This window comes from Dictyobacter halimunensis, assembly GCF_036245075.1.
In genome coordinates, this window is the sequence record NZ_BSRI01000002.1 from 2,364,532 (window position 1) to 2,595,217 (window position 230,686).

General features: G+C 54.6%; 164 protein-coding genes, 3 tRNA genes, 6 rRNA genes and 1 pseudogene (2 of these 174 running past the window's edge). 81 read left to right on the top strand and 93 right to left on the bottom strand.

The genetic code is table 11. The annotated features are described in order from the left end of the window. A protein-coding gene (locus tag AABA21_RS23945; RefSeq protein WP_338254178.1) for a cellulase family glycosylhydrolase crosses the window boundary here: on the top strand, positions 1–645 show its 3' portion. The gene continues 387 nt to the left of window position 1, outside the view; only the last 645 of its 1,032 coding nucleotides appear in the window; the start codon falls outside the window, past its left edge; its stop codon occupies positions 643–645. Positions 646–757: 112 nt separating this feature from the next. Here the strand turns inward: AABA21_RS23945 and AABA21_RS23950 are convergent, their stop codons facing one another. Together AABA21_RS23950 and AABA21_RS23955 are read right to left on the bottom strand one after the other, a co-directional pair. Then, on the bottom strand, positions 758–1,966 hold the full coding sequence (locus AABA21_RS23950; RefSeq protein ID WP_338254179.1) for a protein kinase domain-containing protein: 1,209 nt from the start codon (positions 1,964–1,966) through the stop codon (positions 758–760). A 75-nt stretch (positions 1,967–2,041) separates the two neighbouring features. Beyond that, positions 2,042–3,112, bottom strand: coding sequence for an ROK family protein (locus AABA21_RS23955; RefSeq protein WP_338254180.1), 1,071 nt, complete (start codon positions 3,110–3,112; stop codon positions 2,042–2,044). Positions 3,113–3,612: 500 nt separating this feature from the next. Between AABA21_RS23955 and AABA21_RS23960 the strand changes: the two genes are divergently transcribed. Then, complete coding sequence (locus AABA21_RS23960) at positions 3,613–4,713, top strand: aminopeptidase (protein WP_338254181.1); 1,101 nt, start codon at positions 3,613–3,615, stop codon at positions 4,711–4,713. Between the two features lie 112 nt (positions 4,714–4,825). Here AABA21_RS23960 and AABA21_RS23965 read toward each other — a convergent pair whose 3' ends face one another. Continuing rightward, positions 4,826–6,007 (bottom strand): pentapeptide repeat-containing protein, encoded by a 1,182-nt coding sequence (locus AABA21_RS23965; protein WP_338254182.1) that lies wholly within the window; start codon positions 6,005–6,007, stop codon positions 4,826–4,828. Positions 6,008–6,022: 15 nt separating this feature from the next. Next, the gene (locus AABA21_RS23970) at positions 6,023–6,886 is read right to left on the bottom strand and encodes a putative RNA methyltransferase (protein WP_338254184.1); all 864 of its coding nucleotides are present in this window, start codon (positions 6,884–6,886) and stop codon (positions 6,023–6,025) included. A gap of 193 nt (positions 6,887–7,079) precedes the next feature. On the opposite strand from AABA21_RS23970, the gene AABA21_RS23975 reads away from it, so the two are divergent. From AABA21_RS23975 to AABA21_RS23990, 4 genes are all read left to right on the top strand, one after another. Beyond that, complete coding sequence (locus AABA21_RS23975) at positions 7,080–8,339, top strand: NAD(P)/FAD-dependent oxidoreductase (RefSeq protein ID WP_338254186.1); 1,260 nt, start codon at positions 7,080–7,082, stop codon at positions 8,337–8,339. A gap of 238 nt (positions 8,340–8,577) precedes the next feature. Beyond that, positions 8,578–8,654: transfer RNA gene (locus AABA21_RS23980), tRNA-Pro, on the top strand. Between the two features lie 120 nt (positions 8,655–8,774). After that, positions 8,775–8,960 carry a hypothetical protein gene (locus tag AABA21_RS23985; RefSeq protein ID WP_338254188.1) on the top strand — a complete coding sequence of 62 codons (186 nt, stop codon included), beginning with the start codon at positions 8,775–8,777 and terminating at the stop codon, positions 8,958–8,960. Between the two features lie 100 nt (positions 8,961–9,060). Beyond that, a complete protein-coding gene (locus AABA21_RS23990; RefSeq protein WP_338254189.1) occupies positions 9,061–9,624 on the top strand; it encodes an HNH endonuclease in 564 nt (187 codons plus the stop codon). Between the two features lie 187 nt (positions 9,625–9,811). Here AABA21_RS23990 and AABA21_RS23995 read toward each other — a convergent pair whose 3' ends face one another. From AABA21_RS23995 to AABA21_RS24010, 4 genes are read right to left on the bottom strand one after another with little or no spacing between them, the layout of a single operon-like run. Continuing rightward, complete coding sequence (locus AABA21_RS23995; RefSeq protein ID WP_338254190.1) at positions 9,812–9,949, bottom strand: hypothetical protein; 138 nt, start codon at positions 9,947–9,949, stop codon at positions 9,812–9,814. A gap of 19 nt (positions 9,950–9,968) precedes the next feature. Beyond that, positions 9,969–10,907 carry a ferric reductase-like transmembrane domain-containing protein gene (locus AABA21_RS24000; protein ID WP_338254191.1) on the bottom strand — a complete coding sequence of 313 codons (939 nt, stop codon included), beginning with the start codon at positions 10,905–10,907 and terminating at the stop codon, positions 9,969–9,971. Then, positions 10,901–11,902, bottom strand: coding sequence for an FAD:protein FMN transferase (locus AABA21_RS24005; protein ID WP_338254192.1), 1,002 nt, complete (start codon positions 11,900–11,902; stop codon positions 10,901–10,903). The genes AABA21_RS24000 and AABA21_RS24005 overlap by 7 nt, the downstream gene beginning before the upstream one ends. Beyond that, entirely contained in the window at positions 11,847–12,350 is a 504-nt protein-coding gene (locus tag AABA21_RS24010; protein WP_338254194.1) for a hypothetical protein, read from the bottom strand. Before AABA21_RS24010 ends, AABA21_RS24005 begins: the two co-directional genes overlap by 56 nt. Positions 12,351–12,634: 284 nt before the next feature. Here AABA21_RS24010 and rrf (AABA21_RS24015) point away from each other — a divergent pair. Next, positions 12,635–12,751: ribosomal RNA gene (gene rrf, locus AABA21_RS24015) — 5S ribosomal RNA — on the top strand. 358 nt (positions 12,752–13,109) lie between these two features. Here the strand turns inward: rrf (AABA21_RS24015) and AABA21_RS24020 are convergent. Both AABA21_RS24020 and AABA21_RS24025 read right to left on the bottom strand, forming a co-directional pair. Further along, positions 13,110–16,070: ribosomal RNA gene (locus tag AABA21_RS24020) — 23S ribosomal RNA — on the bottom strand. Between the two features lie 307 nt (positions 16,071–16,377). Next, a 16S ribosomal RNA gene (locus AABA21_RS24025) occupies positions 16,378–17,856 on the bottom strand. A gap of 803 nt (positions 17,857–18,659) precedes the next feature. On the opposite strand from AABA21_RS24025, the gene AABA21_RS24030 reads away from it, so the two are divergent. The 5 genes from AABA21_RS24030 (at position 18,660) to AABA21_RS24050 (ending at position 24,960) form a co-directional block, all read left to right on the top strand. After that, positions 18,660–21,440 (top strand): winged helix-turn-helix domain-containing protein, encoded by a 2,781-nt coding sequence (locus AABA21_RS24030; protein ID WP_338254195.1) that lies wholly within the window; start codon positions 18,660–18,662, stop codon positions 21,438–21,440. A 167-nt stretch (positions 21,441–21,607) separates the two neighbouring features. After that, positions 21,608–23,248 carry an FAD-dependent monooxygenase gene (locus AABA21_RS24035; RefSeq protein ID WP_338254197.1) on the top strand — a complete coding sequence of 547 codons (1,641 nt, stop codon included), beginning with the start codon at positions 21,608–21,610 and terminating at the stop codon, positions 23,246–23,248. A 46-nt stretch (positions 23,249–23,294) separates the two neighbouring features. Further along, the gene (locus AABA21_RS24040) at positions 23,295–23,744 is read left to right on the top strand and encodes an SRPBCC family protein (protein ID WP_338254198.1); all 450 of its coding nucleotides are present in this window, start codon (positions 23,295–23,297) and stop codon (positions 23,742–23,744) included. Positions 23,745–23,929: 185 nt separating this feature from the next. Next, a 5S ribosomal RNA gene (gene rrf, locus AABA21_RS24045) occupies positions 23,930–24,046 on the top strand. Between the two features lie 128 nt (positions 24,047–24,174). Continuing rightward, on the top strand, positions 24,175–24,960 hold the full coding sequence (locus AABA21_RS24050) for a tetratricopeptide repeat protein (protein ID WP_338254199.1): 786 nt from the start codon (positions 24,175–24,177) through the stop codon (positions 24,958–24,960). 7 nt (positions 24,961–24,967) lie between these two features. On the opposite strand, the gene AABA21_RS24055 is transcribed toward AABA21_RS24050, so the two are convergent. The 7 genes from AABA21_RS24055 to AABA21_RS24085 all read right to left on the bottom strand — a co-directional run bounded on the left by AABA21_RS24055 (position 24,968) and on the right by AABA21_RS24085 (position 34,439). Beyond that, positions 24,968–25,846, bottom strand: a complete 879-nt coding sequence (locus AABA21_RS24055) for a phosphotransferase (RefSeq protein WP_338254200.1) — start codon at positions 25,844–25,846, stop codon at positions 24,968–24,970. Between the two features lie 267 nt (positions 25,847–26,113). Next, positions 26,114–29,078 (bottom strand): 23S ribosomal RNA (locus AABA21_RS24060). Between the two features lie 70 nt (positions 29,079–29,148). Beyond that, positions 29,149–29,394, bottom strand: coding sequence for a hypothetical protein (locus AABA21_RS24065; RefSeq protein ID WP_338254203.1), 246 nt, complete (start codon positions 29,392–29,394; stop codon positions 29,149–29,151). 31 nt (positions 29,395–29,425) lie between these two features. Then, positions 29,426–30,908: ribosomal RNA gene (locus AABA21_RS24070) — 16S ribosomal RNA — on the bottom strand. Positions 30,909–31,609: 701 nt separating this feature from the next. After that, positions 31,610–32,398, bottom strand: coding sequence for a DUF6585 family protein (locus tag AABA21_RS24075; protein WP_338254205.1), 789 nt, complete (start codon positions 32,396–32,398; stop codon positions 31,610–31,612). 19 nt (positions 32,399–32,417) lie between these two features. Further along, entirely contained in the window at positions 32,418–33,251 is an 834-nt protein-coding gene (locus AABA21_RS24080; RefSeq protein ID WP_338254208.1) for a DUF6585 family protein, read from the bottom strand. 267 nt (positions 33,252–33,518) lie between these two features. Continuing rightward, positions 33,519–34,439: a DUF6612 family protein gene (locus tag AABA21_RS24085; RefSeq protein ID WP_338254209.1), complete on the bottom strand. Its 921-nt coding sequence runs from the start codon at positions 34,437–34,439 to the stop codon at positions 33,519–33,521. 248 nt (positions 34,440–34,687) lie between these two features. Here AABA21_RS24085 and AABA21_RS24090 point away from each other — a divergent pair, with 248 nt between their 5' ends. Together AABA21_RS24090 and AABA21_RS24095 are read left to right on the top strand one after the other, a co-directional pair. Next, positions 34,688–35,248, top strand: a complete 561-nt coding sequence (locus AABA21_RS24090; RefSeq protein WP_338254210.1) for a GNAT family N-acetyltransferase — start codon at positions 34,688–34,690, stop codon at positions 35,246–35,248. 186 nt (positions 35,249–35,434) lie between these two features. After that, a complete protein-coding gene (locus tag AABA21_RS24095) occupies positions 35,435–37,078 on the top strand; it encodes a trypsin-like peptidase domain-containing protein (RefSeq protein WP_338254211.1) in 1,644 nt (547 codons plus the stop codon). Between the two features lie 81 nt (positions 37,079–37,159). On the opposite strand, the gene AABA21_RS24100 is transcribed toward AABA21_RS24095, so the two are convergent. From AABA21_RS24100 to AABA21_RS24120, 5 genes are all read right to left on the bottom strand, one after another. Next, entirely contained in the window at positions 37,160–38,164 is a 1,005-nt protein-coding gene (locus AABA21_RS24100) for an NADP-dependent oxidoreductase (protein ID WP_338254213.1), read from the bottom strand. 723 nt (positions 38,165–38,887) lie between these two features. Next, complete coding sequence (locus AABA21_RS24105) at positions 38,888–39,514, bottom strand: class I SAM-dependent methyltransferase (RefSeq protein ID WP_420917212.1); 627 nt, start codon at positions 39,512–39,514, stop codon at positions 38,888–38,890. A gap of 120 nt (positions 39,515–39,634) precedes the next feature. Beyond that, positions 39,635–40,405: an enoyl-ACP reductase FabI gene (locus AABA21_RS24110; protein ID WP_338254216.1), complete on the bottom strand. Its 771-nt coding sequence runs from the start codon at positions 40,403–40,405 to the stop codon at positions 39,635–39,637. 186 nt (positions 40,406–40,591) lie between these two features. Beyond that, the gene (locus AABA21_RS24115) at positions 40,592–40,945 is read right to left on the bottom strand and encodes a rhodanese-like domain-containing protein (RefSeq protein ID WP_338254218.1); all 354 of its coding nucleotides are present in this window, start codon (positions 40,943–40,945) and stop codon (positions 40,592–40,594) included. Further along, entirely contained in the window at positions 40,935–41,192 is a 258-nt protein-coding gene (locus tag AABA21_RS24120; protein ID WP_126595958.1) for a hypothetical protein, read from the bottom strand. The genes AABA21_RS24115 and AABA21_RS24120 overlap by 11 nt, the downstream gene beginning before the upstream one ends. A 500-nt stretch (positions 41,193–41,692) precedes the next feature. Here AABA21_RS24120 and AABA21_RS24125 point away from each other — a divergent pair, with 500 nt between their 5' ends. After that, positions 41,693–43,288, top strand: a complete 1,596-nt coding sequence (locus tag AABA21_RS24125) for an IS4 family transposase (protein ID WP_338254219.1) — start codon at positions 41,693–41,695, stop codon at positions 43,286–43,288. A gap of 56 nt (positions 43,289–43,344) precedes the next feature. Here the strand turns inward: AABA21_RS24125 and AABA21_RS24130 are convergent, their stop codons facing one another. Continuing rightward, positions 43,345–44,241, bottom strand: coding sequence for an alpha/beta fold hydrolase (locus tag AABA21_RS24130; protein WP_338254220.1), 897 nt, complete (start codon positions 44,239–44,241; stop codon positions 43,345–43,347). A gap of 388 nt (positions 44,242–44,629) precedes the next feature. On the opposite strand from AABA21_RS24130, the gene AABA21_RS24135 reads away from it, so the two are divergent. The 3 genes from AABA21_RS24135 (at position 44,630) to AABA21_RS24145 (ending at position 47,711) form a co-directional block, all read left to right on the top strand. Next, positions 44,630–45,361, top strand: coding sequence for a hypothetical protein (locus tag AABA21_RS24135; protein ID WP_338254222.1), 732 nt, complete (start codon positions 44,630–44,632; stop codon positions 45,359–45,361). Between the two features lie 14 nt (positions 45,362–45,375). Continuing rightward, a complete protein-coding gene (locus AABA21_RS24140) occupies positions 45,376–46,497 on the top strand; it encodes an aminotransferase class I/II-fold pyridoxal phosphate-dependent enzyme (protein WP_338254223.1) in 1,122 nt (373 codons plus the stop codon). A gap of 344 nt (positions 46,498–46,841) precedes the next feature. Beyond that, entirely contained in the window at positions 46,842–47,711 is an 870-nt protein-coding gene (locus AABA21_RS24145) for an IS982 family transposase (RefSeq protein ID WP_338254225.1), read from the top strand. Between the two features lie 405 nt (positions 47,712–48,116). Here AABA21_RS24145 and AABA21_RS24150 read toward each other — a convergent pair whose 3' ends face one another. Beyond that, positions 48,117–48,359, bottom strand: coding sequence for a hypothetical protein (locus AABA21_RS24150; protein ID WP_338254226.1), 243 nt, complete (start codon positions 48,357–48,359; stop codon positions 48,117–48,119). 29 nt (positions 48,360–48,388) lie between these two features. Then, on the bottom strand, positions 48,389–49,138 hold the full coding sequence (locus tag AABA21_RS24155; protein WP_338254227.1) for an SDR family NAD(P)-dependent oxidoreductase: 750 nt from the start codon (positions 49,136–49,138) through the stop codon (positions 48,389–48,391). 217 nt (positions 49,139–49,355) lie between these two features. Between AABA21_RS24155 and AABA21_RS24160 the strand changes: the two genes are divergently transcribed. The 4 genes from AABA21_RS24160 (at position 49,356) to tpiA (ending at position 54,764) form a co-directional block, all read left to right on the top strand. Next, positions 49,356–50,822 (top strand): pyridoxal phosphate-dependent aminotransferase, encoded by a 1,467-nt coding sequence (locus AABA21_RS24160; RefSeq protein ID WP_338254228.1) that lies wholly within the window; start codon positions 49,356–49,358, stop codon positions 50,820–50,822. A gap of 569 nt (positions 50,823–51,391) precedes the next feature. Next, positions 51,392–52,405, top strand: coding sequence for a type I glyceraldehyde-3-phosphate dehydrogenase (gap, locus tag AABA21_RS24165; protein WP_338254229.1), 1,014 nt, complete (start codon positions 51,392–51,394; stop codon positions 52,403–52,405). A gap of 102 nt (positions 52,406–52,507) precedes the next feature. Then, positions 52,508–53,701 (top strand): phosphoglycerate kinase, encoded by a 1,194-nt coding sequence (locus tag AABA21_RS24170; protein ID WP_338254231.1) that lies wholly within the window; start codon positions 52,508–52,510, stop codon positions 53,699–53,701. Between the two features lie 268 nt (positions 53,702–53,969). After that, positions 53,970–54,764, top strand: a complete 795-nt coding sequence (tpiA, locus tag AABA21_RS24175) for a triose-phosphate isomerase (RefSeq protein WP_338254232.1) — start codon at positions 53,970–53,972, stop codon at positions 54,762–54,764. 1,029 nt (positions 54,765–55,793) lie between these two features. Here tpiA and rpoD read toward each other — a convergent pair. From rpoD to AABA21_RS24190, 3 genes are all read right to left on the bottom strand, one after another. Continuing rightward, on the bottom strand, positions 55,794–57,092 hold the full coding sequence (rpoD, locus tag AABA21_RS24180; protein ID WP_338254235.1) for an RNA polymerase sigma factor RpoD: 1,299 nt from the start codon (positions 57,090–57,092) through the stop codon (positions 55,794–55,796). A 169-nt stretch (positions 57,093–57,261) separates the two neighbouring features. After that, positions 57,262–59,337 carry a DNA primase gene (gene dnaG / locus AABA21_RS24185; protein ID WP_338254237.1) on the bottom strand — a complete coding sequence of 692 codons (2,076 nt, stop codon included), beginning with the start codon at positions 59,335–59,337 and terminating at the stop codon, positions 57,262–57,264. 2,046 nt (positions 59,338–61,383) lie between these two features. Beyond that, positions 61,384–63,765 (bottom strand): amylo-alpha-1,6-glucosidase, encoded by a 2,382-nt coding sequence (locus tag AABA21_RS24190; RefSeq protein ID WP_338254238.1) that lies wholly within the window; start codon positions 63,763–63,765, stop codon positions 61,384–61,386. A gap of 959 nt (positions 63,766–64,724) precedes the next feature. Between AABA21_RS24190 and AABA21_RS24195 the strand changes: the two genes are divergently transcribed. After that, a complete protein-coding gene (locus AABA21_RS24195) occupies positions 64,725–65,660 on the top strand; it encodes an ABC transporter substrate-binding protein (protein WP_338254239.1) in 936 nt (311 codons plus the stop codon). Positions 65,661–66,075: 415 nt separating this feature from the next. Here the strand turns inward: AABA21_RS24195 and AABA21_RS24200 are convergent, their stop codons facing one another. Then, positions 66,076–66,714, bottom strand: coding sequence for an HD-GYP domain-containing protein (locus tag AABA21_RS24200; protein WP_338254240.1), 639 nt, complete (start codon positions 66,712–66,714; stop codon positions 66,076–66,078). Positions 66,715–67,303: 589 nt separating this feature from the next. Between AABA21_RS24200 and AABA21_RS24205 the strand changes: the two genes are divergently transcribed. Together AABA21_RS24205 and AABA21_RS24210 are read left to right on the top strand one after the other, a co-directional pair. After that, complete coding sequence (locus AABA21_RS24205; protein WP_338254241.1) at positions 67,304–68,605, top strand: metallophosphoesterase family protein; 1,302 nt, start codon at positions 67,304–67,306, stop codon at positions 68,603–68,605. A gap of 63 nt (positions 68,606–68,668) precedes the next feature. Then, positions 68,669–72,571 carry an AAA family ATPase gene (locus tag AABA21_RS24210; RefSeq protein ID WP_338254242.1) on the top strand — a complete coding sequence of 1,301 codons (3,903 nt, stop codon included), beginning with the start codon at positions 68,669–68,671 and terminating at the stop codon, positions 72,569–72,571. Between the two features lie 111 nt (positions 72,572–72,682). On the opposite strand, the gene murJ is transcribed toward AABA21_RS24210, so the two are convergent. Continuing rightward, entirely contained in the window at positions 72,683–74,950 is a 2,268-nt protein-coding gene (murJ, locus tag AABA21_RS24215; RefSeq protein ID WP_338254243.1) for a murein biosynthesis integral membrane protein MurJ, read from the bottom strand. A 191-nt stretch (positions 74,951–75,141) separates the two neighbouring features. Beyond that, entirely contained in the window at positions 75,142–75,630 is a 489-nt protein-coding gene (locus AABA21_RS24220; RefSeq protein WP_338254244.1) for a hypothetical protein, read from the bottom strand. Between the two features lie 207 nt (positions 75,631–75,837). Between AABA21_RS24220 and AABA21_RS24225 the strand changes: the two genes are divergently transcribed. Then, complete coding sequence (locus tag AABA21_RS24225; RefSeq protein ID WP_338254245.1) at positions 75,838–76,545, top strand: hypothetical protein; 708 nt, start codon at positions 75,838–75,840, stop codon at positions 76,543–76,545. On the opposite strand, the gene AABA21_RS24230 is transcribed toward AABA21_RS24225, so the two are convergent. Then, on the bottom strand, positions 76,502–77,056 hold the full coding sequence (locus AABA21_RS24230; protein WP_338254247.1) for a PadR family transcriptional regulator: 555 nt from the start codon (positions 77,054–77,056) through the stop codon (positions 76,502–76,504). The genes AABA21_RS24225 and AABA21_RS24230 overlap by 44 nt on opposite strands. A gap of 310 nt (positions 77,057–77,366) precedes the next feature. Between AABA21_RS24230 and AABA21_RS24235 the strand changes: the two genes are divergently transcribed. Next, entirely contained in the window at positions 77,367–78,797 is a 1,431-nt protein-coding gene (locus AABA21_RS24235; RefSeq protein ID WP_338254248.1) for a LuxR C-terminal-related transcriptional regulator, read from the top strand. Positions 78,798–78,857: 60 nt separating this feature from the next. Here the strand turns inward: AABA21_RS24235 and AABA21_RS24240 are convergent, their stop codons facing one another. Next, positions 78,858–80,093, bottom strand: a complete 1,236-nt coding sequence (locus AABA21_RS24240; protein WP_338254249.1) for a glucosaminidase domain-containing protein — start codon at positions 80,091–80,093, stop codon at positions 78,858–78,860. An 854-nt stretch (positions 80,094–80,947) separates the two neighbouring features. Between AABA21_RS24240 and AABA21_RS24245 the strand changes: the two genes are divergently transcribed. Further along, complete coding sequence (locus tag AABA21_RS24245) at positions 80,948–81,538, top strand: zinc ribbon domain-containing protein (protein ID WP_338254250.1); 591 nt, start codon at positions 80,948–80,950, stop codon at positions 81,536–81,538. Positions 81,539–82,291: 753 nt separating this feature from the next. Next, on the top strand, positions 82,292–84,286 hold the full coding sequence (gene gyrB / locus AABA21_RS24250) for a DNA topoisomerase (ATP-hydrolyzing) subunit B (RefSeq protein WP_338254251.1): 1,995 nt from the start codon (positions 82,292–82,294) through the stop codon (positions 84,284–84,286). Between the two features lie 68 nt (positions 84,287–84,354). Here the strand turns inward: gyrB and AABA21_RS24255 are convergent, their stop codons facing one another. The 3 genes from AABA21_RS24255 to AABA21_RS24265 form a co-directional block, all read right to left on the bottom strand. Beyond that, complete coding sequence (locus AABA21_RS24255) at positions 84,355–86,586, bottom strand: hypothetical protein (RefSeq protein ID WP_338254252.1); 2,232 nt, start codon at positions 86,584–86,586, stop codon at positions 84,355–84,357. 65 nt (positions 86,587–86,651) lie between these two features. Beyond that, on the bottom strand, positions 86,652–87,575 hold the full coding sequence (locus tag AABA21_RS24260) for an AfsR/SARP family transcriptional regulator (RefSeq protein WP_338254253.1): 924 nt from the start codon (positions 87,573–87,575) through the stop codon (positions 86,652–86,654). A 246-nt stretch (positions 87,576–87,821) separates the two neighbouring features. Next, positions 87,822–90,398 carry a metallophosphoesterase family protein gene (locus AABA21_RS24265; RefSeq protein WP_338254254.1) on the bottom strand — a complete coding sequence of 859 codons (2,577 nt, stop codon included), beginning with the start codon at positions 90,396–90,398 and terminating at the stop codon, positions 87,822–87,824. A 352-nt stretch (positions 90,399–90,750) separates the two neighbouring features. Here AABA21_RS24265 and AABA21_RS24270 point away from each other — a divergent pair, with 352 nt between their 5' ends. Next, entirely contained in the window at positions 90,751–92,460 is a 1,710-nt protein-coding gene (locus AABA21_RS24270) for a hypothetical protein (protein ID WP_338254255.1), read from the top strand. Positions 92,461–92,573: 113 nt separating this feature from the next. On the opposite strand, the gene clpB is transcribed toward AABA21_RS24270, so the two are convergent. Further along, positions 92,574–95,168 (bottom strand): ATP-dependent chaperone ClpB, encoded by a 2,595-nt coding sequence (clpB, locus tag AABA21_RS24275; protein ID WP_338254256.1) that lies wholly within the window; start codon positions 95,166–95,168, stop codon positions 92,574–92,576. A 273-nt stretch (positions 95,169–95,441) separates the two neighbouring features. Between clpB and ffh the strand changes: the two genes are divergently transcribed. The 18 genes from ffh to AABA21_RS24365 all read left to right on the top strand — a co-directional run bounded on the left by ffh (position 95,442) and on the right by AABA21_RS24365 (position 118,915). Then, on the top strand, positions 95,442–96,926 hold the full coding sequence (gene ffh, locus AABA21_RS24280; RefSeq protein ID WP_420917213.1) for a signal recognition particle protein: 1,485 nt from the start codon (positions 95,442–95,444) through the stop codon (positions 96,924–96,926). 23 nt (positions 96,927–96,949) lie between these two features. Further along, complete coding sequence (locus tag AABA21_RS24285; RefSeq protein WP_338254261.1) at positions 96,950–98,641, top strand: L,D-transpeptidase; 1,692 nt, start codon at positions 96,950–96,952, stop codon at positions 98,639–98,641. Positions 98,642–98,922: 281 nt separating this feature from the next. After that, complete coding sequence (locus AABA21_RS24290; RefSeq protein ID WP_338254262.1) at positions 98,923–100,020, top strand: DUF6585 family protein; 1,098 nt, start codon at positions 98,923–98,925, stop codon at positions 100,018–100,020. Positions 100,021–100,570: 550 nt separating this feature from the next. Next, a complete protein-coding gene (locus AABA21_RS24295) occupies positions 100,571–100,924 on the top strand; it encodes an NADH-quinone oxidoreductase subunit A (protein WP_126595990.1) in 354 nt (117 codons plus the stop codon). 68 nt (positions 100,925–100,992) lie between these two features. Then, positions 100,993–101,520, top strand: a complete 528-nt coding sequence (locus AABA21_RS24300; RefSeq protein WP_371864896.1) for an NADH-quinone oxidoreductase subunit B — start codon at positions 100,993–100,995, stop codon at positions 101,518–101,520. A gap of 278 nt (positions 101,521–101,798) precedes the next feature. Next, on the top strand, positions 101,799–102,500 hold the full coding sequence (locus tag AABA21_RS24305; RefSeq protein WP_338254266.1) for an NADH-quinone oxidoreductase subunit C: 702 nt from the start codon (positions 101,799–101,801) through the stop codon (positions 102,498–102,500). 81 nt (positions 102,501–102,581) lie between these two features. Beyond that, a complete protein-coding gene (nuoD, locus tag AABA21_RS24310) occupies positions 102,582–103,742 on the top strand; it encodes an NADH dehydrogenase (quinone) subunit D (protein WP_420917214.1) in 1,161 nt (386 codons plus the stop codon). Continuing rightward, positions 103,739–104,230: an NADH-quinone oxidoreductase subunit NuoE gene (gene nuoE / locus AABA21_RS24315; RefSeq protein ID WP_338254269.1), complete on the top strand. Its 492-nt coding sequence runs from the start codon at positions 103,739–103,741 to the stop codon at positions 104,228–104,230. Before nuoD ends, nuoE begins: the two co-directional genes overlap by 4 nt. Before the next feature lie 396 nt (positions 104,231–104,626). After that, entirely contained in the window at positions 104,627–105,949 is a 1,323-nt protein-coding gene (gene nuoF / locus AABA21_RS24320) for an NADH-quinone oxidoreductase subunit NuoF (RefSeq protein WP_338254270.1), read from the top strand. 18 nt (positions 105,950–105,967) lie between these two features. Next, positions 105,968–108,136, top strand: a complete 2,169-nt coding sequence (gene nuoG / locus AABA21_RS24325; protein WP_338254271.1) for an NADH-quinone oxidoreductase subunit NuoG — start codon at positions 105,968–105,970, stop codon at positions 108,134–108,136. Beyond that, positions 108,129–109,397: an NADH-quinone oxidoreductase subunit NuoH gene (gene nuoH, locus AABA21_RS24330; protein ID WP_338254272.1), complete on the top strand. Its 1,269-nt coding sequence runs from the start codon at positions 108,129–108,131 to the stop codon at positions 109,395–109,397. Before nuoG ends, nuoH begins: the two co-directional genes overlap by 8 nt. 12 nt (positions 109,398–109,409) lie before the next feature. Continuing rightward, positions 109,410–110,024, top strand: coding sequence for an NADH-quinone oxidoreductase subunit NuoI (nuoI, locus tag AABA21_RS24335; RefSeq protein WP_338254273.1), 615 nt, complete (start codon positions 109,410–109,412; stop codon positions 110,022–110,024). An 85-nt stretch (positions 110,025–110,109) separates the two neighbouring features. Next, on the top strand, positions 110,110–110,643 hold the full coding sequence (locus AABA21_RS24340) for an NADH-quinone oxidoreductase subunit J family protein (protein WP_338254274.1): 534 nt from the start codon (positions 110,110–110,112) through the stop codon (positions 110,641–110,643). A gap of 261 nt (positions 110,644–110,904) precedes the next feature. Next, positions 110,905–111,204, top strand: coding sequence for an NADH-quinone oxidoreductase subunit NuoK (nuoK, locus tag AABA21_RS24345; protein WP_126596000.1), 300 nt, complete (start codon positions 110,905–110,907; stop codon positions 111,202–111,204). A 2-nt stretch (positions 111,205–111,206) separates the two neighbouring features. After that, a complete protein-coding gene (gene nuoL, locus AABA21_RS24350; protein WP_338254275.1) occupies positions 111,207–113,183 on the top strand; it encodes an NADH-quinone oxidoreductase subunit L in 1,977 nt (658 codons plus the stop codon). Positions 113,184–113,188: 5 nt separating this feature from the next. Next, complete coding sequence (locus AABA21_RS24355; protein WP_338254276.1) at positions 113,189–114,733, top strand: complex I subunit 4 family protein; 1,545 nt, start codon at positions 113,189–113,191, stop codon at positions 114,731–114,733. Positions 114,734–114,745: 12 nt separating this feature from the next. Beyond that, positions 114,746–116,458, top strand: a complete 1,713-nt coding sequence (locus AABA21_RS24360; protein WP_338254277.1) for an NADH-quinone oxidoreductase subunit N — start codon at positions 114,746–114,748, stop codon at positions 116,456–116,458. A 507-nt stretch (positions 116,459–116,965) separates the two neighbouring features. After that, a complete protein-coding gene (locus AABA21_RS24365; protein ID WP_338254278.1) occupies positions 116,966–118,915 on the top strand; it encodes a S9 family peptidase in 1,950 nt (649 codons plus the stop codon). A gap of 90 nt (positions 118,916–119,005) precedes the next feature. Here AABA21_RS24365 and AABA21_RS24370 read toward each other — a convergent pair whose 3' ends face one another. From AABA21_RS24370 to groES, 3 genes are all read right to left on the bottom strand, one after another. Next, positions 119,006–119,812: a class I SAM-dependent methyltransferase gene (locus AABA21_RS24370; RefSeq protein ID WP_338254279.1), complete on the bottom strand. Its 807-nt coding sequence runs from the start codon at positions 119,810–119,812 to the stop codon at positions 119,006–119,008. A gap of 348 nt (positions 119,813–120,160) precedes the next feature. Further along, positions 120,161–121,813 (bottom strand): chaperonin GroEL, encoded by a 1,653-nt coding sequence (groL, locus tag AABA21_RS24375; protein WP_338254281.1) that lies wholly within the window; start codon positions 121,811–121,813, stop codon positions 120,161–120,163. Positions 121,814–121,853: 40 nt separating this feature from the next. Beyond that, positions 121,854–122,147: a co-chaperone GroES gene (gene groES / locus AABA21_RS24380; protein WP_126596007.1), complete on the bottom strand. Its 294-nt coding sequence runs from the start codon at positions 122,145–122,147 to the stop codon at positions 121,854–121,856. A gap of 308 nt (positions 122,148–122,455) precedes the next feature. On the opposite strand from groES, the gene AABA21_RS24385 reads away from it, so the two are divergent. After that, positions 122,456–124,909, top strand: a complete 2,454-nt coding sequence (locus AABA21_RS24385) for a serine/threonine protein kinase (protein ID WP_338254282.1) — start codon at positions 122,456–122,458, stop codon at positions 124,907–124,909. Between the two features lie 119 nt (positions 124,910–125,028). Here AABA21_RS24385 and AABA21_RS24390 read toward each other — a convergent pair whose 3' ends face one another. The 4 genes from AABA21_RS24390 to AABA21_RS24405 form a co-directional block, all read right to left on the bottom strand. Next, complete coding sequence (locus tag AABA21_RS24390) at positions 125,029–125,694, bottom strand: regulatory protein RecX (protein WP_338254284.1); 666 nt, start codon at positions 125,692–125,694, stop codon at positions 125,029–125,031. A 645-nt stretch (positions 125,695–126,339) separates the two neighbouring features. Then, on the bottom strand, positions 126,340–126,768 hold the full coding sequence (gene panD / locus AABA21_RS24395) for an aspartate 1-decarboxylase (protein ID WP_338254286.1): 429 nt from the start codon (positions 126,766–126,768) through the stop codon (positions 126,340–126,342). A gap of 168 nt (positions 126,769–126,936) precedes the next feature. Further along, entirely contained in the window at positions 126,937–127,239 is a 303-nt protein-coding gene (locus AABA21_RS24400; RefSeq protein ID WP_338254288.1) for a hypothetical protein, read from the bottom strand. A 224-nt stretch (positions 127,240–127,463) separates the two neighbouring features. Further along, positions 127,464–131,039 (bottom strand): hypothetical protein, encoded by a 3,576-nt coding sequence (locus AABA21_RS24405; protein WP_338254289.1) that lies wholly within the window; start codon positions 131,037–131,039, stop codon positions 127,464–127,466. Positions 131,040–131,456: 417 nt separating this feature from the next. Here AABA21_RS24405 and AABA21_RS24410 point away from each other — a divergent pair, with 417 nt between their 5' ends. Beyond that, positions 131,457–131,918, top strand: coding sequence for a hypothetical protein (locus tag AABA21_RS24410; RefSeq protein ID WP_338254290.1), 462 nt, complete (start codon positions 131,457–131,459; stop codon positions 131,916–131,918). 3 nt (positions 131,919–131,921) lie between these two features. Here the strand turns inward: AABA21_RS24410 and AABA21_RS24415 are convergent, their stop codons facing one another. Further along, positions 131,922–132,482 carry a DUF402 domain-containing protein gene (locus tag AABA21_RS24415; RefSeq protein WP_338254292.1) on the bottom strand — a complete coding sequence of 187 codons (561 nt, stop codon included), beginning with the start codon at positions 132,480–132,482 and terminating at the stop codon, positions 131,922–131,924. A 267-nt stretch (positions 132,483–132,749) separates the two neighbouring features. On the opposite strand from AABA21_RS24415, the gene AABA21_RS24420 reads away from it, so the two are divergent. The 3 genes from AABA21_RS24420 to AABA21_RS24430 all read left to right on the top strand — a co-directional run bounded on the left by AABA21_RS24420 (position 132,750) and on the right by AABA21_RS24430 (position 135,537). Further along, positions 132,750–133,751 carry a TIGR03557 family F420-dependent LLM class oxidoreductase gene (locus tag AABA21_RS24420; protein ID WP_338254295.1) on the top strand — a complete coding sequence of 334 codons (1,002 nt, stop codon included), beginning with the start codon at positions 132,750–132,752 and terminating at the stop codon, positions 133,749–133,751. 147 nt (positions 133,752–133,898) lie between these two features. Continuing rightward, on the top strand, positions 133,899–135,320 hold the full coding sequence (locus tag AABA21_RS24425) for a class II fumarate hydratase (RefSeq protein ID WP_338254296.1): 1,422 nt from the start codon (positions 133,899–133,901) through the stop codon (positions 135,318–135,320). 141 nt (positions 135,321–135,461) lie between these two features. Next, positions 135,462–135,537: transfer RNA gene (locus tag AABA21_RS24430), tRNA-Ala, on the top strand. A 71-nt stretch (positions 135,538–135,608) separates the two neighbouring features. On the opposite strand, the gene aspS is transcribed toward AABA21_RS24430, so the two are convergent. The 4 genes from aspS to AABA21_RS24450 all read right to left on the bottom strand — a co-directional run bounded on the left by aspS (position 135,609) and on the right by AABA21_RS24450 (position 144,988). Further along, positions 135,609–136,916, bottom strand: coding sequence for an aspartate--tRNA(Asn) ligase (aspS, locus tag AABA21_RS24435; RefSeq protein WP_338254298.1), 1,308 nt, complete (start codon positions 136,914–136,916; stop codon positions 135,609–135,611). 563 nt (positions 136,917–137,479) lie between these two features. Next, positions 137,480–138,763: an MFS transporter gene (locus tag AABA21_RS24440; RefSeq protein ID WP_338254299.1), complete on the bottom strand. Its 1,284-nt coding sequence runs from the start codon at positions 138,761–138,763 to the stop codon at positions 137,480–137,482. A gap of 476 nt (positions 138,764–139,239) precedes the next feature. Further along, positions 139,240–141,153 (bottom strand): PrsW family intramembrane metalloprotease, encoded by a 1,914-nt coding sequence (locus AABA21_RS24445; RefSeq protein ID WP_338254301.1) that lies wholly within the window; start codon positions 141,151–141,153, stop codon positions 139,240–139,242. Positions 141,154–141,490: 337 nt separating this feature from the next. After that, positions 141,491–144,988 carry a DNA polymerase III subunit alpha gene (locus AABA21_RS24450; RefSeq protein ID WP_338254304.1) on the bottom strand — a complete coding sequence of 1,166 codons (3,498 nt, stop codon included), beginning with the start codon at positions 144,986–144,988 and terminating at the stop codon, positions 141,491–141,493. Between the two features lie 618 nt (positions 144,989–145,606). Here AABA21_RS24450 and AABA21_RS24455 point away from each other — a divergent pair. The 8 genes from AABA21_RS24455 to AABA21_RS24485 all read left to right on the top strand — a co-directional run bounded on the left by AABA21_RS24455 (position 145,607) and on the right by AABA21_RS24485 (position 156,878). Further along, the gene (locus AABA21_RS24455; protein ID WP_338254306.1) at positions 145,607–148,045 is read left to right on the top strand and encodes an FAD-dependent oxidoreductase; all 2,439 of its coding nucleotides are present in this window, start codon (positions 145,607–145,609) and stop codon (positions 148,043–148,045) included. Between the two features lie 328 nt (positions 148,046–148,373). Next, positions 148,374–150,266, top strand: coding sequence for a cyclic nucleotide-binding domain-containing protein (locus AABA21_RS24460; RefSeq protein ID WP_338258468.1), 1,893 nt, complete (start codon positions 148,374–148,376; stop codon positions 150,264–150,266). Between the two features lie 40 nt (positions 150,267–150,306). After that, complete coding sequence (locus AABA21_RS24465; protein ID WP_338254308.1) at positions 150,307–151,200, top strand: hypothetical protein; 894 nt, start codon at positions 150,307–150,309, stop codon at positions 151,198–151,200. 124 nt (positions 151,201–151,324) lie between these two features. Continuing rightward, entirely contained in the window at positions 151,325–151,771 is a 447-nt protein-coding gene (locus AABA21_RS39490) for a zinc ribbon domain-containing protein (protein ID WP_420917169.1), read from the top strand. Next, complete coding sequence (locus AABA21_RS24470; RefSeq protein WP_420917215.1) at positions 151,699–152,718, top strand: anti-sigma factor domain-containing protein; 1,020 nt, start codon at positions 151,699–151,701, stop codon at positions 152,716–152,718. Before AABA21_RS39490 ends, AABA21_RS24470 begins: the two co-directional genes overlap by 73 nt. Positions 152,719–153,180: 462 nt before the next feature. After that, on the top strand, positions 153,181–154,029 hold the full coding sequence (locus AABA21_RS24475) for a TRM11 family SAM-dependent methyltransferase (protein WP_338254312.1): 849 nt from the start codon (positions 153,181–153,183) through the stop codon (positions 154,027–154,029). A gap of 100 nt (positions 154,030–154,129) precedes the next feature. Then, positions 154,130–156,106, top strand: coding sequence for a DUF6909 family protein (locus tag AABA21_RS24480; RefSeq protein ID WP_338254315.1), 1,977 nt, complete (start codon positions 154,130–154,132; stop codon positions 156,104–156,106). Positions 156,107–156,284: 178 nt separating this feature from the next. Then, positions 156,285–156,878 (top strand): HAD-IA family hydrolase, encoded by a 594-nt coding sequence (locus tag AABA21_RS24485; protein ID WP_338254316.1) that lies wholly within the window; start codon positions 156,285–156,287, stop codon positions 156,876–156,878. A gap of 141 nt (positions 156,879–157,019) precedes the next feature. On the opposite strand, the gene AABA21_RS24490 is transcribed toward AABA21_RS24485, so the two are convergent. Together AABA21_RS24490 and AABA21_RS24495 are read right to left on the bottom strand one after the other, a co-directional pair. Beyond that, the gene (locus AABA21_RS24490; RefSeq protein WP_338254317.1) at positions 157,020–158,315 is read right to left on the bottom strand and encodes a hypothetical protein; all 1,296 of its coding nucleotides are present in this window, start codon (positions 158,313–158,315) and stop codon (positions 157,020–157,022) included. Positions 158,316–158,567: 252 nt separating this feature from the next. Beyond that, positions 158,568–159,848, bottom strand: coding sequence for a hypothetical protein (locus tag AABA21_RS24495; protein ID WP_338254318.1), 1,281 nt, complete (start codon positions 159,846–159,848; stop codon positions 158,568–158,570). Between the two features lie 392 nt (positions 159,849–160,240). Between AABA21_RS24495 and AABA21_RS24500 the strand changes: the two genes are divergently transcribed. Both AABA21_RS24500 and AABA21_RS24505 read left to right on the top strand, forming a co-directional pair. Beyond that, positions 160,241–161,200 carry a ring-cleaving dioxygenase gene (locus tag AABA21_RS24500; protein ID WP_338254319.1) on the top strand — a complete coding sequence of 320 codons (960 nt, stop codon included), beginning with the start codon at positions 160,241–160,243 and terminating at the stop codon, positions 161,198–161,200. Between the two features lie 2 nt (positions 161,201–161,202). Next, on the top strand, positions 161,203–161,868 hold the full coding sequence (locus AABA21_RS24505; protein ID WP_338254320.1) for an alpha/beta hydrolase: 666 nt from the start codon (positions 161,203–161,205) through the stop codon (positions 161,866–161,868). Positions 161,869–161,928: 60 nt separating this feature from the next. Here AABA21_RS24505 and AABA21_RS24510 read toward each other — a convergent pair whose 3' ends face one another. Next, positions 161,929–164,328: a serine/threonine-protein kinase gene (locus AABA21_RS24510; RefSeq protein ID WP_338254321.1), complete on the bottom strand. Its 2,400-nt coding sequence runs from the start codon at positions 164,326–164,328 to the stop codon at positions 161,929–161,931. A 301-nt stretch (positions 164,329–164,629) separates the two neighbouring features. On the opposite strand from AABA21_RS24510, the gene AABA21_RS24515 reads away from it, so the two are divergent. Next, positions 164,630–168,403, top strand: a complete 3,774-nt coding sequence (locus AABA21_RS24515; protein WP_338254323.1) for a BACON domain-containing protein — start codon at positions 164,630–164,632, stop codon at positions 168,401–168,403. Between the two features lie 19 nt (positions 168,404–168,422). Here AABA21_RS24515 and AABA21_RS24520 read toward each other — a convergent pair whose 3' ends face one another. Continuing rightward, on the bottom strand, positions 168,423–169,352 hold the full coding sequence (locus AABA21_RS24520) for a deoxyribonuclease IV (RefSeq protein ID WP_338254325.1): 930 nt from the start codon (positions 169,350–169,352) through the stop codon (positions 168,423–168,425). 25 nt (positions 169,353–169,377) lie between these two features. Beyond that, positions 169,378–169,977: an SMC-Scp complex subunit ScpB gene (scpB, locus tag AABA21_RS24525; RefSeq protein WP_338254327.1), complete on the bottom strand. Its 600-nt coding sequence runs from the start codon at positions 169,975–169,977 to the stop codon at positions 169,378–169,380. A 319-nt stretch (positions 169,978–170,296) separates the two neighbouring features. On the opposite strand from scpB, the gene ubiG reads away from it, so the two are divergent. Next, positions 170,297–171,016, top strand: a complete 720-nt coding sequence (gene ubiG, locus AABA21_RS24530) for a bifunctional 2-polyprenyl-6-hydroxyphenol methylase/3-demethylubiquinol 3-O-methyltransferase UbiG (RefSeq protein ID WP_338254328.1) — start codon at positions 170,297–170,299, stop codon at positions 171,014–171,016. 29 nt (positions 171,017–171,045) lie between these two features. Here the strand turns inward: ubiG and AABA21_RS24535 are convergent, their stop codons facing one another. From AABA21_RS24535 to purK, 7 genes are all read right to left on the bottom strand, one after another. Then, a complete protein-coding gene (locus AABA21_RS24535; RefSeq protein ID WP_338254329.1) occupies positions 171,046–171,636 on the bottom strand; it encodes a helix-turn-helix domain-containing protein in 591 nt (196 codons plus the stop codon). 35 nt (positions 171,637–171,671) lie between these two features. Next, positions 171,672–172,424 (bottom strand): RNA polymerase sigma factor, encoded by a 753-nt coding sequence (locus tag AABA21_RS24540; protein ID WP_338254330.1) that lies wholly within the window; start codon positions 172,422–172,424, stop codon positions 171,672–171,674. A gap of 275 nt (positions 172,425–172,699) precedes the next feature. Then, positions 172,700–173,644, bottom strand: coding sequence for a ribose-phosphate diphosphokinase (locus AABA21_RS24545; protein WP_338254331.1), 945 nt, complete (start codon positions 173,642–173,644; stop codon positions 172,700–172,702). Positions 173,645–173,914: 270 nt separating this feature from the next. Then, positions 173,915–175,000: a tRNA preQ1(34) S-adenosylmethionine ribosyltransferase-isomerase QueA gene (queA, locus tag AABA21_RS24550; RefSeq protein ID WP_420917216.1), complete on the bottom strand. Its 1,086-nt coding sequence runs from the start codon at positions 174,998–175,000 to the stop codon at positions 173,915–173,917. Beyond that, entirely contained in the window at positions 174,997–176,028 is a 1,032-nt protein-coding gene (gene ruvB / locus AABA21_RS24555; RefSeq protein ID WP_338254334.1) for a Holliday junction branch migration DNA helicase RuvB, read from the bottom strand. Before ruvB ends, queA begins: the two co-directional genes overlap by 4 nt. A gap of 167 nt (positions 176,029–176,195) precedes the next feature. Continuing rightward, complete coding sequence (locus AABA21_RS24560; RefSeq protein ID WP_338254336.1) at positions 176,196–176,801, bottom strand: 5-(carboxyamino)imidazole ribonucleotide mutase; 606 nt, start codon at positions 176,799–176,801, stop codon at positions 176,196–176,198. An 8-nt stretch (positions 176,802–176,809) separates the two neighbouring features. Beyond that, positions 176,810–177,970: a 5-(carboxyamino)imidazole ribonucleotide synthase gene (gene purK, locus AABA21_RS24565; protein WP_338254338.1), complete on the bottom strand. Its 1,161-nt coding sequence runs from the start codon at positions 177,968–177,970 to the stop codon at positions 176,810–176,812. 835 nt (positions 177,971–178,805) lie between these two features. Here purK and AABA21_RS24570 point away from each other — a divergent pair. From AABA21_RS24570 to AABA21_RS24580, 3 genes are all read left to right on the top strand, one after another. Beyond that, positions 178,806–179,027, top strand: coding sequence for a carboxymuconolactone decarboxylase family protein (locus AABA21_RS24570; RefSeq protein ID WP_338254340.1), 222 nt, complete (start codon positions 178,806–178,808; stop codon positions 179,025–179,027). 18 nt (positions 179,028–179,045) lie between these two features. Further along, positions 179,046–179,312, top strand: a complete 267-nt coding sequence (locus AABA21_RS24575; RefSeq protein WP_338254341.1) for a carboxymuconolactone decarboxylase family protein — start codon at positions 179,046–179,048, stop codon at positions 179,310–179,312. A gap of 71 nt (positions 179,313–179,383) precedes the next feature. Beyond that, positions 179,384–179,623: a hypothetical protein gene (locus tag AABA21_RS24580; protein ID WP_338254342.1), complete on the top strand. Its 240-nt coding sequence runs from the start codon at positions 179,384–179,386 to the stop codon at positions 179,621–179,623. A gap of 45 nt (positions 179,624–179,668) precedes the next feature. On the opposite strand, the gene AABA21_RS24585 is transcribed toward AABA21_RS24580, so the two are convergent. Further along, complete coding sequence (locus tag AABA21_RS24585) at positions 179,669–180,991, bottom strand: IS4 family transposase (RefSeq protein WP_338254345.1); 1,323 nt, start codon at positions 180,989–180,991, stop codon at positions 179,669–179,671. A gap of 145 nt (positions 180,992–181,136) precedes the next feature. Further along, positions 181,137–182,312 (bottom strand): redox-regulated ATPase YchF, encoded by a 1,176-nt coding sequence (ychF, locus tag AABA21_RS24590; protein ID WP_338254346.1) that lies wholly within the window; start codon positions 182,310–182,312, stop codon positions 181,137–181,139. Positions 182,313–182,764: 452 nt separating this feature from the next. On the opposite strand from ychF, the gene AABA21_RS24595 reads away from it, so the two are divergent. The 6 genes from AABA21_RS24595 to AABA21_RS24620 all read left to right on the top strand — a co-directional run bounded on the left by AABA21_RS24595 (position 182,765) and on the right by AABA21_RS24620 (position 187,136). Beyond that, complete coding sequence (locus AABA21_RS24595) at positions 182,765–182,992, top strand: FmdB family zinc ribbon protein (protein ID WP_160145798.1); 228 nt, start codon at positions 182,765–182,767, stop codon at positions 182,990–182,992. 80 nt (positions 182,993–183,072) lie between these two features. After that, complete coding sequence (locus AABA21_RS24600; protein WP_338254350.1) at positions 183,073–183,582, top strand: hypothetical protein; 510 nt, start codon at positions 183,073–183,075, stop codon at positions 183,580–183,582. Positions 183,583–183,884: 302 nt separating this feature from the next. Further along, positions 183,885–184,655, top strand: a complete 771-nt coding sequence (locus AABA21_RS24605) for a ParA family protein (protein ID WP_338254351.1) — start codon at positions 183,885–183,887, stop codon at positions 184,653–184,655. Beyond that, positions 184,648–185,649: a ParB/RepB/Spo0J family partition protein gene (locus tag AABA21_RS24610; protein WP_338254352.1), complete on the top strand. Its 1,002-nt coding sequence runs from the start codon at positions 184,648–184,650 to the stop codon at positions 185,647–185,649. Before AABA21_RS24605 ends, AABA21_RS24610 begins: the two co-directional genes overlap by 8 nt. A 20-nt stretch (positions 185,650–185,669) precedes the next feature. Then, positions 185,670–186,152, top strand: coding sequence for a DinB family protein (locus tag AABA21_RS24615; RefSeq protein ID WP_338254354.1), 483 nt, complete (start codon positions 185,670–185,672; stop codon positions 186,150–186,152). 165 nt (positions 186,153–186,317) lie between these two features. Then, on the top strand, positions 186,318–187,136 hold the full coding sequence (locus AABA21_RS24620; RefSeq protein ID WP_338254355.1) for a response regulator: 819 nt from the start codon (positions 186,318–186,320) through the stop codon (positions 187,134–187,136). On the opposite strand, the gene AABA21_RS24625 is transcribed toward AABA21_RS24620, so the two are convergent. Next, positions 187,133–187,804 carry a sensor histidine kinase gene (locus AABA21_RS24625; protein ID WP_338254357.1) on the bottom strand — a complete coding sequence of 224 codons (672 nt, stop codon included), beginning with the start codon at positions 187,802–187,804 and terminating at the stop codon, positions 187,133–187,135. The two genes, AABA21_RS24620 and AABA21_RS24625, sit on opposite strands and share 4 nt — an antisense overlap. A gap of 408 nt (positions 187,805–188,212) precedes the next feature. On the opposite strand from AABA21_RS24625, the gene AABA21_RS24630 reads away from it, so the two are divergent. After that, a complete protein-coding gene (locus tag AABA21_RS24630; protein ID WP_338254359.1) occupies positions 188,213–189,151 on the top strand; it encodes a hypothetical protein in 939 nt (312 codons plus the stop codon). Positions 189,152–189,478: 327 nt separating this feature from the next. Here AABA21_RS24630 and AABA21_RS24635 read toward each other — a convergent pair whose 3' ends face one another. The 11 genes from AABA21_RS24635 to AABA21_RS24685 all read right to left on the bottom strand — a co-directional run bounded on the left by AABA21_RS24635 (position 189,479) and on the right by AABA21_RS24685 (position 201,196). Beyond that, positions 189,479–189,865 carry a hypothetical protein gene (locus AABA21_RS24635; RefSeq protein WP_338254360.1) on the bottom strand — a complete coding sequence of 129 codons (387 nt, stop codon included), beginning with the start codon at positions 189,863–189,865 and terminating at the stop codon, positions 189,479–189,481. A 68-nt stretch (positions 189,866–189,933) separates the two neighbouring features. After that, entirely contained in the window at positions 189,934–190,893 is a 960-nt protein-coding gene (locus tag AABA21_RS24640) for a hypothetical protein (RefSeq protein ID WP_338254362.1), read from the bottom strand. A 45-nt stretch (positions 190,894–190,938) separates the two neighbouring features. Continuing rightward, positions 190,939–191,247, bottom strand: a complete 309-nt coding sequence (locus tag AABA21_RS24645) for a 4Fe-4S dicluster domain-containing protein (protein WP_338254364.1) — start codon at positions 191,245–191,247, stop codon at positions 190,939–190,941. A 37-nt stretch (positions 191,248–191,284) separates the two neighbouring features. Beyond that, complete coding sequence (locus AABA21_RS24650; RefSeq protein ID WP_338254365.1) at positions 191,285–193,102, bottom strand: NAD(P)/FAD-dependent oxidoreductase; 1,818 nt, start codon at positions 193,100–193,102, stop codon at positions 191,285–191,287. Between the two features lie 382 nt (positions 193,103–193,484). Next, entirely contained in the window at positions 193,485–193,811 is a 327-nt protein-coding gene (locus AABA21_RS24655) for a hypothetical protein (RefSeq protein WP_338254367.1), read from the bottom strand. A gap of 296 nt (positions 193,812–194,107) precedes the next feature. After that, positions 194,108–194,773: a response regulator gene (locus AABA21_RS24660; RefSeq protein ID WP_338254369.1), complete on the bottom strand. Its 666-nt coding sequence runs from the start codon at positions 194,771–194,773 to the stop codon at positions 194,108–194,110. A gap of 50 nt (positions 194,774–194,823) precedes the next feature. Further along, the gene (locus AABA21_RS24665; RefSeq protein ID WP_338254370.1) at positions 194,824–196,023 is read right to left on the bottom strand and encodes a GAF domain-containing sensor histidine kinase; all 1,200 of its coding nucleotides are present in this window, start codon (positions 196,021–196,023) and stop codon (positions 194,824–194,826) included. Between the two features lie 30 nt (positions 196,024–196,053). Then, positions 196,054–198,489: an ATP-dependent helicase gene (locus tag AABA21_RS24670; protein WP_338254371.1), complete on the bottom strand. Its 2,436-nt coding sequence runs from the start codon at positions 198,487–198,489 to the stop codon at positions 196,054–196,056. Between the two features lie 230 nt (positions 198,490–198,719). Continuing rightward, on the bottom strand, positions 198,720–199,286 hold the full coding sequence (locus AABA21_RS24675) for a hypothetical protein (RefSeq protein WP_338254372.1): 567 nt from the start codon (positions 199,284–199,286) through the stop codon (positions 198,720–198,722). Between the two features lie 15 nt (positions 199,287–199,301). Then, positions 199,302–200,858, bottom strand: a complete 1,557-nt coding sequence (locus tag AABA21_RS24680; protein WP_338254373.1) for a hypothetical protein — start codon at positions 200,856–200,858, stop codon at positions 199,302–199,304. Beyond that, complete coding sequence (locus AABA21_RS24685) at positions 200,858–201,196, bottom strand: hypothetical protein (protein ID WP_338254374.1); 339 nt, start codon at positions 201,194–201,196, stop codon at positions 200,858–200,860. Before AABA21_RS24685 ends, AABA21_RS24680 begins: the two co-directional genes overlap by 1 nt. A gap of 416 nt (positions 201,197–201,612) precedes the next feature. On the opposite strand from AABA21_RS24685, the gene AABA21_RS24690 reads away from it, so the two are divergent. From AABA21_RS24690 to AABA21_RS24700, 3 genes are all read left to right on the top strand, one after another. After that, positions 201,613–202,773: a M48 family metalloprotease gene (locus tag AABA21_RS24690; RefSeq protein ID WP_338254375.1), complete on the top strand. Its 1,161-nt coding sequence runs from the start codon at positions 201,613–201,615 to the stop codon at positions 202,771–202,773. A gap of 33 nt (positions 202,774–202,806) precedes the next feature. Further along, positions 202,807–203,565 (top strand): DUF554 domain-containing protein, encoded by a 759-nt coding sequence (locus AABA21_RS24695; protein ID WP_338254376.1) that lies wholly within the window; start codon positions 202,807–202,809, stop codon positions 203,563–203,565. Between the two features lie 211 nt (positions 203,566–203,776). Next, positions 203,777–204,655, top strand: a complete 879-nt coding sequence (locus AABA21_RS24700; protein ID WP_338254377.1) for a PHP domain-containing protein — start codon at positions 203,777–203,779, stop codon at positions 204,653–204,655. Between the two features lie 117 nt (positions 204,656–204,772). On the opposite strand, the gene AABA21_RS24705 is transcribed toward AABA21_RS24700, so the two are convergent. Continuing rightward, positions 204,773–205,867 (bottom strand): hypothetical protein, encoded by a 1,095-nt coding sequence (locus tag AABA21_RS24705; protein ID WP_338254378.1) that lies wholly within the window; start codon positions 205,865–205,867, stop codon positions 204,773–204,775. A 387-nt stretch (positions 205,868–206,254) separates the two neighbouring features. Between AABA21_RS24705 and AABA21_RS24710 the strand changes: the two genes are divergently transcribed. Continuing rightward, complete coding sequence (locus tag AABA21_RS24710) at positions 206,255–207,730, top strand: TolB-like translocation protein (protein ID WP_338254379.1); 1,476 nt, start codon at positions 206,255–206,257, stop codon at positions 207,728–207,730. On the opposite strand, the gene purN (AABA21_RS24715) is transcribed toward AABA21_RS24710, so the two are convergent. The 11 genes and pseudogenes from purN (AABA21_RS24715) to AABA21_RS24765 form a co-directional block, all read right to left on the bottom strand. Beyond that, on the bottom strand, positions 207,648–207,974 hold the full coding sequence (gene purN, locus AABA21_RS24715) for a phosphoribosylglycinamide formyltransferase (protein ID WP_338254380.1): 327 nt from the start codon (positions 207,972–207,974) through the stop codon (positions 207,648–207,650). The two genes, AABA21_RS24710 and purN (AABA21_RS24715), sit on opposite strands and share 83 nt — an antisense overlap. Further along, on the bottom strand, positions 207,937–208,332 hold the full coding sequence (purN, locus tag AABA21_RS24720; RefSeq protein ID WP_338254381.1) for a phosphoribosylglycinamide formyltransferase: 396 nt from the start codon (positions 208,330–208,332) through the stop codon (positions 207,937–207,939). Before purN (AABA21_RS24720) ends, purN (AABA21_RS24715) begins: the two co-directional genes overlap by 38 nt. A gap of 13 nt (positions 208,333–208,345) precedes the next feature. Continuing rightward, positions 208,346–209,623 carry a phosphoribosylamine--glycine ligase gene (gene purD, locus AABA21_RS24725; RefSeq protein WP_338254382.1) on the bottom strand — a complete coding sequence of 426 codons (1,278 nt, stop codon included), beginning with the start codon at positions 209,621–209,623 and terminating at the stop codon, positions 208,346–208,348. 72 nt (positions 209,624–209,695) lie between these two features. Next, a complete protein-coding gene (gene purF, locus AABA21_RS24730; RefSeq protein ID WP_338254384.1) occupies positions 209,696–211,192 on the bottom strand; it encodes an amidophosphoribosyltransferase in 1,497 nt (498 codons plus the stop codon). A 73-nt stretch (positions 211,193–211,265) separates the two neighbouring features. Beyond that, positions 211,266–212,030, bottom strand: coding sequence for a phosphoribosylaminoimidazolesuccinocarboxamide synthase (locus AABA21_RS24735; RefSeq protein ID WP_338254385.1), 765 nt, complete (start codon positions 212,028–212,030; stop codon positions 211,266–211,268). A gap of 114 nt (positions 212,031–212,144) precedes the next feature. Beyond that, entirely contained in the window at positions 212,145–213,305 is a 1,161-nt protein-coding gene (gene purM, locus AABA21_RS24740; protein WP_338258470.1) for a phosphoribosylformylglycinamidine cyclo-ligase, read from the bottom strand. Further along, a pseudogene (gene purQ, locus AABA21_RS24745) lies at positions 213,288–213,988 on the bottom strand (phosphoribosylformylglycinamidine synthase I); the annotation flags it as partial. The pseudogene purQ and the gene purM, both read right to left, overlap by 18 nt. Beyond that, positions 213,988–217,071 (bottom strand): phosphoribosylformylglycinamidine synthase subunit PurL, encoded by a 3,084-nt coding sequence (purL, locus tag AABA21_RS24750; RefSeq protein WP_338254387.1) that lies wholly within the window; start codon positions 217,069–217,071, stop codon positions 213,988–213,990. The gene purL and the pseudogene purQ, both read right to left, overlap by 1 nt. Before the next feature lie 114 nt (positions 217,072–217,185). Then, positions 217,186–218,019, bottom strand: a complete 834-nt coding sequence (locus AABA21_RS24755; RefSeq protein ID WP_338254389.1) for an NUDIX domain-containing protein — start codon at positions 218,017–218,019, stop codon at positions 217,186–217,188. An 11-nt stretch (positions 218,020–218,030) separates the two neighbouring features. Beyond that, positions 218,031–219,677 (bottom strand): glutamine-hydrolyzing GMP synthase, encoded by a 1,647-nt coding sequence (gene guaA, locus AABA21_RS24760; RefSeq protein ID WP_338254391.1) that lies wholly within the window; start codon positions 219,675–219,677, stop codon positions 218,031–218,033. A gap of 158 nt (positions 219,678–219,835) precedes the next feature. Continuing rightward, positions 219,836–220,195, bottom strand: a complete 360-nt coding sequence (locus AABA21_RS24765; protein ID WP_338254392.1) for a cupin domain-containing protein — start codon at positions 220,193–220,195, stop codon at positions 219,836–219,838. 696 nt (positions 220,196–220,891) lie between these two features. Between AABA21_RS24765 and AABA21_RS24770 the strand changes: the two genes are divergently transcribed. Together AABA21_RS24770 and ftsH are read left to right on the top strand one after the other, a co-directional pair. Continuing rightward, the gene (locus AABA21_RS24770; RefSeq protein WP_338254393.1) at positions 220,892–221,605 is read left to right on the top strand and encodes a zinc ribbon domain-containing protein; all 714 of its coding nucleotides are present in this window, start codon (positions 220,892–220,894) and stop codon (positions 221,603–221,605) included. 676 nt (positions 221,606–222,281) lie between these two features. Then, entirely contained in the window at positions 222,282–224,249 is a 1,968-nt protein-coding gene (gene ftsH / locus AABA21_RS24775) for an ATP-dependent zinc metalloprotease FtsH (RefSeq protein ID WP_338254394.1), read from the top strand. A 74-nt stretch (positions 224,250–224,323) separates the two neighbouring features. On the opposite strand, the gene AABA21_RS24780 is transcribed toward ftsH, so the two are convergent. The 6 genes from AABA21_RS24780 to mgtE form a co-directional block, all read right to left on the bottom strand. Then, entirely contained in the window at positions 224,324–226,801 is a 2,478-nt protein-coding gene (locus AABA21_RS24780; RefSeq protein ID WP_338254396.1) for an ATP-binding response regulator, read from the bottom strand. After that, positions 226,794–227,375, bottom strand: coding sequence for a chemotaxis protein CheW (locus tag AABA21_RS24785; protein WP_338254398.1), 582 nt, complete (start codon positions 227,373–227,375; stop codon positions 226,794–226,796). The genes AABA21_RS24780 and AABA21_RS24785 overlap by 8 nt, the downstream gene beginning before the upstream one ends. A 20-nt stretch (positions 227,376–227,395) precedes the next feature. Beyond that, complete coding sequence (locus AABA21_RS24790; RefSeq protein ID WP_338254399.1) at positions 227,396–227,785, bottom strand: response regulator; 390 nt, start codon at positions 227,783–227,785, stop codon at positions 227,396–227,398. Positions 227,786–228,117: 332 nt separating this feature from the next. Next, complete coding sequence (locus AABA21_RS24795; RefSeq protein ID WP_338254400.1) at positions 228,118–229,212, bottom strand: ATP-binding protein; 1,095 nt, start codon at positions 229,210–229,212, stop codon at positions 228,118–228,120. Between the two features lie 322 nt (positions 229,213–229,534). Further along, a tRNA-Asn gene (locus AABA21_RS24800) sits at positions 229,535–229,606 on the bottom strand. 77 nt (positions 229,607–229,683) lie between these two features. Further along, positions 229,684–230,686: the 3' portion of a magnesium transporter gene (gene mgtE, locus AABA21_RS24805; protein ID WP_338254402.1), read on the bottom strand. 941 nt of this gene lie beyond the right edge of the window; only the last 1,003 of its 1,944 coding nucleotides appear in the window; its start codon lies beyond the right edge, outside the window; it ends in the stop codon at positions 229,684–229,686.

The following is a 230,686-nucleotide window of genomic DNA, read 5'->3' on the forward strand; positions in this document are numbered from 1 at the left end:
TACTGGGAGGGAACCGGTGCGTACCAGGATGGCAAGATCGATAATCTGACCGCCTTCTGGAAGATGTGGAAGACCGTTACCGACCGCTATCATAGCAACAAGCTGGTCTACTTCGAGCCGATGAATGAGCCACACGGTTACAGCGAGAGCGATTGGGCCAACATCGTCGCGCAATGGATCGGCACATACCACTCGGTCTCCATAGATCACCTCTTTGTCAGTGGGGCCGGCTATAACGACCATGTTAACACCATCTGCACAGACAGTCGCTTCACTGGTGCCTTCTTCTCCCTGCACAACTATGGCTTCTGGAATCCAACCCAGGCCAGCTATGATGCCTGGATCAATGATTTCAAGAGCCGCATCGGGTCCTGTGCCTCGCGTACCGTTGTCGACGAGTGGGGAGCCCCGATGACCACTGGCTGGGATTACAATGGTCCGATCAATAATAACGCCTACATCGCTTACGTGCAGGCTGGCACAGACCTTATGCGCTCGTGGCACATGGGTTCGGTCTACTGGCCTGGACTGCGCAACGGTGATAGCTATAGCATGGAGACGCTCAACGGCAGCGGAACAAATCTCACCCTGACCAACAATAACGCTTCGGGCGTGAGTCGTCTCGATCATTCTTACGGCCTCTAACGTTCCCATCCCTGACCGTACAGAAGCAACAAATAGATACGCCGGTTGAACAATCTTATCGATGTTCAACCGGCGTTTTTATCAGATCGGGCGCCGCGATAAATAGTACCGCTTAATGAATGATGACGGTTGAGATATAATAGCCAACGCCAAAGAAGAGGGCAAAGAGCAGCAAGCCCAACAGGATGAGCAGAGGCATATTGACACGTTTAGGCTGATCATCTGTCTCGTAGGCAGCCTGGCGAGCAGCCGCCAGTTTGGCGCTCATGGTCGTATCAAACGAGGTCGGCGCGTCATTTTGCTCCACCATCACCATCTGCCTGTTGGGCTCGGAGATGGGAGCATAATCGGCACCAGAGCGAGCAACCTCGCGGGCACCACCTAGTGGCTGACTCAGCAGGCCGGTGGAGCGTCCCCGCGCGAATTGCGGCTGCGGCACCCGTAGCCCCGCGTCCTCTTTTACCTGGTAAGCGGGAGACAACTGGCCGGATGAAACGGGAGGTGCGGGTGGCTCTAAAGTCTCGGCCAGCCCTTTCAGTTCGGCGTGCAAAGCTTCTGGAGTAGAAATATATTGAGGATGCTGGCGCACAACCGTACGCGCGATAAGTTCACACAGTTCAGGGGGAGCGTTACGCATAAAGCGCAGCCGGCCATCGACCGGCGGCTCGATGGCGCGCGCATCGGGATTGCGGCCCGCCAGCAGTTGATAGAGTAATAGTCCCACAGCGTGGGTATCGTCGGCCCGACGCCCGTCGCTGGCCACACCCGGATCCAATTCTGGATCGGCCACAACGGGGCTACCACCGCCCCCGATATTATTCCACGCCGTAAAATAGAGCATATCGGCCGGCAAGGCGAAGTTATTCACCCGCACCGCTCCGCGGCGATCGCGAATAATCGCCGATGGTGTCAGGTCTCCATGACAGACCTTACGCACAGGGGTGCCCGCGTACATCAAGGCCTGACAGATCTGCACGCCCAGGTCAACTACATAATAAGGAGAGAGTTGCGATTGCAGCAACGTGCCAAAATCATCACCGTCCACGTATTCCTGCACAATATACAACGCATCAGGTTCAACGATCAGGTCGTAGATGTCAATGATATTGGGATGTGCAAATTGCGCGGTCGCACGAATCGCAGCGCGATACGCTGGAATGTGCTCGGTTGCCGCGGACTTTATCGCGACAACTCGTTGCAATACCTGATCGAACCCCTGGTAGACAGTACAGGTTTGCCCCTGTTGTACCAAACGCTGTAGCAGGTAGCGTCTTTGAATGACCCGGCCTGTTTCCACTGTAAGCCTCTCAAGATTACGCACTTATACTTCCTTGCATCCAGATAAGTAAGTGTTCAAGCTCCAAACACAACATGACAAATCTGAATGTCATAAGCATTATAGGTCTTGTAACGCTAATGTAACTGCGCCCACAAGTGGAGCCTCCGATCCGAGGCTACTCTGGGCGATACGTAAAGATTGACTTGCCTCAGGAAGGCACAATTCCTGAATACGTTCCCTTAGCGGCGCGATCAAAAGCTCGCCTCCGCTGGCTCCTGGACCACCTAGAATGATCAGGCTAGGATTTACCAGTTGCACGATGTTAGCCAGAGCCAGGCCCAGATAGGTACGAACATCATGCACGACCCGCTGAGCGATCTGGTCTCCTTCAGCTGCTAGCTTAAATATTTGTTCAACAGTAATGCGTTCCGCGCGGCCATCGGTCACCCGGCGTATAGCCGCCTCGGTCTCAGGATATTCTATGGAGAGTCCGATCATCGTGCGCACAATCGCGTAGGCCGACGCGATCGCCTCCAGGTGTCCCCGACCGCCGCAGGAGCAGAGGGGGCCATCCTCCTTCACGACGATATGGCCAACCTCGCCAGCTATGCCGGTCGCGCCATGATAGATACGACCATTCACCGCCAGCCCGCCGCCGATACCGCGCCCGAGCCCAAGATACAAAACCGCTCGCTCGCCACGACCAATGCCATGCACCACTTCTGCCAGAGCAGCCGCATTCGCATTATTATCAATAATACACGGCACGCCTAACTTTTCGGAAAAGTAGTCCTGTAACGGAAAATCATCCCAACCGTGCGCATGATGGAGACGCTTCACAATGCCCAACCTGGCATCAACCAACCCTCCCACCGCCACACCAACGCGTAGAACGCGCCCATCGTGCAAATAATCTGGCTTCGTCACCTCAGCAATCATTTCATCGAGCAACTGCAACACAGATTGGCTATCGGGAACATACTCCTGGGGACGGCGAACACGATGCAAAATATTACCATTAAGATCTGCCAGGGCCACAGATTGGCGCGCTCCACTACCACTTAATTCAATACCGACCACATACCCCTGCGTGGCCAGCAAATTACCACTGTTGCGCTGCTTCACAGACTGGCCTGAAAAAGCTTCAGTCCCAGCGGCGGTTCTATCTGAAGTGGGCTGTGTAGTCACGGTTCGCTCTCCCTTCAATTCCTCACCAGAAACACATGGTTGGAATCTAAGCTTGCTGCCACCCAGACAAAGAAATAAAATTACCGTGTAGTGTATGCCATTTTGCCAGGCGACAGAGTGGTTGCACCTGAGCTCAGTCTGGATGCTCGGAATTTAGATGATCCCATTATAAGGATTGAGCATTACTGGGACAACGGGTTTAGTATATCATACAGAATTAGTAACGCAAAGTTCGCTAGGATGCCTGTCCCAGTTTTTATCAATACTAGCCCATTATTGTACAGCTAACTATTTACATTCTCTCATCTATAGCATATAGTTTGCGATAGATGTGGAGGAAAACGCCCAATCAATCCGTTTCGTTTGTAACTACAGTGCCATTCATTCCTGCTCTCGTGCCATAGCAGGACACATCTCACCCTGTATCTAGACACGCCATTGTGTTTCACCCATATCAACACCATCGTTTATACACCCCATGGGGACAGAAAGGAAAAAGCATGGCAGATCCACGCTTACAGAAGCTGGCAAAAGTACTGGTTAACTACTCGCTGGCCCTTCAACCGGGCGAGACCTTTTCCTTAAAGGGACCTGCGATTGCTGCTCCATTGATCAAAGAGATTTACCGCGAAGCTATTCGTGCCGGTGCCCACGTTACACCTTCTATCACACTGGATGGAATGGGAGAGATTTTCTTTAAGGAAAGCGGTGATGAGCAGATCCAGTACATTTCGCCGGTCACTGAGTTTCAGATCAACCATTTCGATGCACAATTCACCATCATCGCCGACGAAAACACCAGGGCGCTAAGCCACATCGATCCCCAGAAGATGGCGGCGCATAGCGCGGCCCAGGCGGGGATCGCCAAACGCTTCATGGAGCGCTCCGCCACCAATGATCTACGCTGGTCTCTCACCCTCTATCCCACGCAGGCCCATGCCATGGATGCCGGTATGTCGCTGAGCGAATACGAAGACTTTGTCTTTAACGCCGGCCTGCTCGACCAGGATGATCCGGTGGCCGCCTGGAGAAAAGTGCAGGCAGATCAGCAGCATATCGTCGATTACCTGGATCAGCACGATGAGATCCATATCGTCGCCCCTGGCACCGACCTTACCTACCACGTCGCCGGTCGCAAATGGATCAACTGCGCGGGAGACAAGAATTTTCCGGACGGCGAGGTGTTCACCGGTCCGATCGAGAACTCGGTCAACGGCTATGTCAGCTTCACCTATCCTGCGGTCTACAACGGTAACGAGGTCGAAAATGTACGCCTGGTCTTTAAAGATGGCAAGGTGGTCGAGAGCAGCGCCGGCCGGGGAAAAGATTTCCTCGACGCCATGCTCGATATGGACGCCGGTTCCCGCTATCTGGGCGAGGTGGCTTTCGGCCTCAACTATAACGTGCAGAGCTTCACCAAAGAGATCCTCTTCGACGAGAAGATCGGCGGCACCATGCACATGGCGCTGGGCGCCGGCTATCCCGAAACCGGCTCGACCAACGAGTCCGGATTACACTGGGACATGGTCTGTGATCTGCACGAGGGGAAAGTGTTCGCCGATGGAGAGCTCTGCTACGAAAATGGGAAGTTTATCATTTAGCGCTGTAAGCGCATAGTATTTCCCTCCGCCTGGGGGCGCTGACGCCCCCAATCTTTTTTCAATATAAGCGAAGTTGTTCGACATGCGCTGTGCGCATGTCGAACAACTTCGCTTATATTAATATGGTGTGTTCAAGGATGGTTGGGGGCTGGTTGGCGGTGAATTGGGGTAGCCAGACCTGGAGGCGCGCGAGTTCGTCTTCGTCTACCTCAAGGGGGCCACAGTGGGTATGGTTAAGGCGCGCGCCTTCCAGGTGGGCGCCGTAGAGGTTGGCGCCAGACAGGCTGGCATGGCTGAGGTCGGCCGTTTCCAGGTGGGCGCCGCGCAGGTCCGCGCCGAGCAAAGACACCCGCCGCAGGTTGGTGCCCTCAAGATGGGCGCCACGCAGGTCCGCGCCTTCCAAGTGGGCGGGATAGCGGCCGGTGAGGGAGACGACCTCCAGATGGGCGCGAATCAGGTTGGCTCCCTCCAGGTGGACACCGCCCATGTCGCTGCCGGTCAGGACCGCTCCGGAGAGGTCGGCACACTGGAGATAGGCGCCACCGAAATTAGTTTCGGCCGCGTAGAGCGCGCTCAGATCCGCGTACTCAAAGTGGACATAGCTGAAGTCGGCATGGGAAACGGTGGCGCGGCTGAGGTCCGCCCCGCGCAGATGCGCGCCAACCAGGTAGGCTCCGCTCAGATCGGCACCGCTCAGGCAGGCGCCATTGATATGGGCGCCGATCAGGTTGGTCTCGATCAGAAAGGCACGCTTCAGAGTTGTGCCCTCCAGGTTGGCGCCACCCAACTCAGCCAGTTGGAGGGAGGATTCGCACAGACTGGCACCATTTAAGTAGGTCCCGTTGAGGGCCGCACCCTGCAACTGCGCGCCATCCAGCAGAGCTCCTTCAAGATGGGCGCGCGCCCACTCGCGCTCTTCATCGTTGGCGGGCAGCCAGTCGGTCCAGACCAGGCCAGCCAGCAGGCGTGAAAGGGGGAGATGGCTCAGATCCACATCGCGCAGGTTGGCGCCGCGCAGATCCAGTCCCCGGCGTGTTCGCTGTTCCAGCACGCGCCAGTCCACAGGACCCCGCTCCTGCTCATGGATAGATAGCAGCCACTCCACATCGGCCCGTGTCAGAGGCTGGTCGCGAAAAGGATAGCGTCCCAGAGAGATATCGGGCTCCACAGCGAGGCGCTCCCGCAAGAATCGCTGCCGCTCCGGTCCGATGACAGGTTCTCGGCGCCAGGACTGTCCCTGTCCACGCCAGTGGCGTGGCCAATCAGACCCAAAGGATGATTCCGGTATTGTCATAATAAAAAAACACTTCTATTCAGATACTGAAAGTTTCCGTTGAAAGACCAGGCAGACGAAATCAACCGTGGTGGTGAAATCGGCCAGTTCTGCCAGGCGCGCCTGGCTCTCGGTTGACTGATGCCAGTAATTAGGGGTCATCACCACGAGCTGCTCAATCTCGCCTTGTTCCAGTTCCAGCTTATAGGTCAAGGTGTGCAGCGCCAGCAGATCGAAAGTGCCAGCGAACTGCTCAATGACGTGTTGCTGCTTGTTTTCTTCGATATTCAACAGGTGTAACGAATGGCGTAGCTCTTCCAGGTGGTGAGAGCCGGGAATGATAATCAGCAAGGGTGCGCCGGGCTGCAGTACACGGGCATATTCAGCGACGTTGCGGGGCGCGAATACATTGACCATGCCGGTCAGCGCCTGTTCGACCAGCGGCAGCGCCTCTTTCAAATTGGCCACCAGGAAGGATGAGCCAGGATAACGCCTGGCGGCCAGCCGAATCGCGTCTTTGGAAATATCGATCCCTACCCCCTGCATGTATCCATAGTCATTGCTCAACGATTGCTGCAGGCGGCCCAGATAATATCCTTCCCCACAGCCCGCGTCCAGGATACGCAACGGACCCTCTATAGTGTCCGGCAGATGTACGCGCAGCAGGCGATTCAACAGGTCTGATACAGGTTCGTAGTAGCCCTGGTCAAAGAAGGCACGCCGCGCCACCACCATCTCTTTTGTGTCCCCAGGAAGCTTCTTGCGCAGCAGATTTACATACCCCTCTTTGGCCACATCAAACGCATGGCCGCGCTCACAACGCAGCGTCGCCTGCTCGAAGTTCAGCGGCATTCTACACACGGGACAGACCAGTATCGGCGCAACATCAGTCAATACCATCGACTTTTTTACTCAACTTTTCTGTTCGTTTACTTTCTCCACATCATATGACGAACGAGCAAGGCTACTCAAATAGTCATATCCATATTCGCCCAATTAAAGGTGTATGATAGAATGATAACAGGGTAACATTGTACTCATGATGTAAGGTTTTGTGAACTTAAAAAGAAGAAGCGTAGCGAGGATGAATAGCATGGAATACGCAGTGCTCGGCGGCGGTGCGTTAGGATTAATGGCTGCATACCGGCTTACCCAGGCCGGTCATTCAGTGATGGTCTTTGAACGTGAAGGAATGGCTGGTGGCCTGGCTTCGAGCTTCAAGGTTGGCGATACCTGGCTCGAGAAATTTTATCACCATATTTTCCGGTCTGATAAGATGGCGATTCAAGTCATTGAAGAATTAGGATTGGGGGATCGCCTGGAGTGGCAGCATCCACGTACCGTGAGCATGGTTGGTGGTGAGAATCACCAGCTGGATGATCCTATTTCGCTGCTCAAGTTCAAGCCCCTGACGATGTATGAGCGTCTGCGTGTGGGGGCGACGCTGGCCTTTCTCAAGGTCGCCAATCCCTCCTGGCTGGAGGGGAAGACCGCCGATCCCTGGCTGCGCCACTGGATGGGCGCGCGTCCGTATCAGATGATCTTTGAGACGCTCTTCGTTGGTAAGTTTGGCAAGCTCTACGATCAGATCGCCCTGCCCTGGTTCTGGGCGCGCATCCACGATCGCACATCTCAGCTCGGCTATGTGCGCGGCGGCTTCCAGCTGGTCTATGAACGACTGGTGGAGTATATCACGCAACACGATGGCAAGGTATTGCTCAACACTACCGTTGAAGAGGTAATCCAGAAAGAAAAAGGTTGGACCATCAAGACCAATCAGGGGAGCTGGGATTTTGATCGCGTCATCTCAACTCTGCCGACACGGCTCAGCTGCAAATTGATCCTGGCCTTACCAGAAGAGTATCGTCAGAAGTACGACTGGGGACAGGCCTATGGCGCCCAGTGCTTGATCCTGGCCCTGGACCGCAAACTGACCGATAGCTACTGGATCAATATCTGCGACCGGGGTTATCCCTTCACCGGCATCTTTGAGCACACCAACTTCCGCGATCCCGCCGAATACGGCGGTCGTCACCTGGTCTATCTCGGCAACTATCGGCCCATGGATGATCCCATCTTCAAAAAAGATAAGGAAGAGCTGATCAAAGAGTTCACGCCCGCCATCCAGAAGTTGGCCCCCAACTTTCAAACGGACTGGATACAGGAGAGCTGGCTCTTCTCCGCGCCATATGCCCAGCCGATCGTCACCACCGATTATCGCCAGCACATTCCCAGCCTGCAGCCTCCGCTGCCTAATCTGTGGATCGCCAACATGTTCCAGATCTATCCACACGACCGTGGGCAGAATTATTCGCTAGAACTGGCGGATAAACTCGTCAAGCAGATACTCTGATAAACACAACTTTTCCCGTTCTTCTGTACATCGCAGGAGCGGGAAAAGGGAAAAACGATTTTTTTTGAAAAACCCCGTGAAAAGCAACCTGAGAGCTTGTAAAAAGATTGTGGGATGTGCTATACTATGTGTGAGCAGATCAGGAACGCGGCTCACGCGTAATTATCTGCATCGTTGTCAGTCAAGCGTAGACTCAGCTCGTGGATAGTGTTCAGTGGGTTTATAGCATGAATGTCACCGGGGTGTAGCGCAGTCGGCTAGCGCGCAGCGTTCGGGACGCTGAGGTCGGAGGTTCAAGTCCTCTCACCCCGACCAGGATGGCACATACTTCCCCTTATTGGGGTCAGGAGCATCAAAATCCATCAGGATCGTTAGTGCGAACAGACAGAAGTATGTGCCATAATTTTTATCCTCAGGCACAAAGGAGATCATCGAATGCAGGGATATCAGATCTATAGCACCGCCAGCATTAATGGCTGCTATCTGATGAGTCTGCACGCCATCGCGAGTACCGAAAGTGCTCAAACGCTGATGGGCAGAAGGGATCCTGCTGTGCCTGTTTCTCCTGGACATGCAATGCACTCCCAACCTTATCCACCAAGTCGTCGCAGGCGGCGCTAGGGGCGCAGGATCGGCTTTCAGCACGAATCCGTCCTTTTTCTCCCTCCGCTGTCTGTATGTGTCATTCATCGGCTCTGACAGAGAGGAAGGAAAGCCATTCATGCCTGTTCTTGTGTTGAATTCCTCATTACAACCTCTCTCGGTCATTCCGGAGCGCCGTCTCATCGTATTGCTGTCAAAACATAAAGTGACATTCGTAGATGAGAATGTTCGAGAATTGATCGAGGAGAGCATTCAGTTACGTCGTCTTGAGCTAGAGCGTCCCGTTATTGTGCAGCTGCTGGCAAACGTGCGTGTGCCACGGGTAGTTCTGCAGCCCACGCGTACCAATATCCTGCTGCGGGATGATGAAACCTGCCAGTACTGCGGCAAGCGAAGTCGCGACCTGACGCTCGACCACATTATTCCACGCTCACGTGGTGGACAGAGCACGTGGGAGAATCTGGTTGCCTGCTGCAAACACTGCAACGGCAAAAAAGGGAATCGCCTCTTAAAGGATGTCAATATGCATCTTCTGCGCCAGCCGCGCGCGCTGACACAGGAGTACGCTGGTTTCTTCCTGCTGCGCTATCCAAAGCTGCGCGAAGCATACGAGCAGTTTCTGCTTAGTGCCATGGGCGTTCCCGCCACCAAAGTACATGGAAGTCACGGTTTAAGTGCTTAGTACTGAATTGATATATAAAGTCACTGTTATTATTCTTCTTGCTTCAGTCCACATAATTTTTCGCGCCTGCGGCGCTTGAACATACTGATGGCGAGGTCGGATACAATGCATGATCGCACATTGTATCCGACCTCGCCATCAGTATGTTTTGGTGCATCGATGCTGCTGCTCAGAAGAAGAGCTCGCATTAAATGTTGCCATTGGAGGAGGAAGCTCCATTGCCACCTGTTATGGTGCCACTCACCTGGCCACTATTATCTACCTGTAGCTTCATCTGTACTTGAAGCTGGCTGTTGTCGGTCGTACTGTTTAAGTTCGCGCTCATATTCCACTGGTTAGAGGCATCAAACTGTGTCAGAGAGCCCGTGTAGAGGGGGCTGGCCTGTATCGTTCAATAGCACGACCGATGAAGAGGTAATCGATAGCGTGTTGTCATTGGCTACCTGTCCCCGCAGGAGTACCTGCACGTTTCCAGCTGGCCCTCCGGAGATCGCCATATTCATGCGTATCGAAACCTGTCCGCTGAAGCGCGAGCTGTTTTGCATCACCTGCCCCTGAAGATTGCCGCTAAAAGACTGTGGGAAGGCGGTCTGCGTTGTAGCACTACTCGTCGTGCTGCTCTGGGTAGCCGCGGAGGCCGCCCAGCCCGGCTGCAGGGGTCCCAACGCGGCCCAAAGGGTACCGGCCGCAACCAGCACAACCGTCGCCAGGGCCAGAACGGGATGTGACCGACCCTGCCGCGCGCCAATCGGGCGCACCAGCCGAGCCAGCAGTAATCCACCCACCAGCAATACACTAAAGGCATAAATGGCGGCGCCCCACCATGTGCGGGTATCGGTACCCGTAGCGATCCCGTGTACAACTACAAGGGCATACAGCAGTAACGTCAGGACATGCAGGCGTCTCCACCAGGTATAGCCGATAATAGGTCGCAGCAAGGTGCTGAGGCCAATGGCCAGTCCGATATAGAGTCCGACGATGCCCAGTGCCATCCAGGCAGGCCGGTAATGGCTGGCCAGGGGTATCAACATCTCATTCCAGCCAAATTTCGTAAAGGGATCGAGCCAGACGGCCAGCACATGTACGCCGGTAAAGATGAGCGCCAGTAGCGTGACAAAATTGTGTAATTCATTATTAATCAGGCGCGGCCAACGGTTAGACTGCAGGTGAGAGGATAGAGCCAGGCCCAGCGCCACCGCCAGTGTCAACAGGAAAAACGCGGTGAAGCCACCTGCACGCGCCACGTTCCAGGTCACCGCTTCCCATACACTTGTATTCAACATTGCTGTACCTCTTTCTTGCCAGCTTCCTGCGGCCAGGGGCCGACGGTACGCGCGGAACCGTCTTGCAGGATCAACAGAGCCGCCAGACCATGCTGGCGGAGAAATGCGCTCCCTTGCTCGATTCCCAACAGGAACGCCACCTTGGCGGCGACCTCTGCCTGTTTACACTGCGCCGCGGCGACCGTCACGGACCAGAGCTGCGTTCGAGCCGGTAAGCCGGTCCCAGGATCAAGCAAATGGTGCCGCAGCTCGCCTCCTTGACGCCAATAGCGACGGCCGATGCCAGAGGTTGCCAGGGCGCCATGATGGAACGGGACTACCCAGGTACGTGTCTTGCCTTGAATCTCAATCGGCCACTGCTGCAGACCAGCAGGGATACCCATGACCGTCAGGTCGCCACCGGCATTTACCAGGGCGGTCTCGATTTTCTCGCGCCGCAGGGCCTCTAACGCGGCATCCACCGCCATCCCCTTGGCGATCCCGCCAAACTCTACGCCGGTGCCTACGGGCATATGAACCAGACGTAAAGATGGCTGCAACTGGATGGAGCGCCAGCGCCCGCCCGGCTCAATCCGGGCCGTTGGAGCAGCTGACTGAGCAGGGACCTCCTCAAAGGTACGATCATAGCCCAGCTGCACCAGCTGGTTGAGCAGGGTAGGATCATAGAGTCCGTTGGTGGAACGAGCCGCTTCCAGCGCGCTGCTCAACACCGTAAAAAGCAATTTGCTGACCACGACCGGTCGGCCGGACAGCCTGTTTAACTGCGATAGCTCACTATCCGGCAAGAAGCGGCTCAGCGTCTGCTCCCAATACTCGAACAGGCTGCGAATGATTTCCGCGCCCAGCGTAAACTGCGCCTCGGGTAACAGGAAAGAGACCAGGGTGCCCATGGCTCGGAACTGTGAGCGCTTCATTCCTCCTGGCAACACATAATCGGGCTCAGGAAGCATGGGTGCCGGAAATGGCGGGTTGCTGTGTGGAATTATTGTTTCCAAAACCATAACCTCCCTGGTCTTGACCTTGATTATTATTGTTGTTGCCGTTGAAGAAACCGCCATTGTCAGATGGCGTAGTAACGTTGGTATTATTGTTATTGTTGTTGGCGGGCATCTGCTGATTGCTGTTCGCGCTCACGGCATTGGTAAAAACCAGGCCGCTCAGCACACTGAAGGCCACCAGAGAGCCAGCCACCAATGCACGTTTCCATTTTCGTGCCAGGGCCAGCGCCTCAGCCTTCGGCAAGCGAGGTGTCCGTCCCGGGATCTTCTCAGAAGGAGCGGTCCTGGCAGGTGGCGGGAGCGCCTGTTGCAGATTCTGCTGATAATACGGGCTTGGGCTATATTCGGTGGCAGGCACCGCATCTACGTATGGTCCATACTGCTCATATGGCCGGTAGGGCAGAGCAGATTGTCCATCGAGCGTGTTTTCATCATAGAATGACATAATTTTATCTCCAGACATCAAAACCATTACAACCACTCACTTCTTTGTCGATAGTAATACTATAGGCTGATATTCTGAAATAGCCATGAAATATTTTTAAGGAGGTTGTAAAGTTTTTCTGAAGATTGTCAAGAAGATAGATGATCTTCATTATTGGCTACACTGGAGAAATACCCGTCAGCACCAGACAGGTGAATTTCAAAAGTGCCGGTCAAAAGGGGTTGACAGAAGCACAAAGACGTTGTAATATATCAACTATCAAGAACACCTGTATGTGCAGGTGAGCTGGTGACAATAGCGAAGAGGGCACACCCGTTCCCATCCCGAACACGGAAGTTAAGCTCTTCCTCCCCGATGATACTGCGTGGGCAACTGCGTGGGAAAATAGGAAGTCGCCGTCTCACCCGCCCACACGGGTGTTTTTTTATGGTCTCTGTGGGCCATAGATAATCGGACGCGAGGTCCGAACTTATGTGGCTATGTGGAGTGCGGTCCGATTATCTATGGCCCACACGCTCGCACCTACCCATGGGTCCGGACCTCGCGTCCGATTATCTTCTGGCCGAACTCCCCTCTCGTCACCGCCACGTAAAGGGGACAAAAAAAGACCTTACTCGATGTGAGTAAAGTCTATCTGTGTGCGCTGATCGCACATTACAGCTGGAGAATAGTATTCCCTCAATTTTGCCGAGCCATCCGTCAGTCAGAGACTGAAGCAGAAGACACGCATTCCAGCGCCACGATGAAGATACCTGTTGGTGAAACAAGCCGTACGATCATTAGGGCGACTTCGCTGCGCCTGTTACCAGGTGTCCACGTGTCGTCTATCTACCAGGTCGTCTTCCTGGGATCTTGACTCTTCTAGAGAGTGGGAGAACTCGTCTTGGGTGCGGCTTCGCGCTTAGATGCTTTCAGCGCTTATCCCTTCTCGACATAGCTATCCAGCTCTGGCCCGGGCAGGCCAACTGGCACACCAGCGGTCGAGCCATCTCGGTCCTCTCGTACTGGAGATGACGCCCCTCAATTCTCCTACGCCCACGACGGATAGAGACCGAACTGTCTCGCGACGTTCTGAACCCAGCTCGCGTGCCGCTTTCATGGGCGAACAGCCCAACCCTTGGGACCTACTCCAGCCCCAGGATGCGACGAGCCGACATCGAGGTGCCAAACCTTGCCGTCGATGTGAACTCTTGGGCAAGATAAGCCTGTTATCCCCGGGGTAGCTTTTATCCGTTGAGCCACACTCCTTCCACTCGGGAATGTGGGATCACTAAGCCCGACTTTCGTCCCTGCTCGACCTGTCCGTCTTGCAGTCAAGCTCCCTTGTGCCTTTACACTCTGATGGGTGATGTCCATCCACCCTGAGGGAACCTTTGGGCGCCTCCGTTACCCTTTGGGAGGCGACCGCCCCAGTCAAACTACCCGCCTGATCCTGTCCACGTCCCGGCTCACGGTGACGTGTGAGAAACAAAACACAACGAGAGTGGTATTTCATTGGCGTCTCCCCCACCCCCACAAGGGTAGGTTCTCCGACTCCCACCTATGCTACGCACGCTCTGCCTCGTTTCGAGGTCAAGGTGTAGTAAAGCTCCACGGGGTCTTTTTGTCCTGTCGTGGGTAACCCGTATCTTCACGGGTACTTCAATTTCGCCGAGTCCTCTGTCGAGACAGTGCTCAACTCGTTACTCCTTTCGTGCGGGTCGGAACTTACCCGACAAGGAATTTCGCTACCTTAGGACCGTTATAGTTACGGCCGCCGTTCACCGGGGCTTAGATTCGCAGCTACGATCACCGCTCCTCGTAACCTTCCGGCACTGGGCAGGAGTCAGCCCCTATACTTCCGCTTTCGCGTTCGCAGAGACCTGTGTTTTTGGTAAACAGTCGGTTGAGCCAATTTCTTGCAACCCCCTCACGCCACTCCGAAGAGCATCGCTACTAGGGCACCCCTTCTTCCGAAGGTACGGGGTCAATTTGCCGAGTTCCTTAACAGAGGGTCGCTCGATCACCTGGGGAGTATTCCCCCTGCCTACCAGTGTCGGTTTGCGGTACGGGCGGAGATGGCTCTGGCGAGAGGCTTTTCTTGGCGGCCTAGGGGCCGATGACTTCCGCGGACGCAACGTCCGCTCGCTGCACGTGTCATGCACAGGAAACCGGGATTTGCCTCGGCTTCGCACTTCAGCGCACAGACCCATCCTGTCCACTCGATGGGCTCACCTTCCTTACCGCGTCCCCCCATTGCTCGTAACGAGCATCTCCGGTGCAGGAATCTCTGACCTGCTTTCCATCGCCTACGACTATGACGTCCTCGGCTTAGGACCCGACTCACCCTGGGACGTTTGACGGTGCCCAGGAACCCTCAGGCATTCGGTGTGTCTGGTTATCACAGACATGACGCTACTCATTCCGGCATTCTCACTTCTCTTCGCTCCACCAGTCCTTGCGGTCTGGCTTCTCGGCTTGAGAACGCTCCCCTACCAATCCATCTGAGATGGATTCCATGGCTTCGGTAATCCGCTTGAGCCTCGATACGTTGTCGGTGCCACGACACTCGACCAGTGAGCTATTACGCACTCTTTAAATGGTGGCTGCTTCTAAGCCAACATCCTGGCTGTTTGGGCGTTGTGACCCCCTTTTACACTCAGCGGATACTTGGAGACCTTAGCCGATGGTCTGGGCTGTTTCCCTTTTGACGACGAAGCTTAGCCCCCGCCGTCTCACTTGCATGCATGCTGTCCTGGCATTCGCAGTTTGCTTGGGTTTGGTAACCTGCACGAGGCCCCTAGCCCATTCAGAGCTCTACCTCCAGGATAGTGTATCATACAGCTGTACCTCAATACATTTCGGGGAGAACCAGCTATCTCCGTGTTCGATTGGAATTTCTCCCCTATCCACAAGTCATCCCCCAGTTTTGCAACACTGGTGGGTGCGAGCCTCGACGGACTGTCACATCCGCTTCACTCTGCTCATGGATAGCTCACACGGTTTCGGGTCGCATCGCCGCAACCGCTCGCCCTGTTCAGACTCGGTTGCCCTATGGCTCCCCAGCTTTAGCGCTGGTTAACCAGGCTACGACGATGCACTCGCCGGATCATTCTACAAAAGGCACGCCATTAGCCCTTGGTTTCTCATGAAACAGTGGCCTCTGACTGCTGGTGAGTACGTGGTTTCAGGGTCTCTTTCATCCCCCTCTCGGGGTGCTTTTCACCTTTCCCTCACGGTACTTGTTCGCTATCGGTCGCTAAAGATGTGTAGCCTTGGAGGGTGGTCCCCCCAGCTTCCCACAAGATTGCACGTGTCTCGTGGTACTCAGGATACCGACCCACGTCAACAAACCGTCCTCTACGGGGCTCTCACCCGCTCTGGCCACGCTTTCCAACGTGTTCGAGTAGTTCGTCGTTGCTTGTTGTCGGTCCTACAACCCCGATGGACCCGAGGGTTCATCGGTTTGGGCTCCTCCCGGTTCGCTCGCCACTACTACGGGAATCTCGGTTGATTTCTTTTCGTCGGGTTACTGAGATGTTTCAGTTCACCCACTGCCCCCCGTCACTGCCTATGTGTTCAGCAGGCGGTCTCCAGACATCACTCTGGAGGAGTTGCCTCATTCGGAATCTCGGGGTTCATCGCTTGTATGCAGCTCCCCCCGAACGTTTCGCCGGTCTCCGCGTCCTTCTTCGGTCTTTAGCGCCAAGGCATCCACCTCGTACTCTGTGTAGCTTGTTCTCTACGTCTCTTCATCATGTACTATGAATGCTTTGACTTCTGCTCTTCTTCTCGAAGAGAGAAATCGATCCTCTGCTTCAACTCTGGCTGACCATATTGCTCAGCAAAATTGAAGGAATACTATCTTCAGTTGTTCAGGTGCACTGTTGGCCATCCACCTTCCGTAGAAAGGGATGCTGTACCCCAACAGCTCAAGAGTGGAAACCAGCGTCGCTTCTGGCAACGCACCAACCAATGTCCTGGTCGACCTGGAAGTGGGATGAAACTGTACGTTCTTCTGTGAAGAACCTTCATCCAAGCTCCCTAGAAAGGAGGTGATCCAGCCGCACCTTCCGGTACGGCTACCTTGTTACGACTTCACCCCAATCACTGACCCCACCCTCGACGCTTGCCTCCCCGAAGGGTTAGCCCAGCGGCTTCAAGTGTTGCCAACTTTCGTGGTGTGACGGGCGGTGTGTACAAGACCCGGGAACGTATTCACCGTAGTGTGCTGACCTACGGTTACTAGCAACTCCAACTTCATGGAGGCGGGTTGCAGCCTCCAATCTGAACTGAGGCCAGGTTTGACGAGATTAGCTCCCCCTCGCGGGTTGGCAACTCTTTGTCCTGACCATTGTAGCGTGTGTGTCGCCCAAAGCGTAAGGGCCGTGCTGACTTGACGTCATCCCCGCCTTCCTCCGTCTTATAACGGCAGTTTCGCTAGAGAGATCCAACTAACGACAGGGGTTGCGCTCGTTGCGGGACTTAACCCAACATCTCACGACACGAGCTGACGACAGCCATGCAGCACCTGTGAACCCGCCCCGAAGGGACAGCCCGTTACGGCTGGTGCAAGTTCATGTCAAGCCTTGGTAAGGTTCTTCGCGTTGCATCGAATTAAACCACACGCTCCGCTGCTTGTGCGGGTCCCCGTCAATTCCTTTGAGTTTTAATCTTGCGACCGTACTCCCCAGGCGGACCACTTATTGTGTTAACTGCGACACTGAGGGGGTCGATACCCCCAACGTCTAGTGGTCATCGTTTACGGCTAGGACTACCAGGGTATCTAATCCTGTTCGCTCCCCTAGCTTTCGCACCTGAGCGTCAGGTACTTCCCAGGACACTGCCTTCGCCTTTGGTGTTCCTCCGGATATCTACGCATTTCACCACTCCACCCGGAATTCCGTGTCCCTCTGAAGCCCTCAAGTCAGACAGTTTCCATAGTACTTCGTCAGTTGAGCCGACGACTGTCACTACAGACTAATCTGACCGCCTGCGTGCGCTTTACGCCCAGTAACTCCGGACAACGCTCGCCCCCTACGTATTACCGCGGCTGCTGGCACGTAGTTAGCCGGGGCTGATTCCTCTGGTACCGTCCGTTCTCGTCCCAGAGAAAAGCAGTTTACGATCCGAAAACCGTCATCCTGCACGCGGCGTTGCTCGTTCAGGGTTGCCCCCATTGACGAAAATTCCTCACTGCTGCCCCCCGTAGGAGTCTGGGCCGTTCTCAATCCCAGTGTGGCTGATCGTCCTCTCAGACCAGCTATCGATCGCGGTCTTGGTAGGCCATTACCCCACCAACCAACTAATCGAGCGCAGGCTCATCCTCGGGCGCCGTTTCCGGCTTTGCTCTCGCGAGCATATGCGGTATTGTCGGCGATTTCTCGCCGGTATTCCTCACCCCAGGGTAGATCACCCACGTGTTCCTCACCCGTCCGCCACTCCCTACTTGCGTAGGGCGTTCGACTTGCATGTGTTAGGCACGCCGCCAGCGTTTATCCTGAGCCAGGATCAAACTCGCCATCCAATGTTTTATAAACACATATCTCTGCAAGACATGTGAAAAAGCATGGTAAGTTGCGATCATGGCCAAGTTACATTAACATTGGCTTGTTTCGCAGATTATTATGGATACTTGATGTTGCCATCAAGCCTCCGAATTGACAGGAACTGGTTCTTATGTGTGTTGTTGTTCCAGTTGCTGTTCTGCTTTCCACTCTTCAGTTGTCAAGGTACTGAATCACAAAACCGAGGTTTTGTGATTAGACAGGCGATGAATGTTTTTTCGTTCGCTTGTCTCGTGTGCTGTAGTATCGCATATCTGTTGTGCTTTGTCAAGCGGTTTGAGGACCACTTTTTCAGCGGCTCCGAAATCTCGTTTTTCTCGTCTGTGTGCCTGGCAAGCCAGGGCGAACATCTCGAAAAAGGGCTGACATTCCCATGCATACAACATCTTGTTGAGAATACATATGAGATACTCGCCATCTCGGAGGAGCCACCTTATCGTGGCACAATCGGAGCGAAAGGGACAGGAGCATCCACTCTCAAAGCGGGTGATTGTCTTGTTTCGACAGCTCGATGATTATGCCACACCTGCGTAGCTCTGTCAAGCACTTTTATTACTTATTTTAACTCGGCCATAAAATTCGTGTCCTATCTGTCCTCTGTCCTCACATATACCTGTATCAGCATGCTTCTAAAGTAAGCAGAATATTAACAATTGGATGTATCTCAGGTATACTTGCTGATGAAGAAAAAGGAGCCATACTTGCTTCATTGAAAATACAACGAGAGTGCAATCAGGAATTTACCTGAAAGAGACAGTTTTACATGTCTGAGCCAGACCTGCTGGTGACCAAGTTCACCATTCCTCCACTTCGCCCGATATTGCTGCAGCGTGCGCAGCTGCTCTCGGCCCTCGATCAGAGCCACCTGGTACCATTAACGCTGCTCTCGGCGCCCGCGGGCTTTGGCAAGACGACATTGCTCTCGGTCTGGGCTCGCCAGTATAGCGGTCGCATCGCCTGGCTGACGCTTGGTGAGCAGGACAATGATCCGATTCGCTTCTGGACTTATGTGATTGCCGCGTTTCGCTATGGTGGCGCTCAGGTTGGAGAGACTACACTGGGGATGCTTCATTCACCACAACCTTCATTGCAAACCGGTGCGCTAACCGCGCTGATCAACGAACTGGCAGCACTGCCACAGGACACTACCCTGATCCTTGATGACTATCACCTGATCCGAGAGCAAACAATTCATGAGTCGCTACAGTTTTTGCTAGAGAATCTCCCTCCCCAACTGCACTTGCTGCTGGCCAGCCGTAGTGAACCGCAACTGCCCCTGTCACGTCTGCGAGCGCGCGGGCAGATCACTGAGATAGGTGAAGCGAACTTACGCTTGAACAGGGAAGAGACCGGCCAGTTTCTGACACGTGGCATGGGCCTGGAACTAAACGCAGAACAGATTGGTCAGTTGCAATCGCGCACGGAAGGGTGGATTGCGGGACTGCAATTGGCGGCGCTTTCTCTACAGAGACATAAGGATGTGTCAGCCTTCCTTGAGACATTCACCGGTAGCCACCGCTTTATCCTGGACTATGTGCAGGAAGAGGTCCTTGCCACGTTATCCGAGGCACAACAACGCTTCTTGCTGTATACATCGGTACTTGATCAGCTGAACGCGGAGATCTGCCAGGTCCTGACCGGCGAAAAAGCTAGCCAGCGGATGCTGGAATCATTGGAACGAGCTAATCTCTTTCTGATTCCACTTGATGAGGAGCGGCGCTGGTATCGCTACCAGACGCTCTTTCGCGAAGTCTTGCAGGCACGCCTGCAGATGACCGAACCGGAACAGATAGGACGCCTGCATCACGCAGCGGCGCTCTGGTATCAACATCAGCAATGGCCTCATGAAGCGATACCTCACGCGCTGGTCACGCAGGATTTCTCGTTTGTAGCGGATCTGCTAGAGGATTGCGTCGAACGTCTGTATCTGCAGGGTGAATTAAAAACGCTGTTGACCTGGATCAAGCTGTTGCCTCGCGGGATCCTGCGCGTGCATCCTCGCCTTACGACCACCTATATGCTGGCCTTTAATATGCTGTTCCCTTTCTCTCATCAACAACAAGCAGAAAAGGTATACCTTCAGCAGCTTCAGGGGGATATTGAACAGTTGCTGCAAAATAAAGATCATGTGGTCCTTCCCTCTAGCGAGCGCGATCTTCTACACAATCGTCTATTGATCCTTAAGGCATGGAACCTGGTGGCGGGCGCGCTTTCTGATGGTGATGCCGCACAATTGAATGATGTGGCGGCACAGTTACAGCGCCTGCCTCTGGATGATAATATCGTATGGCAGCAATATAAGCTGGCGCCATTCGCCATCGCCTGGCGAATGGCGGGCGATTTTCCTCGCATGGTAGATACAATTCAAGGGATCATAAGGACGCCTCAGCTGGCACAGAATCGTTATCTGAAGATTCAGTATCTCTGGGGATTGATCGCCGCCCTGATCGCCCTCGGACGCTTACAACTTGCGAATGAGTATTGTCAGGAACTACAACAGCTGGTAACTTCCCTGAGAGTTCCGGCTCCGCTGGCCGCCTATCCCGATTTCTTCCAGGCTCTGCTGGCCTACGACTGGAACCAGCTTGAGATCGCTAAAAGTGCTGCTCGGTGCGCTATTGATAAGACAGCCCCTTTGCAATATATGGATATTCTAATGGGTTCTTACATGGTGCTTGTGCATTGCCATCTCGCGCAGGGGGACCTGGCTGAAACCGAACAGGCTATACGCGAGATGGAGCGACACAATCGGTCCGCTGGCATTCCGCTTATGCGTCCCTGGATCGAGAGTGCCTGGATTCAATTGTGGTTGGCACAGGGCAATCTGATACAGGCTACAAGCTGGGCGGAGAGTACCTCTTATCATCAGGAGACGCTCTCCTACAGCCGCGAAAACGCCTACCTGGCACTGGCCCGCGTCTATCTGGCACAGAAACGCTACTCAGAGGCCTTGCAATGGCTCAACAAACTACTAGCTAGAGCCGAGCGTGTTGAGCGAACAGGGAGCATAATCTCAATTCTGGCGCTTCAGGTGGCCGCATTTCAATTACAATCTTCAGGTGATGCGTGCGCGGCATGCGGCGTTCTCCAGCGGCTGCTCACTTTAACCGAACCAGAGGGATATATACGCGTCTTTCTCGACGCGGGAACCCCGATGCGGCAGGCGCTTCAGACCTTACTCGCAACGTCGGATAAGCCAGCAGAGTCTTCTCCTCTGTCACCGACCCTTACAGCGTATGCCCAACATGTGCTTGCAGCCTTCTCGAACGAAGAGCAGCAGCCACAAGAAGCATCGGCGGCTGAACTATCCATATCCAGATCCGCTGCCCAGACCGCGACTCAGCAACTTCCCGAGCCGCTCACCCCACGTGAGTTAGAGGTCCTCCATCTCCTGGCTGGGGGCGCATCCAATCAAGAGATCGCCCGGCAGTTGATAATCTCGCTTGCCACGGCCAAGAAGCATGTCGCCAGCATCCTCAGCAAACTGGGAGCAGAAAATAGGACTCAGGCCATCGCCCATGCGCGAACCTACACGTTACTCTAATATACATAGCTCACCTACTCGATAAGATGGTATCCTTTTGGCTACCATCGTGCTCTCTTGTGTTCTCCATATGAAAGTATCCCTTTGGAGACTGTATTCAGGCCGCATGAAGTGTACCATTCCTCATAGCAGATACAGAAAACAAATAACAACTATGAGGAGCACGAATGAATACATCATCTCAGAATTCTGACAGGATCGAAACGACACCAGTACTGATCGTAGGCGGCGGTCTGGTCGGTCTATCGGCCTCCCTCTTCCTCTCCAGGCACGGCATTTCGTCGCTGCTGGTCGAGCGTCATCCGGGCACCGCCATCCATCCACGCGCGACAGGCTTCATGCCGCCCACGATGGAGATGTTCCGCTTCGCCGGCATCGAGGAAGAGATTCGCAAGATTGAGCCAGAGATCCCCCAGGGCACCAACGTCCCATTCCTGGAGAGCCTGGTGGGACAGGAGTTTGATTGTCTGCAGGAAGATATCGACTCCCTGTTTACTGATCCCAGCAGTCCTGTACGCGGCAGCGCCATCGCGCAGGACGTGTTGGAGCCAGTATTGCGGTCGCAGGCCGAGCAGCTTGGAGGCGATCTGCGCTTTAATACTGAACTGATAGCGTTCGAGCAAGGCGCGGATGGCGTTATCGCCATCATCCGTGAGCGCAGCAGCCAGGAAACAAGCACGGTCCACGCACGGTACGCGATCATAGCTGATGGCAGTCAGAGCCCGATCCGCAAGCAACTCGGCATTGGCCAGCATGGTCTGGGCAGCATGGGAACATTCATTAGCATGATCTTTGAAGCCGACCTGATGGAGCTTTTTCATAAGCGACATGCCATCATGTGCTTTCTCAGCAACGAGACCATCACTATCGGATCATTCGTCCCGTATGCCGGTTCTTCAGTACGGCCAGATCTGTTCCGGCTGGACGTCGGCTATGATGAGGATGAAGAGACGTTGGCCGATTATCCCGAGGAACGCTGCACCCAATTGATACAAGCGGCGGTAGGCATTCATGATCTGCCGGTGAAGCTCAAGACTACACTTACCTGGGAGATGAACGCTCTGGTGGCCGATCGCTTCCAGCAGGGACGAGCCTTCCTGGTTGGTGATGCCGCGCGCACCCAGCCTCCCAGCGGCGGCCTCGGCGGCAACACCGGCGTTGCCGAGGCTTACAACCTGGCCTGGAAGCTGACCGCCGTCCTGCGTGGAGAAGCCGGAGAGCAGCTACTCGCTACCTACGATCAGGAACGGCGCCCCATAGCTGACTATACCGCTGAGCAAGTAGCCTTACTCTCTCAGCAGCGTCAGAACGAGGGCTCCGCCGGGATCACCGTTGATGCCAGAACCATCAATGGAGGCTATCGCTATCGTGACGGGGCATTTGTACATGAGGCAGGCGATAAGCAGCTTCCCCTGGCTCAGCAGGCGCAGCAATGGCGGGGACAACCGGGCACGCGCGCCCCTCATCTCATGCTCAAGCAAGAGGAAAAGTCTGTATCCACGCGGGATCTGTTCGGCTTCCACTTTGTTCTCCTCGTTGGAGCGGATGGTCAGCCCTGGAAGGAGGCAGCCCGAAACATACAGGACCGGCTGCACATTTCATTAGATTGTTATCAGATTGCCTCCCATACAGGCGATCTCATCGATGCAGAGAACAGATTCTGTGATATGTACAGCATTCCAACCACCGGCGCCGTACTCGTGCGCCCCGATGGCTTTATTGGTTGGAGAAGCAAGGACGCCATTGACAGCGAGCTAGAAGCCCAACAAGCGCTGACTCAGGCCCTCAGCAGCCTCCTTTTTCGCTAAACAAAATACATCAAAAACAAGCTAAAAGAATTGAAGGAATATCAAAATGGCTACATTCGAATACAGCGACACATTTAATTTTTCACCGGCTTCCGTTTTTGCTCTTCTCTGCGACCTGGAGGTGCGACCAGAATGGATCAAAGGCATCATTGAGGTGCGCGTCACCCCTGCTGGTTCGGCGCAGTTGGGGACCAGCTACTTTGAAGTGGGGAAATTCTCGGGCTTCAAAAGCGAGAAGACGATGAGCGTCACCGCATATGACCCAGGCCAGCTCTTAACCCTGGACACCGGCAACGCGGTGGCCAGCCCCTTCCGCGAAAGCTATCGGATTGAACCCCTCTCTGCGGAAAGCTGTCGCGTGCACTTCACAGTAGAGGTAGGGAATGTTCCCAAAGTAGCGGAGTTCTTCATGCGACAGGAAATGAAAAAATCACAACCACAGAACGCTGAGCGCCTCAAAGCTCTGCTGGCAGGCCGCACTCAGCATATAAACTAAGCTCACAGTTGACATATAGCGCGTGCCAATACAAACAGGCATGGAAAGTCATGAATAAAACGATGTGAAAGGGTGTACGCACCTTTTCACATTCAGTTTAAATAAAGCCTGAAAATAGGGGTTGACAAAGCTACACGGCTGTAGTATTATTCCCCTTGTCAGAAAACACCTGTATGTGCAGGTGAGCTGGTGACAATAGCGAAGAGGGCACACCCGTTCCCATCCCGAACACGGAAGTTAAGCTCTTCCTCCCCGATGATACTGCGTGGGCAACTGCGTGGGAAAATAGGAAGTCGCCGTCTCACCCGCCCACACGGGTGTTTTTTCGTGCTGCCATCTATAGCTGAGGTGAGGAAGTAGCAATGGCCAAAAAACTCAACACAAAAAGAAAAGCCCCGTAGCCAAAAAGGTGGAGGTACACTCTCAACAATTGCTTGATCATCTTAATCAGCTCCAATTTGACCTGTTAGAGGGCAAGTTTGATAGTGTACTCCGTATTAGTCAGATATTGATAGGTTACTTACCTTCTTCATCACCACATCTTCCAGAGGTGCTTTTGAAGAGAGGTACGGCATTAATGGAGATGGAAAAGTACGATGAAGCATACGATGTACTCTCCCAAGCAGCCAAACTGGCTCCCGATGATGGCTTTCTACTCTACATATATAGCCAGAGCTGCAAGTATACCCATCGATTAGCGAAAGCATCTGTAGCCATTGAGGAGGCCGTCACTCTAGAACCAGCCCTGCTGAAAAACAGGAACACGAAAAAGGAGCTGAACTCGATCAGGAAAACTATTCAGAATGTAATAAAGCTAAGCGGCAAAGACTTTACATTTGAGCAGTTAATCGAACAAGAAGAGCTTGAAATTACTGGCCTACGACTGGTAAAAGAACACAAACTTGAGGAGGCTGAAGCATTATTCCGCCAGGTAATAGCCATGGGAGATATTATGATCGCGCCACACAACAACCTGGCTCATTGTCTGCTGCGTCGAGGAAAGTTCAAGGAAGCGGAGCAAGAATTATTGATTGTTTTAAAAATGGATCGCAGAAATCCGGTCGCGCGCAATAATTTGCCAGTAGTGAGAGAAGCAATCAAAACCGGAAAAATACCCGAGTTTAGTGGCGTATATAATCCACACATAGGTCAGATCACGGATATACAACCCACACACTCGAACCTTCCCACTGGTTCGGACCTCGTGCCCGATTAAAGTCACCTCAAAAGAGTATCGGATGGGCCAGCCAGCTGGCTATGTCCGGCCTGCCTTGGATCTCCAACAGACGATAGAAGTAACGGTAGACAGGACGCACAGCCGTCAGATCTGGCAGGGGCAGAACGCTGCGGTATCCACGCGCCAGCGCATTGGCCTCTCGGCGAGAAAGAATATATTCAAGGGCGATAAAGTCCAGGGCGCGCGGCCCCAGCGCGTATGCCTCGGTATCAACCAGCGCCTCTATATAGCCATCTTTGATCAGAAACTGCGTGGGGTCCATATCTACCATAATCAGCGATGCATCAACAGGATCTGCTAGTTGCTGTGCGCTGGCTGAAATAGAGTGTAGCACCTCTTTCATAGAAAAGTTATCCGCGTGATATTGCTCAACCAGCGTCTCCATAGTCTGTACCAGGTGCTGATGAAACAAAGAGAGTGGTCCGCGCTGGCAGCCCGTAGGATGGCTATAATAGGGAAAGCGCAGGGCATGGATGTGCGCCAGTTGCTGCCCGAATCTCTCCAGCGCGGCATTCGATAGGACCCCAAAGTGTGTTAATGGCGAGCCATCCATGCACTCAACCATCACATATGCCCTCCCATCTAGCGTGCCTTTCGAGAGAATTTGAGGAATCGAGAGGGTGCTAAGAGGGTTAAGCATGGCATTGATATGCTCCAGGTCAAATATATTGGTCGGATCAATGCCAAATAGTGCCGAACAGCCAGCCCAGAAGGGACCGCTAAGCTTTTCTGGCCGCAACACGCGGATCACACAGGTTGCGTCGCGAGTAGTAATGCGCCAGACATCGTTCATATGACCCGAATAACCTGGGTCCAACCGCTTCTGCTCCGTAATGGGAGACCCAAAGAGAGGTTGAAAATCCATAGCGCTCTCCTCGCACTTTTAATGCTCAGCAATCATTTTTATGAAGATGCCTCGTTTTTCGCGCATAAATATGTTAGCGATAGAAAAAAATAAAAAACCTTACTTGTTATAAAATACAACAAAAAAGACCTTACTTCTAGCGAGTAAGGTCTTTTTTTATCTTTCATACCTGTATACAATGTATCCTCAATTTTGCCGAGCCATCCGTCAGTCAGAGACTGAAGCAGAAGACACGCATTCCAGCGCCACGATGAAGATACACAATGGTGAAACAAGCCGTACGATCATTAGGGCGACTTCGCTGCGCCTGTTACCAGGTGTCCACGTGTCGTCTATCTACCAGGTCGTCTTCCTGGGATCTTGACTCTTCTAGAGAGTGGGAGAACTCGTCTTGGGTGCGGCTTCGCGCTTAGATGCTTTCAGCGCTTATCCCTTCTCGACATAGCTATCCAGCTCTGGCCCGGGCAGGCCAACTGGCACACCAGCGGTCGAGCCATCTCGGTCCTCTCGTACTGGAGATGACGCCCCTCAATTCTCCTACGCCCACGACGGATAGAGACCGAACTGTCTCGCGACGTTCTGAACCCAGCTCGCGTGCCGCTTTCATGGGCGAACAGCCCAACCCTTGGGACCTACTCCAGCCCCAGGATGCGACGAGCCGACATCGAGGTGCCAAACCTTGCCGTCGATGTGAACTCTTGGGCAAGATAAGCCTGTTATCCCCGGGGTAGCTTTTATCCGTTGAGCCACACTCCTTCCACTCGGGAATGTGGGATCACTAAGCCCGACTTTCGTCCCTGCTCGACCTGTCCGTCTTGCAGTCAAGCTCCCTTGTGCCTTTACACTCTGATGGGTGATGTCCATCCACCCTGAGGGAACCTTTGGGCGCCTCCGTTACCCTTTGGGAGGCGACCGCCCCAGTCAAACTACCCGCCTGATCCTGTCCACGTCCCGGCTCACGGTGACGTGTGAGAAACAAAACACAACGAGAGTGGTATTTCATTGGCGTCTCCCCCACCCCCACAAGGGTAGGTTCTCCGACTCCCACCTATGCTACGCACGCTCTGCCTCGTTTCGAGGTCAAGGTGTAGTAAAGCTCCACGGGGTCTTTTTGTCCTGTCGTGGGTAACCCGTATCTTCACGGGTACTTCAATTTCGCCGAGTCCTCTGTCGAGACAGTGCTCAACTCGTTACTCCTTTCGTGCGGGTCGGAACTTACCCGACAAGGAATTTCGCTACCTTAGGACCGTTATAGTTACGGCCGCCGTTCACCGGGGCTTAGATTCGCAGCTACGATCACCGCTCCTCGTAACCTTCCGGCACTGGGCAGGAGTCAGCCCCTATACTTCCGCTTTCGCGTTCGCAGAGACCTGTGTTTTTGGTAAACAGTCGGTTGAGCCAATTTCTTGCAACCCCCTCACGCCATTCCGAAGAACATCGCTACTAGGGCACCCCTTCTTCCGAAGGTACGGGGTCAATTTGCCGAGTTCCTTAACAGAGGGTCGCTCGATCACCTGGGGAGTGTTCCCCCTGCCTACCAGTGTCGGTTTGCGGTACGGGCGGAGATGGCTCTGGCGAGAGGCTTTTCTTGGCGGCCTAGGGGCCGATGACTTCCGCGGACGCAACGTCCGCTCGCTGCACGTGTCATGCACAGGAAACCGGGATTTGCCTCGGCTTCGCACTTCAGCGCACAGACCCATCCTGTCCACTCGATGGGCTCACCTTCCTTACCGCGTCCCCCCATTGCTCGTAACGAGCATCTCCGGTGCAGGAATCTCTGACCTGCTTTCCATCGCCTACGACTATGACGTCCTCGGCTTAGGACCCGACTCACCCTGGGACGTTTGACGGTGCCCAGGAACCCTCAGGCATTCGGTGTGTCTGGTTATCACAGACATGACGCTACTCATTCCGGCATTCTCACTTCTCTTCGCTCCACCAGTCCTTGCGGTCTGGCTTCTCGGCTTGAGAACGCTCCCCTACCAACCTTCCTTCAAGAGAAAGGTTCCATGGCTTCGGTAATCCGCTTGAGCCTCGATACGTTGTCGGTGCCACGACACTCGACCAGTGAGCTATTACGCACTCTTTAAATGGTGGCTGCTTCTAAGCCAACATCCTGGCTGTTTGGGCGTTGTGACCCCCTTTTACACTCAGCGGATACTTGGAGACCTTAGCCGATGGTCTGGGCTGTTTCCCTTTTGACGACGAAGCTTAGCCCCCGCCGTCTCACTTGCATGCATGCTGTCCTGGCATTCGCAGTTTGCTTGGGTTTGGTAACCTGCACGAGGCCCCTAGCCCATTCAGAGCTCTACCTCCAGGATAGTGTATCATACAGCTGTACCTCAATACATTTCGGGGAGAACCAGCTATCTCCGTGTTCGATTGGAATTTCTCCCCTATCCACAAGTCATCCCCCAGTTTTGCAACACTGGTGGGTGCGAGCCTCGACGGACTGTCACATCCGCTTCACTCTGCTCATGGATAGCTCACACGGTTTCGGGTCGCATCGCCGCAACCGCTCGCCCTCTTCAGACTCGGTTGCCCTATGGCTCCCCAGCTTTAACGCTGGTTAACCAGGCTACGACGATGCACTCGCCGGATCATTCTACAAAAGGCACGCCATTAGCCCTTGGTTTCTCGTGAAACAGTGGCCTCTGACTGCTGGTGAGTACGTGGTTTCAGGGTCTCTTTCATCCCCCTCTCGGGGTGCTTTTCACCTTTCCCTCACGGTACTTGTTCGCTATCGGTCGCTAAAGATGTGTAGCCTTGGAGGGTGGTCCCCCCAGCTTCCCACAAGATTGCACGTGTCTCGTGGTACTCAGGATGCTAGCCGATTTGAGTTCTCCGTCCTCTACGGGACTGTCACCCGCTCTGGTCACGCTTTCCAACGTGTTCAAGTGGAAATCTCTCCTGTGTTGCTAGTCCTACAACCCCGATGGACCCGAGGGTTCATCGGTTTGGGCTCCTCCCGGTTCGCTCGCCACTACTACGGGAATCTCGGTTGATTTCTTTTCGTCGGGTTACTGAGATGTTTCAGTTCACCCACTGCCCCCCGTCACTGCCTATGTGTTCAGCAGGCGGTCTCCAGACATCACTCTGGAGGAGTTGCCTCATTCGGAATCTCGGGGTTCATCGCTTGTATGCAGCTCCCCCCGAACGTTTCGCCGGTCTCCGCGTCCTTCTTCGGTCTTTAGCGCCAAGGCATCCACCTCGTACTCTGTGTAGCTTGTTCTCTATGTCTCTTCATCATGTACTATGAATGCTTTGACTTATTCTTTGCGAGAATAAATCGATCCTCTGCTTCAACTCTGGCTGACCATATTGCTCAGCAAAATTGAAGATACATTGTATTCAGTTGTGAAAGTGCACTGCTGGCCATCATCAATCACCCCCACGTAGGTGCCGGGCTTGCCCCGGCTTCCGTACGCCTTCGGAATGTTACCGATGGTGTACCCCAACAGCTCAAGAGTGGAAACCAGCGTCGCTTCTGGCAACGCACCAACCAATGTCCTGGTCGACCTGGAAGTGGGATGAGGTCTATACGCCATGATGTCCATGGCTCTCATCCAAGCTCCCTAGAAAGGAGGTGATCCAGCCGCACCTTCCGGTACGGCTACCTTGTTACGACTTCACCCCAATCACTGACCCCACCCTCGACGCTTGCCTCCCCGAAGGGTTAGCCCAGCGGCTTCAAGTGTTGCCAACTTTCGTGGTGTGACGGGCGGTGTGTACAAGACCCGGGAACGTATTCACCGTAGTGTGCTGACCTACGGTTACTAGCAACTCCAACTTCATGGAGGCGGGTTGCAGCCTCCAATCTGAACTGAGGCCAGGTTTGACGAGATTAGCTCCCCCTCGCGGGTTGGCAACTCTTTGTCCTGACCATTGTAGCGTGTGTGTCGCCCAAAGCGTAAGGGCCGTGCTGACTTGACGTCATCCCCGCCTTCCTCCGTCTTATAACGGCAGTTTCGCTAGAAATATCCAACTAACGACAGGGGTTGCGCTCGTTGCGGGACTTAACCCAACATCTCACGACACGAGCTGACGACAGCCATGCAGCACCTGTGAACCCGCCCCGAAGGGACAGCCCGTTACGGCTGGTGCAGGTTCATGTCAAGCCTTGGTAAGGTTCTTCGCGTTGCATCGAATTAAACCACACGCTCCGCTGCTTGTGCGGGTCCCCGTCAATTCCTTTGAGTTTTAATCTTGCGACCGTACTCCCCAGGCGGACCACTTATTGTGTTAACTGCGACACTGAAGGGGTCGATACCCCCAACGTCTAGTGGTCATCGTTTACGGCTAGGACTACCAGGGTATCTAATCCTGTTCGCTCCCCTAGCTTTCGCACCTGAGCGTCAGGTACTTCCCAGGACACTGCCTTCGCCTTTGGTGTTCCTCCGGATATCTACGCATTTCACCACTCCACCCGGAATTCCGTGTCCCTCTGAAGCCCTCAAGTCAGACAGTTTCCATAGTACTTCGTCAGTTGAGCCGACGACTGTCACTACAGACTAATCTGACCGCCTGCGTGCGCTTTACGCCCAGTAACTCCGGACAACGCTCGCCCCCTACGTATTACCGCGGCTGCTGGCACGTAGTTAGCCGGGGCTGATTCCTCTGGTACCGTCCGTTCTCGTCCCAGAGAAAAGCAGTTTACGATCCGAAAACCGTCATCCTGCACGCGGCGTTGCTCGTTCAGGGTTGCCCCCATTGACGAAAATTCCTCACTGCTGCCCCCCGTAGGAGTCTGGGCCGTTCTCAATCCCAGTGTGGCTGATCGTCCTCTCAGACCAGCTATCGATCGCGGTCTTGGTAGGCCATTACCCCACCAACCAACTAATCGAGCGCAGGCTCATCCTCGGGCGCCGTTTCCGGCTTTGCTCTCGCGAAAGAGCATATGCGGTATTGTCGGCGATTTCTCGCCGGTATTCCTCACCCCAGGGTAGATGACCCACGTGTTCCTCACCCGTCCGCCACTCCCTGTTTGCACAGGGCGTTCGACTTGCATGTGTTAGGCACGCCGCCAGCGTTTATCCTGAGCCAGGATCAAACTCGCCATCCAATTTTGTATATCGACATCGCGCTCAACGAGCGGATGCGCAATTGCATGTGAAGTTGCGATCATGGCCAAGTTACATTAACATTGGCTTGTTTCGCAGATTATTATGGATACTTGATGTCGCCATCAAGCCTCCGAATTGACAGGAACTGGTTCTTATGTGTGTTGTTGTTCCAGTTGCTGTTCTGCTTTCCACTCTTCAGTTGTCAAGGTACTGAAACGCAAAACCGAGATTTTGCGATCGGACAGGCGACGAATGTTTTTTCGTTCGCTTGTCTCGTGTGCTGTAGTATCGCATATCTGTTGTGCTCTGTCAAGCGGTTTTGGGGCCACTTTTGCGAGCCGTCCAAAATCTCGTTGTTCTCCCTGGTTCCGCTTGGGAACCACCGCGAAAAACGGCCTGGAACACTCACAGACGTGGTCATCCCGCGTAGGGTGAGTGATGGGGGGAATGTTGATCCCGGAGGGGCTACTTTACCGTAGCACAGCTGCGATACGAGAACAGGAGCACCCACGCTCATCGAGGCGGGTGATTGTTTCTTTTTTGACAGCTCGATGATTATGCCATAGCTATCCCGCGCTGTCAAGCCTTTTTGGCCTGAAATAATCATATCTTAAAAAATTGGAGGATATAGTCAAAACGACGCGCCAGACCGTGTTGTCCAACGCGCCGTTTTGACTATCGATATCGTAGGTAGCGGTGATCAATACTGTGGATATGCCTGGGGTTGGCGTCGGCTGGTTACGTACTGTGCCAGCGACATCAGCAGGTTGAAATTAGGTACCTCGGAGGCTTTGATCGAGGACAGCGTCAGCAGGCGCCCGTTCTGGCGTACCGCGACCTTGCCCTGATTCATTTCGATAGTGCCAATCTGGTCCCAGGGGATTATCTTTTTGCCATCATTGATACCTTGAGCATTTACGTTGAGACGCCCAAAGGGGATCTGGGCTCCGCTATTGAAGGCTTCGACAACCCTTGGTAACTGGACCCTGGTAACTGCTTCCTGCACCTGGGCGCCCAACTCACTGTGGCCTTTAATGGCGCTCCCATATTTCCATAACGCACCATCACTGCGTCGTACTTGAAAATTCATATTGACTCTAGAACGGCTACGAGTAATATTTACATACACCGCCTGAATCTGATCCCAGCGAAACAGCTCCAGTTGAGAACCACGCGCGTGAATATAGCCCCCGTTAAACAGATAAATGCGCCAGTTGTAGTGCTTAAGTGCGTTGATGGCCCAGATCAAAACCAGCACGGGCACGATAAGCAGATAATAAAAAAGATAGCCGGTAAACGTGATCAGGGCAACCAGGACAGCTATATCAAGCACGATAGAACCAATAAGAATACCTATAATAGCGAGAGGATTGGTGAAAGATGGGCGATATTCGTTTCTGAAGTTGCCCAAATGACTGTAAGCGGCCATCTGCTGTACCTCTGCTGGAATAGATGCAGTTGCAGATGGTGCATAAGGGGATTGTGCCATCGTTTGAGAGTCCTTTCTACTAGTAGCCTGGGTAGATAGGTGGGGCAGACCGTTGCTTCTGACGGGCTCGCTCGACCAAAGCCAGGAAGATGTGCATATTAGGCATGCGTGAGACCGATATCGTAGACCAGTTCAGCATCTGGCCCTTTTTCTTGATACTGACCATGCCACGGTTCACGTTGATATCGCTTAGCTCTTGCCAGGGCAGCCATTGCTGTGGAGATTTAGCCAGGCCCTGCTGGCTGACCTGCAATTTGCCAAAGGGCAGCGACTGGCCAGCATCGAAGGCCGCGATCGCCATCGGCAGCTGTACACGCGTCAGCTCGTAATCAATCGCATTGCCGATCTCTTCAACATCCCCAAACCGGTCGTTGAAGACGGCTTTACGACCATCGCTATACTGTACGGTATATCTGTGCCTGGTTCCCGTGCGAATGCCATTATAATATGAAGTAATAACCTGGATAAAAAACGCGCTGATCTGATCCCAGCGAAAAGCGTCGATCTTACTACCACGCACGTACAGCAGACCATATGCGCAGATAGCTACGCGCCAGGATCGATAGATAACCGGCATCAAAGCAAAGTAACCAGTAAAAATGAAGAGCACCAGCGCGATCAGAAAAAGAATAATTGAACCGACAGCACTATCTCCATCTCCTGACAGCATGCCAAAGCCGATAAAGAGGAAGATAATCGCAACGATTGCCAGTACGATAATGCTTCTTATCTGCGTTTTGCCCAGGCGAACCTTGTATTCAACCTGGACATTTCCAAGCTGATGAGCATTTGCGTGTTGCATGGTTTCGGGGGAAATCTCTTGATGACGCAATACTTGCATCGGCTGTGCCATAGGGGCTGCACCTCCATAATTGCTTTTCAATACTATCATTCCAGGAAGAATAGGATAAAGCGGCAATGATAGTTTGAAGAGCTGGCAAGAAAAATAAACTCAAAATGTCTCCATCAATTGTATAGAATCTATAACTTAAATTGATGTTTATGTATTATAACAATCCCCTTATCGAAAAACAAGGTAAAATTACCATTACACGACAGGGCGCGCTACTTGAAAGCAAGTAGCGCGCCCTGTCGTGTAGAAGCGGTTGAGGGTTATAAATTATTGAGGCAGTCCAAAGACGGTCGCGGGATTGTTGGTCGGTGTTGCGTTAGTGGGAACTTTGATGGTGACCGGCTGGTCGAACTTGCTCAGATCAACCACTGTTGTGGCAGAGCTCTTGGCCGCCGATGGACTATTGTTTGATACCGCTGTGGTGTCCGCGACGATATCCAGTTTTAATTGTGTGCGATGTACATAGAACTTGCTCTCGTCGATCCAGACGTCAACTACGGCGTTAAATTGCTTGGCTGACTTCAGGATGGTGTCGATGTTCTGCTGACCCAGTGAACCTTTTAGCTGAGGATTCTGGGTGAGCACCTGCTGCAGCGCCGCTTTATCCAATGAAGCGGTCAGGTGGCGCATGCTGGGACCCGCCTGGGTATCATCTCCATGATCGGTCAGTTTGACGTTCTGTACCAGACCCAGCAGGCTGTTCTGATCAACGGTTACGCCAGAGAACATATTGCTGTTGGCGCCCGCGATCTGCTGCTTGTCCAACACATACCATTTACCAAGGTTATTCTGAATGTATACTTTGTTTCCGCTCACAACCTCGGCCAGCTTGGTGGTCTGCTGAGCCGAATTCACGTTCAACGACATCTGCTGCTGATCAGGACCCTGTTGATCGCCGGAGCCGGTCATTGACACGTTTACGTTGGTCGCCGCAGGAGTTTTACCATTATTGGTGGATTTGGCTTCGACGGCCTGGACGCTGGTGTTAGATTTTACGTCGATATGCGATGATTTCAGTTTCTTCATGGCGTCCGCGCTCTTCTGCAGTACCTGCTGAGCGGTAAGATCGCTGGGCTTATTGGTATTGCCCGTGTTTGTTCCTGTGGTCGTCTGGCTACACGCGCTGATGAATAAAGCAAGGGCAACCATGCACAGAAACATGAAGGAGAAGGTCTTTCCCGCTTTCATGATTAAGCTCCCTTTTGTATATCATTAGATAATTTTCTAAATGGGATTCGTTTCCTACTAATGAATACGCAACTCGACTATAGTAAAGTTTCTAAAAAATGTAACTCTGGCAAAAACTCAGGAAAAACTAATATTAACTGTCCACTGACACCGTTATCGTGATAACATAATGGCAAATATTCACTGCTATTTTCTGTACGCGTACACCTCAAATCGCATAAAAAAGCAGGTCAAAGGATACCAAGGTGATGGTAAAAAAACCTTTTTATAAGAAGCTAGACCGGACAACGGAGCTAAAGTCAATTGTGGAGAGCGATGCCCAGGAGATCTTTCATCTGATCAATACAAACCGCCTATATTTGCGCCAGTGGCTCCCATGGATCGATTATACACAGTCGGTGGCCGACGAACTGGCCTATATCCGTACCGTTAAGGACCAGTATCAGGAGAATCAGAGCGTCGCGTGCGTCATCTGTCATAAGGGTGCCATCGCGGGTACTATTAGCTACCATCCTATCGATTGGATGAATCGTAAAGTGGAGATCGGTTACTGGCTGGGTGAACAGTTCCAGGGCAATGGTCTGATGACAAAGGCCTGTAGCGCTTTTATTGATTATGCCTTTGATGATCTGAGACTTAATAAGGTAGAGATCCGTTGCGCTACCGGCAACGCCCGCAGTTGTGCGATCCCGCAGCGTCTTAACTTTACCCATGAGGGTATCATCCGACAGGCTGAATGGCTCTATGACCACTACGTGGATCTACATTTCTACGGGTTGCTAGCCACCGAATGGAAAAAGGATAGATAGCGAAAACTATACATGACGGGGATGCAAACGGGCATGCCGGGGGCATGATCAAGTGATCCTAAGCTAGAGCAAGCCCAGCACCTACAATGCAACCCTGTTACACGCAAAACGTATTTTTGCTGTAGAGAGATAATGCGCCATAAAACCAATACGACCTCTACATATATGTAGAGATGGAATAAATATATGCATCAAAAGAATGTTTCGTTGACCAATCGTCGTCCCCTGAGCTATCTGCTGCTGATAGTGGGGATCCTCTGTGCTCTTTGCGTCGTCAGCCCGCGCGCATACGCGGACAGCATGCCAGGCGGAGCGGTCTCCGATCCAACTGTGCGGGCAGTAGATATCGCGCAGCCAGCCGTTGTGCGCATCATTACAGCCATCCCCGCGCAATTATCGGTTCATGTTTCATCTTCCAAAGATGTGACCTTTCCCCAGCAGAGCAATGGTACGTATGAGATAGATCTGTCGGGCACAGGTACATTTATAAGCTCGCATGGTGATATCCTGACCGCCGACCATGTTGTTAGCCCGCCTAAGAATCAGGAGCTGTCCTCGGCCCTATATACGAGAGCCGCCCAGGATATCGCTAACTATCTCAATACCAATCAGAAGGGCTCGACCACGCTTACCAGTGACCAGGTGGTCCAACAATTGAACAGTGGACAGTTAAAGTCTACCCCTACATATCAGTCACCCAGTAGTTCAGTATTTTTGAGCACAGCCTATACGGGTCAGACAAACGCGCCCGATTTTAAAAGCCTGCCAACCGGGGTCGGCGTCAATGTCGATAAGATTGAGAAGGAGAGCCCATCCGATCAGCAGGATACGGCCATTATCCATGTGCCACTAACCGATACGCTGAGCGTGCCATTGGGCGATTCAACCAATGTTCATCCACAGGATAAGCTGACAATCATTGGTTTCCCCGGAAACGCCGATGTCAGTAAGGCTCCCGATAGCCTGTTGACGTCTTCCCTCAACCAGATCTATGTGAGCTCGCTCAAGACCAGTGATAAGGGGGCCCCATTGATTCAGGTTGGCGGCAACGTGGAGCAGGGGGATAGCGGGGGACCAGCGCTGGATAACAATGGCAATATCGTGGGCATTGTGAGCTTTGGTACCATCAATACCACAGGCACCCAGAACGGGACCAGTTTTCTGCAGGCCAGTAGCAGCGCCCAGAATATGATTAAAGCCCTTAAACTGGATACCAAATCAGGCAAGCAGCAAACGCAATGGAGCCAGGCATTCGCTACCTACGCCGCCACCAATTCTGGACATTGGAATCAGTCCCAGCAGGACTTCGCGAATCTGCAAAAGGCTTATCCGACCTTTAAGGCTATCCAATCCTTCCAGAATTATGCGCAGCAGCAGGCCAAGAACGAGCACCCGGTCCCAACGAAGACACCGACCAGCACGCCAGTCCATACCACGTCTAACACACCCGTCACCTGGCAGGCCATCGCCTTGACAGTTATCGCGGTCCTGGTACTGCTCTTGCTGGCGGGCGCGCTCTTTATGGCCGCGCTGCGCCTGCGTCCGAAGGCCAAACAGAAAAAAGGAACAGCTGCGGCCCCTAAACAGTCAGCCCTGGCATCAGCGACTGCGGCCGCCGATAAGGGCCAGCCCGATCCGGCCAGCAATCCCGGTGCAAAGCCCGCATCCACCCCCACCAGTCATGGATCATCACCATCCAGACCAGCGGCAGGCGCGCAGCCCGTTGGGCAAAACACCCTATCGCTCAGAGTCTGGCCCTGCGGCCATATGAACCGTCCCAATGCTCGCTTCTGCAGCATCTGCGGCGAACCCGCCCCCGAAGAAGTATAAATAAACAAAAAACGGTGTGGCACAAATCGAGCCTAAGCTCGATTTGTGCCACACCGTTTTTTGTTTGAAGAGTTGGAGATGCTACGCCAGTTTTACCAACTGCTTCCCCTGATTCTCTCCCTTCAACATGCCGATGAATGCCCTGGGGGCATCGTCAATACCTTCGGCGATGGTCTCGCGATATTTCAGCTTGCCGCTGGAAACCAGCTGTCCCAGTTCCTGAAATGCCTGTGGGAAAAGGTCGGAGTGCTCACCGACGATAAAGCCCTGCAGCTTGACGCGATTGATCAAAAGGGCGCCAAAGTTGCGCACAGCGTGTGGCTGGGTCGCGTTGTACTGGGAGACAAAGCCGCACAGCGGGATGCGCGCATGAGCATTCAAACGATCAAGTACCGCTTCGAGAATTTCACCGCCAACATTCTCGAAGTAGACATCGATACCATCGGGAGTTGCGGCGGTCAGATCCTCAACCAGGTGTCCGGCTTTATAATCAACACAGGAGTCAAAGCCCAGCTCTTTAACCACATACTCGCATTTTGCTTTGCCGCCCGCGATACCGACCACGCGGCAACCACGCGCCTTTGCCAGCTGACCAACCACGCTGCCGACCGCGCCCGAAGCAGCCGACACCACCACCGTCTCACCAGCCTTCGGCTGACCGATACTGATCAAACCAACCCAGGCGGTCAGACCAGGCATACCCAGCGCGCCCAGATAGGTGGAGGCGGGAATCTGGTCTGTAACGTTAATCTTCTGCAGACCCTTGCCATCAGAAATACCATACAGCTGCCAGCCAAAGTAACCGAGCACATTATCATCCACTTGGAAGGCAGGATTCTTCGACTCGACGACTACGCCTACGGTTCCACCAACCATCACATCATTAATCTGCGCGCTGGCCGCATATGACTTACCCTCGTTCATGCGTCCACGCATATAAGGATCGAGAGACAGGTAGAGATTCTTTACCAGTACTTCCCCATCCTTTATGGCGGGCACATCCGTCTCCACAATATTGAAATCGCTCTCATGCACCCAACCATGGGGACGGTTAGCGAGCAAAACCTGTTTATTCTTAATCGTCATATTCGTAACTTCCTTTCAAAATTCACTATTGCTAGTGCCGTATGTCTATAACATAGCCAGCCTGTCAATTATTTCATCCATATATCCAGGCGGCACCAAACCACAGCCATTTCTTCCCTCGCCAGACTGAAGACGCTAGAAAGACCTCACCCGGATATCCAAACGCGAACCTGTTTTAATCGCAATGTTTCACGTGAAACATTACTCTCATGTGTTAGTGCGTCGGGGTCACAATGCGCTCAAAGGAAACGATCACCGTAGGTTCGGCCCTTGCGGCCGATTTTTTCCTTCCCCATCCAATCATGTCCCATAAACATGCCATGTTTGTTGACTTCACGTTCGGCAGGCATTATCGTGCGTGGAGAGGAAATCGGTCGCAAGGGCCGAACCTACGGGGGCGTGGATATACGTGGAGGAGAAATCGGCCGCAAGGGCCGAACCTACTACTCTGTCAACCTTCAATTGATGGAAGAGCGGGGATGCAAGGGGCGGCTAGCCCCTTGACTGGGGGCTCGGGGGCTGTGCCCCCGGCAACTCCTCTCCCTCTCGCCCGCGTAGCGGGCGAAATCCATCAAACGAAGTTTGACAAAGCACTACGGTGATCGTTTCCTTTGGGCTTTCATTTTCTCCCTCATTTAAATTGAGAACAAGTACCCTGATGAGAACAAAACACGATCTTTCTGTAATGTTTCACGTGAAACATTACAGAAAACCACCAACTTTTTATACGTTGGTGCGTAAGATCATAGATTGGAAGTGCCAATATTGACCATTCATCGGAATGGCATTAAAGGAGACCACATCAAAATATGGAGCAACCGCCTGACGCATAAAATCATCGCTATGGTGGGAGAAGAAGCGCGGCGGCTGATGATGATCATCCTCATGTATCCCTTCCTCCTCGAAGCCACCATAGACTCCCAGGAAGAAAAGTCCGCCGGGACGCAACAGATCGCGCAACTTTTGCAGAACCGCTGGTAGCTCTGCTCCCGGCACATGCAGCAGACAATTCAGGGCATAGATCGCATCAAAAGATCCCGCCGGAAAATCCAGTCCCAGAAAATCCATCACATGGGCATCCAGACCCTTCTCTCGGCAGAGATTTACCATATCGGGCGACAGGTCCGTACATACAACCTGTAAACCATGCTCCTGAAAAAAGAGGCTATCAACACCGGTACCGGCCCCTACTTCCAATAAAGTCTTCTTGGCCTCTTGCTGCAAGAGATCTAGAAAACTCTGTCTCTCGGCAACTTTCCATGGTTCTTTGGCCATCTGATTGCGCTGCTCCGCCATCTCGCGATTGTATGATTGGCGCAGCGTTTTAATAACTTGCTGGTAGGTATCCATAACTGCGACTTTCACCTTTCCTTATTAGTGGTAGACAACATGAGGTGGATATCATTTCAGACATTTTCACAGACAAAAAAAGTGGGCACCCCTCGGGATACCCACCAAAGATTTTTACGCTTACGCGCCCATAATATTGTAACCGGCATCGACGAACATGATCTCGCCGGTGATGGCACGGGCCAGGTCGCTGCTCAAGAAGAGGGCGGCGTCACCAACTTCGCTCTGCTCGATGTTGCGGCGCAGTGGCGCGACATGAGCCACCTGCTCACGGAAGCCGGTGAGTCCGGAGACACCGCGGGCGGCCAGTGTGTTCAATGGGCCAGCCGAGATGGCGTTGACGCGAATGTTGTGCTCGCCCATCTCATATGCCAGATAGCGAACACTGCATTCCAGCGCGGCCTTGGCAACGGCCATCACATTGTACTTCGGCATCACGCGCTCACTGGCCATATAGGTCAGGGCCAACATGCTACCGCCATGCTCTTTCATCAGAGGTTCGGCACGTTTAGCCATCGCCACCAGCGAATAGGCGCTGATATCTAACGCGGTATGGAAACCCTCGCGAGTCGTCTGCAAGAAGGGATTCTCCAACTCACTGGCCGGCGCAAAGGCCACACAGTGGATCAGGATATCTATGCGACCACCGAGCAGTTCTCCAGCTTTGGCGAAAGCGCTATCCAGCTCGGCATCATTCTGCACATCGCAGGGAACAACCTCGGTGCCGGGAATCTTGGAGGCCAGGTCGCGTACATACTTCTCCATCCGTTCCTGGTACGCCAGGACCAGTTGAGCCCCTTCACGTGACAGAGCCTGCGCGATCGCCCAGGCGATCGAGCGATGGTTCGCCACACCAAAAATAAAAGCCTTTTTACCTTCTAACAAGGGCATTTCTTTTCTCCTCTCAAATACGCTGGTTGCTACACATAATTATGCACCATACCGGTTACATATAAAGAAAAGGAAATATGAAAACGGCCTCCTCCAGAGAGGAGACCAGCAGCGGACATCCATTCCCCCTTTGATATGACCGGCCTGATCCAGCACTTCATTCTATCCTGTATCGCTACGGCGCGCCTAGCGCTCCATTGGATAACCGCGATTGGCCCAGCCATTCATGCCACGCGCCAGGTTATAGACCTTTTTGAAGCCCAACAACGAGGCGATCTCAGAAGCCATCGCGCTACGCTGACCTGCGGCACAGACAAAGATAACCTCTTCATCCTTCGGCAGATTTTTCTCCTCCAGCGCCTTCCCAAAAGAATAGATGCCCTGAATGGGAACCAGCGTCGCCTGAGCGACATGTCCATAGTTCCATTCATCGGGCATACGCACATCAACGATACGTACCCCTGAATCAACCAGGTTTTTCGCCTCGTCGGTGCCAATCGTTGTATATGGTGCTACTTCGTCATCATGGTCATATGCCATTGCTCGATTCTCCCGCTTCATATTGCTCTAGCCAGAGACGGCCTAGCAAGGTAGGAACGATCATATACTCATCACCACTATAAGCCATGGTAATATAGCCCTGATCTTCCATCTCGCGAAAATCGTCAGTTGTGAGGAAATAATCATGTAGCATACGTGAAACGTCGCTCTCTGGCAGTTGCTTCCAACTCATCAACACGCGCATAATGGCAGCATATTTGGGCCTGCTATCATCAACGGCTCGCATATACATACCTCTTTCCATCCTACATATGCTATTCATTCTAATACCTCCCACAGTGTAACAAATTCGCTAGCATACAGCAAGTGGAGAACGCCCCCATAAGTTCGGACCTCGCGTCCGAATACCCACGTAACCCACAAATCCAACGTTTCACGTGAAACACCCCCCGAAAAACGAAACGCCCCCGTAGGGTCGACCTTCAACGGTCGACCGGGCCGCGAGCGCCAGCGATTGCGGCCCACGTACCCGGCCGGTTCGGCTTCCCATGGAGAACATCTCGCCCCACGTGGTACCCATGAGCAACGTTCGCTTTTAGGAACGCCTGCGCAACGTTGTGAGCGGAGTAAAAGACATGGGAAGCGGGGGCGTGGGGGCACGGTCGACCGTTGAAGGTCAATGCCATTTAAATAAGAAGAATCAAGCTCAAAGAGATGGAAAAGCGAGTCTGTTTCTGGTACAGTGTTCTTAACAACATTCCAAACGCTTTCCAGAAAGGACTCGCCATGGTCTCTAGCATACTGCATTCTTCTTCCGTTGACAAGAACACCGATCGCGGTGCGTGGTCCCCGCACGACCAGCGTGCCATCACCGAGACACTCTCCAGTCAGCTCTCCTTTTCGGTGCTCGAAAGCATCTATCCACGAACCCTCGTCGCGCGCATCCTCACCCAGACGCGACGCTGGGAACAGCGCGAACGCACACTGTCGCAGGTGGTGATGGTCTATGTGCTCATCACCTGGATGCTGCTGCCCTTGCTCACGCCGCGTCGGGCGCTCGGGCGCCTGGTGGCTGCCGCTCGCCTGCTGGGCATCTACACCGGCCCCACGCTTCCCACCGCGGCTGCCCTGGTCTATCGGCGCAAGCAACTGGGGGTGATGCCCCTGCGCCGCTTGTTTGAGCAGATCTGCCTGCCGCTGGCTACGCCACAGACTCCGGGCGCCTTTCGCTTCGGTCGCCGTCTGGTCAGCATCGATGGCACCTCCTTTGATGTGGCCGATACCCCTGCCAATGCCCGCGCCTTTGGCTATCAAGGCGAGCGCAAGCGGGGGAAGCAGACGACTCCCTCCTCTGAGCGTCTCCCTCAGAGCCCGTTTCCCAAGCTGCGCGCGCTGTTGCTGGTGGAGGATGGGACGCATGCGATGATCGGGGCGCGCTTTGCCCCGGTGCGTGTGAGCGAACAGGCGCTGCTGCCGGGTGTGCTCAGCCGGCTCACCCCTGGCATGCTGCTCACCCTGGATGCCGGCTTGCGCTCGGCCAGGACCATTGAGCAGATCCTCGCCCACGGCGCTGATGTGATCGGACGCGTCGCCGCAGGAGATTTCGCGCGGCCCTGGAAGATCTTGCCCGATGGCAGTTCTCTGGTGCGATTGCAAGCCAACGCGTATGGGTTGCAGCACGATCTGCTCATTCGCGTCATTGAATATCGGCTGCAGGATGCTATCGCCGTCCCCATTGCCCAGCAACGCCGCTCACGCAGTACCTCGGGCACCCGCGCTCCCAAACGGACCGAGCTCTACCGCATCTGCACCACCCTCCTCGATCCGCGCGAGGCACCGGCCCGAGAGGTCGCCGGCTGTTATCATGAGCGCTGGGAAGAAGAGGTGGTCATTGATGAAGGCAAGACGCATCAACTGGTGTTCCCGATGCTGGGGAGTAAGAGCCCGCTGCTGGTGATCCAGCAGGCCTACGCCATGCTCTTAGGGCATTATCTAGTGCGGGTCTGGATGCATCGATCGGGGCAGCAGGAGGCGGGACTGGATACGGATCGGCTCAGCTTTACCGAAACGATCGAGGTGCTCAACGTCGCGCTGACCCTGGGGACATTGCTGGATCGACCGCAGGCAACCGGGTGGCAAGAGCGCCTGAGGCAGATGGTGCGCCAAAAGGATCTGCGGCTTCCCGAGCGGCGGGTACGCAGTTATCCGCGCGTGGTCAAGCAGAGCCACAACCGATTTGAACGCAAGCGAGAGAGCGATGTGGGATTTCGGGCACCGCAGGCCCAGGCCCAATGGGAGCAGTATCTCATGATCATGGCGAAGGTCACAGACCTCGTGGACTCTTGCACTGCCATCGAAACTGATCCCATTCTCCTTATTTAAATGGCATTGACCGTTGAAGGTCGACCCTACGGGGCGTTTCTCATTGGAGGGGACGCCTACGTACCCTCAATAAAACGAGGGTAAGACCTATTCTGAGAAAAGAATGTCTTCAGATCTTTCGCTATGCGTTCCGGCCCCGTCTGACTGGGCAATCTGTGATTTGGCGCGCTATGATCGTAATCTGGATACTCGATCCATCTGGCTCGTGGCAATGTGTGATTGAGAGAATCCAGAATATCATGCAGAAACTGTGGACTTTTCGCGCCACCCAATAAGAGAACATCTTTATCAAGATGGGCAAAGGTTTCAAGGCTGCCATCCATCTCCTTTACCAGCAAGCCATCAAAACGCTGAGTGGGGATAAGTGCTTCTAAAGAGACATCACCTGGCGAAAGCGTCTTTTTATCCCTCTTGATATACCAGTTAAAGAGGAAAATCAGCAACCAGCGCGGCAGACGAGTGAGGTGATCATCCTTGAGAAAAGTAGTCATTGCCGCAGCTGATTTGCCCTTCGCGATCTCACGATCAAACTTCGGTATCCAGCCGGTGGAGATAGAACCATGCGTCGAAAGCGGTGGCTCATAAATAGCTACCTTATACACATCTGGCACAGTGAGTGCCGCCTGCAAAGTAACCAGCGCGCTGGAACTATGACCGAACACAAAGTGCGCGCCTGTCTTCTTAATAAGAGCATCCACATCCTCACACTCGCGCGCCATACAATAGTCATCCCCATGCGGTCCGCTCAGTCCACGTCCCCGCCGATCTACTACATACACAGTAAAAGTATCCACCAGCGCCGCCGCCAGCCGCATACAATGTTGCGCCGCCTGCGTCCCCGCAGGCAAAATAAGAAGACCAGGACCAGCATCGCCAACCTGGCGATACCCAATCGTCGTACCATCCAGAGATGTAGTCGAACCAGTCACGTACGGTATTGGTGAACCACTCATGCCTCACCCCTTTCATCTCTTGTTATCATACCTCCTTTATTCTAACCATTAATCCCATCCTTAATCAAGAATTTGTAAATCTCTCTTGCAACTCATCTATCCACACATCCAATGTTTCACGTGAAACATACATATCGCAGCAGGTATAATCCAAAATGTTGCCCACAGGAAAGTAAAAAGAAGAGACAATGCATCCCCAAAATCCCAAAACGCCCCACCAACGAGGACGTCCCTTTTTTCGGATGCCTGTGTATGCATGTCGAGATATTCCGCGACCAATAAAGCTACTTACAATGTTTCACGTGAAACATTGTAAGTAGCTTTAACCATTGAAAGAAATGTTAAGATAGATGTCAGTGCTAACATGTAAAGGATAGAGTAAAAAGGAATGCATACAAATTATTTGCAACTGGCCGTAAACAACAATGCCATCTGGTGCGAGACCGTCTGCCGCTCACACAATATACCAGGAGAATTCCACGAAACCTTCTGGATGATCAAACATCAGGCACCTACTTACTATCCCAATCTGATAACCCTTTCACCGGCCGAAAACCTTGATCTGCATCAAGACCCGCTGGCGGCATTTCTCTCGGAGCAGAATGATTACACGATCTCTATCAAAGACAGCTTTGCCGACCTGGATCTTGATCCGTTCGGATTTCACTCGCTGTTCGAAGCACAGTGGATCATTCTTCGATCTGACTCCATGACAGTTCCCAACCAACCATCCACAGAACTCGCATGGAAAAGAATCACCGAGGAAAAAGAACTTCTTGGCTGGGAGACAGCCTGGTCTCAAACAGAACTCACGCAGAACCACATTTTCCAGGCCCCGCTCTTACATGATGCAAACATCTGCATCATGGCAGCCTATCAGGATAACCATATCGTTGCGGGAGCCATCGCTAATAAGACACCTGGTGTCGTTGGCGTCTCTAACGTTTTTACGCCTGAGCAGGATGCGGAACAATACTGGCAAGGCTTGCTTGCACTGATCTCTAACCAGCATCCTGGCCTTCCGATCGTTGGCTATGAGCAGGATGAAAGTCTTGCGCTGGCGATACGCGTCGGCTTTACCATTCTCGGACCATTGCGCGTCTGGCTCAAAGATGAATAAGGATATCAAGAACAATGCACATTCCTGATTTTAAATTGGAGCGCTACTTCGCTCGCTGGGAGTTTGTCGCTCCCTATATGCTGTCCAGCTCTGATGTCGATGGCTACCAGATGAACGATCTGCTGGCACTGGCGGACCCCGAGTGCCGCGAGCTATGGCAGAATCTGTCATTGGGATATACCGAGAGCGCGGGTCATCCGTTGCTACGACAGCAGATTGCCCGTCTCTATCAACAGCTCACCCCCGAAAACGTTTTGACGTTCTCCGGCGGCGAGGAAGCAATCTTTGCCCTCACCAATGTGCTGCTCCAGCAAGGCGATCATGCGCTAGTAACCTGGCCCGGCTATCAATCCCTCTATAGCATCGCCCAGGCTACCGGTGCCGATGTCACCCTGTTAGAATTGCGAGAAGAGCAGGAATGGCAGCTCGATATGGCTACCCTGCGTAAAGCGCTACGCCCCAATACTCGCCTCATCGTCATCAACTTCCCCCACAATCCCACCGGAGCCCACCTGGATCGCCAGACACTCGATGAGGTAGTAGCAATCGCCCAGGAGGCGAACGCCTATCTGTTCTCCGATGAGTCATACCGCTTCCTCGAATACCAGCCCGAACAAACGTTGCCTGGCGCCGCCGATCTCTCGCACCAGGCCATCTCCCTGGGCGTGATGTCAAAGTCTTTCGCGCTGGCCGGATTGCGCATCGGCTGGCTGGCAACGCAGGACACAACTCTCTTGCAAAGAATAGCGGCCTTCAAAGATTATCTCTCCATCTGCAATAGCGCCCCCAGCGAAATCCTGGCCCTGATCGCCCTTCGTGCCCACTCCCAGATTATCACGCGCAGCCTGGACATCATCCAATCAAATAGACAGCACCTGGACCGCTTCTTCAACCAGTGGTCGGACACCTTTTCCTGGCATTCACCCCAGGCAGGTAGCATCGCCTTTCCACGTCTGCGCACCAACCAGCCCATCGCCGAATTCGCCCAACAACTGGTACAAAAAGAAGGTGTCATGCTCCTACCCGGAACCGTCTATGATCACCCCGGCAACAACTTCCGCATCGGCCTCGGACGCAAAAACATGCCCGAAGCCCTGAGCAAAGTAGAGCACTTCCTCACAAAAAATCGGACCTAGCTCTCACCCCCATAAGTTCGGACCTCACGTCCGATTACCCACGCCATCCACAAATCTATGTTTCACGTGAAACGTCATACTCGCACAACGTTTCACGTGAAACATCCTCACCCTCCTCATAAGTTCAGACCTCGCGTCCGCTTATTCACGCCATCCACAAATCCAATGTTTCACGTGAAACATCACTCTCCAATTTCTCTCCCCAGCGTCTATTCGCATCCCCCCTCAAGGACAAACTAAAGAAAGCTTAAGAAACGTGAGTTCTGGATAAACAGATCCCACTCCGATGAATTAGAATAGAAACAAAACAAACACCATCTATTCACCATCGGAGGGATCTGACAATGAGTTTACTCGAATTGTTCTGTGATGTCGACGATTTTATGCTCACCTTTACACCGCAGTGGGAAAACAGTCAGATGCAAGCTGGCAAGCGCCGAAAGCGTGCAGGCCATCTGTGCCCAAGCGAGGTGATGACGATTTTGATTCATTTTCATCAGTCGCACTATCGAACATTCAAGGCCTACTACACCGAACATGTACAGGTGCATCTGACCAAGGAGTTTCCACATCTGGTGAGCTATGCGCGCTTTGTGGCCCTGATGCCATCGATGATGATTCCCTTGCTGGCGTATTTGCACAGCCGCTATGGAGCCTGTACAGGCATCAGCTTTATTGATGCGACATCTTTGGTCGTATGTGATCCCAAACGGATCCATCAACACCGTGTCTTTGCTGTTGACGCCAAGCGGGGTAAGACCAGCATGGGATGGTTCTTTGGTTTCAAGCTACACCTGGCGGTCAATGATCGAGGCGAGCTGCTGGCATGTTGTCTGACGCCAGGCAACGTCGATGATCGAACGCCGGTTGCCCAGATGGTCAAACACTTGCATGGCAAGCTCTTTGGTGATCGCGGATACATTTCTGCTCCTTTGAGCCAGTTGCTCTTTAAGCAGGGACTCCAGCTCATCACCAAGCTGCGCAAGAACATGAAGAACCATCTCATGCACATTTCGGACAAACTGCTGTTGCGCAAACGGGCTGTCATTGAGTCGATCATTGACCAGCTCAAGAACATTTCGCAGATTGAGCATTCTCGCCATCGCAGCCCGGTCAATTTTGTCGTGCATTTGATTGCTGGGTTGCTTGCTTACAGCCATCAGGGCAAAAAGCAGGGTCTGCATCTCGATGAGCGCGCTTTGCTGGCCGCTTGATTGGTCTACCTTAAACAGAACTCACGTTAAGAAGGGCAAAACACAGACAAAAAAATACCTCAACCCGGTCTAGGAGCCGATTCATTAGCCCAAATAAAGAACTAAAGAGCTTAAGAAGGTTAAAGTACCATTGACACAGTTTTACTCCCCTTTATGATCTGGCAAAGAAAGAAAATTGAGAAATTTAGTGCATAAGAAGGTAAAGGTACCGTAAATTCTTAAATTCGGCGATAATTCATTTCCTTGCCACCAGACAAAGCGGCAAAAACACGAGCCCTCATCGAAAAACGAAAAGCCCCCAAAAATTGAAACGCCCCCCCAACATGAAACGCCATGTAGGGTCGACCTTCAACGGTCGACCGGGCTGCCAGCGCCAGCGACGGCAGCCCACGTACCCCCACCACCTCACTTTCCCTGTCTTACACGCTCGCCAACGTCGTTCCCACCCGCAACGTTGCGCAGGCGTACCCAAAAGCGAACGTTCCTTACCGGGTACCACGTGGGGCGGGCACGTGGGCCGCAATCGCTGTCGCTCGCGGCCCGGTCGACCGTTGAAGGTCGATCCCACATGTGCGTTTCTCGTTGGTAGAGCGTTTCGGGTTTCTCGTTGGAGGAGACATTGACGATATTCTTGCCGCAATGTTTCACGTGAAACATCCATCCAAAAAACCACCCACCTAACGCATAATCTCACCGCCATTAACCAGCAAAGTCTGACCAGTCATAAAGGAAGATGCCGCTGAGGCCAGAAAGAAGGCCGTCTGCAGGATGTCGTCGGGCGTTCCCCAGCGTTTCATGGGGATGTCCTGTACCGCCTTTTGTTGCGTCTCTTCAGATAGCGTCTGAGACCATTCGTTTTCAATACGTCCAGGGGCGATGCAGTTGACGCGAACATGAGGAGCGAACTCGGTAGCCAGGCAGCGCGTCAGCGACATAATGGCCCCCTTGCTGATAGCATACATCTGATTGGGCAGACCCGGCGCTCCATCCAATGCGCGATCCCATCCGGTTGTGATAATAGAGCCTCCCTCGCGCATATATGGCTGCACCTCCCGGCAGCAGCGCCAGGTTCCCATGATGTCGACACCCACCATGCGCTCAAATATCTCAATCTCGCTCATCCCCCTGGTCTCCGCGCTATTGGCGCTGGCACCGGCATTGTTGATCCAGACATCGATCATTCCTAGCACCCGGTGGGCGTAGTGTACCAGCTGCGCGGCTTCCTCCGGCTTGCGCAAATCCGCCTGGTAGAGAAATACTTTTCCTCCCCTCTCTTCAATCTGCCGCTGAACCTCTTCGGCTCCCTGCTTCGACTGGGAATAATGCGCGAGAATGGTCGCTCCCTGTTCCGCAAATCCCAGCGCCAGCCGCTTCCCAATGCTGCGACCGGCCCCGGTGATCACCACGTTTTTATTCTCAAATAACATCTGCGCTCCTTGTATCAACATTTATTGTCCAACTCTTGAGTTTATTCTTCCATATCTATCGTCTACATTTATACCACTTGCCACACACCTTTTCGCCACCCTGGATTGGTGCTACACTAGTAACGTCAAGCCGATCAATGCTGATCGGCAACCTTCACGTGAGATGTTTGCACTATGTGGAGTGCGAGGCCGCACATATGAAAGGAGTACCCCGTCCGTGAGCCAATATACCTCTGCTTTAAATTCTTCGGATCCTTCAATACCATCCAGGTTGTCGGACGATGAGCAGCGCACACTTCTGCGCCAGCTCCGTAGCGAGATTATCGAGCGCCACCGTCCGCATATTAGCGAAGGGGCAGGACCCATTCGCGTTATGGCCCGTATCGTTGCCGAACTGGAGCAGACCTGCCGCCAGCATAATATAGATGATCAGATTATTCGCGCCGAGGTGGTCAATCGCACAATCGGTGATATCGACCTGCGCCAGGCGGTAGAGTGCGAGGGCGAGGAGGGCGGCCCGGAAGATTATCGCATCCTCGCCGATGAATTAGGCATCGCCTTGCCCGGAGAGGAACTCTATCACTATACCGCTACCGGAGAGACCTACTACTGGCTGCGCGATCAGATGCTCGAGTGCGAGCGCCTCTTGCTTAGTCAGGGCTTTGATCCACGAGTCTATGATATCTATGGCATCGGCAATCCTGTTCTGCGCGGCTGGCTGGCCCAGGAGATGGGACGTTGGGGCATCGAGGTGACCCATCAGAATGTCCACCTCAGCCTGGGGGCTATGGATGGCATCGACAACGTCCTGCGTGGCGTGGCCCATATCTATCGTACACGGCAGGTGGAGCAGGTAGGCATTTTGTTCCCTGAACCCGGCTTTGGCGTCCCTGAGTGGCAGGCCCTTAGCTATGGCTATCAGATCCACCGCTACAAGACCTCCGCCGAACATCGCTTCAAACTGACCGGGGCTCAGCTGGAACAGATCCTCGCCGAGCATCCAGATATCCACGTCTTCTATCTGACCATCACCAATAATCCAACCGCGTTCGCCTATTCACAGGCCGAGCTGGAGGATCTGCACGCCGTACTCGGTAGTTTCCGCGCTAAGGGCAGAGAGATCCTGATGCTGGCCGACCTCGCGTATATCGGTACAGGAAAGCCCGAAGAAGATCAGGCGCGCATGGCGACCTTTATCAATCCAGAAGTGTTGCAGCATACTATCTTTGTCAGTAGCTTCTCCAAGACGCATACCCTGACCGGCGAGCGCTTCGGCTGGGTCACCTGCGGCGACCCCAATATCGCAGCCGGTATCGCGGTCAGCTGGAGCAATGGCCTGGCGGCCCTGCCGGGTGAGTGGCAGCTACGCTTCATGGCCTACTATCGCCTCCTGCAAACTCGTCCCTGGCTCGGCGAGAAGCTGCGCCGCTTCTATCGCCTGCGCCGTACACAACTGGTCAAACAGTTACAAGAGATCAACGAAGAGCTCCATCTCTTCGAGCAGATTTATATAGATGATGACGCCACAGTCTACAACTGGAGCAAGCTCAACGAAGGAATAGATGCCTTCGCGCTCTTTGAGAAGACCGGCATTGCTGGCGTCCCCGGCTCGGGCTTTGGCTACGATGATGAGTATATTCGCTTCTCCATCGGTGTCATCCCCATCATCCGCGGCGACCTTTAGAGAGTTGTCTGAATAGTGGTGCACTAGCGGCGCGGATGCGCCGCTAGTGCACCACTATTCAAATATAAATGCGGCCGCGCGTGTGGGGGCGCTCACGCTTGCCAACACGATATGAGAACTCGTGTTCTCCTATATAGTTACTTTACACACAACGCTAGAAACACTTCTATTCTTCTTGCCTATTAAACTTCCGCTCAGATATATTGCCAGTTTCGTTTGCAAGTGATAACCTTACACATAAGGAAATGAAGGTAACGGCACTCTATTTGGGTGGATCCCCCAGGTAACATGGAACTGTGTCGATCAACCATCATTACTGTATTTCAACGCCGAAATGCAATAACCTTTATCTCTACATAGTTTGGCAGGTAGATAGTTTCTACACAAACAAAGCGTGACCTTTTCGTGACACGTGAACGTGTTTCAGTGCTGCAACCGTAACATGTTGACGGCAAACTATGGGTAAAACGACAGATGAGATGAAGAAGATCACTCAGGGGTAAGCGATAGAATCTGCCCAGGAGCAAATTGCACAACAAGGGTACAACAATAACTAAGGAGAAAAAGCTATGCCAACCCGTATAGGTATCAATGGCTTCGGACGCATCGGGCGTCAGTCTCTCAAAGCAATCCTTGATAATCACTCTAGCGAATTAGAGGTTGTCGCAGTTAACGATCTCACCGATACACATACCAATGCCCATCTTTTAAAATATGATTCCACGTACGGCCGTTTCCCCGGCGAGGTTGAAGCCACTGAGGATACCCTGATCGTAAACGGGCATTCCATCAAAGTTATTGCTCAAAGAGATCCCGCGCAGATCCCCTGGGGCGACCTGGGTGTCGAACTGGTGATCGAGTCGACCGGCCTCTTTACCGATGCATCCAAGGCTTCCGCTCATCTGCAGGGTGGCGCGAAAAAGGTCATTATCTCTGCCCCCGCTAAAGGCGAGGATCTCACCGTCGTTCTTGGTGTGAACGAAAATATGTATGATCCCGCCAAACACAACATTATTTCCAACGCATCCTGCACCACGAACTGCCTGGCTCCCGCGGCCAAGGTTCTCAATGATACGTTCGGTATTGAGCGCGGTATGATGAATACCATCCACTCCTACACCAACGACCAGCGTATCCTTGACCAGGTGCATAAAGATCTGCGCCGCGCGCGTGCCGCCGGCAGCAATATCATCCCGACGACGACCGGCGCCGCACGCGCCCTGGCTCTGGTCATCCCTGAGCTGAAAGGTCGCTTCGATGGTATGTCTCTGCGCGTGCCAACCGTGACGGTGTCGGTCGTCGATTTCGTGGCCACTCTCAATAAAGAGACCTCGGTAGAGGCAATCAACAATGCCTTCAAAGAGGCGGCCGCCGGTTCGCTGAAGGGCATCCTGAGCTATACCGAGGAGCCTCTGGTTTCGACCGATTTCCGTGGCGATGCTCATTCGTCTATCGTCGATGGTCTTTCCACCATGGTCATGGGTGGCAATATGGTGAAGGTTCTGGCCTGGTACGACAATGAATGGGGTTATTCTAACCGCGTTTCCGACCTGGCTGCCTTTATCGCCTCCAAAGGATTCTAGTCTCGCAGGTTCTGATGGCGTATGTTATATCTCTATGGTGTAACTGCGCCATTTTATATGCCAGTTTCCCTTTTGGGCTCTGGCTAGCAATAGGATAAAGCGATGAACAAAAAGACTATTCGGGATATCGATGTGGTGGGCAAGCGCGTCCTGGTCCGCGTCGATTTTAATGTCCCCCTGGATGCTTCCCAACATATTACCGATGATATCCGCATCGTTTCCGCCCTGCCCACCATCAACTACCTGCTCGATAATGGCGCCGCCGTCATCCTGATGTCCCACCTGGGCCGCCCCAAAGGCCAGGCGGTCGATACGATGCGCCTGGCACCTGTAGCGGCTCGCCTGTCAGAACTGCTTCAACGACCAGTGGTTACGAGCAACGACTCCATCGGCCCGGAGGCCGAAGAGAAAGCCCAGGCGCTGCGCCCGGGGCAGGTACTGCTGTTAGAAAATCTGCGCTTCCACAAAGAAGAGGAAAAGAACGATCCAGAGTTCGCTCGCCAGCTGGCCTCGCTCGGCGATCTCTATGTGAATGATGCCTTCGGTACCGCCCACCGCGCCCATGCCTCGACTGAGGGCGTGACCCATTATCTCCCAGGCGTCTCCGGCTTCTTGGTGGAGAAAGAGCTTAATTTCCTGGGCAGCGCGCTGGAGAATCCTCGCCGTCCCTTCGCGGCCATCGTCGGCGGCGCCAAAGTCTCCGATAAGATCGCGGTACTTGAACGCCTGATTACGCTGGCGGACAGCATCCTGATCGGCGGCGGCATGGCCAATACCTTCCTCAAAGCCCAGGGACTGGAGATCGGAGATTCTCTGTTCGAGGAGGCGAAGGTAGATGAGGCGAAGGCGTTGATCGCCCAGGCGGAGAAGCTTGGCAAAAAGTTTATCCTGCCTCCGGATGTGGTGATCGCCGATCGCTTCGCCGCCGACGCGGACCATAAAGTGGTCGCCGCGCAGGCCGTGCCACAGGGATGGCGCATCCTGGATATCGGACCCGCTACGGTTGAGACGTTCCGCCAGGCCCTGGCTGCAGCCCAGACGATTGTGTGGAATGGTACGCTGGGCGTGGCTGAGATGCCAGCCTTCGCGAAAGGCACCAACGCGGTAATCGACATCCTGATTGAGCGCGCCCAACAGGGTGCGACCACCATTATCGGCGGCGGCGATTCAGCGGCGGCCGTGGAACAGGCGGGAGCCGCCAGCAAGATGACGCACGTCTCCACCGGCGGCGGCGCCTCGCTGGAGTTCCTGGAGGGCCGCGTCCTCCCCGGTGTAGCAGCTCTGCAAGATGCCTGAGCACAAAAATGGTACAATGAATGTGCACCCTTCATGGGCGCCATAGATGCGCCCCTCGCGGGCGCTTACCGTAGGTACGCCCCTCGTGGGCAATCCCTTCAACATTAGAACATGCAACAAGAAAAATAATGAGAGTACGTGCGGGGCTTGCCCCCGCTTTCCTTCTTCGCCGCTCGAAAATGCAACAAGTATATCTTTCCTTTCGCGAGCAAACAAAGCGGAGGCAAGCAAAGCGGGGGCAAGCCCCGCACGTACTAAGGAGCATTATATGGCAACTTCTCGTACTGCGATCATCGCAGGCAACTGGAAAATGAATCTAGGACCCCAGCAGGCCTCAAGCTTTGCCCGCGAGATTCTTCCCGCGCTGGGAGATATTATCCGCCACAATTCATCCCTGATGAGCATCCTCTGTCCTCCCTCGATCTCTCTGGCATCTGTCCATAAAGTCATGGAAGCGATGCCGACCCCTGGTGTCGAGTTGGGAGCCCAGAATATGTACTATGAGGATAAGGGAGCCTTCACCGGCGAGATCGCGCCGGGCATGCTTAAAGAGCTCTGTACCACGGTGATCCTGGGCCATTCTGAACGCCGTACCTACTTCGGCGAGAATGATGAACTGGTGAATAAGAAAACGCTGGCCGCCTTTGCCTATGGCCTGCGACCCATCGTCTGTGTGGGAGAGAACACAGATCAATACGAGTCCGGAGAAACGCAGTCCGTAATCAAAACCCAGATCCAGCAGAGCCTGGCGGGACTCAGCGGTGAGCAGGCGTCCCAGATCGTCATCGCCTATGAGCCAATCTGGGCCATCGGCACTGGCAAAGCTGCCACAGCCAAAGGCGCCGGCGAGGTCATCCACTTTATCCGCCACACCTATGCCAGCATCTATGGGGAGAGTGCGGCCCAGGCCATCCGCATCCTCTACGGCGGTAGCGTCACTTCCGCCAACATCAGCGAATTCATGGCCCACCCCGACATCGACGGGGGATTGATCGGCGGCGCCAGCATCAAACACGACTTCGTCGAAATCGTACGCACCACCGCCGAAACCATCCGCCCATAATCGTAGGTTCGGCCCTTGCAGCCGATTTCTCCTCTCCGCATAAACATGCATCTCACATGCGCTCCCGTGGTCCTCATAAGAAGGTATAAAGCGGGAAGGTGCAGGAGGGGCGGCGAGCCCCTCCTGCCGGGGTTTGGGCGAGCATGCTTCCAGCATGCTCAAGTCCCCAAAAGCTCCTCTTCTCTCTTTCCCCGCCGCAGGCGGGAATACAAAAGAGGATATTATACCCGGTTAAAACGTAAAAGATCATAAGGCCGAACCTACGGGCCGTTTTCGCGTCGGGGAGCGTTTATATTTTACGATCATCTAAGGCATAAACACATCCACAATCATCTATATAATTAACTTTACAATAACTTATTTATATTACTTTTAAGGGAAAATACCATATCAACGCATATGGCATAGCTATTTGATTATTAAAAAATCTCGTTGAGAGCCACGAGAAAACCTCTACGGAGATTTTTACCACTACTGATACTGCTCAAACAAACAGAGCCCTCTGTTGAGGCTATAAACGCGTTTCAGGGCCTTTTAACATTTAGATTACATGAGAGATTCGCAAAATGTATTTTTTTCAGAAGTTATGCACCAATGTGGATAACATGGCAATATGTGGAAAACTTATCCACATAGTGCGTCAGAAAATTATTCCTCTCATGTTACCGATATTGCGAACAGGCGCGTTTTTCGCTACCTTTTTGAGATTTTTATTTTTAAATCCACATTTGCGCTAACGCTTCGGGATTGGCGGAATATCTCTCATCATAACCTGCTAGACATAAATGTGGATAAGTTTTCCACATTCGCCGGGGTTATCCACATTATTTTCCAGGTTATCCACACCTTGTTATCACGCGTATCTCACTCATAAATTCTAAATCGGTGCTTGCTATGCCTTTAAAGCCGCCAGAGTAGCACGTTGATGGCATTAAACACACAAAAAAGTGAGCCGTTTGTTAACGGCTCACTTACTATGTTGATAAGTTATCCACATTCGTGCAAAGTTATGCACATTGACGGTGGATATTAATCCAGGTAATCTTTCAGCTTACGACTGCGGCTAGGATGACGCAATTTACGCAGCGCCTTGGCTTCGATCTGGCGAATGCGTTCGCGCGTGACGTGGAACTCTTTGCCGACCTCTTCCAGGGTGCGGCTGCGTCCGTCATCCAGACCAAAACGAAGCTGCAGAACCTTGCGCTCGCGCTCCGTCAGGCTGTCCAGCACATCTTCCACCTGCTCTTTGAGCAGTTGATGGCTGGCGGCTTCCGCCGGAGCCAGGGCGGTCTGGTCTTCCAGGAAGTCACCCAGGTGGCTGTCGTCTTCTTCACCGATCGGCGTCTCCAGGCTAACAGGCTCCTGGCTAACCTTGATGATCTCACGTACCTTCTCGGCGCTGATCTCCATCTGCTCGGCGATCTCTTCCGAGGTTGGTTCGCGTCCTAGATCTTGCAGCAGCCTGCGGCTGATGCGAATCAGGCGGTTAATGGTTTCAACCATGTGTACCGGAATACGAATGGTGCGGGCCTGGTCGGCAATGGCGCGTGTGATCGCCTGTCTGATCCACCAGGTAGCGTATGTGCTGAACTTGTAGCCCTTGGTGTAATCAAATTTTTCGACAGCGCGAATCAGGCCAATGTTGCCTTCCTGGATCAGATCCAGCAGGTTCATGCCACGGCCGATGTATTTCTTGGCGACGCTCACCACCAGGCGCAAGTTGGCCTCGGTCAAGCGGCGTTGGGCCTCTTCTCCGTCTTCAATATACTTACGATTTGGCTTTACCTTGAGGCGCTCGGCGCGCATGCGCTCCTGCTTGCCTCTCTCCATCAATTGCGCCAGGCGCACTTCCTCTTCAGCATTCAGCAGGGGAACACGGCCGATCTCACGCAGATACATACGCACTGGATCATCCAGGCTGCTCTCGAGGTCGGCTACCACGATTCCCAGGCCGTCTCCAAGCTCATCCCATTTCGGGTCCGCCAGGATTTCAGCGTCCACTTCCGCTACCTCCTCGGGTCCGGGCTCCCAGTCTGCCGGTGGCTCTTTTGTTGGATCCAGGGCTTCCATAGGCTCTTCGTCCTGTAATTTAAACAGGTCAAATTCCTCGCTTTTCTCAGCGGGTACCGTTACGCTTGCCGCTGGAACGTGAGCATGATGACCGACGGAGTCAATATTAAAGACATCTGCCGTATCATTTAACATGGATTCATCCATATCAAAATGTTCAAGATCAAAAACATTATTCAATGGCCCTGTACTGATGGTGCTGACATTTCCATGGTCATTGTGTACTCGATCCATTACTTCTTGGTCCCGATTCACCATTCTGGCATCCCCCTTCAGAAAACAGGCCTAATATAATAAACAATAAATGATGACAATTCCTGTTTTCTGGTCCGATTTGGTAAAAAATGATTTTTTCATTGCCGACCCCTTAAAAATAGATCGCGGCTCTGATAAGCTTCCTGATTGCGTTTCACAGCAGTTGCTCTACTTACCCCTGTAGCCGTGTGGCGGTGTCGAGTGTTCGTAGCTGCCGTTGTATTGTGACAAATTGCTGCTGGATCTGGCCAACGGCAGCTTTATCGCCAGCTGCGGCGGCCTCTTGCAAAAGAAATTTTAATTCTGTATTTAATTGTAACAATCGCTTCTTTTTGAGACGAGTCGCGCACTGGACGGCTTCTTTTACCAGCACGCCTGCGTCCTGTGGAGACATCGCTTTAACGCTCTCAAGAACCCTGGCGACCGCAGACATCAGTGCCGAGGGCACAAATTGTTCTAAGGATTGATATGAAGGGGAAGATTCACGTTGATACACAGAGTTGAGTAAGTGGTACAACTCCCGCGTGTCTGTCCCAGCGAAGTCACCTTCGTTAATTATAACACACACATGCGGAAATAAGCCTGGATTTTGCACGAGTAGCCCAATAAGGTAGTCCTCCCATTTTAACGTACTCCGCTCATTTCTGTCAAGCCCAATCCGTTCCTTGCTAACGTTGCTTTTTGTGTTATCTTTTTCAGGTTCTGTGCGCCTGACCGAAGACTCTCGATCTTCTTCAGTTCGCTCTTTTTGCTGCGCTCTTTCAACCTCGGGTGTCTTTCCACTGAAATTGGCGGTGATACCCGTGGATTTCTGACTCCGTATGGTGCGCTGCAGCTCGTCATAGAGACTGCGTTCGTCAATACTGATCATACCGGCCAGCTTGCGTATGTATGCGTCCCTCTTGATGCGGTCGCTGATCATGGCGATCACCGGTAGCAGCCTTTTGGCCGCTTCGGTCTTTCCTGCTGGCTCCCGTAAATTGAGATCCTCTGTCTTGACAACGAAATAGTAGTCGATAAGTGACAGTGGATGGTTGACGGCGTAAAACCAGGTGGAAAAATCTCGCCTGATTACTTCGTCTGGATCCTCTCCTGGCGGGAGCTGCAGGACATTAATTTCGGCGTCGACTTGCTCTTCTAGCCGGATGATGCCGCGTGTCTGCTGCTTCGAGCCTTTCTGGCCTTTTTGGCTGTATTGACGTGCCCCACTTCCACCAGCCAGCGGCACCGGTACAACAGTGCGGTCAAATCCTTTGAGCGCTTCTTTGATGCCCTGTTCGGTGGCCGCGCTACCAGCCGCGTCTGGATCAAGGGCCAGTGTAACTTGTTTGGTCAGCTTCTTAAGCTTTTGAATGTGCTTCTCGGTAATTGCGCTACCAATACAGGCGACGGTTTGTTTGGTTCCATACTGGTGAGCAATAACCGCATCTACGTACCCTTCTACTATAACCACCTGCCCAATTTGCTTTATTGCATCTTTCGCCATATCAATGGCGTATAAAACGGTATTTTTCTCAAATAGCATTGTTTGAGGGGAGTTAAGATACTTGGGCTTGCTATCCCCAAGAGCACGACCACCAAATCCGATGACGCGTCCGCGCTCATCCCGAATGGGGAAGATCAAGCGGTTGCGAAAGTAGTCGTAGATGCCGTTGCGCTCTCCGCCAAAGTTGTCGTTCTCGCGCCAGCGGGCCAACCCACCCATTACGAGCTCTTGTTCAGTGTACCCCCGACTCAAAAGATAGCGCGATAAACCGTCCCATTGTTCGCTGGCATAGCCTAGACTGAAAGAGAGAACGGTGTCCGCTGAGATACCACGGCTTTCCACATAAGCACGAGCCCCGGCAGCCTCTTTTGACCTCAGCAGCATCTGATGAAACCAGAGCAGCGCCTCCTCGTTCAACTTACGCAATCGATCCCTGGCCGCGCTGGCCTCACGCTCCTCTTCTGGATCTCCTCCCCGGTGGTCCTCAATCTCTACTCCGGACTTCTCTCCCAGGTAGATCAGCGCCTCGTGGAAATCCAGCCCTTGCTGCTTCTGCACAAAGGAGAAGATGTCGCCACCTTCGTTACAGCCAAAGCAATGCCATGTCTGGCTCTCTTGGAACACATAGAACGAGGGTGTGCGCTCGTTATGAAATGGGCATAATCCCTTATAGGATTTTCCCGATTTCTGTAGAGTAACAACTGTGCTTACCTCATCAACGATATCTGCCTTCGCCTTAATCGTCTCAATTACTGATGTCATGCTTTAATCCCTTAGACAAAGTGGTCTTATCTGTTGCTCATCGCGATGAGTGGGAGTTATCCACCAATATAACGGGCTATCTCTCTAAAAGTCGCGTGTATAGTTATTCCGATCCACAACATCATCATGGATACCTCGATTCATTTTGTGGTCGGAATAAAAGTATATGCACAAATATACGGAAATGTTGAAGGTGATATACCTATTGTACTACTTGTAACGATAGATTCAGGGCTACCATCGCCTCCATAGGACATCTGGGCTTACTTCATCTCTCACTCCATCCTACCAGGCAATCCCACTTCACTTCCCCCTTTTTCTCCCCAGGCAATCCCGCTCCACCAGAGAAAAAATAAAAAATGCGGCCGCGCAAGCGGACGCCCGAGCGGAAGCGCTTATCCTCCCCTTTTTAAAAAGGCCGCCTGGTGGCCCCCCCTCTCTCCATTTTCCGTCCCAGGCAAAAGTTATCCACAGCTCTATACTACTAATATATATTTATTTTTTTAAAAAGATATATAAAACAGTAGTAGTAGGGGATGTGGAAAAGTGGATAACTTTTTTTTTTGACGAATTTTTTGAAATTTTAGCAGTGGCCTGCATCAGCCTCTAGAGCGGCCCCAGACCCACCAAAAAAGTTATCCACACAAGCGCCCAGGCAGGCGAATTTATGTGGATAGAATGTGGATAACATGGGGATAACTTATCCACATAGGGGTAAAAGATGAATAAAGGTTCATAACTTATCCACAGGTTTTTGCGACTTATCCACAGGTTATCCACATTCTATCCACACTTATCCACAGCCCTTTTTTGGGTGGATAAGTTTTCCACATCGAGTGTGGAAAACTTAAAAAAATGTGGATAACCTCTTTTTTATGACAAATTATACATTTTTGGCCGCCTGATATTGAAGTGCGTCTATCAGTAGTTGACAGAATATCTGGCTTTTATTCCGTTCGCTCGCTTATTGATAATCTTCATCACCGTCTCCTTGCTTCATCTGTAGCCATCTACCCCAAAAAGTTATCCACAACAAATGTGGATAACTCTGATGGATGCCAGTAAGCTTGTCCGTATGTGTACCCCAATGTGGATAGAATGTGGATAAGTTTTCCACAGCGAATGTGGAAAACTTATCCAGTTATATCGTGTATTTATCTTTATGACTTCAATGTGGAAAACTTATCCACATTACGTGTGGATAACTCGAACCGTTGTTAGAAAGTTGTGAGGATTCTGTGAAAATTATAACCAGTTTTATAGCTAGTTATGGAAAATGTGGATAGTGTGGAAAACTTATCCACATTACGTGTGGATAACTCGAACCGTTGTTAGAAAGTTGTGAGGATTCTGTAAGTTGTTATATAGCCTGCTATATAACTAATAACTGGCTATATAGCAGGCTATGGAAAATGTGGATAGTGTGGAAAACTTATCCACATTTGATGTGGAAAACTCGAACCGTTGTTAGAAAGCTGTGAGGATCTTGTGATAGCTATATAACTGGTTATATAGGCTGATAGCAAGACTATCAACTAGACATAAAAAATGTGGATAATGTGGATAAGTTTTCCACAAAAAATGTGGAAAACTTTTTGGCGTGTGAAATGTGTGTGAAAATTATAACCAGTTATATAACCAGCTATTGAATTTTGTGAGGAAGTTGTGAGGATTCTGTGAGGTTTGTGGAAAACTCATACTTATAGGAAAAAAGCTTAGAAAATGCGTCTAAATTGAACGTTATTTCATGTTTCAGAGCGTTATATGAGCCGTCCTTCATATCATTATGTCCACCAAAAAAAGACAAGCAAAGGTAAGTTATCCACAAAAGTTATCCACAATCAATGTGGATAACCAACGCAAAATGTGCACAACCCCCCCCAAATGTGCATAACCCCCTCATAGGTGCTGTGCTCGCCCCGGCTTTGCCGCAAAGCGGCCACGTTCCCGCAATAATGCCCAGGTGGTGAGCTCATAAGCGGCTCACCACCTGGGCATTATTGCGGATTTAAAATGAGGATAAAGCAATGCGTTCTTTATATAGCATCAATTGATTCGCGCGCCTGACGCCCTGTAGGATAAGCTCCACCTGGCGAGTCGGTTAGAGGCTCGCAATAGTTCGGCTGTGCTGAGCAGGGATGCGCTCTGCGGTCCCGCGTGTTGTGGATAATCGCCGTCGAAGATGCCTTCACACATGCCAAGTAGTCCCTGGCTATACCTGTCCTGTAGTGGTCCTAGTAGTTGCATGCCTCTCCACCACACCTCCTCCTTGAACGATGGCTTATCTTCCTCTCCTGCTGTACCTTTACTTAGATTTATCATGGCATCCACATAGGGACCCAGGAGCCAGGCCCAGCAGCTGCCCTGGTGGAGGGATCTTTGATGGCTGGAGCCGCGTTCAATGTGCGGATGATAGCCCGGCTCACAAGCCGCCATTGTGCGTAGTCCATACGGCGTGAGTAGATGCCGGGTTATGCAGTCAAAGACCTGCCGCTGCTGAATTGAATTCAGAATGGAATGCGGGAGGGAGAGCGCGAACAGCTGATTGACGCGTAGCGTGGCATCGTTCCCCTCGGGCCCATCAACGACATCATATAAATAGCCCTGCTCGGACTGCCAGAAGCGCTTCTGAATGCTGCGTTTGCAGCGCTCGGCATACTGCTGATAGTAGGCGCCGCTGTTTTCTATATGCCCTATATACTCCAGCCGTTCCGACCAGCCTTGCATGAGTATTAGAGCATGGTACCACAGCGCATTGAGCTCGATTGGTTTGCCGGACCGGGGCGTGACCGGTTGCCCCTCATGATATGCATTCATCCATGTCAGGGCTTTGCCTTCTTTTTCCGCTACGAGCAATCCATCTTTGGAATCAACATGGATGCCGTTGTGGGTTCCTTGCCTGTAGCGATTGATGCATTCCACCAGGCGAGGAAAGACCTCCTCAAGAAACTCATAATGCCCCGTTGCTCGTAGATAGTGGTCGAGCGCGTAAAAGTACCATAGGGCGATGTCGGCGTTGCTATAGCTGTGGTCCGTCAGAGCCTGCCGTGCCGTGGGCAGCCGATCTGGTAGGATGCCTCCGATAAAGTGATCCGCCAGGTCCCCTAAGAATTGATGGGCCTCTACGTAGCGTTCGGTCACCAGTAAAATGCCAGGCAGGGCGATCAGCGCATCCCTTGTTCTGTATTCCTGGGCAAAGTATTCCGCTACCAGAGCTATTCGGGACCGATTCCCTCGCGTGATAAGTCCCGCCTGACTGTCTAAGCTTACTTCCTGGCTGGTGGCTGTGGTATAGTAGCGGGTAATGAAGTGTTCGCTGGCGTAGAGCAATTGCCGCGCGTCGCATTGGTTATCCGCCTGCGACCATGGTGTCGCGCCATTGTATGGCCGATCGGTCCGCTGCTCTGGCCGCAACGTATGCAGCACCCGCTCCATGGTGTGCTGACGCTGCTCTCTGCTTTTCTCGTAGAGAGAGGCGATGGCATCGTGCTGATAGAGCGGCGGTTCCAACTTTTCTGTGCTGGCTACGATGGTGAGCGTATCCTGGCGGCCCGGCCAGAGCAGGACGCGAAAAACCCCTGGCAGATAGAGATCGTCGGTATCAGGCTGCTCCTCCCTGGCGTTACAGCGCCGCAGGAAGTTCCAATACCATACCCCCGTTGGAATAAAGGCAGGCTGATTCTCCTCCTGCCCGGTGGCCAGTAGATGGTATGCTGGCACTGTATCGTCGGTTATGATGGTGCAGCCTGTGACTCCCGCTGGCAACTGCTGATTCCACTGACCCTCTTCGCTTTCCAGTGCCATATCTTCCGTTCTGTGGGTATGAACATGTAGATGTGGCGCCTGCTGACTGCGCTGGGGCCGATCATAAGGACGGTTCGCTGTAAATGGCAACAGGGTCAGAATCAGTGGCTCTTGCCTCTCCTGTTCGGCCTGGCGCCTGGCGTCGGTGTCCAGAGGTTCGGTTCTGCCATTGCGGGTATAGACCGGCTTATCCGGAGACTCCGGTCTCAGCACAGTGTACTGAATATAGGTCGTGTTGAAGCCACGCACCATCCAGATGCGCTTCTCCAGTAGCAGCCCGTCGATACCTCCGAGCCGGTAGGTGAAGATCGGACAACCCTCCTGCAGACGAAATGCTTCCAGATGCACAAAGCCCGCCGGATTGAATATGCCATCCCTGTATTCATTGGTGCCCAGGTAGTAGGTGCGCTGATCAAAGCTAATCTCTTCATCGACTTTCGCGAGCAAAAGTTGTGGTTGTCGTGTACCGGGTAATGATGCTACCAGCAAGCCATGTTGCATACGTGTAAGCACGCCGGCAACCGTTCCTGCCGCGTATCCTCCCAGACCATTTGTCACAAGCCATTCGCGAGAGATGGTCTCATTGAGATCGCAGCAAATGTTGCGGTCAAAGTTGATGGCCATTTTAGACCCTCCAAGCCCCTCAAGCTGATTTTCGCGACTACAAGTGCACAATGGTATACCATTCCATCTGGATGGGCCAGTGGCGGCCGTAGTCAAACGTCATCTCCAGATGTTTTTGGTTGTGTTATTCGGTTGTGATTTGTATCTGACTACTTGATAGTGTAACACAATATCTTCTGATAAACAGCTATTCATATATAATTTTTCGGGCATTTTCTTTTATGAGCGAAAAATTCTTCTTGCCCACCATACATAAAACTCCCGTCTCTGTGATCCCAGAGCTCCAATTAACGTAAGTTCTTAAGAATGTGTTAGACTCTCATCATCATGGGGACACATGAGCGCCCCCATACGCGCGTCCGCTGCGCGGCCGCACTGGTTTTTATGGTGGTGCATGGGGGCGCATCAGCGCCCCCATGCACCACCATAAAAACCAGCTTATGAGCACCGCAGGCGCTCAGCAGTCCCTGGTGCGTCGGTGTGGCAGGGACGCCAAAACCATGTTTATGCTGGTGTGGCAGGGACGCCAAAACCATGTTTATGCTGGTGTGGCAGGGACGCCAAAACCATGTTTATGCTGGTGTGGCAGGGACGCCAAAACCATGTTTATGCTGGTGTGGCAGGGACGCCAAAACCATGTTTATGCTGGTGTGGCAGGGACGCCAAAACCATGTTTATGCTGGTGTGGCAGGGACGCCAAAACCATGTTTATGTTGGTGTGGCAGGAGCGCCAAAACCATGTTTATGTTGGTGTAGTAGGGACGCCAAAACCATATTTATGTTGGTGCAACCGGGGCGCTGATGCGCCCCGGTTGCACCAACATAAAAAAACTAGTGCGGCCGCGCAGCGGACGCGCGTGTGGGGGCGCCCACGCTCGCTAACACAAAGAGAATAAAACACACTCAGGCAGACCCGCCGCCCGCAGGGCGGCATCAAGGGAGAGGAGCTTTCATTTTCCATGGCTTATCCTTGTCTGGGGGGCGGGCGGCGCTATCGGTGTCTGAATGTCTTCCTGTCTGTATGCATGTGCCTGTTGTTTCTGGTGGCCTGTGAGGGCGGATCGGCCTCTCCGACTTTGCTCGCTACGCCATCACCTACCGTGAATCCTGCTCTACATTTGATCTCGGCGCGCGAACTGACCGTTGGAAGCTATCTTAACTATCCTCCACAGGAGTTTATCGATCCTACCTCTAAGCAGCCCGCTGGCTTTGATATCGATTTAATCAGCGCCATCGCGACGAAGATGCATTTGAAGACCCACGTGGCGGCAAATGATTTCTCGTCCCTGATTGATGGTCTGGTGGCGGGCCGCTTTGACGTGGTTATCTCGGCGGTAAGCATTACCCCCGAAGTGCAGAAGCGGGTCAATTTTATCCCCTATTTTCGCGGCGGCAAGTCTTTGCTGGTACTCAAGGGCGATCCTCTGGCGATACATTCCATGACAGACCTGTGTGGTAAGTCGGTGGCCGTGCAGGAACAAACCTCCGAGGGCCGGGAGCTGTCGAGTATGGATAGTGTATGCCATCAAAATGGTCAGGGCGCCGTACACGTGGTGCAGGTGAAGCAATACAATGCGGCATTCCAGTTGCTGCAGAGCCAGCGCGTGGCCGCCGTTTATGAAGATGCTTCTGTGGTCGATTATTCCATCTTGCAGCATCCAGATACTTTGCAGCGCGTCGGCAATATGGTCGGCGTAACGACCGAAGGGATTTTAGTGCGTAACGATGATGTAGCCCTGTCCTCTACCATCAGGTTGTCCCTGCAATCTCTACAACAAAAAGGCTCCTACGCGACCTTGATTCGGAAATGGGGACTCTACAGCGGTGATATTACGGTTCCGGCTAATTATAATATTCAACCTCAGACTACCGACGGCAGCTATTGGACAAAATAAATTGCCTCCACAATGAGGGGCGCATCATATTTTTGCAAAAAGAAAAACGGACATTCGTCCGTAGGTTCGGCCTTTGCGGCCGATTGCCTCTCCACGCACACCCATGTCCACCAAACGCGAGGACCACGGAAACGCATGTGAGATACATGTCCGTACGGCGAGGAGAAATCGGCCGCAAAGGGCAATACTTTCAACTTAAGAAAATGCAGAAATAGAAAGAGAAGCAGTACGTGCGGGGCTTGCCCCCGCTTGCTTCCTCGCTGCTCATACATGCAGGCTTCTGCTGATGCCGAACGTCTTTCTTGTTGCTTTTTCGAGCGGAAAGGGCCAAAGCGGGGGCAAGCCCCGCACGTACTGTGGTCGTGTTTCTTTTTGCCTGCTCTAAAGTTGAAAGTATTGGCCGCAAGGACCGAACCTACGACGAGGATCCGGCGATAAACATGTTGTAGAATCCGGGCTGCCGCAGATTCTTTAATGAAATACCACAGACATGCTGTGTGAGGGTAAAATCTGGCGTGATATCCAATAAGTGCACAAATGCTTGCAGGATGACAGGATCAAAGTTGGTCCCTGACCCTGCCAGGAGCCGCTCGCGCGCTTCATCCGTGGTGAGCGGGTCTTTATATGGACGCTGAGAGGTGAGCACGTCATAGACATCGGCTACGGTCAGTATCCTGGCACTGAATGGTATCTCTTCACCTTTCAATCTTGCCGGATACCCCTGCCCGTTCCAGGACTCATGATGATAGAGCACCGCTTCTACATAGAAAGGGTGTACTTCGTATCCAATTAATATTCTGGCTCCTGTGATCGGGTGCCGCTCCATCTTGAGCCGCTCTTCCCTTGAGAGGGCCGCCGATTTATTTAAAATGTCGTTGCCGATCCAGGTCTTGCCCAGATCGTGAACCAGCGCGGCCAGAGCCAGATCCCTTGCTTCTCTTCGACTCCAGCCAAGGTAGCGCGCCAGCCGCTGGGCATAAACCGCTACCCGGCGCGAGTGATCATAGGTGACGATGTCACGCTCCTGGATACTCTGGGCCAATGAGAGGAGCACTTTTCTCGTTTCTTTGTCTCTCTCTAAATGTGATAAATACTTTACTGCCACCACTCTGCTCTCCCACATATCTAATGGAACTTGATAGCTTCCAGGCTACCAATAACGAATACGAATAAATTGCTCTAAGATAAAGCGAATAATACCAATTGGCTATCACCGATCGACTTTTGGCTCTGTTGGTATATCCCGATCGCTGGCTGCCTTTTATGTTATGTTTTTTCTCGCTGTATTTTGGTGGGTCGTTATCATATTAATATTTCATTTTTCATACTGTCCACGACAAAGGAGGAATAAGTACTTTTGTATTGCTTTGCACCCCTTCTTTTATTCCCCAAATAGTCCCTCTTACTATCATGATTCGTTTTTAATCTTCTGCTTTTGTGATAGACTCACTTTGAGAAAAGAGTACTAGCAAAAAGCAGTGTTCACATATAATAACAGCATAATAGTGAATGCTGACTGATTATTTCCGGCCGACCGGGCTATCTTCGACCTGCTCAGGTCAGAGATCTGAATAAAGCCCGGCAGCGTTTGTCAGCGTTGGAGTAGCTTGCTTCTCTAGTCAGCCAACAAGGAAGTGGTCCCGATGGGAGACGATATTTTGAAACAAGATTCGAAACCAGATGCGATGCCTGAGCAGCAGCAGCGCGAGGGTGTGGTTACGGTGGTGCTGACGGCGGATAACCATCTGGGTTACACGGGGTTTGGGCAACATCCTCGTAAGCGTGAGGAGCGTCAACAGCGCTTGCGCCATGCGTTTCAGCAGGCGACAGATTTCGCGATCGTGCAGGGCGTCGATTTATTTATACAGGCGGGCGATCTGTTTGATTCGGCGACTCCCGATGAGCGGGACCGCAGTTTTGTGGCGGAGCGCCTGGCCCAGTTGAAGCAGGCCGGTGTGCAGACCTTTGCGCTGGGTGGCGTGCATGATACCCCGGCTACCTCTCAGTCTCTTCTGGGCGGCGATACAACCCCTGCTCCTCAGATGAGCTATGCTCGCCTGGGCGCGCTCCACTATCTCCCTCCGGTCCAGAAGAGTGACTCGGCGCAGCTTGAACCTGTGCTTGTCGATGTTCGAGGCACAACGGTTGGTATCTGCGGCCTGGGTGTGCTGGCCGGCCAGGTGGGCGATCCAATGGCTAATATGCAGGTGAACCTGGAGATTGAGCGCGCCGATATTCCTTTGCTGATTCTGCATGCCCCTGTTGAGGGTTTGACGGTTGGCTCTTCTCTCCTTGATACGCGCGCGGCCGTGACACAGCAGAGCATTCGTGAACAGAGCATTTTTTCTTATATTCTTGCTGGCTATCATCATAGCCATCATCGTCTGCAGGTCGGCCAGAGCGAAGTGATTGTGGCCGGGGCGACCCAGTATATCGATTTTAGTACGCCCGATCAGGCGCCCGGCTTCGTATTTCTTGGACTGGCGGCCGATGGTGTGCGCTGGTGCAATCATATTAGCGTCGATACCCTGTCTATGCATAGCCTGGATATTTCAACCGCAGAGCTCTGGCCGGATGAGGCGACGACCTCTCCCACCGAGATTATGCTGGAGCGCCTGCGCCCTCTCTGTCAGGATGACGCTATGATCCTGTTGCGCCTCCAGGGAGAACTGACACGCGGCGCGTATCATGAGCTTGACCTGAATCAAATCCGTCGCTATGGAGAAGAGCATTGCTTTGCTCTGGCTATCGATGATAGCGCCCTTTCTGTTTTAAATGAGGATGCCCCGGTCTCCGTCGAGGCTGGTGAACGCCTCTCCTTGCGCGAGGAGCTATCTTCGCTGGTCGATGAGTGGATCTCTTCCGCTACTGCCGATGAGCAGCAGGCTTTGCGCTTCACGAAAGAGGAATTATTGTTGGCGATAGATGAGATGAAAAGTAGGTAGTAGCTGCGATGGTTGCTATCCATTTGCGCCCATCAGTCTGGCACTGGCGAACGGAGTAGACCCATGATAATTCTAAAGCATGTAACGATTGAGCGGTTCAGGCTTTTGCGCTCTATGAACCTGCATTTCCCTCAACGCGGTAGTATTTTGATCCAGGGCCCCAATGAGGCTGGCAAGTCTGCCCTCATTGAAAGTTTGTATTTCGCATTGTATGGTGAACCCCTGACCTCTCGACGTGATCATCGTTCCCTTGATGACCTGATTTCGTACGGCGCTAGCAGCGCGGTTGTGACCCTGGCCCTTTCGGCGGGCACGGCCGAACTGACGATCGCTCGTACCATCGAGCGTGGCAAGGGCCAGTCGGCCTCTTTGTTGATCCAACAACTGGGAATGCCTGATGAGCCGCCGATCACCGATCTGGCGGCGGTGAATGCACGCATCATCTCTGAACTTGGTAACCTCGACGGCACAACGCTGCGCGAGTCCGGCCTGGTTGAGCAGAAGGGCCTGACCCTGCTGGAGTCTATCTCTGGTTCGGCTCGTGAGAAGACGATCCGTAATTTGCTGGGATTGGATGCGGCAACCACTCTGTCTGAACAGTTCCAGGTGAAGCCGGAGGATGAGGAGCGGCTGCATGCATGCTCTGAACGGCTCGCTCTGGCTGAGATCCAGGCTCGCATCCCACAGCTTCAGGAGCAGATCGGCCAGTTTGAGGTGGCCCTCGACGCGGTTCAAGTTAATGAGTATCTGGCCGATATCGATCAGCAGGAGGCCGATATCATTGAGCTGGAGCAGAGCCTGGAGCAGATCCATGACCGGCGCCTCGATCTGAGAAGCCAGCAGGGACGCGTTCAGCAGCTGAAGCGGGCCGATGTTACCCTGGCTGAGATTATTGCTTCCTACGATGATATCGCTGAGGCGCGCCGCGAGTTGCCGTCTCTTGAGCAGCGTATCGCCGAGCTGGAGCGCCGTGAGCACGAAGAGTTGCCACTGGTTGAGAAGCGTGTGAGTGATCTGGCCGAGCTGACGCGCTCTTTCGGTACTCTACAGCGTATGTCGAACGATCTGCTGACGGCTGTGGATTCCATTAAAGAGCTGGAAGAGGATGTCCAAAAATATCAGGAGACCAATCTGCACCTGCGTACCCTTGATGAGCGGATCAATCAGGCCCAGACGCGCCTGGCGAATACACAGAAGAGCCTCCAGACGATGGAGGAGCAGCGACGTGCCCGGCGTCCTCAGTTGGAGGAACGCTTGCAGCGTTTGCAGTTCCTGTCCGAGCGCCTGCAGCATCTGCGCCAGCTCGAAGAGGGCTATACGCGCCGCGTTTCTAGCCGGGAAGCGGCGGAAGAGAATGAGACCCGGCTGCAAAAGATTATTGAGGATCTCAATGATGCCGATCAGGAGCTGGAACTGGCGCAATATGAGGCGCGGCAGGCTCAGCAACAGAGCGATACCGTGGAGAAGTCCTGGCGCCAGCTGCGTATCCGTCAGCAGGTGGAGGAGTGGCACCGCTTAAAGGGTCTGGCACAGGGACTGACACAGGCTGAGCAGCATGTCCATCAGGCCCGCCAGCAACAGGAGGGCGTGACCAAACAGCGATTGGCTACACGCGATACCGCCCACAAATATATGTTTGTCATGGGGGGCTGCGTCCTGGGTATTATCATCTGTTTGATCTTAGCCCTCTTGATGCTGACCAGCAATTTTGTGGTGTCGATCATCGCTGTGGTTGTGATGCTGCTGTTGATTGTTCCCGCCTACCTGAGCTATCAGCGCTACCAGAAGATCCGCCAGGAGGAAAATGCCTTTAAGGTGCAAGAGCAGGAGGCCATCAGCCGCGTACAGAAGATGGTGGCCGCCCGCGAGGCTGCTGTGCGTATGGTTGGCGATGAGGAGGCCCTGAGCCAGGTTGAGCAGGAGATCACTTCTCTCGGCGGCTCAGTCCCACCAAGCCTGGAGGAGGCCCAGCTGTTCCTGGATGGCACACGCGATCAGGGCGACCTGGCCGAGGCCCAGCGGAAGAAGGACTCGAAGCTCGAAGAGCTGAACGCTGCCCGTGATCGTGTCAAGAAGAAACAGGCGGCTATAGATAACTTGCACCAGGAGCGCTCACGCCTGGAAGATACCCGCAAGCGCGAGCAATGGGATAATATTGAGGAGAACCTGCAGAAAGATCAGGTCGCCGTTGAGCTGATGCATCAGGAGATTACCTTGCTGGCCGGCCAGGAGAATCTGCCCATGCCGAGCATCAATGCTCGCATTCAGGCCAGCCCGCTTCCTCCTTCTCAACCCTCCTTTGTTTCCGGCTCCCTGGCCCCGGTGATCCCTGAGGAAGACATTTCTGGCGTTCCCGATCTCGAGGGTATGGTCGCTAGCACTATCAAGGCGACCGAACATGAGATCGCTTCACTGGATGGCAAGCTTGACGTGGTGAGCGAGCTGGCTCGTCAGACTAGGGCCAATCAGGATAGCCTGGATGCTTTGATCGAGAGCAAGCGCACCCTTGAGGATCGCAATGCTCGCTTTAAAGGTAATCCACCCGATATGCAGATTGAGCGGGCCCGCGAGCAGCAGGTGGCCCTGAGCAGCGCCCTGCAGTCCCTGAAGGACTCTTTGCGCCAGCGGGTCAAACCTTTAGGCGTGCGCTTCGGACAGGCTGAGGTTGGCAGCGCTGAGACCGCCGCTCGCCGCCAGCTTGAAGAGCTAAACATTACACTGGGCAATAAGATTATGCTCCAGGAAAGCCATGCTCGCTATACCGCGTTGCTGCGTGAGCGCCAGGAGTCCCTGTCGGAGCATTACAAGCAGCTGGCCAAATTTAGTAATACCCTGGGAAGCTGGATCGTCCCCCTGAACCCATTTGCCGAGGCTCTGGTGGCTCTGCGCAACCGCTGCCAGAAGGAGCTGCACGAGGCCAATGAGGAGCAAATCTTGCGCGATCTGACCTCTTTGCAGGAACAGGAGCAGGCGTCTCTCGCCAGGATAGAGCTGTGCCGACAGGAGATTCGTGGCGATCAGGCTTCGATCTCTAACCTGCTGGCCGCCCATGAACTTGAACAGCCCGCTGGTTATGCGCGCCGCGACCTACTGGCTGCCTGGCCTTTGCTGGAGCAGCATCCAGCCGAAGATCGTCAGCGTCTTGAGGACGATACCGCCGCCCATCAGCAGGAGTTGCAGGATTTGCACGAGCAGGCCGAGACCCTGGCTGAGAAGCTCCAGATCGGCGAGGAGACGCTGGACCTTGAGCAGGCACGCGCGCAGATGGAGCAGGAGGAGCGCTCTTACCAGATCAAGAAACATGGTCATCGTCTGCTGCAGGAGGCGGAGCAGCGGCTCCTGCGCAAGGTCCAGCCGCGCACAGAGTATTACATGCAGCAGATTCTCCCCCTGCTGACCGGTGGTCGTTATCACGATGTGCATCTAACGACCCAGTCAGAAGAGGGAGCCGTTAGCGGCGGACCATTCCAGATCGAGGTCTGGGATAGTGGCGCTGGTAAGTATCTACCTACCTCCGCCCTCTCGGGTGGCGCGGCCGATCTGCTCTCCTTGTCTTTGCGCCTGGCCTTTGCCATCGCCACGCTGCCTGGAGACCTGAATGTCGCCCCGGGCTTTGTCCTGCTGGATGAGCCATTGAGCTCCTTCGATCGTGGTCGTGCCCAGGCCCTGGTCGACGTCATCACAGGTGACCTCATGAGCCAGCACTTTGAGCAGATCATCCTGCTCTCACACAGCAGCGCTTTCGATCCCGCCATGTTCCCTTATCACATCTACATGGATAATGGTTTTGTGCTGGATAGCAACCTGCCGATCGTCGCCATGGACACCGTCCCACAAACCCTGACCAGCACCGATAGCCTGCCCTTTACACCCGTCCCCGAGGACTTCGATGATGACGAAGACGATGACGACGACAAAACCGCCATCGTAGCCGCCATCAAATTACCTTCCCCCAACAAAAAATAATAATAGGCACAATACAACATGGATGGACCGGTGGCCTCGGCCACCGGTCCATCCATGTTGTATTGTGCCTATTTCATGCCCCCCATCCATAGGTTCGGACCTCGCGTCCGATTAAAGAATCCACGATAATTTAAAACGATCCAACAACCGTCGGATCGGCCTCATCTCCTCGATGCCGAAGAAGCGCGCCAGGCGCAGGTAGACGATGGTACCAATAAAGAGCTCGATCCCCAGCTTGATGATCGCTATCCCTATTTCGGTGACACCGGTGAACATAAAGCGATTGACGTCGGTCGTGTTCAAGGCCGCGTCCAGCAGCGCCCTGCTGACAAAGACGGCTATACTCATGCCGGCGGTGGCTGCCAGTACACGCAGCGCAAAGATGCCCAGCGAGCGTTCGGTCAGTCCCTGCACCCGGTAGTGCAGCAGTAGAAAGAGGGCGATGGCTTCCAGCGCACTGGCGATGGTGGTGGAGAGAGCCAGCGAGCTCATGCCCCAGAAGACCCCTCCGATGACCGTGAAGGGTGTGATCAGGATCAGGCTTAAAGCGATTTTGAGGATAAACTGCCCTATGCTGATGATCACCGGCGTCTTGCTGTCCCTCATGGCATAGAATGAGCGGGTCAGGATCTCGATGGTGGCGAACGCTGGCAGACCCAGCGCGAACATGTTCAGGGCCAGCACGGTGGCGTTGGCCTTGTCCAGCGTGAAGTGGCCGTCCTTATCTATGATATAGCTCCCGTGGGCGAGCAGCGCCTGTACGATCGGCAGCCCCAGCAGTATTAATCCGAGACAGGAGGGGATGGAGAGGAAGAGGATACCGCGCAGAGTCTCCAGAATCAGGCCGCGTACCTTGTCCATCTTGCCGTGCGTGACGTATTCGGCCAGCGTTGGAAAGGTGGCGGTGGCCAGGGCCATCCCAAAGACGCCCAGCGGCAATTGCATCAACTGCATCGCCTGGATGGATTCTGTTTTGAGGCCATTGATGATATCGCTGTCTACGTGAACCAGCCCCAGCCGCCCGATCAGAAAACTATCAACAAAGACCGATGAAGAGAGCATGGCCGCGTTAAAGATGCGCGGCAGCATCTGGCGCCCGATCTGAATGACGGCCGGGTTGCGCCAGTCCAGCGATGGTTTGAAGTGCATGCCGACCCCGGCCAGGCCCGGTAGCTGTATACCCACCTGGATCATGGCGCCCAGGATAATGCCTACGCTGGCCGAGTAAACGGCGAACTGTGGATTGCCATGGCCGGTAATCTTGAGGATGAGGCCGGGCGTGAGCCCGATGATCGATCCCGCGTTATACAGTACGGTCCCGATCGCCGGTAGAAAGAAGTTCTGGCGCGCATTCAGGACGGCGTTGGTAATCGAGCCCGCCCCCAGGATAATTGACTGTAGGAGCATGATGCGTACCAGGGTGACGATGATCGGGATGGTCGCGGCGCGGTCCGGCGTGGTTGGTGGATTGTATAGTGGGACGATCTTGTCGGCGAAGATGGCGGCCAGGATCGCCAGGACGACCATGACCAGGGTGGCGAGTGTCAGTGAGGCGTTGGCGATATGCCAGGCCGACTTTTCATCTTTGTCTTTGCTCATGTAGCGGGTGAATACCGGGATAAATGCCGAGCTCAGCGCCCCGCCCGCTACGATGTTGAAGATGGTGTCTGGTATCGTGAAGGCCTGGTAGAAGGCGTCTGAAAAGATCGTCGCTCCCAGCACGTAGGCCGTGATACTGGTTTTGACCAGCCCCAGGACGCGGCTGGCGATGAATGATCCACTTAAGATAAAGGTCGCCTGTCCTACCTTTATCTTATTCAACATCCCGCTGTCTTGCTTGAACGCCTCTTCGTCCGCCGCGATCTCGGCTACTGCTTCCATCTCTTGAATGTCGTGTGCCAGTTCGTCGGCGGTCGCTACACTCTGCGGATCCCGCAGGGAGTAGAGCGGCTTTGACTCGCTCAGACGTGGCTTTCTAAATGTGCTGGTGATGTCCTGTTTGCTGTGCAGTTGTTGGCGTGTGCGCTGATACAATCGCTGCTGTAGACTGGTCATGCGTAGCTGCGATACCGGCTGCGATGGTTGCGGTGCGTCGAAGTATTGATATTCCATGCCCTGACCATATCCGAGCGAGGTTCCCATATCTTCAATGGCTTCCTGATAATTGGGGGGCATGGTCGTCTGGCTCCAGGATGTCTGCGCATGGGCAATGGGCGATGTTTCTGGGGGCGGCTGCAATACAGGCGTATCTTCGTACAGTGAACGAGTGGTTTTTTTGACTGCTGGTAACTGCTGGGAATTTTGCAACTTACCGGTAGGGTTGCCCTGACCGGTCGATTGGTGGGGAGGTAACGAAGGCGGTTGTCGTTCGTTTTCCATTTATTTTTCTGCTTCTATGTCTTTAGCAACACATGGAAAGCCCTGCTCGAACTGACGTGAAGCTCCCGTAGCATCGCTATTCTATCCTGGAGAATGCTTTATGGCGAAGCATAACACATCATTGTGCTTTCTGCTATCATACTCTACAGTAATAGCACTATTTGGCCCGGCCCCGGACGGCCGCTGCCCATTTATTGGAAGATGGAGCGTATAGAGCGCCACGCGCTGGGCGTGCCATTTTTGACCGCAGGACACCAGCCGGGCTCACCGAAGAGCAGATTCGGATCCCACTTGGGATTCTTGCTATAGAAGCAGTAGCGAATCTGCCAATGTTGACCTACCTTCTTTTTCTCATAACAGGCTGTCTCGATTCCAAGGTGGAACGCCAGCAACTGTGCATAATAGACCTGAAGATTATACTCCATCGCATCTGTGTCAAGCTCGTGTTCTGTAAACGACATCTGTAGGTCAAAACTATAGGGATAATCCCTGACTTCTGGATCTCGCTCCTCTTCGGCAGTTTTATGAATAAGTACCAGCATGCCCAGCATGTCAAATTGGCAGTAGGGCTCTTCGGCAGAAGAATCCAGTGTGAATGGGGGTAGCGATAAGAGGTCGCGTATCTCCGTAGCAAGTTGTTGTAATGATTTGTCGGTCTTGATACAGATTTGAGATGACATAGGGCCCCTCCTTGCGGGTACGGGAGGTTTGGTTTATGTAAATATCTGATCTTCATCTTACCCCTGATGAGTAGAGGTGTCAAGCCATATGATTGCGATAAAGAGGAATGTTTAAAAGTTTTACTATATTTCCTCTCTACTTGCATTCACGTCTTTTGCTTGATATACTGTTCATATTATATCTGATTAGGAGTGAATACGTCCTCCATGGCTACTACGCGCCGCGTTTCTCGGTCCCGCTCTCTTTCACCGGCTCCGCCTCCGCTTCAGTCGGAACCTGTTATCCATGGCGACCTGCCTGTGCTGAAACATTGGCTGATGCACTATTGGCAGAAATTGGGCCTCGCCCATGCTGAATTGCCGGCGCTGGCACTGACACAGGATCGACAGGAATATATGCGCTGGACCGGTAAGCGGCTCAATACGATGGCGCTCGGCTGCTATTGTTATATTCCTGCTCCCTCAGCGCGTGCGCGTACTTGCGCACCGACGACCGGCGCGCAGCAGCATCGCCACTTGATCTTCATTGAGCCCGCGATGCAGGCAAAGTCGATCGAGGTGACGGTCGCTCATGAATTGATCCACCTGTCGGATCGCGTTCAGGGGACGCCACGCCGCCATCACCATCATGGCTACGATTCGATCGCGGCCGATGAGGCTGCGATTACCGGTTATGCCGTTGAAGATCTGCGTGCCCTGTTGCACGAGGAGAGCGCTACACGAGAGCGTGCCCGTCGCGAGCGCCGCCCCATTCGCTACATCTACCAGTGTCCCGGCTGTGGTAAACAGTATCCTCGCACCCGTCGCTATTCTCAAGCCGTTTCATGTAGTAGCTGCGACAAGGTCTACAACCCTCGCTATTGCCTCTATCTCATGTCAAAACCCGATGTTGTATCCCCTTCTGAAGCTCGCTGAGCCACTCCAGGAGGGCCTGCGTCTGATAGATGCGGCTGCTCAGCACAACCTGGTCAAGAAACGCGGCATCATCGGGCTGCAGCGTAGTCGTTTGCTGCCTGGTTTTCAGATGCTGCAAGAAGCTCTGGCAGGCCTTAATCTGCTGCTCTACGAGCGCCCCCAGTTGCGTGGGCTGCAGACGCTGCACAAAGTAGAGCTTGATCAAAAACAGGATGCGTATATCACGTGGCTTCTCCACCGGCTGCTTGATCCACTGGTGAAATACCTCGTGTCCCGCTGTCGTTAGCCGGAAAATCTTGCGCGGAGGACGTGTACCCTGCGACTCAACCTCAGCTTCAATATAATGCAGCCGTTCCAACTTCTTCAGAAAAGCATACATCTGGCTCATTTCAAGGTGGATAATCTGCCCCAGCGTCCCCCCTTCAATAAGCTGAAACATCTCATAGCCATGCATCGAACGCGTAGTAAGCAGCCCCAATATCACATATTCAGCCGGTTCACTGATTTGCATCTTCACATCCCTCTGATTGAGCGTCTAAATCCCCACCATTATAATGCACCCTCCCCCCCCGAACAATCCCTTCGGCTGACGATAACGCCCCGATACGTTCGGACCTCGTGTCCGATTTCCTCTCGACGCACGATCATCTCCCCCCTCATACGTTCGGACCTCGCGTCCGATTTCCCCTCGACGCATGATCACCTCCCTTGAATCCGGACCCCGCGCCCGATTGGAAATATATTTCTCCCTGGTACAGTTTATACCTATGTATGGGGAGGTTGTTATACAATGGATGGGTGGCTACAAAGAGAGGTTTCACATGAGTACGTATCCTCATGATCAATTAATACATACATTGAGCGCGCTCCTGATTGAGCTGCATAGCCTGCAGCTACTGGCGAAATCCAATGAGGCTGGAGACGATCCTTCTGCTGATCTGCGGGCCATGCGCGCGGGCATGGACGAGCTGGAAGCGCTGGCTCGCGAAGCCCTGACCATCGTGCGTTCCTCGTTTGAAGATGAGCCAGTGCCTGAGCTGGATGGCGTGGAGTTGACCGAGGCGCTCTCGCGTGCCGTTGAAGAGACGGCGGAGCGGCTGCATCTGGCGAGCCGCACCTCATTTTCTGGCGTCGATGAGCAGAATCACCCCCTTGGACAGACTCTTCCTCCTGAGGCTGCACGTATGCTTTATCGGGTTGTGCGTGAGGCTCTCTATCAGGTGCCTCGGCACGGCGATGCCCGGCGTCTGCGCTTCACCTTTAACTATCGCCAGGACGATGTGCAGGTGAGCGTGGAGGACGATGGCATCCTCGGCAATCATGATATGGCGGGCGATGCGCAGCCGGACCGCGCGTCCCCCCTGTTTGATGGATCCCTATCCGAACCACAAACCCTCTGGACCCCCGTCTGGCAGGAACTGCGTTCTCGTGTAGAACAGTGGGGTGGCACCCTTCAACTCGAGCAGATGGAGGAGCGTGGGGTACGTGTGCGCGTCAACCTTCCTTATCTCTCCACTTCCCCAACGCTCCTAGAAGCCTCTCAAGGGCTCACTGATCCCTCTGCAAAGATTTCTGAGCAACTTCTGGTCAGCGAGGATGCCGCGACGCCTGAGCGCGTTACAGTGTTAATTGTAGATGGCCTGGCAGTGACAAGGGCTGGACTTCACCGGTTGTTGGAGTCCTATCCGGGTCTATCGGTGGTGGGCGAGGCGGTAGATGGTGTTCAGGCCGTGAGCGAGACTCTGGAGCTGGGCCCCCAGGTCGTTTTGATGGATACGCAACTGCCCAATGGACAAAGCCTTGAGGCTCTGCGCCAGATCAAGCAGCTTAACCTCGATACCCGCGTCCTGCTTCTGGCGACGCAGGACCGTGAGGAGTACCTCTATGAAACCTTGCGCGCCGGGGCGGATGGCTTTGTGTTAAAGGATATCGCCCCCGATGAGTTGGTTCAGGCGGTACGGACCGTGGCTCGTGGTGAGATGCTGGTGCAGTCGCAGCTGGCCGGTCGCCTCCTCTCCCGCTTTGGACGCCAGGGACGTGGTGGCGCGCCCTACGAGACCTTGACCGTCCGCGAACTGGAGGTTCTGCGCCTGTTGGCCCGTGGAATGCGCAACAAAGAGATCGCCGCCCGCCTCTTCGTCAGTGAGCGTACCGTCAACTTTCACCTCGCCAACATCTACCAGAAACTGGGCGTCTCCGGCCGCACCGAAGCCCTCAGCAAAGCCCTTGAGCAGGGATTGGTGACTACATAAAAAAGCTCTGGCTGGCAGGTTGCACGCAACCTGCCAGCCAGAGCTTTTTCGTTCTCTTTTTTATGAAACAAAGATTACACCTGAACGCCAGGTATCAATAGCACGCTTCAGAGAATTAATATAAGCCTGCTCATCATTATGATCGGCGGTCGGCGCGTACATCGGGATAATCGTATCTACCGTGTCGCGTCCACTTTGGACGACATAGAGATTGTGAATCAGCGAGTACCAGGTTTTGAAGCCATCTTCCCAACTGGCCATCTGGGCGTAACCGCCGCGGTCCTGGTCAACGCAGGCATGATCGGGAATGCAGCGCAGGTTTCCTAGTGATAAGGTCGCACGTGCCTCTCCCATTGTGCCAAAAGAGCTTTCATGCATGAAAAAGGCGAGCGCAAAAGCTGGATCGATATTATATTGTATACCGAGATCGTAGAGGGCCTGCCCCTTGCCCGCGGCTGGCGAATGATATGCTGCCAGCACCTTATTAATAAATGCGGGTGTAATGGTGGGCTTGCCTATCACAGCATAGGGGCCGGTAGAATGTTTGATAACCGCTGGCTTAATCGGGGCCGGCGTCGCCTTTTGCCAGTCCTGTGCCTGTGAACCACCCACCTGGATGTTATACGTTTGCCCCCCTCCAAACAGGTTTACCGTGTTAACACGCTGAAACATGCCCGCTGAAATTAGTACAAGCAGGGAAACAATGGCAAAGATAAAGCAGATCAGCCAGGGATGCAACCAGGATTTATGCTTTTCCAGGTGTTTGATTGGAGGTCTGGGATCGCGGGTGATCGCGCCATCAATGTCTACCGTACGATTAATTTTGGTTGCCGGGAGTATTCTGGTGTTATTAGTTGTGGTCAGACCTTCCAGCACACGCGTGGTATTCGGGCTCTGTGGTTCGGCCGGCAGTATCTGTGTGGTATTAGGAGTCCTGATAGCGGGAAGACTCTTCGTACTGGTGATATTGGCTGTATTGCGGGCGATATTGCTAGTGGTTCTGGTGGTAGCGCCACCGGTGATTCTGGTAGTAGTGCCACCGGTGATTCTGGTAGTAGTGCCACCCGTTGTTCTAACGCTATCAATCCTGGCAGTTTTCCGGGTTGGACGTTCAGTCTGCACTGGAGGTCGTGTAGATGTGCTTTCGCGACTGAAGGTCAATGCTTCGGCTTGTGATATTCCATCATCATCGGCGTTTTCCGCCGATAAATCTCTGGTTGCGCGTGCCGGGACTGTTGAACGAACTTCGGTAGTCGTCTGAACCCTGGGCTTTTTGGCGTAGCTCCCACTCGCCATGAACGTGACCTCCTTCAATAGGTACGAAAATTTGTTCTAGAACCTTTGTTCTAATTATAGCACACCTATACAATCTTCCCGCCCGGCAGCTTTTATGCACCTTGACACATAGAAATACAGCTAGTTACAAACTATAATATCACCCTAAAAGCAGCTAAAGAATAAGAAATTAGTCCTGTTTGCAAGAACTAGATTAGAATTTGCCTTACCATATAAAACGAAAACCTTGTAAACGCTATAAAAAAAACATTACTTTTTTAATAACGGACAAAACTCAATAATAGTTGTAGTTACATCCGAATAGGTTTATTTGTGAGCGACCCGCACTCACAAATAAACCTATTCGCAGCCCTGTGTTTATTTTTATTGATGACCGATAAGAAAGGATAATGATAGCCTTTCTACTATCTACCTAAGTAGATAACCTGTCTCTTTTTTTCCTGATTCGTGTGTATTATGTATAGTAGAGTAGAGGAAAGGTGTCACAACTTCGGTGGGTTTAAGCGTTATTAGTTATTGTGATACCTGTCATCGCTGTAGTGTTTGTGTGCGTACATGCTAGCGGCGTTGCAACATTTGCTACCAAACGGGGATACACCGTTGGGATATTGGTCCTGTCGTAAGTGCAGAAAACATGACGAATCTCCCTGTAGGGTTGCGGATAGAGGAAATTCATGGCACACTTGCTGATAAATATTTCAGCAATTCGTATCGCATAGTCCTAGGTTGTCATCATGGGACATTGTAGAACGTTGTAAATTGCAGTGTATGGAATCTAAAAAACGAAGTGAGCACACACCAGCCTGTGCTTTAAAAGTTTATGAATTTTCTATTCTGAAAGGGGCGTTTGTCCTGTGAACTTTTCATTGGTGCTACTGGCGACTAGCCCTAAGGCATCGTCGTCGCCGGATATAATGGGAACCATCCAGGGTCTGCTCGGGCCTATGATTGGCTGTCTGGTCATGTTTCTGGTGATTTTTTCCCTCAGTTTGATTATCTGGACTTTCCGCGATATTCGTGCGCGTACGCAAGATTTCGTGTCCCAGATTCTGGCTACCGTGCTTGTCGCCCTTTTTAATGTGGGTGGCTTATTTATCTACCTGATCTTGCGTCCTCGTCAGACTCTGGCGGAAATCTATGAGCGCCAGTTAGAAGAAGAGTCTCTGCTCGCGGAGATGACGGAGCGTCAGACGTGTACGAACTGTCACGCGCGCGTTGAATCCGATTTCCAGGTCTGCCCCTCTTGTGGTCAGAAGTTGAAACGTTCTTGCCCCAAATGCGAGCGCTTGCTTGAGCTGCGCTGGACGTATTGTCCTTACTGCGCCAATAATGTTGGCAGTGCGCCAATGCCCGGAAGTATGTCTGGCATTTCGATGCAGGGTGTTCCTCCCAGCTCCTCTTTACAGGGCAATCCCAGTATGCCGGTTAGTGGTAACCGCTATTGATGCGAAGCTGAAAATGCCGCTTCAGCGTGGCCTGGGCTCTCTTCCTTTTTCTCTTGTGATGAGGAATAGAGGAGAGAGCTCACCAGTTGAAGGTTTTTTCTCCCTCTCTATTTCCACTTTTCTCCCCTGTATTTAGAACCTCTATATAGTCTGCCTTTTCATGTGCTTTTGGATGGCCTGAAATGGCTCATGTCGCCTTCTTACCTGAGCTTGTACGTTCATCCTATCTGCTTTGTTTGTGAGGTGAAATGTGATATAATGAGGGGACGAAATGTGGCATTATTCGTTACCGCATTTTGACTAATCTGTCAAAATGATTTTCATATTCATATTAAGTAGGCAAGTCTCCGCAAAGAAAAAGCTTCTTAGCACGTCTGTATATGCTATTAGTGTGTGCAGTATTTATCGTGTAACCCCATTTGGAGCTGATTTTGTGTGAGGCGAATTGTATCCCTGTGAGAGGAAACTTGTCCAGAGCGATGCGATCTTTTGCCCATGCATTCAGCGTTACTGGTGCCTTTTTCCGCATGCTGAATCGTCCGCAAGATCGGTTGGGCTCTAGCCATAATGGTCCCCGTGATGAGACGGTTATATCTGGCACAATTGCTTGTCCTTAATGTATGCCATTCAATCGTATGAGCTCTGCCGCGCGTGCGCGGTGTTCGCGATTGTTTTTGATAGTGTGTGGCCCACGCCTCTTTGGCAGGGTTTCTTATTGGAGTGTTTTTGATGGCGAAGACGAGAGAATCGATAATGTCAGAGCAACTCCCTGATGATTATGATGGTGCTCTACTCACTGAACAACAAAATACGAGTGGGAATGGTGAGGGGAAAGTGAACGACAATGTTAATAGTTATAGCGGACAGAATATTCAGATTCTCGAAGGCTTAGAGGCCGTCCGGGTACGTCCTGGTATGTACATCGGCGCTACTGATCAGCGTGGACTGCATCATCTCATTACTGAGGTCGTCGACAATAGCGTTGACGAGGTGATGGCCGGCTATGCCGATACGGTGAAGGTGACGATACATGCCGATGAATCTGTCACCATCGAAGACAATGGACGTGGTATCCCTGTTGATGAGCACCATCAGCGTCCCGGTATGTCTACCCTTGAGGTTGTGATGACTGTGTTGCATGCTGGTGGTAAGTTTGGCGGTGGCGGCTACCAGATCAGTAGTGGTCTGCACGGCGTGGGCGTTTCGGTGGTAAATGCGCTCTCCGAGTGGTGTCAGGTTGATGTCAAACATGATGGGCATATCTATCGCCAGCGCTATGAGAAGGGGGTTCCGATTACTCGTCTGGAGAAAGTCGGGACGACCGAGGGGACGGGTACGATTACGACGTTCCTGCCTGATCTTTCTGTGATGGAGACCCGTGATTATAACTTTGATGTCCTGGCTCAGCGTTTCCGCGAGATGGCGTACCTGAATCGTGGATTGACGATCGTCCTGATTGATGAGCGCACCGATCGGGAGGCGACGTTCTACTTTGAGGGTGGCTTGATCTCTTTTGTACGCTACCTGAATAAGAATCGCAATACCTTGCAGTCTCGACCCGTGAGCATCCGCCGTGAGATCGACAACATCAAGGTTGAGGTCGCTTTCCAGTATAATGATAGTTGGTCCCCGACGGAATATTCGTTCGCCAATGGTATCAATACTGTTGATGGCGGTATGCATATTACCGGTTTCCGTAGCGCTCTGACGCGTACCCTCAATGATTACGCCCGTAAGGCTAATCTGCTTAAAGAGAAAGATGGCAATCTGACCGGCGACGATGTGCGTCAGGGTCTGACGGCCGTGGTCAGCGTGAAGATCCCCAATCCTCAGTTTGAGGCCCAGACGAAGTCGAAGCTGAATAACGCCGATGTTCGTCCTGTGGTTGAGATGGTGACTGCTGAGGTTCTGAATCAATACCTGGAGACAACGCCGAGCGAGGCCAAGACCATCATCGATAAGTGTTTGATGTCCGCCAGGGCCCGTGAGGCGGCTCGTGCGGCTCGCGACCTGATCCAGCGTAAGAATGCGTTGGATAATACGTTGCCGGGCAAACTGGCCGACTGTAGTGAGCGGCGCGCCGATCGCTGTGAACTGTACCTGGTTGAGGGTGATTCCGCGGGTGGCTCGGCCAAGCAGGGCCGTGACCGCCACTTCCAGGCAATCCTGCCTCTGCGCGGTAAGATCCTGAATGTGGAGCGTGTTGGCCTGGATACGGTGCTCAAGAGTGAGGAGATCAAGAATATCATTACCGCCATCGGCGTGGGTATCGATGAGCATTTCAACATGGCTCGCCTGCGCTATGGTCGCATCGTCATTATGTGCGACGCTGACGTTGACGGCGCCCACATTCGTACCCTGCTGCTGACCTTCTTCTATCGCCATATGCAGCAGTTGATTACCGATGGTCACCTCTTCATCGCGCAGCCTCCCCTCTTCCACGTGAAGATGGGCAAAAACGCGCGCTACGTCTATACCCCTGAGGAGCGCGATCAGCTGATCCAGGAGTATAGCGCCGCCCATAACGGTAGAGAGCCAGAGGTTGGACGCTTTAAAGGTCTTGGTGAGATGAACCCGGAGACGCTCTGGGACACCACGATGGACCCCGATAAGCGCACCATCTTGAAAGTGAACATCGATGAAGCCGTTGAGGCCGACAAGGTCTTTAGCATGCTGATGGGCAGCGAAGTTATGCCCCGCAAGCGCTTCATCGAGAGCCACGCCAGGAGCGCCAACCTCGATGTCTAGGCGTTCCAGTCATTAATAATAAAACGAGCGGCGTCCAGGTTTCACGTGAAACCTGGACGCCGCTCGTTTTATTCGTGCCGCTTATTTTTCCGGGCTTTATGTTTTTTGCGCGGCATTTCATAGAGATATTGCTGGTATCCTTCGTCGTCTTCGCTATCGCTGTTAGCTGGTTCATGCCATTGTTGCGCTGGCTGGATCGCCCGCTCCTGTTTGCGCTCCAGCTTGTGCGGGCAGACCTTGCTGATGTTGACACCCAGGGTCTGTAATATCTCTTCAATGGGATGGCTGTTGCTTTCCTCTGCGGTGATGGTACGACCATAGGCCGAGCCGTATTCTTTGCGTTCGCTGCTGACATGTCCGCGTAAGCGGGTGATTTCGTCTTCAGGCAGAAATTCCTGGGCGGTGCGGAAGGGGAGATGGAAGATGTACCTGGAGCTGGCACTTTCGTATCCAAAGCTGATCAGGCTGAGCCCTTCGGGATCTAGCTTGCGCAGTTCACTCTTGTCGAGGTCGTCCCAGGTGCTGATGTAGCGATAGCGGGTGACGGCTATATCCAGTATCTCCCCGGGAAAGACGAGGAGCTCCTGTAATCGCTGAGGCTCGATGGGCTGGTGTGTCTGCCGGGCCTGCTCGATCAGATTGTGCAGGTAGCCCTGGATGGCTGCCTCCGCCTGCTCCTGTTTTAAAGCCTTGACCTGCTCTTTACCCTGTGTGACGAAGGGCTGGCCGGTGATGCGTTGAAAGAGCTGCATGGCCGCGTTGCTATATTTGTTGCCTCCGTGTCCACGATTCTCATCCTCCAGGGTTTCCAGCAGGAAATCTGCCGCGACGGCGGCCGCGCTTTCAATGGCAAAGTTTTTGGGGAAGGCGGCGCTGCCATCGACGTAGCCCGCTGGCTGTACCGTGCCGTTGTGATATGCCTGTTTGAGGAACCTGGCCTTGACGCCGTAGAGCCCCTGCCGGTCGTCATAATAGAGACGGTCAGCGGCCTTTGCCCAGTGGTTGAGGTGGCTGATCTGTAGCAGGGCCCCTTCGATCTGCCCTGGCAGGCACAGCCATGCCAGCCGGCCGGACAAGATATCGGCGCAGTCGGATGTCTGAGGCGGATAAGTGGGATTGTTCGCTGTCTCCCAGCCCGTGATGAGCCGTTCAGGTTCACCTCTACCATGTGCCTCGCATCCTTCTGTCAGGGCGCTATGGACCTGGCAGGCCAGTTGGTAGATCTCTTCTCGGAAACGTATGTTGTCCCCGGTTGAGCGTAGAAAGAGGCCTGTGTTGAAGTTGCATGGGATGCGTTCGGTGGTGATGGTGGGAAATTCATGCAGCCGGTCGATAATGGCGTCGTGCAGCAGGTAGTCTATGGTGTTGAAGGCGATGTACGCATATTCTTCATGGGGGGTAATGGTGAGCAGAGAGTAGGCTCCCATGTCGATCCTGGCGCTGACCCCCTGACAGGAGTGGCGAATAGCGGTTCCTGGCAGGCTCTTGAAGAGCTCGACGGCGGGCCGGATGCTGGCGTCGCTGTCGTGAATAGGGGGCATACCTTTGATGGGCTGGTCAAGAGCATTGATGCGCTGATATTCTGGGTTGGCAAGCACCTCTTCAAGATGCAGGTCGAGCCAGCGGAAGAGCTCGAGCGCGCTGCGCATGTAGCTGCCATCATTGCTGAGCAGAGCTTTCTCTCCTACCACAGATAAGAGGTTGCGGGTGAAGAGGGCGTTGCGCTTCGCCCAGCGCGCCTCGCGCGCGATCGCTTCCTGGCGTACCGCTTCATCCAGGGCGAACTCGTGGCAAAAGCGGCGTATGTTGTCGTACGTTGCCTCTTCGAAAAAGAAATCTCGCACAAAATGCCATTCTCCATAGATGTGGCAGTCTTGCTCTATAGTTTTGAGATCAAAACTGTCCCGGTCCAACGTCAGTATCTCTTCCTGCACAAATTTAGCTTCCAGTGCCTGCAGCACGCTATGGATCTTTTCACGTAACTGGCGGATGCGCTGTTTGACGTTGCCCGGAATCTTCTGGGTGCTGAATGGTTGCAACAGCCGTGCGATCTCTTGCTCGATGCTCTGCTGCTGCGTATGCTTGATTTCGTCCAGGTAAGGGAGTAGCAGGGATTTATGTGGCTCTTTGAGGGCCTTTAAGAGCAACCTGCCATCTAGCTGGGCCAGTGAGAGCGTCTCCAGGGCGAGCTTTTCGCTGTACCAGAGGGTCAGCTGGTTATCTCCTACTTCGGCCCCGGTGTCGATCTCGGCACAGAATTTATAATTTCCATAAGCAAGTTTATACATTTCTACACGCATAATAATACCCTTCCACCTTTCACTGCTTCGTTCATCTTGCTGGAATAGAATTTATGTTGTTTGATTCAGGCTACCATCACAATGGCGTATATGGCGTATATGGAGTGCGGCTGGAGCGCGCGATATGTGGCGCTGTGTTCGTGTACCTGCATGCCCTGCTGTAGCCGCTCGATTATTTGCCGGGTGTAGATGCCTGGCTCTTTCCCCGTTTCCTGCATCTGCTCAGCTGAGTAGCGATAGACGTTGAGGGCTTCCTGACGCCGTCCTTGCTGCGCCAGGAGTTGTAGTAAGCGGCACAGGGCGTCTTCGTCTTCAGGATAGGTCTGCAGGAACGTGTAGAGCAACTCTTCGGCCTTTGCTGTTTGCCGGTTCTTGCAGTAGATCCCTACAAGATGATAGAGCACGCGCCTCTTGGCCCCCTCGATGGTCTGTCGGCGCCCCTGTGTCCAGCGGTAACCCGTGTCTTCTTCCAGAAATTCGCCTTTGTCCAGGGCGTGGGCCGCCTCTAAATAGTGGAGCGGGTCGTTCCCCTGCTGCTCTTGACGAAGCGCCGCCTGCGCCAGTTTGATCAGTGCATCCGCATCAACCCATATCCAGGCCTGGGTCGCTAAGATCAGGTGCGTCTCTCCGTTCAGGCGCCGGGTATTCAAGAGGCTATCTATCCCCGGTAGATAAAGAATCTGCCGCCGTAAGGTCGAGGCGGCCGTGTCAAAAATGTGGTTGGCGTGTTCGGGGTCTCGACCAGTCCATAAGGCCCTGGTGATCTCCGCCTTGGTCGCGCGCCGCCTGGGACTGCATAGCAGAAATTTGAGTATCGCCAGGGCCGCCCGGCGATTGCCCAGTTCCTCACCCTCCAGCGCCCGGTAGCGCGGTCGACCCGCCTTCTGCGCCACAACGCGCGAGAGCGCGAAATCACCCATCGTCGTCACACGCAGAAAGGGATAATCAGGCTTCCCGGCCGATTCAGCCATCTCAATCATTGCAACCATATGCCCTCCACCTCAACATTGCATTTCCTGGTAATCCTATCCGTACCCGCTATGCATACATCCATAAACATTTGCATCTAAAGCATACCATAAATCATCAATTATGCTGTAAGAAAGTTGTGAGGATATTGTGAGGATATCGCCAGGAAATAACGGTCAGGCGTAGGTGCCAGGCTTGCCCTGGCTTGGAGTTCCGCGACCCCGCTCCCTATCATAAATTGTCCACCAAAGACCCGCCATGGCCTGTTACGGCAGCGGCGGCTCATCCTCTGGACGCGGCAGAGTCAATGTATCCACGTATTGCGCCGCCTGCAACTGTTCTGGATGATCCGGATTAAACCACCAGAGCTTCTGCGTTACCTCCTGCTTTTCGGCGTTCCAGTGGAAGCTGATCTCACCGATGTTGTTGTAGCCTACAATCAGGTTCCCCGCCTTCCAGCGGCTGAGCCACTGATCGTAATTGAGAACAGCATTGACCAGTCCGCTGCGTGGCTTCTCTAACTCTTGCTCGATCTTTTCGCTTTGCTCTATCACCTCTTCTAACAGGTTTTCCCCGGTACCCTTGATCGTGAGTACATCTCGCTCTATTTGAGGCGTAGTGCGCTCGCGTAGCTTGCCCCGGAAACGGCGATTGAGAATCTGCAGAATATTGAGTCCTCCCAGCGCGGCACGCAGCGGTTGCAAGGTAATAAGACTCAGCGTGGTGTGCGGACGGTGTTCGCGCTCCTCTTCACGCCGCAGGTTGTTGGTCAGGTAGCGGATGCGATAGCTGCGGCTGGGAGGAATGCTGTCAAATGCCCCTTTGACCCAGCCCCAGGCGGGCATGACGATTTCGGTAGGGGATCGGTGGGCTGCGGTTAGACGCGGTATGGACCACCAGAAGCGGAATATCTGCTTTCTAATCATGCTGAGCAGATAGTTGAGGGTGCGGTTGTCTTGCCCGAAAATGTCCCAGACGAAGAAGGTTAGCCGGGGATCTCTCCCCCGGCGCAGGAGCGAGCGTAACCTGGGATAGCCCACGGCCAGCACCGAGATCTGCGCGCCCGAGCCTTCGTTGCAGTAAGGACTGGAAGTGAAGTTGATGAATTTGGCGCTCTGCCTGGTTTGGGTATCCCAGTATTCCAGGCTGGATCCGAAGGCGTAGTGTACGTCTCCGGATAGGAAGACGACGCGCTTGAGATTGCTCAGGGTGCGTAAAAAGACCTGGAAGGTTCCCCATTCGAGGGCCCAGGCTTCGCGGTCGAATGCATAGTTGTTGGTGACGCGCCGGCGGCTCCAGAATTGTACGGTCTCTACGAAGTCGACGCCGATGACGGGCGTGGCTGAGATGATCAACGTGACTTCAGCATCCGCGCGTTCGATCCGCTCAATCTGGTTCTGCATGGCCTCCTCTGAAAGGAGCCCTGGAAAATCTTTGGGCGTGCGATAGTGGCGCCGGGTGCGCGTATCCATCACGATGACCTGATAGTTGGGTCCCTCGTAGCTGTAGTTCCAGTGTAGGGCTTGCCGTGAGCGCCGTAGCGATCCGGTTCCATTGAAGTGGCTGTCGGGCATGCCAATAAGTCTGGTGATGCTCTCAGTCTGTTCTGTGTTTTCTTCACCCCTCCATCTGTCGATAGCCTCCAGCAATGCCGCTCCATTTGATCCGGCGAATTGTTCTGGCGTATTCCCCCAGGCCTGGCAGAGAGAGTAAGCCAGCAGTGCATTGCGAATGATGCGCCGCCCCAGCGGTTTTCTGAGTACCTGGTGACACCAGTTTCCATCCAGAAACCAGTCGTCGGTGACGTCGTGGTCGTCGCAGATCATATAGGTGGCAATGTTGGCCAGGGCTCTTCTGACCCTGGGGAGGGTACTGTGGAAGTCCTCTAACTGCTGGAGCTCTTCTTGATAGCGCGCCTGCTCTTTTTCCTGGCTGACGCTTTCGCTATGCACCCCCGGATAGAGCCAGGCCCAGAAGTCTTTGACGCTGAGCAGTTCTTCGGGCCAGATGACATCAGACCAGCTAAATAGGTACATGGCGATGTACTCGGAGAAAGAGATCAGGTGGTTATCCCCATGGCCGGTTGTGAATTGGGCCTGGTTGAGAATAACATGTTTGCGCATGCCGGGCAGAAACTTGTCCGCCGGTAAGTGGAAGGCTGCCAGAACTTCCCCTTGATTTCCGGCCAGCAGCACTTTCCCGGCGTCCATCAACGAGTGTAGCAGGGGCGTGGCGACGTCGTCGGCGTAGATCTGGTCACCGGTCATATAAAGCTGCTGTGGCCGCGCCGTGCCATTGTGCTGGCAGGCGTTAGCGATCAGGTTATCGACCGCCGATAAGGTCTCTTTGCCCGTTCCATGCGGCTTCCGGCATGAACCATGAATGATCCGCAGATCATGTACATCCCCGGCAGGCACCAGGAAGCCTGGCAACGGCTCTCCTGGATAGACGATGCCCTGTAGCGGTTCCGCCACATTAACCGCCGTCAATATGCCCGGAGTACCCAGGTGTGCCATCTCATCTGTCGGCCGTTCTTGATCGCCGAAATAAAGATTGTAGTAGTACAGTTGACCCCAGCCCAATTTTTGGGCGTTGTCTGCTACCCTGGCGGTCACCGCCACCATATGCAGGTTATCCCCTACACGAATGGTTTGACGCGTCCCTCTTATCTGTTCCTGCAATCGGCCCTGCTCATCTTTAGCATAGATGCATAAGGTTACAGTGCGTGCCTCCTTTAGCGCTAACCAGATCGTTACCTGTGTAGGCTCTACCCTTCTAACAATAGGCCCCGCCAAAATCAGCGGCAGCCCCTCTATGCGCTCTGCTAACGACGTCCAGGACATAAAAAATAACTCTCCCTATCTCCTTTGCGGGCACCTGCACACCCACCTGTATCTCTTTACCTCCGAAGTAAGCTGGGAATGTTTTTATGCTGTGGTATGGAACGTGTGCTTCGCACACGTTCCATACCACAGCATAAAAACATCAAGGCGGGCGCGTATGCGCCCGCCCGCCTCCGGCGGAGCTAACCTTAAGCTCAAATATTTACTAGTAGTACGGATAAGCTCCATATTCGGTCGCAGGTCACCGACCTTCTTCCCACTTTGAGAGTTTGCCAGGAAGTGGTAACATTGCTCTCGTCAGATTCGTTAATTGGGAATCTGCACCGCTATTTTTTGTGAGGGGAGCCTTTGTATGACACAGGTTGAAGACACAGGATTGGTGCCAGAGCAAGAATATATTTCGGGGTCCTATCGTTGGTTTACCTATGCTCCGGATGTGACCGGGCTGCGCCTGATCTGCCTGGAAGATCAGGAGACCGGAACTGTGGTGACGACGACGGTCGCCAATGCCGGGATGAGGACCGCCGCCCACCGTGCCTGGGCGGGCGCCAGACAGTCGCGGGCCGCCGGTCTGCCCTGGGAGATCCTGCGCGAGATGGGCCAGAAAGGAGTCGATCCCGATCAGAAGATTGAGGAGATGTTCCGTGGCTATGGCCATGCTTCGGTTGGCGATATGGCCCGCCTGGCGGTGGATATGGGGAAGATTCCGATGCATCTATGCCTGGCGCTCTTCAACGAGGGATCTCTTAATTCTGGCCAGGAGAAGTCGACGCGCTATCAACCTCGCTTTGGTAAAGCCGTTCTGCATCCGTTGAGTAACTATCTTCCCGCCGCTGAGACCGCCGCTCTAGGGGAAGAATATCAGGCGTTTGGCTCCCTGTCTCTCTCCCTCTTTTCCCGCCATCGCGAGCGCCTGCAGTCAGCCTTTTCGCAGTTTTACCAGGCCGATACGAGCCGTCCCGATCAGAAGAGCGCCCTGACTTCACGAGTGCTGGACTGCGTGCGCTATTTCCTGTTATTCGGCCAGTGGAGCGGCATGTCCTTTGAGACCTCGGCCCGCGATTGGTCGCGCATTATCGCCGAGCTGAAGGCGTCCCCCATCGCCTATTATCATCGCGTGGCGGACCAGTTTGAGCGGCTGCTGGCGCCGAGCGCAGAGGAAGAGGCCGCCCTGCATTATCAGGCGGAAGCCCCCAGCCTGATTCGCCATACCAATCCCCTCTCTACGGTCAATACCAATCTGCAGGCGTTGCGGCGCTTTCTTGCGCAGCAGACGGATCTGCTACAGGTAGTACGGATCGAGCGTGGCCTTCCTCGCTGCGTTGAGCAGCGCGTCCGCTTGCTCGGTTCCGAATGGACCCCCGGTGAGCGTTTGCTGGCGCAGTATATCTTACTGCTCTGGCCAGGCCTGGATCGAACGGCCCTGCTGACCTGGGTGCGCCATCAGACGCCGGAGGTCAAGCGGAAGTTGAGCGGCCTGATCTTTGCCGATCATAATAACTATTGTGAGCTGCCCAACTTTGCCCGTACAACCACCATGACACTGGCGGTCGAGAGCTTCCTGGGCGAGATGCGCGATTTCAACCGGCACCGCGCCTGGGGTCGTTTCTTCCCCCTGCCGCTGATCTTTGGCGAGCGCGTGAGCCGCGATACCATCTCGCAGATCATCTCGCGTGGCTTTGGCCTGCCGCTCTACCTCTCCGAGGTTCCCGAGTTTGCCGAGCATAAACTGGCCTTTGAACAGGATCTAGCGGCGTATTACCAGCGGCTGCAGACCTTCCTGGAGAAAATATCTTCTACCTATGGGGATGGCATCGATTATGCCTTTATGCTGAACCTGCTGCCGCTGGCCCACCAGGTCGATCTCTGGATGCACGGCGATCCCAAACAGGCCCTCTATCTGACATCACAACGCGTGCGTCCCGGCGGCCACATCAACTATCGTGCCCTGGCCTACGAGGCCAACCAGTTGCTGGCCGCCTCGGACCCCTATCTCTCCGCCATCCAACAGGATCACGCGCCCGATCCCGCCAGCCGCGACGAGTTCTTCGACCGCTCCTGACATAGGTTCAGACATCGTGTCCGATTTCTCCTCGCCGTTCGCCCGGCTCTCATAGCGAGAAGCGGGTCCCCAGGGAACATTCCTTGAGGACCCGCTTCTCATGTATAAATCTCTTAAGAAGCTACCTGTTGCTTGACGTTTAGCACCAGCTTGCCATCAACACTATCGATATCTATCTCGCTGCCATCGTGGACGCTGCCATCGAGGATAGCCCGGGCGATGCGGTTTTCGATCTCCCTCTGGATGACGCGTTTGAGCGGACGCGCCCCGAAGTTGGCGTCGTAGCCAGCTTCCGCCAGGTAGTCTTTGACGGCATCGCTGAGGTGCAGCGTAATGTGCCGGTCTTCCAGCCGTGGCCGGATGCGGTTGAGCTGGATCTCGACGATCTCTTTGACCATCTCTTTGCCGACCGGATGGAAGACGATGATGTCGTCGATGCGGTTGATAAATTCCGGTCTCAACCCCTCGTCGCGCAGCCGCTGGCGGATACCTTGCTGGATGCTATCTTCGTCCTGGTCGAGGTATTGATGCAGCCAGCGATCCCCGATGTTGCTGGTCATGATAATAACGGTATTCTTGAAGCCGACCACCCTTCCCTGTCCGTCTGTAAGCCTGCCATCATCCAGCAGCTGCAGCAGGAGGTTGAAGACCTCGGGGGCCGCCTTCTCGATCTCGTCGAGCAGGATGACGCAGTAGGGATGCCTGCGCACGGCTTCGGTGAGCTGACCCCCTTCGTCATAGCCGACATATCCAGGAGGCGCTCCGATCAGGCGCGAGACGTTGTGCTTCTCCATGTACTCCGACATGTCGATGCGCACCATGGCCTGCTCACTGTCGAAGAGAAACTCGGCCAGGGCACGGGCCAACTCCGTCTTGCCGACACCAGTGGGGCCCAGGAAGAGGAAGCTAGCCAGGGGCCGATTGGGATCTTGCAGGCCGGCTCGGGAGCGGCGAATGGCGTCCGCGACGGCGGTCAGCGCGTTGTCCTGTCCCACAACACGTTCGCGCAGGCGCTCTTCTATATGCAGTAGCTTCTGCATCTCGCCTTCCATCATTCTGGATACCGGAATGTGAGTCCATTTGGAAACTATTTCGGCGATGTCTTCGGCGTCTACCTCTTCCTTAAGCATGCGATTATTCTGCAGGTTGGCCAGCCGTGCTTCCTGGTCCGCGATCTGCTGTTCCAGTTCCGGAATGCGGCTGTAGCGCAGGCGGGCCATCTCTTCATACTGGTAGGATCGCTCGGCCTTCTCGTACTCAATCTGCGCCTCTTCCAATTGCTGCTTGAGCTTGCGCAGCTCCTCGACCGGCGCTCGCTCGTTATCCAGGGCCAGGCGCATAATATTGAGCTGCTCCTGCAGATTGTCGATCTCGCGTCCGACCTTTTCTAGCCGTTCTTTGCTGGCGACGTCGCTCTCTTTTTTGAGCGCCTCTTGCTCAACCTGCAGCTGCCGCAGACGGCGGTCGAGGGCATCTATTTCGCTGGGCGTACTATCCAGCTCGACGCGCCGCAGACTGGCGGCCTCGTCTACCAGGTCGATGGCCTTGTCGGGTAGAAAGCGGTCGCTGATATAACGGTTCGAGAGGACGGCGGCCGCGACCAGCGCGCTGTCCTGAATGCGCACGCCATGATGGACTTCGTAGCGTGGCTTGATGCCACGCAAAATGCTGATGGTATCTTCGACGTTAGGCTGGTCGACGATCACCGGCTGGAAGCGCCGTTCCAGGGCGGCATCCTTCTCGATGTATTTGCGATATTCGTTTAGCGTGGTGGCGCCGATACAGTGCAACTCTCCACGGGCCAGCATCGGCTTGAGCATGTTGGAGGCATCCATCGCTCCTTCCGCCGCGCCCGCTCCGACCAGGGTGTGTAGCTCGTCGATGAAGAGGATAATTCCGCCGGAGGCGCTGGTAACCTCTTTAAGGACAGCTGTGAGGCGTTCTTCAAATTCGCCGCGATATTTGGCTCCGGCGACGAGGGCGCCCAGGTCTAATGTGACGACCTGCTTTTCGGCCAGCGATTTGGGGATGTCTCCGCGCACGATGCGCTGGGCCAGGCCCTCGACAATGGCGGTCTTACCAACACCGGGTTCGCCAATGAGAACAGGATTATTTTTTGTGCGCCGGCTGAGTACCTGGATGACGCGGCGGATCTCTTCGTCCCGCCCAATGACGGGATCGAGCTTGCCCTGCCGCGCCAGTTCGGTCAGGTTGCGGCCATACTTTTCGAGGGCCTGGTATTTGCCCTCTGGATTCTGATCGGTGACGCGCTGCGCGCCTCGGATCGCGGTCAGGGCGTTGAGCACGATGTCTCGCGTCAGTCCGGCGGCCTTCAGCGACTTCTGGACGGCGTCGTTGCTCCTGAAGAGAGCCAGTAAGAGATGTTCGACGCTCAGGTATTCGTCTTTAAACGCGCCCATCTCTTGCCAGGCATCCTCTAGTACTTTTCGCAGTTGAGGAGCTATGCCCGGTTCGCTGCCACCATATACCCTGGGCTGGTGGGCGATCTCGTTTTCGATGCTCTCTTTGGCCGCCGTCAGGCTGCCGCCGGCTTTCTGAACGATCTGTTGCACCACTCCACCCTCTTGCTGTAGTAGCGCGGCCAGCAGATGCTCCGGTTCAACCTGACTATTGTTATGTTCTTGCGCCTTTCTTGCCGCATCCTGGACGGCTTCGCGGGCTTTATCTGTAAATCGTTCTATCTTCATTGCATACCTCCAGGCTTCTTTTCTGGCCCTGTGTACCTTTTTCTGCCCTTACTATAGCACATCTGAGTTCGACTTAGCAAGAAGTTTGAGTGTCCTTGTATCAAGTTTGCTGATACGATTTATGTTAAAATACAAAGGGGCGCGCTATCTATGCGGGAACTAAGCGTAATATGAGTAAGCATCTGATTTCATCTAACAACACAAAGTGATATAATAGGTGCCAAATTGGCACGTTCGCTTGGCGGGAAAGAGGAAAAGAGCACCAATATGGCAATGTTTGAGAACTTATCTAAACGTCTTGAAGGCATATTCAATAATCTCGGTGGACAGGGTAAGTTGACCGAGGATGATGTAAACGCGGCACTGCGTGAGGTCAGACTGGCGCTCATCGAAGCTGACGTTAACCTGAAAGTGGCACGTCAGTTCGTCGATCGTGTCAAAGAGAAGGCTATTGGCGCGGATGTGATGGGGAGCCTGTCACCTGCTCAGCAGGTGCTTTCGATTGTAAATGATGAGCTGGTTGAATTCCTGGGCGGTGAGGGCGTCAATAATAAGCTGGACCTGAATGGCGCGCCTCCACATATTATTATGCTGGTTGGTCTGCAGGGTTCTGGTAAGACGACCTCGGCCGCCAAACTGGCGAATTATCTGCGCAAGCAGGGCCAGCGTCCTATGATGGTCGCGGCCGACATGTATCGTCCGGCGGCTGTCAATCAGCTGAAGTCTCTGGGACGCCAGCTGTCGATCCCGGTCTATTCGGAGCCCATGGGGGCCGATCCGGTCAATATCTGTGTGAATTCGCTGGACTTCGCGCGCGAGCAGGCCTGCTCGGTGGTAATTCTGGATACCGCCGGCCGCTTGAATATCGATGAGCGCATGATGTCTGAGGTGGTCACTATTCGTCAGCGGGTGCGCCCTCAAGAGATCTTGCTGGTCGCCGATGCCATGACGGGTCAAGAAGCGGTACGCGTGGCCGATGACTTTAATAAGGCCGTTTCTCTGACGGGTATGATCCTGACGAAAATGGATGGCGATGCCCGTGGCGGTGCTGCTCTGTCGATCCGTACCGTGACCGGTGTGCCGGTGAAGTTTATGGGCGTGGGCGAGAAGACCGACGCATTGGAGCCTTTCTATCCAGATCGTTTGGCCTCGCGTATACTAGGAATGGGTGACGTTATTTCCTTGATCGAGCGTGCTCAAGAGAACATCGATGAGGAAGAGGCGTTGAAGACCCAGCAGAAGTTGCAGCAGGGCAAGTTCGACCTTGAGGATTTCTTGAATTCGATGCGCCAGTTGAAGCGCATGGGACCATTACGTGGTGTAATGGAGATGCTCCCGGGCTTTAACAAGCTGGCCGCGATGCCCGAGATGGAAGAGGCCCTGGAAGGTGATCAGCTGAAGTATGTTGAGGCGATGATCCTTTCTATGACCAAAGAAGAGCGGCGCAATCCCGATATTATGAATGGAAGTCGCCGTAAGCGTGTGGCTCGTGGTAGCGGTACTACGGTTCAAGAAGTCAATCAGCTGCTGGAGCAGTTCGGCGAAATGCGCACGATGATCCGCCAGATGAGCACTGGTAAGGGTCCATGGGCGCAGATGGCCCGCCAGTATAGCGGCGGCGGTGGCATCCCTGGTATGCCATCGATGCCTTCTTTGCCCGGTGGTGGCAATAAAGGTATGGGTGGTAAGAAGACTGGCAAAGCTGTGCGTAAGGAGAAGCGCAAGCAGAAATCGAAGTCGCGCGGCGGAAGAAGGTAATGCTGAGAGGAGAGTCGTAACCTGTGTTTAGACACTCGCGGTTGGGTCGGTTGGTAGTTGTGCTTGTGTTATCGGTGTCACTGCTGGCGACCGGCGCTTGCGCGGGTGATGCACAGGTACGGCGACAGGCTATGGAGAATGAGCAGCGTTTAAGCCAGCTTCTCCATAGCGCCCGTCAGCTTGGCTTTTCGACCGCCACTCTGCGGCCAATCCAGACACAGTATGTGTCGTTGCGCTCCTCTCAACCTCCCTTTAGCCTCTTCAGCAATCAGCCGCTGAACGACTATTATCTCTCCCTGGCCCGGCGCTACCTGCTCCTGCATACGCAGCTACAGGATTTGATCGCGACCGCTTCTCCGCACGTCCATGCCCGGCTGCAACAGGAACTACAGGCCACACGGACCATGCAGGTCGACGATAAAAAGGCCGGCCTGCCAGCGTGGACCTTTCCGAACCGTTTGAGCCAGCTTCAGGATGCGTTGCTGCATGCCCAAAGCTTCAACGATTATGAGCAGGTGCATACAGGGCTGCTGCAGGTTGCTCAGGAAATTCATACCCTGGAGATGACCTCTAACCATCTGTCCACCCTGCATAATTTGCTGACTCTGGCTCAGCAGGCGGGACTGAAAACATATGTCCTCACCCTGCAGTCAGCCTATCAAACTGATCAGCAACGTTTCCAGCAGGCTACCGGTATGGCTAGCCTGCCCGCGCTGAATGGATTGTTGGACGCCCACATCCAGCAGGCGACTGTTGTCCTGACACAGGCTATGCCAGCCGTGACCTCTCTGCGCCTGCGCGAGCTAACGGGAGGTATTCAACAACTGCCCGCCTCCCACGTCGATCCCACTGCCTATCAAGAGCGGCTGGCGCTTTATCAGAAGCAGGCGGCATCCGCAATGGATATACCCCGCTTTCAGCGCTTTTTACAGCAGATCAATGGTGATATCTTTGCGGTCAAGGCCGAGGCTCTGCGTGAAGATACCGACCAGGCTATTCACCAGTTCCATCAAGATGTGGATGACTGGAGCTCCGGTCATCTCTATTACGATAGCTACGACGGCAATAGCTATGCCGTTGATGTCAGTTACCTGAACAGCAACTTTGGCCTGGACGCTGATAACCTGCTCAACCAGGCGACCACGCTCGATGACCTGCAATCGGCGCTCGATACCGCCCGCACCCTGTTCTTTAACCATCAACTGATGGAGATGGATTATGACGATCCCACTCCATATGACCAGGTTCATGCCTCTGATATGCAGGCCCTGCACCACTACCAATTGATGCAGGGACAGGTAATCGTCATCTCGTTGTGCAAGCAAAGCCTGCGCCTCTACCAGGATGGCCAGCTGGTGCGCTCGTTCCTGGTCACCACGGGTCGTCCCGAACGTCCCTCGCCTCCCGGCGTCTGGACGGTATTGAATCGGCTCTCGCCCACCATCTTTAAATCCAGCGACCCACCTACCTCGCCCTTGTGGTATCCCAAAACCGTCATTCAGCACGCCATCCTCTTCCATGACGGCGGCTACTTTATCCACGACAGCTGGTGGCGCGCCAACTACGGACCCGACACCGAGTTCCCCCACTACGATGATAGCGGCGACGAACACTCATCCGGCAACGGCAGCCATGGCTGCGTCAACCTGCCCCCCGACGAAGCCGCCTGGCTCTACTACAACACCGGCTGGAACACCAGCATCGTCGTCTACTAACCCCCTATCCATTCCCTCAACCTATCGAGTTTCCATTAACCGAACGATATAAATAAATGAACTCATATGTTCGGAGCTCGCCTCCGATTAATGTGGCTCGCCTCTGATGGATGGAACGACAAAATAAGCCGTGCAAATACGGGAAATGGCGCCGTATTTTAATATATAATAACTGTTAACTACAGTAGAAAGCCGCCATGATCAATTGCTTATTCAATTTAATATGGTTGTTGGCACGTATGGAAGCGCCGCTGGTACGATGAAGATAACGGAGCCTACTTATGCGCCTGACATCTGAAAAGCAAATACCTCGCAAAATCCAAGCATGCGCACATGCATACCAGCTTGGTATCCCGCGCATTGTTTATGATCCTCGCGGCTCGTCGCGCCTATCACTCTTCTTGAGTCCCCTGGCCTTTATCGTCAGTGCGCTGATCGTGGGCGCCTATGTGACGTTCTATGACCAGATCTTTAGCTGGTGGCCCCTCTGGCAGTCGTTGATGGTCCTGGGCATTGGCGTGGCCTGGTTCCTTATCGGCCTCTGGATGCTGGTGCCCGCTCTGCTGATTCCTTCCTTGCGCGTCTTCTTGTGCCCCAAAGGCCTGATCTATCAACGCTATAGCTGTGATGTAATTCGCTGGCAGGACATCGTGCAACTGGAAAAAACATTGAAGGTAGATCATGGTTCTCTGTCGCTGTCCTCCTACCGCCTGCTGCGCTCGGACGGCACCGCCTTTCTGCTAGATAGCGACCTGCCGCACCTGGATCGCCTGGGTGGTTTCATGGAACGCGAGGTCAGCCGACACCTGCTGCCCCAGGCTTTGGCAAAATATGAAGCTGAAGCCTCCCTCACCTTTGGTCAGCTCGAAGTATCCCCCACGGGCCTCTCCCTGCAGCAGGGCCGCTACCGCCTGCCCTGGTCCCAATACGAACGCCTCAGCCTGGACGATACCACTATCAGCATCTACGGCTATGGCGACAGCCAGCCCTGGGTCACCCTCAGCCTATCCGGCCTGCCCAACGTCTGGGTCTTCAAAGGGATCATCGAGCACGCCACCAAGCAGGCTCGTGTCCCCTTGTCCGAATCCTCACCCATCCTCTCCCAATATCCCCAATCGCTCCAACTCGCCCTCTATGCCGCCGGCGAAACCATCTCATTTGGAGCTCTTGCTCTCAACCGAACCGGCATCTACCTCAACGACGGAACCCGCTTCCTCCCCTGGGACCAGATCGCTAGCTTCGGCATCGGCGAACACGAAATCATCATCAAATGCGGCGACACCCACCACGAACTCTACACCCTCCCCCTATGGACTATCACCAACCCACCCCTCCTCGCCCAAATCACCGACTACGCCCTCTTCCAACAATATCTATAATCCTGCTCAACCACCATTTCCTATGGCGGAGCGTTGTTGGGGAGATGGTGCCGTTGGTGGAAGGTGCCCGCCCGGGCACGGGGTCGCTTCGCTCCAAGTCGGGGCAAGCCCGACACCTACGATAATCGCTTTTATTGTGCCGTTGCGTCTGGGGCGCCCAAAAGCGGGAGGTGCAGGAGGGCCGGCGAGGTCCTCCTGCCGGGGGTATGGGGGGCAAGCATGCCGGGGGCATGATAGTCCCCCACGAATCATTCTTCTTCAGGTGCCGCCGTCAGGCGGCACCTGACATTCAAGCATTCCACGCGCAAAAATATAACCATACTTATATGGTGGAGTTCCACACATATTCTGTATCGAGCACCTTTGAATGCCCTTAGAGTTTGACTTTATCACCTCCTCTATGCTACGATACCAAATGAGGAAGTGTACTTTGGACACCTCGTAATGTGTGTCTATACGTGTATATTTTAAGAAAGTATATCCCGGACACGCATAACGTGTGTCTATACGTGTATATTTTTTTAGATTAGAAATGAAGGGTCCCGCGTCTATGGGAACAGCACTCCCCGTTTTCATTTATGTAACGATAGCTGTCCTCTTCGGCCTCCTGGTGATGGCGGTCACCGGTATCCTTGGGCCTAAAAAGCCTTCGCCGGAGAAGTTGGCCCCCTACGAATGCGGTATTCAAGAGATCGCTGCACCGAAACGACGGTTTCCGGTGAAGTATCTTTTGACTGGCATGCTCTTTATCGCATTCGATATTGAGATCGTTTCTTTTTATCCTCTCGCCATCCTGCTTAATCAGTTGCAATTATTCGGATTGATCGAATTACTTGTCTTTTTGGTGGTCTTGATGGTGGGATATGTCTACGTTTGGCGGAAGGGAGCCTTTACATGGGAGTAAAAAATCCCTGGGAGCCGGTACAGACTTACTCAAATACCCAGACTCCCCGGCTGCGCCATGACCTGCCCATGCATGAAAAGGATGGGGGCTTCGGTATTTTAACCACCCAGGTGAGCAAGGTGCTCGGCTGGGGGCGTAGCTCCTCTCTCTGGCCGGTGACCTTCGGCCTGGCATGTTGCGCTATCGAGATGATGTCTGCTCAAGGCAGTCGTTTCGATATGTCGCGCTTCGGGGCTGAAGTCTTTCGTGCCTCTCCCCGGCAGGCCGATCTGATGATCGTGGCCGGCCGTTGTTCAATTAAGATGGCACCTGTTTTGCGTCAGATCTATGATCAGATGCCTGAGCCTAAATGGGTTATCTCGATGGGCGCCTGCGCCTCTTGCGGTGGTGTGTTCAATAACTACGCGATCGTGCAGGGCGTGGATAAAATCGTGCCGGTGGATGTGTTCGTTCCTGGCTGTCCCCCGACACCCGATATGCTGCTCTTTGGCTTTAATGAGCTGCAGCGCAAGATTCGCGAGGGCATTCCCAATCCTCCCGATCCACTGAAGGATAGCGGGTTGAAGCTGGCCGGCCCCGTACAGGACGAAGCATAATAGTTTCTTGTTGATGTCGTTTCTAGTGGGGTCGTCTTCCTGTTCAACGCATTGAATTGAATTGATGCCCCTGGTTGCCTTTTCATAACGGATACTTCTGAGCGAACGATGATGTTTTGGGTTAGGGTTGTGAGGGATGTGGTGCTGGCGCTTGGTCAATTCCCTTGAAGGCTAATCTGCCATTTTGCTGTTCGCTCTTTTTTGAGGACTGATTACAATTTACGACAGTGGTGTCGGCATACTGGTGTTTTACACACGTTGAAGGAATGCTTAATCGTATGGTCATAACAGCAGCATCGACGGTCGAGACGGTGCAGCGTAAGTTCCCGCAGGCAATCGTGGAAGTGGTCGAGTTTCAAGATGAGCAGACAATTGTACTGAAGCCAGAAACTCTGGTGGATGTGTGCGCTTATCTGAAAAAAGAGCTCGAGTATAATTTCCTGGAAACCGTGACGGCGGTCGATTGGCCGGAACGCGTCCCACGTTTCGATGTCGTCTATCATCTTCTCTCTTTACCCCATCAGTGCTTTTTGCGTCTGAAGGTGCGGGTCGGCCTGCGCCGTGAAGATCATCCAGCGGTCCCATCGGTAACCGGCATCTGGCCGGGTGCTAACTGGTATGAACGCGAGGTCTTCGATCTATTTGGTATCATTTTTACCGATCATCCCGATTTGCGTCGCTTGCTAATGCCGCCTGACTGGACAACTCATCCGCTGCGCAAAGATTATCCTCTTTCCGGCTTTGATTTGCCCGAACCCCATTGGGGCGGCCAGGTTCCCTATGATACCGATCCTGGGGTGGGCGAGTACTATCAGCAAACCTTGCGTACCCCTGAGGGTCGCGAGCTCAATGAGAGCCGCGATCAGCTGAACCCTTCTCAGGAGCCTGGTACCTTATCCCCCGATGCTAGTCGCAACGGTTCTGATACCTCTCTTCCTCCCAATGGGCAGGCGCGCCAGAATGGAAAGCGTAGAGGATGACCTATGAAGCAGCAAGAGATTGAAAATACCTATACCATTGAGGAGAGTCAACAGCTGGATAATGGTCAGCGTTCCGATACGATGACCATCAATATGGGTCCTCAACATCCCAGTACCCATGGGGTGTTGCGCTTGCTCCTGACGATCGAAGGTGAGACGGTCATCAAGGCGGTCCCCGATATCGGTTTCTTACATACCGGCATCGAGAAGACGGCTGAGTCGAAGAGCTATCACCAGGCCCTGGTCCTGACCGATCGCATGGATTATCTGACTCCCTTGAATAATAATCTGGCCTATTCGCTGTCGGTTGAAAACCTGCTGGGAATCGAGGATCAGATTAACGATAAGATTAAATATACACGCGTAATTCTGGCTGAGCTGCAGCGTATTTCAAGTCACCTGGTCTGGCTGGGAACACACGCGCTCGACCTGGGCGCGATGAGTATGTTCCTCTATTGTTTCCGTGAACGCGAGATGATCCTGGATGTGTTCGAGCTGATCTCGGGCGTGCGTATGATGACCAGCTTCATCTGCCCCGGTGGACTGCAGGCTGATCTGCCTCCGCAGTTTGAGAAGACGGTACGTGCCTTTACGTCGGTCTTCCCGGACCGTTTGCAGGAATATCACGATCTGCTTTCCAACAACCAGCTCTGGCTTGAGCGCACCAAGAATATCTGCATCCTCAGCCAGGAAGACGCGCTGGCCTATGGGGCTAGCGGTCCCGTCCTGCGTGGTAGCGGTGTCCTCTGGGATATCCGTAAGGTCTTTCCGTATTCAGGCTATGAGCAGTTTGATTTTGATATCCCGGTCGGATCTAATGGTGATGTGTACGATCGCTACATGGTACGCATGCTTGAGATGGAGCAGAGCCTCAAAATCATCAATCAGGCTCTCGATGGTCTGCCCGCCGGTTCTCACCGAGTCAATGATCCCAAGATTACGCCGCCGCCCAAGTGGCAGATTACCGGTAGTATGGAGGCGCTGATCCACCACTTCAAGCTCTTTACCGAGGGCTATCGTCCCCCCAAGGGCGAAGCGTTTGTGCGGACCGAGTCTCCTAAGGGAACAATGGCGTTCTATATTGTCAGCGATGGCGGCCCCAAACCCTATCGTATGCATTTGCGCGGCCCGTCCTTCACGAATCTGCAGGTCCTACCTAAGATGCTTGAGGGCAGCTTCCTGGCGGATGTGGTGGCTGGCATCGGCAGTATCGATATCGTGCTAGGAGAAGTGGATCGATGATTTCTGAACAGGCTAAACAACGTATGCGAGAACTGGCTTCCCGCTATCCCGTAGCCCGTTCGGCGGTGATGCCTTCCTTGCATATCGTCCAGCAGGAAGAAGGCTATATCACCGACGAAGGACTGCAGGCGGTCGCCGAGGCGATTAATATGACCGTCGATGATGTGGAGAGTATCGCCACTTTCTACACCATGTACTATCAGAGGCCGCCAGGTAAAAAGGTGATCAATGTCTGCACCAGCATCTCTTGCTATCTACGCAACTGCGATGCGCTGGTTGAGCACCTGGAGCGGCGCCTGGGTATCAAGCGTGGCGAGACCACGCCGGATGGCAACTACACTCTGAATACGGTTGAATGTATTGCCTCCTGCAGTTCCGCACCAGCTTTACAGGTCAATGGCGAATTCTACGAAAATGTTACCCGCGAAAGTGCCGACGCACTCATTGATACATTAGATCAAGAACTTGGTATTGCAAAAACTGTATAAGAAGCGCTCAAAGAGAGTCTTTGCTTGAATTTAACGTGCCCCTGGCGGGCGGACGTATCCGCGTCCGAGCCCTTTTTTATTCTTGTTGCAAAAGTGTGCAAAGCACACTTTTGCAACAAGAAGCAATACTAAAAGAGAGTGGATACAAGGGATGACGAGCCCCAAAAGCCGGGGCAAGCCCGGCACCTACAAGGGTATGGGGCTATGTACCCATCCTTGCTCGGCCGAAAAGAGAGTGGGGATGCAAGGGGCGACGAGCCCCTTGACTGGGGGGTATGGGGGCTGTGCCCCCATTCTCTCTTCGCTCCTCTCTCACCGCCGCAGGCGGCGCCAAAAAAGGAAAAGGTAACCGCCGGATGGCACATCCATACTTCCATACAAAGGATGTAATACTATATGCCAGAACTAATCATTACTAAGAATCTTGATGTCCCGGGTATAGATAAGCTTGATGTCTATCGGCAGAATGGCGGCTATGAGGCTCTGGCGAAGGCGTTGCGCGACTATCAGCCAGACGAGCTGGTTGATGCCATCAAGACCTCGGGTCTGCGTGGTCGTGGCGGCGCCGGTTTCCCAACTGGCATGAAGTGGAGCTTTCTGGCCAAAAATGATAAGCCTCGCTACCTGTGCTGCAATTGCGACGAGAGTGAGCCGGGGACCTGTAAAGACCGGGTGATTATGGAGCAGATCCCTCATCGTCTGGTTGAAGGGGTTATCATTACCAGCTATGCCTGTAAGGTTCATACCGCCTTTATCTATGTGCGTGGTGAATTGGTCAAGGCCGGCCTCCAGGTTGAGAAGGCGGTCGCCGAAGCCTATGAGGCCGGCCTGCTGGGCAAGAATATCCTGGGCAGCGACTTTAGCCTGGATGTGATTGTGCATCGTGGCGCGGGCGCCTATATTTGTGGTGAAGAGAGTGCTTTGATGGAGTCCCTGGAGGGTCGCCGTGGCTATCCTCGCTTGAAGCCTCCTTTCCCGGCTGTGGTGGGCCTGTATGGCGGTCCGACGGTTATTAATAACTGCGAGACGCTGGCGACGGTTCCAGCCATCATTGAGAATGGTGCCGATTACTACGCCTCCTTCGGTACTGAGAAAAGTAAGGGGACGCGTATCTTCTGCCTGAGCGGACAGGTGAAGAAGCCGGGCAATTATGAGTTGCCGTTGGGTATTCCGCTGAGTACCTTGATCTATGATGAGAAGTATGGTGGTGGCATCCAGGACGATCGCGAGTTGAAGGCGATCATCCCAGGTGGGTCTTCGACCTTTATCCTGACTCCCGATAAAGTGGATACGCCGCTGGACTATGAGTCGATCGCGGCGGCCGGCTCGATGCTGGGCTCGGGCGGCGTAATTGTTATTTCGGATGCTACCTGCATCGTGGGCGCTATCCTGCGCATGACCGAGTTCTATCGCGATGAGTCCTGCGGCAAGTGTACCCCCTGCCGTGAGGGTACCTTCTGGCTGACCGAGATCCTTGAGCGCCTGGAACATGGCCATGGCGAGATGAGGGACGTGGATCTGCTGCTGGATATCTGCGATAACCTGGCCGGAAAGTCGTTCTGTCCGCTGGGCGACGCGGCCACCAGTTCGATCACCAGTGGCGTTCGCAAGTTCCGCGCGGAGTTTGAATATCACGTCACCCACGGTTGCTGCATGACCGGCCCCGGTAGTAAGAAGAGTCACACCACCGAGGCGGCCCAGCCTGCTGGAACACGCTAGAATAGAGGAAATTCTGACATGCCAGAAGAAGAGAAAAAAGACGAACTTGTACATCTCACCATTGATGGCATCCCTGTAGAAGTTCCTCCGGGAACTCTGGTGTGGGCGGCCGCTCAAAAGGCGGGAATCGAGATTCCTATTTATTGCTATCATCAGAAGATGCCGCCCCTGGGCGCCTGTCGTATGTGCTTTGTGGAGATCGAGAAGATGCCGAAGCCTCCACAAACCTCCTGTACGACCCCGGTGGCTGAGGGCATGGTGGTGCATACAAAGACTGAGAAGGTGCTGAAGGCGCGCCGGGGTACCCTGGAGTTCCTGCTGCTGAACCATCCTCTGGATTGCCCGATCTGCGATAAGGCCGGTGAGTGCGATCTGCAGGATTTTACGCTGCGCCATGGTCCCGGCAATACGCGCTTCGATTTGCATAAGCGCCACTATCAGAAGCCGATCCCGGTTAGTGAAGATGTGCTGCTCGATCGCGAGCGCTGCATCCTCTGCCAGCGCTGTACGCGCTTTAGCTCTGAGATCTCTATGGACAATGGCCTGGTGATGATCTCCCGTGGATACCGCATGGAAGTGGGTACGGCCCCTGGCCATGCCTTCGATTCGGTCTTTTCGGGCAATACCACCGAGATCTGCCCTGTTGGCGCGTTGACGGCCTCGACGTACCGCTTTAAGGCGCGTCCGTGGGAGCTCAAGCGTACGCCCAGCGTCTGCAACAACTGTAGCGTGGGCTGTAACGCCCGCATCGATAGCCGCGTGGACCGCGTGATGCGCCTGATGTCACGCAACAATGATGCCATCGATGATGGCTGGCTGTGTAACCGTGGTCGCTGGGAGTTTGATTATGTCAATAGTCCGCAGCGTCTGCGCACGCCTCTCATCCGCCGCAACGGCCAGTTGACAAAGGCCAGCTGGGATGAGGCGTGGTTATTTATCGCCCGGCGCCTGAAAGAGATCGTGTCCCAGCATGGCAAGCAGGCGGTGGCGGGCATCGGCTCGACGCGCACCACCAATGAGGAGGCGTACCTCTTCCAGAAGCTGTTGCGCGATGTGATCGGTACCAGAAATGTGGATCACCACCATGGATCTTTCCCTGGCGCGCGCGATCAGCTGACCGGCCGCCCGTGGGTGATGACCAACAGCATCGTCGATATCGAGAAGGCCTCCCACGTGGTGTTGATCGCCTCCGATCCCTATCAGCGCCAGCCGATCCTCAATCTGCGCATCAAGAAGGCCCTGCGTAACGGCGCGAAGATCATCGTCATCAATTCAGCGGATACCGAGCTGGATCGCCTGTCGGCCCTGAAGCTGACGGTGCCGGAGGGCTCGGAGGCCATGGCTGTTAAAGTGATGCTGAAGCAGCTGCTGAACAATGCCGAACTGGATCTGAGCGGCCATGAAGATGTGCGCGATAGCATTAAGCGCGAGGACCAGGCGATCCGGGCGGCCGAGGACTCATTCGGTGCCAGGGTGACGACCGGGCTTCAAGAGCTGGCCGATGAGCTGTTGAGCGCGAAGGGCGCCGTCATTCTGTACGATGAGATGGCGACTCGGGTTCCTGGCAACGAGCATCTGGCGGCCAACACGCAGCTGCTGGCGGTCTTGACCAAACAACTGGATCGGCCCGGCGCCGGCGTTGGCCCCCTGTTTGAGGACGCCAATTCCCTCGGCGCGCGCGATATGGGCCTGCTCCCCGATGCCTTGCCGGGCTACCGGACGGTTGATGAGCCGGGCCTGACCTATGATGAGATCCTGAGCGGCTCGCAGGTGAAGGCCCTGCTGGTGATGGGGGCCAATCCCGCCCGTCATCTGTCCGATGGTAAACTGCCATCTTCGCTGGATCTGCTGGTGGTCCAGGATCTGCTGCTGACCGAAACGGCCCAGCAAGCGGATGTGGTCCTTCCCGCCGTCTCCTTCGCTGAAAAAGAGGGCAGCATGACCAACGTGGATCACCATGTGCAGGCCATCCGGCGCGCGCTGCGCCCCCTGCCAGGCGCTAAAGCCGATTGGGAGATCCTGGTAGGACTGGCCGGCGCGCTGGGCGAGACCTGGACCTACGCCAGCCCGCGTGATGTGCTGCTGGAAATTGCTGATAATAATCCTTTCTATGCCGGTCTGACCTGGGAGGATCTAGGAGCTCAGGGCGTCCGCATTGTGCAGGAGCAGGAGGTTGCTCATGTTTGATTTCATGAATGATCCCACTGTGGCCCTGATTGTGGCGACGATCGTGAAGGGCGCTATCCTGATTTTCGTCCTTCTGACCGCCTTTGCCTACATGACGCTGATCGAGCGGCGCGTGGTGGCTAAAATTCAGGGTCGCCTGGGTCCAAATCGCGCCGGTCCGCTGGGTCTGTTTCAGCCGGTGGCCGATGCGCTGAAGATGGCCTTTAAAGAGCAGATCGTGCCATCCCAGGCCAGGAAAGCTATCTACCTGGTCGCTCCGGTGATCTCGGTGGTGGTGGCACTGTGTGCCTTCGCGGTGGTACCGATCGGCAATAACTGGAGCGGCAAGGCCAATGTGCATAGCGTCTGGGACCCCTTTATCGGCGATATCAATGTCGGTATCCTGTGGATCCTGGCCATCTCTTCGTTGGCGGTCTATGGTATCGTGCTCGGTGGCTGGTCCTCGGGCAATCGCTATTCGTTGCTGGGCGCCCTGCGTAGCGCCGCCCAGATGGTTTCATATGAAACAAGTCTGGGCCTGGCCTTGAGTGGTGTGCTGATGTGGTCCGGCTCCCTGAGCATGGTCGATATCGTTCATCGTCAGCTCGATATGGGCATCTGGTTCCTGTTCGCGCAGCCGCTCGGCTTTGTGATCTACCTTATCGCCGGTGTGGCCGAGGTGAACCGCGCCCCCTTCGATCTGCCAGAGGCCGAGCAGGAATTGACGGCCGGCTATCTGACCGAATATAGCGGTCTGCGCTGGAGCCTCTACCAGATGGCCGAGTACATCAACATGATCACCGTCAGCTCGATCGCTTCCACCCTCTTCCTGGGTGGTTGGAGCTTTTTCGGCCTGACCGATGGTATCCCGGTGCTCTCGATCGTCATCTTTATCATCAAGGTCGCCTTTTTCTTGTTCCTGTTCATCTGGCTACGTGCCACCCTGCCTCGCATCCGCTATGATCGCCTGATGCGCTTTGGCTGGCAGGCGCTCTTGCCTTTGTCTGTTCTCAACATTATTATCACTGCCTTCGCGGTCGCCCTTCACTGGAGCTGGGTCGTCAGTGGTGTCGGTGGACTGATCGTCATCGCTATTATGCTGTTTGTCCTTCGCCGCCAGAGCATTAAAGAAGGCACACGTTTTGAAGAGGAGCCGAGCAAGGGGGTTCGGGTTCTGCCGACCTCGGTTCGACTGGCACGCTTCGAGAAGCCTGCCCCTCCTGTTGCTGAGACCAGTGAGTCCGCGCCGGAGGCATCCGATTCAACCGCTATACGGGTATAAGGAGTGAATGTAATGTCTTTTGATATCGTCAAAGGCATGGCCACAACCCTGAAGAATATTGGTCGCAAGCCTACTACCGTCTCTTATCCTGAGGAGGAGCGTCAGCTGCCCGCGCGCTTCCGTGGTCGCCACGTGCTGCATCGCTACGACAATGGCATGGAGCGCTGCGTCGGCTGCTATCTCTGCGCCGGTGCCTGTCCCGCCGATGCCATCTATATCGAGGCCGACGAGAACACGGATGAGCAGCGCGTCTCCCCTGGAGAACGCTACGCCCGCGTCTTTGACGTCAACATGCTGCGCTGCATCTTCTGTGGCTACTGCCAGGCCGCCTGTCCCACGGGAGCCATTACCCTGGAGCAGAAATACGAGCTGGCTTCGTATTATCCCGAGGATCTGGTCTATCACAAAGAGCAGTTGCTAGAGTCAAAGGGCGAGTCGACCATCGGCTCTAATAACGTCTGGGCCGAGCCCGCGCCCGAACAGGCTGCGCAGCCCATCCCGCAAGAATCGCACGTCTTCGACGGCTCACGCGCCAGTTCCGCCGCCGTCGGACTCGGCAACATCGAAGTCGAACGCCCCAACCTTCTCGTCAACGAAGAGCAGGATGAGGATAGAAGAAAGCTGTGAAAATGATCCCCGGCCGGAGGCCATCGTAGGTGCGGGGCTTGCCCCCACTTTCTTGCCCCGTCCGGGGGTCGTAAAGGAAAATGATATGACATTTGAAATCGTATCGTTTATTGTGCTGGCGGTCGCCACGGTTGCCACGGCAATCGGCGTCATCGCCTTCAAGAATGCCATCCACAGCGCCCTGAGCTTGATCCTCACGCTGCTGTTCCTGGCACTATTTTACTTGCAACTGCAGGCTATGTTCATCGCGGTCGTCCAGATACTCATTTATGCCGGCGCTATCATGGTTCTCTTCCTATTCGTCGTCACCATGCTGGCCCCCGATCAGAACGAATCCGATCTGCAGGATCGCATACCCTGGCAACGCATCGTTGGTGGCCTACTCGGACTTGTGCTCGTCGCCTCCCTGAGCTATCTGCTCTTCACCGGAGCCCAGACAGCCGGAGCTAAAGCCAGTTCCGACAACAGCCTCTCGCAGGCCGTAATAAAATTCCATGGAGACACCCAGGCCTTCGGCATGGCCCTCTTCCATGGCTTCTTATTCCCCTTCGAGATCACCAGCCTGCTCATCATCGTCGCAATCCTCGGCGCCCTCGTCTTCGGTCGCCGCACCAATTAAAAACTATATAAATCGGGGCACCAAAAGCGGGGATGCAAGGGGTGGGGAGGTCAAAGCCGGGGCAAGCCCGGCACCTACGGGGTGTGGGGGCTGTACCCCCACTTACCTTTCTTCCCTTCTTACCGCCGCTGCGGGTGATACCAAAAGCGGGGATGCAAGGGGCGGCGAGCCCCTTGACTGGGGGTGTGGGGGCTGTGCCCCCACCCACCTCCTTTCCTTCTTGCCGCCGTAGGCGGCACCGAAAAGAAAAAGGAGAGAACAATGCCATTATCTGCTTATTTGATAATGAGCGCCGTATTGTTCACAATCGGAGTGATCGGCGTCCTCATCCGACGCAACCCACTCATTATCTTTATGTCGATTGAACTGATGCTGAATGCCGTCAATCTATCGTTTGTGGCCCTATCACATTTTCTCGATTCTGCCGATGGGCAGATGTTTGTCTTCTTAGTGCTGACGGTCGCCGCCGCTGAAGTCGTGGTTGGTCTGGCCCTGATCGTCTCCATCTACCGCAAGCGCCGCAACATCGATGTTGACGAGATGAACATAATGCGAGGCTAACTATGGCAAATCTAAGTCTATGGGTGCTCGTGTTCCCCTTGCTCGGATTTATCGTCCTGGGCCTGGCGGGCAGGTTTATGCCACGGACGGCAATCCTGACGGTTGGATGGGGGGCCTGTGGTCTGGCCTTCCTCATCTCTGCCGTCAACTTCTTTATCATGCTGGGCACACCCGTTGCCCGGCGTATCAGTGACCAGGTCGTCTATCACTGGATCGGTGCCGGTTCGTTCTCCCTGGACTTTGGGACGCGGCTGGACCCTCTGTCGATGACGATGTTGCTGGTGGTGACGGGCGTTGGCCTGCTGATCCATATCTATTCAGCTGGCTATATGGCCGATGATCAGAGTTTCTGGCGTTTCTTCGCTTACCTGAACTTCTTCATCTTCGCCATGGTCACGCTGGTGATCGCCAACAATTTCCTGTTCCTGCTGGTGGGCTGGGGACTGGTCGGCCTGGCGTCTTATTTGCTGATCGGTTTCTGGTATCAGCGTCGCTCGGCGATCGCGGCCGCCCAGAAGGCGTTCGTGATCAATGTGATCGGCGACTTTGGCCTGATGCTGGCCATCTTCCTGATCTTCCTGGGCGCCGGTCGCCTGGACTATGCCGGCGTATTCGGCCATAACTTTGGCGCCGCTGGCGCGACGGCTATCGCGTTGCTGCTGTTCGTGGCCTGCGCGGCCAAGTCGGCTCAGCTTCCACTCTATATGTGGTTGCCGGACGCTATGGAGGGTCCGACCCCGGTCAGCGCGCTGATCCATGCCGCGACCATGGTTACGGCTGGCGTCTACCTGGTAGCCCGCGCCTATCCCATCTTCAATCAGTCACCGGCGGCCCTGGGTGTGGTGGCCGGCATTGGCGGCGCTACCGCGCTCTACGCGGCGACCATCGCCCTGTTTCAGCTAGACATCAAGCGCGTGCTGGCCTATTCGACCATCAGCCAGCTGGGCTATATGTTTATGGCCGAGGGCGTGCAGAACTATAGCGGTGGTATCTTCCACCTCGTGACCCATGCCTTCTTTAAAGCCCTGCTCTTCCTGGGTGCTGGCGCGGTCATCCATGCGCTGGCCGGTGAGCAGGATATGCGCAAGATGGGGGGACTCTGGGGACGTCTGCGCGTGACCGGCATTACCTTCCTGATCGCGGCCCTGGCTATCAGCGGCATCTTTCCGCTGGCGGGCTTCTGGAGTAAAGATGATATCCTGGCCTCAGTGCTGGCCGCTGCTACTTCGTCCGGCAATGTCTGGTACTACGTGCTGTGGATCGTTGGCATCGTCACCGCTGGTCTGACGGCCTTCTATATGTTCCGTCTCTTCTTCGGTATCTTCTCGGGCGACTATCGCGGCGCGGTGGCTATACCCAGCGAGTTCGAGGATGTGGAGGAAGAAGAAGCAGCGGCCTCCGGACATCACCATGGTGGCCCGGTGCGCTATAACGCCATCCATGATGTCCAGCCTGTGATGTCGATCCCGCTGATCATTCTGGCTATCCTCTCGGTCATTGGTGGCTTTATCGGCTCGATGGCCCTCTTTGGCGCCCCCGGCTGGGCTCCATTGACCAGCTTCTTGAGTCCGGCGGTTACTAACCACGCTGCTGATCCATCGGTTGGGTTGGCTTGGACTTCGACCATTATTAGTCTGGTGGTGGCTCTGCTGGGGATCGCGGGTGCGTGGCGTCTCTATGGTAAGGGGTTCGCCTTCAAAGAGAATGCCAATCCTCTCTATCGGTTGGTCTTCCACAAGTATTATGTGGATGAGGCTTTGAATGCCGTGCTGGTCAGACCCGTGCAGGCCGTGGGTCGTGGCCTTTCGCGCTATCTGGAGGGCGATGTCCTCGATGGCGGGAGCCGTGGCATCTCGAATGTGTTCCGTGGTACCAGCTCTGTGCTGCGCCGCGTGCAGACCGGCTATATGCGTAACTATGCGCTGGGCATTCTGCTGGGTGTTGTCGTAATTATTGTTTATTATGCGGTGAGGGGGTAGCGGCCATGTTCTTTCTTTCGGCGGTCATCTTCTTTCCCCTCTTGGGAGGACTGGCTCTGCTCTTCTTCCCTCGTGAGCGGGTACAGGCGGTTCGCTTCACTGCGCTGGGACTGGCGCTGGTTGAGGCTCTGCTGGTAGTGGCCCTGGTGCTGACCTACTTACAGAATCAGATCAGCCTGTTTAGCTCTTCGTTCTTGCGCGAGAGCTGGCAGTGGTTCCCATCGTTGGGCATTAACTATAGCCTGGGCGTCGATGGTATCAGCCTGGTGCTGGTCTGTCTGACGGCCCTGCTGACGGTGGTGTGTATCGGCGCTTCCTTCCGCATTGATCAGAAGGTCAAGACCTATATGGCCTTTATGCTGCTGTTCGAGAGCGGCATGCTGGGCGTCTTTCTGGCCTCGAATCTGTTCCTCTTCTACATTTTCTGGGAAGTGATGCTGATTCCTGCCTATTTCCTGGTCGGTAGCTGGGGCGGCGATCGCCGCGTCTACGCGGCCTTCAAGTTCGTGATCTTTACCTCGGTCGGCAGCTTTTTGATGCTGATCGGCATTATCGCGGTCGGCTATTATCATCAGCTGGCGGCCGGTGGCTCCTGCGGCTATACCCTTGAGATGTCTCAGCTGCTGAATACCACCACCTCCTGTCGTGGTGTGCTGGACGGCAATATCCAGCTCTGGCTGTTGCTGGCTATCGCGGCCGCCTTCGCGGTGAAGGTGCCGCTGGTCCCTTTCCATAGCTGGCTGCCGGACGCGTATAGCGAGGCGCCGGCCCCGGTCACGGCCATGCTGGCCGGCGCCATGTCCAAGACCGGTGTCTATGGCTTCCTGCGCCTGTGCATCCCGCTCTTCCCGCAGGCCATTCAGACGCTGGCGCCAGTGATCAATACGCTGGCCGTGATCGGCATTATCTACTGCGCTGTCCTGGCGCTGGTGCAGACCGATGCCAAACGTCTGCTGGGCTATTCGAGTATTAGTCACCTCGGGGTGATTATGCTGGGCCTGTTCTCTTTCAACTCTCAGGGGATGACCGGCTCGGTCCTGCAGATGGTCAATCATGGTATCACGACGGCCAGCCTCTTCTTGATCGTTGGTTTTCTGGAGGCGCGTACGGGTACGCGTCGCCTGCGCGAATACGGTGGCCTGGCTGGACGCATCCCCTGGCTGGCGGTGGTCATGTTTATCGCTGCGCTCTCCTCGCTTGGTCTGCCCGGACTGAATAGCTTTACCGGGGAGTTTTTATCCCTGCTGGGCGCGTTCCGTTCGAATATGACCCTGGGCATCCTGGGGACGCTGGTGGTGGTGCCGGCTGCCTGGTATATGCTGCGCTTCTTCATCAGTATGATGTGGGGAACTCCGGTGGCGGAGGGACACGTTGGGACCGCCCTGCGCAAGGGTACGCTGCGCGACCTCAGCCTGGGTGAGTTCTGGGTCCTGATTCCACTTCTCGTTTTGATCTTTTATATTGGCGTGCATCCTGCTTTCCTGACCGGGATCATCGATCCTTCGGTCTCCAATGCCATGCAGGCGTTGAGCAGCGCTTTTGCCAAATAGAGGGACCTTGCTATGACGACTTTTAACTATATTGCGGGTGCCGACCAATGGTTGGGAATCGCACCTGTGGTGGTCCTGGTGGTGATGGCCCTGGTGCTGATGCTGGTGGATCTGCTGTTGCCACATGAGGGGGAGCGATCAAAGCATAGCGGTCCCGCTAACTTTACGGTGCTGCCCGCTGTGGCCCTGCTGGGTGTGCTGGGATCGATAGCCGCCGCGATCACCCTGTTCTTTGTGGGCCATCCGACCTCGGTCTTCAATAATATGCTGGGGGCCGATTCCGGAACGTTGTTCGCGGACCTGATTATCCTGGTTGCCGGTGGGCTGGGTATCCTGCTTTCACCGGCCTACCTGAAGCGCCTGCGCCTGGTGCACCAGGGCGAGTATTACGCCCTGCTCTTGCTGTCGATGACCGGCATGCTGCTGATGGCTGGCGCGCTGAGCTTCTTGATCGTTTTCGTGGGCCTGGAAATGTTCTCCCTGGCCCTCTATATCCTGTGTGGCTTTATCGAGCAGCGTCAGGCCTCGCAGGAGTCGGGCATGAAATACTTCCTGCTCAGCTCGTTTGCCTCGGCCTTCCTGCTGTACGGTATCGCCCTGATCTATGCTGCCACCGGCCATACCAACTTTGTGGATGTGCAGAGATACGTCATGTCGCAGGCTCATGGTCAGGCTCCTATCCTGCTGATGGTGGGCCTGGGACTGCTGACGGTCGGCTTTGCCTTTAAGGTGTCGGCGGTGCCGTTCCAGACCTGGACCCCCGATGTGTATCAGGGGGCTCCGGCCCCGATAACGGCTTTTATGTCGGTCGGCACCAAGGTCGCGGCCCTGCTGGCGTTCATACGCGTCTTCGGGTTCGCGCTTTCATCGGTGCAGAGTAGCTGGATGCCGGTCGTCTGGGCTATCGCCGTCCTGACGGTGGTGCTGGGCAATGTGATGGCTGTGGGGCAGGGCAATATCAAGCGCCTGCTGGCTTACTCCAGCATCGCGCACGGCGGCTATCTCCTGATCGGTGTCGTGGTCAGTGGGGCCGGAACTGGTTCGCAGAATCATATCGGCGCCTCGGCCGTCCTGTTCTACCTGAGCTGCTACCTGTTTATGAACATGGGAGCCTTTGGCGTCGTTTCCCTGCTGGAGCGCCTCGATAACACTGGCTACGAGGCGGCCGATCTGCGTGGCCTGTGGTATCGCCGTCCCTGGCTGGCTGGCCTGCTGGCCTTCTTCCTGCTGGCCCTGGCTGGCTTCCCGCCCATGGCCGGTTTCGCCGCCAAATACTACCTGTTCTACGCCGCCCTGATTGGAGGACATCCAGAGCTGCTCGTTATCGGCGTCATTGCCAGCGTGCTGGGCATCTACTACTACCTGCGCTTCATCGGGACCATGTTCATGGAGGGCCGTGAGGAGAGCCCTGCCCTGGCTGTTCCCGCCACGCCGGGACACATTCCTGCCACGCCTCGGCCCGCGACAAAGGCCCCCACGGGAGGCCTGAGACGCACCGCTTCCTCGGCCCGTGGCGCTACCGCCGTGGCCGAAAGGCCTGCCAGCACCAGGGTTGCGGCGGAGCCGCAACCCGCCGTCACGCCTGCTGAAGAACCAACCCGCGAGTTAGAAGGCTGGTCCTGGGTCGCCATCGGCATCGCCGCCCTTGGCACCCTCGTCACCGGAGTCATCCTCCCCTTCTGGCTCCCGCAGATCCAGCAAGCCGCCCAATCCCTCCTCCGATAACCCATAGCATGGGGTGCCGGGCCCGCCGGGCCCGGCACCCCATGCTATATGCCCGGCACCCCCGCCCATAGGTTCGGACCTCGCGTCCGATTTTTCCTCCCCCCACGATAATGCCCCCTCATGAATGATATAATGGAAAACGTACCGATGCTCAGGTGCCAGCATCTCAGCGCGTTTACGCGCCCAGAATACATAACATCCTGATTGTCTTCTCGCTTTGCTTCAATTCGTACAGAGTGTCTGATGTGTAAGATGATCGCCTGCAGCGTGCTTGAGTCTTCGCACCTACGGTGCTCAGGGGTCATATTTGTGTTGGTGCATGGGGTGCGCATCCGCGCACCCCATGCACCAACACAAAAAAACTGATGCGGCCGCGCAGCGGACGCCCGTGTGGGGGCGCTCATGTGCCCCAATATCACGTGAGTCAGGCACTTTCATATATACTATGCTGCTTGACCGGGTGCGCTTGTAGGCCCGGTTCTTGATAACATTGGGGAAAGGAATATTATGGCTAATAAAAAGGTAGCCCCCTATGGGTCCTGGAAATCGCCGGTGACAACGGATCTGATCGTTGGTGAGACGATTCGCTTTGGCCTTACCGCCTTGGATGGTGATGATATCTATTGGATAGAGGGGCGCCCATCTGAAGGTGGTCGCAATGTGGTGGTGCGCTGCTCGCCCGACGGGACATTGACGGACCTGGTTCCACAACCGTTTAATGCGCGTACCCGTGTGCATGAATACGGTGGCGGTGATTATGTGGTCCATGATGGGACGCTCTATTTCTCTAATTTCTCGGATCAGCGCCTCTATCGCGTGGCTCCCAGCTCCGAACCGGTGGCGCTCACACCCGCTATCGAGCGTCGCTACGCCGATATGGTGCTCGACCAGCGGCGCCAGCGCCTGGTCTGTATCTGCGAGGATCATACTAATACCGGGCGAGAAGCGGTTAATATGCTGGTCAGTATTCCTCTGAATGGGGATACCAATGATGGCTCGCGGGATGATTTGCAGATCTTACAGGCGGGCAACGATTTCTATGCCGCCCCCCGTTTGAGTCCCGATGGTTCTCAGCTGTGCTGGCTGACCTGGAATCATCCCAATATGCCCTGGGATGGCTGTGAGCTGTGGGTGGCCAATCTGGGCGAGAATGGCTTCGTAGAGAACGCCCGGCGTGTGGCTGGCGGCGCTGAGGAGTCTATCTTCCAGCCTTCGTGGTCCCCGGATGGCGTGCTATACTTCGTGTCGGACCGCACCAACTGGTGGAACATTTATCGGGTGACCGATAGCGGCGTGGAGGCGGTCTGCCCCAGGGAGGCCGAGTTCGGCACCCCCCATTGGGTCTTCGGACTCTCTACCTATGATTTTGTGTCCGCCGATCGCATCATCTGCTGGTATGGTGGCCCCTCCGGCTCCGCCCTGGCCTACCTGGATACCCGCTCGGGCGCGTTAACCCCCATTTCGTTGCCGTTCTCTTCGGTCTCAAGTATTCGCACCAACGCTAAACATGCCATTTTCCTGGGTGCTTCCGCCACCTCCACGGGTGCGATTGTGAGTCTGGATATCGCCACGGGTAAGCTCGATGTGTTGCGCCGCGCCCAGTCCGCCGTCGTTGATACGGGTTATATCTCTGACGCCCAGTTGATCGAATTTCCCACCGAGAATGGCCTGACGGCGTATGCCAATTATTACGCGCCAAAGAATGCTGATTATGCGGCGCCTGAAGGGGAACTGCCTCCGCTGCTGGTCATCAGCCATGGTGGGCCCACCAGCGCGGCCTCTTCCGCCTTGAAGTTGAGCACGCAGTTCTGGACCAGCCGGGGCTTCGCTGTGGTCGATGTCAATTATGGTGGCAGTAGCGGCTATGGACGCGCCTATCGCGATCGTTTGAAGGGACAGTGGGGCGTGGTGGATGTCGAGGACTGCGTGAACGCCGCGAAGTACCTGGTGGAGCGTGGGCTGGTCGATAGCAATCGTCTGACCATCCAGGGCGGTAGCGCCGGTGGCTATACTACCCTGTGCGCCCTGACGTTCAGCGATGCCTTTAAGGCGGGCGCCAGCCATTTTGGCGTCAGCGATCTGAACGTCTTTGTCCATGATACCCATAAGTTCGAGTCGCGCTACCTCTATGGCCTGATCGGACCCTATCCTGAGCGCAAGGATCTCTATTATGAGCGTTCGGCTATCAACTATATCGATCGGCTCTCCTGCCCGGTGATCTTCTTCCAGGGACTTGAGGATAAGATTGTGCCGCCCAGCCAGGCAGAACTGATGGTGGAGGCGTTGCGCGCCAAAAAGGTGCCGGTCGCCTATGTGCCCTTTGAGGGTGAGCAGCATGGCTTCCGTCGCGCGGAAAACATCAAGCGCTCTCTAGAGGCGGAGCTCTACTTCTACTCGAAGGTCTTCCACTTTGATCTCGCGGAGCCGATCGAGCCGGTGGAGATTGAAAACCTTTAATTGCGGTGAGGGGTGTGGGAGGTGTAATCTCGTGTAGAGAGACGTGCGGGGTCTCGTTCGTCAGAAAAAGATTCTGACGAGCGAGGCCGCTTAGCGCATTGCACTCCAGATCGTCCAGCGATCCTGTTCTACAATTGCCTGACTGTCCCCATCGATCTGCCTGTGGATGTACTGGCAGAGATCGGCTAGTTCGGCGTCGTTCAATTCATGCAGGATTGAGCGGCCGGTGCGGGCTTTGAGATCGTGTTCGAGCGAGGCGAAGTTGTTGTGAACCTGGCGCGTCTCCCAGAGCTGCCGCTTCTCAACCACGCGGAAGCCGGTCTGGTGCAGCAGGCTCATGACGGTAGCGTTATCGTGACGGCGGGCAACCTCTTGCTGCGCCAGTTTGGGATAGCGGGTGAAGAAGTAGCCACGAATATTGGTCTGGCTCCCCGCGAGCAGACAGTCCTCCGGTGTTCGGTCCTGTACGATCAGGATGCCGCCGGGCCTGAGGATGCGTAACGCTTCCGCGAAATTCACACTGAGCTCTTCGCGGTTCAAATGATGAATCAGGGCACGCTCCAGCACAATGTCGAACTGCTGTGGTTCGACCGGGATCTGCCCGGCATCGCTTTTGACATAACTGATGTTGTTGTGCGCCTTCAGGGCGCTCTGGGCGTCGCTGAGCATAATGTCAGATGAGTCGATGCAGGTGATGTGCGCCGCCCCCATATCGGCCAGTGCTTTGGCGTAGATACCACCACCACAGCCGATGTCAGCTACCGTGCGACCCTGTACCTCCACGATATGATTGATCAGTGTTTTCCAGGTACCAGTCGCCTGGCGTGTAGCATATGTATTGCGGATTTCTTCCGCATGGAAATTAATAGGCGTGGTCGGAACTCCTCTCATGTTCATAGTGATTTACTGTTAATTGATGAATCACTAGTTGTTATTCTACCATAACCTGCGGGAGCCTTTAGCCTGTCTTCCGGCCCTTTCCTGGACCTATAACCGTGCTTATATCCTTTATAAAGGATGCCACAACTATCTGTAATATTAGACGTTGCAACCTTAAATTTTGGGGAAAGATTGGCTATTGCCAGTAAAAGAAAGCCCATCCGAACAAGTTGCTCGGATGGGCTTTCTTTATTAATTCACTGTAACAGGGTGAAGCGGGGTGCAGGGGCGGCAGCCCCTGACGGAGCGCGAGGTGTCCTCGCACTCCTCTCTCCGTCCTTCCAGGTGAAGGACGGAGAGCCGCGACTACATCATTCCCATGCCGCCCATGCCGGGCATGCCACCCATTCCGGGGGCGCCACCAGCAGCGGCTGCAGGATTCTCCTCAGGGATGTCGCTGATCAGGGTGTCGGTCGAGAGCACCATGCTGGCGATGCTGACGGCGTTCTGCAGGGCGGAACGGGTCACTTTCACCGGATCGATGATGCCGGCTTTGACCATGTCAACGTACTCGTTGGTGAGGGCGTTGAAGCCATAGCCACGGGGATTGTTAAGCACACCGGCTACGACGACGGCGCCGTCTTTGCCAGCGTTGTGCGCGATCTGGCGCAGTGGCTCCTCAAGGGCACGGCGCAGGATGTTGACGCCGGTGGCCTCGTCACCAGGCTGGGCCTGCACTGTGTCCAGGGCCGAGATTGCCGATACCAGAACGGAACCACCACCAGGGACGATACCCTCTTCGATGGCGGCACGTGTGGCGGAGAGGGCGTCCTCAACGCGGTGCTTCTTCTCTTTCATCTCCACTTCCGTGGCGGCACCAACGCGGATCACGCCAACGCCACCAGCCAGTTTGGCCAGGCGCTCCTGGAGCTTCTCGCGGTCGTAGTCGCTGGTGGTCTCGTTGATGAGCATGCGGATCTGGCCGATGCGCGCCTGGATGGCGGAGTGATCACCGGAACCCTCAACGATGGTGGTGTTCTCTTTGTTGGCTGTGACGGTGCGGGCGGTACCGAGATCCTGCAGCGTGGCATTCTCCAGCTTCAGGCCGGTCTTCTCGGTGATAACCGTGGCGCCGGTCAGGATAGCGATATCTTCCAGCATGGCCTCGCGGCGATCGCCGAAGCCTGGAGCCTTGACGCCCAGGACGTTGAAGGCACCGCGCATCTTGTTGACAACCAGGGTGGCCAGAGCCTCACCGTCGATGTCCTCGCCGATGATTACCAGGTCCTTGCGGCCGGTCTGCAGAACAGCTTCCAGGATGGGCAGGATGTCAGCGATGGCGCTGATCTTTTTGTCGGTGATGAGGATATAGGGGTCGGCCAATTCAGCCACTGTGTGCTCGGCATTGGTCGCCATGTAGGGCGAGATGAAGCCACGGTCGAACTGCATGCCTTCGGTGTATTCTTTCTCAGTGGTGATACCACGACCCTCTTCGACTGTGATGACGCCGTCTTTACCGACTTTCTCCATCACTTCGGCGATCAGGTTGCCGATCTCGGCATCGCCAGCGGAGATTGCCGCTACCTGGGCGATCTCTTCGCGGGTCTCGACGGGCTTGGCCTGGGACTTGATCTCGTTGATAACGGCCTCGACGCCCTTCTCTAAACCACGGCGCAGAATCATCGGGTTCGCACCGGCCGCCAGGTTCCGCAAACCTTCGTTGACGACCGCGTGGGCCAGCACGGTGGCTGTGGTGGTGCCATCGCCGGCGACGTCGTTGGTCTTGGTCGCGGCCTCTTTTAAGAGCTGGGCACCCATGTTCTCAAATGCATCAGGTAGCTCAATTTCGCGAGCGATGCTGACACCATCGTTCGTGATTGTGGGAGCGCCAAACTTTTTGTCTAGCACTACATTGCGCCCCTTGGGTCCAATTGTTACGCGGACCGCGTTAGCTACCGTGTCCATTCCCTTTTTAAGGGAGTAGCGCGCCTTCTCATCAAACTGTACTCGTTTTGCCACGAAATTTACTCCTCTGATACAACCTAACTAAAACAATAACCTATTCCACAATTCCCATGATGTCGCTCTCGCGGAGGATCAAATACTCCTGGCCGTCGATCTTGATTTCGGTGCCGGCATATTTCGCGAATAATACGCGCTGCCCAACCTGTACCTCGGGCGCTGTGCGCTTGCCATTATCCAGGATCTTGCCGGGGCCGACTGCCAGGATCTCACCCTCTTGAGGCTTCTCTTTCGCTGTATCTGGCAGTACGATACCACTGCGCGTGACTGTCTCACGGGCCAGGCCCTTGACTACCACGCGATCACCAAGTGGCTGAAGCTTTGTTGACATACTCCATGTCCTCCCTGTTCAGTGTGTATATGTGCAAGAACGCCGTGTTTTCACGACCTTCTACAATTTAGCACTCTAGTTGAGAGAGTGCGAACCGGCTATATAATACAACATAGGTGCCCAATTCGCAAGAGGATGAGCATGCAATTATGGCCTTTGCTCTTCACTTCTGACTATACAAGTGCTATACTGCACATAGCATGTAGTTATGTACAGCCTTTCTAGTATGCTGAAAATCATTCTTGCCACACCTAGTCACAAGCATTTGATATGTAGTTTGTTTACTACAAACTGCCACCACAATTCACATGAACGAACAACATGGTTTCCTTGCGGAAAGCAAGCGTCCTAAAAAGGAAGAGGCACCCAACCTGCAGAAATTCGGAAATTACGACCTGGTTCGCCGCATCGATGTTGGCGGGATGGGCGAGGTCTACCTGGCCCATCAGCGCACAGCCTTTGGCCGAGAGGTCGCGGTAAAAATTATTCGTTCAGACCTGGTGAACGATGCCAGGGCTCGCCAGCGCTTTTTGCGCGAGGCTGAGGTCGCCTCTTACCTGAAACACGATCATATCCTGCCCCTGCTAGAGTTTGGCGAGGAACAGGGGCGCCTGTTCATTGTCACTCCTTATATTAAGGATGGGACACTTGCCCAGCGCCTGGCGCTCGGTGCTCTGCCGGTCTCCGAGGTGTACGAGCTGTTTAGCGCGCTCTGCCGGGCGGTCTCTTATCTGCATAAACGCGGCATCGTGCATCGCGACCTGAAGCCATCCAATATCCTGTTGGATAAAGAAGAAGATAGCGGTCGCGTGTATGTGCGCCTGATCGATTTTGGCATCGCCTCTTCACAGGGCTCGTTGAACAGCGGCGCGCTGACATCTGGCGAGCGCGAGCTTGGGACCGCCGATTATGTGGCGCCCGAACGCCTGCGGGGCGTCTCAGCGCCGAGTAACGATATCTATTCGCTGGGTGTGATTCTGTATGTGATGCTAACCGGCACGCTTCCACGCGTGGACGTGCCCTCGAACCTGCCTTTCCCTCTGACCAGCGTTATCGATCGCTGCCTGGACGTTGATCCGGACGATCGCTTTGCTAGCGTGGACGATCTGTTGCTGGCCTTTGAGCATGCCTATAAGTCTTTGACGACCGCCCAGCAGATGCAGCCCGCCTCTCCTCTGCCGATTGAGAGCGCCGCGCCCGCTCTGGATGAGGTGATTGTTCCACTGGATGAAGATGATGAGTCGACCGCCATCCCTCTCAATGAGCAGATGGCCGAGCCGCCCTCGCGTCCATCTTTGCGGACCGGCAGGGCGTCTCCGACGTCGCGACCTCCTCTGCGCGCCAGCGCGGCGGAGCGGACGGCCCGTATCCCTTCTCGCGCCGGTATGGGCGCCGAAGCCGCTTCTCGTCCCCCGGTACGCGGAAATGCCGATGAGCCGACGTCGCGACCCCCTGTGCGCAGGGATTTGAAAGATATCGAGGATCAGCCGACGGCGCGCCCGGTCCGGCGCCTGGCTTCGGGTGAGCATGCGCCGCTGGGACGTCAGGCCCGGCGTTCCGATAGCGGCGAGCAGAAAGTCGTGCTGGCCTCCTCGGCGGCCGGTGGCTCACGTCCTCCGGTGCGCCCTCGCGGGGTTTCCGATCCCTCTCTAACGCGCGGTACGGTGCTGCCGCATCTGCCACAACGAGGGGATAACTTTAGCCAGGTTGATTACGATGCCCCGACCGCTGAACTCGATCCAAAGCATCTGTCAGCGCGTAATAAATCAGCTTCTTTGGATAAATATGCCCAGCTGCAGACCCGTAAGCCGGCGCCTGCGCCGAAGAAGGCGAAGCGCCGCCGTGCCTCGCCACTTATCATTATCTCCATCTTTATTATCGCTATTTTAGTGGTGCTCGGGGGCATCGTAAACCTCATTTTCCGGGCGTCGATTACGGCCGATGTGACCATCTCTCCCAAAGTTCAGACGGTCAGTAGCGTCTTTACCTTTATTGCCCGGCCCGGCGTCAAAAAGGCCGATACCGCCCATGGCGTGATCCCGGCCAGCGTGCTGACCAGTTCCAAGCAGGGCTCTATCGATGGACATCCTACCGGAGTGAGTGGGTGCGTGATGGGGATCTTCGAGTGTAAAGAGACGGTGTCGCTGGTCGATATCAGCGTCCTATCGGCCCGACTGCGACCGACCTTGAAGCAACAGATCGTGCAGGATCTGCATAAGCAGGCTCAGCAAGCTGGCGTGACCACCGTGGGCGATATCTTCTACGCCGATGGAGCAATCACGTCTAGCCCGACTGTCGGCACCACCAGTAAAACCATGACGGTGACGATGACGGAGCAGGGGAGCATTGAATATCTGAAGCAGGCCGATGTGCAAAATCTGGCCCTGCAGATGTTGAAGCGCAAGGTGAGCGGTAACTACGCGCTGATCGATACAAAGACCCGTGTTGGTCAGCCGGTAGTCCAGAGCGTTAGCTCCAATGGCGATATCAAGGTCTCCATCGCCGCGTCCGGCATCTCGCGCTATCAGATCTCTGATTCCGAGATGAGCTCGATCAAGAATCATATCAAGGGCATGAACTTGAAGCAGGCCCGGACCACCATCCTGAAAGACGCGAACCTGGACCCCACCACGCTCTCTGTTCGTATGTCCTATGGCGACGCGGTCCCGAGCAATGTCCAGCAGATCAAGATCACCCTCTTGAATCCAACCAACCTGCCCGACAGCCCGTTGCCCACGGTTCCCAAGCCCGCCGGCACATAATCCCTTTATATCGGAAACGCGCGCGTAGGTGCCGGGCTTGCCCCGGCTTTCGGGCTTGCCTCGGCTTTGGAGCGAAGCGACCCCGTTCCCTTGCGCTCACATTCCACCCAAAATGTCATTTATGATGAAAAATCCTCATCATCTTCAACCGGCCCCTGGGATGACTCTTCCCAGAGCTGTTGTGCCACGCGTTTGGTTACCTCATAGCTAAAGCCGCGCCGCTGCAAAAACGGTCCCAGTTTGGTGCGAAAGGCGTTATAATCCATGTCTGGCTGGCGCAGCAGCGACTGCGCCTTCTTGCGGCCGGCGCGTAGCGCTAGCTCCTCATCCTGCTCGCCTGTTACCACCTCATCGATGACCTCGCGCTTCACACCCTTCATTTTCAGCTCATTCTTAATCGCCTGCGCACCCTTTGGCCGAAAACGTTCGCGCGACTCGATCCAGAACGAAGCAAACGACTCATCATTGATCAGATCAAGCTGATTGAGCCGCTCGATCACCGCGTCGATCAACTCGAGGGGAGTCTGCTTCTGTTTAAGATAGCGCCGCACCTCCTCGCGGCTGCGCGGCCGAAAAGAAAGATAGTTCATCGCCCGATCGACCGCCTTTTGTAGTGCCTCCTCATCCTCCAACTGCTGCACCTGCGCTGGCGTCAGCTCCTGACCGAGCCGCAGCCCCATCTTCAGCACAAGCAGCGTATTCACCCCCATCAAAAAATGCTCATCCACAAAAATGCTGATCCGATCCGGATTATTAGCCTGCGGTTGCAACCCCGTAATACGCATCTATATACTCCTCTCTCTTCCTACTCTATTCTAACTTACCCCCTTCTAAAAGGAAATTGCCACGAGCTAAAATTTGTAGGGGGATGGAAGGCTGCGACTGCAGCCTTCCATCCCCCTACAAATTTTAGCTCGTTGTACCGTCAAAGGCGGGAGGTGCAGAAGGGTGGCGAGCCCTCCTGCCGGGGGGTGGGGTGTCCCCAAAAATCCCTCCTCCCACCGAAGGCGGGAGGTGCAGAAGGGCGGCGAGTCCTCCTGCTGGGGGATTAGGAGTGTCCCCAAAAAATCCCTTCCTCCCCACCGAAGGCGGGAGGTGCAGGAGGGCGGCGAGCCCTCCTGTCGGGGGATTGGGGGTGTCCCCCAAGATTCCCCTCCTTCTCCCCGCCGAAGGCGGGAATAGATGTGAAACAGAAGACCCGCTGGCCAGCGGGTCTTCTGTTTCACATCTATTCAATATAACTTTTTAAGTTTACTTCATTTCCTCTGTGTTTCACAGACAGGGCATAAATATACACTCTTGGATGTGGTTTGTGGAGAGAGCAGATACCAGGGTGAGGAAAAAGTATGCTAACTAACGTTTGTTAGGCGAGAGGTAAGTAGCAATTCATTCAACCCGGCAGGCCGAATGAACTAGACTACTCGAAGCTCCTATGAGAGGGCAACTTCAACTTCTGGCATCAATTGGTCATCGAATTCAGGCAACATTTCGATCAGGGGTACGTCTTTTTTCTCGGTCAGGCGATTCTCATCGTCTACAAAGGCGACCTGCGGTACCAGGCTACGAATCTCTTCATCGGTATATTGAGCATAACTGATGATAATGACTTTATCGCCCTCGGCGGTCAGGCGTGCAGCTGCACCGTTCAAACAAATGACTCCGGAACCACGAGCACCCGCGATGGTATAGGTTTCCAGGCGTGAACCATTGTTGATATTTACCACTTGCACTTTTTCATAAGGGTAAATGTTCGCTGCATCCAGCAGATCCTGGTCAATCGTGATGCTGCCGATGTAGTTCAGATTGGCCTGGGTAACAGTGGCGCGATGGATCTTCCCTTTGCACATGGTACGTTGCATAAGTGTAACGGTTCCTTTCCCGTAATAGAATAACTAAAAACTAGTGGAGATATACCTAAAATTGTTATCCGTTTTTACTCCACCTAATAATATTAAACGACATTGGGGCCAATTTGGAAACAGTATAGGAACAAGGTAACGGTATATGGGAAATAGTACTGCCTTGCTTTATTCTGTCTGCTCTGTTTCGCTATGCGCTTCGTGCTCTTCCTGGTTTTCTACCGCTGCCCCTAGCAGCGCCAGGAGGCCCATAGCATAGGCTTCAGATACCGTCTGGGCATCATACATGCTTTCCCTCATCATCAGGCGGTAGTGGCATCTCCAGCGCCTGGCGGGCCATTCCGCCAGCTTAATCAGGGTATAGGTCGTGGTATGTTGCTCCAGGGCCTGACGTAGCGCTACCTCGTCAAACTGCGTGACATGATACCCCGCGAGTCGCTGTTGCAACTCCTCTGGCAATTCTGAGGTCATGCAGTCGTTTTTCTCCTCTCCCCATTTGCTGCGCCTACTATCCAGGTCTCTGGCTAACATACTGGCCAGATTTTATTGCTTGCTTCTGAAGCTATATAAATTATACGTTCCTGATTGCTCGTGTACAAGACTGGCGCCAGAAAGTGAGAAAAAAGCAGGACCTCCGGGGAATGATCCCCGGAGGTCCTGCTTGTTCAAGCGCCCCGTGAGAGACGCGGCCACGACTAATGGGTTCCTATTGCGAAGATGTGAATGTGGTTGTTGTTCGGCAAGGTTACGCTGACCACCGGCAGATTCTGTCGCAGACCCACTTCGATGTAGTAGACGTAGGTCTTGACGTTCGCCCGCCCACCTGAGAAGTTGCGGTAGGCCTGGGTGGTCGCGATCGAGTTACCCAACGAAAGCTGCTGCGTGCCGCCGCCCAGCGTCCAGTCACTGAAGTTCACGTTATCCTGTTCGGTGGTGCCGTTCGCATACGTGATGGTGATGGTGCCGCTGGTTGGTCCGCTGTGAGCGCTTGCCAGGAAGGCCAGCGCCGTGGCTCCGTTGACCGCGTTAACCGGAACTACCTGGCCACTGGCCGCGTAGTTGTTGTTCTGAGCGATACCACCGGGCCAGATGAAGCTGGTGGAGTTGTACGTAAAGATGTTACCAGGGGCCAGACCTGATTGTTTCAGGGCCTGTGCCGAGTAGCTGTACTTACCGTCCAGCGAGGTAACGCCAGGATGGTTATCGTCGGTGGTGCCCGCGTTGTTGGCGCTCACCGGGGTAAAGGGAGCACTGCTCTTGGTGGTAATCGAGAAGATGTGCATCTGCCCACCGGTAGTGTCGCTGGGCAGTGTCACGCTCTTGATCGTCTTGCCAGCCGCCAGACCAATTTCGGTGTAGAAGACGAAGTTGTTGATCGTCTGATGACCACCCGAGAAATTGCGATATGGCATGGAGACCGCGATCTGAACTCCCGGCAATAAGGATTCATTGCCTGCACTGAGCGTCCAGTCATTGAAGCGGAGCGGCGCCTGTGCCGTTGTGCCATCATCATAGGTGATAGTGGCGGTACCCTGTGAGTCACCAGCGGTGGCCGATCCCAGGAAGGCCAGGGTCTGGGCATTGCTGACCGGCGTGACTGGAATGACCTGTCCATTGGCGATATAATTGTTGTTCTGGCCCGCGTTGGCTACCGGCCAGGTGAAGGTGCCACCATAAGCATTGACGGAAACGCCAGGGATCAGACCCTGCATCTGCGATGCCTGGAATGAGTAGCTGTACTTGCCGTCCAGGTTGCCGACGCTGAGATTGTTGTCATCGGTCGCACCGGCGTTGTTGTAAGGTACAGCTGGTACCGGTGTGGTTGGCGTCGGACCCTCTTTGGTGGCGACGGCGAAGATGTGCATGAGACCACCGGTAACCTTCGATGGTAACGTGACGCTCTTGACCGCTTTGCCCGGCTGGATGGCGACGTCAGTGTAGAAGACGTAGGTAGTGACCAGCTGATAGCCATTGGGCGTGTTGCGATATGGTAGCGCGGCCAGCGTGCCATTGCCAAAGGAGATTGGCGATTTGCCACCACCCAGGGTCCAGTCGCTGAAGCCCAGTGTAAATGATTGTGTTGTGCCATCAACATAGTTGATGGTGGCCGTACCATAGCTCGGTCCTCCAGATGCTGATCCCAGGAAGCCCAGGATGTTGGCATTGGGTACCGAGTCAACGCTAAGCGTTTGACCACCCGCTATGTAATTGTCAGCCGCGCCCGGTACGACATTGGGCCATGTAAAGACCATGCCGGTCGGGTTGTAGAAGGTGTTGTCACCGGCGTTGATACCCGCGCTACGCAGCAGGTCGTCGGAATAGCTGTTGTGTCCATTGTCGAAGTTGGCGCTACCAGGATTGGTGTCTGGCGAGATACCAACGTTGTTGAATACTGGTCCGCCAGGTGTTGGCGTTGGCGTTGGTGTAGGCGTGCCACCGGGTGTTGGTGTGGCTGTGGGCGTACCACCGGGTGTCGGCGTTCCGGTAGGCGTGCCACTCGGCGTTGGTGTTGGTTTCGGTGTGCTCGAGAATAGACCGTAGATGTCCAGTGAGCTCTTCGTACCGACGAAAACCTCGCCATTGGCTACAACCGGTGTTGAGAACTTTACATAGGTACCGCTCGGGCGGTCTTGCGAGGCATGGGTTTCACTGTTATAGATTTCATTGCCTATGTTGGTGGCATCGTATGCGCGCAGCACAGCATTGAAATCGGTGCCGTTACTGGTTCCTGGCGCGATGCTCCAGAGAATACCCGTACCTGCCTGAATGCCATTGCTGGAGATAACCGGGTTACCGCCGGTGAATGGCGATGTCTCCGGGCTGCGCGATGAGTACGGAGCCGTCAGCAGGCCGGTAGTGGTGTTGAATTTGAAGGCTTTGATGTACTCACGTGCACCGGCGATGTAGACGTTGCCGTTCCAGTACGCTGGATTGCTGTAGATACCACCTGTGGTGTTGGGCGGCAGCTCCTGCACAACTTTATCGATGTCTGTGCGGTTGCGCTCGGTTGAGGTTGAGGCACAGTTCAGATTAGGGTCGGTGGTGAATTTTCCCATTGAGTTGGGATTGAGTACATAGACGCGCCCCTCTTTGCCGCCCTGGATTATTTCTGGCCCTTTAGCCGTTTGCACAAATAGCAAACCACCCGAGCCCAGGTCGGCATCCGCCTGGTCCAGGCAGAGTTGGTTGAATGGAGAGAAGTAGTCCAGTACCTTTGACAGGTCCGGCGACAATTTGACAATAGCATCACCGCCATTAGTGCCACCGGTGTTCAGGTTAAAGTCGCCGTTGCCGCTAACATAGTAGATGTTGCCGCTGGCGTCCGTGGATAGTGGCCCACCGGAGGCCCAGATGCCACCATCTTTACCGTTAGCTGTATCACTATAGATGTGCGTCTGTACCAGGGCCGAGCCATTATAGCCGTATGAGATGATCCAGCCATGGTATGGGCGGTAGTCACAGAATGACCCAAACGAGACGTATACCTGTCCATTGGCCAGCATTAGAGCGGAACGCTGGCGCTCATATTTGGGTTGGAAGGGTACGCGACCATTGGCCGTAGCTGAGCCGGTTCCAGGAACCGAACCTGAGATTACCTGGGGACTGCCGGGCTTTTCCTGGCCTGTTGTTACGTCGAGAGCATGTATGCGATAGACCAGGTTGCCACCTTCATTGGTCATGGCTACCACATACATGGTGCCGGTTGCCTGGTCAATGACCGGCGTGCCGGAAAGACCAACCTCAGGCTTCATGTCGTTACAGCCACCGATATCCATGTAGCTCGGTGAGGTCGCGCCGTTGACCAGGAACGACGTCTTCCACAGAGGAGGCGTGTTGGAATCTGTCTGGTCGGCATCAAACGCATAAACGGTGTCGTGCTCAGTTTCTACCAGTACAACATTGTGTGTCGCACCATTGACGCTGAGATTAGGCAAAAATAATGGCTGTGCATATACCTGCCCATCAACCTGGTATGACATGCGTTTGCCAAATTTTGAAGGGTTTACATTACCTAAATTGAGCGTTTTTTCAGTGGAATAATTGCCAGTATGACCATTATCACCTTTGAAAGTTACGACTGCCGTGCTTGGATCGGCGGCGAAAGCAGATTTCAACGTTGTGAAGTTGAGCGAGACGAATGTTCCCCCGGCGATACCCATCAGCACTAGCAGGCTAATAAGCGCGAACAGACGTGATCGTTTGCTTTGTTTCGCAGCTGGGAAAGGAGGATTGGCATTCGCGTCAGGATAAGATGAATTCTGGGAAATCATCCATAAACTCCTTAATAGGTTTTCTCCGTACATTTTTATCAAGAAAGAAAGAAAAGGTGCCGGGCTCCAGGCTTACGGCAGTGAGAACCATTGTGTTATGCATTGAAATAGATTAAATGCATACCATAGAATTGGGCATATAGACCTATTTTTAGATTTGCATAGTATAATATATAAATCATCCTGCCGTAAATAACAATATTATGGCCAAAAAATAGGTATGAAGTACCTAAACATGAATTTCTTTGAATTTTCAGGCGTTAAAAGTGTACAATCTTCTTTGTGAACTGCGGGTTACAGTTACGGTTATCTGCCGCCTACGTCATTAAGTAGACATAACATATATTTACATTCGCTTTTGTGGATTGAGCGGTATAAGCGATGAGGGAGAACCTGGAAATGATGAGGAGTATCAATGTGAAGCGGATCCTTATTTCTGGCCTTTTGATCTGTCTGTTGTCTGTATTCTTGTTCGCGTGTAGTAGCGGTGAAAATCCCGCACCAGTTAGTAAGGCAACGCCATATCCAACTCCGACGCCGATCGCCCTCTCCAAGGGGGCGGTGCGTAGCATTCCGACGGCGGCCCTGTATTATGCAGCGGCCAGGGCAAGGAACTATGAGAAGGCCTATACCTATCTTTCTGCCAATGCCGTCGATGATAGCGGCAAGAAAGTGACGAAGGACGTTTTTATGCGCATGGCGCAGGAAGGCGATAATATGAACGGGGCGATCGTCAATGTCGAGCTGGCTCCCTATGGCAACGATGCGACCCAGATTATCGCGACCATCGATCGTAACTCGGGCATTCGCTATCATGCGCATCTGACTATGAAGCTCGAGGGGAAGACCTGGAAAATCGTTTCTCTGGATCGTGTATAGCGTCTATATCTGCTTTTTGAGGATCTTTGCTGCTTCTTCTGGCGTGTACGTTTCAAAATTTGTGCCGGGCAATTGACGTGGGATGACTTTAAATGGTCCTGTCCATTGCCTGGCCTGCTCTTCAAGCTGATCCAGTGCCGTGTAGGATTGTGCGCGGACCTGCTCGACAATAGGATACTTCCTGGCCGCTCGCTCGAATACTTCCTGGTCTTTAGTATAGACACTGTAATCTTCTCTTACTACCGCATCTATGTATAGGTCCGTATAAATAAGCTCGCGCGCGGTATTTGTATAACCCGACTGTGGCAATACGACGTCACAATAGACGCTGATGCACTTCCCCTGTTCGTTATATCCCGCGTGTATCGTGTGCCAGGCATCCGGCCAGAAATAGCTCAACTGGTGCTTGTGGGCTGTCCATGTGCCCGGCTTCCAGTGCATGGGCGTTCCAATCGGGGTCCAGATGACAAAATATTCTTCGCTTACTGGGACATGATAGCCCTGCCAGCTGGCCCATTGATCACCATCTACGAGCATTTTGCGAATCATGGCTTCTAATAACATATCTTCCTCCTCCGTTTAAACAGCCAGCCGAGTTTATACGTACGATTATAAACGAATACATGGCCTGGAAACAAGTTAACGGGGGCGCGGCCGGATTTCTCGTCTTCAATGCTGCTCACAGGTGGTTAAGCACCGAAACTTTGTCGCTGGCTGGTGCATGTAACAAGAGATGTTTCTATGGCTTTGCCGCGAAAGTGCAAGCCGGGCTTCTGGTTTTGCATCATATAGGTTCAATGTTGCTTATGAAGATTGAGGAGAGTGGAAAGTATGCTACAACTTGGCTGGAAAGCAGGAACCGAGCAGTATGCTCCTGTGGAGTTGATGGAGTACGCGGTAGCGGCGGATAAGGCTGGCTATGATTGGGTCGATGTGAGTGACCACTTTAATCCCTGGAGCGAGGAGGGCCAATCGGCCTTTACGTGGACCTGGCTGGGCGCGGTGGCTCCTCAGACGCAGCAGATCAGGTTGAGCACCGGCGTTACCTGCCCTATTCTGCGCTATCATCCCGCTATTATTGCTCAGGCGGTCGCTACGCTGTCCCATTTCGCTCCCAATCGTGCGGGTCTGGGATTGGGCACCGGCGAGGCTCTCAATGAGTTCGCCGCGACCGGCGAGTGGCCGAGCTATGCGGAGCGCCGCGATCGTCTGGCGGAAGCGATTGAGATTATTCGTGCTTTGTGGAGCGGTGAAGAGGTCAATTACGAGGGGAAATACTATCAGACGCGTAAGGCGAAGCTCTTTACCCCTCCTACCTCCCCTATCCCAATGGTGATCTCCGCGCTGGTACCGCATAGCGCCGAGTTCGCGGGCCGCTATGGTGATGGCTTGTGGACCGTTGGCGGCAAGAAGCCGGACCTCTATCAGGGAATCATTAAGAACTTTGAGACGGCGGCCCGCGCTGCCGGCAAGGATCCTTCAAAGATGGTGCGTATCATCGAGCTGAATGTGGGATACGGCGGCGATATGGAGGCAACCATTCAGGAGCAGTTGAAGTACTGGGCCGGTACCTATATTCCCGCCCTCTTCGACCAGCAGATCTATACGCCGGCGATGTCGCAGGAAAATGGTGAGGTGGTGGGACCCGATACGGTCAAGAGCACCGGCTGCTTCTCCAACAACATCGAGGATCACGTGAAGTTTGCCCAGAACTATATCGATATGGGCTTTGACTGCCTGATCTTCCACAATCCTGGCCCGGATCAGAAAGGCTTTATCGAGGCGTACGCCCGCGATGTGATGCCCCGCATCCGCGCCAATAACCCTCGCTAACTGACAAGATAACAGGTGATAGAATAGTGCCCGCAGATCGCTGCGCGATCTGCGGGCACTATTCTATCACCTGTTATCTTCCTGATTTCTGAAAAGAAACAGTGATATAATACTTGAGTGATAAATAATGCTCAAAGAGGAGGCTTTATGTCGCAAGACGCTCAAGATACCCGAATAGAACGCGATTCTATGGGCGAGATGCAGGTGCCCGTTCATGCATATTATGGCGCGAGTACACAGCGCGCCGTACTCAATTTTCCAATCAGTGATTTGCGTTTTTCACGCGAGTTTATTCGTGCCCTCGGCCAGATCAAGCAGTCGGCCGCGTGGGTCAATCGCGAACTTGGCCATGTCGATGCTCAGATAGCCGATGCCATCATCCAGGCCAGCCAGGAGGTGATCGATGGCAAGTTAGACGATCACTTTGTGCTGGATATATTTCAAACTGGCTCCGGTACGTCGACGAATATGAATGCCAATGAGGTGATTGCGAATCGGGCTAGCGAGATTCTTGGTGGCTCCCGTGGCTCGCGCAAGGTTCATCCCAATGATCATGTGAACTTTGGCCAATCCTCCAACGACGTTATTCCCAGCGCCATCCATCTCTCTGCTCTCCTGAGCATTGAACACTATTTGATCCCAGCTCTGCTTGAATTGCAGCAGACCTTGAGCGACAAGGCTGATGAATTTTATTCGATCATCAAAACTGGGCGCACCCATTTGCAAGATGCGACTCCCATTCGCCTGGGTCAGGAGTTCAGTGGCTACACCGGTCAGATCGAGCGCGCGATTATTCGTCTGAACCATGCGCAGGGTGAGCTCGCTGAATTGGCGCTCGGCGGTACCGCCGTCGGTACCGGCGTGAATACCGATCCTGTCTTTGCCTCACGTGTCTGTGAGCGTCTCTCCAATATCACTGGTGTCGAGGTCAGGGAGACCAGCAACCACTTCCAGTCCCAAAGCACGCTGGACAATGTGGTTGAGGCCAGTGGCGTACTTAATACCATCGCCGTCAGTTTGATGAAGATCGCCAATGACATCCGCTGGCTTGGCTCTGGTCCTCGCGCGGGCATCGGCGAGATCGATTTGCCCGCTGTACAGCCCGGCAGCTCAATTATGCCCGGTAAGGTCAATCCGGTGATTGCCGAGTCGGTCTGCATGGTCTGCGCGCAGGTGATCGGCAATCATACCACCGTTACCGTGGCGGGACAGTCTGGCAACTTTGAAATCAACGTGATGATGCCGGTTGTCGCTCACAATATCCTGCAATCCATCAACCTGCTGTCAGCCGCCAGCCGCAATTTCAGTCGCCAGTGCATCACCGGCTTGAAGGCCACCACGCGCGGACCCGAGATGGTCGAGCGTGGACTCGCCATCTGTACCTCTCTGGCTCCTGTGATCGGTTATGATGCCGCCGCCAATATCTCCAAGGAGGCGCACAAAACCGGTCGCACTGTTCGTGAAGTAGCCCGCGAAAAAACCAACCTCACCGAAGAAGACCTCGATCGCATCCTCAACCCCGAAAGCATGACCAGACCCGGCCTCGAAGGAGGACCAGCCGGCGGCTGATCTCCGTTTTTCGTGAAGGAGGTGAAGATGAGCGGCTTGGCCACCCATCTTCACTCCCTCTCACAAAAAAGCCCTTAAAACCTATTGCAAAGATGGAAGAGATAGTGTATAATTTACCCCTGTAAGCAATAAATAAGGCATGGGCTTGTAGCGCAGCTGGTAGAGCGCCTCCATGGCATGGAGGAGGTCAGGGGTTCGAGTCCCCTCTGGTCCACCAACAACCCCGATCATTCATATGATCGGGGCTTTTTTTATAGTGTGGGTGCTCTACAGCACCCACACTATATATTAAGGGACCAGGCGGTGTATGTCGCGTGGAAAGGTCGTGGTGAGCTTGACGTTCTGGGTTCCCAGCAACTGCATCAGCAGGCGCTCTGAGCCAATGGCGAATCCGCCATGGGGCGGCATGCCATATTTGAAGGCCTCCAGATAGTATTCAAACGGCTCTATGGGGAGCCGCGCCTGCTCCAGGGCTGCCAGGTAATCCTGGTAGCGATGCAGGCGTTGTCCTCCAGTTACCAGTTCTGTCCCCCGGAAGAGCAGGTCGAACGAGTTCGAATATGCGGGCCGCTGTGGATCGGGATGGGTATAAAAGGGCCGCTTGTGCATTGGGTAGCCGGTGACATATAAGAAGTCGCTGTTAAACTCCTTTTTAGCCCATTCGCCCAGCCAGCGTTCGTCCTGCGGCGACAGGTCTGGCTCGCTGCGCACGTCGACTTTGTGTAGCCTGTAGATCAGCTCTTGCGCTTCCGCGAAATGGATATGTGGTACCTGCTCTGGTACGCTCGGCATCTCAACCTTTAAGAGCTCCAGTTCGGCGCGATACGATTCCTGAAGCGTCTGCAGGATGTGAGCCATGACGTCGCGCAGCATGGCCATGACCGTGAAATGGTCTTCGATAAAACCAAATTCGGCGTCCAGGCTGACATATTCGTTGATGTGCCGGGTGGTGTCGTGTGGCTCGGCCCGGAATACGGGTCCAACCTCGAAGACGCGTTCAAAGACTCCAACCATGATCTGCTTATAAAACTGTGGACTCTGCGCCAGGTAGGCCGGACGTCCAAAGTAGTTGAGCTCGAAGACGTTGGCTCCGCTCTCGGTGGCGGCGGCGACGATCTTTGGTGTCTGAATTTCGGTAAATGCTCTGGATGTCAAGATGTCCCGAAAAGCGGCCATCACTCCTGCTGAGAGACGCAGGGTAGCGCGTCGCAATGGATGGCGGTTGGTGACCGGGGCATGGTCCAGCAAGGTGCTGGGCTGGGCGTTGAGCTTGCGCTTGTTGAGCGAGATCGGCGGCAGTTCGCTGACGGGATTGAGCACCTTTATCTTGAGCTCGTGTAGCTCGACGCCTCCGGGCGCCTGGGCTTCACTGACGACCAGTCCTTCGACGGCGATAATGCTCTCGACCCCGATGTTTTCTGGCAGCAGTGCGGTGATCTCCTTTTCTGTCTCCGCCACGGCCTGTAAGAGTCCCCAGCCATCGCGAATGACCAGAAAATTGATGCCGCCCATGCGGCGCAATGAATGAAGCCAGCCCGCGACGCGCACGCGTTTCCCTACCTGTCCGGCTACCTCAACAGTACGAATGCGTTCCATCTGAAAAACTCCTTATATCTGCAATAAACACAACGGGCCTGCCAGTGTCCGTGTTAGATGAGGAAGGACACCTGGCAGGCCCGTCAGTATGTTACAGACCATGGGTGCCTTCCTCTAGATCGTTATCGTCTCCGTCGTTATCCATCGTGCGTCCCTTTCATATGCTGGCCGATAGGCAAAAAAGAACAACAAAAAACCCTCATCCTATCAGGAGGACGAGGGCGTATCTTTTCGCCTATCGTGGTACCACCACCGTTTATCCCACAACGTGGGACCTCAATCGATTCTATTCGCTCTCATCTCTTATGATTGCTTGAGAGCTGATGTAAAATCGTCGCGCTATAACGGGCGCGGACCCGAAATCCAGCTACTACTGCATACAATGCTGGTTCACTGGTTGGCTCATGGGAGTCATTGGATCAGAGCTAATGGCAATGCTTTCAGCCGAGACATTGCTCTCTGTCTATTAGCTTGTCTGCCCAACCTGCCCCATTCACTGCCTCTATCATTTTTGTTTCTAAGGTTACTGTACCATATAGGCATAAATTCAGTCAAGCATAGAATCAGACTTTTACCGCTTCTCCCGCTTCACCTTCGGTTTCGTCGCTGTAGACAGGGGTTCTCTTGCTGAGTCGCAGTGCGCGCCAGAAGAAGACGACGGTGGGGGTGAGGATGGCGCTGGTACTGATCAGGGCGGCCCGCAGGGATACCAGGGTACCAATATAGCCCACCGCCGGTCCGCCCGCGATCTGCCCGATGGCGTCTACCTGCCCAAACATCGAGATGATGGTGGCGCGCATCCGTGGTGGGCTGTTGCGGGTGATCCAGGTCATGTAGAATGGGCTGGCCGCGCTACGACCAATGCTGGCGCACCAGAAGGCGCCCAACGCCAGGTAGAAGTTGCCTGAAAGGGCGAAAACCACCACGCTGATGATTAAGAGCAGCTGAAAGCCAAACATTACCTTGATCATCCGCCGCTGCTGACTGGCATGGACGCGCCGCCGCACCAGTTCCGTAATGATCAAACATAGAATAGAACCTCCCGCGCTGATAATGCCGAACCAGACCAACGTGTTCAGGTGCCCGATGGCCGGAAAGGCAAAGTTTTTGATGAAGTGGTCTGTCTGTAAGCGATCAAAGCCCTCACTGGCCATGGCCGAAAAGGCGGTGATGCAGAGGATGGTCAGTAGCATCCTGCTTCGCCTGACCGCCTTGCCACCATCCGCCATCATCTTTCTCATGGCTTGCCAGGTGTTATGTTCGCTGTTCCGGACGGGCTGGAAGTTGCGCTCGGGCATCCAGATGCAGAGCAGTACAGCCAGGAGCAGATGGAGCGTGGAGCCCACAATAATCGGCAGATTGAGCCGGTAGGTCGCCAGCCAGATGCCCAGCGGAATGCTCACCAGCGAGGCCACCTGCCCGATCTGACTGCCACGGATAAAGGCGTTGCCCACGCGCTCATCTCCTAACTCATCGGCACACCAGGCCTCCTCGGCCCCCGTGACAAAGGTTGCTCCCCAACCCCAGAGTATATTGGCTACGATGACCGCCAGGAAGGTCGGTATGAGCCCCTCTAACAGAAACCCCACTCCCATCAGCAGATAGCCGAGCATGACCGCCAGGCGCCGGCTGTACGTGTCCGCCAGTATGCCGGTCGGCACCTGCCATATAAAGCAGGCGGCCTCCATCGCGGTCCCCACCAGGACCAGTTGCAATGGATTCAGCCTGACCGCCTCGATCTGGTAGACCATGTTGATGGAGAAGATGGTGCTATTGGCGAATGAACCCAGCCCCGCGATCATGAGATAGATCGTAAAGGCATCGAATTTGCGCAGCTTGAAATGCATGCAGTGTCACTCCTTGCGTCACAATGACGCTTGTTTGCTTGTAGTTGAAATGGGGGAGATAGGAGTGCGCACGTGGCGTCAATAGCTATATCATCAGAAGCTATGCGCATAGCATTTCTACCATAATTCCTGCCTGTTGTGATATGTGGCGAGGTTATGGTTCTTTAATGCTTATGAGGAAATGTATGAAGCGTATCTTGTATGGCTTTACGCTAGCGCGAGCACCCAACCCCGGATAAGCTGCCAGTAGAAACTGCAGCCATTGTTGAGAGGATGGTTGGTGCTATTAACATTTATGCTGTCCCTTTCTGCTTGCGCGGATGTTATCCCTATTTGCAGAGATTAACCTTTTAAACAATACCATAGAAGATCCAGAAATACAAGTCGTGCAGATAGTTTATGGCTGGTGCAATGAGGGCTCGAATGAGCCCTCATTGCACCAGCCATAAACTATCTGCACGACCAAAAGAGGAGCGCTAGCGCGCCGGATATGGCTGCGGCTGAGCGTAAGAGGAGCTATGCACCACCTCTTGCGCTAGCCGCTCCTTATCTTTATCGACCGTCCTGGGGGCGTTGCCCAACTGCCGATCTCTGGTGTTATTTTTTCCTAACTTGCCCGTGACAAAAAGGAAGAAGAGGACCATCAGCACTGTTTCGATGGTATAGATGATCAGGATCGATGGTACAGGATAATTTCCAATGTTGATCGTTCCTGTGTCAAAGTATGGACCCACAGGTGCTGGCAGCAGTTGGAAGGCGAACGATCCGTTCCAGATGGCGTGCTGCAGTACAGCGTATGCGCCACAGCCCAGGCCGATCCAGATGCGATGGCGTGGCAGGGATTTCGAGTGGGTCAGGTAATACCAGCCCAGGGCCGTCATGCCTGCTCCAAAGCTGTGCAGCAGTCCGGCCGAACTGCGCTGGATGGCGATATCTACCCAGTTGCTGTACCCCATGCCAATGTAACCCGAGGTCTCGACGAGGTCGAAGCCGATGCCACAGGCCATGCCGAGCAAAAAGGCTTCCGCGGCACTGCCGATGCGCCCGATCATGACTACCACGGCGAGCGGCTTGACGCCTTCCTCTACCAGAGGTGCGACAACCGACACGACCAGGAACAGGTAGATGAGGGCGCGCGTATTGTTAGGAATCGGCATATTTGGATCATCCAGCTGAAAGCCGTTGAGATGCAGGCCGGCCTGAATGACCACACCCAGAATCAGCTCAAAGATCATGGCGAAAAGGATGGCCGATGTCGCTCCGCTGGTGAGGGCGACCGCGACGCGCCTCCACGTGGTCGTCCAGTGCTCATCATCCCTGCGGTGGATGCGCCACGCTCCCAGCGTGAATATGGTCAGCGCCGGCAGCAAGCCCGCCAGCCCGATCAGCAGGACCGTCAGCCAGGTGGTTTGCGCGACCTGTATGTTGCCACGGATCAACAGGCCGATGATCACCATCACGATATAAAGGGCCAGGAAGACCACAAACCATGGTAGCCTGAAGTTGTTCAGCTTGATGGAGGGAACCTTGAATTCCCACGATTTTTTGCGCAGCAGAGCCCGTATGCTGTGATAGAGACTAAACGTTCCTCCACCCAGGCCCGCGATGGTCAGGGCCGTAAACATAGTGATGCTACCAAACAACTGCTCCGGTTTACTCTGTAGCGAGCTGTAGGGCATCATAATCACTGTTAGTAACAGGATAAAAGCACAGACGACGCCTGTAAGGAATACGATACTGGAACAGATAGTAGCGATAATTGCAACGACAAATTGATAGGTATCCCTTGGCGGCTTGCGTGGCTGCCAGGTATAGGGGTATCCATAGGGAGGTGGATATCCATATGCATGATAATAGCCGTTATATGGCAGGTAGTAGCCCTGAGGCGCATAGTTATACATCGGCGGTTGCTGATAAGGAGGCGCCCAGCCGTTACCTCCAATATGTTGTCCATTGCCATTGTTAGGCTGTCCGTAGCCGTTTTGAGACTGCCCATAGCCGGGCTGTGGATATGGTTGTGCGGGATAGAAGGGAGCCCCATAGCCGGGTTGTGGTTGCGCGGGATAAGGCGCCCGATAGCCAGGCTGTTGATTATTCATCGGCGGATACGCCGTCTGCGCTGGCACCTGCGGTCCACGTGGCGGCTGTTGAGGACGCGCGGGAGCATTGAATGGTGCCTGTGGTGCGCCTGAAAACTGTAATGGCCCCGAAACATGCTCGCTGTATTGCGGCTCCCTATAATCCTCAAGCTCATTTGCAGACTGGTTTGACGTCAACCTCGATTGCTGTTCGCTATCCTGTTGCGTGGATGCGTTGGCTTCTAGAGAGGGCTTTTTTTGCGTAATGTGTCTATCTTCGTTCGATTCAGAACCCTTATAATCGAAACCCACAATCTTATAACCTTTTCTGCTTTTTTTAAGATGTATCAATTAATGTATTCTGTTAATGAGTATACGAGTGTTGAAATGTTTAGGTTTCCTCTCAGTATAACGATTCAGATGTTCAACTGTCAAAACCGGAAGCCTCCGTATAGGATCAAACATGTGTTTCGTACGAAAAACGCCAGAACGACCACATTTTCGCTCCCGTAGGTTCGACCCTCGGGTCGATTTCCCCGCCCCAAGCAAAAGCCACAAGAAAGGCGATCCCGTAGGTTCGACCCTTGCGGTCGATTTCTCCTCGCCTTTCTTGTGGCTCAATAAGATGTATCGCCTGAGAAGGCGATGCTTACGCCAGCACTTTGGCCTCGATCATGCCGGGGCCGAGCTCTTCTTCCAGTCTGTTCCGCAGCTCTTCGGTATAAAGGATGGTGTTGTCCTGCGGCGTCAGGCGCATCTCCCATTCACCATTGGCGACCAGAATCTCGTAGTGGTCGCGGCCCGGCTTCTCACTGAGGTAGCGCTTGATGTTCTGGACCTTCATGATGTCGTTGGAGACAGAGATCTCGTCGCTTCCGGTGAGCTGGAGCTTGAGCCAGACCATGTATTGTTTACGATTCATCTCTTCTTCGACGGCCTTGAAGGGATTGACGCTGTTGCAGAGGATACATGGCTCGTCACGCCTGAACTGAACTTCGCCGCGTACGATGACGACCGTGTCTTCCACCCATTTGTCGGCGGTCTCCTCATAGGTGCGTGGGAAGATGGTGACGCTGATGGTGCCATACATGTCTTCCAGCTGCGCGATGCACATGGTATCGCCCTTCTTGGTGGTGATCCTCCGTGCCTCTTTAATGGTGCCGCAGACGGTGACTTTTTGCTTGTCGCTCTCCTCCGTGATGTCGGCCGTGCTATGGGTGGCCTTATCTTTGATCAGGTCGCTGATATAGGCCAGTGGGTGTTTGGAGATATAGATGCCGACCAGTTCCTTCTCCCATGCCAGCAGCTGCTTGCGTGAGATTTCGGCTACGTTCTGATTCAGCGAGAAGCTGAGCGAGCTGCTGATCTCTTCCATGTCTCCGAATAGACTCATCATGCCGCGCTCCTTGGCCGAACGCTCGCTCTTGCCAAACTGCATGGCGCGCTCAACGGAGGCCAGCATCTGGTGGCGCTTATTCTCCCCTTCCAGCGAATCGAGGGCTCCGGCTTTGATCAGGGTCTCGACCGCGCCTTTACCGACCGCTTTGGGATCGACCCGTGTGCAAAAGTCGGCCATGGATTTGAATGGACCGCCTTCGTTGCGCGCGCGCACAATTTCGTTGATCGGTCCATCACCGATGCCTTTGATGGCCAGCAGGCCGAAGCGGACGCCGTCATTTTCGATGGTAAAGCCGCGCTCCGAGCGGTTGACGTCCGGTCCGTAAACCTCGACATTCATGCGCTTACATTCGGCGACGGCATTGGAGATCTTGTTGGCGTCGGCGGCCTCAGCGGTCATGGTAGCGGCCATGAATTCAGCCGTATAGTTGGCTTTGAGATAGGCGGTATAGAAGGCCACCACGGCGTAACTGGCGGCGTGCGCCTTATTGAATCCATAGCCACCGAACGGCAGGATCAGGGTGAAGAGCTGGTCGGCCACCTCGGGTGCCACCCCGTTTTTGAGGCAGCCCTGGATGAAGTCGCTTTTATAGCCCTCCACCTCGTGCATGATCTTTTTACTGAGCGCCTTACGGAACTTGTTTACCTTACCCCAGGAGAAGCCCGCCAGGTTGACAGCGATCAGCAGCACCTGGTCCTGGTAAACGATGACGCCGTAGGATTCGGCCAGCCACTGCTCCAGGCGGGGATCCAGATAGGTGATCTTCTTGCGTCCGTGTTTGGCGTCGACAAAATCTGGAATACTATCCATCGGACCCGGACGGTACAGGGCGACCATGGCGGTAATGTCTTCAATACAGGTGGGATGCAGCATTTTGATGTATTCGCGCATCTTCGCACCTTCTAACTGGAACACTCCGGTCGTTTCGCCCGCCGCCAGCAGCTCAAAGGCCTTTTTACGCTTGGCGTTTTGCTGCTCGTTTCCTTCTATCTCATCCAGGGGGAGCTTCTCCAGATTGATATCTTCGCCACGCGCCTCCTTGATAAATTTGAGGGCGTTATCGATGATTGTCAGGTTGGAGAGGCCCAGGATATCATATTTGATCAGTCCCAGTTCTTCCAGGTGGGCATGCTCGTATTGCGTGGAGTAGCGACCCTCACGGATCTGCAGGGGCACGAACTTATCAAGGGCTTCATTGGCGACCAGCACGCCGGCGGCGTGGACGCCAGTGCCACGAACGGACCCCTCAAGCTCCAATGCCAGGCCTAGCAACTCTTTGGCGTCCGGATCGCTGTCGCGCAGATCGCTGAGCTCTTTGACGGAGTCCAGCGTACCCTGCAGGGTCACTTTTGGACCGCTAGGAATCATGCGGGCGATGCGGTCACCCAGGGTCTGCTTCTCCAGCACGCGGGCGACGTCGCGTACCGCTCCTTTGGCGGCCATGGTCATGAAGGTGGCCATCTGCGCCACGCACTCGTGCCCGTATTTGTTGGCCAGGTAGTTGATGACTTCTTCACGGCGGTCATCCGGGAAGTCCATGTCGATATCAGGCATATCGTCGCGCTCGGGATTGAGGAAGCGTTCAAAGAGCAACTGATAGCGCAATGGATCGACGTTGGTGATGCCCAGCGAGTAGGCGACGACACTCCCGGCGGCCGATCCCCTGGCCAGACAGCGAATGCCGTGATCGCGCGCCCAGCCGACGTAGTCCGCCACCACCAGGAAGTAGGGCACGAAGCCTTTCTGTATGATGATGCTCAGCTCGTAGTCCAGCTGCTGCTTGATGCGCTCGGTCATCTCACCATAGCGATAGCGGATACCCTCTTCACACAGCGCGTACAGATATTCATCGGGCGTGCGATACTGGGATGGCACGTCGACCGCCGGCAGCTGCGCCTTGTAGGCGAAGGGATCGACCTCGCAGCGCTCGGCCAGGCGCACCGTGTTGAGCAGCGCGTCCCCCAGCTCTGGAAAGAGCTGCAGCATCTGGTCTGGACTGCGCAGGAAGAACTCGTCGCTCTCGAACTTGAAGCGCTTGGGATTGGTGAGGCTACTCTGTGTCTGTACGCAGAGCAGAACCTCGTGGGCGTGTGCATCATCATGCATGACGTAGTGCAGGTCATTGGTGGCCAGCAGCGGCATCTGCAGCTCTTTGGCCATCTGATAGAGATGCTGATTGACGCCCGACTGCTCGGGATAGCCGTTGTGATCCTGAATCTCTAAATAAAAGTTATTGGGACCCAGCGTGTTGCGGAACCAGCGGGCGGTATTATAGGCTTCGTCAACTTTGCCCTCAATCAACAGCTGTGGGATCTCACCGCCCAGACACGAGGAGGTGGCGATGATGCCTTCACCGTATTGTTCGAGCAGCTTCTTATCGATACGCGCCCGGTTGGCGTGCATCCCTTCGGTATTGGCGAGTGTCATCAATTTCATGAGATTGCGATAGCCGGTATTGCTCTCAGCCAGCAGTAGCAGGTGATAATAGCGCTTGTCGCCCTGCTTGAATTTTGGCTTATCCTTATGATCGGCCACCATATAGCTCTCAACACCCAGAATAGGATGGACCCCACCTTTGCGGCACTCCTTATAGAATTCCAGTGCCCCATACATCGCCCCGTGGTCGGTAATCGCCAGGTGATTCATCCCCAGCTCTTTCGATTGTTTTACCAGCTTCTTAATGCGGCTGAAGCCATCCAGCAGCGAATACTCTGTATGTACATGCAGATGCGCGAAGTCCGCCCCCATTAAATATCCTCCATCTCAAAAAACTCAAAAAAAAGCATAGTGAGCAAGTGATTTATGAATAAGTTAGTCCTATAAGTATGCCTTATCTTTGCGGTGGTTGGCAATATTCACTTCGAACGTTTGTTTTTGTACTAGCCTTTTTGGGACCGCCTGGCAGCAACTAAACCTCTCTCCAATGCCATTATATCCGCGCCCCTAATGCGGGAGGTGCAGGAGGGCGACTAGCCCTCCTGCACCTCCCGCAGGGAGGATCCTGCACCCCGGCAGGGAGGACTCCTAGTTTTGTTACGAGGAGGGCGCTGACGCGCCCTCCTCGTAACAAAACTAGGAAATGGGTAATGCCTTTAGAGGTAAGATAGATACATTTCTAGGTTTCTCTGGTAAGATGAAGGGTGAATATAGGTACAGGGCGCTTCAGATATCATAATGAGATATGTACCTATAACGATGTCAGAGTGTGCAATCCTGTATATTCTGAAGTAGGGGGAGGTTGTATGTGGGTATGTGGATTGTGCGGGCTGCACAGACCGGTCTCTCTTCACGTTTCTGATAGAGTGCTCTGTCTGCCCTGTCTCGATTTTTCACATTGTCGCGGATTCATGGATGTCGAGGGTATGCATGGCTGATCAGATTTCATTTTTAGTTATCGGGAATGGTATAGCAGGTATTACTGCGGCGGAAACGTTGCGTCAGCAGGCTCCGCAGGCGACGATCGGGGTGATCTCTGAGGATGGGCATCCCGTCTACTTTCGTCCCGCCTTGAAGGACTATCTGGCTGGCCGGGTGGTTGAGGAGAAGCTATGGGCTCGCCCGATTAACTATTATCAGTCACAGCATATTCATTTTCTGGCTGAGAGGGTAACGCATATCCAGCCGGAGCAGCATATCGTTCTGCTGCAAAGTGGCGGACAGGTGAAATATGAAAAGTTGCTGCTGGCCAGTGGAGCCCGGCCGGCTCACCTGACCTGTCCCGGTAGCGACCTGGAAGGCGTATTCACCCTGCGTAGCGTAGAGGATTACCAGGCCATCGTTGAGCGCCTGCCTTCCGCGCGCAGGATCGTCGTGGTTGGCAGCGGCACCCTTGCTTTGGAGACAGTGGAGACGCTGCGCCATCGCGGGCACCAGATTTCGCACCTGTTGCGTAAAAGCCTGTTGTGGTCTGAGGTTCTGGATGCTACGGCATCGGACCTGGTGCTGCAGGAGGAGATACGTGATGGGGTTGATGTACGGCTAGAGACAGAGATTATAGAGATAGTTGGTTCGCGTGGCCGGGTCTCCGCCGTCCAGACCAGTACAGGCGAGCGTATTACCTGCGACCTGGTACTTGTCGCGATTGGCATTGAGCCCAATATCGACTACGCGCGGGCCAGCGGCTTGCGGTGCCGTCGCGGTCTGCTGGTCGATGATCAGATGCGCACCAGCGCCATCGATGTATACGCCGCCGGCGATGTGGTGGAAACAACGATGCCTGGTACACAGCGCGCCCGCATCATCGGGCAGTGGTATCCATCTATTCAGCAGGCCCGGGCGGCCGCTTACAGCATGCTCAATATGTTGGACACCAGCCGGCCGTTTCATGCCGCGACCTTTTATAACGCGACCTTTTTGTATGGATTGCCCTTTGCGTCTGTTGGCTTGACCAATGTCAAAGGCTATCGTGAACTGGTTGCCGAACCACAACCACGTTCCTATCGTAAGGTTCTGCTCTGCGATGGCGTCCCAGTTGGCATGTTGGCCCTGGGTGATCGCAAGCATACATTGGCTTTTAAGCGCGCGATCGATTACCAGGTCAACCTGACGCCTGTCGCCTCTGCCTTGATGAAGGAAGATTTCGACCTGACAGCCTACCTGGATCGCTTGAAAGTGCCTCCTCTGCAACTGGGGGTGCAGCGTGCCGGCGATACCGATACTCGACAAGTGAATGCTATACCTGGCAATGTTCAGCAACCCCAGGTGGGAGAGGACCCTATGTTACATGAACTATCACCGTCTCAACATACTGAGGCACTGCTGGTGCACGTGGCTGATCCGCATGTTCCATTGCACATCGCCGAAACTGCTTTGAGTCGTGAAAAGTTTGTGACGATTGGACGCCAGCCGGGAGTTAACCTGGTTGTCAACGAAGGTTCGATCTCGCGCCGTCACGCTCAGCTTGGTTTCCAGAATGGGCACTACGTTGTTATTGATTTAAAGAGCCTCAATGGCACCTTCTTGAATGAGCAGCGGCTCGATCCTGAGCGCTCTTATCCCCTGAAGGTCAATGATGTATTGCGCTTTGGCAATACCGTCACATTTTGTTTTCTCTTGCGTCCCCTCAATTTTGATAATCTTGCGCCGGCGCGCCAGAAATTTCCTGCTAAACCAGAGCCACAGCCAGTCAGGCCGCCGCAGCAGCAGGAATTGGATGAAAATCTCTTGCCCGTTGGTGCCGCCCAGCCACTGCCACCGACCATCATAAAAGCCTTAAAAGCGACGCCCGCGCTGATCATTCTGCCGGCCAGTGTTAAAGGGGAACGCAAGCAATCGCCATATGTACATCTCTTGAAGCCAAAATCATCCATCACCATTGGTCGTGATGCTGGCAACGATCTTGAGATCCACGACATGATGATCTCGCGCCGCCACGCGGAAGTTTTTTCCACCATGGAAGGCTTTTACATGCGTGACCTGGGCAGCAGCAATGGCGTCACCATCAACCAGGGCAGGATCGATCAACCCTATCGGCTCTCGCACGGTGATCACATCGTCTTAGGATCGACCACCATATTCTTTATTGACCTGCAATCTGGCCAGGAAAAAACCTCCAAATTGCAGTCCATGGCCATCAATCCACCAATCCAGCGGAGCCCGCTGCCTGATGGCAAAAAAGGATCACCAGCCGCCAGACAGCCTGTGACGGGCCCGGAGACCCAGGTTCGCGTGCCAACGGTCGCGCCGGCCAGCTCAACAAAGCCAGCCACCAAACCGCCGTTTCCCGTCGTCATCTGTTCAAAGTGTGGAGTCGTCAATATGCCAATTGCCCGCTTCTGCGCCGGCTGCAGCTCTCCCCTGCACTGATCCTGGCTGTCAGCTAGCGGGAGTACAGAGGACGGCTAGCCCTTGCCTGGGGGTATGGGGGGCTGTGCCCCCATCAGCTTTCTATTGTCTGTGGTGCCGCAGGCATCGTCAGATAAAGCGCTCCCTTTTAAGCGGGAGTGCAGAGGGCGGCTAGCCCTCTGCCTGGGGGTATGGGGGCTGTGCCCCCATCAACTTTCTATTGTCTGCTGGTGCTTGCGGCACCACAGACAATTCTCCCCCTTTTTTTGAGGAAAAGGAAAGATAACAAAACATGCAAATGCAAACAACCCAAAAAAACTTCAAAGTCGGGATGACCCATCGCACGGATATGCGAACTTTGTCCACGGAAGAGATCAACTTTGAAATAGACATGTGCATTGGGTGCGATCGTTGCATGCGTGCATGTCCCGTCCCCTTATCCAGCCAGGTCACCATCGCCGACCTGAATCGCGCCAACATCTCGGACGAGATCACGCCGATCGTCGCCCGCTTTACCGACGAATGCGTCATGTGTGGCTCATGCGTACCCGTCTGTCCGGTCGATAACCACCGCGATCTGCTGATGCTTTCGCTCAAACAGCGCCTGGGGATCTCCTGGGATGGCCAGGTTGATCTTTCTAAAGCCATGGGACACCTGCCACCGGGGTGGGATGTCTCGCTGGTACTGCTTTGCCTGCGCGAACAGGCTATTTTTCGCGATGCCCGATTGGTACCGGATAATTATTTACTTCATTTCGTGGCGACCTCGGACATTCTGACCCTGTCCTCCGGCGTCGAGTTGATGCGTGAGGGCGAATTCGGACGCGATATATTTTTTATCCTGGATGGTCAGTGTGAGGTCTTCTCCCAGGGCACCGATCAGCTGTCTCTGCCGCTGGCCGTGCTGCGGCGTGGTGAATATATCGGTGAGCAGGGGATGCTCACCGGTCAGCCGCGCAGCGTGACGGTGCGGGCCGCCCAGGATCGTACTGTTGTGCTCAAGGTGCCCGAACAGGTTATGCAGCGTCTGATGGAGGTGTCTCCAGCGGTTCAGGACTTCTTTGTGCAGTTGAGTAGCGCGCGGGCGATTGAAGATATGCTTTCGCGCCTGGAGCTCTTTAAGGGCATCTCCGCCGAAGATATACATGCACTGGCTACGCAGGCGTCTATCCAGCGCGTTGAGCGCGAGGAACAGTTGTTTAGCGAAGAACGCAAAGGAAAGCCTGTGCGTGAGACCTTCCATCTGCTTTTGGACGGTTTTGTGAGGGTAGCCCGCAAGACCGGCCGCTCCGAGCATCCAGAGCGCATTATCGCCTATCGCCAGCGTGGAGATTACTTTGTTGGTGGATTGGATATGCTGGGCGATAGGCGCGCGGTGACGGTGACGGCCATCACCCGTGTCACGGTCGCTGAAATCACGCGTGTGCAATTAAAGTCTCTGCTGACCCGCTATCCAGCCTTTAAGGAGCGCATCCAGGAACGTGTTCAGCTGTACCAGGAGGCCAACACCGCCGCCCATAGCGCGGTCTTCGAGCCGTTTGATCCGGAGCAATTGCAGCAGGCATTGGTGAATACCTCCTCGGCTGCCGAGGCCCGTTCAGGTCTACACGCGCTGGTGAGCGATGGCGTCGTCGAAGGGACCGAGGTGCTGGTCATCGACCTGGATAAGTGTATTCATTGCAATGAATGTGAGGAGGCCTGTGAGCGCCGCCACGGTCAGTCCCGCATGAATCGCGAGGGCATGGTCGTAGGCAATATGAGTATCGTCACAGCCTGTCGCCAGTGCCAGGATCCCGTGTGCATGCTGTGTAGCCGGGCGGGGATCGCGCGTAAGCCGAGCGGCGAGGTCTATATCACCGAAAGTTGTATCGGCTGCGGTATCTGCGCCGAGCGTTGCCCTTACGATAATATTTCGATTGTTTCTCTAACCGAGGATGAGAATGAGGTTCAGCCTGCCAGCTGGCAGCGCTTCAGCCGCTTTTTTAGTAAAGGCTTTGGTAAAGAGCGGGGCCGCAAAGTGCTGCCCATGGCCCAGACACCTGCCGAACCCGGGCCTTTGCAGCCCTTCGTTAACGATGGCCTTGAGAATCTGCGCAAGAAGATCGCCATCAAATGCGACCTCTGCGCGGGCTACAACAACCAGGCCTGTGTCCAGGCTTGCCCGACGGGCGCGGCTATTCGTGTGAATCCTGTTACCTTCTTCGGTTCAACAGAGGATATCCTGAGTCGCAAAGCTCGCTGATTTCCTCCGCCTCCGGCGGCAACAGGAAAGGAGACATTGTATGTCCGTGACGACAAAACAACCTCGGGTATCTCAAAATCGCGGCTTGCGGCGTTTATGGAAGTCCCCCACGTCCGGTGCCCGCTGGTTCTGGCTGACCATGAGCGTGCTGTTCTATCTCGCCATCCTGGCCTGGTACTACTATGCCACTCGTACGCAGGGTGATCCAGAGCCATTCACGGACCCATGGCGACTATTTGGGATTTTTTCCTATGTGCTGGTGCTGGTGACTGCTAGCTATTCGCTGCGCCGCCGCTTCGCGCGCGGCCTGCCCGGCAAAGTACAGAACTGGCTGTGGATGCATACCTGGCTGGGCGTGATCACGATTTTGATCGCGCTGCTGCACGAGAACTATGCGTATGTGACACATGAGTATTGCCGTAATTTGAGCTGCCTGACACAGACGTACTGGGCTCCGGGAGCGCTTTTCGCCCTGATCTTTCTGGTGGTTAGCGGCGTCACTGGACGCCTGCTTGATGTGTGGCAGACACGCGTCATCGCTCGTGAGGCCAGTTCTAACGGCATCGGGATTGAACGCTCGATCGAGGAGCATCTGCGCACGTTGAAATATACGGTTGGGCGCTATAGCGCCGGTAAATCTGATGAGTTTAAGCGTGCCTGCGCCGAGGCCCTGGAGTCTCAGGGGCGTACCATCTATCCAGACTCAGAGGTAGCTGCCCATGAGCGTGCCGACTGGAAGCGCGTCCAGCCTACGCTGCTGGAACATGCCAGGCTGGAACGCTCTCTGTTGCGGCAAAAACGCGCCCGGCGTATTATTCAGGCGTGGCGGACCCTGCATATCTTGCTGGCCTCTATCGCGCTAGCCGTAATCTCCTATCATAGTATCATGGAGCTGTTGACAAACGTACTGCATATAATAAAAATTACTGAATAACAACGTTGTATTGGTTAATATAGAGGGTAAGTAATTGTAGTAGATGTGGATTTTGCGCGTAGAACACTGTCACGTATGTAGGTCGTGTAGTTGTAGAGTAGTGTCTGGTTAAAGGAAATGTATCATGTTGTGCCCCGGTTGTCAGGCGCCGATTGAATCGGATGCTGTTTTTTGTGGACATTGTGGTTCGCCTCTTCCTCCTGTTCATTTGCGATCAGGGGTTGAAGCGCCTGCTCAGATGCAAGCAGGGAAGCAGTGGGTGGATGAGGAGGCGAGTGAGAGCGCTGCTCAGGGGCAGACGCATCAACCTTTTGTTTCTCCGGCGTATCCTTTGACGCCTATACCAGCCAGTAAAGCTTCTGGTTCAACACCTTCACCAGCGCCTCTGCCGTTCGCGGGAGCACCCCCCTGCATCGTTCCGATCGCAAAACGGGCGGCCCCTCTACAGGTCGCAATCTCGCCTTTATCGCGGTCATTCTCGCCATCCTGGGTGTTGGGATCGCGGCTGGTATCTTTGCGTTATGGCAGAACAAGCATATCTCCTCTTCACAGCCGCCTCTCACCACTGTAGCCTCGATGGCGCTTCCCCCTGTCAATGGGGTCGCCAGTTTCCATGATACTTCCAGGAACCGGTCAGGCGTCAATAGCGTCTCTGTGAACGTACGTGGCCTCCAACCTTTATCGGATGGTTCCCGTTATGAGGCCTGGCTCGTCAATGAACACGAGCTGCATATTCAAGCTCTGGGAACGCTTACAAAGACAGGTGATGAATACGTTGTAAACTTTAGTCAGCCAGACGGCAACTTGCTGTCTCAGGGCAATACCCTACAGGTCACGGTAGAGACAACGCGGGCGACGCTGCCCACCGGACGCGTGTTGCTCAGCGCTCACTTCCCACCCATGGCTGGCATGCATATCAACCATCTCCTGGTCTCATATCCAGAGACGCCCAACAAGGTAGCCCTGCTGCCCGGCCTGCTGGCCCAGACGCGCCAGCTTTACGCCCTGTCCCAGCAGTTGCGCACGACCAATGATAAGACCACCGTCCAATGCCTGGCCCAGAACATGCTTGTTTTGCTGGATGGCCAGGATGCAGAGAAACCGGTCGTCAAATCCTATGACTGCTCCTCGGCTCATGTGCCGCCACTCTCAAGTAGCTATGGCCTGCTGGGACAGCATAACGATGGCTATGTCAGCACCGTTGGAGCCCACGCATCGCTGGCCGCCACCCAGACCGATTCGACCGATACCATCAGAAAATATGCGCAACAGGTCATCTTCTCCAGCGAGAACCTCTCAAACTGGTTTTCAACCCTCCATCAGGACTCCCAGTACCTGCTTGCCCACCCCGACGATCACGACAAAGCCGTAGAAGTCATGAATCTCGCCGATCACGCCCTCAACGGCGTCGACAGCAACGACAACGGCAGTGTCGAACCCATCCGCGGAGAAGCGGGCGCCATGCAAGCCTACCTCTCCGGCCAATCCATGGCCACCCTCACCCTCACCAACAAATAACTTGTATCCCCTGTTAAGTTATGTTGTGACGTCAATCGTGCGCAGTGCGCACGATTGACGTCACAACATAACTTAACAGGGGATACAAGGGGCTCCCCCTTGACTGGGGGCTCCGGGGGCTGTGCCCCCGGCCCCTCTTCTCTCTCTGCGGCCCGCAGGGCGGCCCCTAGGATTCCACCCCAATACCTCAAAAATAAAGCAGCATTTCTGCTGCTATTTACATCCGAGCAACGTATAAGCAGTATAATTACTATTCCACAGTAGACACCAAAAAAGGTGGAGGTATTACTAGGGGGAAATGCCAGGCATGGGGACACCCAACATTTTAGTAATATCTCCTCTCAATAGTGTACGCTAAAATAGCCTGTTTTGGCGCGATAATTTATGATTATCAATACCTTTGTGGGATTGTCGCGGGACAATGCCGGCCGGCGTTAACCGCTTTTTACTGGGAGTGGTATCGTGGAAAATGATGATATTTCGACGCGGAACGCTTTGAATGAATTGACTGGTGCAGAGTGGCTCTATTTCACGAAAAGCGTTATCACCACTGCGTATCCTTCCGAATATGGACACCATCTGCGCAAAGCCCATGGCGCCAATAAGCCTCCTCAATTGATGTGCCAGTTGATTGAGTTCTTCACCAAACCCGGCGGAAAAGTGCTCGATCCCTTTGCCGGTGTCGGTGGTACCCTGATTGGCGCCTCCATCTGCCGTAAGGCGCGACAGGCGCTGGGCATTGAAATTAATCAAAAATGGATAGATATATATAACATTATTCTGTCCGAGAGCCAGGGGGCGATCCAGCCGCAGCCCCTGATCCGTGGTGATAGCCTCCATATCTTGCCGACGCTGGAGCCGGCCTCCTTCGACTTCATCGCGACCGATCCTCCTTATAATATTCACCTGGAAAAGACGATGGTCACCGGCCGTTATGCCGAGACCTACTCCAATCGACGCACCGACTATGATATGCGCTCAACCGATCCCGCCGACCTGGCTAACCTTGCCAGCTATGAGGCGTACCTGGATGCGATGGAGCAGATTTTCTGCCACTGTTATACGTTGCTCAAACCACAAAAATATATGGTGATTATCGTGCGCAACGCCTATCAGCATGGCGAGTATATATTTACGCATGTGGATCTTGCGCGCCGCGCCCGGCTGCATGGTTTTGTGCCGAAAGGCGAGATTATCTGGTACCAGGCGGGTACGCGCCTGAGACCGTATGGGTATCCCTTTGCTTATATTCCCAATATCGCCCATCAATATATTGTTGTTTTGCAAAAACCTAAGCAATTGGTCGTATAACCTTCTGGTTTTCTCCCCATTATGTTGGTGCACGCGCTATAATAGATGAAACATATTGACCATACGTTACCCTCCTGCCTCAGAGAAGAGGAGCACATTTATGCCATATAAACGCAAGCCCGAAAATCAACATGATAATGAAAATCATTCCCTGAAGCATGCCCCTCGCGAAGAAACGGCTGGTGATCAGCACATGAAGGATGAGGTGCTGATTGAGCAGAATCGGCATGCCGCTACCATGAGTCCGGGCCTGGAGCATGGTGAGAAGTATCATGCGGCCGGCAAACGTGATGTTGAGCTGTACATCCGAACCTATAATACGCTGCTGCGCAGTTCTGGCGAGATTAATCTAAAGGCCTTGATACAGGCGCACTATAACATTGATTCAAGCCTCCATCCCGATGCGCGTAAGCCTTACCCGGATATGTCGGCGTTTATTTATAGCGTATTGCGTTTACCCGATGTCATTAATCAGTGCGAACTGGTGCTGTTGGGCCAGTCTGAGGAAGTCTTTCTCCAGCAAGGTTTTCATGTCAACAAGTGGCAGGCTGTAACGGCCTCCGCGCGCCGCCGTAAGTGGTTTTATAATGGCAAGAAGACGCTGGCCGCCTACGTCGCCAGCGTCAGCGATACAGATGATATTGTTCCCGTACTGGTGGCTTTCCAGATCGAGTGGAACAAAATGTATTATCTGTTGAAGGAAGATCCCACCACGATGCAGCTTCTGGAGACCCAGGTGGACCCGGGGTCGCCGGTGTTCGCTGAGATCAGCAAGGTTTTGCGTCAGCGGCTGCATATCGCGGAGGATGACTGGCAACGCCTGCAGGTCATCTGGGGCGACCATCTGTGGGAGAAATTACACGAGATCGGTTCTCAGAAGAAGAGCTTTAATCTGCGCATGCTGGGCGGCTCGCACGTAGGATATGTGAAGGCCACGCGCAAGTGGTGGGCACCGGTGCGCAATTTGCTGGATACCCTGGGGCAGCCGGATCGTCCGGTCTACTTCGTTTCTAGCAACACCCATAGCCTGATCAATCTGCTCTCGGGTTTCTCGTTGCGCAACGAGAAGGCGTTGACCGAGTTTGCACGCAGTGGAGCGGATCCCTACCTGGCTGAGGAGTGCGCGAAGATTCAAGAGGGGACCGTGCCGGGCAACTGGCAGAACTTCCTGTACTTTGCGACCCGCGAGTGGCTGAAAATCTCGGCTGGCCGCGAGGCCGCGCGTGCGCGCCTGCAGGAGGCGCAGGATCGCGGCATCTGGCATGTGGGCGCCCGCCATGGGCTGGAGATCGATGCTCAGGTCTTTGAATTATCTAAACTTATTCCCGCCGAGATCGATCCTCGTAGCCGCATGTCTGGCATGGATGTCCTGAAGAAGAGCGACGCGATCATTCTCAATATCGATTATCCTCTAGGTATGGCCGCTTATCGGATGATGCGTGAGATTATGGAGAATCTCTCCCAGATCTGCGGTATCTATGTGCTGGGCAAGGCGGCAACCCTCAACGGCAGCATCGGTGATGTGATGATCTCTAACGTTATTATGGACGAGCACAGCCAGAATACCTACTGGTTCGATAATACGTTCCGCGCCAACGAAGTTCAGCCTTACCTGATCTATGGCTCCGTGCTGGACAATCAAAAGGCCGTGTCCGCCAAAGGCACCTACCTGCAGAATCGCCAATACCTGGACTTTTACTACCAATCCAACTATACTGTCGTTGAGATGGAGGGTGGACCCTACCTGAACGCGATCTACGAGGATCAGTATCTGACCCGCTATCCCACCGATGACAATATCAATCTGCTCAGTCTGCCGTATGAACTGGGCATCCTGCACTATGCCTCAGATACCCCGTACACACGTGGCAAGAACCTTGGAGCCGGTAGCCTGTCCTATTTTGGTATGGACTCTACCTATGCCGGTACGGTTGCCATTGTGCGGCGCATCTTCGCCAATGAGATCGCGGCCATTCAACGCCGCCTGACCCATCCTCTGGACGAAGCCCTGGCCCCTCTCCCAGACGAGGGCATGCCAGCCCAGGAAACAGCTGACAAAAAGACCAGGGTTGTGTAGCCCTATCGGTATTGAGTCGATACTGCAGGTGCATCACAGTCTTGTATTAAGTGGTGCTACAGGTGCGCAGTTGCGCACCTGTAGCACCACTTAATACAACCAGTGCGGCCGCGCAGCGGCCGCCTGTGCGGGGCGCACACATATCCCCAACGACGAGAATAAGACAGGAGATCTTTGCATGATTCAAATCTTGTTGTTTGACATAGATGGCGTTCTGGCGAACGGTGAAGCATTTTCCGAGCAGCTAGAACGAGATTATGGCATCTCCCCCACGATGACCGCCCCCTTTTTCCAGGAAAAATTCCTGGCCTGCCTGAATGGCACGGCCGATCTTAAAACAGAGATCGCACCCTATCTTCAGCAATGGGGCTGGACGCGATCGGTGGATGCCCTGCTTGATTACTGGTTTACCTGTGAGCACGTTATCGATGCCCCGCTGGTGGCCTTTATCCAGCAATTACGCCAGCGGGGCATCTGCTGCTACCTGGCCACCCAGCAGGAAAAATACCGCACGGCGTACGTCCTGAAACAGATGGGATTCGCGCGCGACTTCGATGGCATGTTCTCCTCCGCCGACCTCGGCGTCCTGAAAAGGGATGTCGCCTTCTTCCAGCGCATTCTGGATGCTCTCCCTGCCATCGATCCATCGAATGTTCTTTTCTGGGATGACACACCTCTCAACGTAGAAGTAGCTCGCCAGGCTGGCATCCAGGCCGAAATCTATACAGATTTCTCCCATTTCCAGCAGACCATCCAGGCTTACGGCCTGTAAATATACCTCTGATTTCGCGTCTGTGGCGCGCATGGATATATTATGTGGAGTTGATGTGCTGGTTGCGCCATGGCGCAACCAGCACATCAACTCCACATAAATAGAAGGGCGGCTGCATACGCGGCCGCCCGTGCGCAGGCGCTACGCTCGATTAATAATCGGCTCAATCTCCTCCCATTCGACACTGGTCTGACGCCCTGCATCAAACTCTTGCATGAGCCAGGTGTAAGCTTTCTGTAGCTGGGCATCATCTTTAGAAAGCTCGCGTCCCGTATGCTGCCGCACCAGGAAGATCAGGCCCGCCAGGCCGCTTTCTTTGGTGAGGGAGACCTCCAGTGGCCTATCCAATAGCTCGGGTACGTTGAAAGGGGCGTACATCCACCAGAATTTGTTGAGTCCATCGGCATGGACGCCCGCCCTGGTGCGGTGCGCGTCGCGTCCGTAGAGCGGATACTTCGGTGGAACCGGCTCGTTCATCTCATCATATAACTGCACCAGCTCATTTAGAGCCGGGAAGCATGGTTGCTGCTCCTGATAGTATCCCATTCCAATCAGGTGCAGCAGGACGGCCTCCAGTGGTGCGTTGCCGGTTCTTTCACCCTTGCCCAGTGAGGTGCCGTTGATGACGCTGCAACCAGCGCGCACAGCCGCCAGGCAGTTGGCGACGACGAGCCATGTGTCGTTGTGGGGATGAAATTCGAGGTCGCTGGACTGTAGGCCCAGCCTGTGCATCTCCTGAAAGATCCGAGGTATGCTGCGTGGCAGCGCCACATCCTCGAATGGCAGACCCAGTCCCATGGTGTCGCAGACGCGAAACTTCGGGCGTAGTTCTGGTCCGTAGGATGCGCTGATCTCCTGCACGTTCTGGATAAAGGGGCGCATGAAATCCATTGAGGCGCGCGTGGCATCCTCCAGGTGAAGCCTGGGACGAATGCCGGCGTCCAGCGTCATCCTTACCGCGTCCAGGTAGGTCTGCGCGGCCTGGTTGCGGCCGCCAGGCTTGAATTTGTGGAATGTATGGTAATCCGAGGCTGAGGCTAGCATCCCCGTCTCGCGGATACCCAGGCTTTGAATCAGCACGACATCTTTAGCGGTTGCCCGTATCCATGTCGTTGGCTCTATCGGGGCGCCGCTCCGATAGCGCTCAAGCGCGCCCTCCAGCGCCGCTCGGTCCGAGGCGCGATAAACAAAGAACTCCGCCTGCCTGATCGCCCCCGAATTCGTCGTGAAGCGGCAGAGGATATCATAGATCTTCAAACTCTGTTCGGTTGACAGGGGAAGGCCTCCCTGCTGCCCATCGCGATGGGTTGTCTCGGTGGTCCAGGCATCATCGGGCAGCGTAGCGGGCCGCTCGGTCCAATCGTATGTAGGAAATGTATCGCGTGGAAAGCTCTTCAGAAAATACTCCGGCTTGTCCGGCTCAGGAATAGTGTGCATCTTCTCTCTCCCTTGATAAGCAAGCTGCATATTCAACTTTATTTCTTTCTCCCTAATAGTTGTACGAGATTACTCGATAAAAGTCAATTGATTTTGATCCTACTTGATATTACTTGATTTACATCGATTCAAGCAGCGTACTGATCAATATAGATGGGTTTTATATGGGCAGAAGGGTAAAACTAATGGACCTGATTGTCTGTGGCGGATTGAGGTGAATGATTGGTGCCGAGAGGCCGCGTGTGCTGTGCTTTAGCTCCAGATCAGGGTATCTTCATTGCCAGGGATGCGCTCACTCCCCACTTCGGGAGCCTGTCTCCATACACAACGTACTTCCTGTTGTGCTATCAACTCCTGCAGGCAATGATCATATTCCTGGACGGTAAACTGTCCGAAGTTATCCAGGATAAGCTGCTGGCGTAGATCGGGCCAGCGGCGAATGCGCGTGGCGACCCCCTGTCGCTGAATCTGTTCGCGCAGTTGCCGCAGCCCCTCGTCCAGGCGCTTTTGATCTTGTTGCGCGAACCAGTCCTCGCTCAGGACACCCTGGTAGCTCTGCCGATAGGTGCGACGACGGTACTCGCAGAGGGCGTCGTTCATGATCAGCAGGCCGTCAGAACGCCGGGTGGCGTAGATCAGGGTGTAGGGAAGTGAGGCGACGCTGGCCGGACCGTTTTGGACGGGCAGATCAATATTCTGGGGTGACCACTGGAAGTGCCTGCGCATCGATGTAATAAACATACGTGCGAAGCCCTGGATATCCACGTCCTCTTTGGCGTTCAGCGTTTTCCAGCGGTCGCTGCGCAGCAGCGCGGTCAGTGCGTTGGCCTGCGCTGTATGCGTGGCCGCCGAGCGCAGATGGTGCTCGATCTGTTTATGCGCCAGCAAGAAGCATAATTCGGTTGGCCCGGTGCGCTTATACAGAGGGGCCAGATCATCATAGCTGAACGTGGTGGGACCCAGCGGATCGAGCAGAAAGATAGCCGGCGATTGTTCGATCTCACTGAGCAGGCTGCTGGCGACGTCCAGCCAGCTAGTCGCAAGGATACCGCTCTCTTTGCTTAAGATGGTGTTGTCGTCATCGCTCTGCCTGCTTTCTCGCGAACGGCGTGTACTGCTGCCGGCACTGAGGAGCAGACTGTGCAGGGCGATGGGACGGCTCTCCTGGGCCAGCGCTTGCGCTAGCCTGGCTCCGGGCTGTAGCGCCGCTGGCAACGGCATGGCCGCGCTTTTTTGCCGGCCCTTTCCCTTTCCATTCCCGGATGGTGGATGAACCTGCTCATCCGGTGCGCGCAGACTTTTCGCTGTATATCCTCCCAGCGCATCGATCCAATAGCAGTGGCGGAAGATGCGACTGGCACCCAGCGAACGGCAGTAGGCGGCCCCGAAATCTTCCAGCAGCCAGCTTCGCAACAACGACAAAGTGGCGCGATCCGAAAGACGGCGCGCGCCACGTATGGCCGCTATATGACCGTTTTCAGTTGCGCCTGTCAGGGTTTGATCGTGTTCGTCTGTGTTCGTCCATAGGTCCATCTTGTGCGTATTCTACCACAAAGACACCCATCATTTCGACGTCATCGCGCACAGCGGGATCAAGGGGCGGCTAGCCCCTTGCGGAGTGTAGGCGAGCATGCCGAGGGCATGATCATGTCCCCACAAAACCTCTCTTTCCTCCCTCCCCGCCGCAGGCGGGGAAGCATGGCTTTCCTTGCACCACTTTAAAAAGTAAAAGATCATAAGGCGGCAAGAAAACCTTTTAAATGGCCCTGCTCTAATGTTGTTGACTTGACAAGCCCAAAAACTTATGATAAGTTACTATCAAAATAAAAGTAACTATAACATAAAGGTTTAGGAATAAACCCACTGCAATTATTGTAATTACTATTGTAACTAATGGTGGAGTAGAACTCCGAAGGAGAAATGAAATGGAAAATCACGTTCTGGGCATCCATCACGTGACGGCTATCACCGATGATCCACAACGCAACGTCGATTTTTACGCGGGCATTCTTGGTTTGCGTTTTGTTAAGAAGACGGTCAATTTTGACGCTCCTGATACCTACCACTTCTATTACGGTGATGATATCGGGCGTCCAGGCACCATCTTGACGTTCTTTTCCTGGCCCGGTTATCCCAGAGGGCGCCATGGAACCGGTGAGGTATCGGCTATCGCCTTCTCTATTCCCGAGTCCGCGTTGGCATACTGGCAGGATCGCCTGTCGCGTAATGGTGTGGCGGTCAATGGTCCCATTCCACGCTTTGATGATCAGGTGCTGCTGTTCAGCGATCCTGATGGTTTGCCGCTGGAACTGGTGGCGCATCGTGGAGCCGATCAGGGCTCCGCATGGAACGAAGGACCGATTCCTGCTGAATATGCTACCCATGGCTTCCATAGTGTAACCCTGTCGGTGTCCTACACGGAAGCGACTACAAAGGTGCTGACCGATGTGCTGGGCTTCCATCAGGTAGCGCAGCTGGGCAACCGCTTCCGCTACGCGGTGGGCGACTCGGGTATGGCTACCCTGGTGGATGTGCTAGCACTACCGAATGGCCGCCGCAGTATGGCGGCGGTTGGTTCCGTCCATCACGTGGCCTGGCGCACGGCGACCGATGAATATCAGGCGGCGTGGCGGCAGAAGATCGGTGAGGCGGGATTGAATGTGACGCCGATTCTGGATCGCAATTACTTCCATTCGATCTACTTCCGCGAGCCGAGTGGTGTATTGTTTGAGATCGCTACCGATCAACCTGGATTTCCGGTCGATGAGGATCCGGCTGAATTAGGAACCCACTTGAAATTGCCTGAATGGCTGGAGCCGCGCCGGGCCGAACTGGAGCATGCATTGCCAGCTATCGCACTTCCAACCAACGAACAGGGTAAATAGTTATGTCTACCAATGAAAAAAATATGGCCGGTCAAGAACTGGCTGGCTATGTCCATCGCTTTATCCCAGCTTCGGAAGCGGCTGTTGGTCAGAGGCCGGCTCCTACCCTGCTATTGCTACACGGCACCGGTGGTACCGAGGAAGATCTGCTGAGTTTGGGGAATATGCTGTTTCCCGGCGCGGCCATGTTGAGTCCGCGTGGCAACGTGCTGGAGGATGGCATGGCGCGCTTTTTCCGCCGCCTGGCCGAAGGTATCTTCGACCTGGACGACTTACATCGGCGGACGCGGGAGCTTACGGCCTTTGTACGTGCCGCCGCTGAAACCTACCACTTTGATCCTTCTAATATCATCGCGGTTGGCTATTCGAATGGCGCTAATATCGCCGCCAGTATGCTGTTAAGCTTACCTGATGTGCTGCGTGGAGCTATCCTGCTGCGTCCCATGGTGCCCTTCATTCCGGAGCAGTTGCCTGACCTCGCCGGAACCGCCGTGTTCGTAAGCGCCGGACGCATGGACCCCATTGTGCCGCAGGCACAGACAGAGCAATTGATCCAATTGCTGCAACAGGCTGGCGCCAGCGTTCACGCGAACTGGCTCAATGGCGGTCATGGAATCGGCCTCGAAGACGTTCGCGCGGCCCGTGCCTGGCTTATCACTAACCTCTAGGAAAGCGGAAATAAAAAGGAAGCGCTGGATGAGCTTTTAAGCTCATCCAGCGCTTCCTTTTTATTTCCAGATTTTTGCCTGGCTGAAGATGACGTTGGTTGCGGTGTTGGTGGGTGAGTCGACGCCGGTATCGTTGCCCCCGGTGGCCAGGACGCCGATATGGCCGCTGGTAAATGGCGTACTGATCTGGTCGGTAACGGTGCTGACCTTCTGCTGATTGACGAACAATGTAAATGTATCGCCATTGGCGACGACAGCCAGCGTATTTTTGACGTTGAGGCCAGGTTTAAACGAGGTCAATGCTGGTTTCCCCAGCTTGTAGCCATCGATAGGATTGGCGCAGCCGGCGCCCGCGGTACATTTCTGCAGGGCGTAATTGCCGCTGGCATAGACCTCGAAAAAATAGTATTCCTTTGTGTTGACGTTGCCACGGAAGACGATCCCTGCCCCGCTAAAGCTTTGCCCGATATTGATGAATTTTATGTCCACCTGGTACGTGAATTTGCTATATGTGTCTTTGTTTTCAAAGCACATGGTTGGCTCTAGCGCGGGCGCTATTATCCTGTAACCCTGATCCGTGAATGCGCATGTGCCGGCGGTGATGGCGGTGGAGTCGTTCCCCTCCTGCCAGGTGTTGCGGTTGCTGGTAAGGGGATCGTTCAGTGCCAGTGAGCCGGTGCCATTTGTAACATAGGGATTGGCAGTTGCTTGCTTGATGCGCGCGGTCTGCGTGGCTTTGGCGGCCGTGCTCTGGTCACCATTAGTGGTTGACTGGATGATACTGGTCGCAGTGGCATTTTGCTGCGTATCCTGCTGAACCACATTATTGCCCGCGAATAGCGAGATACCAACGCCCCCAAGAATGATAAGGAGCACGGCGAGGATGATGATCAGCCTGTTCCGCGGCGATTTCCATCCCGGTGTCCTGTTTGCTGCTGGCTCATCGTCGTCGTTCGATTTAAAGGCGAATTTCGCCGCTATCTGCTCGTCACGGGCCCGGGCTATCTGGTGGGCATCTCTGGTGCTCCAGGCAATGTCTGGCCGTTGTTGCGCCGTAGACCCTGCTAGCGGTGCTGCGTGGGGACCTTGCATTGAGCCTGGAGCTTCCGGTAGCTTTTCTGCCGCATGTGCGCCGTTGCTGGTCATCGATTGTTGCAGGGCGGCCATCAAAGCTGGATTGGCCTGGGAAATTGGACGCGCCCCCAGAGGGGCAGCATGTCCACGTGGTGAGCGCTCGGTTGGGAAGACTGGCAGATTCTGCTGCGAAACTGGACCCGGTCCTGGAAGCACAGGGAAATTTTCCTGTGATACCGGCAGTGCTGGCACTGGTGGCACGTTTGAGAATGAGTTTCTAGTTCCCGAACTGAACTGATGAGGCGCAGCAGGGGGCGTGTTGGCGAAATTCTTTGGCTGCAGAGCGGGACGCAGGCGCTCGGGCTGTGATATTGCCGCCGGCGCCTGTCCCAGTCCTCCTGGATACTTGCTATCGGAGGGCGCCGTTTCATGTGGAGTATTTCTTATAGTTTTATCCGGCAATGCATAATTGTTTTCAGTTGATGAGTGAGATTCTGAATTTGCATATATGTATCTATCAGGGCTACTACCGCTATTTCCGGTCTGGAGTGGCATTTTGAACGAGTATTGTTTGCTTGATAGGCAGGCATCTTCAAGGGACAACGCGAAATCGCGCACGGTGGGGAAGCGCTTCTGTGGATCCTTTTCCAGTGCGCGCATAATGACTTTTTCGATTTCGAGAGGCGTCTGGGGCGCTTTGTCCCGCATCGGTGGTGGTGGGGACAATACCTGCTGGCTGGCGATCTCGAAAAATGAGCCATGGAATGGGCAGTCGCCGGTTATCCATTCATAGGCGATGATACCGAGCGCATACTGATCGCTGGCGGGTTTAGGCTTGCCCTGTAGTTGTTCAGGCGCCATGTAGGCGGCCGTGCCGGCGGTTTCGGTTGGTGAGCGTGAGTTCGAGTTGTATGCGATCAAGGCCAGCCCAAAATCGCTCAGCAAAACCTCGTCATTGTGGCTGAGGAGCATGTTTTCCGGCTTCACATCGCGATGGATGAGCTTTTTGTCATGCCCGTATTGCAGCGCCGCCGCGGTCTGCTTGATATATGGGACCAGCGGTGCCGCGGGCAGTGGTTGACCCTGCAAGAAGCGCTGTCGAAACGTTCCGTTGGGTGCATAGTCCATGACCAGGAATGGGGTGTTGTCTTGAATGCCGAAGTCCAGGACGCGAACTATATAAGGATGGACCAGGTGTGCGATGGTGCGTGCCTCGTTGAGGAAGTTTTGTTTGTTATTCTCGCCCAGGCGCACCTGGAGAATTTTTATTGCTGCCTGTGTTCGCAGATGGATATGTTCAGCCAGGTAGACATCGGCAAACCCTCCCTGCCCTACCTGGCGCAAGATTTTATAGTTTCCCAGTTGTTGACCGGTACGGTCTTCCATTTCTATATCCTCCGGCACATGTGCACGTAGAGTTATCGTCTCTTTGTAGTGTAAAAACGAATATCTGGCGATATGATGGTTTTTTTTGACCCTATTCAGTACGTAAAGGCTATCACTTTCAATATGATCGTTCTTTTTTCCGGCTCGGAAGTCGGTATGCAAATTTAATACATATGTGTCGTTGTACTGATAGATATAGTATTTCTATGCAAAAGTAGAGTTGACAGTACTGATGATCTTCCGTACACTTCATGTATAGGGGTATGTGCCTTTTAACGTGAGGTAAGGGGGGCTGCCATCTTTGAATAGAATTCATTGCCCACATTGTGATACACCGTTACCGAAAAAGACTTCTGCCTATTGCGCCCTGTGTGGCGAATCATTTTTATCACATACGGCGATCGCAGATGCTGATGAGGCGACTGAGGCGGTGACGCGCCCCAGTACGGCCCCGGTATTACGTGCTGCTCGCGTCAATACTCTTTTTGAGCGATCTGACAACGCTGTATCTGCTCAGACGCGTGAGCAGAGGACTCGTTCAAAAGTGCTGGTAGCTTCTTCCACCGACGATGCCATTACGGAGCCCACGCGCCTGTTGACCTGGCAAAAAGTTGTGGAAACTCCTGATCGCCCTGTGGCGGTATATCCTCCACGCCCCCCATTACCTTTGCAATCATTGCCGGTGCTGCGTTACCTGCCTTATAGCTGGTTCGCGCTACCGCGTGTATTATTTGGTGGGCCCAGATCCATCTTCTGGATCTGCCTGGTGCTGGTCTGCTTGCTGGCTGGTGGCGGCACCTTAGGGATGGTTGAGGCCTTCAAGCATAATCCTTCCGCGAACGGTCTACCTTTGGGACCATCGCTGCAGGTTACCCCTACCAGCGCCGATGTGGGTGCTATTCTCTCCCTTTCTGGTAGTGGCTTGTCTCCCCGTACGCTGATCGGCCTTTTCCGGGATAATGCTATCCCGCTCAGTGATACGAATAATGCGTCGGAGATCTATACCGATGCCAGCGGAATGATCAATGATACCGTCATTATCGGTTCAGATTGGGGCGGTGGGCCTCATACGATTGTCTTAGAAGATGCTCATACCCATCGCTATATCTCGACTCCTATTCAGGTGACTGGCAACATCGGTCCATTGCGCCCGGCCCACCTGCATCTATCCGCGAATGATCTGGATTTTGCGGCCGGCGACCAGGCTACGAATACACTGAAGAAGATTTCCCTGTGGAATAGCGGGGCTGGTCAGGTGACGTGGCAGGCGACTACGACTCAGCCCTGGCTGATGTTGAGCCCGCAGGGGGGCACATTGTCCGCCAATGTGTCGCCTACGGATGTGATGGTGGCTGTGAATCGCGCGGACCTGCAGCCGGGAGATTATACGGCCCAGGTGCTCTTCTCTTCGAGTGCAGGTGATAGTAAGCTACCAGTAAAAATGCAGGTGGTGCCGTTGCAGGCAGATCATGATCCTGTGCTGCAGTTGTCGCCCGCGCTCTTATCCTTTACGGGGACGGATGGCGGCGCCAATCCAGATCCCCAGGTCATTACGGTGAGCAATCCCGGTGGCTTGCCTTTGAATTGGACGGCCAGCTCCGATGCTCCCTGGCTGAACATTTCCGCTTCCAGTACACAGGTGGCGCCTTCAGGTAGTTCGACCGCCACTGTTAAAGTTGACACGAGCTCTCTCTTGCCCGGAACGCATAGCGCCCGTATTACCTTTACCGGTACCGGCTCTACGTCTGTGCTGCATACTCCTCAGAGCGTCTATGTGAGCGTGACTATCGCGCCCAATTGCAGCCTGCAGGTCTCTCCTGGCATGCTCGATCTAACCAGCATCTATCAGCAGACCGGCCGTGCCGCGCAGGCAATTGCGCTGGGTCAGACCCAGAGTTGCGCGGGCCCGGTCTCGTGGAGCGCGAAGAGTAATACGTCCTGGCTGTCGGTCGATCAGGCGCATGGGACGACGCCGGCGTCGCCGACGGTGATCGCTAATCCGGCGGGCCTTGACGCGGGCAATCATAGCGGTTCGATTACCTTTAGCTCCAGCTATGGCACCCAGGTGGTGCTGGTTAGTCTGGTCGTTAATCGGCCGGATGCGCCGTCGTTAAGCCTGGGAGCGGCGACCCTCTCTTTTAACGCCAATGCCAGCGGCGCCAGTCCACCAGCTCAGCTTCTCAGCCTGAGGAATAATGGTGGCGCCCCCCTTTCATGGTCGGCTTCAGCGACTACGCTGGCAGGTGGTAACTGGCTGCACCTGAGCCAGGCTTCTGGTCAGCTGAATGCTCATCAGTCGGGCTCTATCAGTGTGCAGACTGCGGTGCTGAATACGATGACGCCTAATACCTACGCAGGTATCATTCGTGTCTACGTACGCGATGCGGCGGGTAAATTATTATCACAGAATCCGCAGGTAATTCCTGTCAATTTCGTGCTGGGTGCCGCCTGTACATTGCAGGCTCCTACCCTGCCATTAACATTTTATGGTGTCGCGAACCAGGTTCAGTTGAGTGGAGCTGGTACCACCAGTTCCACCCACGCGGTGAGTATGAGCGCGGGTAGTTCTTGTACGAGCAACCTGAACTGGAGCGCCGTCTCATCGACATCCGATGGGATGAAATGGTTACATGTAACCCCCAATAGCGGTTCGATAGCTCCTACAAAATCAGCTACAACGCAGGTTAGCGTGACGCTGGCCGGCCTGAAGGCTGGCTCCTATTCAGGCCAGGTAGCGTTGACCGCGACCGATGGGAGCCGGCGAGTCGTCAGTACGCAGCACATCAATGTTTATCTGACGGTGCAACCTCCCTGTACGTTGCAGTCTCCTTCGGTTGCGGCGCTGAACTTTTCTGCTCCCGGCAGCGGTGCGCCCGCTGCGCAGAGCTTCCAGGTCGGTGTGGTTGGTATGTGTAGTGGCCCGGTGAAGCTGGATGTCAGAGGAGATACCTCGACTTCGCCGAACTGGTTGACTATCTCACCTCTGCATGTCGTCCTGCATAGTGGTGAGACTGCGGCGTTTACTGTGAAGCCGAATGTGGCCAATCTGGCACGGGGACAAAAGTATTCGGGCTCTGTTTCCCTGTACGCCACCGAGGCGAGTGGTATGCCAACTGTGGCCAGCCCGCAGTCGATGCAGGCCACACTCAGTCTGGCCGGTACCCCTAAGTTGACGGCTGGCTTTGGCTCATCTCATGTGAATACCGCTCCCGGTACATCTTCCCAGATGATCGCTATCAATAATACCGGCGATGCACCTCTGGATTGGACGGCTTCTCTGCAGGGTGGTACGCCCGCGTACTTCTCGTTGTCAGCTAATGCTGGCAAGAATCTCGCGGGTGGCGCGAGCGCGAATATAGCCATGCTTATTGATACTACCAATGCCCCCGCAAGCTCCTATACACCTAGTGTGGATATCAGCGCTACCAATAGCCTGACCGGGGCAAGTGTCGGCAAAGTGACCATTTCTATGACTATTGTGGTGGTTATGCCGCCCGCGATGAGTGTTGATCAAACCAGTCTGTACTTTAATACCGTCGCGGGTAGCGATCCCGCTGATCAATCTGTGACGATCAGCAATAGTGGTGGGGGAACCCTGAGTTGGACGGCGTCTAATCCCGGTCAGCCGTGGCTGAGCCTGGGGTCGACTTCCGGCCTGGTCAATGCCAGTGGTGCCTCGACCCTGGTTTTCAAGGTGAGCGCCAGCGGACTGACGGCTCCGTCTTATAGTGACTCTGTCACCCTGACTCCAGCCGTTGGATCTTCCGTGGTGATTCATGTTTATCTGACTGTCACGCCGGTTACTCCATCTCCCACGCCTACTTCGGTAGTCACGCAGGCGCCCACCTCGACACCACAGGTTATGATAACTCCTACGGCGCAGGTGGTTGTAACGCCGTCGCCAGATCCAGGTTCTTCAAGATCCTCTGGACCCGTGGTGTCGACTCAAACCCCTATTGTTACGACTCCGGCAACCGATGTAACTCCGGTTGTGACTCCGGCACAGCATACGAGTGTTGGTTCAATCGCTGGATCGGTGCAGCAGGCCGCTAAAACGGCCACGCATCAGCCCTGACACATATATCGATGTATCTCTAAATAAGATGTATATCGGTGGCTATACTTATGTTCTCGCTGTGGGGCTGCGCCGCCGGCTCTGAGAGTCCGGCCAGTTCTCTGGCCAGGGCGACCTGCTGACTATCATGTTCCCAGTCTTCCTTGCCGTTTTCGTCCAGCTTGATGGGTGTCTCCATGAGTAGCGCGCTGTGCTGCACCCGTGGATCACGCAGGAGCGCCTTGAGTCCTTCCTGGCCGATGATGCCTTCTCCCAGTCGTGCGTGTACATCGCGGTGGCTCCCCAGCGCCTTCTCTGTATCATTGAGGTGGATGACCTGTAGCCGTTTCAGACCAAAGGTCTCATCACACTGGTCCAGAACATTGCGGGCCGATTCGGCGGTTGAGATGTCGTGCCCGGCCCCCCATAGATGGGCTGTGTCCAGGCATACCCCCAGCCGTTGCTGGTACTGTGGTAGCTGGTTTAGTACGATGGAGAGGTGGTTAAAACTATGTCCCAGCGAGTTGCCCGCCCCTACATCGTTCTCCAGCAGCAGCATAACTTCCTCAGGTGTCTGGGGTAAGATGCGTTCGATGCCCTGTACAATGCGGTCCAGGCCGGCTTCGATACCAGCACCTTTATGACTGCCAGTATGAAAGACGACGTAGCGAGCCCCCAGGAGCGCTCCCCGCTGTAAGGTCCAGGTCAAGAGTGTGACGGATTTTTCCCAGACGACATCGTCGGCGGTGCCAAGGTTGATGAGATATGGCGCGTGCAGAACGATGGGATCGAGCTGACAGGCGCGGGCCGCCTCGGCGAATGTGACACAGAGCTGTGGATCGTCGGCGGGTGGACGCCATGCGGTCGGATTGCTGGCGAAAATCTGGATGGCTTCGCAACCAATCTGCCGAGCCGTCTGGGCGGCTTTAACCATTTTTGAATTGGTGGGCATGTGGCGGCCGATACGCATAATTTGTTGTTCCTTATTCTCTGCTTTATTGGGGTGTATTGGTTGTTGGGTCGGCATCCTGGTTATCCGCGTGATCTTCAACTGGCCTGGATAGCCTGATGCCCGGCAATTCGGCCAGTGATGTCAGGCCGAATTGCTGTAAGAACTCGGCCGTCGTGGCAAAGAGGGCGGGCCGCCCCACGGTTGGTGCCCGGCCCACTTCTTCTACCAGGCCATGCTGAAGCAGGCTCATCAAGGCCCGGTCGCTGTTGACGCCGCGAATGGCTTCAATCTGGTTGCGTGTTAAGGGTTGTCGATAGGCGACCACTGAGAGCGTCTCTAACGCCGCTGAAGTCAGCCTGGCGGTCATCGGAAGACCCAGTAGCGCGGCCACGTAGCGCGCGTTTTCTGGCGCCGTTACAAGCTGAATCTGCTCACCCAGCGATTGCAGGCGTATGCCTCGCTCTTGCTGACGTAGATCCCGTTCCAGCGCCTCTAGCGCGGCGCCTAGCTGCTCCTCGGTTACCATCAGCAGCTTGCGTAGCTCGCCTCGTTCTAAAGGACGTCCCGCCACGAAAAGCAGGCTCTCAATGGCTGCGGCTTGCTCTTTATGCGCCCGCTCCCGTTCACCCTGATCATCTAACATCTTCTGCTCCATTGTAGAGAAGAGTATACCATAACCATGGACCCCTGTGTGAAAAATTTGCCGGTGGCACGTTACTTATCTATACTGCCTTTATAATATGTCTGAAAGCCATAGGTTTCGCGCCTGCGGCGCTCAATTTGTTTTTAGGAGTTGGTGCAACACCATGGGTGGGTGCATTCGCACCCACCCATGGTGTTGCACCAACTCCTAAAAACAGGGCGGCTGCGCAAGCAGCCGCCCGAGCGGGGGCGCTCACGTACCTCAATAAGACGAAAGTCTAACACTTTGTTGATGAAATAGCGAAAGTAGGTCACTATTTATGACATCACACCCATCTTCACAGAACGATATCTTTGCTCACTATGGATGGCATGAAAAACAGAATTTGCTTTACCGTATTACCTCGGATCGTTGTGATTATATTGAGTCGCGCATCGATCGTGTCTTTGGTCGCCACGCGCTGGCTCAGCAGGAGATTCTTGAGGTGGGATGTGGGGGCGGCTTGATCTGTCGCGAACTGGCGCGGCGGGGCGCGGTCGCGACGGGCATCGATCCGTCTGAGGGGGCGCTGGCCGATGCGCGTCGCTATGTGCTGCAAGGGCGCCTGGGGCACAATGTTTCGTTCGATCAGGGCTATGCCGAGTCGTTGCCCTATGCCGATGGCAGTTTTTCGGTGATCGTGTGCCTGGATGTGCTGGAGCATGTGCGCGATCTGCAGGCGACGCTCCATGAAATCGCGCGCGTGCTGGCTCCCGGCGGTATCTTTATTTTTGATACCATTAATCGAACGCCGCTGGCACGGCTGGCCTTGATCCAGATTGGTGAGCGTTTCTTCCGCAAGCAAGGTCTGGTGCCAGGATTGCATCAGTATGAGTCGTTTATCAAGCCAGCGGAGCTCCAGTCTCTGATGGGCCGTGAAGCGCTACAGGTTCAGGAGCTGACCGGCTTTATGCCAAAGCTGATTGAGGGACGCATGACCCTTGCCCCGGGCTGGTTTAAGGGCGTTTCTTATATTGGTTATGCCACAAAAGGGAGATAGGAACGGACATACCTGGCTGGTCGCTGCGCTTATTCCTGCCAGAACTGCTGATCTTGTTTTGACATTGTGCTGCGTGCAATCGCTTCAGCAAAGCTCTGCTTTTTGGGACCCTGCCGTGCCTGACTCGCCGCTTCACGCGTCTGGCGGCGGTTCATGGTTATCGCCGGCTGGCTGCCATTGAGGGCGTTGCTGAACTGGTCGATGCTGACCTGAAAAAACTGGGCCAGCTTCTCCAACTGGTGCTGGCTCAAGCTGACCAGCTCGATGGCGCCGTTCTCAAATTTGTTCCAGACGTCGACGCTCAGGCGCAGTCCTCTGGCGGTCGCTACTTTGTTCATGTTGCGGCTCTTGCGCAGCTCAGTCAGGCTTGCGAAGGCCCCCTGGGACTCGAAGACGCGCTCAAACGCGCTGGTCAGGGCACGCCTGGTTAATGGCAGCAGGCTGGCGTTTTGATCGACCGCTTCGTTGCCACCAGTCGCCTGGTAGCCAGCAATAAAGTCGATCAGATCATCTTGATAAGCTGGATACTCCTGGAGGATCCGTACCTGTGCCTGGGTATCGCCCGCTTCTTTAGCGGCGATCCAGGCCATTTTCAGTTGTTTCAATTCGGGAGTGTTCATCTGAAGTACTCCTTTCCGTTCCCTTTTGCTTGGTATTACGATTGTTGCTGCAGTGCTGATTTATATGCTGGCTGGTGTTGTTCTCTTATCACACATTCGCGTAGATAGCTACGCGCTCGCTCGTAACGCAGGCGGACCGTGCGCTCCGTCTTTTTACACACTTCTGCGATATCGTCCCACTTGAGCCCCTCAATTGCCCGCAGCGTCATGATCTTGCGATCAAGCGGATCCCGCAGGTAGGTCAGGATACGCTGGCTTTCGTCCTCGGCGTGCAGTTCTTCATACTGATCGCGTGGGTCCGCTACATCCGAGGTGGTCTGATTTTCATCGTCGGCCGGGGCCGGTTGTAGCGTCTCCACCAGTGCGCGCGGCACATGCTGTGGCCGACCGGTGGGGCGGCCCTCAGCATCGCGTCGATAGCCCAGTCCCTCTTGACGAAGAACGCGGTTAAATTCATCGACACACAGGCAGCGCAGATAGTGAATAAAATTTTGTGTGATAAATATTTCTCCCGGATCTTGCGCTTCGCGTAGCAGGTGCTCACCCATGTTCGCGATCGCTTCTTCCCGTAACTCTGGACGGTGTCGCAAGCCCTGCGTGTGGCGCTGAAAGGCCGGCGCGGCGCGTTGCAGTAGCACCTCGCAGAGGAAACGTACTCCAGCATCGTTGCCCGCAGTCTTTTGTGCTCGAATGTTTAGAACAAGCTCACTTTCACCGATCTCATAGCGTCCCTCTGCCGTGCGACGGTGTAAGCGCTCGTTAAGTGTATGATCACTCAGGTCGATCATTCAGTCCCCCAAAAGTAGTACTACGGTGGTTCGCTTTTGTGGCTTCTACCAACTCTATTCTTCTACACTCGCTAAAAGCGGAAATTTTTATGGGCACTTTCAAAAATGTGTGGTGTATGTGTGTATAATGTGCATGTGATGCCGCACCGCAGCATCACATGCACATTATACACACATTGTTTATTCAAGGGGAGAGGAAGGGATTTTGGGGACACCCCAAACCCCGGCAGGAGGGGCTCGCCGCCCCTCCTGCACCTCCCTGCTTTATGACGGGGTTAGATGGTGTCGAACAGGCTACTGACAGATTCTCCGTTGTGGTTGCGGCGGATCGTTTCGGCGATCAGGGGGGCCAGCGAGAGAACGGTCATGTTGGGGAGGCGCTTTTCGGCCGGTATGGGTACCGTGTTGGTGGTGACGATCTCTTCGATGTCGGGCTGGCTCTTGAGGCGCTCGATGGCCTTACCTGTGAAGAGGCCGTGTGTGCAGGCGACGAAGATGCGGCCGACGCCGCGTTCGCGTACATGCTGCAGGATCTCGACGATGGTTCCACCATTGGCGATCTCGTCGTCGATGATGATAACATCTTTCCCGCTTACGTCACCGACGATGCTGTCGATAACGACCTTGTCGTCGCTGATCCTTTTCTTGCTGCCGGCCGCGACTGGCATGTTGAGGAGGCGCGAGAAGTACGTCGCCGATTTGGCGTTGCCGAGGTCGGGCGAGACGACGATGCCGTTGGTCAGATTGTAGGAACGGAAGTGCTGGGCCAGCACGTTGAGCGCGTTTAAGTGGTCTGTGGGAACACTGAAGAAGCCGTGCACCTGCGGGGCATGCAGGGCTACCGTAATGACGCGATTGGCGCCGGCGGTCTGCAGCAGATCCGCGACCAGGCGGCCCGCGATTGAGATACGGGGCGCGTCTTTTTTGTCCGAGCGCGCGTAGGCATAGTATGGGATGACCGCTGTCAGGCGGGCCGCGGATGCTCCACGGGCCGCGTCCAGCATAAATAACAGCTCCATCAAGTTTTCTTGAACCGGAGTGACCAGAGGTTGGACCAGGTAGACATCACTCTCGCGGCAGTTTTCATTCATTTGAACATAAAGGCAGTCATTGCTGAAATGTTGAATGTGGGTTGGCGAGAGCTGCAGGCCCAGATATTCACTGATCTCCCGGGCCAGATCCTGATGAGCACTGCCACTGAAAATAGTAATGTCACGCATAAATTTTTTATCCTTATATTCCTACCTGAAGGTATATCATTCAAACACATGCGCTGCCTGGCGGAATAAGGTCAGCAGGGCATAAAGTAGGGGAAGAAAAGGCATCCTTCTCTTCTCAAATTATTGCTGTGATTTCACATATACTATTTTGACACCTGTATGATTGTAGCGTCAAGGAGGGGTGCCGCAAAGTCCCCTATTCTTTTTGTTTTAATGAGGGGTGCATGGTTCTCCCTGCACCTCCCGCCTGGGGTGCGCCAGGGCAGAGCGCTATAGTAGCAGCATTGCATCCCCAAAGCTGAAGAAGCGATAGCGCTCTTTAATGGCTTCCTGATAGGCCTGTTCCATTAGCTCTTTCCCCATGAAGGCGCTGACCAGCAGCAGTAAGGTTGAGCGGGGTAGATGAAAGTTGGTGATCATGGCATCTACGGCTCTGAAGGGAGTACCGGGCGTAATAAAGAGCCTGGTGCTGCCTTTGTAAGGTGCGATTTCGCCATCGTATATGCTGGCGACGCTCTCCAGTACGCGTACCGAGGTGGTACCCACGGCGACGACTCGACCACCGGCCTGCCTGGTCTCGTTGATCAGAGCTGCCGTCTCGGCGTCGAGCTCGATCTCTTCGCTGTGCATTTTGTGTTCGCTGACGTTTTCGTGCTCAACCGGTCGAAATGTATCTAATCCTACGTGCAGCGTGACAAAACCGGTGCGTACACCTTGCTGGCGCAGGCGGTCCAATAGCTCCGGGGTAAAGTGCAGGCCAGCTGTAGGAGCGGCCGCCGAGCCCTGGATGCGCGCATAGACCGTCTGATAGCGCTCTTGATCTTCCAGCGTTTCGTGGATGTAGGGTGGGAGCGGCATGCGACCGACCTCATCGATGCGCTGGCGCACGCTGAGGAGTTGATAGGGATCATCGCTATCGGCCTGCTGGTCGGGGACCGTGAAGTGCACGATGCGCCCACCGGCTTCGGTGCGTTGCTGAATCTCACCAACCAGGCGGGGAGGCTGGCCCTGTGGCCCGAAATGGATGATCGCTCCTTCGCGCAGCCGTCGTCCTGGCCGCACCAGAGCTTCCCAGTGATCTGGACCCAGCTCGTTGCGCTCGGCCAGCAAAAGGACCTCGGCGACACCGTTTGTCTGCGGCCGATAGCCCAGCAGGCGCGCCGGGATGACGCGGCTCTGGTTGGCGATCAGCAGATCGCCCGGACGCAAGAATTCGCCCAGATCTCGGAAATGTCGATGCGTAAATGTTTTATCTTCGCGCCGCACAACGAGGAGCCGCGAAGCGTCTCGCGGCTCAATCGGGGTCTGCGCAATTAATTCTAATGGTAGATCGTAATTAAAATCACTTATCTTCAGGTTGTTGTCCACAGCGTCTGTCCACTTTCTCCGCCCGGTGCTGCCAGGCCTAGATGCTGATATGCGGCCCGCATGGCGATACGGCCGCGTGGTGTGCGCGCGATGAAGCCCAACTGCAGCAGATAGGGCTCATAGACATCCTCAATCGTCTCTGAATCTTCGCTGGTGCTTGCCGCCAGCGTATCCAGTCCCACGGGCCCACCGTTGAACTTGTTGATGATGGTCAACAGCATGTTGCGGTCGGTCTGGTCCAGGCCGATCTCGTCTACTTCCATCGCGTCCAGTGCCGCTTTGGCGACCTCGCGCGTAATGACGCCATCGGCCTTGACCTGCGCATAGTCGCGCACGCGCTTGAGCAGGCGGTTAACGATACGTGGGGTACCTCGTGCGCGGCTGGCGATCTCTTCAATGCCGTCCATGTCGGCGGCCACCTTCAGGATGCGCGCCGAACGTGCCACGATCAGCTTGAGCGACTCCTGGTCATAGTATTCCATGCGATAGATGGCGCCAAAGCGATCGCGCAACGGAGCGGTCAGCGACCCGACGCGTGTCGTCGCGCCCACCACCGTAAAGGGAGGCAGGTTGAGGCGCAGCGATCGCGCACTGGGACCCTTACCAATCATAACATCCAGCGCAAAATCTTCCATGGCGGAATAGAGACGCTCCTCTACCGCGCGCGCCAGGCGATGGATTTCATCGATAAACAGGATCTCACCCGGTTGAAGCGAGGTCAGGATTGAGGCCAGGTCGCCTGCATGCTCAATCGCCGGACCCGAAGTGGTGCGCAGATTCACGCCCATCTCGGCGGCGATAATATTACACAGCGTCGTCTTACCTAATCCTGGCGGTCCATACAGCAACACGTGATCCACCGATTCATTGCGGCGACGCGCAGCTTCCAACAAGATGCTCAGGTTTTCTTTAATCTTCTCTTGACCGACGTATTCAGACAGGTGACGAGGGCGCAGACTGCCTTCAATCAGCTGTTCCTCTTCACTGATATTGGGTGAAACGAGGCGGTCCCCCATATATATCTCCGATATGAAACTAGTGTTCTACAACGTGTTGCTCACATTATATCATAGGTTGGGACCCTGAGTTTCATTTTGTTGTGGCGCAGAGAATGTGCAATGCACATTCTCTGCGCCACAACAAAAACAAGGCGCGGGCGCTTGCGCCCGCACCGCAAAACGCGCTACGCGCCAAAATTCTTTAATTTGTTTTCGAGGGTCTGGTTCTGCGTGGCCACACGCCGTTTACGCTTCTCGGCATAGGCCAGCAGCCGCTCTTTGATGGCGGGATCTGCGATCGCTAGCTCTTTGGCGGCGTGGATGGCCGCGTTCACCGCGCCAGCATCCCCGATGGCCATCACAGCGACCGGAGCACCTTCGGGCATCTGCACCATCGATAGCAGGGCATCGACGCCCTTGAGTGCTCCAAGATCGCGTGGGACGCCGATCACCGGCAGATCCGCTCGCAGGTCGGCTATGTTGCCGGGCAGATGGGCCGCGCCGCCCGCGCAGGCGATAATCACCTGTACGGAGGCGGGCAGATTATCGATATGTCCGACCACGGTGCGCAGGTCGCGATGGACCGAGTTGATCTGTACCAGGCAGGTGATGCCGAATTCGTTGCGCAAGGTATCCACCGCCTTCATCATCAAAGGAAGATCTGAATCGCTGCCCATCGTGATCAACACCTTTGGCTCGCCTTGGGCCGCCGGGCCGATCCCCTCGGGCGAGACCAGGACGCCATGCTCCTGGCTGAGCGCCGCGCGTATCTGTTGCTGGTTGTCTGACATGATGTTCGCTATATCGAGAGCGTTGCCCTCGCCTCCTTCGCTTGCTTGTAGACCCTGTCCAGGTCGTCTCCGACCACGGTAATATGCCCCATTTTGCGATCGATTTTGGTTTCGCGCTTACCATAAATATGCGGGAAGACATGCTCGTGATCATAGTCATGGGACCACTTTACGTCGGCAGGTCCGTTGCGCTCTCCAAGGATGTTTTCCATCACCGCCGCTGGATAGAGCATTGTCGTGGGGGTCAGTGAGAGGTTGGTGATGGCTCGCAGGTGCTGTTCAAATTGGGAGGTCTGGCATGCTTCAATGGTGTAGTGGCCCGAATTATGCGGACGCGGGGCGATCTCGTTCAACCATAGCTTGCCCTGTCTGTCCAGGAACATCTCCACTCCGAAGATGCCGATTCCTTCCAGTCGGTCAATGCTCTCGCTGGCCATCTTCCGTGCCTCAGCCTGCAACTCGTCCGAAATCTGAGCAGGCGCCAGCACCGTCAGACAGATGTCGCGCTCGTGGATCATCTCGACAACCGGGAAGGAGGCGCTCTCTCCACGTTCATTGCGGGCAATCATAATGCCGAGCTCTTTATCCAGGTCGATGCATTTCTCCACGTAGAGCTCGCGATCGCCCAGTTTGGCGCGTGCGCTCTCGATGTCCTCAGGACCATTGACGCGGGCGTTGCCACGTCCATCGTAGGCATCTTTCTTCGCCTTCAGGACCAGCGGATAGCCCCATTCACGGGCCGCCTGCTCGATATCTTCCTGTGAAGAAACCGAGCGGTAGGGGGCCACCGCGATGTCGTGCCGCGCCAGAAATTCCTTCTGCTCAAATTTATTCTGGATAATCGCCAGCAGTTCTGGCGAGGGATAGATTTTTACGCCCTCGGCCTGCAGATCCTGCAACGCCTGTGTATTGATATGCTCGATTTCATAGGTCAAAATATCCGCACGGTCCGCCAGCTGCCTTAGCGCCACCGGATCCTTTAAACTGCCCACAATCTGCTCCGCTACCACCGATGCCGGGCATGCGGGCGTCGGGTCCAGCACCACCACCGAAGCAAAGCCCAGCTTACGGGCCGCTTCACTGATCATCAAACCTAATTGCCCGCCCCCGATAATACCAATCCGGGTGCGAGCAATAACTGCTGCTTCCTGAGAATGTTCTGTATTCACTGATCGGCTCTCCTTTGTATCACGCTGATTTATTGTAGACATGAGCCCTCAATCCTGTCAAACAGAAACCATAAACAAACCTTAAAGAAAATTGATATTAGATCTTCGCCCATCGCACCCAAAAACGTGCGAACTTGAAAACGCGAGGAATTGATCGCTGGGTGTCATTCATGTTGTTGCAAAAAGAGAAGGCGACAAGCAACACGAAACGCCCCACCAACGAGAAACGCCCATGTAGGGTCGACCTTCAACGGTCGACCGGCTCGCGAGCGACAGCGATTGCGGGCCACGTACCCGGCCGGTTCGGCTTCTCGTGGAAACCATCTCGCCCCACGTGGTACCCCAGAAGGAACGTTCGCTTTTGGGTACGCCTGCGCAACGTTGGCGTGTGGGAACCACGTGGGGGGAAGCAAGGGAAGCGGTGTCGTGGGGGCATGAGGGCTGCCGTCGCTGGCGCTGGCAGCCCGGTCGACCGTTGAAGGTCGACCCTACACGGGGATTCCGATTTTCGGGGGCGTTCCGGTTTTCGGGGGCACTCCGGTTTTGTTATCTTATCTTTTTGCAACAACATGAATGGCACCCTTGATCTCTTCCGGCCTTGATTTTTGGGCGGAAATATGTTATTATTATATATGTGTTCAAGAGAAGCCAGCAAATTGGCTTCTTTTTTTATGCCTATTTTCTCCTCATACACTTTCCTCCAAAGCAACGCACGGGTTTGCGTTCCAGGTGACGATCCTTAAAGTTCTTGCTACTTCTGGCTTGCACGCAGATCGTCTGTCCAATAAAATAGGAATGATATTATTCCATTGTTTATTTGGGGAGGAGGATGTGTATGCCACGCATTCAACCTGATGACTCGGTACAACTGCCCGCGTATGCTACCGATGGCAGCTCGACTATGACGACGCTCTTTAAGACGATGGCGCATCGACCTGATATCATGCAGAGCTCCATGCAGCTGGTGGAGGCTGCTATGCGCGGTGGTACCGTGGAGCCACAGCTCAAGGAACTATTAGCTATCCGCGTGTCTCAGGTGAACTCCTGCTTCTATTGAGAGAACGCGCATACTGCCTTGGCAAGGCAGATGGGACTGGAGGAGGCGCTGCTTGATGCCCTCTTCCATATCGATCAGCATCGACACCTGTTTACGGATCGCGAGCTGGTCGCACTGCGTTACGCGGAAATTGTAACTACCAGCGCCCGCGATGTGGATGAAAATCTGTGGGATGAACTACAATCCCACTTTGACGATGGCGAGATCGTCGAACTGACCACCGTCATCGGCATCTTCAACTTCTTCAACCGTTTCGCGGACGCCTTAAAACTTGACGAAGCCTGAAACCGTGTGTTGAATGGTGATAGATTTATAGCGATTATTGATAACCGGCTACATTCAGGAGTAAATATAGTATGCCTACCAATGAAGAAAAATATCAGGCTCTTTTAAAAGATCTACATGAGCTGGGCGTTTACCTGCACGGACGCGGCGATAAGACGCACGCCCTTTCCCAGCAGTTCGCCGAAAACGCGAAAAAAGATGCCTCTAGCCGTGAATTTGATCTCAACCAGTCACGCATGCTGGACTACCAGCACCATCTGTGGCATGAGATAGGAAACCTGGTGGATAAGCTGATCAAACAGCACGAATAAGCATGATAGAAAGTGGGGACCAGTCGCGCGACTGGTCCATAGGCGTCAAGTTAAGCCCCAATACTCCCCATCAAGAAGCTGATGGGAAGTGCTGGGGCGTGTCGTTCGTTGAGGGATAGAAGCACTAGCAGCCAGAGCCTCGTGAATGAGTTGTAAGACTTGCTCCAAAGGGAGGCGCCCTCGGAGTCCTTGAAGGAAGAGGGAAACCTGATCACGCAACAGATCTGCCGAAAGCATCCAACTGCGATGAGGATCATCCCAACAACTTTCCATGAGGACCCAATGTTGTACCAGCATGGCAAGAAGCTTCGCATAGAACTCACATAAGATCTGTTGCGGATTGGCACTGCTCCATTGATCCACCTGTCCATGACTTTTCCAGAGTTTGAAGAGTAACTCCACCTGCCATCGCGCTCGATACAGAAGCAGAACTTCCTGGGCTGGCAGCAACATCGCCGGAATATTGGTCACGAGCAGATTCCAAGGAGCCAGAGCGAGCGCTTCAGCAGAGGGAGTATGTCCCCGATTTTTCGCCTTTTCTACCAAATGCGCTCGTCGTTGCTCTGCGACCTCGGGAGCCACGGGCAACGCCAACAAACGAGCAGGTAACCACAAAGCTGGGATGGAACCAAGACGAACGGACAGATCAATGACCTTTCCCGTTTGCTGGCTCAGATACCTCGCTAAGGGCAAACGTTTGCCATCAGGGGTCGAGACCGCCAGATCTCCACGCGGACGAATGACAAAAAAGATGCCTCTTTGGGTCAACTGACGCAGAGAGCGTAAGCTGTAATAGGCTGCATCGGCCACCCACACGCCTCCGACCGGAAGGGCAAGGGCATGCACAGGATTGTGTGTTTCATGGCTTTTGCCATCTTGCAGCAGTGGTCCTCGCAATTGCCCAGAGCGCAGATCCCAGCGTACCCCAAGCTTGACCGAAGAGGCCGAGCCACTGCCTCCACATCCCTTCCACAGGAATGCCAGTGCATCCGGCAATTGCACACTGGAGGCATCTTCCAAAATGACGGCGGGGAAGCGAGCCAGGAGTCCTTGTGTCAGAGGAGAAGACAGGATCAGTGTTGAGACTGCCTGTTCCAAAACACGGCGAAGCCAGGAGGCTGTTTGAAAGCTCAATCGTCCCACAATAGCTTGTTTACTGACGCTGACGCCCACGGCGTGAGCAAAGCGTGCCAGTTGACTCGGACCAGCCAGCGGATGCTGAAGCCATCCCAGGACCAGCACGAGGAGGAGATTGGTGGCAGAAAAACAGCGCTGCCGCTTGATGACGTGTTGCTCTTTCGCCAAGCGAGCAGCGTCTTCAAAAAAGAGGGCCCGCAACGCTTGGCTCAGTGATGCTATACTTTCCATAAGAAAACTCCTGTGGGTGATGTGTGTTTCACAACCTTCATCGTCTCACAGGAGTATTTTTTTGCCTAGCTCGACTTTTTCTGCTTAACTTGACGCCTATGGACCAGTCGCGCGACTGGTCCCCACTTTCTATCATGTCTGAAACTTATTTCCCGACGTTGAAGCGGAAGTGGGCGATATCGCCGTCTTTAATGACGTATTCTTTACCCTCAAGGCGCAGCACACCTTTCTTGGTGGCGGCGGCGAACGATCCGCATTCGATGAAGTCGTTGAAGTGGACCACCTCGGCGCGAATAAAGCCGCGCTCAATGTCCGAGTGGATCTTACCGGCCGCCTCCGGCGCTTTGGCTCCCTGCGTAACTGTCCAGGCGCGCACCTCGTCTTCGCCGGCAGTCAGGAAGGTGATCAGGTTCAGCAGGCGATAGCCAACCTGGATGACGCGATCGGCGCCCAGTTTGGGCAATCCCAGCGACTCCAGGTATTCCCGCGCATCCTCCTCTGGCAGCTCTGACAGCTCCGCCTCAAGACTGGCAGAGATGGCGGCAACTTCTGATCCCTCGCTCTTTGCCTGCCGGGCCACGCGCGCGATACCCTTTAACTCGGAGCTCAGGCTCTCATCAGCGACGCTCTCTCCAGCGTTGATCTTGTCCAGCAGTTCATTGGCCTCGCCCAGCACGCCTTCGCTGACGTTGAGCACATACATGCGTGGCTTCATCGTCAACAGGAACATCTCTTTGAGCAAGGCATACTCCTGCTGCCCTAAATCCAGCTCTTTGACCAGCTTGAACTCTTCCAGTGCTGACTGGAAGCGGCGCAGAATATCTAGCTCCTGCTGATACTTTTTATCGCCGGACTTGGCGGCGCGCGATGTACGCTCAATGCGTCGCTCCACCGAGGCCAGGTCTGTTATCATCAGCTCGGCATTCAGGGTCTCCAGATCGCGATATGGATCGATCGTTTCATTGATATGGGGCACATTATCGTTGGCAAAGCTGCGCAGCACGATCGCCAGCGCATCCGCGTTACGAATGTGGCCCAGAAATTCGGCGCTCAACCCTTCCTTTTTATCCTTGCTCGCCTGTGATGCCTGCCCCATACCGGCCACGTCCACGAATTCAACCGTCGTCGGTGTCACCTTCTTCGGCTGAAAGATCTCGGCCAGCGGCTGCAGGCGCGCATCCGGAACCTGAACCACGCCCACATTCGCCTGCACCGTGCTGGTTGCGTACCCGCTGATTGGTGCCCCCGCCTGTGTCAGAGCGTTAAACAAACTCGTCTTACCACTCTGTGGCAAGCCAATAATTCCTATCGTCAAGGCCATAGTGTTCTCTTCCCTCTCCTCAATAATCTATCAAATAGCGATAATCTATCATCTATAACTGGCACATATTGTATCCTAACTTGCAATCATCCCCCTTCTCTGCGGAAGGTGCAGGAGGGCGGTGAGCCCTCCTGCCAGGGTGTCTCCGCCGATCCTCTGTGCTCGCAAAGCGGGAGGTGCAGGAGGGCGGCGAGCCCTCCTGCCAGGGTGTCTCCGCCGATCCTCTGTGCTCGCAAAGTGGGAGGTGCAGGAGGGCGGCGAGCCCTCCTGCCGGGGTTGCAGGGGTGTCCCCTGCCCATCTCTTCCCCATGATTTGGTGCCGCCGCAGGCGGCACCAAATCATGGAAAAAGTCCTGGACCACATTATAGCTGACTTGACGCAGTCAAAGCCAGACACTACAATATCTGTTGACATACAACACTTTCCATCTATATTTAGGAGGAGTCCCTTAATGCCATTGTTCGAGTATTACTGCGCGGATTGCAAATCCAGATTTGAGCTCCTCGTCAGCCACAAGCATGCTGATGACGTTGTTTGTACGAAGTGCCATAGCGAAAAAGTTCGTCGACTGCTCTCAGTTTTCGCGGCCCCTCGTGGCGCGGGCGAAGATTATTCATTTGACGATGCACCTGCGACAGGTGGCTGTGGCTGTGGTGGCGGTTCCTGCGGTTGTCACTGATCTCTCTTTATCGGATATCGGCAACGACAGGTTCCTTGTTTTTCTATCAACTTTCCTAAGACGAAATCAGGTTTGTCTTTATGTTATTCAACAAAGTGAGCTACCGACGCGGCATCATTGAAGGGGTTATTATCTATGCCATCGGTAGGCTCGGAGCGCTAATTACCCCCGCCGTCTTTCCCGATTGGATGTTTGTCGCGGTCCCCTTACTGTTTTTAGTGTTCCAGTATATTCTACCACCGGTGTGGGCGGCGCGCCGCATGACCTCAACGAAGCGCGAGCGGATCAGCAAGCGTTTCTGGCTACTGGGGCCACGCATCGCCGCTATCTGCCTTGGGCTGGATATCGTCATTAGCCTGTGTTGCGGCTTGCCCTTAACAATGTTTGAGGTACAGCAGGGTCCCGTCTTGCTGCGACTGTTCGCGCGCGGCGCCAGCCATCTGACCCTGACCGGCTACCTGTTCTATGAACTGCGCACCGCCGTCTTTTTGTTTGTCTTTTATACAATCGCGGTCGTCTGTACACGCCTGGCCGGTGGCGGCTTCCTGCGTTTTACGATGCCCGCAGGCGGTAATCGCGTAACATTGTAATTTTTATAGCTACACTGCGCATCCATAAGGGTTCATACCATTATACGCTGAACCCTATCTGTTGCTGTGTAAATTCTTTTTATTTCTCCATTATAGTGTTTATTGTAGCCGGTATTATTCTGTTTATCACTTCATCTACATATCTAATAATACCGACACGCCTTTCAGTTGTGCGCTCGAATCGAGACAATCACACTATTGTGATAAGTCATGTTGCTTCTCTCTGATACATTTGTTACAATGTGCCTGAAGCGGAGCTTTATGGTCTTCGGCATGGAAGAGGAAAGGTATGGTCGCATCCGGTGTCAAAAGTGTACGCAATTACGAACCAAAAAGGCGGCGTCGGCAAGACAACTTCAGCTATCAACCTGGCTACGTACCTGGCTGCCGCCGGGCGCAGGGTACTGCTGGTTGATATGGACCCGCAGGCCAACGCCTCGAGTGGAATTGGCGTGTTAAAAAATAAGCGAACACATACGATCTATGATTTGCTTATACAAGAGAATGATGAAATTTCTATATTTGATGTGATTGTTCCAACTTCGCGTCGCGAACTGGTGGTGGCCCCCTGTACCGTCGATCTGGCCGCGGCCGAGATTGAACTGGTCGGCGCGATCGCCCGTGAACATCGCCTGCGCCAGATTCTGGAGCCTATTCGTGAGCGCTGCGATTATATTATTATCGATTGCCCTCCCTCTCTTGGCCTGTTGACGGTGAATGCTCTGGTGGCCGCCGATGGTATCATTATTCCTATTCAGTGCGAATACCTGGCGCTGGAGGGTTTAAGCCAGCTCTTGAATACCGTGAATATCATAAAGTCAAAGCTGAATGCAAAACTGTATATTGTTGGTGTGATCCTGACGATGTTTGACTCTCGTACACGGTTGGCGGCCGATATTGTGCGCGAGGTACGCAGTCATTTCCCACAAGAAGTGTTCCAAACAATTATTAATCGAAATGTTCGCCTAAGTGAGGCCCCTAGCTTCGGCCAGGCGATCCTGGATTACGATCCTACTTCCCCTGGGGGTCTGGCGTATCGCGCACTTGCCGAGGAGGTAATGGCTCGTGGCTAAACCAAAATCCGGGCTGGGACGCGGTCTGGATGCGTTGATCTCTGGCGCTTCCGATGTGATGTCCGCCCAACAACCGGCTAGAGTTTCTGCCGATACTCTGCCTTTGGTTCCTATTGATAGCATTATCCCCAATCCGCGTCAGCCACGGCGCACGTTCCGTGATGACGATCCCCTGTTATTTGAGTTGCGAGACTCCATTAAAGAGCATGGTTTGATTCAGCCGATCGTGGTGACGCGGCTGGATGGAGCCGATAAGGCGCAGTCGGCCCAGGCTGAAAGTGATTGGTTTGGTTCTTCTTCCTCCACAGTTCCCGCCGCTCCCGTGGTGCAGTATCAGATCATCGCCGGTGAGCGTCGCTGGCGCGCGTCCAAACTGGCCGGATTGACCAAAGTTCCGGTGGTCATCAAGGACGTTTCTCCTCTGGAGATGCTTGAGCTGGCCTTGATTGAAAATATTCAGCGCTTTGATCTTAATCCCATTGAAGAGGCCCTGGCCTACCAGGCGCTGGTGCAGGAGTTCGGCCTGACCCAGGAGTCGGTGGCGCGCCAGGTGGGTAAGGACCGGGTGACGGTTACCAATGCGCTGCGCTTGCTGCAGCTTGCTCCTCGCGTGCGTGAGATGCTGGTTAATCAGGTCGATAACTTCACAGCCGGCCATGCGCGCGCCTTGATCAATATTGAGAGCGAAGAGGCCCAGATCCAGGCTATGGAGCAGATTATTGCCCTGCGTCTGAATGTGCGCCAGGCGGAAGAACTGGCGACACGTATCAAGAATGCTGAAGACGTGGAGGGAGCTATCGAGCAGGCTAATTCGGGCCCGCTGCGCTCTCCCGAACTGTCCAGTCTGGAGGAGCACTTCCGTGAGGCCTTGATGGTGAAGGTCGACCTGAAATGCAATGCCAGAGGAAAAGGTAAGTTGGTCCTCCATTTTAATAATCAGGATGAATTGGATAGTCTCTACGATCGATTGGTGAAGCCACAGGAAGATATATAGCACCATAGTGGGGAGGCAATATGGCGGGGATTGAGAGTCCATTTGTGAAAGTTCGACGTCGGCTGGTTATGGCTCGTATCGAGTTTATGAGCCAGTTGGCCGCGTTCCAACCGGAGGATTTGTCGCGCTCCCTGACAGCCGAGGGTGAGTCTCCCCTGCTGATTGCCCATCACCTGGCTACTATAGAGGTCGTGGCCTTGCAGCAGTTGCAGCGCATTCAGTCCGAAGATAATCCCCATTTTGATACTTTGCTTCAACTCCTTCCCGTTGAGACAGAGCTGGGCGATGCCGTCCTCTCTTTAGATTCGGTGCTGGTCGAGATGTCTGATCGCCGCTCTGAGCTTCTTTCCTATCTATCACAGGCTCCCCTCTCCAATTGGGAGCGTCCCTTTGTTTTTGCCTCCTGGGGCTCTCGGAAGTTCTATCAACTTGTGAATATGCTACCGTTACATGATCGCCAGCATGCTCGTCAACTGGCGACTATGCGTGCCCATTTGTCATAGTTTGACGCTTGTATGCTGACTTGTGAGATAAAATCCCCATTTGTTTAATGGCTATACTAGGAATATGAAAGTATATGAAGCAACCTGGCATGTTTTTAATCTGTGAGGATGCGACTTTCACAAGCACTTTGCCGTTTGGCTGCTCTGGTTGGAAGGAGTCTTTTTATGCACTATCTCGATACCGATGATCATCATTTGCATACGACTGTGGCTACGGAGTCGCTGACTCTTTCTCCTACACTTTTAACTGGTGATGAAGGACAACGGCTGGCAACCGGTGTGGCCGATAGTCGTAGTATAACGGCGAGTCAGCCCACAATCCAGGTGCGCGTACTGATTGTGGATGACCATGCGTTGATCCGTGAGGGATTGAGCCAGCTTTTCTCCCTGGAAGATGATATTGAGGTGGTGGGTGATGCGGTGGATGGTTTTTCGGCCCTGGAAAAGATCCGCCAGGTCCATCCCGATGTGGTGCTGATGGATATTAATTTGCCCGTGGTGGATGGCATCGCTATTACGCGCCAGGTGACCCAGCAGTTTCCAGCGGTGGCGGTGATTATGCTGACCATGCATCGTCAGAATCAGCAGATTGTGGAGGCGATGCGCAATGGGGCGCGTGGCTATATTTTGAAGAGCGCGACGGCCCGTGAGGTGGCGCAGGCGATTCGCACCGTCCACGCGGGCGGCGTGGCTATCTCTCCTTCCTTGACCGGCGTGCTGGTGAATGAATTGCGCCGCCAGCCAGAGGCGATAACCACTCCCACGGGTCAGCATGTGACCCAACTCTCGGAGAAGGAGGTCGAGATTATCCGTTACCTGGCCGCCGGCATGAGCAATAAGGAGATCGCTGAGCGCCTGGCGTATTCGGAGAAGACGGTCAAGAACTATCTTTCGATCATCTTCCAGAAGCTGCATCTGCGCGATCGTACCCAGGTCGCTATCTTCGCGCTGCGCCAGGGCCTGTTACCAGATGAAGAAGACTAAGTGTTCGTGTCCCTATTGGGCAGTGGAAAGCTGGCTGTGATGACGGTGCCGGACCCTGGTCGACTGTGTAGCTGCCAGCTGCCTCCCACCTCCTGCACGCGTTCGCGCATGGTGCGCAGTCCCAGGTGACGCTGCGAATGCGCCTCTGGTCGCTCGTCGCTCGTCTCTTGAACCGGCATCAAAAATCCGATCCCATTGTCCCTGATCGTTATAAGCAGCACATTATTTTGAATGTCTATGGTGATCCATATATCGCTGGCCTGCGCATGCTGGTGAATATTCGACAGAGCCTCCTGCAGCAGACGAAAGATAGGTGCTTGCAGGTGTTCTGGTATGCGCCCAATGGCTGGCAGATGCTGGTGAATGGTCAGGCCATACTGACTGAGCAGATTAGCAACCGCGTCCTGTATGCCAGCTTGCTCGATCTGTGGAGGACGCAGGGCGTTGATACTGGCTCGCAGCTCCTGTAGGCTCTGCTCCAATATCGTTGCCACCTGCAGGATCTCCTGGCTGATAGCCTGAAATTGCTGCCGCTCAACCAATCGCTGGATAAATTCCAACTTATAGAGCGCGAAGGCAATCTGCTGGACCACGCTATCGTGCAGTTCGCGGCCGATGCGCTGGCGTTCTTGCTCGATCGCGCTAGCCTGCTCATCAGCCGTCTCCATCTTGCATCTTCTCCCCATCTGGCATACACATCCCTATTTTCATCATACTCTACCCTCAAAACCTCGCATTTGTCACCCACCGGGCCATCCATACGTAAGACATGTAGTAGATTAAAAAAAAGCAGGAGGTGCAGGAGGACGGTCAGTCCTCCTGCCGGGGGTTTGGGGGTGTCCCCCAAATCCACTTTACCCTCTCGTGCCGCCGCAGGCGGCGCGAGAGGAAAAATCGATCTTGATCGATCAAATGCTGGCACACCGCGAGTTTTTTTGTTATATGTTGGAACAACAATATTTGACACTGAGAGCACTCTGATAGTATGATAGCTTTCGATACAGTTTTAACGCTAAACTGTAATATCTTCCTGTATTGTTGGCAAGTAAGCCATACAGAGAGAGAAAGGATTACTAATGGCCGCCGATGGTGAACAATCCGCGTCGCGGAGACGTGCAAGAGGAATGACTGGCAGTCAGAATCCACATCCCTCATCGATGTACCAACGGCCCATGAGCGGCGCCAATACGTCGCCTCATACCGATGGATATCGTTTCGATGAAGGAATGATCGACCCACCTCGTTCTAGCTCTAGCGTTGTGCGTTTTACGAATACGCAGCCCCCCCGTTATCCTAATACGCAAGTAGGCATGGGAAGCTCCGCGATTCCGCCCAGGCGTCAGGGGATGACGAAGGATCTGCCGCCCCAAATGCGTTCATCGGGGCATACCGGTCGGCAGCCACGCCTGCCTATGCAGCCACCACCTTCCCAGGTGTATACGACGGCGGGCGCGCGAGGTACCAGCACAAGGAATACTAACACCACGAAGAATACCAGGACTGCGCTGAAGCCGCCGCCTCCGCCTATAAAGGAGAAGCCGACTCGCCGTGTACACTGGCTCTTGCCCGCCGGCGTCGGTATGGTCGCGATGCTGGTCCTCTGGGTCCTGGGTAGCACAGCCCTTTCGTGGGGTATCGCACGCTACAATGATTTTAAATATGGTTATCCCCGTACCTATCAGACCGATGCTGTTGTTGGACACAATGATAGTCTCCAGCATAAAAGTCACTTTATCGCTATCAATTATAATCATCAAGCGGTCGTGATGGAGATGATGGGAGGCGATACCGGGCCGGGTAAGTCGGTCAGCTATGTTGTGAATTTGATGAGTAGCGATAATGTTGACCTGGCGCCTGTAACGGTCGATTTCAAGGATCTCAATGGTGATAGCAAGCCCGATATGATTGTTCACGTCCATCTGTCGAATCAGGATCAAGTCTCTGTATTCGTCAACGATGGCAAGAAATTCCGGCCGACCAACGCCAACGATAAGTTTACCGCGCCGATTAATTAGCGTTCTCTATCTAAAGATGCGCCAATGACTTTTGAATTGCTGTCTGGAGCAAATCTCTCATTCCCACTTTAATTGTTGGGATGATAGGGCGAACGGTATATAGATATTTATCTATATTTTTGTTAGAGATGATTTGCTGCAGCGGGGCCTTGTTCTCTCTTGTCTCTCTCTATGGACGCATGGATGCGTTTCATTACAGGACTGGAAAACCACAATCCCCCAGCATCGTCGACCGTGGCCGCCGAGCAGCGGCTTAATGTGTGGTCGCGTGACGTGGGGGATAAGGTGGCTATTTTTTTTTGCTTGTTTTGCCTGACGCGTCTATCTCTATTTATTAAAGATGCGGCTGTAATGTTCAGCAACGATATCAGATGGGAAGTAGCGTAGCAGATTGACCGCCACCAGCGTAAAGGCGATCCAGTCGAAGCCCGCATCCAGTGGCACTCCCAGAACCGTTCCCACCAGCGGTAGCACCGTGCTCAAGATGGTCTCATTAATCGCGTCCGGGAAGAGCAAGATGGCCACAATGGCTGCGATGGATCCCACAAAGAGCACCTTTTTGAATACGGGAACCCTTCCATCTACCATCAACGCCTTGATCAACCTGGCTGTTTTGAAGCCATGTAAGAAAATGTCTAACCGCCTGGGATGAGCCAGCTTCCGGGCCAGCTGATCACCGGGATATTGCTGCTGTTCTGTCGATTGTTGTAGCATATCTTTTTCCTCCTGCTAAACGCTCTATTGGTAATACGTGCAAGAGTAGGTTGCGGTTTTACTGATCTTTAATGTTTGAACAGAAGCGGGATGAGGAGCTGTCCCGCGTAAACCAGGTGCCAGATGGTGAGCGCGAGGGTGAGCAGGACCAGTAGCACGTGGAAGACGCGCCAGTAGCGGATCAGGGCGCGATAGAATTGCTCGCGCTGCAGCGCATGCTGAACGATCTGTAGCTCCTGTATCTGCTCGTTATAGCCGGGGATCAGGGCGCCGGGCGTCGCCAGTGCACTCCTTTTATCCGGCACGAAACGATATTGCTGGCTGTTGCGGCTGACCTCCTGCGGGGTCTCTTCCAGGGAGATGTACGCGATGTCCCAGGAACTGGGTAGCGCGGTTCCCCCCAGGCTGACCGGATCAGGAGTGACAACCTGGGCCGCCTGTCCATTCAGGGTGCGGGTCGTTTTTCCCTGCGTCTTGAACGTGCGCAGATCTTGCGTGTTGTGAGTGACGATCTTCTGGACGTTGCGCGAGATATCTTCAATACGATCATCCCCGTATTCGGTCAGGGCCTTTTTGACCTCTTTCGTGATCTGTCTCGGCGCCAGGCGGTCAATTGTTCGTCCGATGAAGCCGCTGATGACCAGGGCGATCATTCCTTCGAGGGCGTAGGTGCCAGTGCGGGGATTGAAGTTGCCGAATGAGTGGAGCAGCAGGATTACAATGGCCAGGACCCCAAAGCTGATATGCCAGTTCAGGGACGCGTTGAGATGCCCGATGCGGCGCTGACGCTGGCGCCGGGCACGGGTATAAAGAAACGTTGCCAGCAACATGAAGCCGCTACCCACGATGGCATAGATATAACCGGCCGGGCTATCGGGTGATAGGTCCTGGCTAAAGTGAGCATAGACAAAGAGGCTCAAAATAAAGATAAGGATCATGATCAGGGTGACGAACCACGTTTTTACCCATGGCCGGCCGGTGTCAAAAAAGAACCAGGGATAGCCTTTCTCATCACTTAATCTGTTCATATGTGGTTTCCTCTTCTACGTTGATACATACTCACTTTAGCCTTGTTACATCTCTTCCATGCTGCTGAGAAGCCGTACTTTCAGCCAGAGCATCATAGCATCCCTGTGCAGACCCACCGGGCAGGGCGCGACACAGGCGCCACACTGATAGCAGGCACGCGTAAAGCGCGCGACAGGCTCTGAAATGGGACCCGAGAGGGTCTCGCGGTTGAGCATGTCGATGGTGATCGGTTCGGCGACCGCCGGACATGCCAGCAGGCATTCGTTGCAGCCAATGCACGCCTGGATCTCCTGCCCTACCTGGGGCCTGGTCTTATGAAGAGTGATGGCGTTCGGTTTTAGCATTCTTAGCATTCGTAGGTTGCTCCTTCAAGCCTATCCGGCCCTGTCTTTAATCGATATCTGGCGATTGATCAATATAGGCCCAGAGTTTATAGTGGAGTTGTTTCTTTTCGTTTTCTCGCGCCGGGATGGCTGGCTCACGCGCGTCTAGCGGGAACCGATGCCCCTGGGGTGGTGTGACAGGGCCATCCATCAGAGGTCGGCCCGGGCCCATATATGACCGGGAGATATCGTTGTCGGCCATCACGATCAGGCTTTGGTTACCACTGAGTGAGACGTCCGGCAGGTTGCCGGTAAAGGGATTGATCTCGTCCTCGTTATGTATGACCGGCATGACCGCTCTGTTAGCGGCTTGCTCGATGGCGCGTTGGGGTAATGGACCTGTCTGCGGCAGGCGTGGCGCCGGTAACTGCGTGGGCATGCGTTGACTCATCTGCCGCGGCTCGGGTGATGTGAGGTAATTACCCTCGGTGGGCACGTTCGCTGGTGCGCGCCTCTCTTCACCTCCTAGCAAGACGGGCAGTTTCTGCTCGATCAGATGTCTGGTGGCCCGTGAACGTTGATGCGAGAGATAGGCACGCGAGTCAAATTGACCCTTGAGCAAGGGCTTGACGATGTTACGGACGGAGATACCCTCGTCCATCAGTCGTTTGATGGCCAGGCTGTCGGGTTGGGCGCTACCCAGCGAGAGATAGCCTACCAGCCGATCATCTAACATTGTCATGCGTCGATATCCGCCCTGGCTGGTGTCGGTCAGAGTTGTCAGGCGTGGATCTTTGCTAATCGGTTCACCGACCGTGAGCATTGACAGCTCTCCCAGGTGGGTGGCATGCCAGTGGACCCCGAATGGCTGCTGGGCCAGCTCTTTGTGACCTACCATCATTGAGCCGGCGATGCGGCCCTGGGCGACGGCGGCATACCATTGCGCGCGCGGCTCGTAGTTTCCGGTCTGCGGATTTTTGAGTGCAGCCACATCTCCCGCGGCATAGATATCGCGCACGCTGGTGCGCAGTTTGTCGTCCACCATGATGCCGTTTTTGTGCATCATAGGGACCGAACAGCTTATGGCCAGCTGAGTTGCGGCCTGCGTACCTGTGCAACTGAGAACCATCTGACAGGGGAGCATCTCTTGATGGTTCGTGATTACCCCCGCTACGGCCCCTACACGCCCTACAATGCCCGTGACTTCGGTTTCCAGGTGTACAGTCGCACCGGACCGGCGAACGTTGTTCAGCACGATCTCAGAGGCATATTCGTCCAGCACTTTGCCCATGAAGGTTTTGCCGCGAATGAGCCAGTGGACGTGAATACCCCAATAGAGCAGACCCATGACGGTCTCGATGGCGTGTACACCGCCACCAATGACGACCGCCTCACTGACCTCACCCAGTCGCCGCCGTAAGTCGAGGTAATCCTGCAGGCGATGCAATGTGAGCACCCCATCGAAGTTGCGGCCGGGAGTGCTTCTGGGTAGTCCCTGGGGAGAGCTACCGGTGGCGATCAGGAGGCTATCATAACCAAAGCCACGGTTACCACTCAGGGTGACGTATTTGCTCTGGGCATGAATCTCTGTTACCCGCGAGTTCACGATATGGATACGCTCCGTGCGTTCGGTGCCTGCTGGATAAGCCAGCAACTGCTCACGTGTAAGTTTGCCTACCGCAAATTGTTTGAGCGCAGGTGTATTGATTGTGGGATGGATCTGATCGGTTATGATTACGATGCGCTTCTCAGGCGCGAGGCGGCGAGCTTCGATCGCGGCCGTCAGGCCCGCGATGCCGTTGCCAATGATCACAACCTCTCCATGATCAAGTGTTGGAGTCTGCCTCTGCTGGGCTGGTAAATATCTTCTATCTGAATCGTTCATCACAATCTCACATCCTGACCACACACGAATAAAATATACGAGCGTCTACATATGACTTATAGAAACCCGGGTCTGCGGGATTCACAGGGGCGGCCCCTCTGCACTCCCTAAGCGGGAGGTGCAGGAGGGCGGCGAGCCCTCCTGCTGGGGTGTGGGGTGTCCCCACAAAACCTCTTTTTCTCTTTTTTCGCGCCGCCGCAGGCGGCGCAAGGGCAGAAAAGAGAGTGTGGGGACACCCTACACCCCGGCAGGGAGGACCCTGCACCCCTTATGTTCGCCCCTGTGGGCGGCCAGCCCCTGTGGGGGGGGCCAGGGGTCTCCCCTGGTCTCTCCCTCCAGTGGTGCCGCCGCAGGCGGCACCACTGGAGCCTGCTTTTATCTTTTAGTCCACATCGACCGCGAGTAACATGTTGTTGACGTGCATGAAATAGACATCGGTATGCGCATGCTCATTTAAATGGCGCCGCATATGCGATTCTCCCGCGATACAACGTTCATTACATTGGAAGTGCTCAATGGTACCGTTGGCTGTTTTCAGCATAAAACTGTGATCTGGATTTATACTGACGATAGTCCCAGCGGCGTGTTCCAGGCCGGCGGTATGTGTAATGGTTGGTCCTATTGCGAACACAATGCCAATGGTTATTAATGAGACAACGCCAATCAGCAGAATGACCGCGATAAAAGCTGTTAAGCGTGATTTGAGCATCTTCAGCTGTCCTGACGTTTATTAGCTAACAATGGAATGCTTGATAGGTAAATACAAATATTACATTGATGAAGGAACAGAAAACTATCGGCGTAGTCGCTTATGACTATGTGGTATTGTATATCATGCTGTTCCGGAGTTCAGGACTTCTCGCGAAAATTAGCCTAAATTTCTCACTGTCCGGTTAACGCGCAGCGAGGTGCGCGCTAGTAATGACGAGATCAGGAATAATTCGTAAAGTGGATCTGCGTATTTTAGGATGCTCTTTTATGGCTTAGATGCAGTTTGGCCGCCTTTTATTCGTTCAGGTTGATGAGTCCTCGTTGGGCGGCCAGGGCGACCGCCTCTGTCCGGTTGGTTGCTCCTAATTTACTCATAATTGAGCTGACATGAAACTTGGCGGTGCGTTCGCTGATGATCAGGTGGGAGGCGATCTCTTTATTTGGCATGCCCTGTGCCAGCAGGCGCAATACCTCTAATTCACGTTCTGTCAACTCTTCGACCTGTGGTATGGTGTTTGCCAGGCGCGGAGTGGTCCTTTGCTGTCCCACGTGGCGCAACAACTTGGAGGCGACCAGTGGTTGTAGCATGGAACCTCCCTCCATGGTAATGCGAATCGATTTGAAGATCTCGTCGCGTGGTGCCTCTTTGAGCAGGTAGCCATCGGCCCCGGCCTGAAGCGCATGGATGATTCTATCATCGTCGTCAAAGGCTGTGAAGACGATGACGCGTGGCCGCTGGGGCATCTGTGAAAGCTGGCGCATAGTCTCTACCCCGTCCTTGCCCGGCATTTCGAGGTCCAAAAGCAGCATGTCCGGCTTGAGGCGGGCGGTGGTTTGCAGGGCTTCGTCTCCATTTGCGCATTCGGCGATTACTTCAAAGTCGGGTTGTGTCTCCAACAGGGTATGCAGACCTTCGCGGACGATGGGATGGTCATCTGCCAGTATGATACGGATCATCATTTTGCCTTTCAGCTCTATTGTAGGACCGTGAAGCGGTGTGCGCCGACCAGTTAGTAGGGCACGGATACCTCAACGCATGTGCCCTTGCTCGGTTCACTGAAAATACATAGACTACCGCCTAAGATGCGAACGCGTTCCCCCATTCCTGTCAGCCCAAAGTGGCCCGTATTGGTGGGTACGTTATCTGTTTCAAAGCCGTTTCCATCGTCCTGGATGCTTAGATTAATCCATTGCTCTTCCGCGCTGAGCCGCATCGTAATGTGCTGAGCATTGGCATGCTTGCGGGCATTGGTTAGCGCTTCCTGGGCGATGCGATAGAGTCCTGCTTCGATACGTGCCGGCAAGGCGGGAAACTGTAGCATTGGCGTGTAGCTGTATTGTACAACAGGCAATGGCTCAGCGGTAGCCAGGGAGGCCAGAGCTTCGGGCAGCGTATGTTCCTGCAGCGGGGCGGCTCGCAGGTCCATGACCGAACGGCGGGCCTCCTCCAGATTATGGCGTGCCAGGCCGAGGGCGCGTTGAATGGCCTCATGCGTACGCTCGGGCTTCGTTTTGATCAGCGCGTCGGCGGTCTCCAGCTGTAAGGCGATAGCGGCCAATCCCTGGGCCATGGTGTCGTGGATCTCGCGGGCCAGGCGGTTGCGCTCCTCAATGGTGGCCAGGCGCGTGGCCGCCCGCGTATGCTCGGCCGACAGGCGCGCCCGCTGCAGGGCCAGCCCGATCTGGTCACTGATAATATGCAGGAGTTGCAGTTCGTCAGGCCGTAGCTCGCGCCAGTCCTCGCTGGCGACGTTCATCACCCCCAACAGGGTTGAGCCGGCATAGATGGGAACGCTGGAGTGGAAGCGCAGTCCCAGGGCGCTGGGATCGCTGTCGCGTTCGGCGTTTTTGAGGCGGCTGCAGCGGAGCACGTTGATGTTTGAGGCCCCCTCCATGCTGCCTCCCATAAAGGTGTCGAGGCACAGGCAGGAGCCGCACATGCGTTCGGAATGATCGGCCAGGTAGGGTGGAAGATGCTGTGAGGCGGCGACGGTGGGCTCCCCGGCGTCGTCGAAGATCCAGACCCAGCCTGTGCGCAGCCCTAGCAGCCGGGTGACATGGGCCAGCACCTCTTGCAAGGCGTCATGGACATCTACCTGGCGATTGAGATAGCCCGCGATGGCATACAGGACCGCCAGTTCACGATTCCCGTTGAGCAACGGTGAGGATTCAGTTGACTCGGTTGGTTCGGTTGATTGCTGTTGTTCCATGATCCCTACCTGAATGGTGTTGTTAGCTCGTCAGGAAAGCTTGTCCAGGCGCGCGAAGTCAAGGCTGAGGCGTTTCTTGCCGTGCTTGCCGGGGAACTGTACCTCTACGAATTCTGTACCCTCTTCCATCTCGCTTTTCAAGATGATGCCGTCTCCAAAGATGTTGTGGCGCACGCGATCACCGGGCTTGAAGCGCTGCACTTTGGGCTTCTGATTGGCGGGTTCTTCGCCTCCGAAGCCGCTTCCCGTGGGCAGGTTGCCCCTGCTCTTGGGAGCCGAGGGGAGCGAGGAGTAGCTGCGCGTGGCCGAATTGCCACTACCACTGCCCCGGCCGAAGACGCGGCCTCCGCTCTCTCCATATGGATCCTGGTTAAAGTCGTCTTCCCAGCTGTGTTCCCGGTAGCCCTGCTGGCGGTTGCGCGATGCCGTACCCTGTCCACCACCTGCTTGCTGTGCCGCGGCCCCACCACGTTTGATGATCAATTTGCCTGGAATATCGGCCAGGAAACGTGAGGGTTCGGTATACTGTGTTTCTCCAAATAGTGAGCGGCGGCGCGCCCGTACCAGGTAGAGCTTTTTCATGGCGCGGGTGAAGCCGACATAGGCCAGGCGGCGCTCCTCTTCTACCTGTTCAGGCTTATCGATCGAGCGCGAATGGGGCAGTGACCCCTCGTCCATGCCAACGATAAAGACGACGGGATATTCCAGTCCCTTGGCTGCGTGCAGGGTGATCAGGGTTACGGCATCAGTATTTTCTTCCTGTATCAGCGATCCATCTTCACCGGACTGCACGGTATCGGCGCCCCCGACCAGGGCAACGTTCTCCAGGAAGAGCTCCAGGGCTGCGTTGGTCTCGATCTCGGAGTAGTCCTCGGCCACCCGGCGCAGCTCCAGGACGTTGCCCCAGCGGTCTAGCTCCTCGCCTTCGGAGGCGATGCGCAGTTCGGGACCATAGCCGCTGCGCTCGGCGATGCGGTCCAGCAGCTCGGGCAGGTGCAGCTCATCGATGGCTCCCCGCAGGTCGTTGATCAACTTGTAAAAGCCTTCCAGCGCGCTTTTGGCCGCTTTGCCCAGCGTGGGATGATACTCGATGCTTTCCAGGGCTCGATAGAGAGAACTGCTCTGCCGATTGGCCCACTGCTGCAGCTCTCCCACTGTTTTGGGTCCAATCTTGCGGTTGGGAACGTTGATGACGCGCAGCAGGCTTAGATCATCATTGGGATTGGCCAGCAGGCGCATATATGCCAGCATATCTTTGATCTCTTTACGATCATAGAATTTGCGGCTGCCGATCACTTTGTATGGGATGTTCATGCGCAGGAATTGCTCTTCCAGGGCGCGTGACTGGGCGTTGGTGCGATACATCACGGCGACATCGGTGCGCTTATCAATCTCACCACGGGCCAGCAGGCGTATGATCTCCTGAGCCGTGTAGAGGCCCTCCTGCTCCTCATTGTAGGCCTCGTGCACAACGATCTTTTCACCGTTGCCCTGCGCGGTCCACAGCTTCTTATCCTTGCGCAGGCTGTTGCGCTTAACGATGCCCTGCGCCGCGTCCAGGATGGTCTGGGTGGAGCGATAGTTCTGCTCCAATAGCAGGATTCTTGTCTGGGGAAAGTCGCGCTCAAAGCGTAGTACGTTCTCGGCGCTGGCCCCACGCCAGGTATAGATCATCTGGTCATCGTCGCCGACCACACAGACATTGCCCAATCCGCTATGCTCGCTATCGGTTCCATAACCCAGCAGGCGAATGAGCTTATACTGGGGCAGATTGCAATCCTGGAACTCATCAACGTGAATGTAATGCCAGCGTCGCTGATAGCGCTTCAAGACTTCGGGCTCGCGCCTCCACAACTGCTCCGTTAGCATGATCAGATCATCAAAATCGACGCTGTTATTCTTGCGCATCATCTTTTGATACTCTTTGTAGACGCGCGCGGCAACCTCTTCCACATATTTCGTGGCCATCTCGGCCATCTGGTCGGGACCCTGCATGTCGTTTTTGGCGCGTGAGATCAGGGCCTGAATGGTGTTTGGACGATATTGTTTTTCATCCAGGTTGAGCTCTTTGATGGCCTTCTTGAGCAAGGTATTCTGGTCGTCAGTGTCCAGAATGACGAATGAGCGCGAGAGCCCCAGGGGAGCCAGGTGGTCGGCCTCGGTGCGCAGCACGCGGGCACAGATAGCATGGAAGGTGCCGATCATCATCTCTTTAGATTCGTTGATCCCAACCAGCTTCTCCATGCGCTCGCGCATCTCGCGGGCCGCCTTATTGGTAAAGGTAACGGCCAGGATGCGCCAGGGCGAAACCTGCTGCTCTCGCACAAGATAAGCAATACGATGGGTGATTACGCGTGTCTTGCCGCTACCGGGACCCGCCAGAATTAACACCGGTCCCTCCGTCGTCGTAACGGCCTCCTGCTGAGGTTGATTAAGGCCTCCCAATAGATCTTGCTGTTCCAACATCAGTCATCACCCTCCATATCGCGAAAATAATCAGGAATGTATATCTGGAAAAAATTAAAATTGCATAGCAATGGATTTGTCGGTTGGTCACAGATAGCGGTCAATTGAATCGACGCTATTGTACCACAGATGCACACCCTGCTGGGATAATTCGTGTGTCACAACTGTGAGGAAACTGTGAGTTTTTCTGCTCTATTCGGCCCCCCTACCAGAAGATGAGTTAAACAGCGCTATGTTCTTGATGGCGCAGCCCAGCGTATGGTACGTTTTTCTTCAGACGTGATATGATCCAGACGAAAACCAATGACCTCGTTTTGCTCATTGAGTAGAAACGCCAGCGAATCGTCCACCTGGCAGATCTGGGTGGTTTGAACTGGAGGAAGCGGGAACACAACGAGCAAGCTACCATGTTCTACCCAGCTCTGCGTCGGCTGAAGGCGCTCATCGATATAGCGCTCATCATTGCGCCAGGCTGTGCGTGCAAAGATGGGTCGCCCTTCGCTCGAAGCGGCCATTTCGGCGCTAAGCAGAGTCGTGCGACCGATGGTTTCGTCTTGCAAGACTAACTGGAGACTCTGAAACTGACCTGTATCTGCATCCAACGCAATATCAATGGGCGGCTTGCTCCAGTCGCCAGCTCGCCAATGTAATGGCACAGACAAATCAGCTTCGTTTTCCTCGTCTTTTGTTTCGTCTGTCACGACCTGGCAATTGATCAGGACTACCCCTTGCGCCGGACTGGTTATTTCACGCGCTACTTTTGTTTGTAGCTGTTCTATTTCAAGCACTTCGAGCATTTTTTCTCCCCTAACCTACGGTCTGTAGACGATATGATAAATTACGTGCTCATTTGTATCAATGCCTAATTCCCAGTGGTCAAGTTTGAGAAATTGTTTCCCTGTCCCCGGTTTCAGTAGACCTTTTTCCTGGGCATTTTTTATTACATCGGCGAGTGTACTCAATGGAAAAGTGTGGTTTCCCTTACTCAGTGTGTACTCCGCCAGGTGTTTCGTTGCATTGGCATTTACATAGTAGGCATTCTCCCCCACGCGCATTATAAAGTTTTTAGGAATAAGGGTGCGAGGCTGATTCGGGCCAAAATGCCATGCTTCCCACGGAAGGTTGGGGTGAAGAGCCGGTAAGTGATCGCCATTAAGGATCACTTTAAGCGCTTCCGGATCATAATTTTTGAGAATATATTTGAGTCTGTCTGCGCCATATTTATTTGAAAAACTGACCAGAGCTTGAATCTCTGTATGTGCCTCTCCTGCCGAAATTTTGCCCGCGAGCCAGTCCTGGATAATAGCTTGAATATAGTTTTCCACGCCTGGCTTGATATCTTGCTCTAGATTCTTGAAAACAGCCTGCGTGAGGCTCTTTTTGAGTCCACGCTCAACAATGACCTCACTATATTTCTCAGCCAGTTTTGACACAAACCTTTTCGTGAAGTTTTTCATGACTTGCGCGACGACGGTTTCGGTAATGCGTGTGACGGCCTTTTTCGCGATCTCATCGATCACCGCTTTGAGCCCAAATTTTTCCAGCAGCTTGATTACTCCCTTGCCGCCAAGAGCAACCACGTCCGCGCCCGGAACAACCATGCCGATATCCAGCACGATGTTAACGCCCATTTCAATGCCCGCCGCCCATTTCTCCTCGCTGGTTGAGTTTGGATCGGTGAAGACGACCGTCTCATCCGCGATATCTGAGAGACTGAACAGCCAGTTCTCGGCGCTTAGACCCCAGCTATTGAGCTTGTTCATGGCCCAGTTGACCGCCGAATAGATATCCGCGGCCCATTGGCTGAGTAGAGACTCCACGGAAGAGACCATGGCCAGGACATCACCTCCCAGATGAGCTATCCCTTTGACACTGTCTTCCGCGTCATTCAGGGCGGCACCGAAGTGGCCATGAACGAGATCGCTAAAGAAGCCGCTGGCATCATGCATCTCGCGGTTGAGTTGTCCTCGCATGTCATTAAAGACGGCGTGGATCGCGCTTTCACCATGCTCCGCGACAATATGCGGTGTCAGACGATCCAGCACCCACTGCTCGATATCGAGAAAAGGGGCGATCGGGCCCGAAATATAGGACGCGGCCTGGCGGATATCTCGGGCGCAGGTCTCGTAGAAGCTCGCTAATTCTCTCAGACGCCCAACGATGCCATCAACCCACTTGACCTGTTTGTTGATCATGTCGATGAAGGCGTTGGCTCCTAGACCGCTAAAGGTGGCCGTCAGGGTTGTCTGATGCTGCTTCAGGTTCCGGTTTGAGCCTTCGTAGAGATTGGCGATGTTGCGTACAATTGGAGCGGCATCATCAAAGGGTTGCGCGATCTTTTCAGTGAATGCATCCAGAGTGCTGCCCATCAATGACCTCCATGCTTTTGCTTTGGCTGGTCCGGTGGCAGGAAGGACTGCATGAACTCTTTCTCCATCTTGTCTATCTCTTTGACGATGCTGCTGAGAATCATGCTGATGCGTGAATCTTCGGTGTTTACGCGTTTGAGGACAGCATTCAGGCTTATCTGGCTTTCTTGCGCTAGATTCGCGGCTCCCGGTGGGAAGTTCAGGTAGGTATCGTCAAGCTGACCCATGAGGCTTTTGGTCTGCTCTGTGAGATGTTCTGTATCTGATTTGATCGCGTTTGCAACGCTGGTCATCGTATCTGTATCAATACCGAAATCGTCTGCCCTGTTCTGAACCACAGTTTATCCTTCCTGATCTATAAAAAGCGAGCACTAATAGTTACAAAAATAAATTTAAAAACAGCAATTTTATAGTGCTTAAATAAAAGCAGATCTATACATTAATAAAATTCTATCAGATTATTTGAAAAGTAGCACTTTCAACGATTGTAGCTTTACTTTGTAATTATCAAGTACATGAGGAAATCCTATCATAATGTAACTATAAACGATATGATGTACTTCACATTTATCAGCCTTTAAGCATGCATCGTGTTTGGCACTACGTTAACACGGTCCGATCGCTATACATATGGCTTAGTTTATATGCTATAGTTGTCTTAACAAGCATCTATTTTGGGATTGAGCAGCTTAAAGCAAGCTGCCCTCTTATAACTGTGATAGTCCACCAATCTCCTTTGTCGAAAGGTCCTGCTGTGCAACAGATTAATGCTGAACGGCAACAACGCCTGCGCTCCTACCATGCGGCACGCGGCACGCTGGTGCGCCTGTTAGGGCTCCCTCTTGCCTTTCTCCTGGGTTCTCTCATCTGTATCGATCCTGTTCACTCTATCAGCCTGGTGGGATTGGTGATCTCTCTATGGCACCGCTGTATAGGGCTACTGCTCTGGCAGCCGGTGATAAACTGGTACCCCGTGCCGATCTTTTTGAGCTACCTGCTGTGCATGCTGTGTCTGGAGGCCATCTACCTGCCCCTCTACAGCTATATTGATTGTGGCCTTAAGCGCTATCATCGTCTGCCGGCCTTTTCGTGGCGCGCCTGCTTTCTGCGCCATTGCCGCATCCAGGGACAACTGGTCGTCAAGTGGGCGGTGATGGTGCAGGTTATCTATCTGTTGTACGCGACGTTGCAGGATTGGTGGTGGTGTGGCTTCGTCTGTTTCCAATTACTGTTGGACATTTGCTGGGAGCAATGTAAACCGTTTATCCTGGCGCGCACCTATACCCTGACGCCGCTGGCTGATGGTGAGGTCAAGCAGCGTTTGCAGCAGTTGATGCAGCGTCTGTCAACTTCGGTGCGCGGCATCTATATACTGACCAGGCCGGGATCTAAAGTAGCGCCCAACGCCTTCGTGGTTGGCTGGGGCTGGACACGCCGGATCGGCATTGTACATACGATGCTGGAGCGCTTCTCGCTGGATGAGATCGAGGTTATCGTGGCCCATGAACTGGCTCACCACATCTCCTTCGACATCTGGAAACGCATCTTTGCCCGCTCGGGCGTGCGCCTGGCCACTTATTACCTGATTGCTATGTTGATGCTGGGATTGGTGGATATTCCGATCTATCTGTTTGATGGCTTCTCCGATAGCGCAACGGTCCCCTTCCTTTTGTGCCTGTGTGTGCTATCCTGGTTAATAACGACTTCAATTATGAATAGCTATAGCCGCTCGATGGAATATCGCGCGGATGAGTTCGCCCTGCGTACAACCGGCCTGCACCAGGCATTTAAGAGCGCCATGGTGCGATTAGCGAATATCAACGAGATTCTCGCTCATGAGGATAGCCATTCCAGCCATCCATCCATTGTGAGCCGTATTCGCCACGCTGAAGAGTGCGCGGCTCGCAATGCATGAAGACCATGATACCTGGAGGACTATATCTTTTTTATGACGGGAACATTGATTAATTTCGCTACCGTGATGGTCGGCGGGGTGCTGGGACTGCTGATCGGCGAGCGCCTGCCTGACCGCATCAAAACCATTGTCATCGCTGCCATCGGCCTGATCACCATCGTGATGGGTATCTCATCAGGCATCACGACCCGCAACGCCTTAATTCCTCTGCTTGCCCTGGTGATCGGCTCCGTCATTGGAGAATTGATCGATATCGATAGGAGGATCAACTGGCTAGGCGATTGGTTGAAAAAGCGCTTCAGCCGTGCCGACGATAGTCGACATAACATAAACTTCACTACAGCCTTTGTGATTGCCAGTCTACAATTCTGTGTCGGCCCCCTGACGATCCTTGGCTCCATTAACGATGGCCTGACCGGCGACTATCGCCTGCTCGCCATCAAGGCGGTGCTGGATGGTTTCTCCGCCATTATTTTTGCCAGCAGCTTTGGCATCGGCACCCTCTTCGCCGGCGCCACCATCTTAGTCGTGCAGGGCGGCATCTCCCTGCTCGCCGGACTGGTTAAGCCGCTGCTGGTCTCGGACCCACATCTCAGCATGGCGCAGCAGCCGCGCGTCATCGAGTTAGCGGCCGTCGGTGGAGTTATCCTCGTTGGCCTGGCCCTCAACATCCTCGACATCAAACGCATAAAAGTCGCCAACATGCTCCCCGCCCTGCTCGTTGCCCCCCTTCTAGTAGCCCTCCTCAGCCTCCTTCACATCCCCATCGACTTCGGCCTCAGCGCCCATTAAAGCGGGAGGTGCAGGAGGGCGGCGAGCCCTCCTGCCGGGGGTTGGGGGTGTCCCCCACAAAACCTCTTTTTATTTTTTTATGGAGGGCTGCGCTCTCCATAAAAAAATAAATCTGATTTCAACCCTTAAACCGATCTGTGGTACGATTATAAATAAGAAGAGTATCGGATTTAATCTACTGTCTATCATCTCTTTTTAAAAGGAGTTAATCTTGCCTCGTCTGACTACAACTGTAACTTTACGTCCCGATGATTCCATCGACCTGCACATGCATACAACTTATAGTGATGGACGTTGGCCGGCCCAACAGGTGATCGATTTTCTGGCCAGGGAAAAATTCAACCTGGTTGCTGTAACCGACCACGACCGTGTTGATAAAGTGGCTGAAATCCAGGCGCTTGGCGCGGCCCAACAGTTACCGGTGTTATCTGGCGTTGAGATGAGCACCGAATGGAACGGTCCCGTTGGCAATGGTCGCATGGGCGACATGCTCTGCTACGGCTTTGATCCTGAGCACAACGAACTGGTTACCCTGACGGAATCGATCGCGAAGCGCAAGCTAGAGAACACCTACGAGATAAACGAGAACCTGCGCCGCATGGGTTATGATTTTCCACGTCAGGAAGAACTGCTGGCGGACAACGGCGGCAAGCTCCTTTATCAGATGGATAATGCCATGCTGCTGCGTGAGCATGGACACGTGTCGAGCTGGTATGCTGGCGTGCAAAAGGTGAAGGAGGCTGGCTTTTATTCCGTGCGCTGCGACATGGCCGAGACCGTTGAGGCGGTCCATCGTAGCGGTGGTGTCTGCCTGATAGCTCATCCCGGCCGCCGCGAGGGCGGTTTTACCTTTTATGATACGGCCCTGCTCGATCAACTGCGCGCCGAGATCCCTATCGATGGCATCGAAATGTATCATCCTTATCATAGACAGGATATGGTCAAAACCTATATCGCCTATGTGGAGGAGCATAATTTGCTGGGAACTACCGGCTCAGATTCGCATTTTATCCCGGGTCGCATGCCCATCAAGCATCGTGCCGAGATCAGCCGCCGCTTCCTGGAGCGCGTGGGCGTTCATGTGGAATAGAAAACCAATAAAAAGCAGGGGCACCACTGCCAAATCATAGTGGTGCCCCTGCTTTTTATTGTATTGCTTTGGAAAGATCGGCCAGCTTATCATACCAACCTGACAATCCCCGGCGTGCTAGAAATTGTTGCCACGTTCCTCACGGCGCTCTTCACGACGCTCCTCGCGGCGCTCACGCCTCGCATTGGGATCATCATACTGCCCCTGATTGAAGCCCTGCTGGTTCGGATCATTATACTGCCCCTGATTATTAGCATAACCAGAATTGTTGTACTGCTGCTGCTGATTAAAGTTCTGGTTGTTGGGGTCATTGTACTGCTGGTTGTTAAAGTTCTGGTTATTGGAGTCGTTGTACTGCCCCTGATTATTAGCATAACCAGAATTGTTGTACTGCTGCTGGTTATTGTAGTTAGGATCGTTATACTGCTGCTGCTGATTATAATTCTGGTTATTGGGGTCGTTGTACTGCTGGTTGTTAAAGTTCTGGTTATTGGGGTCGTTGTACTGCTGGTTGTTAGGATCGTTGTACTGCTGGTTGTTAGGATCGTTGTACTGCTGCTGGTTGTTGTAGTTCGGATTGTTGGGATCGTTGTACTGTTGCTGGTTATTGTAGTTCTGGTTATTGGGATCGCTGTACTGCTGCTGGTTATTGTAGTTCTGGTTATTGGGGTCGTTGTACTGGCGCCGATCTTTCCGATCGTAGTTATCATCGGTATTATTATAATTGGGGTCGTTGTATTGTTGTTGATTGTCCATGTTCATACCTCCATTATTATAATTGGGATTGTTATACTGCTGATTGTATTGCTGCTGATTGGCCGCGTTCTGCGATGGGTCCGCATAGGTGTTATATGAGGCCATCTGCGAAGCGTTATTTGGCATGGCAGCACCAGCATTGGGATCGCTGTTGAGACCCGTAGCTCCATAATTGCTGAGGATACGGGCCGCATCTTGCTCGCGACCATCGGCACGTACAGAGACCACATGCTGACCAGACTGGAAGGCATTGTGATAATAACCCGCATGCTCCTGGGGCACACCGAATTTCATCAACTCCGATCCTAGATTGGTACCGGCCGTCTCTCCGCTTGTATTCGCGAGTCCGAGCTGATCCTTGGCGAATCCGGCCGAGTTTAGCTCCGACAGAGCCTGCTTGGCCTTAGCCTCCTCTTGAAAAATACCTATCACCAATGGATTTTGAGATGTTGTCATTGTGCCGTTCCTTTCTGCTTGCCGTGCTTTTATCACTTACAAGGTTATGGAACCCTGCTTTATTTCGCTAAAGCGATTTTCTATCACTTTTATGTTTCATAATACCATTTGTAGTATGGTGATCTATACAGGGGTTTACGATTCAAACACAAAAATAGTGTCAGTTTAAACGCAACCATACCTGTTTTTGAGCCCTACCACCAAACGCAACATGCCCTCCACCATATGTGCCAGGCTCGCTCCAGCTTTGCGCGCACGTCCCTCCAACGAAACCACCTTCCCCATTGGATGTGCATTATTAACAATGTTTATAATGTAAAAGGAGATTAAATGAGTTTAAGCGGATAAAGTTTGTCGGATCTTTTATTTTACAGGGAGCAGCGGTCTATGTTTCGTTCCCCGCTCATTCTGGTGTATGTAGCATGCGCATTGGTTGTTACTTGCTTCTGTCAATCTAGTGTCGATGCTCGGCCGATGCAGACCCAGGCCAGTGACAGCAATTGCCCGCCGCCGGGCGGCGCGCGGAGCGCGTTTATGCCTGCCCTTCCCGCCACGGAGCACCATCAGTATGTTATTTATACCCTGATGCGCGCCGGCCAGCAGTCCCTGGTGCGTTACGATCCGGAGAACGGGCAAAAGATGACGCTGGTGCAGCTTGATAGCGATGATTATACGGTCGATGCGCGCGTATCGCCGGATGGTGAGTGGATTCTGCTGAAGCGTAGCGCCTATCAGGGGCGGCAGGCGTTGCAACTGGTGCGCATCGATGGCAGTTATCTGCAGACCCTCTATTGCGCTCCCTTTATCTCGAATTTTCTGCTGTCACCCGATCAGCGCTATGTGGTGTTCGGCCGGCCGTATGAGAATCTGCGCTACAACGGCATCAGTACCTACAGCATAGATCTGCTCCGGGGAACGTTACGCCTGGTGCTGCGTCAACCTGTTGATCAGTCGGGCTATGAGCCTCTTAAGTGGGCCGGCAACCACAGCCTCTATATGACCGAGTCGCTGACCGGAGTCGGTGGTGGGGGACCCTTTCCGCTACGTGATCGCTTCAACCTCTATCTTTTGCGGGATGTTGGCCTGGATCAGAGCCAGCAGGCCACCAATCTAAAGCTGCTGTTGACGACACCTGATCCCTGTGCCTGCCTGGACATGGATGTGACGCCCGATAATGCTTCGGCGATCACCAGTACATGCACCATGGCCAGCGATAGTCAGAGCACCGCCCAGACCGGTCCCGCGCGTATCCAGATCCAATCCCTGCACGGTGGGAGCGCGCGCGTCATCTATAGCTTGCCTGACAGGGCGATTATCTATGTACGCGCCATCTCTCCGACTACCCTTCTTTTCGTGGTCGGCAATCTGCGCTACACGTTCGCCGCCAGCAGCTTCACGCTTGATCCCCATGATGAAGAGCAAAATGGACTCTGGACTATCCACACCGATGGTACAGCCCTGACGCGCATCAGTACCGCCGCTCCTGGCAGCACCAGCGACTTTCCCCAGTTTGCCTATACTGCTGACGGTATCCTCGCGCGTGATAACCACCACTATGTGGTCCTGAACCGCACCCCTGGCAGTCATGGTATTGCCAGCAGCATCGTCATCGGGACCCTGATCCCTCACAACAAACAAACCACCATCGAAACCACCCAACCCTCCGACCAACTCCACCTCATCGGTTGGGCCGAAACCCCATACGTTCGGACCTCGCATCCGATTTCCCCCACTCCGCGCACGATTCGCTCCCGGACCTTACCGCCGGACGAAAGCGTTGTTATTGGGTGGGGGCGACGAGACGGACTTGCTCGGCATAGGCGCGCACAGCCTCCACAATCAGGCGGTGCTCCTGATTCTTGAGCTTCTCTTGCAGGGTATCAGGGGTATCGCCGGGCTCGATTGCTACCTCGGCCCGGCCGATGACCGGACCAGCATCGACCGCCGGGATCACATAATGAATGGTGCTCCCGGTTACTTTCAAACTCGCCTCAATGGCCCGCTCGATGACGTGCAGACCGCGCAGGGCCGGGATCTCACTGCCATCGCTGGTGGTATACGTATCGCCGCTATCGTCGGGTAGCAGGGCGGGATGCAGGTTTATCATGCGCTGTGGAAATCGGGAAATGAATCCGGCACTCAGGATGCGCATCCAGCCCCGCCAGCACGATCAGGTCGGCCCGGAAGAGCTGGAGAAGTGACAGCATCTGCTGCTCCGCCTCCTCGCGCTTCTTCCAGGGAATATAGGCCGCCGGCAGCTTATGCTTGAGCGCGCGCTGCAATCCCTGGGCGCTGGCTTTATTGCTGATTACCAGTACAATTTCAACGCCGGGCAACTGCCGGCCCTCGACCGCATCGATCAAAGCCTGCAGATTGCTCCCGCTGCCTGAAATAAGCACGGCCACGCGCAGGGGCGCGACCGACTTGCTCTCCGACGGTTGGCTGCTATGTTCAATACCACTCATCCCTTGTTATCCTCTAGTGTTTTATAGCTTCAAGCCCACGGTGGGCGATGTCTTTGCGATAGTGCATCCCCTCGAAGGAGATGTATCTGGCGGCGTCATAGACGCGATCGACGGCCTCCTGCAAGTTGTTGCCGCGCGCCACTACGCTCAAAACGCGGCCCCCGGCAGTAACCAGCTGATCATCTTTCAGAGCGGTTCCTGCGTGGAAGACCTGCACCCCCTCAAGTTTGTTGGCCTCCTCGATGCCTGTGATGGGAATACCGGAGCGGTAGCCGCCGGGATAGCCACCCGAGGCCAGGGTCAGGCTGACGGCCGAACCCGGATGCCAGAGCGCGTTTGGATCAACCTGGCGACCAGAGGCGAACTCGAGTACGTTCAGGATATCCTCTTTCAGCAGCAACATGAAGGCCTGCGTCTCGGGATCACCGAAGCGGGTGTTGTGTTCGATGACCTTCGGGCCGCTGGCCGTGAGCATGATGTTTGAGTAGAGGACGCCGGTGAAGTTGACGCCGGTCTGTTGCATGGCGTTGAGGGTGGCGGCGATCACTTCGTTATAGATGCGCTCGCTGGCGGCCGCGTCCACAAACGGCAGCGGGGTAAAGACACCCATACCACCGGTGTTTAGACCCTTGTCGTTGTCTAACGCCCGTTTGTGATCCTGGGACAGCGCCAGGGGCAGAAAACTGGTTCCGTTACAGATGGCGGTGGCACCGATCTCATCGCCCTCCAGGTAATCTTCGAGCACCACGATATCGCCGGCGGACCCAAAGACGCGATCGACCATCATCTGTTTCAGCGCCTCTTGCGCCGTCTCCATATCAAGGGCGACGATCGCCCCCTTGCCCGCCGCATTGCCATCCGCCTTCACAACGATGGGAGCACCATGCTGATCCAGGTATGCTCTGGCCTTCGTATAATCGTTAAAGGTCTGGTGCTGCGCCGTTGGAATTCCCGCCTGCGTCAGCAGCTCCTTGGTGAAGGCCTTGCTGCCCTCCAGGGCGGCTCCGGCCTTATCAGGACCAAAGACGTTGAGGCCGCGACGGCGGAATAGATCGACGATCCCTTCAATCAAAGGCGCTTCAGGACCCACCACGGTGAAATCGATCGCGTTATTCTCGGCGAATGAGGCCAGGTCATGCAACTGGTTGACACCCAGGGCGACGCGTTCCGCGTAGGGCGCCATCCCAGGATTGCCCGGGGCCGCATAGATCTTCGTGACGCGTGGGCTCTGCGCCAGTTTCCAGACCAGCGCATGCTCACGCGCCCCCGACCCAATCACTAATACACGCATAAAATATATCCCTCCAACATCAAGGTGGTCGTTGCCATGCCGAGACGGCATGGCAACGACCACCTTGATTGATTATTGTCCTTTTATCGCTGTATCCCGTGGGAAAAAAGTGGCCGGCTGAGCGCCATGGTTGGCCGCCGCAATGGGATCAAAGGGCCAGCCCTGCTTCTCCATGCAGCCATAGCAGAACTCCTTGTTCAAAAAGGCCAGGGCCTCTTTATCATCGGGATGCAGATTGGGGGTTTCAGCCGTCTGAATAGCTCGTCCCAGCCCCGACAGGCTGACGTAGCCCAGGCTATCGACCCCGATATAATCCGCCACTTCCTGCACGGTGCGCCCGGCGGCGATCAGTTCCTCTTCCTGGGGAATGTCGATGCCAAAGTAGCAGGGATGGCGCAGCGGCGGCGCGCTCGAGCGCAGGTGGATCTCTTTGACGCCACGATTGCGCAGCGCCGAGACCAGGCGCTTCATCGTGTTGCCGCGCACGATCGAGTCATCGACGATCACCAGGCGCTTCCCCTCAACTTTGGGCTGCACGAAGTTGAATTTCAGATCCACCTCAAGCTGGCGCAGACGCTGATCTGGTTTGATAAAGGTACGGTCGCTATAGCGATTCTTGATGATGGCCTGGCTGTAGGCGATCCCGGAGGCGTTGGCATAGCCGAGGGCGGCCGGTATCGACGAGTCGGGTACCGGCACGACCAGGTCGGCATCAACGGGATGTTCACGGGCCAGTTCACGGCCCAGAGCCTCGCGTACATTATAGATATAAGCGTCGTTGAGGCGGCTGGTGGCATCAGAAAAATAGATATGCTCAAAGACGCAGAGAGAGGTTTTCTGGGCTTTGACCAGCAGTTCTGAGTGCATGCCATCTTCGTCGAAGGTGATAAATTCGCCCGGCTCAACCTCGCGTATATAGGTCGCGCCCATGCGGTCGAGGGCGCAAGACTCGGAGGTGGCGATCCAGCTATTGCCGATGCGGCCAATGCACAGTGGACGCATGCCCCAGGGATCGCGCATCGCGTAGAGCTTGCCTTCGGCCAGTATCACCAGGCTGTAGGAGCCGCGCAAGGCGGGAAAGGTCTCGATCATGCGCTCGCGCAGGGTCTTGCCCTGGGCATAGAGCAGCATAAGCGCTAAGATTTCGCTCTCCGTGGTTGATCTCAATGTCTCTTTGGGAAAGAGGTCCCGTAACGTATTGCCATTGACGATATTGCCGTTGTGAGCCAGCGCGATCGTGTCGTATTGACCGCTACGCTCACCAACCACGAATGGGCCGGCATTCTCCACACAGCTTGAACCCGTGGTTGAATAGCGCACGTGCCCGATGCCACAGTAGGTCTCTGGCAGGCTCGTGCCTGAATCTTGAAAGACTTCGCGTACTTTTCCCATTCCAACGCGGTGGGCTACCTGGCCGTGGTCGTCGTAGACGGCCATGCCGGCGCTCTCCTGCCCTCGGTGTTGTAAGGCGGTTAATGCCAGGGTAATGTAACGCCGCACGTCGAGACTATCGTCGCCCTTCGGCATATAGATCCCTACTATTCCGCAAGCGTCGTGTAGTCGCTCCATACTCGGCTCCTCGTATTCTGCTTATGCAAGATATGTAACCCAATAATCATATGAGTCTGAGGTCTCTTTTATGTTAGTTGACCTTTAACTTCCCTGTCAGATCTGCCACCAGCGCATAGCGGTCCGCGATATCTTGCAGTGCCGCGGGCGTGATCTCCTGGAGATTGCGATAGACCTGTTTGTCGAGCATACGCGATTTGTCGCCACCGGGCCAGAGGCGCCAGCTGTCGTTGTCAATGACGTCGGCAACCATCAGCCCTCCCTGTGGGTCGCGGCCAAACTCGATCTTGAGATCGACGAGCGTGACATCGGCGCTGCGCCATGCGCGCTCCAACACGTCGAAGACGCGTCGTCCCTCGCGGGCCATCCAATCGATCTCATTGGCACTGGCTATGCCAGACGCGATGATATCGCTGGCTTCGATCTGTGGATCGTGGCGGGCATCATCCTTTAAGAAGGTTTCAATCAGGACAGGATCGAAGCGTGTCCCTTCGCTGACCTCGGGATGACGTTTGAGATATGATCCTGTGGCGATGCGGCGCTGCACATGCTCTATTGGTAGCATATCACAACGTTTGACCAGCAGGGTGGTATCGTCAACCTTCTTGACGAAGTGGGTAGCGATACCATTTTCATTGAGCAGACGAAAAACGTTGGCGGTCGTGATAGTGCTCAAACGCGATTTGCCCGCGATAACATTGCGGCGCGCGCCATCGCCGGCTGTAATCTGATCTTTGCCAACCATATAGACCAGGGTGTCGTCCTCAGGATAGGCATAGATCTTCTTGGTCTTGCCTTCGGTTAGCAAGGAACCAAAGAGAGCGTTACTATTGGTCATATTGGGATAATCCTTTCTCGAAAACCCTGACCTACTACTACGAATAGGAGCTACGTTGCATGAAGTTTTAAGTGTTTTGTCTCGCGCCGCCGCAGGCGGCGCGAGACAAAACACTTAAAACTTCATGCAGACCCCTTCGCCACGAGTGATGGTGCCGATGGTCCGTAGCTCTGGCAGGAGGCTGCGCGCCTCCAGCGCCGCTTTGGGCGCCAGCACGATGACCATGCCGATACCCATGTTAAAGGTGCGGTAGAGCTCTTCCTCTTCGATGTTGCCCAGGCGGGCGATCAGCTGGAAGAGCGCCGGCACGGTCCAGGTGTGCGTGTCTATGTTGGCCTGCATGCCAACCGGGAGGATGCGAGAAATGTTTCCTTTGAATCCACCACCGGTGATGTGCGCCACCCCTTTGATGTAGCGACCACGATCCGCCAGGTACTCTCGCAACAGTGTGATCTCGCGCAGGTAGCTGCGATGGGGGCGCAGCAGCGCGTCCGCCAGTGTTTCACCCAGCTCAGGCACAACCGTATCTAATGCATGGTTCGCGAAGACACGGCGGCCCAGGGAGTAGCCGTTGGTATGCAGTCCATTGGATGGGAGCCCCAGGATCACATCTCCTGCTTCGATGGTGCTACCGTTCTGGGCCTCGTCCTCTTCGACGACGCCAACGATGGTGCCGGCCAGATCAAAGGCGCCCGGAGCGTAGACGTCGGGCATCTCGGCGGTCTCGCCTCCCAACAGCGCGCAGCTCGCTTCCTGGCAGGCATTGGCGACGCCGCGCACAATGGTCGCGACCCGCTCGGGGTCCAGTTTATTGACGGCCAGGTAGTCCATGAAGAAGAGCGGCTTCGCCCCCTGGGCCAGCAGATCGTTGATCGAGTGATTGACGATGTCGAAGCCGATCGTGTCGTAGCGACCGGCCTGCGCTGCGAGCAGCGTCTTGGTCCCCACGCCGTCCGTTGAGGCGACCAGCGCGGGCTTTTCCATTTTGCGCAAGGCGCGGGCGCTGAAGACGCCGGCGAAGGCACCGACTCCGGCCAGTACGTTGGGACCCTGCGCGGCGCGCACCGCCTCTTTCATCAGGCGCACGGCTTTTTCACCAGCCTCGATATCTACTCCACTGGAGGCGTACGAGATGGCCTCCGGCTTTTCGCTGGCCCGCGCGGTGGATGTCTCTTCCTGTTGTAACAGCGTTTGCGCGTAGCTATAGGCGTTCTGGAAGATCAGCAGGCCGTCTCCTCGATCGTTGCTCTTGCCCCGGCGCTGTGGATGCTGCAGGGCGTTGACGTAGCGCTCGGGATGCGGCATCAGTCCAAAGACGTTGCCCTGCGCGTTGCAGACGCCGGCGACGTTACCAAGCGAGCCATTGGGATTGTCGGGATAGCTGACTTCCTGCCCGTCGCCGCTGCTGGCGTAGACCAGTGGTACCTGGCCGTGATCCTGCAGGCTGGCAAGGTCTCCGGCCAGCACAAATTGTCCCTCCCCATGGGCGACCGGCAGCTCGATGGCTCGTTCGATGTCTCGCGTGAAGATACAGGGACTTTTCTGCGCCGCCATGGTGACCCAGCGACACTCGAACTGGGCCAGTTCGTTTTCGGTCAGCGTGGCCCGTGGAGCGTCATCGGACTGGTTGCCGGGCAGTAATCCCAGCCTTACCAGTACCTGGAAGCCGTTACAGATACCGAGGACTGGGCGGCCCTCGGCGACAAATTGCCTGAGCTGCTCCCCCAGGTGCAGCTGCAGCTTTTGGCCAGCAATGTTCCGGCCCCCAGGTCGTCTCCATAGGAGAATCCGCCTGGGATGGCCAGGAAGTGGTACTCAAGCAGCTGCTCTGGCGACTTGATAAGCTGGTTGATATGTACGAGCTCGGTTTCAAAACCGACCAGCCGACAGGCCTGGGCCGTTTCGCGATCACAGTTGATGCCCGGGGCACGTAAGACCAATGCACGTAATGCGCCCATTATGCCCGTCCTCCCTTCCAGGATGTCTGCAGCTCGTCGATGCCAACGTTGAACAACTCTTCCTCTCCATTCTGAACGGTGAAGCGCGAGGTGTTATTGACACTACCAATACGGTAGAGTTCCTCTACCCCGTTGGCATGCATGTAGTTCTCAAATGCCCCCAGTTGTTCGGGTGTCACCTCTACCAGGAAGCGCGTTGCGGATTCACTGAAGAGCTTGGCGATGGCCACGGCGCTGCTTGAGAGCCCATCCGCGCTTTGCAGGCCGAAGCGATTGATGTGCAGGGTGGCTCCCCGCATTCCGGCCAGCGACATTTCCGCCGCCGCCACTGCCAGCCCCCCTTCAGATAGATCGTGGCAGCTGCGCACCAGCCCACGCTGAATCGCCGCTCCCAGTGTAGCCATGGTCTGCCGCGCATGCGCGATCCGAACCTGGGGCACCCTGGTGAGGGGGAAGAGCCGGGCGAAAGAATCGGTATCGATTAACTCTCCATAATGTGAGCCCGCCATCTCGTTGCGTGTTCCGCCTACCTGGTAGAGCAGGTTGCCTGGCGTCTTCAATGCCATATCCACGGTTGGAGTGACATCCTTTATGACGCTGACCGCTGAGATGACCAGCGTGGGAATGACGGGGAAGCGTTGTCCATCGGCCCTGTACTCATTGTTCAGACTATCTTTGCCTGAAATAAATGGGGTGCCGAAGCCGACCGCCGCGTCGTGGCAGCCTTTGACCGCTCGTACCAGCAGACCCAGTTGCTCTGGATCAGTAGGATTGCCCCAGCAGAAGTTGTCGAGGATCGCGGCGTGGGTGACGTCGCCTCCTACGGCGGTCAGGTTGCGCAGCGCCTCGTCTACCGCATTGACGGCCATATGATAGGGGTCAATCTTGCCATAGAGCGGGTTAACGCCGTTTGAGAGGACAACGCCAGCTTTCGAGTCTGGATCTTCCTCAATCAATGGCTGAAGGACCGCCGCGTCTCCTGGACCATTGCCCGCGCGTCCGACCAGCGGCTTGCGTACGGTGCCGCCCTGTACTTCGTGGTCGTAGCGCCGCACGACCTCTTCTTTGGAAGCGATCGAGGGATGACGCAACAGGGCTAGTAGTGTGGGGGCGAGCGAGCCTGTTACCCCCTGGGGTACGTGGCTCTCGTTATCAATACTGGTTTTGTCGGCTGCTCTATTTTCGGGCTGTTTCCATAACGCGTCCAGCGTTTTCCTTGGCAGACCATCATGGAGGAATTCCATGTCCATATCGGCCACGACCTGTCCATTGTAGGTCAGGGTCAGGCGGTGGTCGCCGGTGAAGGTGCCCAGGATACTGGCCTCGACCTCTTCAATGGCGCAGATCTCCAGCAGCTGATCAAGATGGGCCGGCGGGACGGCCAGCACCATGCGCTCCTGGGCCTCGGAGAGCCAGATTTCCCAGGGGGCCAGCCCCTGATATTTCAGTGGCGCCTTGCTGAGCTCGACGCGGGCCCCTGTTTTGGAGCCCATCTCGCCGATGGCCGATGAGAAGCCACCAGCTCCACAGTCCGTGATGGCGTGATACAGGCGGCGATCGCGTGCCTGGATGATGACGTCGGTAACCTTCTTCTCGGTGATGGGGGCGCCGATCTGCACGGCGGTCCCGGCCTGCGTATTGATCTCCAGGCTCATCTCGCCAGATGAGAAGGTTGCGCCATGCACGCCGTCACGGCCGGTACGCCCTCCCAGCGAAACGATCAGGTCGCCGGGCTCAACCGTGGTGGGATGGCTTCCGTGAGGAAGGATGCCCAGGCAGCCGCAGAAGACCAGCGGATTATATGTATAGCCGGGATGGTAAAGGATGGCTCCATTGACGGTTGGAATGCCCATCTTGTTACCGTAATCGCGGACACCATTGACGACACCACTGGCGATGCGCCGGGGCGTTAAAACACCAGCTGGGAGCTCGTCTGCTGGCGTGTCCAGCGGACCGAAGCAAAGAATATCGGTGCAGGCGATGGGCTGCGCCGAGACGCCTACGACGTCGCGAATGACGCCGCCGACGCCCGTGTTGGCGCCACCAAAGGGCTCGATGGCCGATGGATGGTTATGCGTCTCAACCTTAAAGGCCACATCCTGCGTATCGGTCAGCCGGATAATGCCGGCGTTATCGCTGAAGGCCGACACCAGCCAGTCCTGCTTGACCTTGTCGGTCGCGCTGACGATGTAGCGCTTGAGCAGTCCCTCGATGGTCTCGCTCTCGATTGTATGGCCCTGCGCATCTATCTCACGATACTGGACGGTGGCTTTAAATGTCTTATGGGAACAGTGCTCTGACCATGTCTGGGCCAGTGTCTCTAGCTCGACATCGGTTGGCTCGCGCCCCTGATCCCGGTAATGTCGTTGGATCGTGCGCATCTCCTCTAGATTGAGGGAGAGCAGACCCGCCCGACTGACCTCCATAAGCTGTTCATCGTTCATACCGGAGAGAAAAATAGTGCGTACCGCGTGCTGCGCGTGATCCGTACTGCTGATATCGGTTGTCTGGCCGTCCGCTTGTGCAGCAGTGACCGGCGGCAGGTCGTGGATCGGCTGGGCCGTCGTGGAACCCTGGAAGGGATCAAGCGTATAGTGCTGAATGACGGCGTTAAATAATAAGGACCGGGCGATGCTGTGGGCGTCTGCCTCGCTGAGGCGACCATCCAGCACATAGCGGCGGCCGGTTTCGACAGCTTCAATCCCCGTGATCCCCACCATCTGCGCGCCCGCCATCACGCTTTCCGCCAGTGTATCGGTGACACCGGCATGAAAAAACACATCGACAATGTGACCTGTCTCTGTGTTTCTGGTGGGCTGGCCCTCTGCTGTATATGTCGCCTCCTGTACGACTGGATCGACTAGCAACTGTTGTATCAGCTGATCAATCTGTTCGGTACTCAGGTCTCCTTGAATGCGATATAGCTGGGCTGTACGAAGCGTAGGTTGTGGGGTATCCGCGGATAGTTCCGCGAGGGACGGAAGATGCTTGGTTGGTAACTGTAATATTTCATGAACGAGCTGGTGCGCGTGAACGTCATGACGATCCGCGGCTGCTCGAACTTCTATTTGATATAGTGTCACGTTCCTCTGATCCTGGCTGGTGCCTCGATGTCTGATGAAGGACATCAGGTGACTGCTAGTAAATAGAATGACAGCGCTGGTCTCATCCAATGGGACAGGCTCATTGTAGCATCTTTATTTGCGAGATGGCAAATTACTAATTGATGAGGTAATGGCGTTGAGCCAATCGTCTCCATAGCACATCTGTCCATAGAGTAGCAGGTTCGGCTCACCGGTGGCCGAGATATTACCGTGGTGTTGCAGTATGAATTGAGCCAGACTGGCGGCATCGCCGGGGCAGGTGTGGAGGGTCTTTATCTCGCTGTCCTCGGGCTTGCGTTGCCTGACTTCTTCCAGGGAGATGTGCAGGCGCGTAAGAAAGCAGAGCTCAGGATGGGGCGTGACCACGTCGTAGACGAGTCCCAGGCAGAGCTGTTCGCTGATATCGTCCGCCCCGATGCCCGTCTCCTCGCGGATCTCACGCCGCATGGCGGCGAATGGATCGGGCTGCTGTGTTGTCGCGTCGATATCGATGTCGCGCTCGAAAAAGCCACCGATGACATGATAGCGGCCAACGTAGAGGTCCACCCCCTGGCGTTTATCCAGCAGGATGTGACCGTCGGCGGTCTCAACGACCGAGCAGACGGATAAGGGATTGCCCAGTTCTGCGCGTGCACGCCCGGCGGCGAATTCCTGGCTGCGCGTGACCACGTATTCTCTGTAACTGGTCTGGCCCAGTGTTAGATGCAGGGTCTGCTCGCTATCTTGCTGGACCGAGATGAGGCGATAGAGGGGAGAGTCGAAGAGCAGGCTGTTTTGTTGTTGGGCCCGGCGCAATTTTTCCTGCCAGAAGCGCTCCATCCATTCCTGCAGCTCGGATGGGAACCGCAGGAATTGATCAGGCTGGTATGAGATATGTAGATCCTGGGGCCGACAGCGGCCCCGTGCCAGAATTTCAAATTCGAGCATGTGATCCTCAGCTATTCCCATTCAATGGTTGCCGGCGGCTTGGACGTGATGTCGTAGACCACGCGATTGATCTCCGCCACCTCGTTGACCAGGCGATTGGAGATGCGGCCGAGCAGTTCGGGCGAGAGCCTGGCCCAGTCGGCGGTCATAAAGTCTCCGGTGGTAACGGCGCGTACAGCGACCAGGTTGGCGTAGGTACGATAATCGCCCATCACGCCCACGCTTTGAATGGGGGTAAGCACGGCGAAGGCCTGTCCCAGCTGACGATAAATGCCGGCCTTCTGAATCTCCTCGATCACGATCTTATCGGCGGCACGCAGCACATTGAGGCGCTGCTCATCCACGGCCCCGATGATGCGAATAGCCAGGCCGGGTCCCGGGAATGGATGGCGCCAGACCCAATCTTCAGGCAGGCCGAGCGCGGCCCCGATCTCGCGTACCTCATCCTTAAATAGCATGCGCAGCGGCTCGACCAGCTTCAGCTTCATCTCCTTCGGCAGGCCGCCTACGTTATGGTGCGACTTGATGCTCTTGGCGGTACTGGCCGTATCATGGCTCGTGCTCTCGATTACATCGGGGTAGAGTGTTCCCTGCGCCAGGAAGGCAATATTGCCCTGTTTTTCCGCCAGGCGTACAGCCTCATCTTCAAAGACACTGATGAACTCGCCGCCGATAATCTTGCGCTTCTGCTCTGGATCAACGACGTTGGCCAGGCGATCCAGGAAACGCTGGCGCGCATCCACCACCACCAGTGGAATGTGCATATGGTTGCCAAAGGTATCCACCACCTGTTCGCGCTCGCCGGCGCGCAGCAGCCCGGTATCTACGAAGATACAGGTCAATTGATCGCCGATGGCTTTATGAATGAGCAGCGCGGCCACCGCCGAATCGACGCCGCCGGAGAGGCCACAGATGACGCGCTCATCACCGACCTGCTGCCGAATCATCTCAACGGCCTCATCGATCACATGGCCGGGAGTCCAGTTGGCTTCGCAGCCGCAGACGCGGAAGAGGAAATTGCGAATGATCTCTTTTCCCTGCGGCGTATGGGTGACCTCGGGATGGAACTGCAGGCCGATGTAGCCCTGGGGGTGGCCGATGGCGGCCACCGGATTGCTCTCGGTATAGGCCAGGACGCGAAACCCCTCGGGCAACCTATCCACGCTATCACCATGGCTCATCCAGACCGGCAGGCGCAGCGATTGGCCCTCGGGTGTATCTAAATCATCGGTCTGCTGCGGTGAGGCTTTGAGACCCTCAAAAATACGGAAGCTCTCGCGATCAGCGGCGGCCTCGGTCAATACCTCGATGGTCGCGGGCCCGTATTCGCGCAATCCATTTGAGGGTGCCACATGTCCACCCAGGCTCTGGGCCAATAGCTGCATACCATAGCAAATGCCCAGCACCGGTAGTCCGCTCTTGAGAATAGCGGGATCGCACGAAGGGGCATCCACATCATACACGCTGGAAGGTCCACCAGAGAAGATAAAGCCTTTAATATCGAGGTGCTCATTCCTCTGTAGCTGTTCCAGGGTGGTATTGGCGGGAACAAGTTCACTATAGACATGGCATTCGCGAATACGACGCGTAATCAAGCGGCTATACTGGGAGCCGTAATCGAGAACAATGATGGCCTCACGGCGCTCTGGTGCGTGCATGGGTTTCTTTCCTACCTCTGGTTCATTTGAGTGGTGTGTTGATTTTAGAGTATATCACAGATGTCCCCATATGGTGGGTTTTATGCATTGATCCACCGATGAGAGGACTCAACCCCCATACATGTCGGCTCGCCCATAGGTGCCGGGCTCGCCCCGGCTTACACCGCGTAATTCGTGTTTTTTGCCAACGGCAGAACATGGCGTGCCGCCTCCATACATGTCACCCCTTTATCGCTCACCTGGGCGCTATGCCGCACCCCGGCTGGCAACACCATACAATCGCCCGGCTCCAGATCAACATAGACCGCGTTGCCGGCCGCATCCAACTGATCGGGCAGAATGAAGCGGATCGAGCCCCGTATACAATACAACACCTTCTCATAGCTATGGGTATGTGGAGAATAAACATCGCCAGGCCCATTGGACCAGGAATATGGCCTTAAACCCTGCTGCTGCATCTTTGCACGTATCTCCCGTTCCTGTGGAGAGCTTTGACCATGCCAGCGAATAATCTGCATCCCAATCTCCTCATAACAACACAATATTACAGGTCACCCTATTCATATCTTAATGCGATTTACAAGCCAACCCCCTCACCCTCGATGATTTTACGCCGCCCTGGTTGTGAGCCTGCCCCGACCTCATCACAAAGGCGGCAAGCCCTTGAAAGGAGGTGACGATCCCTTGTTTGTCCTATCGTGGCGCGAGGACAACAGGAAATCGGCCGCGAGGGCCGAACCTACGGAGCATCCCATCCGGAAATCGGCCGCGAGGGCCGAACCTACGGAGCATCCCATCCGGAAATCGGCCGCGAGGGCCGAACCTACGGAACGCCCCATTCGGAAATCGGCTGCGAGGGCCGAACCTATGGAGCGGGGATGCAAGGGGCGGCGAGCCCCTTGACTGGGGGTTTGGGGGCTGTGCCCCCAACTCCTCTTCTTTCCCTGCGGTGCCGCCCGAAGGGCGGCACCGCTCACCACCAAAAATCTCCTCTAAAAAGGTAAAAGAAGGGCGCCAGCTCTACAAAAAAGGTAGAAATTTGACTTTAGTATACCGACCTTCTGTGAAGAACATGTGAAAGGAACGCAAAAAATATGTTAACAAATTGCACTTGTGTACACCTTAACTATTGCTGTGGATGACGGAAAACTGTACAATGATAGGAATATTCTTTTAGCACATCGTTGGCTTTGATAAGGAGGAGCCCTTTACCCATGAGCACATCACAGGTGACAGCGGTACTGCATCAGCTACAAATGATCGATCTGGAACTGGATCGCGTCATAGCTGAGAAACAATCGATCTCCACCTCCTTGCAAGGTAGTGCCACACTACGAAAGTTACGCGCGGAGTATGACACTGCACAGCAACAACTGCTCACTGGTCAGCAGGCCCAGCAGGATGCCGAATGGTCGCTGGAAGATACCGGCCAGCGCCTTGGAAACCAGGAGCGTCGTCTCTATAGTGGCTCGATCCAAAATGGAAAAGAGCTACAGATGCTTCAGCAAGAAGTACAGTACCTGCGCGCCCAACAGAACCGCCAGGAAGAACATTTGTTAGAAGTCATGGATACGGCCGAGTCGCTCAAGGAGGCCGCTCAGCGCAAAGCGGTCGCATTACAGGAAGCGGAAGAGCATTGGAAGCAGGAAAACGCCGCCCTCCAGGCGCGTCGTGAACAGGCCGATGCGCGTTTCCAGCAGCTTCAGGAGCAGCGCCAATCCCTCGCTTCCAGGATCAATGAAGCCATGCTCAAGCGTTATGAAACCATGCGGCGCACAAAGCAGGGGCGAGCCGTCTCTAAAATTGATGAGAACTCCTGCCAGTGGTGTCGTGTCATTCTCACACCCAGCGAAATGCAACAGGTGCGCATCAGCCCTGAGGTGCAGACATGCACCAACTGTGGTCGTATTCTCTACTACGAGCGCTAAGGCGCTTACCCGGTATACCTTATATAGTATCTTTCTATCCTGACGCGTTGCTTCTCGCATCAAGAACACGGGGCGCACAGTCGCGCATCGTGTTCTATCTGAGGAGGGAACACTGTTCCCTTATCCCCCTATAGTCACCCTCCCTTCTCCTCCTATCCTGATGATCTTCCCAATTCCCTGTTTTCCGGGTCGGGGCTGCGTTCAGAACATTTTTGCGCTGACTGATGTGAGCAGGCATACTACACATGGGGATGGGTAATTGTATAATATCTAGTAGGGATAGGTAGTGTGGAGAAATGGTTATAAAGGTTTGCTGCTACCATCGTATACGAAATGCGATTGTGCGGCGTCACATTACAAAGGCGATGGCTCTTTTTTTGATCGCTTGATTGATAAAATGGAATATGTTAGCCATGCCCAGCAATGTAACCCGCCACTATTTTGAAACGTATCTATTGCGTATCTTTCAAAATTTCGTTCTCCTATTGCATGTGACGGACATGCTATGCAGCCTCGTTTACAGGCGCTAGTAACCGGCAGACCAGGGCCAATAGTAGTAGACGAAAGATCGTTATGCGTGTAATATGGAGAAAATTATAACGTGTTCAATACCCGAAATCTATTAAGGGCATCCTCTCAGGATGCTTTGACAGATGCAGAAAGCAGGTCTGAACCGATGGATGCTCAGGCTACATATATGTACCAGAATCCCAACGACCAGGGTCCCCGCTCTCCCAGGCGGCCCGATACTGGTGGGAACGGGAGTAGTAACAATAATTCAGGTGGAAACGGCTCTTCGATCCTCTTCCGCGTTATCGTGATTGCGGTCGTGGTGATCATCGGTTTCTACCTGTTCAGGATGTTTACCTCTGATAACGGTGTGGTATCGTCCGATACGATTGAGGTCCCGTACAGTACATTCTATCAGCAGATTAAGAGTGGCAATGTCGAATCGGTCACGTTCCAGGGCCAGGATGCGACCGGCCAATTCAAAAATGCTATTACGGTCGATCAAAAAACAAGCAATAAATTCCATTTTATGACGTTGCCCGACGGCGATCCGACGTTAATCAAGTTGTTGCAGCAATACCATGTAACGTATCAGGCCAAACCTGTGCCAGACAATAATCTGCTGTATATCTTGCTCAATCTCGCGCCATGGATATTAGTCATTGGTGTCTTCTTTTTGATCATGCGCCGCGCCACCCAGAGCCAGCAGAATATCTTCAGCTTTGGGAAGAGCCGGGCGAAGTTGATCCTGGAAGATCGCCCTTCCACCACCTTTGGGGACGTGGCGGGCGTTGATGAGGCGAAGAACGACCTGGTGGAAGTGGTTGAATACCTGAAGACGCCCCAGAAGTTCCAGCGCCTGGGTGGTTTGATCCCACGTGGTGTGTTGCTGGTGGGCCCTCCGGGAACTGGTAAAACCTTGCTGGCGCGTGCCGTGGCTGGCGAGGCTGGCGTCCCCTTCTTCTCGATGTCGGGCTCCGAGTTTGTCGAGGTGCTGGTCGGTGTTGGTGCCAGTCGTGTGCGTGACCTGTTTGAACAGGCCAAGAAGGCTTCCCCCAGCATCATCTTTATCGACGAGATCGATGCCGTCGGTCGCCAGCGTGGCTCCAGCATCAATAGCAATGACGAGCGTGAGCAGACCCTGAACCAGTTGCTGGTGGAGATGGATGGCTTCGATGCGCGCCAGGCCGTGGTTGTGCTGGCCGCCACCAACCGTCCTGATGGATTGGATAAAGCGCTGTTGCGCCCGGGCCGTTTTGATCGCCGTGTGACTGTGGACCGTCCCGACTGGAATGGTCGCCTGTCGATCTTGAAGATCCATACCCGTACGGTTCCGCTGGCCAAGGATGTTGATCTGCTGGCGGTCGCGCGCTCTACCCCTGGCATGGTAGGTGCCGACCTGGCCAACCTGGTCAACGAAGCCGCCCTGCTGGCGGCCCGCCGCAATCTGGATTATGTGACCCAGAACTGTTTCCTGGAGTCGCTGGATAAGATCCAGATCGGTGCCGAGCGTCCACTGATTCTGAGCGACGAAGATCTGAATGTGATCGCCTATCACGAAGGCGGCCACGCCCTTACCGGTTTGCTGACCGAATATGTCGATCCCGTGACCAAGGTGACGATCGTGCCGCGTGGTCAGGCGCTGGGCGTGACCCAGTATACGCCACTGGATGATCGCTACAATTATGCCCAGGATTACCTGGAGGCCCAGCTGGTGACGGCCCTGGGTGGTCGCGCGGCTGAACAGGTGGCGATTGGCCATATCACGACGGGGGCCGAAAATGACCTGCAACGCGTTACCGCGATCGCTCGTCAGATGGTTACCAAGTGGGGCATGAGCGATCGCCTGGGTACCATCTCCTTCAGTGAGCGCGAAGATCCCTTCGCGGGTACCGCCCTGGCCAGTAATTCTCGCGAATATAGCGAGAAGACGGCGACCTTAATCGATGAAGAGGTCAATCGTATCGTCAAACGAGCCTACGAGCGCGCCGTTAACCTCTTGACGGAGCATCACGTTACGCTCGACCGCATCGCGCAGGCGTTGCGCACCAATGAGGTCATTGATGCCAAGCAGTTGCGTGAGATTATGATTGAGACTGGCGCTATCGAGGCCGCGCCAGCATCCTATCGCTAGTCAACCTGCGCATCAAGTCAAGCAAAACAGATGGGCCCGCTTCCCCCTCGGAAGCGGGCCCATCTGTTTTGTGTTTATGACTTTTGTGAGCGGGCCCTGGCCTGCTTGCCCGTATTCTCTCCCAGCAGGCTCTTGATCGTATTGAGCAAGGTGGTCTGTGGACATGGTTTGACCAGGTACGCCAGCGCGCCCAGTTCCTGCGCCCGCTGGATGTGTTTATCCGAGGTGCGTGAGGTTAACATAATCGTTTTTACATGGGCCAATTCAGGGTATTCGCGCATGATGTTCAGCACATCATAGCCATTGAGGTTGGGCATCTCGATATCGAGCAGGACGATATCGGGCGTGTTTTCCAGCAGCTGCTCGATTGTCTCCATTCCGTCCCTGGCCTCGAATATCTCATATTTGCCTTGCTTCAGCGTGTGGAGTACCGCCTGTCGCAGGTAGGCTGAGTCGTCGGCTACCAGGACCTTCGGCGTTCGATTGTTCTTTTTCTGTTGATCATCGCCGCCATTGGTGGATCCTGATCTCTGGCCGTTGCGCGGCGTGACGCGCTGCAGATAGTTCCGGATCAGCTCCCCAGGATCGAGCATCAGCAATGTATTGCCCTGACCGGTGATGGCCGATTCGGCGATGCCGGGACGCCGCAGATAAGATGGAAGCGGCTTGACCGTCAGGTCTTGCTCGCTCAGGATCTCGTCTACTACGATGCCTACCACTTTATTGCTTGCCGATTGAATGATCAGGATCGGTCGGGCCTCATTCTCGGGTGAGGCGGATGCTTCTTCCCCGCTTAAAGTCAACAAATCTTTCAGCCGGTAGCTCTGGTCGAGTTGCTCCTGTTTATGTAGGCTGACGCGCTGCACCTGCGTCATCGGAACAATAAATTGCTGTTCTCCACAGCCTACGAGCAGGCAGCGGACGGTCCCGCGCGACCGGGGGAGCGCGAGATGGAAGCTGACACCACCGGAACTGTTGCGCTGCAGGTTGATGGTGCCGTTTAGCCTTTGTAGCGGCCTCCTCAGGATCTCCAGCGTTCCTCCCAGGACCGGCATGGAGAATCCGATCTCCAGAGTGATGTCGTTCCCCCTGGCGTGCGCATGCAGCCAGATATGATACGTTTCCGTCTGCTCTCCTTGAATGACAGAGGTGTCGGAGATACATGTCTGCAGCATGTGTAGCAATGGTGGAGAGAGCGTTTCCAGGATCTCCTGGTCGATCTCTAACGCGTCGCCACTGACGTCAAACTCCACTTTATATTGTTGCGCCAGGGCGCTGGCGGCAATGACAGTGCGCAGCCGTGGAACCAGGGTAGAAAGCGGGGTCAGGCGCATCACCTGGGTATCGTCACGCACAACGGTGGCGCGCGCCATATATTCTTGCTGCACGATCTGCAAGGCGGTGCTGGCGGTATTGACGCGCGCGCTGCAGACAGTCACCTGGTTGATGGCCTCACGTAACTCCTGCAGCAACAGATCCTGCTCCGAATAGTGTTCTAGATCCAGTTCATCCCAGCTTTCTTCCGCGGATAGCGGTTGTGCGGGTGGACGACTGCGATAGCGGCGACTGTGCGGCCTCTCCTGGTAGGTATCGCTGAGGATGCGCGCGATCAACGAGGAGGACGTCTCATCCTGTACCTGTGTGGTGGGTTTCTGCCGAATCACGTTGGTGAAGGATTGCTCCAGCTGTATGAGCCGATTTTGGGCCGCCTGCTGAGCCTGCAGCGCGGCTTTCACATCGCGTTGCGCGCTCTCCAGCTCGGCATGCATCTCTATGAGTTGACCTGTATGGTGGAGCAGTTTTTCAAAGCGCCGGTTCTCAATGTGCACGAAAAGAGGATAGCTCTCAACTGGCTGATAGGCAGCTTCAAATTGACCAGCTGGCTGAGCGATCGGCGCCTGATCTATGATAGATTGAAAGGCGCCTGTTAGCTCCAGAGGGATCGTCACCTTGTTGCTGATATCCTCTTGTTGAGCCGGGAGCGCCGCCGTATTATTGGGGGGAACCCCTGTCAGGACAATGCCCAGGCGCTGATAGGTTGCCTCGAGCGCGGTGATGAGCTCAGGCTTGTCTGGTTCCTGTCCTTCTTCCGCCAGGTAGCTCTGACAGCCTTCCAATACAGAAATAGCCTGGGTGATCGCCTCCAGGCCAGTGTCAGGTTTGATCTTTTCGTTCAATACCTGTTCCGCGATGATCTCGATATGCTCAGCGGCCGTAGACATAATGAGATAGCCAACGGCTGCGGCGGTGCCGCGCAGCTTGTGGCCTGCGCGCTGGAAAACCCTGAAGCGGGTGGCCGCGAACTGTTTTTCTTGCGTTAGCTGCCGGGCCGCCTGGCTCATCCTGGCAATGTCTTCTGTTGCCTCTTCCAGAAAGATGACGAGCATCTCCGCTTCGTCTTCAGCCGCACTCTCTTTCTGATGCTCATCGTCGGCCGAGTCGCCGTCTTTGCCATCCTTGGTGGGCCAACTCTCTATGGCGTCGAAGGCTTTCAAGACGGCCAGATCTTCAGTTGTCAGCTCATTTTCTTCAAATGAAAATTCTTCACTCATGCGATATACGAAGTTGTTGAACTATATCACTCATGATCGCGGGTAACTGTAGTATAGGCATACCGGCATGTGCCCCTTGTACACTATGTTCGGGTAGAAGCCAATCCTCTTTCACCATACTATTGCTGGCCTGATCCTGTTCGCTGACGAAAGATGCGGGTACGTCGCTGATAGTGGTAGCCAGGCCCAGGGTAATATCCGCCAGTTGGGCGATCAGCAGTACAGAGCGCCCAGGAAGATCGGTTGGCTGCTGTGCCAGGTATGCAGCCAGATCGATAACGGCGATGGGCTCCCCGCGCCAGGCCGCAATTCCCAGCATCCAGTGGGGAGAAGCGGGCAACTGAGCAGGATAACGAGTCGTGGGCAATATCTCCCGTAGAACAGCCAGTGGAATTAACGCATGGCCCGCCTCAAACGCGCACTTTACGTACTCTTCAGTTTGTGACGTGGGTCGTTGAGGTGTCTGTGCCAGTTGCTGCGCATACTTCCAGAAATCCTGATCACTCATTTGTTCAAGATGCTGTGCATGGCTGCCTCTGAGTATAGTGGCTGACAGAGCTGGACGTTGACTCATAATGGCTGCTATTTCTAGTGCTAATTCGGGGCGGGCGTGCCCAGATGAGACTCGATAACGGCGATGAGATCCTGGGTTTTGAATGGCTTGGTCAGGTAATCCTTCGCCCCGGCAAGGCGGCCTTTGAGCTTATCGATCATTCCATCACGGCGCGAGAGCATGACGATGACTGTACTGCTAAATTGGGGTTTTGTTTTGAGACGCCGGGCAACTTCATACCCATCCATTTTCGGGAGACCGATATCTAAAATAACCAGGTCTGGAATGCGCGCCTCCGGCTCTGTGAGCCAGCGCATCGCCTCAACGCCATCGGGGAAACTTTTGACATCAAATCCCTCGCGTCTGAGGCAGGTCTCCACTATCTTTCGAACCGTTGCAGAATCATCAATAACCATAACGAGTTTGCTCATATATGTGTCCTCTCTCTCTCGTCCCACTACCATCCCATTGTACCTGACATTATGTCAATACACAAGAGCAAGTACTATTGCAACCTACTGCGCTTCATGATGCTCATCTTACGCTGACTCTAACCATATCATATCTACTTACGAAGTAAACGTATTCTAGATCAACTTTCTGCCGTTAATGAAGTTGATGCTAGGCAATGTACCATACAGTTGCGGCATTTGGCAACGGAAATCTCGTAAAGATTGTCTTAAATTTTAATCTCTGTGTCAGCAGGAAAAGTTCGGCCGCGCAGCGCGGCCGAACTTTTCCTGCTGACACAGAGATTATTAGATTACTCGTTGGCGACGGGGAGGGTGAAGGTGAAGACGCTGCCTTCGCCGACGGTGCTCTGGGCGGTGATGCGGCCACCGTGCGTCTCTACGACGTGGCGCGCAATGGCCAGGCCCAGACCCGTGCCACCACCCCCGGGACCAATATAGCCGGGCTTAGCCCGGGCGCGATCAGTTTTGTAGAAGCGTTCAAAGATGCGCGAGAGCTCTTCGGCTCGAATGCCGACTCCGGTGTCTTTGACAAAGAAGCGCTGGGCGTGGCGGTCGTTTTGTAGTGCGGTGCCGATGATGATCTGCCCACCAGAGGCGGTGAACTTGATGGCATTGTGCACCAGGTTTACCAGTACGCGCGTAATCTGCTTGCTGTCGGCGGCGACCAGTGTCTCTCCTTGCTGGATATCTGTCATCAGTTGTACACGGTGGCGCTGAGCCAGTGGGAGCATGCGTGCCATGACCTCTCGTACCAGTTGCTCGGCCCCGACAGGCTCGATGCTCATCGAGGTCTGTCCCGACTCGATGCGTGATAGCTCCAGCAGTTCGGCCACGAGCTCGCTCAGATAGTTGACCTCGTTTTCGATCTTTTCAACAAACTCCTGGGCTTTTTCGGGATCGGTATCGATGGTGTCTTCCAGCGTTTCGGCCAGCAGGCGAACGGAGGTCAGGGGAGTGCGCAATTCATGCGAAATATTGGCGATAAAGTCGCGTTGAACACGTTCGATATGCCGCGCCTCGGTCATGTCCTCGATAATGATGGCGAAGTAGCGATACTCATAGCCCGTGAAGTGCTGCTGGTGGGCTACAGGGGAGACCGAGACTTTCCAGGCGATATCCGAGTTGCCTTGCTCAAACTGTCCCTTCTGCTGTGTGTTGCTGGCGATACTGCTCTGGACCAGCTGGATGATGGCCTGGTTGCGAATGACCTGGTTTAGACAGAGGCCCGGTTTCCATTGTGTGGGGGCGTAGAGGTTGAGCCCTCTTTGATTGCAATAAAGGATCTCACCGTTGCGATCAATCACAAAGGTTGGCAGCGGTGTGGCCTCTAGCATACTCCTGGAGAGTACCCTGAAATCGATATCGGTGCGGTCTGCATTCAACATAATATATCCTTGTGCCTCATTCAGGGGTGCAGGAGGGCTAGCCGCCTTCTTGTACCCCTTACGTTCGCCCCTATGATCTTTAATAAATAAAGCTGGTAAAAAGCGGGGAGGTGCAGTAGGGGCGGTCAGCCCCTCCTGCCGGGGTTTGGGGGTGTCCCCAAAATCCCCTTCTCCCCCCTTTCCCGCCGCAGGCGGGGAAACAAAAGGGCATGTTATACCCGGTAAAAAAGGAAAAGAGCATCGGGGAGATGGTCCCCTACTAACAAAAATAACATAAGTAACACGAAAAAAGGCCACCAGACGGTGGCCTTTTTTGTAGTAGCTCCTCGAATAGGACTCGAACCTATAACCCATCGGTTAACAGCCGATTGCTCTACCATTGAGCTATCGAGGAAGATTGTTCGCTCGGAACACTGGTAATATATACTATTTGCCGCGCTTCGTCAATACTTTTTGCCGTCAATTTGGCGCTTATCCGACAAATTTATTGATGAGCGCCAGGCTCGTAGCGAGGAATACGCTTAAACTGGCAATGGCGATGACCGGATTGAGCAGTGGGGCTGCGATCAGGCTGCCGCGCAGGCGTACACGCTGTAAGATGTTGGGTAGTGCCAGTCCGCAAAGTGCGGCGATCAGCAGGGTGAAACCGAAGCTCAGACTGACGGCAACGCTCAGTAAAAGTGAGCGATAGAGTAGCCAGGAGAGGACGAAGACCAGGATGGTGGTCAGGATGCCCCCCATGGTGCCATGGAGCGTTTCACGCCAGAGGGTGCGGAAGAAGTCGCGGCCGCGTTTGGTGCGCATCTCCCAGCCGGCAATGCCCAGGGCCTGCGATCCGGCTGCCACCGTGGTCAGCAGCAGCATGGGAATCAGGCAGAGCACGCCACTCAGGGCCAGGTGCAGGTTCAGATTCGGCATTGGAGCCCCGTCGAGCAGGCTTAGCGCGCTGGCGTTCCCCAGCACCGGCTGAAAGGCGCTGGAGATGATCATGGCGATAAAAAAACCGATCACTACATTCAAGGCCAGCCATGAGGAGCGGCTGATGGTGCTGCGGCGACGTGAGCCCTCGTCGGACTCATGCTCCTCTACATCGGTACCGGTGATTTCCGAGACGTCCTCGGCCTGCTCTTCGTGGATGACGTCGATGACATCGTCCACCGTTACCATGCCTTTGAGACGGTTATCGGCGTCCACCACGGGCACGCCGAGCAGGTCGTATTTGGCGATGACGCGTGCCACCTCTTCCTGGTCGGTATCGATCTGCACCTTGATGATATCCTGGTCCATCAAAGCGCCCATGCGCGTGTTGGGCTCGGCGGTTACAATCTGACGCAACGAGGCCACACCGATCAAGTGTTGCTCTTCGTCGACAATATAGAGGTAGTAAACCATATCCAGGTGTTCCGAATGCTGGCGCAGGTAGACCAGTACCTCTTCGACGGTCGCATCCACCGGCTGGGCCAGGACTTCCGTG

Bases quoted from the DNA above. Each gene is read 5' to 3' on its own strand.
- AABA21_RS23960 (WP_338254181.1), top strand. From the start codon at position 3,613: ATGGCAGATCCACGCTTACAGAAGCTGGCAAAAGTACTGGTTAACTAC.
- AABA21_RS23965 (WP_338254182.1), bottom strand. From the start codon at position 6,007: ATGACAATACCGGAATCATCCTTTGGGTCTGATTGGCCACGCCACTGG.
- AABA21_RS23970 (WP_338254184.1), bottom strand. From the start codon at position 6,886: ATGGTATTGACTGATGTTGCGCCGATACTGGTCTGTCCCGTGTGTAGA.
- AABA21_RS23975 (WP_338254186.1), top strand. From the start codon at position 7,080: ATGGAATACGCAGTGCTCGGCGGCGGTGCGTTAGGATTAATGGCTGCA.
- AABA21_RS23985 (WP_338254188.1), top strand. From the start codon at position 8,775: ATGCAGGGATATCAGATCTATAGCACCGCCAGCATTAATGGCTGCTAT.
- AABA21_RS23990 (WP_338254189.1), top strand. From the start codon at position 9,061: ATGCCTGTTCTTGTGTTGAATTCCTCATTACAACCTCTCTCGGTCATT.
- AABA21_RS23995 (WP_338254190.1), bottom strand. From the start codon at position 9,949: ATGAGCGCGAACTTAAACAGTACGACCGACAACAGCCAGCTTCAAGTA.
- AABA21_RS24000 (WP_338254191.1), bottom strand. From the start codon at position 10,907: ATGTTGAATACAAGTGTATGGGAAGCGGTGACCTGGAACGTGGCGCGT.
- AABA21_RS24010 (WP_338254194.1), bottom strand. From the start codon at position 12,350: ATGTCATTCTATGATGAAAACACGCTCGATGGACAATCTGCTCTGCCC.
- AABA21_RS24030 (WP_338254195.1), top strand. From the start codon at position 18,660: ATGTCTGAGCCAGACCTGCTGGTGACCAAGTTCACCATTCCTCCACTT.
- AABA21_RS24035 (WP_338254197.1), top strand. From the start codon at position 21,608: ATGAATACATCATCTCAGAATTCTGACAGGATCGAAACGACACCAGTA.
- AABA21_RS24040 (WP_338254198.1), top strand. From the start codon at position 23,295: ATGGCTACATTCGAATACAGCGACACATTTAATTTTTCACCGGCTTCC.
- AABA21_RS24055 (WP_338254200.1), bottom strand. From the start codon at position 25,846: ATGGATTTTCAACCTCTCTTTGGGTCTCCCATTACGGAGCAGAAGCGG.
- AABA21_RS24065 (WP_338254203.1), bottom strand. From the start codon at position 29,394: ATGGCGTATAGACCTCATCCCACTTCCAGGTCGACCAGGACATTGGTT.
- AABA21_RS24075 (WP_338254205.1), bottom strand. From the start codon at position 32,398: ATGGCACAATCCCCTTATGCACCATCTGCAACTGCATCTATTCCAGCA.
- AABA21_RS24080 (WP_338254208.1), bottom strand. From the start codon at position 33,251: ATGGCACAGCCGATGCAAGTATTGCGTCATCAAGAGATTTCCCCCGAA.
- AABA21_RS24085 (WP_338254209.1), bottom strand. From the start codon at position 34,439: ATGAAAGCGGGAAAGACCTTCTCCTTCATGTTTCTGTGCATGGTTGCC.
- AABA21_RS24090 (WP_338254210.1), top strand. From the start codon at position 34,688: ATGGTAAAAAAACCTTTTTATAAGAAGCTAGACCGGACAACGGAGCTA.
- AABA21_RS24095 (WP_338254211.1), top strand. From the start codon at position 35,435: ATGCATCAAAAGAATGTTTCGTTGACCAATCGTCGTCCCCTGAGCTAT.
- AABA21_RS24100 (WP_338254213.1), bottom strand. From the start codon at position 38,164: ATGACGATTAAGAATAAACAGGTTTTGCTCGCTAACCGTCCCCATGGT.
- AABA21_RS24105 (WP_420917212.1), bottom strand. From the start codon at position 39,514: ATGGATACCTACCAGCAAGTTATTAAAACGCTGCGCCAATCATACAAT.
- AABA21_RS24110 (WP_338254216.1), bottom strand. From the start codon at position 40,405: ATGCCCTTGTTAGAAGGTAAAAAGGCTTTTATTTTTGGTGTGGCGAAC.
- AABA21_RS24115 (WP_338254218.1), bottom strand. From the start codon at position 40,945: ATGGCATATGACCATGATGACGAAGTAGCACCATATACAACGATTGGC.
- AABA21_RS24120 (WP_126595958.1), bottom strand. From the start codon at position 41,192: ATGCGAGCCGTTGATGATAGCAGGCCCAAATATGCTGCCATTATGCGC.
- AABA21_RS24125 (WP_338254219.1), top strand. From the start codon at position 41,693: ATGGTCTCTAGCATACTGCATTCTTCTTCCGTTGACAAGAACACCGAT.
- AABA21_RS24130 (WP_338254220.1), bottom strand. From the start codon at position 44,241: ATGAGTGGTTCACCAATACCGTACGTGACTGGTTCGACTACATCTCTG.
- AABA21_RS24135 (WP_338254222.1), top strand. From the start codon at position 44,630: ATGCATACAAATTATTTGCAACTGGCCGTAAACAACAATGCCATCTGG.
- AABA21_RS24140 (WP_338254223.1), top strand. From the start codon at position 45,376: ATGCACATTCCTGATTTTAAATTGGAGCGCTACTTCGCTCGCTGGGAG.
- AABA21_RS24145 (WP_338254225.1), top strand. From the start codon at position 46,842: ATGAGTTTACTCGAATTGTTCTGTGATGTCGACGATTTTATGCTCACC.
- AABA21_RS24155 (WP_338254227.1), bottom strand. From the start codon at position 49,138: ATGTTATTTGAGAATAAAAACGTGGTGATCACCGGGGCCGGTCGCAGC.
- gap (WP_338254229.1), top strand. From the start codon at position 51,392: ATGCCAACCCGTATAGGTATCAATGGCTTCGGACGCATCGGGCGTCAG.
- AABA21_RS24170 (WP_338254231.1), top strand. From the start codon at position 52,508: ATGAACAAAAAGACTATTCGGGATATCGATGTGGTGGGCAAGCGCGTC.
- tpiA (WP_338254232.1), top strand. From the start codon at position 53,970: ATGGCAACTTCTCGTACTGCGATCATCGCAGGCAACTGGAAAATGAAT.
- rpoD (WP_338254235.1), bottom strand. From the start codon at position 57,092: ATGGTGAATCGGGACCAAGAAGTAATGGATCGAGTACACAATGACCAT.
- dnaG (WP_338254237.1), bottom strand. From the start codon at position 59,337: ATGACATCAGTAATTGAGACGATTAAGGCGAAGGCAGATATCGTTGAT.
- AABA21_RS24190 (WP_338254238.1), bottom strand. From the start codon at position 63,765: ATGGCCATCAACTTTGACCGCAACATTTGCTGCGATCTCAATGAGACC.
- AABA21_RS24195 (WP_338254239.1), top strand. From the start codon at position 64,725: ATGGCTTATCCTTGTCTGGGGGGCGGGCGGCGCTATCGGTGTCTGAAT.
- AABA21_RS24205 (WP_338254241.1), top strand. From the start codon at position 67,304: ATGGGAGACGATATTTTGAAACAAGATTCGAAACCAGATGCGATGCCT.
- AABA21_RS24210 (WP_338254242.1), top strand. From the start codon at position 68,669: ATGATAATTCTAAAGCATGTAACGATTGAGCGGTTCAGGCTTTTGCGC.
- murJ (WP_338254243.1), bottom strand. From the start codon at position 74,950: ATGGAAAACGAACGACAACCGCCTTCGTTACCTCCCCACCAATCGACC.
- AABA21_RS24220 (WP_338254244.1), bottom strand. From the start codon at position 75,630: ATGTCATCTCAAATCTGTATCAAGACCGACAAATCATTACAACAACTT.
- AABA21_RS24225 (WP_338254245.1), top strand. From the start codon at position 75,838: ATGGCTACTACGCGCCGCGTTTCTCGGTCCCGCTCTCTTTCACCGGCT.
- AABA21_RS24230 (WP_338254247.1), bottom strand. From the start codon at position 77,056: ATGCAAATCAGTGAACCGGCTGAATATGTGATATTGGGGCTGCTTACT.
- AABA21_RS24235 (WP_338254248.1), top strand. From the start codon at position 77,367: ATGAGTACGTATCCTCATGATCAATTAATACATACATTGAGCGCGCTC.
- AABA21_RS24240 (WP_338254249.1), bottom strand. From the start codon at position 80,093: ATGGCGAGTGGGAGCTACGCCAAAAAGCCCAGGGTTCAGACGACTACC.
- gyrB (WP_338254251.1), top strand. From the start codon at position 82,292: ATGTCAGAGCAACTCCCTGATGATTATGATGGTGCTCTACTCACTGAA.
- AABA21_RS24255 (WP_338254252.1), bottom strand. From the start codon at position 86,586: ATGCGTGTAGAAATGTATAAACTTGCTTATGGAAATTATAAATTCTGT.
- AABA21_RS24260 (WP_338254253.1), bottom strand. From the start codon at position 87,575: ATGGTTGCAATGATTGAGATGGCTGAATCGGCCGGGAAGCCTGATTAT.
- AABA21_RS24265 (WP_338254254.1), bottom strand. From the start codon at position 90,398: ATGTCCTGGACGTCGTTAGCAGAGCGCATAGAGGGGCTGCCGCTGATT.
- AABA21_RS24270 (WP_338254255.1), top strand. From the start codon at position 90,751: ATGACACAGGTTGAAGACACAGGATTGGTGCCAGAGCAAGAATATATT.
- clpB (WP_338254256.1), bottom strand. From the start codon at position 95,168: ATGAAGATAGAACGATTTACAGATAAAGCCCGCGAAGCCGTCCAGGAT.
- ffh (WP_420917213.1), top strand. From the start codon at position 95,442: ATGTTTGAGAACTTATCTAAACGTCTTGAAGGCATATTCAATAATCTC.
- AABA21_RS24290 (WP_338254262.1), top strand. From the start codon at position 98,923: ATGCGCCTGACATCTGAAAAGCAAATACCTCGCAAAATCCAAGCATGC.
- AABA21_RS24295 (WP_126595990.1), top strand. From the start codon at position 100,571: ATGGGAACAGCACTCCCCGTTTTCATTTATGTAACGATAGCTGTCCTC.
- AABA21_RS24300 (WP_371864896.1), top strand. From the start codon at position 100,993: ATGCATGAAAAGGATGGGGGCTTCGGTATTTTAACCACCCAGGTGAGC.
- AABA21_RS24305 (WP_338254266.1), top strand. From the start codon at position 101,799: ATGGTCATAACAGCAGCATCGACGGTCGAGACGGTGCAGCGTAAGTTC.
- nuoD (WP_420917214.1), top strand. From the start codon at position 102,582: ATGACCATCAATATGGGTCCTCAACATCCCAGTACCCATGGGGTGTTG.
- nuoE (WP_338254269.1), top strand. From the start codon at position 103,739: ATGATTTCTGAACAGGCTAAACAACGTATGCGAGAACTGGCTTCCCGC.
- nuoF (WP_338254270.1), top strand. From the start codon at position 104,627: ATGCCAGAACTAATCATTACTAAGAATCTTGATGTCCCGGGTATAGAT.
- nuoG (WP_338254271.1), top strand. From the start codon at position 105,968: ATGCCAGAAGAAGAGAAAAAAGACGAACTTGTACATCTCACCATTGAT.
- nuoH (WP_338254272.1), top strand. From the start codon at position 108,129: ATGTTTGATTTCATGAATGATCCCACTGTGGCCCTGATTGTGGCGACG.
- nuoI (WP_338254273.1), top strand. From the start codon at position 109,410: ATGTCTTTTGATATCGTCAAAGGCATGGCCACAACCCTGAAGAATATT.
- AABA21_RS24340 (WP_338254274.1), top strand. From the start codon at position 110,110: ATGACATTTGAAATCGTATCGTTTATTGTGCTGGCGGTCGCCACGGTT.
- nuoK (WP_126596000.1), top strand. From the start codon at position 110,905: ATGCCATTATCTGCTTATTTGATAATGAGCGCCGTATTGTTCACAATC.
- nuoL (WP_338254275.1), top strand. From the start codon at position 111,207: ATGGCAAATCTAAGTCTATGGGTGCTCGTGTTCCCCTTGCTCGGATTT.
- AABA21_RS24355 (WP_338254276.1), top strand. From the start codon at position 113,189: ATGTTCTTTCTTTCGGCGGTCATCTTCTTTCCCCTCTTGGGAGGACTG.
- AABA21_RS24360 (WP_338254277.1), top strand. From the start codon at position 114,746: ATGACGACTTTTAACTATATTGCGGGTGCCGACCAATGGTTGGGAATC.
- AABA21_RS24365 (WP_338254278.1), top strand. From the start codon at position 116,966: ATGGCTAATAAAAAGGTAGCCCCCTATGGGTCCTGGAAATCGCCGGTG.
- AABA21_RS24370 (WP_338254279.1), bottom strand. From the start codon at position 119,812: ATGAACATGAGAGGAGTTCCGACCACGCCTATTAATTTCCATGCGGAA.
- groES (WP_126596007.1), bottom strand. From the start codon at position 122,147: ATGTCAACAAAGCTTCAGCCACTTGGTGATCGCGTGGTAGTCAAGGGC.
- AABA21_RS24385 (WP_338254282.1), top strand. From the start codon at position 122,456: ATGAACGAACAACATGGTTTCCTTGCGGAAAGCAAGCGTCCTAAAAAG.
- AABA21_RS24390 (WP_338254284.1), bottom strand. From the start codon at position 125,694: ATGCGTATTACGGGGTTGCAACCGCAGGCTAATAATCCGGATCGGATC.
- panD (WP_338254286.1), bottom strand. From the start codon at position 126,768: ATGCAACGTACCATGTGCAAAGGGAAGATCCATCGCGCCACTGTTACC.
- AABA21_RS24400 (WP_338254288.1), bottom strand. From the start codon at position 127,239: ATGACCTCAGAATTGCCAGAGGAGTTGCAACAGCGACTCGCGGGGTAT.
- AABA21_RS24405 (WP_338254289.1), bottom strand. From the start codon at position 131,039: ATGATTTCCCAGAATTCATCTTATCCTGACGCGAATGCCAATCCTCCT.
- AABA21_RS24415 (WP_338254292.1), bottom strand. From the start codon at position 132,482: ATGTTATTAGAAGCCATGATTCGCAAAATGCTCGTAGATGGTGATCAA.
- AABA21_RS24420 (WP_338254295.1), top strand. From the start codon at position 132,750: ATGCTACAACTTGGCTGGAAAGCAGGAACCGAGCAGTATGCTCCTGTG.
- AABA21_RS24425 (WP_338254296.1), top strand. From the start codon at position 133,899: ATGTCGCAAGACGCTCAAGATACCCGAATAGAACGCGATTCTATGGGC.
- aspS (WP_338254298.1), bottom strand. From the start codon at position 136,916: ATGGAACGCATTCGTACTGTTGAGGTAGCCGGACAGGTAGGGAAACGC.
- AABA21_RS24440 (WP_338254299.1), bottom strand. From the start codon at position 138,763: ATGCATTTCAAGCTGCGCAAATTCGATGCCTTTACGATCTATCTCATG.
- AABA21_RS24450 (WP_338254304.1), bottom strand. From the start codon at position 144,988: ATGGGGGCGGACTTCGCGCATCTGCATGTACATACAGAGTATTCGCTG.
- AABA21_RS24455 (WP_338254306.1), top strand. From the start codon at position 145,607: ATGGCTGATCAGATTTCATTTTTAGTTATCGGGAATGGTATAGCAGGT.
- AABA21_RS24460 (WP_338258468.1), top strand. From the start codon at position 148,374: ATGCGAACTTTGTCCACGGAAGAGATCAACTTTGAAATAGACATGTGC.
- AABA21_RS24465 (WP_338254308.1), top strand. From the start codon at position 150,307: ATGTCCGTGACGACAAAACAACCTCGGGTATCTCAAAATCGCGGCTTG.
- AABA21_RS39490 (WP_420917169.1), top strand. From the start codon at position 151,325: ATGTTGTGCCCCGGTTGTCAGGCGCCGATTGAATCGGATGCTGTTTTT.
- AABA21_RS24480 (WP_338254315.1), top strand. From the start codon at position 154,130: ATGCCATATAAACGCAAGCCCGAAAATCAACATGATAATGAAAATCAT.
- AABA21_RS24485 (WP_338254316.1), top strand. From the start codon at position 156,285: ATGATTCAAATCTTGTTGTTTGACATAGATGGCGTTCTGGCGAACGGT.
- AABA21_RS24490 (WP_338254317.1), bottom strand. From the start codon at position 158,315: ATGCACACTATTCCTGAGCCGGACAAGCCGGAGTATTTTCTGAAGAGC.
- AABA21_RS24495 (WP_338254318.1), bottom strand. From the start codon at position 159,848: ATGGACCTATGGACGAACACAGACGAACACGATCAAACCCTGACAGGC.
- AABA21_RS24500 (WP_338254319.1), top strand. From the start codon at position 160,241: ATGGAAAATCACGTTCTGGGCATCCATCACGTGACGGCTATCACCGAT.
- AABA21_RS24505 (WP_338254320.1), top strand. From the start codon at position 161,203: ATGTCTACCAATGAAAAAAATATGGCCGGTCAAGAACTGGCTGGCTAT.
- AABA21_RS24510 (WP_338254321.1), bottom strand. From the start codon at position 164,328: ATGGAAGACCGTACCGGTCAACAACTGGGAAACTATAAAATCTTGCGC.
- AABA21_RS24520 (WP_338254325.1), bottom strand. From the start codon at position 169,352: ATGCGTATCGGCCGCCACATGCCCACCAATTCAAAAATGGTTAAAGCC.
- scpB (WP_338254327.1), bottom strand. From the start codon at position 169,977: ATGTTAGATGATCAGGGTGAACGGGAGCGGGCGCATAAAGAGCAAGCC.
- ubiG (WP_338254328.1), top strand. From the start codon at position 170,297: ATGACATCACACCCATCTTCACAGAACGATATCTTTGCTCACTATGGA.
- AABA21_RS24535 (WP_338254329.1), bottom strand. From the start codon at position 171,636: ATGAACACTCCCGAATTGAAACAACTGAAAATGGCCTGGATCGCCGCT.
- AABA21_RS24540 (WP_338254330.1), bottom strand. From the start codon at position 172,424: ATGATCGACCTGAGTGATCATACACTTAACGAGCGCTTACACCGTCGC.
- AABA21_RS24545 (WP_338254331.1), bottom strand. From the start codon at position 173,644: ATGCGTGACATTACTATTTTCAGTGGCAGTGCTCATCAGGATCTGGCC.
- ruvB (WP_338254334.1), bottom strand. From the start codon at position 176,028: ATGGGGGACCGCCTCGTTTCACCCAATATCAGTGAAGAGGAACAGCTG.
- AABA21_RS24560 (WP_338254336.1), bottom strand. From the start codon at position 176,801: ATGTCAGACAACCAGCAACAGATACGCGCGGCGCTCAGCCAGGAGCAT.
- AABA21_RS24570 (WP_338254340.1), top strand. From the start codon at position 178,806: ATGCCACGCATTCAACCTGATGACTCGGTACAACTGCCCGCGTATGCT.
- AABA21_RS24580 (WP_338254342.1), top strand. From the start codon at position 179,384: ATGCCTACCAATGAAGAAAAATATCAGGCTCTTTTAAAAGATCTACAT.
- AABA21_RS24585 (WP_338254345.1), bottom strand. From the start codon at position 180,991: ATGGAAAGTATAGCATCACTGAGCCAAGCGTTGCGGGCCCTCTTTTTT.
- ychF (WP_338254346.1), bottom strand. From the start codon at position 182,312: ATGGCCTTGACGATAGGAATTATTGGCTTGCCACAGAGTGGTAAGACG.
- AABA21_RS24595 (WP_160145798.1), top strand. From the start codon at position 182,765: ATGCCATTGTTCGAGTATTACTGCGCGGATTGCAAATCCAGATTTGAG.
- AABA21_RS24600 (WP_338254350.1), top strand. From the start codon at position 183,073: ATGTTATTCAACAAAGTGAGCTACCGACGCGGCATCATTGAAGGGGTT.
- AABA21_RS24615 (WP_338254354.1), top strand. From the start codon at position 185,670: ATGGCGGGGATTGAGAGTCCATTTGTGAAAGTTCGACGTCGGCTGGTT.
- AABA21_RS24620 (WP_338254355.1), top strand. From the start codon at position 186,318: ATGCACTATCTCGATACCGATGATCATCATTTGCATACGACTGTGGCT.
- AABA21_RS24625 (WP_338254357.1), bottom strand. From the start codon at position 187,804: ATGGAGACGGCTGATGAGCAGGCTAGCGCGATCGAGCAAGAACGCCAG.
- AABA21_RS24630 (WP_338254359.1), top strand. From the start codon at position 188,213: ATGGCCGCCGATGGTGAACAATCCGCGTCGCGGAGACGTGCAAGAGGA.
- AABA21_RS24635 (WP_338254360.1), bottom strand. From the start codon at position 189,865: ATGCTACAACAATCGACAGAACAGCAGCAATATCCCGGTGATCAGCTG.
- AABA21_RS24640 (WP_338254362.1), bottom strand. From the start codon at position 190,893: ATGAACAGATTAAGTGATGAGAAAGGCTATCCCTGGTTCTTTTTTGAC.
- AABA21_RS24645 (WP_338254364.1), bottom strand. From the start codon at position 191,247: ATGCTAAGAATGCTAAAACCGAACGCCATCACTCTTCATAAGACCAGG.
- AABA21_RS24650 (WP_338254365.1), bottom strand. From the start codon at position 193,102: ATGAACGATTCAGATAGAAGATATTTACCAGCCCAGCAGAGGCAGACT.
- AABA21_RS24655 (WP_338254367.1), bottom strand. From the start codon at position 193,811: ATGCTCAAATCACGCTTAACAGCTTTTATCGCGGTCATTCTGCTGATT.
- AABA21_RS24660 (WP_338254369.1), bottom strand. From the start codon at position 194,773: ATGATGATCCGTATCATACTGGCAGATGACCATCCCATCGTCCGCGAA.
- AABA21_RS24665 (WP_338254370.1), bottom strand. From the start codon at position 196,023: ATGGAACAACAGCAATCAACCGAACCAACCGAGTCAACTGAATCCTCA.
- AABA21_RS24670 (WP_338254371.1), bottom strand. From the start codon at position 198,489: ATGTTGGAACAGCAAGATCTATTGGGAGGCCTTAATCAACCTCAGCAG.
- AABA21_RS24675 (WP_338254372.1), bottom strand. From the start codon at position 199,286: ATGCTCGAAGTGCTTGAAATAGAACAGCTACAAACAAAAGTAGCGCGT.
- AABA21_RS24680 (WP_338254373.1), bottom strand. From the start codon at position 200,858: ATGGGCAGCACTCTGGATGCATTCACTGAAAAGATCGCGCAACCCTTT.
- AABA21_RS24695 (WP_338254376.1), top strand. From the start codon at position 202,807: ATGACGGGAACATTGATTAATTTCGCTACCGTGATGGTCGGCGGGGTG.
- AABA21_RS24705 (WP_338254378.1), bottom strand. From the start codon at position 205,867: ATGACAACATCTCAAAATCCATTGGTGATAGGTATTTTTCAAGAGGAG.
- AABA21_RS24710 (WP_338254379.1), top strand. From the start codon at position 206,255: ATGTTTCGTTCCCCGCTCATTCTGGTGTATGTAGCATGCGCATTGGTT.
- purN (WP_338254380.1), bottom strand. From the start codon at position 207,974: ATGATAAACCTGCATCCCGCCCTGCTACCCGACGATAGCGGCGATACG.
- purN (WP_338254381.1), bottom strand. From the start codon at position 208,332: ATGAGTGGTATTGAACATAGCAGCCAACCGTCGGAGAGCAAGTCGGTC.
- purD (WP_338254382.1), bottom strand. From the start codon at position 209,623: ATGCGTGTATTAGTGATTGGGTCGGGGGCGCGTGAGCATGCGCTGGTC.
- purF (WP_338254384.1), bottom strand. From the start codon at position 211,192: ATGGAGCGACTACACGACGCTTGCGGAATAGTAGGGATCTATATGCCG.
- AABA21_RS24735 (WP_338254385.1), bottom strand. From the start codon at position 212,030: ATGACCAATAGTAACGCTCTCTTTGGTTCCTTGCTAACCGAAGGCAAG.
- AABA21_RS24755 (WP_338254389.1), bottom strand. From the start codon at position 218,019: ATGCTCGAATTTGAAATTCTGGCACGGGGCCGCTGTCGGCCCCAGGAT.
- guaA (WP_338254391.1), bottom strand. From the start codon at position 219,677: ATGCACGCACCAGAGCGCCGTGAGGCCATCATTGTTCTCGATTACGGC.
- AABA21_RS24765 (WP_338254392.1), bottom strand. From the start codon at position 220,195: ATGCAGATTATTCGCTGGCATGGTCAAAGCTCTCCACAGGAACGGGAG.
- AABA21_RS24770 (WP_338254393.1), top strand. From the start codon at position 220,892: ATGAGCACATCACAGGTGACAGCGGTACTGCATCAGCTACAAATGATC.
- ftsH (WP_338254394.1), top strand. From the start codon at position 222,282: ATGGATGCTCAGGCTACATATATGTACCAGAATCCCAACGACCAGGGT.
- AABA21_RS24780 (WP_338254396.1), bottom strand. From the start codon at position 226,801: ATGAGTGAAGAATTTTCATTTGAAGAAAATGAGCTGACAACTGAAGAT.
- AABA21_RS24785 (WP_338254398.1), bottom strand. From the start codon at position 227,375: ATGAGTCAACGTCCAGCTCTGTCAGCCACTATACTCAGAGGCAGCCAT.
- AABA21_RS24790 (WP_338254399.1), bottom strand. From the start codon at position 227,785: ATGAGCAAACTCGTTATGGTTATTGATGATTCTGCAACGGTTCGAAAG.
- AABA21_RS24795 (WP_338254400.1), bottom strand. From the start codon at position 229,212: ATGTTGAATGCAGACCGCACCGATATCGATTTCAGGGTACTCTCCAGG.